Origin of the sequence: Bradyrhizobium sp. CCBAU 53338 (assembly GCF_015291665.1) — a bacterium.
In the GTDB taxonomy this organism is placed as follows: domain Bacteria; phylum Pseudomonadota; class Alphaproteobacteria; order Rhizobiales; family Xanthobacteraceae; genus Bradyrhizobium.
The window spans coordinates 5,263,154-5,493,839 of sequence record NZ_CP030048.1; the positions used below are offsets into that span (position 1 = coordinate 5,263,154).

At 64.3% G+C, this 230,686-nt stretch carries 203 protein-coding genes and 2 pseudogenes (2 of these 205 cut by a window edge); 75 read left to right on the plus strand and 130 right to left on the minus strand.

Features of this window, described 5'->3' with window-relative positions:
- Positions 1-156, minus strand: partial view of a crotonase/enoyl-CoA hydratase family protein gene (locus XH90_RS24730; RefSeq protein ID WP_194476921.1) — the 5' end (the start) only. The gene continues 654 nt to the left of window position 1, outside the view; the window shows 156 of its 810 coding nt (coding positions 1-156); its start codon is at positions 154-156; the stop codon falls past the left edge of the window.
- Positions 157-261: 105 nt separating this feature from the next.
- Here XH90_RS24730 and XH90_RS24735 point away from each other — a divergent pair, with 105 nt between their 5' ends.
- Positions 262-1,134 carry an SDR family oxidoreductase gene (locus tag XH90_RS24735; RefSeq protein WP_194476922.1) on the plus strand — a complete coding sequence of 291 codons (873 nt, stop codon included), beginning with the start codon at positions 262-264 and terminating at the stop codon, positions 1,132-1,134.
- 138 nt (positions 1,135-1,272) lie between these two features.
- The gene (locus XH90_RS24740; RefSeq protein ID WP_194476923.1) at positions 1,273-2,850 is read left to right on the plus strand and encodes a fatty acid--CoA ligase; all 1,578 of its coding nucleotides are present in this window, start codon (positions 1,273-1,275) and stop codon (positions 2,848-2,850) included.
- Between the two features lie 146 nt (positions 2,851-2,996).
- Here XH90_RS24740 and XH90_RS24745 read toward each other — a convergent pair whose 3' ends face one another.
- Complete coding sequence (locus tag XH90_RS24745) at positions 2,997-4,271, minus strand: acyl-CoA dehydrogenase family protein (protein WP_194476924.1); 1,275 nt, start codon at positions 4,269-4,271, stop codon at positions 2,997-2,999.
- 210 nt (positions 4,272-4,481) lie between these two features.
- On the opposite strand from XH90_RS24745, the gene XH90_RS24750 reads away from it, so the two are divergent.
- The gene (locus tag XH90_RS24750; protein ID WP_194476925.1) at positions 4,482-5,261 is read left to right on the plus strand and encodes an enoyl-CoA hydratase-related protein; all 780 of its coding nucleotides are present in this window, start codon (positions 4,482-4,484) and stop codon (positions 5,259-5,261) included.
- Between the two features lie 112 nt (positions 5,262-5,373).
- Here XH90_RS24750 and XH90_RS24755 read toward each other — a convergent pair whose 3' ends face one another.
- From XH90_RS24755 to XH90_RS24765, 3 genes are read right to left on the minus strand one after another with little or no spacing between them, the layout of a single operon-like run.
- The gene (locus XH90_RS24755) at positions 5,374-5,751 is read right to left on the minus strand and encodes a DUF6285 domain-containing protein (protein ID WP_194476926.1); all 378 of its coding nucleotides are present in this window, start codon (positions 5,749-5,751) and stop codon (positions 5,374-5,376) included.
- Positions 5,752-5,753: 2 nt separating this feature from the next.
- Complete coding sequence (locus tag XH90_RS24760) at positions 5,754-6,740, minus strand: phosphotransferase family protein (protein ID WP_194476927.1); 987 nt, start codon at positions 6,738-6,740, stop codon at positions 5,754-5,756.
- A complete protein-coding gene (locus XH90_RS24765; RefSeq protein WP_194476928.1) occupies positions 6,737-7,525 on the minus strand; it encodes an enoyl-CoA hydratase/isomerase in 789 nt (262 codons plus the stop codon). Before XH90_RS24765 ends, XH90_RS24760 begins: the two co-directional genes overlap by 4 nt.
- A 180-nt stretch (positions 7,526-7,705) precedes the next feature.
- On the opposite strand from XH90_RS24765, the gene XH90_RS24770 reads away from it, so the two are divergent.
- From XH90_RS24770 to XH90_RS39865, 4 genes are all read left to right on the plus strand, one after another.
- Positions 7,706-8,485, plus strand: coding sequence for an SDR family NAD(P)-dependent oxidoreductase (locus tag XH90_RS24770; RefSeq protein WP_194476929.1), 780 nt, complete (start codon positions 7,706-7,708; stop codon positions 8,483-8,485).
- A gap of 107 nt (positions 8,486-8,592) precedes the next feature.
- Positions 8,593-8,973 (plus strand): VOC family protein, encoded by a 381-nt coding sequence (locus XH90_RS24775; RefSeq protein WP_194476930.1) that lies wholly within the window; start codon positions 8,593-8,595, stop codon positions 8,971-8,973.
- A gap of 210 nt (positions 8,974-9,183) precedes the next feature.
- Positions 9,184-10,461, plus strand: a complete 1,278-nt coding sequence (locus XH90_RS24780; protein WP_194476931.1) for an acyl-CoA dehydrogenase family protein — start codon at positions 9,184-9,186, stop codon at positions 10,459-10,461.
- Positions 10,462-10,534: 73 nt separating this feature from the next.
- Complete coding sequence (locus XH90_RS39865) at positions 10,535-11,284, plus strand: N-acetyltransferase (protein ID WP_371748263.1); 750 nt, start codon at positions 10,535-10,537, stop codon at positions 11,282-11,284.
- Positions 11,285-11,332: 48 nt separating this feature from the next.
- Here XH90_RS39865 and yghU read toward each other — a convergent pair whose 3' ends face one another.
- Both yghU and XH90_RS24795 read right to left on the minus strand, forming a co-directional pair.
- Positions 11,333-12,205: a glutathione-dependent disulfide-bond oxidoreductase gene (yghU, locus tag XH90_RS24790; RefSeq protein WP_194476932.1), complete on the minus strand. Its 873-nt coding sequence runs from the start codon at positions 12,203-12,205 to the stop codon at positions 11,333-11,335.
- 91 nt (positions 12,206-12,296) lie between these two features.
- Positions 12,297-13,979, minus strand: a complete 1,683-nt coding sequence (locus XH90_RS24795) for an NAD(P)/FAD-dependent oxidoreductase (protein ID WP_194476933.1) — start codon at positions 13,977-13,979, stop codon at positions 12,297-12,299.
- Positions 13,980-14,192: 213 nt separating this feature from the next.
- On the opposite strand from XH90_RS24795, the gene XH90_RS24800 reads away from it, so the two are divergent.
- Together XH90_RS24800 and XH90_RS24805 are read left to right on the plus strand one after the other, a co-directional pair.
- Complete coding sequence (locus XH90_RS24800; RefSeq protein ID WP_194476934.1) at positions 14,193-15,326, plus strand: nitronate monooxygenase; 1,134 nt, start codon at positions 14,193-14,195, stop codon at positions 15,324-15,326.
- Between the two features lie 117 nt (positions 15,327-15,443).
- Complete coding sequence (locus tag XH90_RS24805; protein ID WP_194476935.1) at positions 15,444-16,961, plus strand: acetyl-CoA acetyltransferase; 1,518 nt, start codon at positions 15,444-15,446, stop codon at positions 16,959-16,961.
- Here XH90_RS24805 and XH90_RS24810 read toward each other — a convergent pair.
- The 7 genes from XH90_RS24810 to ltnD form a co-directional block, all read right to left on the minus strand.
- Positions 16,958-18,154 (minus strand): efflux RND transporter periplasmic adaptor subunit, encoded by a 1,197-nt coding sequence (locus XH90_RS24810; protein ID WP_194476936.1) that lies wholly within the window; start codon positions 18,152-18,154, stop codon positions 16,958-16,960. The genes XH90_RS24805 and XH90_RS24810 overlap by 4 nt on opposite strands.
- Positions 18,141-21,320, minus strand: a complete 3,180-nt coding sequence (locus tag XH90_RS24815; protein WP_194476937.1) for an efflux RND transporter permease subunit — start codon at positions 21,318-21,320, stop codon at positions 18,141-18,143. Before XH90_RS24815 ends, XH90_RS24810 begins: the two co-directional genes overlap by 14 nt.
- 242 nt (positions 21,321-21,562) lie before the next feature.
- Positions 21,563-23,257 (minus strand): methyl-accepting chemotaxis protein, encoded by a 1,695-nt coding sequence (locus tag XH90_RS24820; protein ID WP_194476938.1) that lies wholly within the window; start codon positions 23,255-23,257, stop codon positions 21,563-21,565.
- Between the two features lie 234 nt (positions 23,258-23,491).
- Positions 23,492-25,183: a methyl-accepting chemotaxis protein gene (locus XH90_RS24825; protein ID WP_194476939.1), complete on the minus strand. Its 1,692-nt coding sequence runs from the start codon at positions 25,181-25,183 to the stop codon at positions 23,492-23,494.
- Between the two features lie 165 nt (positions 25,184-25,348).
- Positions 25,349-26,626 (minus strand): 3-oxo-tetronate kinase, encoded by a 1,278-nt coding sequence (gene otnK, locus XH90_RS24830; protein WP_194476940.1) that lies wholly within the window; start codon positions 26,624-26,626, stop codon positions 25,349-25,351.
- Positions 26,623-27,405 carry a 2-oxo-tetronate isomerase gene (otnI, locus tag XH90_RS24835; RefSeq protein ID WP_194476941.1) on the minus strand — a complete coding sequence of 261 codons (783 nt, stop codon included), beginning with the start codon at positions 27,403-27,405 and terminating at the stop codon, positions 26,623-26,625. The genes otnK and otnI overlap by 4 nt, the downstream gene beginning before the upstream one ends.
- Before the next feature lie 13 nt (positions 27,406-27,418).
- Positions 27,419-28,336 (minus strand): L-threonate dehydrogenase, encoded by a 918-nt coding sequence (gene ltnD, locus XH90_RS24840; protein ID WP_194476942.1) that lies wholly within the window; start codon positions 28,334-28,336, stop codon positions 27,419-27,421.
- 118 nt (positions 28,337-28,454) lie between these two features.
- Here ltnD and XH90_RS24845 point away from each other — a divergent pair, with 118 nt between their 5' ends.
- The gene (locus tag XH90_RS24845) at positions 28,455-29,141 is read left to right on the plus strand and encodes an aldolase (RefSeq protein ID WP_194476943.1); all 687 of its coding nucleotides are present in this window, start codon (positions 28,455-28,457) and stop codon (positions 29,139-29,141) included.
- A gap of 185 nt (positions 29,142-29,326) precedes the next feature.
- Here XH90_RS24845 and XH90_RS24850 read toward each other — a convergent pair whose 3' ends face one another.
- The 6 genes from XH90_RS24850 to XH90_RS24875 all read right to left on the minus strand — a co-directional run bounded on the left by XH90_RS24850 (position 29,327) and on the right by XH90_RS24875 (position 34,910).
- A complete protein-coding gene (locus tag XH90_RS24850) occupies positions 29,327-30,031 on the minus strand; it encodes an ABC transporter ATP-binding protein (protein ID WP_194476944.1) in 705 nt (234 codons plus the stop codon).
- Positions 30,015-30,746 carry an ABC transporter ATP-binding protein gene (locus XH90_RS24855; RefSeq protein WP_194476945.1) on the minus strand — a complete coding sequence of 244 codons (732 nt, stop codon included), beginning with the start codon at positions 30,744-30,746 and terminating at the stop codon, positions 30,015-30,017. Before XH90_RS24855 ends, XH90_RS24850 begins: the two co-directional genes overlap by 17 nt.
- A complete protein-coding gene (locus XH90_RS24860; RefSeq protein ID WP_194476946.1) occupies positions 30,743-31,726 on the minus strand; it encodes a branched-chain amino acid ABC transporter permease in 984 nt (327 codons plus the stop codon). The genes XH90_RS24855 and XH90_RS24860 overlap by 4 nt, the downstream gene beginning before the upstream one ends.
- Complete coding sequence (locus tag XH90_RS24865) at positions 31,726-32,604, minus strand: branched-chain amino acid ABC transporter permease (protein ID WP_194482796.1); 879 nt, start codon at positions 32,602-32,604, stop codon at positions 31,726-31,728. The genes XH90_RS24860 and XH90_RS24865 overlap by 1 nt, the downstream gene beginning before the upstream one ends.
- Before the next feature lie 150 nt (positions 32,605-32,754).
- Entirely contained in the window at positions 32,755-34,002 is a 1,248-nt protein-coding gene (locus tag XH90_RS24870; protein ID WP_194476947.1) for an ABC transporter substrate-binding protein, read from the minus strand.
- Positions 34,003-34,094: 92 nt separating this feature from the next.
- Complete coding sequence (locus XH90_RS24875) at positions 34,095-34,910, minus strand: putative hydro-lyase (RefSeq protein ID WP_194476948.1); 816 nt, start codon at positions 34,908-34,910, stop codon at positions 34,095-34,097.
- 119 nt (positions 34,911-35,029) lie between these two features.
- Here XH90_RS24875 and XH90_RS24880 point away from each other — a divergent pair, with 119 nt between their 5' ends.
- Genes XH90_RS24880 through XH90_RS24895 form a run of 4 tightly spaced genes read left to right on the plus strand, consistent with a single transcriptional unit; the run spans position 35,030 to position 39,240 of the window.
- Positions 35,030-35,947 carry a LysR family transcriptional regulator gene (locus tag XH90_RS24880; RefSeq protein ID WP_194476949.1) on the plus strand — a complete coding sequence of 306 codons (918 nt, stop codon included), beginning with the start codon at positions 35,030-35,032 and terminating at the stop codon, positions 35,945-35,947.
- A 33-nt stretch (positions 35,948-35,980) separates the two neighbouring features.
- Positions 35,981-37,231 carry a Zn-dependent hydrolase gene (locus tag XH90_RS24885; RefSeq protein WP_194476950.1) on the plus strand — a complete coding sequence of 417 codons (1,251 nt, stop codon included), beginning with the start codon at positions 35,981-35,983 and terminating at the stop codon, positions 37,229-37,231.
- A 12-nt stretch (positions 37,232-37,243) separates the two neighbouring features.
- Positions 37,244-38,155, plus strand: a complete 912-nt coding sequence (locus XH90_RS24890; RefSeq protein WP_194476951.1) for an NAD(P)-dependent oxidoreductase — start codon at positions 37,244-37,246, stop codon at positions 38,153-38,155.
- A gap of 11 nt (positions 38,156-38,166) precedes the next feature.
- Positions 38,167-39,240: a malate/lactate/ureidoglycolate dehydrogenase gene (locus XH90_RS24895; RefSeq protein WP_194476952.1), complete on the plus strand. Its 1,074-nt coding sequence runs from the start codon at positions 38,167-38,169 to the stop codon at positions 39,238-39,240.
- A gap of 57 nt (positions 39,241-39,297) precedes the next feature.
- On the opposite strand, the gene XH90_RS24900 is transcribed toward XH90_RS24895, so the two are convergent.
- Positions 39,298-40,371, minus strand: a complete 1,074-nt coding sequence (locus XH90_RS24900; protein WP_194476953.1) for a tartrate dehydrogenase — start codon at positions 40,369-40,371, stop codon at positions 39,298-39,300.
- A 156-nt stretch (positions 40,372-40,527) separates the two neighbouring features.
- On the opposite strand from XH90_RS24900, the gene XH90_RS24905 reads away from it, so the two are divergent.
- The gene (locus tag XH90_RS24905; protein ID WP_194476954.1) at positions 40,528-41,304 is read left to right on the plus strand and encodes an SDR family oxidoreductase; all 777 of its coding nucleotides are present in this window, start codon (positions 40,528-40,530) and stop codon (positions 41,302-41,304) included.
- 46 nt (positions 41,305-41,350) lie between these two features.
- A complete protein-coding gene (locus tag XH90_RS24910) occupies positions 41,351-42,769 on the plus strand; it encodes an amidase (RefSeq protein ID WP_194476955.1) in 1,419 nt (472 codons plus the stop codon).
- A gap of 43 nt (positions 42,770-42,812) precedes the next feature.
- Here the strand turns inward: XH90_RS24910 and XH90_RS24915 are convergent, their stop codons facing one another.
- Together XH90_RS24915 and XH90_RS24920 are read right to left on the minus strand one after the other, a co-directional pair.
- On the minus strand, positions 42,813-43,919 hold the full coding sequence (locus XH90_RS24915) for an amino acid ABC transporter permease (protein ID WP_194476956.1): 1,107 nt from the start codon (positions 43,917-43,919) through the stop codon (positions 42,813-42,815).
- A gap of 2 nt (positions 43,920-43,921) precedes the next feature.
- Positions 43,922-45,109 (minus strand): amino acid ABC transporter permease, encoded by a 1,188-nt coding sequence (locus XH90_RS24920; protein ID WP_194476957.1) that lies wholly within the window; start codon positions 45,107-45,109, stop codon positions 43,922-43,924.
- An 87-nt stretch (positions 45,110-45,196) separates the two neighbouring features.
- On the opposite strand from XH90_RS24920, the gene XH90_RS24925 reads away from it, so the two are divergent.
- From XH90_RS24925 to XH90_RS24940, 4 genes are all read left to right on the plus strand, one after another.
- Positions 45,197-46,069, plus strand: a complete 873-nt coding sequence (locus XH90_RS24925) for a MurR/RpiR family transcriptional regulator (RefSeq protein ID WP_194476958.1) — start codon at positions 45,197-45,199, stop codon at positions 46,067-46,069.
- Positions 46,070-46,072: 3 nt separating this feature from the next.
- The gene (locus XH90_RS24930; protein ID WP_194476959.1) at positions 46,073-47,422 is read left to right on the plus strand and encodes an aspartate aminotransferase family protein; all 1,350 of its coding nucleotides are present in this window, start codon (positions 46,073-46,075) and stop codon (positions 47,420-47,422) included.
- A 12-nt stretch (positions 47,423-47,434) separates the two neighbouring features.
- Entirely contained in the window at positions 47,435-48,448 is a 1,014-nt protein-coding gene (locus XH90_RS24935) for an amino acid ABC transporter substrate-binding protein (protein WP_194476960.1), read from the plus strand.
- A 126-nt stretch (positions 48,449-48,574) separates the two neighbouring features.
- A complete protein-coding gene (locus XH90_RS24940; RefSeq protein ID WP_194476961.1) occupies positions 48,575-49,213 on the plus strand; it encodes an aspartate/glutamate racemase family protein in 639 nt (212 codons plus the stop codon).
- Here the strand turns inward: XH90_RS24940 and XH90_RS24945 are convergent.
- Positions 49,210-49,857 carry a TetR/AcrR family transcriptional regulator gene (locus XH90_RS24945; protein ID WP_194476962.1) on the minus strand — a complete coding sequence of 216 codons (648 nt, stop codon included), beginning with the start codon at positions 49,855-49,857 and terminating at the stop codon, positions 49,210-49,212. The genes XH90_RS24940 and XH90_RS24945 overlap by 4 nt on opposite strands.
- Before the next feature lie 154 nt (positions 49,858-50,011).
- On the opposite strand from XH90_RS24945, the gene XH90_RS24950 reads away from it, so the two are divergent.
- From XH90_RS24950 to XH90_RS24970, 5 genes are all read left to right on the plus strand, one after another.
- Positions 50,012-50,221, plus strand: coding sequence for a ferredoxin (locus XH90_RS24950; RefSeq protein ID WP_194476963.1), 210 nt, complete (start codon positions 50,012-50,014; stop codon positions 50,219-50,221).
- 64 nt (positions 50,222-50,285) lie between these two features.
- Complete coding sequence (locus XH90_RS24955) at positions 50,286-51,506, plus strand: cytochrome P450 (RefSeq protein WP_194476964.1); 1,221 nt, start codon at positions 50,286-50,288, stop codon at positions 51,504-51,506.
- 33 nt (positions 51,507-51,539) lie between these two features.
- Positions 51,540-52,862, plus strand: coding sequence for an MFS transporter (locus tag XH90_RS24960; RefSeq protein ID WP_194476965.1), 1,323 nt, complete (start codon positions 51,540-51,542; stop codon positions 52,860-52,862).
- Positions 52,863-52,880: 18 nt separating this feature from the next.
- On the plus strand, positions 52,881-53,540 hold the full coding sequence (locus XH90_RS24965) for a sulfite oxidase-like oxidoreductase (protein WP_194476966.1): 660 nt from the start codon (positions 52,881-52,883) through the stop codon (positions 53,538-53,540).
- 26 nt (positions 53,541-53,566) lie between these two features.
- A complete protein-coding gene (locus XH90_RS24970) occupies positions 53,567-54,790 on the plus strand; it encodes a bifunctional alpha/beta hydrolase/OsmC family protein (RefSeq protein ID WP_194476967.1) in 1,224 nt (407 codons plus the stop codon).
- Here XH90_RS24970 and XH90_RS24975 read toward each other — a convergent pair.
- Positions 54,787-56,226, minus strand: coding sequence for a PLP-dependent aminotransferase family protein (locus XH90_RS24975; RefSeq protein ID WP_194482797.1), 1,440 nt, complete (start codon positions 56,224-56,226; stop codon positions 54,787-54,789). The genes XH90_RS24970 and XH90_RS24975 overlap by 4 nt on opposite strands.
- A 101-nt stretch (positions 56,227-56,327) precedes the next feature.
- Here XH90_RS24975 and XH90_RS24980 point away from each other — a divergent pair, with 101 nt between their 5' ends.
- Positions 56,328-57,245, plus strand: coding sequence for a DMT family transporter (locus tag XH90_RS24980; RefSeq protein WP_194476968.1), 918 nt, complete (start codon positions 56,328-56,330; stop codon positions 57,243-57,245).
- Here the strand turns inward: XH90_RS24980 and XH90_RS24985 are convergent.
- From XH90_RS24985 to XH90_RS25060, 16 genes are all read right to left on the minus strand, one after another.
- Positions 57,224-58,279: a YeeE/YedE family protein gene (locus XH90_RS24985; protein ID WP_194476969.1), complete on the minus strand. Its 1,056-nt coding sequence runs from the start codon at positions 58,277-58,279 to the stop codon at positions 57,224-57,226. The two genes, XH90_RS24980 and XH90_RS24985, sit on opposite strands and share 22 nt — an antisense overlap.
- A 2-nt stretch (positions 58,280-58,281) precedes the next feature.
- Positions 58,282-59,286 (minus strand): zinc-binding alcohol dehydrogenase family protein, encoded by a 1,005-nt coding sequence (locus XH90_RS24990; RefSeq protein ID WP_194482798.1) that lies wholly within the window; start codon positions 59,284-59,286, stop codon positions 58,282-58,284.
- 100 nt (positions 59,287-59,386) lie between these two features.
- Positions 59,387-60,718: a phenylacetate--CoA ligase PaaK gene (gene paaK / locus XH90_RS24995; protein ID WP_194476970.1), complete on the minus strand. Its 1,332-nt coding sequence runs from the start codon at positions 60,716-60,718 to the stop codon at positions 59,387-59,389.
- A 32-nt stretch (positions 60,719-60,750) separates the two neighbouring features.
- A complete protein-coding gene (gene paaI, locus XH90_RS25000; RefSeq protein WP_194476971.1) occupies positions 60,751-61,200 on the minus strand; it encodes a hydroxyphenylacetyl-CoA thioesterase PaaI in 450 nt (149 codons plus the stop codon).
- A 101-nt stretch (positions 61,201-61,301) separates the two neighbouring features.
- Complete coding sequence (paaE, locus tag XH90_RS25005) at positions 61,302-62,384, minus strand: 1,2-phenylacetyl-CoA epoxidase subunit PaaE (protein WP_194476972.1); 1,083 nt, start codon at positions 62,382-62,384, stop codon at positions 61,302-61,304.
- A 2-nt stretch (positions 62,385-62,386) separates the two neighbouring features.
- Positions 62,387-62,890: a 1,2-phenylacetyl-CoA epoxidase subunit PaaD gene (paaD, locus tag XH90_RS25010; protein WP_194476973.1), complete on the minus strand. Its 504-nt coding sequence runs from the start codon at positions 62,888-62,890 to the stop codon at positions 62,387-62,389.
- On the minus strand, positions 62,884-63,660 hold the full coding sequence (gene paaC / locus XH90_RS25015; RefSeq protein WP_194476974.1) for a 1,2-phenylacetyl-CoA epoxidase subunit PaaC: 777 nt from the start codon (positions 63,658-63,660) through the stop codon (positions 62,884-62,886). The genes paaD and paaC overlap by 7 nt, the downstream gene beginning before the upstream one ends.
- Positions 63,660-63,947 (minus strand): 1,2-phenylacetyl-CoA epoxidase subunit PaaB, encoded by a 288-nt coding sequence (gene paaB, locus XH90_RS25020; protein WP_194476975.1) that lies wholly within the window; start codon positions 63,945-63,947, stop codon positions 63,660-63,662. The genes paaC and paaB overlap by 1 nt, the downstream gene beginning before the upstream one ends.
- 11 nt (positions 63,948-63,958) lie before the next feature.
- Positions 63,959-64,951: a 1,2-phenylacetyl-CoA epoxidase subunit PaaA gene (gene paaA, locus XH90_RS25025; RefSeq protein ID WP_194476976.1), complete on the minus strand. Its 993-nt coding sequence runs from the start codon at positions 64,949-64,951 to the stop codon at positions 63,959-63,961.
- Positions 64,952-65,026: 75 nt separating this feature from the next.
- Positions 65,027-65,893 (minus strand): phenylacetic acid degradation operon negative regulatory protein PaaX, encoded by an 867-nt coding sequence (gene paaX, locus XH90_RS25030; RefSeq protein WP_194476977.1) that lies wholly within the window; start codon positions 65,891-65,893, stop codon positions 65,027-65,029.
- A 265-nt stretch (positions 65,894-66,158) separates the two neighbouring features.
- Complete coding sequence (locus tag XH90_RS25035) at positions 66,159-66,929, minus strand: triacylglycerol lipase (protein ID WP_194476978.1); 771 nt, start codon at positions 66,927-66,929, stop codon at positions 66,159-66,161.
- 187 nt (positions 66,930-67,116) lie between these two features.
- A complete protein-coding gene (locus XH90_RS25040; RefSeq protein ID WP_194476979.1) occupies positions 67,117-68,403 on the minus strand; it encodes a DUF445 domain-containing protein in 1,287 nt (428 codons plus the stop codon).
- Positions 68,404-68,599: 196 nt separating this feature from the next.
- The gene (locus tag XH90_RS25045; protein WP_194476980.1) at positions 68,600-69,055 is read right to left on the minus strand and encodes a phasin; all 456 of its coding nucleotides are present in this window, start codon (positions 69,053-69,055) and stop codon (positions 68,600-68,602) included.
- Between the two features lie 266 nt (positions 69,056-69,321).
- Positions 69,322-69,915 carry a GNAT family N-acetyltransferase gene (locus XH90_RS25050; RefSeq protein ID WP_194476981.1) on the minus strand — a complete coding sequence of 198 codons (594 nt, stop codon included), beginning with the start codon at positions 69,913-69,915 and terminating at the stop codon, positions 69,322-69,324.
- Positions 69,912-70,994: an alpha/beta hydrolase gene (locus XH90_RS25055; protein ID WP_194476982.1), complete on the minus strand. Its 1,083-nt coding sequence runs from the start codon at positions 70,992-70,994 to the stop codon at positions 69,912-69,914. The genes XH90_RS25050 and XH90_RS25055 overlap by 4 nt, the downstream gene beginning before the upstream one ends.
- Positions 70,991-71,371, minus strand: coding sequence for a hypothetical protein (locus tag XH90_RS25060; protein WP_194476983.1), 381 nt, complete (start codon positions 71,369-71,371; stop codon positions 70,991-70,993). Before XH90_RS25060 ends, XH90_RS25055 begins: the two co-directional genes overlap by 4 nt.
- Positions 71,372-71,542: 171 nt before the next feature.
- On the opposite strand from XH90_RS25060, the gene XH90_RS25065 reads away from it, so the two are divergent.
- A complete protein-coding gene (locus XH90_RS25065) occupies positions 71,543-72,463 on the plus strand; it encodes an alpha/beta fold hydrolase (RefSeq protein ID WP_194476984.1) in 921 nt (306 codons plus the stop codon).
- Here the strand turns inward: XH90_RS25065 and XH90_RS25070 are convergent.
- Genes XH90_RS25070 through XH90_RS25095 form a run of 6 tightly spaced genes read right to left on the minus strand, consistent with a single transcriptional unit; the run spans position 72,460 to position 80,102 of the window.
- Positions 72,460-73,134, minus strand: a complete 675-nt coding sequence (locus XH90_RS25070) for a spermidine synthase (RefSeq protein WP_194476985.1) — start codon at positions 73,132-73,134, stop codon at positions 72,460-72,462. The genes XH90_RS25065 and XH90_RS25070 overlap by 4 nt on opposite strands.
- Before the next feature lie 30 nt (positions 73,135-73,164).
- A complete protein-coding gene (locus XH90_RS25075) occupies positions 73,165-76,401 on the minus strand; it encodes a bifunctional cytochrome P450/NADPH--P450 reductase (RefSeq protein WP_194476986.1) in 3,237 nt (1,078 codons plus the stop codon).
- Positions 76,402-76,431: 30 nt separating this feature from the next.
- Entirely contained in the window at positions 76,432-77,427 is a 996-nt protein-coding gene (locus XH90_RS25080; RefSeq protein ID WP_194476987.1) for an alpha/beta fold hydrolase, read from the minus strand.
- Between the two features lie 21 nt (positions 77,428-77,448).
- Complete coding sequence (locus XH90_RS25085) at positions 77,449-78,999, minus strand: wax ester/triacylglycerol synthase family O-acyltransferase (protein ID WP_194476988.1); 1,551 nt, start codon at positions 78,997-78,999, stop codon at positions 77,449-77,451.
- A 45-nt stretch (positions 79,000-79,044) separates the two neighbouring features.
- Positions 79,045-79,845, minus strand: coding sequence for a triacylglycerol lipase (locus XH90_RS25090; RefSeq protein ID WP_194476989.1), 801 nt, complete (start codon positions 79,843-79,845; stop codon positions 79,045-79,047).
- On the minus strand, positions 79,845-80,102 hold the full coding sequence (locus tag XH90_RS25095; RefSeq protein ID WP_194476990.1) for a DUF6489 family protein: 258 nt from the start codon (positions 80,100-80,102) through the stop codon (positions 79,845-79,847). Before XH90_RS25095 ends, XH90_RS25090 begins: the two co-directional genes overlap by 1 nt.
- A gap of 373 nt (positions 80,103-80,475) precedes the next feature.
- On the opposite strand from XH90_RS25095, the gene XH90_RS25100 reads away from it, so the two are divergent.
- The 12 genes from XH90_RS25100 (at position 80,476) to XH90_RS25155 (ending at position 94,181) form a co-directional block, all read left to right on the plus strand.
- Positions 80,476-82,077, plus strand: coding sequence for an ABC transporter substrate-binding protein (locus XH90_RS25100; protein WP_194476991.1), 1,602 nt, complete (start codon positions 80,476-80,478; stop codon positions 82,075-82,077).
- A 101-nt stretch (positions 82,078-82,178) separates the two neighbouring features.
- Complete coding sequence (locus tag XH90_RS25105) at positions 82,179-83,159, plus strand: ABC transporter permease (RefSeq protein WP_194476992.1); 981 nt, start codon at positions 82,179-82,181, stop codon at positions 83,157-83,159.
- Between the two features lies 1 nt (position 83,160).
- Entirely contained in the window at positions 83,161-84,123 is a 963-nt protein-coding gene (locus XH90_RS25110) for an ABC transporter permease (protein WP_194476993.1), read from the plus strand.
- Positions 84,124-84,136: 13 nt separating this feature from the next.
- The gene (locus tag XH90_RS25115; protein WP_194476994.1) at positions 84,137-85,123 is read left to right on the plus strand and encodes an ABC transporter ATP-binding protein; all 987 of its coding nucleotides are present in this window, start codon (positions 84,137-84,139) and stop codon (positions 85,121-85,123) included.
- Complete coding sequence (locus tag XH90_RS25120; protein WP_194476995.1) at positions 85,120-86,109, plus strand: ABC transporter ATP-binding protein; 990 nt, start codon at positions 85,120-85,122, stop codon at positions 86,107-86,109. Before XH90_RS25115 ends, XH90_RS25120 begins: the two co-directional genes overlap by 4 nt.
- 82 nt (positions 86,110-86,191) lie before the next feature.
- On the plus strand, positions 86,192-87,997 hold the full coding sequence (locus XH90_RS25125) for a gamma-glutamyltransferase family protein (RefSeq protein ID WP_194476996.1): 1,806 nt from the start codon (positions 86,192-86,194) through the stop codon (positions 87,995-87,997).
- Between the two features lie 9 nt (positions 87,998-88,006).
- Entirely contained in the window at positions 88,007-88,717 is a 711-nt protein-coding gene (locus XH90_RS25130; protein ID WP_194476997.1) for a DUF1028 domain-containing protein, read from the plus strand.
- Positions 88,714-89,703, plus strand: a complete 990-nt coding sequence (locus XH90_RS25135) for an ABC transporter ATP-binding protein (protein ID WP_194476998.1) — start codon at positions 88,714-88,716, stop codon at positions 89,701-89,703. Before XH90_RS25130 ends, XH90_RS25135 begins: the two co-directional genes overlap by 4 nt.
- Complete coding sequence (locus tag XH90_RS25140) at positions 89,703-90,809, plus strand: ABC transporter ATP-binding protein (RefSeq protein ID WP_194476999.1); 1,107 nt, start codon at positions 89,703-89,705, stop codon at positions 90,807-90,809. The genes XH90_RS25135 and XH90_RS25140 overlap by 1 nt, the downstream gene beginning before the upstream one ends.
- A 22-nt stretch (positions 90,810-90,831) precedes the next feature.
- Positions 90,832-92,340: an ABC transporter substrate-binding protein gene (locus tag XH90_RS25145; protein WP_194477000.1), complete on the plus strand. Its 1,509-nt coding sequence runs from the start codon at positions 90,832-90,834 to the stop codon at positions 92,338-92,340.
- A gap of 10 nt (positions 92,341-92,350) precedes the next feature.
- Positions 92,351-93,292 (plus strand): ABC transporter permease, encoded by a 942-nt coding sequence (locus tag XH90_RS25150; RefSeq protein WP_194477001.1) that lies wholly within the window; start codon positions 92,351-92,353, stop codon positions 93,290-93,292.
- Positions 93,293-93,296: 4 nt separating this feature from the next.
- Positions 93,297-94,181 (plus strand): ABC transporter permease, encoded by an 885-nt coding sequence (locus tag XH90_RS25155; protein WP_194477002.1) that lies wholly within the window; start codon positions 93,297-93,299, stop codon positions 94,179-94,181.
- On the opposite strand, the gene XH90_RS25160 is transcribed toward XH90_RS25155, so the two are convergent.
- The 10 genes from XH90_RS25160 to XH90_RS25205 all read right to left on the minus strand — a co-directional run bounded on the left by XH90_RS25160 (position 94,178) and on the right by XH90_RS25205 (position 106,639).
- Positions 94,178-94,924 (minus strand): hypothetical protein, encoded by a 747-nt coding sequence (locus XH90_RS25160; RefSeq protein ID WP_194477003.1) that lies wholly within the window; start codon positions 94,922-94,924, stop codon positions 94,178-94,180. The genes XH90_RS25155 and XH90_RS25160 overlap by 4 nt on opposite strands.
- A gap of 9 nt (positions 94,925-94,933) precedes the next feature.
- Complete coding sequence (locus XH90_RS25165; RefSeq protein WP_194477004.1) at positions 94,934-96,184, minus strand: adenylate/guanylate cyclase domain-containing protein; 1,251 nt, start codon at positions 96,182-96,184, stop codon at positions 94,934-94,936.
- Complete coding sequence (locus XH90_RS25170; RefSeq protein WP_194477005.1) at positions 96,181-96,570, minus strand: response regulator; 390 nt, start codon at positions 96,568-96,570, stop codon at positions 96,181-96,183. The genes XH90_RS25165 and XH90_RS25170 overlap by 4 nt, the downstream gene beginning before the upstream one ends.
- The gene (locus XH90_RS25175) at positions 96,567-99,146 is read right to left on the minus strand and encodes a cache domain-containing protein (RefSeq protein WP_194477006.1); all 2,580 of its coding nucleotides are present in this window, start codon (positions 99,144-99,146) and stop codon (positions 96,567-96,569) included. The genes XH90_RS25170 and XH90_RS25175 overlap by 4 nt, the downstream gene beginning before the upstream one ends.
- A gap of 54 nt (positions 99,147-99,200) precedes the next feature.
- A complete protein-coding gene (locus XH90_RS25180; protein WP_194477007.1) occupies positions 99,201-100,184 on the minus strand; it encodes an ABC transporter substrate-binding protein in 984 nt (327 codons plus the stop codon).
- A gap of 119 nt (positions 100,185-100,303) precedes the next feature.
- Complete coding sequence (locus tag XH90_RS25185; RefSeq protein ID WP_194477008.1) at positions 100,304-103,399, minus strand: MexW/MexI family multidrug efflux RND transporter permease subunit; 3,096 nt, start codon at positions 103,397-103,399, stop codon at positions 100,304-100,306.
- 68 nt (positions 103,400-103,467) lie between these two features.
- Positions 103,468-104,661, minus strand: coding sequence for an efflux RND transporter periplasmic adaptor subunit (locus XH90_RS25190; protein ID WP_194482799.1), 1,194 nt, complete (start codon positions 104,659-104,661; stop codon positions 103,468-103,470).
- A gap of 2 nt (positions 104,662-104,663) precedes the next feature.
- Complete coding sequence (locus tag XH90_RS25195) at positions 104,664-105,365, minus strand: TetR/AcrR family transcriptional regulator (protein ID WP_194477009.1); 702 nt, start codon at positions 105,363-105,365, stop codon at positions 104,664-104,666.
- 144 nt (positions 105,366-105,509) lie between these two features.
- The gene (locus XH90_RS25200) at positions 105,510-106,100 is read right to left on the minus strand and encodes a thiamine pyrophosphate-dependent enzyme (RefSeq protein ID WP_194477010.1); all 591 of its coding nucleotides are present in this window, start codon (positions 106,098-106,100) and stop codon (positions 105,510-105,512) included.
- Positions 106,097-106,639: a phosphonopyruvate decarboxylase gene (locus XH90_RS25205; protein WP_194477011.1), complete on the minus strand. Its 543-nt coding sequence runs from the start codon at positions 106,637-106,639 to the stop codon at positions 106,097-106,099. Before XH90_RS25205 ends, XH90_RS25200 begins: the two co-directional genes overlap by 4 nt.
- Positions 106,640-106,745: 106 nt before the next feature.
- Here XH90_RS25205 and XH90_RS25210 point away from each other — a divergent pair, with 106 nt between their 5' ends.
- Together XH90_RS25210 and XH90_RS25215 are read left to right on the plus strand one after the other, a co-directional pair.
- On the plus strand, positions 106,746-107,966 hold the full coding sequence (locus XH90_RS25210) for a cytochrome P450 (protein ID WP_194477012.1): 1,221 nt from the start codon (positions 106,746-106,748) through the stop codon (positions 107,964-107,966).
- A 6-nt stretch (positions 107,967-107,972) separates the two neighbouring features.
- The gene (locus tag XH90_RS25215; protein ID WP_194477013.1) at positions 107,973-108,650 is read left to right on the plus strand and encodes a potassium channel family protein; all 678 of its coding nucleotides are present in this window, start codon (positions 107,973-107,975) and stop codon (positions 108,648-108,650) included.
- A 118-nt stretch (positions 108,651-108,768) separates the two neighbouring features.
- Here XH90_RS25215 and XH90_RS25220 read toward each other — a convergent pair whose 3' ends face one another.
- The 9 genes from XH90_RS25220 to XH90_RS25260 form a co-directional block, all read right to left on the minus strand.
- Positions 108,769-109,632 carry a sugar phosphate isomerase/epimerase gene (locus tag XH90_RS25220; protein WP_194477014.1) on the minus strand — a complete coding sequence of 288 codons (864 nt, stop codon included), beginning with the start codon at positions 109,630-109,632 and terminating at the stop codon, positions 108,769-108,771.
- Positions 109,632-110,822, minus strand: a complete 1,191-nt coding sequence (locus tag XH90_RS25225) for a dihydrodipicolinate synthase family protein (RefSeq protein WP_194477015.1) — start codon at positions 110,820-110,822, stop codon at positions 109,632-109,634. The genes XH90_RS25220 and XH90_RS25225 overlap by 1 nt, the downstream gene beginning before the upstream one ends.
- 10 nt (positions 110,823-110,832) lie before the next feature.
- Positions 110,833-111,984 (minus strand): Gfo/Idh/MocA family protein, encoded by a 1,152-nt coding sequence (locus tag XH90_RS25230; RefSeq protein WP_194477016.1) that lies wholly within the window; start codon positions 111,982-111,984, stop codon positions 110,833-110,835.
- A complete protein-coding gene (locus XH90_RS25235; protein WP_194477017.1) occupies positions 111,981-113,378 on the minus strand; it encodes a hypothetical protein in 1,398 nt (465 codons plus the stop codon). Before XH90_RS25235 ends, XH90_RS25230 begins: the two co-directional genes overlap by 4 nt.
- Positions 113,379-113,507: 129 nt before the next feature.
- The gene (locus XH90_RS25240) at positions 113,508-114,356 is read right to left on the minus strand and encodes an ABC transporter ATP-binding protein (protein ID WP_194477018.1); all 849 of its coding nucleotides are present in this window, start codon (positions 114,354-114,356) and stop codon (positions 113,508-113,510) included.
- Positions 114,353-115,345, minus strand: a complete 993-nt coding sequence (locus XH90_RS25245; RefSeq protein ID WP_194477019.1) for an ABC transporter substrate-binding protein — start codon at positions 115,343-115,345, stop codon at positions 114,353-114,355. The genes XH90_RS25240 and XH90_RS25245 overlap by 4 nt, the downstream gene beginning before the upstream one ends.
- Before the next feature lie 51 nt (positions 115,346-115,396).
- Entirely contained in the window at positions 115,397-116,206 is an 810-nt protein-coding gene (locus XH90_RS25250) for an ABC transporter permease (RefSeq protein WP_194477020.1), read from the minus strand.
- 323 nt (positions 116,207-116,529) lie between these two features.
- Entirely contained in the window at positions 116,530-117,189 is a 660-nt protein-coding gene (locus XH90_RS25255) for a TetR/AcrR family transcriptional regulator (protein WP_194482800.1), read from the minus strand.
- 156 nt (positions 117,190-117,345) lie between these two features.
- Positions 117,346-118,194, minus strand: coding sequence for a VOC family protein (locus XH90_RS25260; RefSeq protein ID WP_194477021.1), 849 nt, complete (start codon positions 118,192-118,194; stop codon positions 117,346-117,348).
- Between the two features lie 207 nt (positions 118,195-118,401).
- On the opposite strand from XH90_RS25260, the gene XH90_RS25265 reads away from it, so the two are divergent.
- Positions 118,402-119,295 carry a sugar kinase gene (locus XH90_RS25265; protein ID WP_194477022.1) on the plus strand — a complete coding sequence of 298 codons (894 nt, stop codon included), beginning with the start codon at positions 118,402-118,404 and terminating at the stop codon, positions 119,293-119,295.
- Between the two features lie 18 nt (positions 119,296-119,313).
- Positions 119,314-120,228, plus strand: a complete 915-nt coding sequence (locus XH90_RS25270; protein WP_194477023.1) for a ribokinase — start codon at positions 119,314-119,316, stop codon at positions 120,226-120,228.
- Here the strand turns inward: XH90_RS25270 and XH90_RS25275 are convergent, their stop codons facing one another.
- Positions 120,229-121,449, minus strand: coding sequence for an NAD(P)/FAD-dependent oxidoreductase (locus XH90_RS25275; RefSeq protein WP_194477024.1), 1,221 nt, complete (start codon positions 121,447-121,449; stop codon positions 120,229-120,231).
- A gap of 227 nt (positions 121,450-121,676) precedes the next feature.
- On the opposite strand from XH90_RS25275, the gene XH90_RS25280 reads away from it, so the two are divergent.
- Entirely contained in the window at positions 121,677-122,471 is a 795-nt protein-coding gene (locus XH90_RS25280) for an enoyl-CoA hydratase/isomerase family protein (RefSeq protein ID WP_194477025.1), read from the plus strand.
- Positions 122,472-122,474: 3 nt separating this feature from the next.
- Here XH90_RS25280 and XH90_RS25285 read toward each other — a convergent pair whose 3' ends face one another.
- The 4 genes from XH90_RS25285 to XH90_RS25300 all read right to left on the minus strand — a co-directional run bounded on the left by XH90_RS25285 (position 122,475) and on the right by XH90_RS25300 (position 127,303).
- The gene (locus XH90_RS25285; RefSeq protein ID WP_194477026.1) at positions 122,475-123,815 is read right to left on the minus strand and encodes a TRAP transporter large permease; all 1,341 of its coding nucleotides are present in this window, start codon (positions 123,813-123,815) and stop codon (positions 122,475-122,477) included.
- Positions 123,812-124,378 carry a TRAP transporter small permease gene (locus XH90_RS25290; RefSeq protein WP_194477027.1) on the minus strand — a complete coding sequence of 189 codons (567 nt, stop codon included), beginning with the start codon at positions 124,376-124,378 and terminating at the stop codon, positions 123,812-123,814. The genes XH90_RS25285 and XH90_RS25290 overlap by 4 nt, the downstream gene beginning before the upstream one ends.
- A 147-nt stretch (positions 124,379-124,525) precedes the next feature.
- Positions 124,526-125,521 carry a TRAP transporter substrate-binding protein gene (locus XH90_RS25295; protein WP_194477028.1) on the minus strand — a complete coding sequence of 332 codons (996 nt, stop codon included), beginning with the start codon at positions 125,519-125,521 and terminating at the stop codon, positions 124,526-124,528.
- A 63-nt stretch (positions 125,522-125,584) separates the two neighbouring features.
- Positions 125,585-127,303, minus strand: coding sequence for an IlvD/Edd family dehydratase (locus XH90_RS25300; RefSeq protein ID WP_194477029.1), 1,719 nt, complete (start codon positions 127,301-127,303; stop codon positions 125,585-125,587).
- A gap of 175 nt (positions 127,304-127,478) precedes the next feature.
- On the opposite strand from XH90_RS25300, the gene XH90_RS25305 reads away from it, so the two are divergent.
- Both XH90_RS25305 and XH90_RS25310 read left to right on the plus strand, forming a co-directional pair.
- Positions 127,479-128,159 carry a GntR family transcriptional regulator gene (locus XH90_RS25305; RefSeq protein WP_194477030.1) on the plus strand — a complete coding sequence of 227 codons (681 nt, stop codon included), beginning with the start codon at positions 127,479-127,481 and terminating at the stop codon, positions 128,157-128,159.
- A gap of 161 nt (positions 128,160-128,320) precedes the next feature.
- Complete coding sequence (locus tag XH90_RS25310) at positions 128,321-129,004, plus strand: nitroreductase (protein WP_194477031.1); 684 nt, start codon at positions 128,321-128,323, stop codon at positions 129,002-129,004.
- Between the two features lie 104 nt (positions 129,005-129,108).
- Here XH90_RS25310 and XH90_RS25315 read toward each other — a convergent pair whose 3' ends face one another.
- Both XH90_RS25315 and XH90_RS25320 read right to left on the minus strand, forming a co-directional pair.
- A complete protein-coding gene (locus tag XH90_RS25315; protein ID WP_194477032.1) occupies positions 129,109-129,522 on the minus strand; it encodes a hypothetical protein in 414 nt (137 codons plus the stop codon).
- The gene (locus XH90_RS25320; RefSeq protein WP_194482801.1) at positions 129,519-129,782 is read right to left on the minus strand and encodes a GlsB/YeaQ/YmgE family stress response membrane protein; all 264 of its coding nucleotides are present in this window, start codon (positions 129,780-129,782) and stop codon (positions 129,519-129,521) included. The genes XH90_RS25315 and XH90_RS25320 overlap by 4 nt, the downstream gene beginning before the upstream one ends.
- 198 nt (positions 129,783-129,980) lie before the next feature.
- On the opposite strand from XH90_RS25320, the gene XH90_RS25325 reads away from it, so the two are divergent.
- Complete coding sequence (locus XH90_RS25325; RefSeq protein WP_194477033.1) at positions 129,981-130,886, plus strand: transglutaminase family protein; 906 nt, start codon at positions 129,981-129,983, stop codon at positions 130,884-130,886.
- 19 nt (positions 130,887-130,905) lie between these two features.
- On the plus strand, positions 130,906-131,736 hold the full coding sequence (locus XH90_RS25330) for an ion transporter (RefSeq protein ID WP_194477034.1): 831 nt from the start codon (positions 130,906-130,908) through the stop codon (positions 131,734-131,736).
- Between the two features lie 64 nt (positions 131,737-131,800).
- Here XH90_RS25330 and XH90_RS25335 read toward each other — a convergent pair whose 3' ends face one another.
- A complete protein-coding gene (locus tag XH90_RS25335) occupies positions 131,801-132,625 on the minus strand; it encodes an NAD(P)-dependent oxidoreductase (protein ID WP_194477035.1) in 825 nt (274 codons plus the stop codon).
- A gap of 89 nt (positions 132,626-132,714) precedes the next feature.
- Here XH90_RS25335 and XH90_RS25340 point away from each other — a divergent pair, with 89 nt between their 5' ends.
- Positions 132,715-133,692 carry an SMP-30/gluconolactonase/LRE family protein gene (locus XH90_RS25340; RefSeq protein ID WP_194477036.1) on the plus strand — a complete coding sequence of 326 codons (978 nt, stop codon included), beginning with the start codon at positions 132,715-132,717 and terminating at the stop codon, positions 133,690-133,692.
- 90 nt (positions 133,693-133,782) lie between these two features.
- Here XH90_RS25340 and XH90_RS25345 read toward each other — a convergent pair whose 3' ends face one another.
- Both XH90_RS25345 and XH90_RS25350 read right to left on the minus strand, forming a co-directional pair.
- Positions 133,783-135,213, minus strand: coding sequence for an aldehyde dehydrogenase family protein (locus XH90_RS25345; RefSeq protein WP_194477037.1), 1,431 nt, complete (start codon positions 135,211-135,213; stop codon positions 133,783-133,785).
- Positions 135,214-135,482: 269 nt separating this feature from the next.
- Positions 135,483-137,846, minus strand: a complete 2,364-nt coding sequence (locus tag XH90_RS25350; RefSeq protein ID WP_194477038.1) for a transketolase — start codon at positions 137,844-137,846, stop codon at positions 135,483-135,485.
- Positions 137,847-137,983: 137 nt separating this feature from the next.
- Here XH90_RS25350 and XH90_RS25355 point away from each other — a divergent pair, with 137 nt between their 5' ends.
- On the plus strand, positions 137,984-138,445 hold the full coding sequence (locus tag XH90_RS25355) for an Lrp/AsnC family transcriptional regulator (protein WP_194477039.1): 462 nt from the start codon (positions 137,984-137,986) through the stop codon (positions 138,443-138,445).
- 5 nt (positions 138,446-138,450) lie between these two features.
- Here XH90_RS25355 and XH90_RS25360 read toward each other — a convergent pair whose 3' ends face one another.
- From XH90_RS25360 to XH90_RS25400, 9 genes are all read right to left on the minus strand, one after another.
- A complete protein-coding gene (locus XH90_RS25360; RefSeq protein WP_194477040.1) occupies positions 138,451-139,530 on the minus strand; it encodes a zinc-binding dehydrogenase in 1,080 nt (359 codons plus the stop codon).
- Between the two features lie 60 nt (positions 139,531-139,590).
- Positions 139,591-140,532 carry a DMT family transporter gene (locus tag XH90_RS25365; protein ID WP_194477041.1) on the minus strand — a complete coding sequence of 314 codons (942 nt, stop codon included), beginning with the start codon at positions 140,530-140,532 and terminating at the stop codon, positions 139,591-139,593.
- Between the two features lie 188 nt (positions 140,533-140,720).
- Complete coding sequence (locus XH90_RS25370) at positions 140,721-141,560, minus strand: aldo/keto reductase (protein WP_194477042.1); 840 nt, start codon at positions 141,558-141,560, stop codon at positions 140,721-140,723.
- Between the two features lie 46 nt (positions 141,561-141,606).
- Positions 141,607-142,509: an SMP-30/gluconolactonase/LRE family protein gene (locus XH90_RS25375; protein ID WP_194477043.1), complete on the minus strand. Its 903-nt coding sequence runs from the start codon at positions 142,507-142,509 to the stop codon at positions 141,607-141,609.
- A gap of 238 nt (positions 142,510-142,747) precedes the next feature.
- Positions 142,748-145,453 (minus strand): nitrate reductase, encoded by a 2,706-nt coding sequence (locus tag XH90_RS25380; RefSeq protein WP_194477044.1) that lies wholly within the window; start codon positions 145,451-145,453, stop codon positions 142,748-142,750.
- A 15-nt stretch (positions 145,454-145,468) separates the two neighbouring features.
- Positions 145,469-146,686 (minus strand): NAD(P)/FAD-dependent oxidoreductase, encoded by a 1,218-nt coding sequence (locus XH90_RS25385; protein WP_194477045.1) that lies wholly within the window; start codon positions 146,684-146,686, stop codon positions 145,469-145,471.
- A gap of 10 nt (positions 146,687-146,696) precedes the next feature.
- A complete protein-coding gene (locus XH90_RS25390; protein WP_194477046.1) occupies positions 146,697-147,125 on the minus strand; it encodes a globin family protein in 429 nt (142 codons plus the stop codon).
- 122 nt (positions 147,126-147,247) lie between these two features.
- A complete protein-coding gene (locus XH90_RS25395) occupies positions 147,248-148,630 on the minus strand; it encodes an MFS transporter (protein WP_194477047.1) in 1,383 nt (460 codons plus the stop codon).
- 190 nt (positions 148,631-148,820) lie between these two features.
- Complete coding sequence (locus tag XH90_RS25400) at positions 148,821-149,033, minus strand: hypothetical protein (protein ID WP_194477048.1); 213 nt, start codon at positions 149,031-149,033, stop codon at positions 148,821-148,823.
- Positions 149,034-149,316: 283 nt separating this feature from the next.
- Between XH90_RS25400 and XH90_RS25405 the strand changes: the two genes are divergently transcribed.
- Positions 149,317-150,156 (plus strand): formate/nitrite transporter family protein, encoded by an 840-nt coding sequence (locus tag XH90_RS25405; protein WP_194477049.1) that lies wholly within the window; start codon positions 149,317-149,319, stop codon positions 150,154-150,156.
- A gap of 69 nt (positions 150,157-150,225) precedes the next feature.
- The gene (locus XH90_RS25410) at positions 150,226-151,959 is read left to right on the plus strand and encodes a bifunctional protein-serine/threonine kinase/phosphatase (protein ID WP_194477050.1); all 1,734 of its coding nucleotides are present in this window, start codon (positions 150,226-150,228) and stop codon (positions 151,957-151,959) included.
- Between the two features lie 16 nt (positions 151,960-151,975).
- Here XH90_RS25410 and XH90_RS25415 read toward each other — a convergent pair whose 3' ends face one another.
- On the minus strand, positions 151,976-152,893 hold the full coding sequence (locus XH90_RS25415; RefSeq protein ID WP_194477051.1) for an intradiol ring-cleavage dioxygenase: 918 nt from the start codon (positions 152,891-152,893) through the stop codon (positions 151,976-151,978).
- 168 nt (positions 152,894-153,061) lie between these two features.
- On the opposite strand from XH90_RS25415, the gene XH90_RS25420 reads away from it, so the two are divergent.
- Positions 153,062-154,336 (plus strand): serine hydrolase, encoded by a 1,275-nt coding sequence (locus XH90_RS25420; protein ID WP_194477052.1) that lies wholly within the window; start codon positions 153,062-153,064, stop codon positions 154,334-154,336.
- Positions 154,337-154,489: 153 nt separating this feature from the next.
- Here the strand turns inward: XH90_RS25420 and XH90_RS25425 are convergent, their stop codons facing one another.
- Positions 154,490-154,723, minus strand: coding sequence for a hypothetical protein (locus tag XH90_RS25425; protein ID WP_194477053.1), 234 nt, complete (start codon positions 154,721-154,723; stop codon positions 154,490-154,492).
- 138 nt (positions 154,724-154,861) lie between these two features.
- Here XH90_RS25425 and XH90_RS25430 point away from each other — a divergent pair, with 138 nt between their 5' ends.
- The 3 genes from XH90_RS25430 to XH90_RS25440 all read left to right on the plus strand — a co-directional run bounded on the left by XH90_RS25430 (position 154,862) and on the right by XH90_RS25440 (position 158,164).
- Positions 154,862-155,200 carry a DUF1236 domain-containing protein gene (locus XH90_RS25430; protein ID WP_194477054.1) on the plus strand — a complete coding sequence of 113 codons (339 nt, stop codon included), beginning with the start codon at positions 154,862-154,864 and terminating at the stop codon, positions 155,198-155,200.
- Between the two features lie 353 nt (positions 155,201-155,553).
- Positions 155,554-157,011 carry a sensor histidine kinase gene (locus XH90_RS25435; protein WP_194482802.1) on the plus strand — a complete coding sequence of 486 codons (1,458 nt, stop codon included), beginning with the start codon at positions 155,554-155,556 and terminating at the stop codon, positions 157,009-157,011.
- Positions 157,012-157,027: 16 nt separating this feature from the next.
- Positions 157,028-158,164 (plus strand): mandelate racemase/muconate lactonizing enzyme family protein, encoded by a 1,137-nt coding sequence (locus XH90_RS25440; protein WP_194477055.1) that lies wholly within the window; start codon positions 157,028-157,030, stop codon positions 158,162-158,164.
- Here the strand turns inward: XH90_RS25440 and XH90_RS25445 are convergent.
- Both XH90_RS25445 and XH90_RS25450 read right to left on the minus strand, forming a co-directional pair.
- Positions 158,161-158,892, minus strand: coding sequence for a cytochrome c biogenesis CcdA family protein (locus tag XH90_RS25445; RefSeq protein ID WP_194477056.1), 732 nt, complete (start codon positions 158,890-158,892; stop codon positions 158,161-158,163). The genes XH90_RS25440 and XH90_RS25445 overlap by 4 nt on opposite strands.
- 208 nt (positions 158,893-159,100) lie before the next feature.
- Complete coding sequence (locus XH90_RS25450; RefSeq protein ID WP_194477057.1) at positions 159,101-159,367, minus strand: hypothetical protein; 267 nt, start codon at positions 159,365-159,367, stop codon at positions 159,101-159,103.
- A gap of 471 nt (positions 159,368-159,838) precedes the next feature.
- On the opposite strand from XH90_RS25450, the gene XH90_RS25455 reads away from it, so the two are divergent.
- The 5 genes from XH90_RS25455 (at position 159,839) to XH90_RS25475 (ending at position 164,495) form a co-directional block, all read left to right on the plus strand.
- A complete protein-coding gene (locus XH90_RS25455; protein ID WP_194477058.1) occupies positions 159,839-160,888 on the plus strand; it encodes a LysR family transcriptional regulator in 1,050 nt (349 codons plus the stop codon).
- A gap of 29 nt (positions 160,889-160,917) precedes the next feature.
- Positions 160,918-161,289: a helix-turn-helix domain-containing protein gene (locus XH90_RS25460; protein WP_020608151.1), complete on the plus strand. Its 372-nt coding sequence runs from the start codon at positions 160,918-160,920 to the stop codon at positions 161,287-161,289.
- A 404-nt stretch (positions 161,290-161,693) separates the two neighbouring features.
- Complete coding sequence (locus XH90_RS25465; protein ID WP_194477059.1) at positions 161,694-163,040, plus strand: murein L,D-transpeptidase; 1,347 nt, start codon at positions 161,694-161,696, stop codon at positions 163,038-163,040.
- Positions 163,041-163,161: 121 nt separating this feature from the next.
- Positions 163,162-163,977, plus strand: coding sequence for an enoyl-CoA hydratase (locus XH90_RS25470; RefSeq protein ID WP_194477060.1), 816 nt, complete (start codon positions 163,162-163,164; stop codon positions 163,975-163,977).
- A 230-nt stretch (positions 163,978-164,207) separates the two neighbouring features.
- Positions 164,208-164,495: a hypothetical protein gene (locus XH90_RS25475; protein ID WP_194477061.1), complete on the plus strand. Its 288-nt coding sequence runs from the start codon at positions 164,208-164,210 to the stop codon at positions 164,493-164,495.
- Between the two features lie 43 nt (positions 164,496-164,538).
- Here XH90_RS25475 and XH90_RS25480 read toward each other — a convergent pair whose 3' ends face one another.
- The 8 genes from XH90_RS25480 to XH90_RS25515 form a co-directional block, all read right to left on the minus strand.
- Complete coding sequence (locus XH90_RS25480; RefSeq protein WP_194477062.1) at positions 164,539-165,618, minus strand: isocitrate/isopropylmalate dehydrogenase family protein; 1,080 nt, start codon at positions 165,616-165,618, stop codon at positions 164,539-164,541.
- Positions 165,619-165,751: 133 nt separating this feature from the next.
- Positions 165,752-166,819 (minus strand): alcohol dehydrogenase, encoded by a 1,068-nt coding sequence (locus XH90_RS25485; protein ID WP_194477063.1) that lies wholly within the window; start codon positions 166,817-166,819, stop codon positions 165,752-165,754.
- A gap of 80 nt (positions 166,820-166,899) precedes the next feature.
- Complete coding sequence (locus XH90_RS25490; RefSeq protein WP_246755579.1) at positions 166,900-167,868, minus strand: ABC transporter ATP-binding protein; 969 nt, start codon at positions 167,866-167,868, stop codon at positions 166,900-166,902.
- A complete protein-coding gene (locus XH90_RS25495) occupies positions 167,868-168,860 on the minus strand; it encodes an ABC transporter ATP-binding protein (protein WP_194477065.1) in 993 nt (330 codons plus the stop codon). Before XH90_RS25495 ends, XH90_RS25490 begins: the two co-directional genes overlap by 1 nt.
- Positions 168,857-169,729 carry an ABC transporter permease gene (locus XH90_RS25500; protein WP_194477066.1) on the minus strand — a complete coding sequence of 291 codons (873 nt, stop codon included), beginning with the start codon at positions 169,727-169,729 and terminating at the stop codon, positions 168,857-168,859. Before XH90_RS25500 ends, XH90_RS25495 begins: the two co-directional genes overlap by 4 nt.
- Positions 169,716-170,666 carry an ABC transporter permease gene (locus XH90_RS25505; RefSeq protein ID WP_194477067.1) on the minus strand — a complete coding sequence of 317 codons (951 nt, stop codon included), beginning with the start codon at positions 170,664-170,666 and terminating at the stop codon, positions 169,716-169,718. The genes XH90_RS25500 and XH90_RS25505 overlap by 14 nt, the downstream gene beginning before the upstream one ends.
- A gap of 7 nt (positions 170,667-170,673) precedes the next feature.
- Positions 170,674-172,218 carry an ABC transporter substrate-binding protein gene (locus XH90_RS25510; RefSeq protein ID WP_194477068.1) on the minus strand — a complete coding sequence of 515 codons (1,545 nt, stop codon included), beginning with the start codon at positions 172,216-172,218 and terminating at the stop codon, positions 170,674-170,676.
- 127 nt (positions 172,219-172,345) lie between these two features.
- Positions 172,346-173,542: a CaiB/BaiF CoA-transferase family protein gene (locus XH90_RS25515; RefSeq protein WP_194477069.1), complete on the minus strand. Its 1,197-nt coding sequence runs from the start codon at positions 173,540-173,542 to the stop codon at positions 172,346-172,348.
- A 183-nt stretch (positions 173,543-173,725) separates the two neighbouring features.
- Here XH90_RS25515 and glgA point away from each other — a divergent pair, with 183 nt between their 5' ends.
- Entirely contained in the window at positions 173,726-175,141 is a 1,416-nt protein-coding gene (glgA, locus tag XH90_RS25520) for a glycogen synthase GlgA (RefSeq protein WP_194477070.1), read from the plus strand.
- A 166-nt stretch (positions 175,142-175,307) separates the two neighbouring features.
- Here glgA and XH90_RS25525 read toward each other — a convergent pair whose 3' ends face one another.
- From XH90_RS25525 to XH90_RS25580, 12 genes are all read right to left on the minus strand, one after another.
- Entirely contained in the window at positions 175,308-176,258 is a 951-nt protein-coding gene (locus XH90_RS25525; protein ID WP_194477071.1) for an oxygenase MpaB family protein, read from the minus strand.
- A gap of 71 nt (positions 176,259-176,329) precedes the next feature.
- Positions 176,330-177,472: a patatin-like phospholipase family protein gene (locus tag XH90_RS25530; protein ID WP_194477072.1), complete on the minus strand. Its 1,143-nt coding sequence runs from the start codon at positions 177,470-177,472 to the stop codon at positions 176,330-176,332.
- 128 nt (positions 177,473-177,600) lie between these two features.
- Complete coding sequence (gene ccoS, locus XH90_RS25535; protein ID WP_194482803.1) at positions 177,601-177,771, minus strand: cbb3-type cytochrome oxidase assembly protein CcoS; 171 nt, start codon at positions 177,769-177,771, stop codon at positions 177,601-177,603.
- Entirely contained in the window at positions 177,771-179,960 is a 2,190-nt protein-coding gene (locus XH90_RS25540; protein ID WP_194477073.1) for a cation-translocating P-type ATPase, read from the minus strand. Before XH90_RS25540 ends, ccoS begins: the two co-directional genes overlap by 1 nt.
- A 9-nt stretch (positions 179,961-179,969) precedes the next feature.
- Entirely contained in the window at positions 179,970-180,455 is a 486-nt protein-coding gene (locus XH90_RS25545) for a FixH family protein (protein ID WP_194477074.1), read from the minus strand.
- Positions 180,456-180,470: 15 nt separating this feature from the next.
- Complete coding sequence (ccoG, locus tag XH90_RS25550) at positions 180,471-181,937, minus strand: cytochrome c oxidase accessory protein CcoG (RefSeq protein WP_194477075.1); 1,467 nt, start codon at positions 181,935-181,937, stop codon at positions 180,471-180,473.
- 121 nt (positions 181,938-182,058) lie between these two features.
- On the minus strand, positions 182,059-182,931 hold the full coding sequence (ccoP, locus tag XH90_RS25555; protein ID WP_194477076.1) for a cytochrome-c oxidase, cbb3-type subunit III: 873 nt from the start codon (positions 182,929-182,931) through the stop codon (positions 182,059-182,061).
- A gap of 6 nt (positions 182,932-182,937) precedes the next feature.
- Positions 182,938-183,102: a CcoQ/FixQ family Cbb3-type cytochrome c oxidase assembly chaperone gene (locus XH90_RS25560; RefSeq protein WP_027528922.1), complete on the minus strand. Its 165-nt coding sequence runs from the start codon at positions 183,100-183,102 to the stop codon at positions 182,938-182,940.
- Between the two features lie 14 nt (positions 183,103-183,116).
- Positions 183,117-183,851, minus strand: a complete 735-nt coding sequence (gene ccoO, locus XH90_RS25565) for a cytochrome-c oxidase, cbb3-type subunit II (protein WP_194477077.1) — start codon at positions 183,849-183,851, stop codon at positions 183,117-183,119.
- A gap of 10 nt (positions 183,852-183,861) precedes the next feature.
- The gene (gene ccoN, locus XH90_RS25570) at positions 183,862-185,511 is read right to left on the minus strand and encodes a cytochrome-c oxidase, cbb3-type subunit I (protein WP_194477078.1); all 1,650 of its coding nucleotides are present in this window, start codon (positions 185,509-185,511) and stop codon (positions 183,862-183,864) included.
- Positions 185,512-185,723: 212 nt separating this feature from the next.
- On the minus strand, positions 185,724-186,149 hold the full coding sequence (locus XH90_RS25575; RefSeq protein WP_194477079.1) for an HPP family protein: 426 nt from the start codon (positions 186,147-186,149) through the stop codon (positions 185,724-185,726).
- A gap of 38 nt (positions 186,150-186,187) precedes the next feature.
- Positions 186,188-187,018 (minus strand): universal stress protein, encoded by an 831-nt coding sequence (locus XH90_RS25580; protein ID WP_194477080.1) that lies wholly within the window; start codon positions 187,016-187,018, stop codon positions 186,188-186,190.
- A 199-nt stretch (positions 187,019-187,217) separates the two neighbouring features.
- Between XH90_RS25580 and fixL the strand changes: the two genes are divergently transcribed.
- The 4 genes from fixL (at position 187,218) to XH90_RS25600 (ending at position 190,628) form a co-directional block, all read left to right on the plus strand.
- Positions 187,218-188,735, plus strand: coding sequence for a sensor protein FixL (fixL, locus tag XH90_RS25585; RefSeq protein ID WP_194477081.1), 1,518 nt, complete (start codon positions 187,218-187,220; stop codon positions 188,733-188,735).
- A gap of 3 nt (positions 188,736-188,738) precedes the next feature.
- Positions 188,739-189,356: a response regulator FixJ gene (gene fixJ / locus XH90_RS25590; RefSeq protein ID WP_194477082.1), complete on the plus strand. Its 618-nt coding sequence runs from the start codon at positions 188,739-188,741 to the stop codon at positions 189,354-189,356.
- Positions 189,357-189,400: 44 nt separating this feature from the next.
- Positions 189,401-189,826 carry a response regulator gene (locus XH90_RS25595; protein WP_194477083.1) on the plus strand — a complete coding sequence of 142 codons (426 nt, stop codon included), beginning with the start codon at positions 189,401-189,403 and terminating at the stop codon, positions 189,824-189,826.
- 103 nt (positions 189,827-189,929) lie between these two features.
- Complete coding sequence (locus tag XH90_RS25600) at positions 189,930-190,628, plus strand: helix-turn-helix domain-containing protein (protein ID WP_194477084.1); 699 nt, start codon at positions 189,930-189,932, stop codon at positions 190,626-190,628.
- A 38-nt stretch (positions 190,629-190,666) separates the two neighbouring features.
- On the opposite strand, the gene XH90_RS25605 is transcribed toward XH90_RS25600, so the two are convergent.
- From XH90_RS25605 to XH90_RS25620, 4 genes are read right to left on the minus strand one after another with little or no spacing between them, the layout of a single operon-like run.
- On the minus strand, positions 190,667-191,980 hold the full coding sequence (locus tag XH90_RS25605; protein WP_194477085.1) for an MFS transporter: 1,314 nt from the start codon (positions 191,978-191,980) through the stop codon (positions 190,667-190,669).
- A 23-nt stretch (positions 191,981-192,003) separates the two neighbouring features.
- Positions 192,004-192,525: a PRC-barrel domain-containing protein gene (locus tag XH90_RS25610; RefSeq protein ID WP_194477086.1), complete on the minus strand. Its 522-nt coding sequence runs from the start codon at positions 192,523-192,525 to the stop codon at positions 192,004-192,006.
- A gap of 22 nt (positions 192,526-192,547) precedes the next feature.
- Complete coding sequence (locus tag XH90_RS25615) at positions 192,548-194,752, minus strand: amylo-alpha-1,6-glucosidase (protein ID WP_194477087.1); 2,205 nt, start codon at positions 194,750-194,752, stop codon at positions 192,548-192,550.
- A 60-nt stretch (positions 194,753-194,812) separates the two neighbouring features.
- Positions 194,813-196,576, minus strand: coding sequence for an ABC transporter ATP-binding protein (locus tag XH90_RS25620; protein WP_194477088.1), 1,764 nt, complete (start codon positions 196,574-196,576; stop codon positions 194,813-194,815).
- Between the two features lie 275 nt (positions 196,577-196,851).
- Between XH90_RS25620 and XH90_RS25625 the strand changes: the two genes are divergently transcribed.
- On the plus strand, positions 196,852-197,922 hold the full coding sequence (locus tag XH90_RS25625; RefSeq protein WP_194477089.1) for a glycosyltransferase family 4 protein: 1,071 nt from the start codon (positions 196,852-196,854) through the stop codon (positions 197,920-197,922).
- A gap of 180 nt (positions 197,923-198,102) precedes the next feature.
- Here XH90_RS25625 and XH90_RS25630 read toward each other — a convergent pair whose 3' ends face one another.
- The 6 genes and pseudogenes from XH90_RS25630 to XH90_RS25650 all read right to left on the minus strand — a co-directional run bounded on the left by XH90_RS25630 (position 198,103) and on the right by XH90_RS25650 (position 205,500).
- The gene (locus XH90_RS25630; protein ID WP_194477090.1) at positions 198,103-200,037 is read right to left on the minus strand and encodes an alkyl/aryl-sulfatase; all 1,935 of its coding nucleotides are present in this window, start codon (positions 200,035-200,037) and stop codon (positions 198,103-198,105) included.
- Between the two features lie 70 nt (positions 200,038-200,107).
- Complete coding sequence (locus XH90_RS25635) at positions 200,108-201,259, minus strand: GGDEF domain-containing protein (RefSeq protein ID WP_194477091.1); 1,152 nt, start codon at positions 201,257-201,259, stop codon at positions 200,108-200,110.
- A 123-nt stretch (positions 201,260-201,382) separates the two neighbouring features.
- Positions 201,383-202,666, minus strand: a complete 1,284-nt coding sequence (locus XH90_RS39870) for a TRAP transporter large permease subunit (protein ID WP_309493990.1) — start codon at positions 202,664-202,666, stop codon at positions 201,383-201,385.
- Positions 202,667-202,909: 243 nt separating this feature from the next.
- Positions 202,910-203,275 (minus strand): annotated as a pseudogene (locus XH90_RS39875) (TRAP transporter small permease); the annotation flags it as partial.
- Positions 203,276-203,513: 238 nt separating this feature from the next.
- Positions 203,514-204,515 carry a DctP family TRAP transporter solute-binding subunit gene (locus tag XH90_RS25645; RefSeq protein ID WP_194477093.1) on the minus strand — a complete coding sequence of 334 codons (1,002 nt, stop codon included), beginning with the start codon at positions 204,513-204,515 and terminating at the stop codon, positions 203,514-203,516.
- A 214-nt stretch (positions 204,516-204,729) separates the two neighbouring features.
- Positions 204,730-205,500, minus strand: coding sequence for a methyltransferase domain-containing protein (locus XH90_RS25650; protein ID WP_194477094.1), 771 nt, complete (start codon positions 205,498-205,500; stop codon positions 204,730-204,732).
- 143 nt (positions 205,501-205,643) lie between these two features.
- Here XH90_RS25650 and XH90_RS25655 point away from each other — a divergent pair, with 143 nt between their 5' ends.
- Positions 205,644-206,387: an SDR family NAD(P)-dependent oxidoreductase gene (locus XH90_RS25655; protein ID WP_194482804.1), complete on the plus strand. Its 744-nt coding sequence runs from the start codon at positions 205,644-205,646 to the stop codon at positions 206,385-206,387.
- Between the two features lie 389 nt (positions 206,388-206,776).
- Here the strand turns inward: XH90_RS25655 and XH90_RS25660 are convergent, their stop codons facing one another.
- A complete protein-coding gene (locus XH90_RS25660) occupies positions 206,777-207,838 on the minus strand; it encodes an isocitrate/isopropylmalate dehydrogenase family protein (protein ID WP_194477095.1) in 1,062 nt (353 codons plus the stop codon).
- A gap of 136 nt (positions 207,839-207,974) precedes the next feature.
- Here XH90_RS25660 and XH90_RS25665 point away from each other — a divergent pair, with 136 nt between their 5' ends.
- Entirely contained in the window at positions 207,975-209,363 is a 1,389-nt protein-coding gene (locus XH90_RS25665; RefSeq protein WP_194482805.1) for an MFS transporter, read from the plus strand.
- A gap of 8 nt (positions 209,364-209,371) precedes the next feature.
- Here the strand turns inward: XH90_RS25665 and XH90_RS25670 are convergent, their stop codons facing one another.
- Together XH90_RS25670 and XH90_RS25675 are read right to left on the minus strand one after the other, a co-directional pair.
- Complete coding sequence (locus XH90_RS25670) at positions 209,372-211,567, minus strand: hypothetical protein (RefSeq protein WP_194477096.1); 2,196 nt, start codon at positions 211,565-211,567, stop codon at positions 209,372-209,374.
- A gap of 179 nt (positions 211,568-211,746) precedes the next feature.
- The gene (locus tag XH90_RS25675; RefSeq protein ID WP_194477097.1) at positions 211,747-213,366 is read right to left on the minus strand and encodes a B12-binding domain-containing radical SAM protein; all 1,620 of its coding nucleotides are present in this window, start codon (positions 213,364-213,366) and stop codon (positions 211,747-211,749) included.
- A gap of 317 nt (positions 213,367-213,683) precedes the next feature.
- Between XH90_RS25675 and XH90_RS25680 the strand changes: the two are divergent.
- From XH90_RS25680 to XH90_RS25695, 4 genes and pseudogenes are all read left to right on the plus strand, one after another.
- Positions 213,684-213,913, plus strand: a pseudogene (locus tag XH90_RS25680) ((2Fe-2S)-binding protein); the annotation flags it as partial.
- A gap of 162 nt (positions 213,914-214,075) precedes the next feature.
- A complete protein-coding gene (locus XH90_RS25685) occupies positions 214,076-215,401 on the plus strand; it encodes an ABC transporter substrate-binding protein (protein ID WP_194477098.1) in 1,326 nt (441 codons plus the stop codon).
- Positions 215,402-215,409: 8 nt separating this feature from the next.
- Positions 215,410-216,336, plus strand: a complete 927-nt coding sequence (locus XH90_RS25690; RefSeq protein WP_371748264.1) for a carbohydrate ABC transporter permease — start codon at positions 215,410-215,412, stop codon at positions 216,334-216,336.
- Complete coding sequence (locus XH90_RS25695; RefSeq protein ID WP_194477100.1) at positions 216,333-217,157, plus strand: carbohydrate ABC transporter permease; 825 nt, start codon at positions 216,333-216,335, stop codon at positions 217,155-217,157. Before XH90_RS25690 ends, XH90_RS25695 begins: the two co-directional genes overlap by 4 nt.
- A gap of 65 nt (positions 217,158-217,222) precedes the next feature.
- On the opposite strand, the gene XH90_RS25700 is transcribed toward XH90_RS25695, so the two are convergent.
- From XH90_RS25700 to XH90_RS25710, 3 genes are all read right to left on the minus strand, one after another.
- The gene (locus XH90_RS25700) at positions 217,223-218,890 is read right to left on the minus strand and encodes a regulator (protein WP_194477101.1); all 1,668 of its coding nucleotides are present in this window, start codon (positions 218,888-218,890) and stop codon (positions 217,223-217,225) included.
- Positions 218,891-218,900: 10 nt separating this feature from the next.
- Complete coding sequence (locus tag XH90_RS25705) at positions 218,901-219,599, minus strand: cysteine hydrolase family protein (RefSeq protein ID WP_194477102.1); 699 nt, start codon at positions 219,597-219,599, stop codon at positions 218,901-218,903.
- Between the two features lie 197 nt (positions 219,600-219,796).
- Positions 219,797-220,750 (minus strand): hypothetical protein, encoded by a 954-nt coding sequence (locus XH90_RS25710; protein WP_194482807.1) that lies wholly within the window; start codon positions 220,748-220,750, stop codon positions 219,797-219,799.
- A 175-nt stretch (positions 220,751-220,925) separates the two neighbouring features.
- On the opposite strand from XH90_RS25710, the gene XH90_RS25715 reads away from it, so the two are divergent.
- Positions 220,926-224,402, plus strand: coding sequence for an indolepyruvate ferredoxin oxidoreductase family protein (locus XH90_RS25715; RefSeq protein WP_194477103.1), 3,477 nt, complete (start codon positions 220,926-220,928; stop codon positions 224,400-224,402).
- 48 nt (positions 224,403-224,450) lie between these two features.
- Here the strand turns inward: XH90_RS25715 and XH90_RS25720 are convergent, their stop codons facing one another.
- From XH90_RS25720 to XH90_RS25735, 4 genes are all read right to left on the minus strand, one after another.
- Positions 224,451-226,187, minus strand: coding sequence for an FAD-dependent oxidoreductase (locus tag XH90_RS25720; RefSeq protein ID WP_194477104.1), 1,737 nt, complete (start codon positions 226,185-226,187; stop codon positions 224,451-224,453).
- A gap of 58 nt (positions 226,188-226,245) precedes the next feature.
- Positions 226,246-227,265 carry a S1C family serine protease gene (locus XH90_RS25725; RefSeq protein ID WP_194477105.1) on the minus strand — a complete coding sequence of 340 codons (1,020 nt, stop codon included), beginning with the start codon at positions 227,263-227,265 and terminating at the stop codon, positions 226,246-226,248.
- A gap of 105 nt (positions 227,266-227,370) precedes the next feature.
- Positions 227,371-227,820: a hypothetical protein gene (locus XH90_RS25730; protein WP_194477106.1), complete on the minus strand. Its 450-nt coding sequence runs from the start codon at positions 227,818-227,820 to the stop codon at positions 227,371-227,373.
- A gap of 8 nt (positions 227,821-227,828) precedes the next feature.
- Positions 227,829-229,427, minus strand: coding sequence for a GMC family oxidoreductase (locus XH90_RS25735; protein WP_194477107.1), 1,599 nt, complete (start codon positions 229,425-229,427; stop codon positions 227,829-227,831).
- 200 nt (positions 229,428-229,627) lie between these two features.
- Between XH90_RS25735 and XH90_RS25740 the strand changes: the two genes are divergently transcribed.
- Positions 229,628-230,416 carry a thermonuclease family protein gene (locus XH90_RS25740; RefSeq protein ID WP_194477108.1) on the plus strand — a complete coding sequence of 263 codons (789 nt, stop codon included), beginning with the start codon at positions 229,628-229,630 and terminating at the stop codon, positions 230,414-230,416.
- Positions 230,417-230,633: 217 nt separating this feature from the next.
- Here the strand turns inward: XH90_RS25740 and cyoD are convergent, their stop codons facing one another.
- On the minus strand, positions 230,634-230,686 hold the 3' end of the coding sequence (cyoD, locus tag XH90_RS25745) for a cytochrome o ubiquinol oxidase subunit IV (RefSeq protein WP_194477109.1). Its footprint extends 331 nt past the window's final position; 53 of the gene's 384 nt are visible here — the last part of the coding sequence; its start codon lies off the right edge, out of view — the gene reads right to left on this strand; the stop codon is at positions 230,634-230,636.

Genomic DNA, 230,686 nt, shown 5'->3' on the forward strand with positions numbered 1-230,686 from the left:
CACGACAACGCGCACGCCCTTTTCCTTCGAAAGCCGCTCGGTTGCCGCGACGAGGGCCTCGAACATGGCCTGATCGAGCGCATTCATCTTGTCCGCGCGCACCAGGCGCACGTCGGCGACGCCTTCCGAGATCGAAATCGAGACGCGCTCTTCCATGGATGAATTCTCCCCTGTTCTTGTTCGGTGCCGCTTTACAGAAAGCTGACGGCCGGATTTAGTCAATCGACCAATTAACTGACAATCCGTACGGGAGAAACAGCCATGTTCAAGGAAAATCTTCTGGCCGGGCGGCGCATTCTTGTGACCGGCGGAGGCACCGGCCTCGGCAAGTCGATGGCGGCGCGCTTCCTCCAGCTCGGCGCCGAGGTGCACATCTGCGGCCGGCGCAAGATCGTCTGCGACGAAACCGCGACCGAGCTGATGGATCAGTATGGCGGCCGCGTCACCAGCCACGGCGTCGATATCCGCAATTCGCTCGCGGTCGAAGAAATGGTCGAGAACATTTTTCGCGATGCGCCGCTGACCGATCTCATCAACAACGCCGCGGGCAATTTCATCTCGCGCACGGAAGAGCTCTCGCCGCGCGGCTTCGATGCCGTCGCCAACATCGTCATGCACGGCACGTTCTACGTGACGCATGCGGTCGGCAAGCGCTGGATCGCGTTGAGGCAACCCGGCAACGTCGTGTCGATCACAGTGACCTGGGTACGCAACGGCTCGCCTTACGTGGTGCCGTCGGCGATGAGCAAGTCGGCGATTCACGCGATGACGATGTCGCTCGCCACCGAATGGGGCCGCTATGGCATCCGCCTCAACACGATCGCACCGGGCGAGATCCCGACCGAAGGCATGAGCAAGCGCATCAAGCCCGGTGACGAAGCCGGTGCGCGCACCAAGGCGATGAACCCGATGGGCCGCGTTGGTACCATGGAGGAGCTGCAGAACCTCGCGGTATTCCTCATCTCCGGCGGCTGCAACTGGATCACCGGCGAGACCATTGCCATGGACGGCGCACAGGCGCTCGCCATGGGTGGCAACTTCTACCAGCTCCGCGACTGGAGCGACGACGACTGGAGGACCGCGCGGGAGAGCATCATGGCGCAAAACGAGAAGGACCGGGCGAAGCGGGGGTAGTTGCGCTCTCCGCAGTCGTCCTGGCCTTCGCCAGGATGACAGTGTCGAAGTAGCGACGCTTCAACCACATCCACCTTGTCTTCAATCGCGGATGACGCCACACTCCGCGGCATAAAAGCAGAACGCCAAGGGAGAAACATGTCCACACAGCCATTGGCTGACCTCGCCGACATGGTGCGCGAGCGCGCGGCGAGCCGCGGCAACGCCATCGCATACGAGTTCGAGGGCCGCGTCACCAGCTTCGCCGAGTTCGATACCAGGACCAACAAGGTCGCCAACGCGTTGATCGCGATGGGCGTGAAGAAGGGCGATCGCATCGCCTATCTCGGCAAGAACAGCGATCTCTATTTCGAGCTGCTGATGGGCGCGATGAAGGCCGGCGCGGTGATGGCGCCGGTGAACTGGCGGCTCGCCGGGCCCGAGGTCGCGTTCATCGTTGCCGATTGCAAGGCCCCGGTGCTGTTCGTCGGGCCGGAGTTCATCACCCAGGTGCGCCAGATCAAGGATCAGCTCCCGGGCGTGCGCACCATCATCACGACCGAAGGCGGCGCGCCGGAATGGCAGGATTTTGCCGCGTGGCGCGATGCACAGAGCGGCGACGATCCGAAGGTACCCATTGATACGAAAGACATCGCGATCCAGCTCTACACGTCGGGCACGACGGGCAAGCCGAAGGGCGCGATGCTGAGCCACGCGAACTTCCTCAACCTCGTTCAGACAGGCAATGCCGAAGACAAGCCGGAATGGAACCGTTGGTCGACCGACGACGTGTCGCTGGTCGCGATGCCGATCTTCCATATCGGCGGCTCCGGCTGGGGCGTGATGGGGCTCTATCACGGCGCCCGCGGCGTGATCGCGCGCGAATTCGATCCGACCAGGGTCCTCGATTTCTTCGAGCAGTCCGGCATCACGAAACTCTTCATGGTGCCGGCGGCGATGCAGTTCGTGGTGCGGCAGCCACGCGCGAAGACGGTCGACTTCTCGCGGCTGAAATACATGCTGTACGGCGCCTCCCCCATTCCCGCGGCCCTGCTGAAGGAATGCATCGAGGTCTTCAAATGCGGTTTCGTGCAGATGTACGGCATGACCGAGACGACCGGCACGATCGTCGCGCTGCCGCCGGAGGATCACGTCGAGGGCCTGGAGCGGATGCGCTCGGCCGGCAAGGCCCTGCCCGGCGTGGAGATCGCGATCCTCGATGCCGATGGCAAACCCTTGCCGCCGCGTCAGGTCGGCGAGATCGCGACGCGCTCGGGTTCGAACATGGCAGGCTACTGGAACCTGCCGGAAGCGACCGCTTCGACGCTGCGCGGCGATGGCTGGCTGCGCACGGGCGATGCCGGCTACATGGACGAGGACGGCTATCTCTACATCCACGATCGTATCAAGGACATGATCATCTCCGGCGGCGAGAACATCTACCCCGCCGAGGTCGAGAGCGCGCTGTGCGATCATCCTGATGTCGCGGAGGCCGCCGTAATCGGCGTGCCCGACGACAAATGGGGCGAGGCGGTGAAAGCCGTCGTGGTGATGAAGCCGGGCAAAGAGGCGACCGCCACCGACATCATCAACTTCACCCGCGAGCGCATCGCCGGGTTCAAGACGCCGAAGAGCGTGGAGTTTTTGCCGGCCCTGCCGAGGAACCCGTCAGGCAAGATCTTGCGGCGGCAGTTGCGTGAGCCGTATTGGGCGGGGAAGGATCGGCGGGTGAATTGATTTTCGCCGTCGTCCTGGACAAGCGAAGCGCAGATCCAGGACCCCATCACCACTGGATTGAGTTTGGCGAAGACCGGTGATTACCGGTACGCCTCAAACTCCTTCTTGGGGTAATGGGTCCTGGCTTCCGCCAGGACGACATTGGGTCAATGCTTCCCCGGCCCCATATAGCCGAACAGGAATCCCGCCACTTTCCGCATCTGGATCTCCTCGCTGCCTTCGGTGATGCGATAACGACGGTGGTGGCGGTAGATGTGCTCGAACGGCTTGTGGCGTGAGTAGCCCATGCCACCATGGACCTGCATGGCGCGGTCGGCGGATTCGCAGCAGAGGCGATTTGCCCAGTAGTTGCACATGGAGACGCGGTCGGAGAGCGTGCGCTCGATCTGCTCCTCGTTAAGCTGGTCCATCTCCCACGCGGTCTTGCGGATCAACAGGCGCAGCATCTCGGCCTGCGTGGCAAGCTCGACCAGCGGGAACTGGATCGCCTGGTTCTCGGCGAGTGCCTTGCCGAACGGCTTTCGCTCACGCGCGTACTTCACGCTCTCGTTGATGCAGTAGACCGCAGCGCCGAGCGAGCTTGCAGCCTGGCGGATGCGGTTCTGGTGCACGAAGCATTGCGCCAGCGACAGGCCGCGGCCGACCTCGCCGAACTGCGCATCCTCGGGCACGAACACATCCGTAAAGCTCACGCGCGGATGATCGGTCGGCATGTTGAAGGTCCACATGTATTCTTCGACCTTCACGCCGTGGCTCTTGGCCGGCACCAGGAAGCAGGTGATGCCGCGGGCATCGCCGTCATTGCCGCTGGTGCGCGCGAACAGCGCGCAATGTGTGGCGACGTGCATGCCGGTCGTCCACATCTTCTCGCCGTTGATGATCCAGCCCTTGACGTTGTCTCTGACGGCAGGCACCGCACGCGTCTCCATGTGCGTCGCGTCCGAACCGTGATGCGGCTCCGTCAAACCAAAAGTGATGCGGTACTTGCCCTTGATCGAGCCGTCGATCATCGCCTTCTGGTCGTCGCGTCCGTAGCGGTCGAGCATGGTGACCACGGGAAAGTTGCCGACGATCGAATGCTCGTTCTGGAGGTCGTTGTGCAGGCCGAGGCCCTTCGCGGCAAAGTGCTCGCGGATCACGGCCATCCAGAGGTTGGAGCCGTCCTTGCCGCCATATTGCTTCGGCACCGGAAAGCGCAGATGGCCGGCGGCGTCGGCGAGATCCTTCGCCTTGCGCAGAAGCTGCTCCCATTCATGCCGCGGCAAGCCGCCATTCTCGAAATCGGTGCGGGCCCATTCGCGGCGATGATCGAAGAAGCGGATGTTGTCGTCGGCCTCCTCCAGCGGCTTGATCTCGCGCTCGATGAAACGGTCGAGCTCTCCGAGATAGGCGACGAGATCGGCAGGCAATGAGAAATCCACAGGTTCTCTCCCGGATGATTCTTCGTTTTGCGTTAAGGCGCTAGGCGCTTTTTGCTTCGCACGATTAAGGTGAGAAGAGCGCGCGCAAGTCAAGCAAGCCGAGGCGTGTAGGAAGCGCAAGCCGCACCCGCGCAATTTGGTGGTGCTCGTGCACGGGCGCGCGGTAGTATGACGCCAATATTCCAAGGGAAGAAAATGCGGGAGTGCGCGATGGAGCTGAAATTCTCAAAGGTGGAACGCAAGGGGCCGATCACGATCGTCACGCTGTCGCGGCCCGAGGTTTACAACGCGCTGCACATCGACGCGCATTTCGAGCTCAACAAAGTGTTTGACGACTTCGCGACCGATCCCGAACAGTGGGTCGCCGTCGTCACTGGCGCCGGCGACAAGGCGTTCTGCGCCGGCAACGATCTGAAGTGGCAGGCGGCGGGCGGCAAGCGCGGCTGGGACAAGGGCGGCTTCGCCGGCCTCACCGCGCGCTTCGACTGCGACAAGCCGGTCATCGCTGCGGTCAACGGCGTCGCCATGGGCGGCGGTTTCGAGATTGCACTCGCCTGCGACCTCATCATCGCCTCGGAGAATGCGACCTTCGCCCTGCCCGAGCCGCGCGTCGGCCTCGCCGCGCTCGCTGGCGGCCTGCACCGCCTGCCGCGCCAGATCGGCCTCAAGCGCGCCATGGGCATGATCCTCACCGCACGCCACGTCAGCGCCAAGGAGGGCCATGAACTCGGCTTCGTCAACGAAGTGGTGCCGCAAGGCGAAGCGCTTGCGGGCGCGCTGCGCTGGGCCGAGATGATCACCAAGAACTCGCCGATGTCGATCCGGGCATCGAAGCAGACCATCCGGAAGGGCCTCGCCGTCTCGCTGGAGCAGGCGATCGAGGAGCAACGCGAATATCCCGCGGTGAAGGCGATGGTGGCCTCGCAGGACTACATCGAAGGCCCGAAGGCGTTCTCGGAGAAGCGACCACCGAAATGGGTGGGGAAGTAGCGGGTCTCTCCGTCCGCCATTACGAGCGAAGCGAAGCAATCCAGATTGCCTCTGTGGATGCAGTCTGGATTGCTTACAAGGGCTCCTCGCAATGACAGAGATAGAGCGCCACCTACCCGCCTCGCGACAACTCGCGCTTGTACGACGCATAATTCGGCTGATCAACGGCGAGCTTGTCCATCGTCGTCTGCCAGAGATGCTCGGCGAGGCCCGGCGTTGCCAAATCAACCTCGCCCTTGGCGATACGCTCGGCGAGCACGCGGTTTAGATCAGTCACCGACCCGTCCATACCAAGCAGCGCGCGCAGACGCTCGACTTCCCTCGCATCGCTCCCTTCCTCCTGCGTAAGCTGTCGCGTCACTAGATCGAGAATGTTGATGGCGACCCGCAGCTTGAAAGCCTGGTGGCCGGAGATCAGCGGGGTGATGTCGTTACGGAGGAAATCGGAAACCGCTTTGGTCAACTCGATCGGTATCGGTTCGTCCTGCATGCCTAACCTCCCCGCGGCGCAAGCAGCCGTAGCAGATCGATCTCGGTCTCCGAGGCACGGCGGCCGATCATCGCACGTTCCATGGAATGATCCGGCCCTTCACGGAACCGCTGCATCATGCCGCCGCACATGATGCCCCAGCGCAGCGTACCCATCACTTCCCAGAATTTCACCCGAGCCGGATCGCATTTGCGGCCCGCGGCCTGGTAGCCTGCGAACAGCTCCTCGCGCGAGCCGAACCCACCGACGGGCTTGTCGATCTCGCCAAACCGCCATGAGTTGACGCAGACCCAGCCGAGATCTTCCATGGGATCGCCAAGATGGGCGAGCTCCCAGTCGAGAACGGCGCGGACGCCGTCCGAACCGATGATGAGATTGCCGTTGCGGAAGTCACCATGAACCAGTGTCGTCTCGGCCGACGGACCGGGATCGTGGTCGCGCAGCCAGCGCAGCGCCAGCTCGAACACGGGCTTCGGCCAATCGAGGCTGCGATAGTCGCGATCGAACTCGGAGATCTCCTGCGTCGCCGATCTGCTGCGCAGCGCGGGCAGTCTGTCCCGCGGCAACCTGTGCAGGCCCGCGAGCACGCCGCCAATCTGCCGCGCCAGCAGTGGGCGCGCTGCCGCGAACTCGTCGTCGCGAAGAATCTTGCGGGCGATGGTCTCGCCCTCGACCCGCTGCATGATGAAGCCGGTGCCGAGATCCTCATCCGGCGTCAGCACATGCATCACGCGCGGCGACGGCACGCCGGCCTCATAGGCGAGCTGCATCAGTTGCGCTTCCGCAGCGAGTCCCGCTGCGCGCGTTGGCGCGGCGCCGTAGCCCTTCGGCGAGCGGCGCAGGATCGCGCCGATCGGTCCATCGGGATGCACGATGTCGAAGCGCCAGGTCTCCTGACTGGCGCCGCCGGACAGCTTTGCAGCACCGGTGACGCCGGTCGCGCCGCGACACCAGCGCTGGACGCTGCGAAAAAGCTCGGCCTCGATCATTTGCCTTTGAACTGCGCGGCCCGCTTCTCCAGGAAGGCACCGACGCCCTCGCGGAAATCCTGCGTATCGCCGGCGCGCAGCTGGCACTGGAATTCGAGGTTGAGCTGCTCCTCGAAAGAGTTTTCCGGGCTGTCCCAATAGAGCTTGCGGATCAGCGACAGCGCGATCGTCGGGCCACTGGCGAGATCGCGCGCGAGCTTCATCGCTTCCTCCATCAGCGCGCCGTCGTCGTAGACGCGGTTGACGAGGCCCCATTCCAGCGCCTTCTCGGCCGGCAGGCGCTCACCCATCAACGACAATTCGACCGAGCGCGCCTTGCCGATCAGGCGCGGCAAGAGCCAGGTCGAACCGCAATCCGGCACGAGGCCGATGCGGCGGAAGGCCTGCAGGAAATAGGACGAGCGGGCGCACAGGATCATGTCGCCGAGCAGCGCGAAGCTCATGCCGGCGCCGGCGGCCGGGCCGTTGACCGCGGTGACGATCGGACAGTGCAGGTTGCGGATGCGGCGCAAGAACGGATGAAAACCGGTTTCGAGCGTCAGGCCGGCCTTGGTTTTCCTCGACTGGTTGTTGCGCCCCTGCAGATTCGCACCGGTGCAGAACGCGCGGCCGGCGCCGGTCAACACGACGCAGCGCACCTCGTCCCTTTTCTCTTCGATAGTATCGAGCGCATCGGAAAGGCCGCCCAGCATGTCCACGGAGACGGCGTTCATCACCTCCTGATGATCGAGCCGGAGAATCGCGACCGAACCATCGAATTCGAGCGTGACGTGTTCGAACTGCATCGTTTCCTCGTCAGTTGCCGCCTGCGTCAGTTTCGCAGACCGGAATTACTTCTTGCCAGGCCACATATTTGATTTTTGGCGCGGTCTTGTCCATGGTGGCGAAAGCATACCCCACCGTCATATCGCATGATCTTGCGCGCACAGGCTGACGCGCGTCGTGACAAAAACAGGAAACGCGCCATGAACCTTTTCGATCTCACCGGCCGCGTCGCCGTGATCACCGGCGGCAATGGCGGTATTGGGCTCGGCATTGCACAAGCACTCGCTGGCCAGGGCTGCAACGTCTCGATCTGGGGCCGCAATCCTGACAAGAACAAGGCTGCTGCCGCGAGCATGGCGGGTCTGTCAGGCAAGGTCGATGCCCGCGTCTGCGACGTCACCGATCCGAATTCCGTCAATGCCGCGATGAAGGCGACGCTCGACATTTTCGGTCGGGTCGACGGCTGCTTCGCCAATGCCGGCATCGGCGGCGGCGGCCGCAGGTCCTTCATCGAGCGCACCGAAGAGGAATGGCGCACGATGTTCGCGACCAATCTCGACGGCGTGTTCCACGCGTTCCAGGCGGCGGCAAGGCACATGACCGAGCGCGCCAATGCGGGCGACCCCTTCGGCCGGCTGGTCGCGACCTCGAGCCTCGCCTCGATCTTCGGCACCGCGCGCAACGAGCATTATGCGGCGACCAAGGCCGCGATCAACGCGCTGGTCCGCGCCCTCGGCGTCGAGCTCGCCCGCCACGGCGTCACCGCGAATGCGATCCTGCCCGGCTGGATCAAAAGCGACATGACCGCGGGCATCATGGCCAACGAAAAGTTCGTCGCCAACGTGATGCCGCGGATTCCGATGCGTCGCTTCGGCGAGGCATCCGATTTCGGCGGCATCGCCGTGTATCTGATGAGCAAGGCCTCGTCGTATCACACCGCGGATACGTTCGTGATCGACGGCGGCTATACGGCGTTCTGAGTCTCGTAGCCCGGATGGAGCGAAGCGCAATCCGGGATGACCAAAAGCAAGACCCGGATTTCGCCAAGCTCCATCCGGGCTAAAATCGTAGTGAGGGGAACGGGCAAATGTTTTCACACATCATGATCGGCACCAACGACCTCGACAAAGCCAAGGCGTTCTATGACACGCTGCTTGGCACGCTCGAGGTGCGACCCGCGCGGGTCGACGGGCATCGCATCTTCTACATCACCAAGACCGGCGTGTTCTCGGTGACCAAGCCGATCAACGGCGAGCAGGCGACCTGTGCGAACGGCGGCACCATCGGCTTTGCTGCCAACTCGCCGGAACAGGTCGACAAGTGGCACGCCGCCGGCGTTGCCGCCGGCGGAACGCCGATCGAAAATCCGCCCGGCATCCGCGAGGGCGCGGGGAACAAGCTGTATCTCGCCTATCTGCGCGATCTCGACGGCAACAAGATCTGCGCGATGCATCGGATACCGAGCTGATTGAGCCGCAGCCACCACTGCCATGCCCCGGCTTGACCGGGGCATGACGGGGCGCCGCGAACCAGCAGCCCCATTCAAACAACATTTCAAACGCTCCCTGCGAAATTCCATCGCATGGCATGGCTCGCGCGAGAAAATACGCGCTCGCACTTTCGCGGCGCTGCGACTATTCTCCCGGCCAACACGATCTCAGCGCCCCCGGGAGGAACAATGACAAAGCACGCCTACATTCCCCGCACCACCAACTACACTCTCAACCCCGGCGACGAGCTCAACGACCTCAGAATGTCGGATCAGGTCCGGCCGCTCTACGACCACGTCAAGAAGTTCATCCGCGAGACGGTCGAGCCGATGTCGATCGAATTCGCCAAGGCCGGCGAAGGCAAGGAAGACCGCTGGAGCTTCACGCCGAAGCAGCTCGAAGTGCTCGAGGTCGCCAAGAACAAGGCGAAGAAGGAAGGCCTCTGGAACTTCTTCCTGCCCGATGACGAGACCGGCCAGGGCCTGAAGAATCTCGACTACGCTTACATCGCTTCCGAGCTCGGCAAGAGCCCGCTGGCCTCCGAAACCATGAACTGCTCGGCCCCCGACACCGGCAACATGGAGGTGCTGGAGCGCGTTGGCACCAAGGAGCAGAAGGAAAAGTGGCTGAAGCCGCTGATGAACGGCGAGATCCGCTCGGCCTATGTCATGACCGAGCCGAACGTCGCCTCCTCCGACGCCAAGAACATTTCGACCACCGCCAAGCTCGTCGGCGACGAATGGGTCATCAACGGCGAGAAGTACTACATCTCCGGTCTCGGCGATCCCCGCTGCAAGATCCTCATCGTGATGGTCAAGACCAATCCGGACGCGGCGCCGAGCAAGCAGCAGTCGCAGATCCTGGTGCCGCGCGACACGCCCGGCGTCGAGGTGCTCGGCCCCATGTATGTGTTCGGCCAGGACCACGCGCCGCGCGGCCATATGCACATGCGCTTCAACAATGTCCGCGTGCCGAAGGAGAACATGCTGCTCGGCGAAGGCCGCGGCTTCGAGATCTCGCAGCTTCGCCTCGGGCCAGGCCGCATCCATCACTGCATGCGCACCATCGGCAAGGCCGAGAAGGCGCTCGATCTGATGGTGCAGCGTGGCCTCACCCGCGAAGCCTTCGGCAAGAAGATCGCCCATCTCGGCGGCAACATGCAGATCATCGCGCAGGCCCGCTGCGAGATCGAGGCGATGCGGCTGATGGTGCTGAAGGCGGCGAAGGCCATGGACGTGCTCGGCAACAAGGAGGCCCGCGTCTGGGTCTCCATGGTTAAGGCCATGGTGCCCGAGCGCGCCTGCAAGATCATCGACCAGTCGATCCAGATGCACGGCGCCACCGGCATCTCGCACTGGACCCCGCTGGCCGAGATGTACCAGGACGTCCGTCACCTGCGCTTTGCCGATGGTCCGGACGAGGTGCACTGGATGGTGGTCGGCCGTCACGAACTGAGCATGGCGTGATCCCTCTCGAATGCTGCAGGGCGGGTTCGCGATAGCGTAACCCGCCTCCGGCGGCCGAAGGCACCATGGGAAAATGGCCGACGCAGGGAACGAGAAGATGCCGGAAGCCTTTCGCGACAATGAGGAGCGCAGCCGGTTCGAGCTCGAGGCCGACGGGCCCGTTGCCTTCGTCACCTACCGCAAAAGCGACGGCGCGATCACGCTGGTGCACACCGAGGTGCCGCCTGAGCTAGGCGGCCGCGGCGTCGGCTCCAGGCTCGGCCGCGCCACGCTGGAGGCGGTGCGTGCACAGGGACGCAGGCTCTCCGTCGAGTGCGACTTCATCCGTAATTTCATGAGCAAGAATCCCGGCTACGACGATCTTCTAGCCGAGGGCGAAGACGCGCATGCGCAGCCCGTGGCAAACTACCGTGCGGGCTGCTTCTGCGGCGCCGTCGAGGTCGAGGTCACGGGCAAGCCGGTCTTCGCCGGCTATTGCCACTGCGCCGATTGCCAGGCTTGGTCGGCCGCACCGATCAATGCCTTCAGCCTGTGGAAGTCGGACGGCGTGCGCGTCACCAAGGGCGAAGCGGAGCTTGGGACCTTCAACAAGACCGAGCACTCCTATCGCAAGTTCTGCAGGCGCTGCGGTGGTCATGTCATGACCGAGCATCCGCGCATGCGGCTGATCGACGTCTACGCCAATCTTTTGAAGGGCTACGAGCACCATCCGACACTGCATGCGAACTACGCGAGCAAGATGGTGTCGGTGAGGGATGGCCTGCCGAAATATGCCGATCTGCCGGCGGAGCTTGGTGGATCCGGGGAGATGTTGCCGGATTGATCGTGCGCCGTCGCCCCGCTTGCGGGGCGAGGCGAAGGAAGAGACCTGCTACGTCGCGGGCGCGAGCTTGTCCTGCGTCTTGGTCTCGAAATCGCTGGCGTCGTGGCGCTCGTGGAGCTGGCTGGCGGGATCGCCGGAGACACGGTTGACCATGCGGCCGCGCTTGACGGCGGGGCGCTTGGCGATCTCATCGGTCCAGCGCTGCACGTTCTTGTAGTCCTGCACCGACAGGAAATCGCCGGCGCCGTAGACCAGCCCCTTGGCGAGCGCGCCGTACCAGGGCCACACGCCCATGTCGGCAATCGTGTACTCCTTGCCGGCGAGATATTCGTTGTCGGCAAGGCGCCGGTCGAGCACGTCGAGCTGGCGCTTGACCTCCATCGCGAAGCGATCGATGGCGTATTCGATCTTGAACGGCGCATAAGCGTAGAAATGGCCGAAGCCACCGCCGAGATAGGGCGCGCTGCCCATCTGCCAGAACAGCCAGGACATCGCTTCGGTGCGGGCCTTGATGTCCTTCGGCAGAAAGGCGCCGAATTTCTCGGCGAGATAGAACAGGATCGAGCCTGATTCGAAGATCCGGATCGGCTCGGGGCCGGAGCGGTCCATCAACGCCGGGATTTTCGAGTTCGGATTGATGTCGACAAAGCCGCTGCCGAACTGGTCGCCGTTACCGATCTTGATCAGCCAGGCGTCGTATTCGGCGCCCTTATGGCCGAGCGCCAGAAGCTCCTCCAGCATCACGGTGACCTTCACGCCGTTCGGGGTCGCCAGCGAATAGAGCTGCAACGGATGCTTGCCGACCGGCAGTTCCTTGTCGTGGGTGGGGCTGGCGATCGGCCGGTTGATGCTGGCGAACTGTCCGCCATTCTCTTTGTTCCAGGTCCAGACTTTGGGCGGCACGTAGGGGGCGTCGGTCATGCGAAGGGCTCCGGCAGAAAGATGCGCCTGCATTAATTAGCCCGCGAACCGCCGATGACAAGCCCTTCCGGCCCTGCGTCCGGCGCGGGCCTCAGGCCCGCGTCATGCGTTCGCCCCAGCCCGTCACCGCCCCACGCGGCCGAGCCTCGGCCTCCATCACAAATCCCTCATATCCCTTCGCGGCGACGTCATCGCAGATCCGGCGATAGACGCCGACGCCGCCGATATAGGGCATGAAGATGCGCGGCTTGCCGGGGATGTTGGCGCCCATGTACCAGGAATTGGCCTGCGGATAGAGCGTGCCGTGCGCGACTTCGTTGACGTGGGCAACCCACCTCTCCTCGGCATCCCCTCTCGCTTCCATCGTGGCGAGACCTTGCTTGCGCATGTGGGCGAGGCAATCGGCAATCCAGTCGACATGCTGCTCGATCGACACGATCATGTTCGAGAGGACCGACGGGCTGCCGGGGCCGGTGATGACGAAGAGGTTCGGAAAGCCCGCGCTCATCAAGCCGAGATAGGTTTTCGGCCCCTCCGCCCATTTCTGGTTCAGCGTCTGCCCGCCCCGGCCGCTGATATCGATCTTGGCGACCGATCCGGTCATGGCGTCGAAGCCCGTCGCCATCACCAGCGCGTCGACCTCGTGGTCCCGACCCGCGACGCGCACGGCATTAGGCGTGATCTCCTCGATCGGATCGGTCTTGATGTCGACCAGCGCGACATTGGGCCGGTTGAAGGTCGCGAAATAATCAGTGTCGATGCAGATGCGCTTGGTGCCGATGGGATGGCTGTTCGGCTGGAGCAGCTTTGCGGTCTCGGGGTCCTTCACAATCTCGGCGATCTTGCCGCGGACGAAATCGGCAGCCGTATCGTTGGCGGCTCGATCGAGACCGAGATTGTTGTAGACGTACATGAAGGTCAGCCCGCCGCGCTCCCAGCGGGAGGTGTATTTGCTGTTCCTTGCTTCATCGCTGTCGTCCAGCGCACCCCGATCGGGCTGCTCCGCATAGATTCCGTTGCGCGCGACCTCGCGGGCGAACTTGCGTATCTCAGGATATTTCTTCCGGAACGTATCGCGCTCCTCGCCGGTCAGCAGGGCATTGCGGGCGGGAATCGAGAAATTCGCCGTACGCTGGAATACAGTGAGATGTTTGGCCTGCGCTGCAATGATCGGCGCCGACTGTATGCCAGATGATCCGGTGCCGATCAGGCCGACGCGCAAGCCGGCGAAATCGACGTCTTCGTGCGGCCAGTTGCCGGTGTGATAGACGGGGCCCTTGAAGTTTTCGAGGCCCTTGATGTCCGGCTTGCGCGCGTTCGAGAGACAGCCGGTGGCGAGGACGACGAATTGCGCCTGAAAGGTCTTGCCGTCAGACGTCGTCACCGCCCAGCGTTGCGCGCGTTCGTCGAACACGGCGCCTTCGACGCGCGTATCGAACTGGATGTCGCGGCGCAGGTCAAAGCGGTCGGCGACGTGGTTGGCGTATTTCAGGATCTCTGCTTGTGGCGCGTAGTGCTCGCTCCAGTCCCATTCCTGCTGGAGCTCTTCCGAGAACGAGTAGGAATATTGCATGCTCTCGACGTCGCAGCGCGCGCCGGGATAGCGATTCCAGTACCAGGTGCCGCCGACGCCGCCGCCCTGCTCAAGGACCCGCGCCGAGAAGCCGAGCCCGCGCAAGCGATGCAGCATGTACATGCCGGCAAAGCCGGCGCCGACGACGACCACGTCGTAGGCCTCGGTAGCTTGAGCCTGGCTCGCTTGCGCTGGCGACATCAGATGGCGCTCCCTGATCTGTTTTCTGTTGTTGTAAGCCAGCATTCTCTGGCGGTCACCAAAGCGCAAGAGGCATGTCTGCGGCCCTAATTTTGCGCGACGGAATGGCTCGACACTCTGCATGACGCCTGCACGCAAGATACGCGCGGGAATCCGGCATGGCATCGCCAATGACGATGGGCTAGCTTCGTCGAAGGCCGCCGGGAGAAGACCATGAAATCGCCGATCTGCGACATGCTGGGAATCGAGTTCCCGCTGCTCGCCTTCAGCCATTGCCGCGATGTGGTTGCCGCCGTGAGCCGTGCCGGCGGTTTCGGCGTGCTGGGTGCCACCGTGCATACGCCTGATACGCTCGAACGCGAGCTGAAATGGATCGACGATCGCGTCGACGGCAAGCCCTATGGTATCGACGTGTTGATCCCGGAAAACATCTCGACATCAGGCGAGAAGGACGTCACCTGGAAGAGCCTGGAAGCGCGCGTGCCGCAGGAGCACCGTAGATACACCAGAGATCTCCTGAAGAAATACGATATCGAGCTGACCACGACCGAGGTGGCCGTCAATCAACCGCAGCCTTTCGACGCCGAGACTGCGCTGGAGCTGCTCAGAGTTTCCTTCAACCATCCGATCCGGCTGATCGCCAACGCGCTGGGCGTGCCGCCCAGGGCGATGATCGAGATGGGCAAGAAACACAACGTGCCGGTCGCCGCGCTGGTCGGCGCCAAGGAGCACGCGCTCCGCCAGGTCGCAGCCGGTGTCGACATCCTCGTGGTGCAGGGCACCGAGGCCGGCGGCCATTGCGGCGAGGTTTCGACCATGGTTCTGGTGCCTGAAGTGATCAAGGCGATCAAGCCGATCCGCGACGTACCGGTGCTCGCGGCGGGCGGCATCATGACAGGACGGCAGATGGCGGCCTGCATGGCCATGGGCGCGGCCGGCGCCTGGACCGGCTCGGTGTGGCTGGCAACGGTCGAGTCCGAGACCAGCGAAATCTTCCGCGAGAAAATGATCGCCGCTTCGTCCCGCGACGCGGTTCGCTCGAAGGGCCGCACCGGCAAGCCCGCGCGACAGCTCCGCTCGGTCTGGACCGATGCCTGGGACCGCGCGCCGGACAGTCCGGGCGCCCTGCCGATGCCGCTGCAGAGCATCATCAGCCGCGACGCCTTCAACTCCATCGACCGCGCCGCAGCCGCCGGCAACGCCAGGGCGCGCGATCTCGTCAGCTACTTTGTCGGCCAGGGTGTCGGCTTGATCGACAGCGTGAAGTCCGCCGGCGCCGTGGTGCAGGAGTTCAAGGAAGAGTTCGCCGAAGCCGTCGAGCACATGAATGCGCTGGTCGCGGAGTAGCGTCCACACCGTCATTGCGAGCGAAGCAAAGCAATCCAGACGGTCTCCGCGGATGCAGATCTGGATTGCTTTGCTTCGCTCGCAATGACGAAACAACTTAGATCGTGAATCGAGATTATGACTGACAAGACCACTGTCCCCGAAGACCGTATCCCCGTCATCGTCGGCATCGGCGAGGTCGTCGACCGCCCCAGGGAGATCACCGAAGGGCTCGAGCCGCTCGATCTGCTTGAAAAGGCCTTGCGGCGCGCCGAAGCGGACTCCGGCGCAACGCTGCTCGGCGAGGTGCAGTCCCTCGACGTCGTCAACTTCCTGAGCTGGCGCTACCGTGATCCGGAGCAGTTGCTCGCGCAGCGCCTCGGCGTCACGCCTGCGCATTGCCATTACGGTCCGGTCGGCGGCGAGAGCCCGATCCGCTACATCCACGAGGCGGCCAAGCGCATCGCGCGCGGCGAATGCACCGTGGCGGCGGTCTGCGGCGCGGAGGCGCAGTCGACCGCGACCAAGGCGGAGCGGGCGGGCACCAAGCTGCCGTGGACGCCGTTTGCGCACGATGTCGAGGAGCCCAAGCGTGGCGCGGCGTTTCAGAAGCCGCTCGCCGTGAAGCTCGGCGTGTTCCGGCCGGTCACGGTCTATCCGTTCTACGAGGCCGCCTCCTCCGCCCATTGGGGCCAGACGCCGCGCGAGGCGATGGCGGAATCGGGCACACTGTGGTCGCGCTATTCTGAAGCCGCCGCGCAAAATCCAAACGCCTGGCTGAAGCGGCGCTATGCGCCGGAGGAAATCACGACGCCGACGGCGGACAACCGGCTCATCGCCTGGCCCTACAACAAGCTGATGGTCGCCAACCCCAGCGTCAACATGGGCGGCGCGCTGCTGCTCACCAGCCTTGCCAAGGCGCGTGCCCTCGGGATCGCCGAGGACAAGCTGGTCTATCCGCTCGGCGGCGTGTCAGCCGAGGAGCCGCGCGATTATCTATTGCGCGACCAGTTTTTCGAAAGCCATCCCCAGAATGCGGTGCTGAAGGCGGTGATGAACCTTGCCGGCGGCAACGGCAAGAAGTTCGACGCGATCGAGCTCTATAGCTGCTTTCCCTGCGTACCCAAGATGGCGCGGCGGACGCTGGGCTTGGGCGCCGACGTGCAGCCCACCGTGACCGGCGGGCTCACCTTCTTCGGTGCACCGCTCAACACCTATATGACGCATGCAGCTTGCGCGATGGTGCGGCGGTTGCGCGGTGGCGACAAGCTCGGCCTGCTCTATGGACAGGGCGGATTCGTGACCAAGCATCATGCGCTGGTGGTTTCGAAGACAGCGCCGCGCGAGGCGCTGGTGCAGGAGACGAGCGTGCAAGGCGAGGCTGACCGCAACAAGCGTGCGGTTCCGGAGTTCGTCGATCAAGCCAGCGGCAAGGGTAAGGTGGAGAGCTTTACCGTGCTCTATGGCCGTGGCGGCGACGTCGAGCACGGCGTGGTGATGCTGCGCACTGCGGATGGCCGGCGCACGCTGGCGCGGATTCCGGCAGATGATGGTCCGACGCTGGCACACCTCTTGAACATGGATCATACGCCGGTAGGCTCGCACGGCGAGATCACGATGGCCGCCGATAGCGTGCCGGAGTGGCGCGCAGCCTAGCTCTTCGGTGCCTGCTTCTCCGACGCCGTCGCCGGCTTGCCGCCGGCACCAACCACGCGCACCTGGTCGCCGTTGGACAGGCCGTCCGGCGGCGCGGTGATGACGCGGTCGTCGGGCGCAATTCCCGAAGCGAGCTCGATCTCCTTGCCGAGATCTCGGGCGATGGTCACGGTCTTGAACTGAACTTTGTCCTCAGCACCGACGGTCGCAACGCGCAGGCCGCTGCCGTTGAAGATCAGGGCGCTGGCTGGAATGCTGAGCGGCGCGGAATCGCGCTGGAGGCTCAGCTTTACGCTGGCATAGCCGCCGGGCATCAGCTCGCCCGAGGAATTGTCGAGACCGAGCTGCATGCGCGTGGTGCCCGAGGCGACGTCGACGGCCTGCGAGGATGCTTCCACCGTCGCCTGGAAGGTCCGGTTCGGATATTCCGGCAGCGAGATCGTGGCCTTGGCGCCGATCTTGATCGCCGGCACGTAGTTCTGGGGCACGTTGACGTAGACGCGCAGCTTGGTGATGTCGGAGACCACGAACATTGCCGGCCCCGAGCCGCCGCCGGCGTTGATCAGTGCACCGACATCGGTGTCACGCGAGGTCACCACACCATTGAACGGCACCGTGATCTTCTTGTAGCCGGCGAGCGCTTCGAGCCGCTCGACATTGGCCTGGCCGGATTTGACTGCCGCGTTCTTGTTGGAGAGATCGGCGGTACGCTCGTCGATCTCCTGCGCGGAGACGAAATTCGAGGCGACCAGCGTCTTGCGCCGGTTGAGCGTTGCTTCCGACAGTCTCGCGCTGGCCTGCTGGCTGGCAAGGTCGGCGCGGGCCTGCAACAGCTGCTGGTCGAGGTCGGGGGCCTCGATTTCGGCGATCACCTGGCCGGCCTTGACGCGGGCACCGATGTCCACGCTCCAGCTTTTCAGATAGCCCGAGACGCGCGCGAAAATCGGAGCGCGGTAATAGGCCTCGAGCCGGCCCGGCAGGTCGATCGTGGAACTGAGCGCCTTGGCGTTGGGGAGCGTCACCGCAACACTCGGAATGGCCTGATCGTCCGTCCACTCCTTCAGCTTGGAGCCCTGGTCCTCGCGAGCCCGGATGCCCGAGCCGACCACGAGGCCTGCCGCAATCAGCGCCACCACGCTGAAAATGCCCAGTTTCCGGTGCGACACCGGCGAGCGGGGTTCAGTGGGCGACATGCGGGGTCTCCAATGGGGCGGCGGCCTTGGCGCCTTGTTTCTTGTGTACCATACTGAACACCACGGGAACAAACATCAGCGTGGCGAAAGTCGCAAAGATCAGGCCGCCTATGACGGCGCGACCTAGTGGCGCATTCTGCTCGCCACCCTCGCCGAGTCCCAGGGCCATCGGCGCCATGCCGATGATCATGGCGAGCGCGGTCATCAGCACCGGCCGGAACCGGACGAAGCCGGCTTCCAGCGCCGCGGCGATGGGGTCACCGAGTTCCTCGTAGCGCTCGCGGGCAAACGAAATCACGAGCACGCTGTTGGCGGTGGCGACGCCCATGCACATGATGGCGCCGGTCAGCGCCGGCACCGACAGCGTGGTCTGGGTCGTGAACAGCATCCAGACGATGCCAGCGAGCGCCGCGGGCAGCGCAGTGATGATGACGAACGGATCGGACCAGGACTGGAAGTTCACCACGATGAGGAAGTAGATCAGCACGATGGCCCCCAACAGGCCGAACAAGAGACCCGTGAAAGCGCTGTTCATGGTCTGCACCTGGCCGAGCAACACCACGGACGAGCCCTTCGGCACCTCCTTGGCGGTGTCGGCGATTGCCTGGCGGATATCGTTGGACACCGCGCCGAGATCGCGGCCAGACGTGGTCGCGAAAATCTGCACCATCGACTGGATGTCGTATTGTGACACCACCGCGCTCGATACCGAGCGCTTGATGTCGGCGATGCCGCCGAGAATCGGCGACTGCGAATTGCCGGCCGCGGTGATCGGCAGCGTCTGGAGCGCGCTGAGAGAATCGATCTGATATTGCGGAGTCTGCATCACGATCGAATAGGACACGCCGTTCTCGGGGTTGAGATAGTAGGTCGGCGCGACCTGCGAGGAGCCGGCGAGATTGACCACGAGGCTGTTGGTGACGTCGCGCTCCGTCAGGCCGACATATTGCGCGCGGGTGCGATCGACGTCGATGTTGAAGGTCGGGTTGCTCGGCGATTGCTGGATGCGCGCATCGGCAACCCCGGGAATCCGGCGGACCCTGGCCAGCAGATTGTTGGCATACGCGAAGTTCGCGCTGAGATTGGCGCCGCGGATCTGCAGGTCGATCGGCGCCGGCGCGCCGAAGTTCAGGATCTGGCTGACGATGTCGGCCGGCAGAAACGCGAAGCTGACGCCCGGGAACAGCCGCGGCAACTGCTCGCGCAACACCTTCACGTGCTCCTCGGTCGGCTTGTGGCCCTCCCTGAGCTTGATCTGGATGTCGCCGTCCTGCGGGCCGATAACCCCGGTGTTGTTGTAGGTCATGTTGATGCCGGAGATCGGCATGCCGATGTTGTCGGTCATGGTCTCGATCTCGCCAGGGATCAGCTTGCGGACCGCCTTCTGCACGTCGGCGAGCTGGTTGGCGGTCTCCTCGACGCGGGTGCCGACCTGAGTGCGGACATGCATCAGGATGTTACCGGCATCGACCGCGGGGAAGAAGTTGCGACCCAGGAACGGCACCAGCGCAAAGGACGCGCCGACCACACAGAGGAAGCCAGCGACGAACACCAGGCGATGCGCCAGCGCGAGGCCCAGGAGATCGTGATAGCCGCCGCGAATGCGCTCGAACCTGACCTCGAAACCACGCTGGAACCAGACGAACGGATTACGCGATTTCGGCGGCTCGCCCTCGTGATGGACATGCGCTTGCAGCAGATAATTCGCCATGGTCGGCACCAGCGTGCGCGACAGGATGAACGACCAGATCATCGCGAACATCACGGCTTCCGCCATCGGCACGAACAGGAAGCGCGCGACGCCGGTGAGGAAGAACATCGGCACGAACACGATGCAGATACAGAGCAGCGAGACGAAGGCCGGTGTCACGATCTGGTTGGCGCCGTCGAGGATCGACTGCTCGACCGGCTTGCCCTGCTCGAGATGGTAGTTGATGTTCTCGATGGTCACCGTGGCGTCGTCGACGAGGATGCCAACCGCGAGCGCAAGACCGCCGAGCGTCATGATATTCAGTGTCTCGCCGATCGCCGACAGCATGACGATGGCACCAAGCACCGACAGCGGGATCGAGACCGCGATGATGATGGTCGAGCGCCAACTGCCGAGGAACAGCAGGATCATGACGCTGGTGAGCAGCGCGGCGATCACGCCTTCGAAGGCGACGCCCTCGATCGCACCGCGAACGAATACCGACTGGTCTCCGATGAAGCCGATCTTCAGGGCATCCGGCAGCTGATCCTTTACGTCGATGACTTTCTGCTTGATGCCGGCGATGATATCGAGCGTCGAAGTCGCGCCCGCCTTCAGCACCATCATCAACACCGAGCGGTTGCCGTCGACATGGACGATGTTGGTCTGCGGCGGATTGCCGTCGCGCACTGTCGCGACGTCGCGCACATAAACCATCGCACCGTTGATGGTCCTGATGGGCAGATTGCCGAGCTCGTCGATCTTGAGCGGCGAGTTGTTCAGCTGGATGTTGTATTCGAAGGTGCCGATCTTCTGGGTGCCGACCGGCGTGATCAGGTTTTGCGCGGCGAGCGCATTGGCGACGTCCTGGCCCGACAGGCCCCGGGCCTGAAGCGCAGTCGGGTCGAGGTCGATCTGGACCTGGCGCAGCTTGCCGCCGAACGGATACGGGATCGCCGCGCCGGGCACGGTAACCAGCGGGGTGCGAAGCTGGTTGATGCCGATGTCGGCGAGATTCTGTTCGGTCAGCCCATCGCCCGACAGCGCCACCTGGATGATCGGCACGGTCGAGGCGGAGTAATTCAGGATCAGGGGCGGCGTCGCGCCCGGCGGCATCTGCTTGATCAGCGTCTGCGAAATCGCCGTCACCTGCGCATTGGCGGTGCGGATGTCGACATTGGGCTGGAAGAATATCTTGATGATGCCAAAGCCGTTGTAGGAATTGGCGGTGATGTGCTCGATGTCGTTGACGGTCGTCGTCAGCGCCCGCTGGAACGGCGTGGTGATGCGGCCGGACATCTGGTCCGGCGGCAGGCCGGTGTACTGCCAGACCACGCCGATCACGGGGATTCTGATGTCCGGAAAGATATCGGTCGGCGTCCGCAGCGCCGCCAGCGGTCCGATGATCAGAAGCAGGAGCGCCAGCACGACAAACGTGTACGGCCGGCTCAGGGCAATACGGACCAGAGCAATCATTCGTCAGGTAATTCCAAAAGGGGGATAGGGAACACGCCCCCACGGTTCCTATAGCTCATTTACCCGAACACCGACGAAATGGCCAACGACTGCGGCTCACGCGCGGTCACTTCCCTGCTATCGCACAGCGAAATCGCATTTCAGATATGCAGGCTCGGCGCGGAAAATGGCGGGGCTGGCCTTGAGCCACGTAAAAAGCGGCGCCCGGAGGCGCCGCTTTGAAACTGGCATCGTCTCCGGACTTACGCCGCGCGGACCGAGCCCAGGAACTTGCCGACCTCGAGCTTGAGCCGGCTCGAATCGCGCGACAGCATCTGCGCCGCCGACAGCACCTGGGACGACGCCGAGCCGGTCTCCGTGGCGCCGCGCTGGACGTCACCGACATTGGACGAGACCTGCTCGGTGCCCTGGGCTGCTTGCTGCACGTTGCGCGCGATTTCCTGGGTCGCTGCTCCCTGCTGCTCCACGGCCGCGGCTATCGCGGAAGATATCTCCGACAGGCGCGCGATGGTGCCGCTGATTTCGCCGATGGCAGCGACCGACTCATGAGTCGCTGCCTGGATGCCGCCGACCTGCTGGCCGATCTCGCCGGTGGCCTTGGCCGTCTGCTCGGCCAGCGCCTTCACTTCGGACGCGACCACTGCGAAGCCGCGGCCGGCCTCGCCGGCTCGCGCGGCCTCGATCGTCGCGTTTAACGCCAGCAAGTTGGTCTGGCCAGCGATGGCATTGATGAGTTCGACAACGTCGCCGATCCGTGATGCGGCCCGCGACAGTTCACTGACGCGGTCAGTGGTTGCCTGAGCCTGACTGACCGCTTCGCCGGCGATCCTGGAGGAGTCCTGTACTTGCCGGCTGATCTCACGCACGGAGGACGACATCTCCTCTGCGGCTGACGCCACCGAATGAACATTGGCAGATGCCTCTTCGGAGCCTGCAGCAACGGCGACTGACAATTCCTGCGCCCGGCCCGCGGTCGAGGACAGTGTCGATGCCGAAGCTTCGAGCTCAGTCGCCGCCGAGGACACAGTCTCGACGATCTCGCCGATCGCGGCCTCGAAGCCGTCGGCAAGCTTGGTCATCTCGACCTTGCGCTGCGCTTCTGCGCGGCGCTGCACCGCCTGCACCTCGTCGCGGCTGAAACGGATGATGGTCTGCACGGTCTGCAGGTTGCGCAGCGCCTCGCCGATCTCGTCGTCGCGCTCGATCAGGATACGGTTGTCGAGCTTGTCCTGCACGAGATTGAGCATGGTGTCGTTGAGATGCCGCATCGGCTCGCCGATCGCGCGCTTGGTTGCAAGGCCTACGAAGCCGCCGATCGCCGCGCCGACGACAGCCAGCAGCGACAGTATCACGCTGGCCGAGCCAGCGGAGGACAGCGCGCCGCCGATGCCCAGCGCCAGCATGAAAAGCGTCTGGACCGACATCATCGTCGTCAGCCGGGCCCCCAGCGTCCGCGTGAAGATGTTGAAATGATCGAGCAGCGAACGACGGCGGATGATACCGGCGTCGATGCGATAGCCGTGCGGCTTCTTCTCGCGGATTGCGGCGTAGACCTCTTCGGCCAGCTTGCACTGGTCGGCCGGGAGCCTGGTGCGGATCGAGGTGAAGCCCGTGACCTGGCCGTTCGCGCGGATCGGCGAGGCCGTCGCCAGCACCCAGTAGAAATCGCCGTTCTTGCGGCGGTTCTTCACCGCACCAAGCCATGGCTTGCCGGCCTTCAGCGTATCCCAGAGGTTCTGAAAGGCCTCCGGCGGCATATCTGGATGACGGACGATGTTGTGCGGTTGCCCCATCAACTCGCCGGACGTGAAGCCCGCAGCGGCGATGAAGTCCTCGTTGAAGTAGGTGAGCTTGCCCTTGAGATCGGTCCGCGAGACGATCAACGTCTCATCGCTTACGGGGTATTCAGTCTCAGTGACAGGAAAATTCTTGCGCATCGCGGGCTCCCGGCCAATCTCCTCAGGCGTTCATTTTCGGCGAAGGCGTCTCGCGGGGGCGCCGTCCTCACAATTCTCGAAAGCCGAATTTAACCACCGATAAAACCAGCCCCCCGTATGATTACGGGTAGTTCCCCATGATGCTACCTATGCGCGCCATCATGCTACCGGCGGTAGAAAAAAGGGCGGCGCTTGCGGCGCCGCCCCTTCGTCGATCGCTGGTCTGCGCGAAACTCAGGCCGCGCGGACGTTTGTCAGGAACTTGCTGACTTCGGTCTTCAACCGGCTCGAGTCGTTGGACAGCATCTGGGCCGCCGAGAGCACCTGCGAGGAGGCCGTTCCGGTCTCGGTCGCGCCGCGCTGCACGTCGGTGATGTTCGAGGAGACCTGCTGGGTGCCCTGGGCCGCCTGCTGCACGTTGCGGGCGATTTCCTGGGTTGCAGCGCCCTGCTCTTCCACCGCGGCCGCGATGGCCGAGGAGATTTCCGAGAGCCGCTCGATGGTCGAGGAGATTTCCTTGATCGCGCCGACCGAGTCGTTGGTCGCCGCCTGGATGCCCGAGATCTGCTGGCCGATCTCACCGGTCGCCTTGGCGGTCTGTTCGGCGAGCGCCTTCACCTCGGAGGCGACCACCGCGAAGCCGCGGCCGGCTTCACCGGCGCGCGCCGCCTCGATGGTTGCATTCAGCGCCAAGAGGTTGGTCTGGCCGGCAATGGTGTTGATCAGCTCGACGACGTCGCCGATGCGGGAGGCCGCCTTCGACAGCTCGCTGACGCGCTCGGTGGTGGCACGGGCCTGGCCGACGGCGTCGCCCGCCATCCGCGCCGATTCTTGCACCTGACGGCTGATCTCGCCGACCGAGGAGGCCATCTCTTCGGTCGCGGATGCGACCGACTGCACGTTGGTGGAGGCTTCTTCCGAGGCCGCGGCAACCGTGGTTGCCATCCGCTGCGAGCGATCGGCGGTCGAGGTCAGCGTCGAGGCGGACGCCTCTAACTGGGTCGAGGCCGACGACACGGTCTGGACGATCTCGCCGATCATCGTCTCGAACTCGCGGGTGATGTTGTCGACGCGACGTCCGCGCTCGATCTTGGCCTCGGCGTCGGCCGCAGCGGTCTCGTCGGCCGCCTTTTTGGCGATCAGCGCCTCCTTGAAGATCTGGAGTACGTCCGCCATCGCACCGATCTCGGTCTTCTCGCAGCGGTGCGGGACATCAGCGGAGAGGTCGCCACGACCCAACGCCTGCATCGGCTGGATGATCGAGTTGATGCCGGCGGACACGTCCTGAACCAGGTAGAAGCCGACGCCGATGCCGGCAATGACGGCAGCGCCGAGAATGATCGCGACCAGCATGAAGGCGTAATAGAAAGTGTCGGCGGCGTCCGCGGCAGCCTGATCACCGCCCTTGGTGTTGAGCTCGATGTCCCTGGTCAGGATCTCATCCGCAGCCAGACCGATCTTGTTGACTTTGGTGGTGTTCAGCTCCTGCGCCTCGTGCGGCACCTTGCCGGCTTCCTTGCGCGACAGTGCGAAGACGTCCTCGGTGCCCTTCTTGTAATCGTCCCAAAGCTTGGACCAATCACCGTACAGCTTCTGCTCCTCCGCAGAGGTGATCATCGTCTCGTACTTCTTGCGCGATTTGGCCAGCGCTTCGAGCACGGTCGCCGCGACCTTCTCGGTCGCGAGCTTGTCCTCGAGGCTTTCGGCCAGCATATGCTGGCGGACGACGTTGCGGTAGGTGATGACGGCGGCGCGCAAATCACCGATCACGCGCACGCTCGGCATCCAGTTCGTGGTGATGTCGACGGTGTTGGCGTTGATCGTCCGCATCTTCATGACGGCGAGCAGACCCATGCCCGCCATTGCGACCAGCAGGAACGACACGACACTGATGATCTTGGCGCGAATGGAAATCTTGGCGAACATAGAGGTCTCTTTGCGTTGGCGCGGCAGCGCGTCCTGGAATTACGGATCAACCAAAAGCAGCGGCGCCGGCACCAACAACAAAGCGACCTGGGCAGTTGTCAACTACGACTCCGTACGAGTACGGAACCCCAAAGAAGTGAATGAGGAACTAAAAATGCTCTGCGCTCAGCGCATGAGCCTCATCGCATCCGAGAAGAATTCCGCGCCACCGAAATTTCCCGACTTCAACGCAAGCAGCATGTCGCCGCCTGCGTATCCCACAGTGCGCAAGACCGGAACGCCCGCAGCAATCTCTGCGCCCACCAAAAAGCCGGGAATCTCCAGTCGATCAACGACAGCGCCAGAGGTCTCGCCACCTGCGACTATCAGGCGCTGCACGCCTGATTTCACGAGACTTTCAGCGATATCCGCCATTGTCTGCTCGATGGCATGGCCGGCTGCGTCACGGCCGTGACGCGCCTGGAGAGCCGCGACGTCAGCCGGAGTCGCGCTCGATGCAATCAGCACGGGACCATCTGCCAGTCGCGGTCTTGCCCAGTCGAGCGCACGCTGCGCCTCACCCGTCCCCGTAAGAATACGCTGGGTGTCGAGATGTAACACCGGCATGACGCGTTCGGCGTTGGCGATCTGCTGAAGAGTGGCCTGCGAGCAGCTTCCGGCAAGGCATGCGACCTGTCCGCCGACGGCGGCGCCCTGCTCGCTGCTTGCCGCGGCAGGCTTGACCCTGCCGGTCGACACCAGCGCTCGCGCCAGCCCAAGGCCAATGCCGGAGGCGCCGACCGACAATCGATGACCGGCCGCGACGAGGCCGATGGTCTCGAGGTCGCGGTCGAACACGGCGTCGATGATCGCGGCGCCGATGCCCTTACCGGATAGTTCAGCAAGCCGGGCCCGCACGGCGTCAGCCCCGCGCGCGAGGGTCGCAAGGTCGACGAGTCCGATCTGGGTGTTGCTCTGGCGCGCGAGTACACGCACCAGGTTGGAATCGTGCATCGGGTTGAGCGGATGGTCCTTCAGCGGGCTCTCGTTCAGCGGCACGGCGCCGACGAACAGATTGCCCTGGTAGACGGTGCGGCCGGTCTCCGGGAACGCCGGCGTCACCAGCACGATCGCCTCGCCGCAATCGGCGCGCAGCGCGTCCATTACCGGGCCGATGTTGCCGGCATCGGTGGAATCGAAGGTCGAGCAGATCTTGAACAGCACGTGGCTCGCGCCGCGGCCGCGCAGCCATTTCTCGGCCGCGCGTGAACGCGACACCGCGAGCCCGGCCTCGATCGAACGGCTCTTCAGCGACACCACGACGGCGTCGACGTCGGGCAACTTCAGATCGTCGGCCGGCACGCCGATCGTCTGCATGGTGCGCAAGCCTGCGCGCGTCAACGTGTTGGCGAGATCGGAGGCGCCGGTGTAGTCGTCGGCGATGCAGCCCAGCGCGAGGGTCACGACTTCACTCCCGCATAGGGCTTGAACCAGGCGAGGCCGTCGGTGGTCTTGCCGCGCGGATTGTATTCGCAGCCGACGAAGCCGGCATAGCCGAGCCGATCGAGCTCTTCGAACAGGAACGGATAGTTCAGCTCCTCGCCATCGGGCTCGTTGCGCGAGGGAATGCTGGCGATCTGGATGTGACCGATGATCGGCATCATCTCGCGCAGCCGCATCGTGACGTCGCCGTGGATGATCTGGCAGTGATAGATGTCGAACTGGAGCTTCAGGTTCGGGAGCCGCAACTCCTGGATCAGATCGCGCGCAAAGCCGAAATCATTGAGGAAGTAGCCGGGCACGTTGCGCGCATTGATCGGCTCGAGCACGATGTCGATGCCGTGGGCTGCGAAGAATTCGGCGGCCCACGCCACCGATTTGTAGAACGCCTCGATCGCAACGCGCTCGCCGCGATTGGCGATGCCGGCCATCAGATGCAGCCGCTTGACACCGGTGGCCTTGGCGTAAGGCAGCGCCGTCTCCAGGCTCGCCTTGAGATCGTCGAACCGCGAGGGGAGCGCCGCAAAACCCTTCTCGCCGGCGTTCCAGTCGCCCGGCGGCAGGTTGAACAATGCCTGCGTCAGGCCGTTGCGCTTGAGCCGCTCGCCGACTGCTTCCACCGGGTGGTCGTAAGGGAAGAGAAATTCGACGGCGGTGAAGCCGGCCTGCGCGGCGGCGTCGAAGCGGTCGAGGAACGGTACCTCGGTGAACATCATCGAGAGGTTGGCGGCGAAACGGGGCATCGGAGATCCTCTTTTACTTGTCGCCGGGAAGTTTGACGCCGGTGACTTGCGCATACATCCGCGCCACCGAGGCATCGTCGTCGCGACCCATGCCGGCGGCCGACGTCATCAGGAACATCTGGAGCGCGGCAGCGGAGACCGGCACCGGGAATCTGGCGGTGCGCGCCATGTCCTGGATGATGCCGAGGTCCTTGACGAATATCTCGACCGCGCTGCGCGGCGTGTAATCTCCGTCGAGCACGTGCGGCATGCGGTTCTCGAACATCCAGGAATTGCCGGCGGAGGCTGTGATCACCTCATAGACCTTGCGGATGTCGAGGCCCTGCTTGGCCGCGAACGCGATCGCTTCCGATGCGGCCGCAATGTGCACGCCGGCGAGTAGCTGGTTGATCATCTTGAACGCGGCGCCCTGACCCGCGGCATCGCCGAGCTCGTAGAGCTTTGCCGCCATGGCATCGAGCGCAGGCCGCGCCTTGGCGAAAGCAGCCGGGCTGCCGGAGGCGAGGATCGTCAGCTCGCCCTGCGCGGCGCGCTGGGCGCCGCCGGAGATCGGCGCGTCGAGATAATGCCGGCCGGTTGCCTCGAGCTGCTTTGCCAGACGCCGCGCCACGTCAGGGTCCATGGTGGCGGAGGAGATGAAGACGCCGTCCTTCGGCAGGGTCTCGGCGACGCCAACCTTGCCGAACAGGATCGTCTCGGTCTGGGCCGCATTGACGACCACGCTGACGACGGTATCGGCGCCCTTGGCCGCCTCGGCCGGCGTTGTTGCGCCGGCGCCGCCGTCCTTGACGAAGCGCGCGACCGCGTCGGCTGAAACGTCGCAGCCGGTCACGGTATGGCCCGCCCGCTTCAACGAGGTCGCCATGCCATATCCCATCGAGCCAAGCCCGATGACGGCGATGCGCTGGTTTTGAGACGTGGAGGCGGACATGCAACTGAACCCTTCAACTTATTCTTGCGAACGTTTCCTGGACGGCCGGCCTTCGCGACGGCTCACGATCTCGAATAACACGGCTTGGCCGCGCTGCCAAAGCGTGAGACAAGCGGGCATGACGGCCAAGAGCACTGAAACCAGCAATGAAACAAGGCTGCGCGAGGATATCTGCCGCTTCGGACGGTCCCTGTTCGAGCGCGGGCTGACGCCGGGCTCTTCGGGCAATATCAGCGTCCGCCTGGACGGCGGCGGGTGGCTGGTGACGCCGACCAATGCTTCGCTCGGTTTCCTCGATCCCGCAAGGCTGTCGCGGCTGGACGAGCATGGCCACCTGGTTTCGGGCGATGCGCCGACCAAGGAAGTTCCGCTGCACACGGCGCTCTACGACACGCGCGGCAGTACCCGCGCGATTGTGCACCTGCATTCGACGCATTCGGTCGCGCTCTCGATGCTGCCCGAGATCGATCCGCGCGCCGCGCTGCCGCCGATGACAGCCTATTATCTCATGAAATGCGGCGCCACCGCGCTCGTGCCCTATTTCCGCCCCGGCGATCCCGCGGTCGCCGATGCGATCAAGGGGCTGGCGGGGAAATATTCGTCCGTGCTGCTCGCCAACCACGGCCCGGTCGTTGCCGGCGACACGCTGGAAGCGGCCGTATTCGCGACGGAGGAGCTGGAGGAGACGGCGAAGCTGTATCTGCTGCTGCGCGGGATGAACCCGCGATATCTGTCGCCGGAGCAAGTCGCAGATTTGGTGAAAGTGTTCGGGGTGACGTTGCCGGAGCATGGGCACGAGCATTAGCATCATGCTGTCATAGGCGGACAAACACCGCCTTACCCACCACTGTCATTCCCCCGTGAAAGCGGGGAATCGAGTACGCCGCGGCTTATCCGTATTTCTCTGACGTCTCGGCGTACCGGATCGCCCGATCAAGTCGGGCGATGACACCGAATATGTGGGGCGAGCTTACCGCCCACACTTCACGCCTACAGTCCCAGATACGCCTTCCGCACGTCCGGATTGCCCCTGATCTCCGCCGCCGGGCCCTGCATCAGCACGCGGCCGGTCTGCAGGATGTAGGCGCGGTCGGCGATCTCCAGACACTCGGCCATGCGCTGCTCGACGATCAGCACCGTCATACCGGAGTCTCGGATGAGCTTCACCGCCTGAAAAATCTCATCGACCAGCTTGGGCATGATGCCCTGCGAAGGCTCGTCCAGCATCAATAGCCGGGGACGCGTCATCAGCGCGCGGCCGATGGCGAGCATCTGCTGCTCGCCGCCGGACAGCGTCTCGGCGCGCTGCTCGAGGCGCTCGGAGAGGCGCGGAAACAGCTTGAAGACGAGATCGAGCGGCCCCTCGCGATCCGCCTGTCCTCGATAGAGATAGCTGCCGAGGCGGAGATTGTCACGCACGGACAGGCGCGGGAACAGGCGGCGGTTTTCCGGCACATAGGCGATGCCGGCCGCCGTGATGTGGTGCTGCGCCATGCCGTTGAGCCTCTTGCCGTCGAAAGTCACAGTGCCCGAGCGCGGACGCTCGGCACCTGCGATCGACTTCAGCAGCGTCGACTTGCCCGCGCCGTTGGCGCCGGCGACACAGACGATCTCGCCCTTGGTGACCTCTATACTGATCGCGGAGATCGCGACCAGGCCCTGATAGGCGGTCGTGACTTCATGCACCGACAGCATGACGATCTCCCAGATATGCCTTGATTACCTTGGGATCGCGGACGACATCCGCGGGCTTGCCCTCGACCAGCACCTTGCCGAGATCGAGCACGATGGCGCGGTCGACCAGCGGCATCACGATCTCCATGACGTGCTCCACCATCAGCACGGTGATGCCGGCGTCGCGCACCTTGCGCACCAGCGCAACACCGGTCTGCGCCTCGGTCGGCGTCAGGCCGGTGAGAACTTCATCCAGCAGCAGAAGCTTCGGCTCCGTTGCCAGCGCGCGCGCGACTTCGAGGCGGCGCTTCTCGGCGGGCACCAGATCACTCGCAAGCACATCGGCACGCGCGGCAAGGCCGGTAAACTCCAGCACCTCATGCGCCTTGCGGCGCGCTTCGCGCATCACGGTGTTGCGCACGAGCGCACCGACGATGACGTTGTCGATCACAGTCATGGTCTCGAAGCTCTTGACCACCTGGAAAGTGCGCCCGACGCCGCGCTGGCAGCGCTCGGCGGCCGGCAGCTTGGTGACATCCTCACCGTCGAACCAGATCGAGCCTTGCGTCGGCGGAAGGACGCCGGCGATCAGATTGAACAGCGTCGACTTGCCGGCGCCGTTCGGACCGATCAGGCCGACGATCTCGCCGCGGCCGACCGAGATCGAGACGTCGCTGTTGGCGACGAGACCGCCGAACCGCTGCCAGACGCCGCGGGTTTCAAGGAGCGCGGTCATCGCGTGGCTCCCTTCGCTTTGGAGCGGGAGAACAGGCTGACCAGGCCCTGCGGCAAGGCCAGCGAGATCAAGACGATCAGCGTGCCGTAGACGATGAGATCGACGCCGCGACCGGAGCCACCGATATAGGAGCGCGTCAGCTCCGTCATCGGGATGAGGATGGCCGCACCTAACACTGGCCCCCAGAGAGTCCCAATACCGCCTAGCACCGCCGGGAGCGCCATCAGCAGCGAGAACTGGAAGCCCATCACGCTTTCAGGATCGATATAGGCGAGGAACTGCGCATAGAAGGCACCGCCGACGGCAACGAGAAACGCAGAGACCGCTGCCGCCCCCATCTTGGAATTGAACACGACGACGCCCAGGCTCTCGGCGGCTTCCGGATTGTCCTTCACCGCGCGCCACCAAAAGCCCCATTTGGAATCCTCCAGCCACCAGGTGACGAACCAGGCGAGGCAGCACAGCGCCAGCGCGAAATAGAAATACGGGAGCTTGCTGCGCATGAACTGGAATTTCAGCCAGCTGTCGCCGCGGACGGGTATGGTGATCCCCATCGCGGCTCCCGCCCAATCCCAATTCTGGAACAGCAGCAAGCCGATCTCGGCGATGACGATGGTCGCGATCACGAAGTAATGGCCGCGCAGGCGGAAGAAGGGATAGCCGAGCCCCATCGCGATGAGTGCCGCAATCCCGCCGCCGGCGAGCATCCCGAACCAGGGCAATACGCCGAACTTCGTGAACAGAAGCTCGGTGGTGTAGGCACCGATGCCGAAATAGAGCGCGTGGCCCAGCGAGATCTGTCCGCAATAACCGGAGAGGATGTTCCAGCTCTGCGACAGCGCTGCATACATCAGGGTCAGGACCAGGATGTTCTGGATGTAGACGTTCTTGACGAACAGCGGCGCGAGGGCGGCAAGCACGGCCAGCACTGCGGCGACGATGAGATCGCGGCGACGCCGCGCGGCAAAATTCTTGTCCATCACATCGACCCGAACAGGCCACGCGGCCGAATGAAGACGACGAGCAAGTACACCGCATAAATGCCGACCGACTTCAGCGAGGGCGGCAGCATCAGGGCTGTGACCGCTTCAACCAGGCCGACGATGATGCCGCCGGCAAAGGCGCCGAACACGCTGCCGAACCCGCCGAGCGCCACCGTAACATAGGCAATCAGCGCAAAGGACGCACCAACGTCGGGGTAGATGTAGAAGAACACCGCCATGATCGCGCCGGCGAGACCGACGAGCGCGGCGCCAAGGCCCCAGCCGAACGCGAACACGCGGTTCTTGTCGATGCCGACCAGCGCGACCGCACCGGGATCTTCACGGGTGGCTTCGAGCGCACGGCCGAAATCGGTGCGGTGGATGAAGAAGTAGAGGCCGACGAAGGCGGCGATCGAGACCAGCGCACCGACCAGCTGTGGCTCCGGCAGGAAGATGCCTGCAATCGAGACGGTCTTGCCGCCGAGCCAGGACTGCGGAATGCTGCGATAGTCCGGCGTGAAGAACAGCTGGGCGAGGCCCCGCATGACGATGGCGAGGCCAAAGGTCGAGAAGATCTGCACCATGCCGGCGTTGGCCTTGGCCCTCATCGCGAAGCGCACAATCAGCAGATAGACGATCGCACCGAACACGAACAGCGCCGCCGCGACCAACGGCGCCGACAGCAAGGGGTCGATGGCGAAGAACGTGAACAGGAAGAAGGACGCGTACATCGCGATCATCAGGAATTCGCCATGGGCGAAGTTCGTGACGTCCATCAGGCCGAAGATCAGCGCGAGGCCGACGGCGATCAGTCCGTAGAGCAGGCCCATCAGCAGGCCGCTCGCGAGACTTTGGACAATTGTTTCGACTGTCAGCAACGTGTCCCCCAAAAAAAAACCCTCGTCCCGAGGGGCGTCATCGAGCATGCATCGCAAAGGGAGAGCCCGCCCTCGTCTTTCCCGACGTGGCCCTCCGCCTTGATCCGCAGCATCAGGATCGGGAGCCCCGAGCTCCCGAACCCGTCCTCACTTCATCGGCCAGACAGCTTCGGCCACCGCCGCCTGCGCCGGGAAGATGGTGACGAACTTGCCGCCGATATATTGGAGCAGCACTGGATCGGCGTCGTTGTTCTGGCCCATTTCGTCGAACTTGACCCGCCTCCAGGGCATGATGGTCTGCTCGCCCGGAATGTCGGTTGCGGCCATCGCGTCGCGGATCTTCTCGCCGTCGGTCGACTTGGCGCGGTTGATGGCGTCCGCGATCACGATCATCGCCATGAACTGGCGCGAGGTGTTGTCGTTGAGGTCCTTGCCCGACTTCGCCTTGAACAGATCGTTGATCTTGCCGACCATCGGCCGCTTGGCGGCGAGATCGAGCGAGAAGCTGCCGCGGGTAATCGCGCCTTCGAGCTTGTCGCCGACGGCGTCGTAAAGCGCCTTTTCGGAGAAGCCGGCTGCCTGGGCCAGGATCGCGTTCGGCTTGTAGCCGAGCTCAGCCATGGTCTTGACCAGCAGGATGCCGTCCGTGGTGTAGCTCGAGGGCATCAGCACGTCCGCATTGGCGGCCTTGAGCTGCTGGACTTCGGCCGACAAGGACGGCGAGTTGGCGCGGTACTTGATGTCGGAGACGATCTTGTAGCCGCGCTCGGTCGCGAGCTTGGTCTGGGCGTTGGCGGAGTCGGTGCCGAAGATCGTATCTTCGTGGAACAGCGCCAGCGTATCGGCCTTGACGCCCTTCTTCTTCTTCATCGCGTCGAGGAAATCGAACATCGCGGTGGAAAACATCTCGTCATGCGGCGAAGCGCGGAAATAGTACTTCAGTCCGCGGCGGTGCAGGCTGGGCGAGGAATTGTCCGCCGACAAGAACGGGACCTGGTAACGCTCGCAGATCTGGCTGACCGTGACCGCGACCGCGCTCTGATAGGAGCCGAGCACGGCGCAGACCTTCTCCTGGGTGATCAGCCGCTCGGCTTCGGCGCGCCCCTTCTGCGGATCGCCCTGGTGGTCGGCGTACACCATGCGAATCTTTGCACCACCGAGACCGGGGAGGCCGACGCCCTTCGCCAGCGGAAGATCGAAGTCCTGATCATTGTTGATGATGTCGACCGCGGTCTCGAAGGCGCGCTGCGCATCGACGCCGACCTGGGCGCCGGCACCCGACAGGGGATAGGTCGCACCGATCACGACCTCGGAAGTTTGGGCGCGTGCGGCTAGCGGCAGCAGCGCGGCGGCGGCGGTGGCTCCGAGTAGAACGTCGCGGCGAGTGATCGTCATTGGCAAAGTCCCCTGTTATTCGAATTTTGCGCGTATCGAATGAAACGATTGGCAAACTGCGTAAAGCCCGAAGAAGCAGCAAACGCTGCCTACTAAATCACGGCCATGTTCCTGTTCTTCAGATCCGTCACCAGCATCAGGCCAGGCGAATGCGTGATTGCGAACGGCACCTTGGCGGCGTTGATCACCGATTGCGGCGTCACGCCGCAGGCCCAGAACACCGGGATCTCGTCGTCGGCGACAGATACGGGATCACCATAGTCAGGCTTGGCGATGTCCTTGATGCCGATCAGATGGGGATGGCCCAGATGCACGGGCGCGCCGTGCACGGCCGGATAGCGCGAGGTGATCTGCACCGCGCGGATCGCGTCAGCCGGCTTGAACGGGCGCATCGAGACGACCATCGGCCCCGCGAACGGACCTGACACGCCGCAAGCAATATTGGTGCGATACATCGGCACGCGCACATTCTCCTCGATGTGACGGATCGGCATGCCCTCGTCGAGCAGCGCCTCCTCGAACGAGAACGAGCAGCCGAGCACGAAGGTCACGAGATCGTCGCGCCAGTAGCCGGTGACGTCGGTCGGCTCGTCCACGACTTCGCCGTCGCGCCAGACACGGTAGCGCGGCACGTCCGTACGGATGTCGAGATCGGCGCCGAGCGCAGGGATGTGCGGGCTGCCGACGTCGGACATGCCGATGATCGGACACGGCTTTGGATTGAGCTGGCAGAAGCGGTGGAAGGCGCCGGCATATTCGGCCGGCAGGATCGCCAGATTGCCCTGGACGAAGCCGGGGGCGATCCCCGCGGTCGAGCCGACCTCACCACCGCGATAGGCGAGCCGCGCCTGGAGGCTCGGAAGCGTGTCGGGCGTTTCAGTTTGCTGCGCTGCCACCAAAACAGTCATGCGATCGACCTGCCTATAAACTCGACAAAGACAGCCAACACCAAGCGTGCTATAAAGTCTAATCTTCCTTTCTAATCGATATCGATAAATCTGATTTATCGTTTGGGAAAATCCTTCCAATGCTGGACTTCAGGTCGATCGAAACCTTCCTCTGGGTTGTGAAGCTCGGCAGCTTCCGGGGGGCTGCGGCACGGCTCAATACGACCCAGCCAGCGATCTCCCAGCGCATCGCCCAGCTCGAACGCGAGATGGGCGTGAAGCTCCTGAACCGCGATCATCGCGTGGCCTCGCCGACCCCGAGCGGGCGGCAGATGATGGTCTACGCCGAGAAGCTGATTGGCCTGCGGGCCCAGATGATGGCCGAGATCGGCGACCGCTCCGCAATGCGCGGCGTAATGCGGCTCGGCGTCGCCGAGACCATCGTGCACACCTGGCTCCCGCGGTTGGTGAAGAGCGTCAACGAGATCTATCCGAATCTGTCGCTGGAGATCGAGGTCGACATCACACCGAATCTCACCGCGCGCCTGCTCGCACAGGAGATCGAGCTTGCATTCGTGGTCGGACCGCTGTCGGCCTCGGGCGTGCACAACCGCAAGCTCGCTGACTATCCGATCGGCTTTCTCGCAAGTCCATCACTCGGGCTCGGTCATGGCCCGGTGACTTCAGCCGACATCGCGCGGTTTCCGATCATCACCTTCCCACGCAAGACCAGGCCCTACGAGGTTGTGCGCGAAGTGTTCGACCGGCCGGAGCTGCCGCCGATCCGCCTCCATGCGTCGGCTTCGCTCGCGACCGTCATCCACATGGCAATCGAAGGCCTCGGCATCGCCGTGATCCCCGACGCCATCGTCGAGAACGAGCTCGCCGACGGCCGGCTGCAATTGCTCGACACTGATCTGGCGATCGCACCGCTGACATTCACGGCGAGCTGGCTCGCCTCGCCCGACGTCGTCGCGGTGCAGCGCGTCGCCGAGCTTGCCTGTCAGATTGCGCAGTGCAGCCTCGCGGTTGACGCGCCCGTCCCGGCGCGTCATTGAAAAAGGCGCCGGACAACACGAGAGATCGAACGCATGAGCCGAGCCGCGACCAACCTGCAAATCGATTCCGCCCGCCTCTGGGGATCCATCCACGAGACCGCGAAATTCGGCGGGACAGCCAAAGGCGGTGTGCGGCGGCTGACGCTGAGCAGCGAAGACAAGCAGGTGCGCGACTGGTTCCGGAAAGGCTGTGAGGACGCCGGGCTCGAGGTTCACACCGATGCGCTCGGCTCGCAGTTCGGGCTGCGCAAGGGCCGCGACATGTCGAAGCTGCCCGTCGGCATCGGCTCGCATCTCGACACCCAGCCGACCGGCGGCAAGTATGACGGCATTCTGGGAACGCTCGGCGCGCTGGAAGTCATCCGCACGCTGAACGACGCCGGCATCGAGACCGAGGCGCCGATCTGCGTCGTCAACTGGACCAACGAGGAAGGCTCGCGTTTTGCGCCGGCCATGATGGCGTCCGCCGCCTACGTCGGCGATTTCACCACCGACGACATTCTCTCACGCAAGGACATCGACGGGACCACGGTCGGCCAGGCGCTCGACAGCATCGGCTATCGCGGCGACAAGCCGGTCGGCTTTCAGAAGCTCGGCTGCTTCGTCGAGTTGCACATCGAGCAGGGCCCGATCCTCGAAGCTGAAGGCAAAACCATCGGCGTGGTCGATTCCGGCCAGGGCGTGCTGTGGTACGACGGAAAGATTTCCGGTTTCGAGAGCCATGCGGGCTCGACCCCGATGCCGCTGCGGCGCGATGCGCTGGCGACGCTCTCCGAGATCGTGCTGGCGATGGAGGCCATCGCGAAGAAACACGGGCCGAACGCGGTCGGCACCATCGGCGAGGCCGTGATCGCCAATCCCTCGCGCAACGTCATTCCCGGCGAGGTCGCCTTCACGATGGATTGCCGCAGCGCCGATGGCGCGATCATGGATGCGCTAGATCGTGATTTGCGCGCCGCGATTAGCGAGATCGCGGCCCGTCGCAAGGTCGATGTGAAAATTGACCTCGTCTGGCGCAAGCCGCCAACGCATTTCGATCCCAAGCTGATCGCAGCCGTCGAGAATGCCGCGAAGACGCTCGGTTATTCCTCGCGTCGCATCACCTCCGGCGCCGGTCACGACGCCTGCAACCTCAACACGGTCATGCCCGCGGCGATGGTGTTCGTGCCCTGCAAGGACGGCATCAGCCATAACGAGCTGGAAGATGCGACGCAACCCGACTGCGCTGCAGGCACCAACGTGCTGATGCACACCGTGCTGGCGATCGCCGGCGTCGCTTCCTGATCGGAGATAGACATGCGTGGAGTATTCGTCGACGCCAACGAGGCGCTTGCCCTGATTATGGAGCGGCTGGAAAAGCCCGGCGATCCCAAGGTACGGATCCACAGGGATCCTGACATCAAGCCCGAGCAATACCCTGAAATCCTCGACGGCGCGGAGATCGCCATCGTCGACCACACGGCGCTTCCGACCGAAGTGGCGAAGAAGTGCGCAGGATTGAAGCACGTCGTTTTCCTCGGCACGGGCGCGCGCAGCTACATGAACCCGGAGGAACTCGCCGAGCTCGGCATTTCCGTGCATCTGATCAAGGGCTATGGCGACACGGCGGTCGCGGAATCCGCGATCGCGCTGATGTGGGCCTCGGCCCGCGTCATAGCGATGATGGACCGCGAGATGCGCGCCGGGAACTGGCTGCGCGAGGATGGCATGCAACTCACCGGCAAGACCCTCGGCCTGATCGGATTCGGCGGCATAGCCGCGGAGGTCGCGCGCATCGCGTCCGGCAGCGGCATTAGGGTGATCGCCTGGAACCGCTCGCCGAAGAGCCGTCCGGGCGTTGAGTTCACCGATCTCGATACGCTGCTGGCGAAGAGCGATGTCGTATCGCTGCACCTGCTGCTCAACGACGAAACGCGCGGCATGATCACGCGCGAGAAGATCGGCCAGATGAAACCGGGCGTCGTCCTCATCAACACCGCGCGCGGCGCCATCGTCGACGAGCAGGCCATGATCGATGCGCTGAAGTCGGGCCATATCCGTCATGCCGGCCTCGACGTCTTCAACATCGAGCCGCTGCCGGCGGACCATCCGCTGACCAGGATTCCGAACGTGACGCTGTCGGCACATTCCGCCTTCCGTACGCCGGAAGCCAGTGAAAACCTGATTGAGGCGGCATGGGTCCATTGCCGCCGGATCGTGAAAGGATAAGAGCAACAACAATGGCCGACTATCGCAACATCAAGGCAGAGCCGCTCACCAACGCCATCCGCGCCATTGTCAGGGCCGGCGGCTCCTCGGACCGAGAGGCAGAGCTCGTGTCCACCAATCTCGTGGAGGCCAATCTCAAAGGGCATGACTCCCACGGAGTCGGCATGATCCCGCGCTATGTCCAGAGCGTCATCAACGGCGGCCTCGCCGTGAACGCGCACGTCAAGACCGTGCTCGACACCGGCCCGCTTCTGACCCTCGACGGCCTCACCGGCTACGGCCAGGTGATTGGCCATGAAGCGATGGAGCTTGCGGCAGCGCGCGCCAAGCAAAACGGCGTGTGCCTCGTCGGTCTCTCCAACGCGCACCACATCGGCCGCATCGGCCACTGGGCCGAGCAGTGCATCGACCACGGGCTGGTCTCGATCCACTTCGTCAACGTGATCTCGCGCCCGATCGTGGCGCCGTGGGGCGGCAGCGATGCACGTCACGGCACCAACCCGTTCTGCGTCGGCATTCCGCGCCGGGGCAAGGACCCCATCGTGCTCGACTTCGCCACCAGCAGGATCGCGCAGGGCAAGACCCGCGTCGCCCACAACAAGGGCGTCCAGCTCGAACCCGGCACCATCATCGACAACGAGGGCAAGCCGACCACCAACCCTCGCTACACCGTGATCCCGCCGCACGGCGCCATCCTGCCGTTCGGCGAGCACAAGGGTTCGGGGCTCGCGCTGGTATGCGAGATCCTCGGCGGCGCGCTGTCCGGCGGACAAGTGGTCAAGGGCCCGTCGGACGGCAAGTACAACGTCCTCAACGGCATGCTCTCGATCGTCATCGATCCAGGCAAGCTCGGCACCGGCGAAAACCTGGCGCGCGAAGTCGAAAGCTTCGTCGCCTGGCACACCGGCTCGCCGCCCGCTCCCGGCGTCGACAAGGTGAAGATCGCCGGCGAGCCCGAGCGCGAGACCAAGAAGAAACGTCTCGCCGAAGGCATTCCGGTCGATCCGACCACCTGGCAGGAAATTGTCGAGGCCGGGAAGAAGTTCGGGCTGGATCAGGCGACGATCGAGCAGATCGTCGGATAAGCCGTCATCACGTCGTCCCGGCGAAGACCGGGACGACGTCTTCTGTAGAAGATCGCCTTAGTCCACCATATCCGCGACGGCCTTGCCGCAAGCCGTCGTGTCGGCGTTGCCGCCGAGATCCTTGGTGCGCAGCGTGCGCTCGGCCAGCGTACGCTCGATCGCATCGACGATCGACTTGCCGGCGACCTTCTCGCCGAGATGATCGAGCATCATCGCGCCCGACCAGATCGCACCGATCGGGTTGGCTATGCCCTGCCCCGCGATGTCGGGTGCCGAACCATGCACGGGCTCGAACACCGAGGGGAAATCGCCCTCAGGATTGATGTTGCCCGACGGCGCAATGCCGATCGTGCCGGTGCAGGCCGGACCGAGATCGGAGAGGATGTCACCGAACAGGTTGGAGCCGACGACGACGTCGAACCAGTCCGGATGCAGCACGAAGTTCGCGGTGAGAATGTCGATGTGGTACTTGTCCCACTTCACGCCCGGGAACTTCCTGGCCATCGCCTCCACGCGCTCGTCCCAATAAGGCATGGTGATGGAGATGCCGTTGGACTTGGTCGCCGACGTCAGATGCTTCTTCGGCCGCGACTGGGCGAGTTCGAAAGCGAACTTCAGGATGCGGTCGACGCCGGTGCGAGTCATCACCGTCTGCTGCGTCACGAACTCGCGGTCGGTATCCGGGAACATGCGGCCGCCGACGGAGGAATATTCGCCTTCGGTGTTCTCGCGCACCACCCAGAAATCGATATCGCCGGGCTTGCGATTGGCGAGCGGCGACGGCACGCCGGGCATCAGGCGCACCGGGCGCAAATTCACATATTGATCGAATTCGCGGCGGAATTTGATCAGCGAGCCCCACAGCGAGACGTGATCCGGAATTTTTGCCGGCCAGCCGACCGCGCCGAAATAGATCGCGTCGTGCTTGCCGATCTTCTCCTTCCAGTCGTCCGGCATCATCTGGCCGTGCTTCTCGTAATAGTCCCAGGACGAGAAGTCGAAATGATCGAAATGCAGGGACACGCCGTGCTTCTTCGCGGCGGCCTCCAAAACGCGCAGGCCTTCGGGCATCACTTCCTTGCCGATGCCGTCGCCGGGAATGACTGCGATCCGGTATTGTTTCTTGCTCATCGAGAACGTCCTTGGTTGGTCCGGCAGCCGCCGTCTTTTTGACCGCACTGCAATGGACCAAAGTCGGCGGCAGTGCAACGCTGCACTGCAATGTTGACCATGGCGCAGCCGGGCGCCTACTGATTTCATTCCGTTCCCATCCTGCGAGTACCTCTCATGGATCTGCATCTGCGTGGCAAGCGCGTCCTGATTACGGGCGCGTCCAAGGGCATTGGCGCCGCCGCCGCCGAGGCGTTTGCCGAGGAAGGCGCAAACCTCCTGCTCGCCGCCCGCAGCGGCGATCAGCTCAAGGCGCTGGCCGACCGCCTGCGCTTGGCGCACCAGATCGATGCCGCGACGAGCATCGTCGACCTGCGCAAGGCGGAGGACATCGCGCGGCTCGCGAAGGAAGCCGCCGACATCGACGTGCTCGTGAACAATGCCGGCGATATCCCCGGCGGCTCGATCGACAAGATCGACGAAGCGACCTGGCGCCACGCCTGGGAACTCAAGGTGTTCGGCTATATCAACCTCACGCGGCAGATCTATGCGCAGATGAAAGCCAAAGGCGGCGGCGTCATCGTCAACGACATCGGCGCGGCCGGCGAGAAATTCGACGCCAATTACATCTGCGGCAGCGCCGGCAATGCCGCACTGATGGCTTTCACCCGCGCGCTTGGCGGAAAAAGCCTCGCCGACAACATCCGCGTGGTCGGCATCAATCCCGGCCCCGTCGGCACCGATCGTCACGTCACGCTGCTGAAGACGCGGGCAAAGCACCAGTTCGGCGACGAGAGCCGCTACAAGGAATTCCAGAAAGGCCTGCCGCTCGGCCGCCCCGCGCATGCGCGCGAGATCGGCGACCTCATGGCATTCCTGGCGTCCGATCGCGCCGGCTATACGTCCGGCGTGATCTACACGGTGGATGGCGGTATCGGCGCCGGGTGGGGTTAGATTTTTTCTATCAGAGCGAACCAAGCCTAGCTTAGGAGTAAGATAGTTGTCTCAAGAGTTGATCCGCGAAACCGCCTGCACCGTCGTCGACAAGCTGCGCTCCGGCGACGTTTCTCCGCTTGAACTGCTCGATGTGGTGGAGAAGCGCGTCAGGGAGGTCGACGGCAAGGTCAACGCGCTGCCGACGCTGTGCTTCGATCGCGCGCGAACCCATGCAAAGGCCCTGATGCAGAAGCCTGCCGGTGCGCGCGGGCTGCTGGCGGGCTTGCCGCTGCCGATCAAGGATCTCACAGACGTCGCCGGCGTGCTGAACACGCAGGGCTCGCCAATATTCAAAGACAACATTTCCGCGACGTCCGACCTCATGGTCGAGAACCTCGAAGCCAACGGCGCGGTCGTCTACGCAAAATCCAACACGCCGGAATTCGGCGCCGGCGCCAACACCTTCAACGAAGTCTTCGGCGCGACGCTCAATCCCTGGGATACGTCCAAATCGGCCGCGGGTTCATCGGGCGGTGCTGCGGTCGCGCTCGCAACGGGCATGGCATGGCTCGCTCAGGGGTCCGACATGGGTGGATCGCTGCGCAGCCCCGCGGCCTTTTGCGGCGTCGTCGGAATGCGGCCGAGCATCGGCCGCGTCGCGCATACGCCCAAGTCAGGCATCGACCGCAATCTCGGCGTGGTCGGCCCGATGGCCCGCAACGTCGAGGACCTCGCGCTGCTGCTCGATGCGATGAGCGGCGACTATGCCGACGATCCGCTGTCGTTGCCGGCACCGACAACCTCGTTCCTGTCTGCTGCTCAATCGGGCAAGAAGCCGAAGCGAGTTGCGTATTCGCCCGATCTCGGCATCACGCCCGTCGATCCCGAGGTCAAGGCGATCACGCGCAAGGCCGCCGAACGTTTCGCCGAGGCCGGCGCCATCGTCGAGGAGGCGCATCCCGACTGGCGCGAGGCGCATGAATGCTTCCACGTGCTGCGCGCCTTCGACTTTGCGATCACCAAGGCCAATCTTCTCCGCACCAAGCGCGACCTTCTCAAGCCGGAGGTGATCTGGAACATCGAGGAGGGCCTCAAGCTCACCGTCGAGCAGCTCGCGCGCGCCGAGGCGCAGCGCGTCGGCATGACCGCGCGCGCGATCGAGTTCTTCAAGACGTATGATCTGCTGCTGACGCCAACGACGATCGTACCGCCCTTCCCGATCGAGCACCGCTATGTCGCCGAATGCGCGGGCAAAAAGTTCGAGAACTACGTCGAATGGCTCGGCATCGTCTACGCCATCACCCTCGCCTGCTGCCCGTCGCTGTCGTTGCCCTGCGGCTTCACGGCGTCGGGCCTGCCGGTCGGCATGCAGGTCGTCGGCGCGCCCCGCGCGGATGCGCAGGTCATCGCCGGCGCGAAGGTACTGGAGGACATTCTGGGCCTGCGCGGGCGGACGCCGATTGATCCCAAGGTGAAGAAGTAAGGCTTCTGGTGTCCCGGACGCGGCGCGTCCGGGACTTGGGCCCTCATCTTCCGCCCGTCGCCTCCAGGCTCCGGCTGTAGCGCGACATGGCGAAGCAGAAGACGAAATAGATCGCGGCAACGAAGATATAGACCTCGACCGAAAACTGCTGCCAGGCGGGATCGATGATCGCGGTCTTGGCCGTCGTCAGCAGGTCGAAGATGCCGATGATCAGCACCAGGCTGGTGTCCTTGAAAAAGGCAATGAAGGTGTTGACCAGCGGCGGGATGACGTGGCGGATCGCCTGCGGCAAAACGACCAGCCGGTGCTTGCGCCAGTACGACAGCCCCAGCGCATCGGCGGCCTCATATTGGCCGCGCGGCACGGCCTGGAGGCCGCCGCGGATCACTTCGGCCAGATAAGCGCCCGCGAACAGGATGATCGCGATCTGCGCCCGCAGCAGCTTGTCGATGTTGAATCCGGCAGGCATGAACAGCGGAAACATCACGCTCGCCATGAACAGGAGGCTGACCAGCGGCACGCCGCGGATCAGTTCGACATAGAGCACCGAGAGCGAGCGGATCGCCGGCAGCTTCGAGCGCCGGCCGAGGGCGACCAGAATTCCGAGCGGGAAACCGAACGCCAGTCCGAACGTCGCCAGGATCAGCGTCACCGGCAGGCCTCCCCAACGGTCTTGCGAGACGAAGGACAGCCCGAACACGCCACCCCACATCAGCACGCTGATCAGCGCCAGCGCGCCAATCCAGAGGAAAGCAAGTTCGCGCCGCCATAGCGCACGGCGCGTGGAGAGGAAGAACAGCGCGATGAACAGCACGACCGACAGCGCCGGCCGCCACTGCTCGTCGAACGGATAGGTGCCGAACAGGATGAACCGGTACTTTTCGGGAATGATGGCCCAACAGGCGCCCAGGCCGCGCATTGCCTTGCAGGCGCTGGAATCGTTGGCCGGTGTGAGCCAGACCGCGTTGGCAATGCCCCACTGCACGAAACTGAATACGCCTTTCCCCAGCACCGCCAGCAGAACGACCGTGAGGATGCCGTTGGGAATCGACGAGAACAGATTGGTGCGCAACCAGCGCAGCACCGGGTTGCCGATTTGCGGGCGGCGGGCGGCACGCGGCAGGTCGGGCATGTCGGTGATCGCAGTCATGCTCAGCGCTCCGCCAGCGCGATGCGTGCATTGTACCAGTTCATGAAGAAACTGATGCCAAGGCTGATGGTGAGGAAGACGGCCATGATCAGTGCGATCGCCTCGATCGCCTGCCCGGTCTGGTTCAGCGTGGTGTTGGCGATCGAGACCACGTCCTGGTAGCCGATCGCCACCGCGAGCGAGGAATTCTTGGTCAAGTTGAGATACTGGCTCGTCATCGGCGGCACGATCACGCGCAGCGCCTGCGGAAGGATGATCTGGCGCAGCATGAAGCTGCGGCGCAGGCCGAGTGCACTGGCGGCATCCCATTGGCCGCGCGGCACCGACTGGATGCCGCTACGCACGATCTCGGCGATGAAGGCCGACGTATACGTGACGAGCGCGATCAGCAGCGCGAAATATTCCGGTGCGAGCGTCAGCCCGCCGACGAAATTGAAGCCGCGCAGCTCCGGCCATTCGATCTTCCAGGACACACCAAGCAGCAGCGATACCGCCGCCGGCAGCACGACAATGAGGCCGAGCGCAAAGGGCCAGGCCGGCCGTGGCTTGCCGTCACGCATCTGCTGCGCGAGCAGCCAGCGCTGAATGACAAAGAATGCAGCGCAGCCCAGCAGGGCCGCGCCGAGCACCCGGAGTTGCGGCGGCCCGATCGGGATCGCCGGCAGGATCAGACCGCGATTGGAGAGGAACACGCCCTCGACGGGCCGCCACGCGGCGCGCGCAGCAGGAAGGGCCTGCATCAATACGTACCAAAACAAGAGCTGGAGCAGCAACGGGATGTCGCGCAGGACTTCGACATAGACTGCCGCGAGTCGCGACAACAGCCAGTTCGCCGACAGCCGCGAGATTCCGATCAGCGTGCCCAGGATGGTCGCGAGCACGATGCCGATGACGGCGACGCGCAACGTGTTGGCGACACCGACGACGAAAGCCCAGAGGTAGCTGTCTCTCGGATTGTAGGTGAGCAGGCTGTCGGCGATCGGCATTCCGGCCTCTCGACCGAGAAAGGCAAAGCCGGTGGTGATGCGGCGGGCCGAGAGGTTGGTCACGGTGTTGGACCAGAGGAAGGCGACAACGGCGACGGCAACGCCGACCACCAGCACCTGCCAGAACACGCCCTTCAACTCGTTTGGTCCGAGCGCTCCGAAGAAGCTGCGGCGCGGCGGCGGCCTGGGATCATCTGACGTCACAGCACAAAAATCCTTCTCGAAAACAGCGATTTCCGGCGGCGCGCATCAACTGTTGCACCAAAATCTTATCTATGCAACAAATGTTTCATGGCCGAGCCCGTGAAATCCTCGCCGCTGAGCGAACTGCGCATTGCGTTGCCATCGCTCCCCCTGCGCCTGCAGGAGGTCGGTCGTTTTGTCGCGGCCAACGACTACGACGCCACCACCCGTTCGATGCGCGATCTCGCAGCGGAGGCCGGCGCCGATCCCGCCGCGTTCACGCGGCTTGCCAAGGCGATCGGCTATTCCGGCTGGGACGAATTGCGCGCCGCGCTCACGGAGGCACGGCGGCCGTCGCCGACGTCGCCCTTCTCCGGCCGCGCCAAGAGCCGACGCCACGGGCCGAATGCCGATGTCGCGCTCGTCACCGACAAGCTTGAAGCCGAAGCCGCGGGGCTGCCGCGCATTTCGGCCCACGCGATCGCCGATGCGGCCCGTGCGCTGCACGATGCAACGCGGATATGGATCACCGGCTACCGCAGCTGTCGTAGCGTTGCGGAATTGCTCAATTACGAGCTCAGGCTTTTCCGGCCCGAACAGGTCCAGATCGTCGGCGCCTCCGGCCCCGACGATCTCGATCTCTGCGCGTTCCGCCCCGGTGAGGCCGTGATCGTGATCGGCTTCGTGCCCTACACCAACGCCAGTGTCCGCGTTGCACAGGCCGCTTATCACGCCGGCGCGACGCTGATCGCAATCGCGGACAGCGTGGCTGCGCCGATGGCCGAAGGCGCCGACCATGTCTTGCTGTTCGAAGCGGCCTCCTCGCCGGGCTTCTTCCCGAGCCTGACCGGCGCGCTTGCGATTGCGCAATCGCTGGCGGCAGTGACTTTTTCGCTCGGCGGCACGGCGGCAAAGAAGCGCCTTCAGGATACCGAGGCGCGGCTCGCTGCGGCCTCCACCTATGTCTCAGAGAAAGGTTGACCCATGAGCACCCGCACCAGCCGCGTGCTGCATCGCTCATTGCGCGAGACGCCGCCCAAGGCGATCGGCGGCGAGGGCATCTATCTGTTTGCCGAGGACGGGCGGCGCGTGATCGACGCTTCGGGTGGCGCGGCGGTCTCCTGCCTCGGCCACCAGCATCCGCGCGTGATCGCAGCCATGGCGAAGCAGGCTTCGACCCTTGCCTATGCGCACACCGCCTTCTTCACCTCCGAGCCGGCCGAGGCACTCGCCGAGACGCTCGTCGGCCACGAGCCCGGCGGTCTCGCCTACGCTTATTTCGTCAGCGGCGGATCGGAAGCGATCGAAGCCAGCATCAAGCTGGCGCGGCAGTATTTCATCGAGCGCGGCGAGCCGCAGCGGCAGCATTTCATCGCGCGGCGGCAGAGCTACCATGGCAATACGCTCGGCGCGCTGGCCGCGGGCGGCAATGCCTGGCGCCGCGCCCCCTATGCGCCGCTGCTCTCGGCCGCCTTCAGCCATGTGACGCCGGCCTTTGCCTATCACGAGAAGCATGACGGTGAGACGGAGGCCCAGTTCGTTGCGCGCCTGGCCGCCGAGCTTGAAACGGAATTCCAGCGGCTCGGTCCCAACAGCGTTGCCGCGTTCCTCGCCGAACCCGTCGTCGGGGCCACTGCCGGCGCGGTGACGGCGCCAGACGGCTACTTCAAAGCGGTGCGCGAGATCTGCGATCGGCATGGCGCCCTGCTCATCCTCGATGAGGTCATGTGCGGCATGGGCCGCACCGGCACTACGCATGCCTGGCAGCAGGAAGGCGTCGCGCCCGATATCCAGGCGATCGCAAAGGGCCTCGGCGGCGGCTACCAGCCGATCGGCGCCATGCTCGCGAGCAGCAAGATCATCGACACCATCCGCTCCGGCTCCGGCGCGTTCCAGCACGGCCATACCTACCTCGCGCACCCCCTCGCTTGCGCCGCTGCGCTCGCGGTGCAGGACGTGATCCGGGAAGACAATCTGCTTGAACGAGTGAAGCAGCGTGGCAAGCTGCTCGAGCAGCGGCTGACCGAGCGTTTCGGCAATCACCGCCATGTCGGCGACATCAGGGGCCGCGGCCTGTTCTGGGCGATCGAGCTCGTCGCTGATCGCGCCAGCCGCACTTCGTTCGATCCGGCGCTCAAACTCAATCAGAAGATCAAGGCGGAGGCCTTTGCCAACGGGCTCGGCTGTTATCCCGGCGGTGGCACCGTGGACGGCGTCCGCGGCGACCACGTGCTGCTGGCGCCGCCCTACATCGCGTCCACCGACGAGATCGATCAGATCGTCGACAAGCTTGGCACGGCCGTCGACGATGCGTTGCGTAGTGTCAATCACTGAGGGGAGAGTAGCATGATGAGGAAAGTGGTTATAGCGGCGAGCATGCTCGCCGCATCGGCGGTGGTCGCCCAGGCGGCGACGCTCGACACGGTCAAAAGCCGCGGCACCTTGGTGTGCGGCGTCAGCGCCGGTTTTGCCGGCTTCTCGGCGCCGGACTCGCAAGGCAACTACAAGGGTCTCGACGTCGATTATTGCCGCGCGCTTGCGGCCGGTGTGCTCGGCGACCCCAACAAGGTGCGCTACGTCGCGCTGACCGCGCAGAACCGCTTCACGGCGCTGCAGTCCGGCGAGATCGACGTGCTCTACCGCAACTCGACTGAGACTTATTTGCGTGGCGTCACGCTCGGCCTCCGCCAGGGTCCGATCAACTTCTACGACGGCCAGGGCTTCGTCGTGAAAAAGGACCTCGGCGTGAAGGAGCTGAAGGACCTCAAGGGCGCCACCGTCTGCGTCGCGCAGGGCACCACCCATGAGGTCACGCTCGGCGATTACGGCCGCGCCAACGGCATCGACTGGAAGCCGCTGGTGTTCGACCGCGTCGACACCATGTACCAGACCTTCTTCGGCGGTCGCTGCGATGCCATGACCCAGGACGCTTCCGCGCTCGCGGGTGCGGTCACGACGGCCGCGCCGAACCCGGCCGACTACGTCGTGCTGCCGCAGACCATCAGCAAGGAGCCGCTCGGCCCCTTCACCCGCAACGGCGACGAGGTCTGGAGCGACATCATCACCTGGCTGCACTACGGCCTGATCGAGGCCGAGGAACTCGGCGTGACGCAGGCCAATGTCGAAGAGATGACGAAGTCGCAGACGCCGGCGATCCAGCGCCTGCTCGGCGCCTCCGGCGACCTCGGCTCGCGCCTCGGACTCGACAACAAATGGCTGGTCACGGCACTCAAGGCCACCGGCAATTACGGCGAGATCTATGAGCGCAATGTCGGCAAGGCGAGCCCGCTCAAGCTCGAGCGCGGCCTCAATGGCCTCTGGACCAAGGGCGGCTTGATGTACGCGGTGCCGTTCAAGTAAACGGTGCCTCACCTCTCCCGCTTGCGATCCCGCAAGCGGGAGAGGGAGACGACCGCCGGTGCCGCGGCGTCGTGCACACAATATGCGATTGCCCCGCCGCAAGGCGGCGAGGGAGAAGAGACACCCATGCGCATCGCACTGATCCACGCCCTCAAGCACTCCATCGCCCCGATCGAGGCGGCGTTCGCCAAGGCGTGGCCGGAAGCGCGGCTGATGAATTTGCTCGACGACAGCCTGTCGGCGGATCTCGCACGTGACGGCAAGCTCAACGAAGCCATGACCGATCGCTTCCTCGCGCTCGGCGACTACGCGGTTGCGACCGGGGCGAACGCCATCCTGTTCACCTGCTCGGCCTTCGGCCCCTGCATCGAAGCCGTCGCGCGGGCACATGCGCCGATGCCGGTCCTGAAGCCGAACGAGGCGATGATCGAACGCGCCGTGACCATGGGTAAGCGCATCGGCCTGCTGTCGACCTTCCCGCCAACGCTGGTGTCGATGCCGCCGGAGTTTCCGGCGTCGGCCCAGGTCGTGCCGAAACTGGCCGAGGGAGCGCTGGCGGCACTCGACCGCGGCGATCGCGCCACGCATGACCGGTTGATCGTCGAGGCATCGAAGGGCCTGCGCGACTGCGACGTCGTTGCCCTGGCGCAATTCAGCATCGCTTCAACCGCACCGCTGGTCGCGGAAGCGACCGGCCGTCCGGTCGTGACGACGCCGGACAGCGCGGTCGAGAAGCTGATGCGGCTGCTGAAAGCGAAGGCCTAAGCGCCGGCCTTTTTCTGACGCTGCGCTTCCTTGATCGCGATCGCGAGCGCGGCCTTGGTTTCGTTGACAAAGTCCTCCACCAGTTCCTCGCGCGTGGCATGCGCAGCCTCGCCGGTGAACAGGCCCTGCTCGGCCAGCATCACGACCCCATGCAGCGCCGCCCAGATCTTGAGGGCCTGCCGCTCGCGCAGATAGCCGACCGCCGGCGCTTCCAGCGCTTCGATCACGAGCTCGAACGTCTCCCGCGTCGCCTCATGCAGTTCGCTATCTTTTGCCGCGCAGGAAACGGTGCGTGATGCAAACATCAGGCGATAGATGCCGTTGCGCCGCAGGCCGAAATCGAGCGTCGCCTGCGCCAGTCGCGACAATTTTGATTGCCTCGATGGCTTCGCCATCGCCTCGCGCAACATCGCGCTGAACTGCCGGAACGCCTCAGCCGTGACCGCGGCAAGCAACGCCTCACGATCGGCGAAATGGCGGTACGGCGCCGGCTGCGAGACCCCGAGCTGCTTTGCCAGCGCCTTGATGCTGATCGCCTCGGCTCCCCCTTGTTCCGCCTCGCGCAACGCGGCCTTGATCAAGGCGTCGCGGAGATCGCCATGGTGGTAGGTGTTTCCGGGCTTCCGAGCGAAATGTGAACGCATGTTACGGCGAAGCCTATAAGTTTGCGCTTGACAGGGGAAGCCTGCCGCGAATGTAATAGCATATAACTTAGAACAAGCGGCAAATGCCGCGGACAAGATCGACATGAGGAACGCGCCGCCCTTCGGGCCACGCGCATCGACCGAGGGAGCCGCAATGGCAGAACGACTGAAAGTTCACGTCGATCCCGACAAATGTCAGGGCCACGCGCGCTGCAAGGCGCTGGCGCCGGAGCTGTTCGAGCTCGACGAATACGGCAACGCCCACGCGGCCGGCGACGGCACGGTTCCGCCGGGCCTCGAAGACAAGGCCTGGCTTGCCAAATCCAACTGCCCTGAAATCGCGATCGATGTGATCGAGGAGTAGCGCGGCCCTTGCCCGCGCACCTTGCCTGCCTTCAGCGAACACGAGCCCCAAGGGATTTCTAGAGATGTCCGACGTCAGCCAGCCTGCCGCCCATCCGCCCGTGACCGACTGGGTCAACGATTTCGACCACACGGACCCGCAATGGACTGATGACCCCTTCCCGATCTGGGAGGAGCTACGCGCCGCGAGCCCGGTCGTGCATACCGAGCGCTTCCTCGGCTGCTACATGCCGACGACCTATGAAGCGGTGCGCGAAATCGCCAACGACACCGAGCATTTTTCGTCGCGCCGCATCATCGTTCGCGACGTCCGCCCCGAGATCGCCAGGAACGCGGCCCCGCCGATCACGTCCGATCCGCCCGTGCACAAGCCGGCCAAGCAATTGCTGCTGCCGCCGTTCACGCCGGACGCGATGAAGAAGCTCGAGCCGCGCATGCGTGCGATCTGCAACGAGCTGATCGACGGCTTCATCGCCGACGGCAAGGTCGACGCAGCCGCGCGCTACAGCAAATATATCCCGGTTCAAGCCATCGCGCACATGCTCGGCATTCCCGAGAGCGACAGCGATCTCTTCATCAACTGGATCCACATGATCCTGGAGCTCGGTATCAAGGACGAGAGCAAGCTGCTCCAGGCCGTGCAGGAGATGAGCGACTATTTCAGGGCGCATATCGAAGAGCGAAGATCGAAGCCGACTGACGACCTGATCTCCTATCTGATGAATGCCAAGGACAAGGAAGGTCAACCGCTGGAGGAATCCCACGTGCTGGGGTCGCTGCGGCTGCTCCTGATCGCCGGCATCGACACGACCTGGAGCGCGATCGGGTCCTCGCTCTGGCATCTTGCCAGGACGCCTGCCGACCGTGAACGTCTGATCGCCGAGCCATCACTGATCCCGACCGCCGTGGAGGAGCTGCTGCGCGCCTATTCGCCGGTGACGATGGCGCGCGAGGTTGTGAAAGAGACCACGATCTCGGGCTGCCCGGTCAAGACGGGCAACATGGTGCTGCTGTCCTTCCCGGCAGCCAATCGCGACCCAAAGATGTTTCCGGACGCTGACAAAGTCGTGATCGACCGCCGGGAGAATCGCCACGCTGCCTTTGGCCTCGGCATCCACCGCTGTGTCGGTTCCAACCTTGCGCGGATGGAGATGCAGGTTGCGCTGGAGGAATGGCTGAAGCGAATTCCGGACTTCGTCCTCGATCCTGCCGGGACCGTGACCTGGTCGCAGGGTACGGTGAGAGGCCCCCGGCAGTTGCCAATTCTGTTTGGAAGGGCGATGTAACCTCCCAGGCAGCGGATTTCTGGGAGGCCGGACGTGACAGAGCAATCAATCCAACCGGCCTCCGACCATTTCGACATCGCCGACGCCGAGCGGCGGATCAAGGCAATCTTCATCGGCTCCGTCGGCAATCTCGTCGAGTGGTACGATTTCTACGCCTATACCGCGTTCGCGCTCTATTTCGCCCCGGCCTTCTTTCCCGGCAGCGATCCCGTGGTGCAGCAATTGAACGCCGCAGTGGTGTTCGCTGCGACCTTCCTGATGCGCCCGCTGGGCGGCTGGTTTTTCGGCTACCTGGCCGACCATTTCGGCCGCCGCATTTCGCTGACCCTGTCGGTCGTGTTCATGTGCTTCGGCTCGCTGATCATCGCGCTGACGCCGACCTATGCCAAGATCGGATTCGCCGCGCCGGTGATTCTGGCGCTGGCCCGCGTCATCGAGGGCCTGAGTCTCGGCGGCGAATATGGCGCCAGCGCCACGTATCTCAGCGAGGTCGCCGATCCCAAACACCGCGGCTTTTATTCGAGCTTTCAATACGTCACGCTGATCGGCGGCCAGCTCACCGCGATCATCGTGCTGCTGCTCCTGCAAAAGGTGTTCCTCACGCCCGACCAGCTCAAGGCCTGGGGCTGGCGCATTCCGTTTGCGATCGGCGCGGCGCTCGCGATCTTCGCCGCTGTGATGCGGCGCGGCCTGCATGAGACCGAGGCGTTCGAGGAAGCCAAGAAGAAAGTTCAGCCGACCGGCTCACTGACCAACCTGCTGCGCTATCCGCGCGAGCTGTTGCTGGTCGTCGGCCTGACCGCCGGCGGCACCGCGGCGTTCTACACCTTCACCACCTACATGCAGACCTTCGTCAAGCTTTCGGTCGGGCTGACCGAGGATCAGACCACCTTCGTGATCTTCGGCACGCTGATCTTCGCGACCATCCTCCAGCCGATCTATGGCGCCATCTCCGACAAGATCGGGCGCAAACCGCTCTTGATCTTCTTCGGCGTCGCCGGCACGCTCGCCACCGTACCGCTGCTGATGACGTTGAAGGAGACCAAGTCGCCGTTCATGGCGTTCGTCCTGATCTGCTGCGCCTGGCTGTTCGTTGCCGGCTACACCTCTATCAACGCGGTGGTGAAAGCCGAGCTGTTCCCGACCAATGTCCGCGCGCTCGGCGTCGGCCTGCCCTACGCCATCACGGTCTCGATCTTCGGCGGCACTGCGCCGGCGATCGCGCTCTATTTCAAGACCATCGGGCACGAGCAGTGGTTCTACTACTATCTCGCCGGCGTCATCTTCCTGTCGCTGATCATCTATTCCACCATGCGCGATACCAAGCACACCTCCGCGATGCACCGTCACGAGTAGCCCATTCACGAGTAGCCCATGGCCGACGAGACGCCATCCGACAGCAAGCTGACGCGCACCAAGGAGAGATGGGCGCGTGAGGGCCGCTTTCTCACGGGCAAGGTGACGCGTCCGGAGGACCAGCGGCTGCCGCCGGGCCAGCATCTGACCCAGGACTGGCCGGTGCTCGATCTCGGTGTCGTGCCTCCGGTGTCACGCGAGCGCTGGCGGCTGGACGTCTATGGCGCCATCGAGAAGCCGGTGTTCTGGACTTTTGCGGAGTTCATCGCGCAGAAGCAGGACCGGTTCACGTCCGACATCCACTGCGTGACGACCTGGTCGCGGTACGACAACGAGTGGGAAGGACTTGCGACCCGCGAGCTGCTCGCGGCCTGCCAGCCGCGCGACGATGCGCACTTCGTCGTGCTGCATTCCTATGATGGATACACCACCAATCTCGCGCTGGACGACTTTGCCGCCGAGGAAGCGCTCCTCGCCCATAGCTGGTCGGGCCAGCCGCTGTCGGACGAGCATGGCGGCCCGGTGCGGCTCGTTGTGCCGCATCTGTATTTCTGGAAGAGCGCCAAATGGCTCCAGGCCATCGAATTCACGACCGAAGATGCGCCGGGTTTCTGGGAAGTCCGCGGCTACCATAACCGTGGAGATCCCTGGGCCGAACAGCGCTATACAGGCGATTAGGGTCAAGCAAACACGGGGGAAAGCTCATGCCGACGGAACGCTTTCAATTCACCGGGGAAGGCGACCATCAGCTCGCAGCCGCGCTGGAGCTGCCCGACGGCGAGCCCGCGGCCTACGCGCTGTTCGCGCATTGTTTTACTTGCGGCAAGGACACGCTGGCCGCGAAGCGCATCTCGGTTGTGCTCGCCGCCAAGGGCATCGCCGTGCTGCGCTTCGACTTCACCGGGCTCGGCTCCAGCGAAGGCGATTTCGCCAATTCGACGTTCTCCTCGAACGTCGCCGATCTCGTGCACGCAGCGGATCACCTGCGCACGACCCGCAAGGCGCCGTCGATCCTGATCGGTCACAGCCTGGGCGGCGCTGCGATCCTGGCAGCCGCCGGCAAGATTCCCGAGGCCAAGGCTGTCGCGACCATCGCGGCGCCGTCCGACCCGGCCCATGTCACCGGTCTTTTCAAGGAGCATATCGACGGCATCCGCGCTCAGGGTGCGGTCGAAGTCTCGCTCGCGGGCCGCCCGTTCCGGATCAAGCGCGAATTCCTCGATGATATCGTCGAGCACGAGTTGATGAAGGACGTGACCGGCCTGCACAAGGCGCTGCTGGTGATGCAGTCGCCGGTCGACGATACCGTCGGCATCGACAATGCGACCAAGATCTTCGTTGCAGCAAGGCACCCCAAGAGCTTCGTCTCGCTCGACCACGCCGACCATCTGCTGACGAAGCCCGCCGACGCGCTCTATGCAGCCGATGTGATTGCCGCCTGGGCCAGCCGCTACATCGACACCGCGAAGCCCGCAGCGGTTGCTGATGTCGCGGACGAGCCGCGAAGAGTCGTGGTGCAGGAGACCCGCAAGAGCAAGTTCAACCAGCTCGTCACCGTCGGGCCGCATCATCTGGTGGCGGACGAGCCGAAGGCTGCCGGCGGCGAGGATGCCGGCCCTGGTCCCTACGATTTCCTCCTCGCCGGTCTCGGCGCCTGCACCTCCATGACCATGCGCCTCTATGCCGACCGCAAGTCGCTGCCGCTCGACCGCGTCACCGTCACGCTGAAACATTCCAAGATCTACGCGAAGGACTGCGCGGAATGCGAGACGCGCGACGGCATGCTCGACCAGATCGAGCGCGACATCTCAATGGACGGCACGCTCGACACCGAGCAGCGCAAGAAGCTGATGGAGATCGCCGACAAGTGCCCGGTGCACCGGACGCTGACCTCGGAGATCCGCATCGTGACCAAGGCTGTCGACTAGCCGCGCGAGAAGCACGACGCCATTGTCCGCACTGCAGCGCTGATCTCGCTCTCGCGCCAGGCCGCAAAGCCGAGCAGCAGGCCGTGATCGCGCGGCTTGCCGAGCGCCAGGCTCGACAAGGCGCGCGTTTCGACGCCTGCCTCCACCAGCCGCTTCACCACCGCCTGATCGGCGTGACCTCGTTTGAGACGGGCGACCAGCTGGATGCCGCCCGAGGGCACTTCGACCGAGAGTACCTCGCCAAGACGACGCCCCAGTCCTTCGACGAGGTGATCGCGCCTGAGGTGATAGAGCCGGCGCATCCGGCGCAGATGCGCAAGGAAATGCCCTTCCGCGATGAACTCGGCGAGAGCTTCCTGGATGTGGCTCGACGCGATCAAGCCGATGTGCCGCTGCGCGATCTCGAATGTGCCGATCAGTGCCGGCGGCACGACGAGATAGCCGAGCCGGATATCCGACGTCATCGCCTTCGAGAAGGTGCCGACATAGAGCACACGACCGTGGACATCGAGGCCTTGCAGGGCGGGCACCGGTCGGCTGTCATAGTGGAACTCGCCGTCGTAATCGTCCTCCACGATCCAGGTCCTGCCTGACATGCTCGACCTGAGAAACTCGGTGCGGCGGGCGAGCGACATCAGCCGTCCGGTGGGATGCTGGTGCGACGGCGTCATGAAGATGAGCTTCGGCGCGGCCATTCCCGGCATCCGCTGCATGCCCTGCTGGTCCAGTCCCATGCCGGTCACGCGCGCACCGGATGCACGGAAAGCCGCTGCGGCGCCGGGATAGCCGGGATCCTCGACCCGGACGTCGTCGCCGGGTGTCGTCAGGACAGCCGCGATCAGGGTCAGCGCGGCCTGCGCACTCGGCAGGATCATGATCTGGTCCGTCGTGGCGCGAACGCCTCTGCTTGTCGCCAGATAATGTGCCAGCGCCTCACGCAGGCGCGTGCGGTTGACCGGACCAGGCTCGCGCCTGGCGGCGCGCACGGCGCTGCGGCGCAAGCAGCGTGCCCAGATCTCGTTCGGAAACTCGCGCGCATCTCCATGTCCCGGACGCAACGGTTTCAGCAAGGCCTGATAAGACATCGGCCAATCCGTCCGCTTGAGCTTCGACGCCCAAGGCGAGAGCCGCGGCTTGGCAGACGGCACGTTAGACGCGGCGGCACCCGCCCCTTCGAAACGCTCACCGCCGTCGACCGTCACCACGGGACGACGTCCGTGCGACGCCGCGAGATATCCTTCGGCGGCGAGTTGCTCGAATGCGTAGGTGACGGTGTTGCGGGAGACGCCGAGATCGCTCGCAAGCTGGCGGCTCGACGGCAGCGTGCGGCCTTTGGCGAGCCGGCCAACCGCGATCAGGCTTCGGAGCTGGCTCGTTAGCTGCGCAACCAAGCCCTCATCGCCGGCCCGATCGAGGTCGATCAGCGCGGAGATCATGCTTTCTGAAACTGGCACTCCACTTCACTCCGATCTGGTACTTTTTAAGGTACCAGACCGGATGCTATCCACGGGATCGGACTGCTTCAAGGTACTTCGCAATGAACACTTCCCTCTCGTCTCGCGCGGCCGTCGGCCTGTTCCTCATCGTCGTGCTGGCCTGGGGCGTGAACTGGTCGGTGACGAAGCAGCTCGTTCAGTTCCTGCCGCCGCTATGGACGTCGGCGATCCGGAGCTGGATCGCGCTCGCCGGATTGTTCGTGATCCTCGGACTGAGCAACAATCTGGTGATCCCGGACCGACGTGACATTCCGGTCGTCCTCAGCGTCGCGCTGCTGCACATGACGATATTCTCCGTCCTGGTTGCAGCCGGTGTGCGCTTCCTGCCTGCGAGCAAGGCCATCGTGCTCGGATACACCACACCGCTCTGGGTCGCGATCGCCGCGCCCTTGCTCGGGAAGGATAAGCTCACCGCGCCAAAGCTCGCCGGCGCCCTGCTCGGCCTGGTCGGGCTTGCCGTGATCCTGAATCCAACGCCGATCGACTGGACCAACACGAACGCCCTGCTCGGCGCCGGCATGGTGATCCTGGCCGCGATCTCCTGGGCCGCGAACATCATCTATATCCGCGCGCATCGCTGGATCGCTTCGCCGCTCCAGCTCCTGATCTGGCAGGTGCTGGTGGCGACCCTGATTCTGACTGCCTCGGCGGCGGTTACCGACGGCCTGCCGCATGCGCAATGGTCGTGGAAGATCGTCCTGCTGTTTCTGTATTCCGGCCTGATCGGGACTGCGCTCGCCTATTGGGCGATGTCGATGGTCAACAGGAGCATCTCGGCGCTCACGACCTCGCTGGGCACCACCGGGACTCCGCTCGTCGGCATCGCCGCCGCCGCGGTCCTGCTGGGCGAGCCAATTGACAGAAGCCTTGTCATCGCGGCGGCGCTCATCGTGACCGGCATCGGCCTTGCGACTCTGGGCGACCGGCTGCTGCGCCGTCAGGCGGAGGCAAGCGGTTGAATACGCAAGCTGCCGCGCAGGCCCGCCGTCGTGCCGAGCAGGATGCCGGCGACCGCAACGAACGAACCAAGCGCGAGCGTCGACAGGCCAGTCAGCCCCTGCCCGATCGAGCAGCCGAACGCCATCACGCCGCCGATGCCCATCAGCGCCGCGCCGCCGGCCGAGCGCAGCATATGGCGTGGCGAGGAATAGCCTTCGAGGTGGAATCGGCCCGTGACGAGCGCAGTGATCAGGCTGCCGGCGAAAACTCCACCAACGGTCGCGACGCCGAAGTTCAGCGTCAGGCCGGTCGAGAGCATCGCGTATTGCAGGCTATCGGCGATCGGCGCGATGAAGGTGAGCGAGGTCACCGGGACTGGATTGAAATCGTCGGCGCCGAGATAGCCGGTGACATACCAGCCACCTGCGACGAGAAGGCCGACGACGACGCCCGCCGCGATCTGGCCCGGCGAGCGGCGAAACGGCGAGTGCGCGAAGGCGAACAGGAGCAGTGCAACGACGATTGCGGCGGCGGCAAGCGCGCGCGAAACTGCGTCGGCGACACCGAGCGTCGTCAGCATCAACGGCAGCGAGCTCGCATTGACAGTCGTCTGCGACGCCTGAACCAGCGCAATGCGCGCCGGTGCAATCAGGCCCTTCAGCGTCATCTGCGCGGCAATGGCGAGCACGATCACGACGACGAAAGAGCGCAGATTGCCGCGCCCAAGCAGCACCAGCGCGCGTGAGCCGCAGCCGTTCGACAACACCATGCCGTAACCGAACAGCAGGCCGCCGAGGAACAGGGTCGGCACCGAGAAGGTCGGTTGCAGGTAGATCGACTTGCCGAGATCGACCATGCCCTTGCCGGCGAGGAGCTGGCTCGCGGCGATCGCGACCGCAATAGCCAGCGCATAGGACCGCACCAGCCGGCCGTCCCCCTCCGCCAGCCACCCGCGCATGCTGCTCATCAGGCAGAAGCCGCTGAGCAGGCCGACGGAGCCGTAAACCAGGCCGATGATGAGGCCGACGAGGATGACGAGTTGGGTGGATTCCATGGTTACGGCCGCAGGATCACACGGTCGCGCGACGAGCCGGCAACGGCGAGATACGCCTCCTTCGCACGCTCCAGCGGATAGACCGCATTCGCCTTGATCGGGAACGGCTTGAGATGACCACTCGCAAAGCCCGGACCGAGATCGCGCAGCACCGCGCCTGTGGCCGCCGACGACAGGCCTAGCGTGTCGATACCGACATAGGTGTGCTGTCCACGATAGAATTCCAGAATGTTGAACTGCACGATACGGTCGATCGCCGCGATCAGGATCTGGCGGCCGCGCAGCGCGAGCGATTTGTGCGCCGCCTGAAAGTAGGGATCGCCGACCGTGTTGAAGACGATGTCGGCGCCCTTGCCGCCAGTCAGCTCGCGCACGCGCGCGGCGACGTCGGTCGTGGACGCGTCGATGACCTCGATCGGTGCGTTGCTGTGGCCTTCATAGGCTTCCGCCTTGCGCACAACACCGATGACGCGCGCGCCCTGCCAGGTCGCGATCTGCACCGCAGCCTGGCCGACCTTGCCGTTGACGCCGAACACCAGCACCGTCTCGCCTTGCTTTGGAAGGCCGGCACGGCGAAACCCTTCCATCGCGGTCACAAAGGGCACGCCGATTCCGGCGGCCTCCTCCCACGACACCGTCGTTGGCTTCTCCACTACGGCGTCGACTTCGACCACGAGATGGCTTGCGTGCGTGCCGTCGCGGCGGATGCCGAGATCGCCGGAGGAGCCGAACACTTCGCGGCCGACCGTGCCGGCCGGTCCGTCGATCACCACGCCGGCGTAGTCACGGCCCGGCGTGCGCGGGAACACGGCATAGGGCATCAGCCCGGTGGCGGCCTTGACATCGGACGGGTTGACGGCAGCAGCCTTGACCTCGATCAGGAGGTCGTTCGGGCCGCGCGCGAGCACATGACGCTCGACGCTGGGCGCAACCACAGCGGCGTTGTCCGCCTTGGCGTTGAGGCGGACGCAACGCGCCTCGACGGTTTTGGTATCGGCTGGCGACATCAGAAAGACCCGCGATTTCTCGCGGGCCTTGTCGCCTTTGGGGGCAGCCAAGTCAATCCGTCAAGTCAATCCGTCAAGTCAGTCCTTGGCCAGGCCTTGATCAATCCTTGGGCCGCTTGTCGTAGAGCCGCTTGGCCTTGCCGAGCGAGCGTTCCAGCGTGGCCGGCGCGACGACTTGCACCCGCGAGCTGACGCCGATGGTGTTCTTGATATGGGTCGAGATCCGGTCGGCATGGTCGACCAGCCCCCTGCCGTCCCAGCTTTCAGGCCGTGCCTCGGCGATGATGGTCAGCTCGTCCATCCGGCCCTCGCGGGTCAACTCCAGGATGAAGTGGCCTCCGCACCAATCGGTCGCAAGCAGCACCTCCTCGATCTGGGTCGGGAACAGGTTGACGCCGCGCAGGATGATCATGTCGTCCGATCGCCCCGTCACTTTCTCCATGCGACGCATGCCCGGCCGCGCCGTGCCCGGCAGCAGCCGGGTCAGGTCGCGGGTGCGATAGCGGATCACCGGGAAGGCTTCCTTGGTGAGCGAGGTGAACACCAACTCGCCCTTCTCGCCATCGGGAAGCACGGCGCCCGTCTGCGGGTCGATCACCTCAGGATAGAAATGGTCTTCCCAGATATGCAGCCCGTCCTTGGTCTCGATGCACTCCTGCGCGACGCCAGGGCCGATCACCTCGGAGAGGCCATAGATGTCGGTCGCATCCATGTCGAAGGCGTCCTCGATCTCGCTGCGCATCGCATTGGTCCAGGGCTCGGCGCCGAAGATGCCGACCTTGAGCGAGCACTGTCGCGGATCGAGCTTCTGGCGTTTGAACTCGTCGAGGATCGCCAGCATGTAGCTCGGCGTCACCGTGATGATGTCGGGCCGGAAGTCGTTGATGAGCTGCACCTGCCGCTCGGTCATGCCGCCAGAAATCGGCACCACCGTGCAGCCGAGCTTTTCGGCACCGTAGTGCACGCCAAGTCCGCCGGTGAAGAGGCCATAACCATAGGCGTTATGAATGATCATGCCGGTGCGGCCGCCGGCAGCGCGGATCGAGCGCGCCATGACGTCCGACCAGGTGTCGATATCGGCTTGCGTATAGCCGACAACGATAGGCTTGCCCGTCGTGCCGGAGGAGGCATGCACGCGCACAAGTTTTTCGCGGGGTACGGCGAACATGTTGAAGGGATAGTTGTCGCGAAGATCCGTCTTCACCGTGAACGGAAATTTTGCGAGATCGGAGAGTTCGCGAAAGTCGGATGGATGCACACCGGCCTCGTCGAAGGCCTTGCGATAATGCGCGACGTTGTCGTAGGCGTGCTTCAGCGACCAGGCCAGCCGCTGCTTCTGCAGCGCCATGATCTCGTCGCGTGACGCGCGCTCATGCGCGTCCAGCTCGGCGCTATAGGCGTGGCCGCCTGCCTTCAGCTTCGTCGAAGCCATACTCGTTTCCCCACATCGATGTGTTCTTGTGTTTATTGATCTTGCGTCGGCAGCCACGTGCCGGGAATGACACGCGAATGCCCACGGAATTCGGCAATGACGGTGTCGCCGGCGGTAACCCGCACGTCATAAATGCCGGAGCGTCCGCCACGAGTGACTTCTCGCGCCTTCGCGACGAGGCGGTCACCGAGCTTGCCCGGCTTGATGAACGTGATCTGGCCTTGCGCCGCCACAACGCGATCATTGTGCGAGTTGCAGGCAAAAGCGAAGGCGGAATCGGCGAGCGTGAAGATGAAGCCGCCATGGGCGATGCGCTGGCCGTTGACCATGTCCGGCCGCACCGTCATCGCCAGCGTCGCAAAGCCCGGACCGGCCTCAATGATCTCCATGCCGAGCCCCTTGGAGGCATCGTCCTCCGCCCACATGGCGTCGGCGCAGGCGCGGGCAACATCCTCAGGCGACAGGGCGGCTTTGACGTTCACGCGCTTCTCCCGGCGAAATGCTTTTTCATGATGTTCTGCTGGTTGGCCTGAGCTGTCAAACAATGCGACGCATTTGCATCATCGGGGTCTGATCCGCCGGATCAGACATGGTCGTAATCGACCACGACCCGCTCCGACGACGGCTTGGCCTGACAGGTCAGAACGAACCCGGCTTTCAGCTCCCAGGGTTCCAGCGAATAATTGAGGTCCATCGGCGCCTCGCCCTCGACCAGCTTGGCGCGGCAGGTCGAGCACATGCCCCCCTTGCAGGCGAAGGGCAGGTCGACGCCGGCGCGCAACGCGGCATCGAGGATGGCTTCATCCTCGGCGACCGGCACATCGCGGCGCTTGCCGTCGATGATCAGCGACGCGATCGCCTTCGGCGGCGCGTCGGGCGCAACGACCTTCTTCGGCCGCGGCTTGCCGCCGAACTCGGAGACGAAGCGCTCGACATGAATGCGATCATCGGCGATGCCGATGTCACGGCAGGTCGCCTCGATCTCCTCGCTCATGCCCGATGGACCGCAGATGAAGACATGATCGACACTTTCGGCCGGCACCAGCGAGCGCAACAACACCCTCACCTTGTCGCCGTCGAGCCGGCCATGCAGGATCGGGATGTCCTGCTCCTCGCCGGAGATGACGTTGAAGATCGAGAGGCGATCGATGAAGCGGTCCTTCAGCTCCTCGAGCGCCTCCAGGAACATGATGTTGTCGGTCGCCCGGTTGCCATAGAACAGGAAGAAGCGACTGTCCGGCTCGCGCGCGAGGATGCCTTTTACGATCGACAGGATCGGCGTGATGCCGGAGCCTGCGGCAAAGCCGACATGGATGCGCCCAGATTCAGCCGGCTCAATCACGCCAAAGCGCCCGGTCGGCGTCATCACGTCGAGCTCGTCGCCACGCTTCAACTCGTCGGCGGCCCAGCTCGAGAACGCGCCGCCATCGACCTTCTTCACGGCAATGCGGATCTCGCCGTCGTCGGGGCCGGAGCAGATCGAATAGGAGCGACGCACCTCTTCGCCATCGAGCATGGTGCGGAGCGTGAGATATTGGCCAGGGCTGAAGGCATAGTCGTCCGCGAGCTCGCGCGGGATGGCAAAGGTCATCGAAACGGCGTCGGACGCCTCGCGGCGGAGATCGTTGACGGCCAGGCGATGGAAGCGCGGTGCGGCTGCTGACATGGTCAATGACACTTGAAATAATCGAAGGGTTCGCGGCAGGTCTTGCAGCGCCACAGCGCCTTGCAGGAGGTCGAGCCGAATTCAGACAAGAGCTCGGTCTTGTCGGAGCCGCATTGCGGGCACGCGACGGCCTGCTCGCCGAACAGCGCGCGGCGTGAGTGAGAGGCTTGCGGCGGTGCGATGCCGTAGGCCGTCAGCTTCCGGCGCCCCTCCTCGCTCATCCAGTCGGTGGTCCAGGCCGGCGACAGCACCGTTCGCACCTTCGGGCGATGGAAGCCGGCGCGTTCCAGCGCGATCTCGATTTCGAGTGCGATCATGTTCATCGCCGGGCAGCCCGAATAGGTCGGCGTGATCGCGACCTCGACCTGGTCGCCGTCGAGGACGACATCACGGAGCACGCCGAGATCGGCGATGGTCAGCACCGGGATCTCCGGATCGACCACGCCCGCCGCAGCGTCCCAGGCACGCTGGCGGAGCTCGCTGTCGCGATCGAGCACCGTCACCATGCCTGCCCCGGAAACGTGCGCTGCATCGATTGCAGCTCGGACAGGAGATGGCCGAGATGCTCGCTGTGGCGGCCGGCGCGGCCGCCCTGCTGCATCCAGTCGTTCTGCGGCAACGTGAGCGTTGCTTCGCTGACGACATCTGAGAGCGTCGTCAGCCATCGACCACGCAAGGTGCCGGGATCGATGGCGATGCCCGCGTGGATCAGGGCACGTTCTCCGTCGTCAATGGTGAACATCTCGCCGGTGAAAGCCCAGAGGTGGTCGATCGCGGATTGCGCGCGCGCGTGGCTTTCGTCAGTGCCGTCGCCGAGCCGGATGATCCATTCCGAGGCGTGACGCAAATGGTAGGCGCTCTCCTTCTCAGACTTCGCGGCGACAGCGGCGAGAGTCGTATCGCACGAGGCCATCATTGCGCGCCAGTAGAGGTCGGCGAAGGCGGAATAAAAGAACTGTCGCACCAGGGTCTGGGCGAAGTCGCCGTTCGGCTGCTCGACCAGCAGCAGGTTGCGGTACTGCCTGACGTCGCGCAAATAAGCGAGCTTGTCCTCGTCGTTGTCCTTGCCCTCGGCCTTGGCGGCGTAGGTGTAGAGCTCGCGCGCCTGGCCGATCAGGTCGAGCGCGATGTTGGAGAGCGCCATGTCCTCCTCCAGCATCGGCGCATGTCCGCACCATTCCGACAGCCTGTGACCGAGGATCAGCGCGTCGTCGGCACGGCGCAGCGCGTAGAGCACCAGCGGCGTTTCGGAGACCAGAATGTTGGCAGCGGGCATCACATGTGCCCCACTTCTTCGGGCACCTCGTAGAACGTCGGATGCCGGTAAATCTTCGATTCGGCCGGTTCGAACATCATGCCCTTCTCGGCGGGATCGCTCGCGGTGATCGCGGTCGACGGCACCACCCAGATCGACAAGCCTTCACCGCGGCGGGTGTAGATATCGCGGGCGGCCTGCAGGGCCATCGTCGCATCGCTCGCGTGCAGCGAGCCCACATGCTTGTGTGCGAGCCCGTTGCGGCTGCGAATGAAAACTTCCCACAGCGGCGTGTTCGGCGTGCTCATCTTTAGTCTCCCTATTCCGCGGCTTGCGCGGTCTGGCGCCGTGCGCGCTTGGCGGCAAACGCGGTGGCTGCCTCGCGCACCCAGGCGCCTTCATCGTGCGCCTTGCGGCGCGCGGCCATGCGGTCGCGATTGCACGGACCGTTGCCGGCGAGCACCTGCTTGAACTCGGTCCAGTCGATCTCGCTGTAGCGCCAGTGCCCGTCGGCATCCTGCGTCATGCCGGGATCCGGAATGGTGAGGCCGAGATATTGCGCCTGCGGCACGGTGGCGTCGACGAATTTCTGGCGCAGCTCGTCATTGGAGAAGCGCTTGATCTTCCACTTCGTCGAGGTGTCGCTGTGCTGGCTGGTCGCATCCGGAGGGCCGAACATCATCAGCACCGGCCACCACCACCTGTTCAGCGCATCCTGCGCCATCGCCTTCTGCTCGTCCGAGCCGCGGCACAGCGTCAGCATGATCTCGTAGCCCTGGCGCTGGTGGAAGGACTCTTCCTTGCAGACGCGGATCATCGCGCGCGCATAGGGGCCATAGGAGCAGCGGCACAACGGGATCTGGTTCATGATCGCGGCGCCATCGACCAGCCAGCCGATGGTGCCGATGTCGGCCCAGGTCAGCGTCGGATAGTTGAAGATGGAGGAATATTTGGCCTTGCCCGCGAGCATGGCGTCGACCAGCTCTTCCCGCGAACTGCCGAGCGTCTCGGCCGCCGCATAGAGATAGAGCCCGTGGCCGCACTCGTCCTGCACCTTGGCGAGCAGCGCGGCCTTGCGTCGCAAGGTCGGCGCGCGCGTGATCCAGTTGCCTTCCGGCAGCATGCCGACGATTTCGGAATGGGCGTGCTGGGAGATCTGGCGGGTGAGCGTCTTGCGATAGGCCGCGGGCATCCAGTCGTTCGGCTCGATGCGCTCCTCGGCATCGATGCGGGCCTGGAACTGCGCAGCCTTTGCGGCGTCCTCCAGACCGCGATCGTCGGTCTCGGCCGTGTTCAGCGCCTGGGTATACATGCGCGTTCCTCCCGTTTATTGGGAGACAACATATAACAAAAATTAGATCATGCAAGATATTTCTGTAACATATTATCAGGCGCCGAACCTCCTTTCCAGCAGCTTTCGCGCCGGCGGCAACGGCCCCTTCTCGTTGGTTCCATGGCCATCAAGCCATTGCTCTGACGCAGCAAGCAGCGCGCGATAAATCTCGCCGCAGAGCTCACGGGCTGCCCTGCCCGGCCAGTCCGCCGGGAGCAGGCTCTCGGGAAGCAGCGGATCGCGCAGCACGACGCGGCGGTAGTAGTGGATCAGCAGGATGCGCGCCGTGAAGGCGTCGGCGTCGGACAGATCCGTGCCGCGCGCGAGCGCAGCGCGCAGCGGCTCGAACGTCTTCATGAATTTCAGATAGGCATCCGCAGTTCGCTCCAGCGGCCAGCTCGCGCTGAGCAGACGACGCCCGCTGTCGTCCTCGGCCGAGACTTCGAGGCGGATCGCGCCCGCAGCCTCCTCCGGCACCGGCACACCTGACGGCGCGACCCACACGCCCGGCAAGGGGCTGCCGAAGCCGGCATTGCGCAGCGCCTCGCGCGAGGCGTCGCGGTCTTCGCCATTGCCGATCAGCAACAGCTCGAAGCGGCCGGTCCAGTCGGACGGCGGCGGATCGTAGATGTGACGTGTCGCGGCTTCGAACGTCTCACGGCCCTTCTCGGCCAGACGATAGAAGCTGTTACGGCCCACCTTCTCGCGCGTCAGCCAGCCATCTGCAGCGAGCCGCGACATCGCCGTGCGCACCACACTGCCATCGATGTCGAGACCCTCGAAGAATTCCAGCAGCGTCCCGAGCCACACAGAACCGCCGCGTGGCACGATGGCATCGCCGAACATGGTGATGACGATAGAGCCCGTGCGTGACGGCTCTCGCTTGAGCTGATCGATGATGCGGGAGAGCGGATGCGCCATGCGCGAGGCATAGCGCGTTTGGTGCGGCCGCGACAATGGACGGCAGCGACGGCGGCCTCTTCTCCTTCTCCCCGCGCGCAGCAGGGCAATCGCATATGGATTTCACGAGGATTGTCGGCGGGCTTGCTCCGCCTCTCCCGCGTGCGAGCGGGAGAGGCCGACACGCTCGCAGAGCGTGGCGGGTGAGGGTTCTTTCCTCTTGGGGATTGTCCCGTTGCGGAGACATCCTCTCCCCCTTCCCGCAGGCGGGGAGAGGCGAAGAAACCTACCGATGCGGATCGGGATAGGCCAGGCTGCGCCAGCCGCTGCGGTCGAACGGGCGCCACTGGCCTTCCTTCTGTGCGAGGCGGTCGGCCACCGCATAGACGACGGCGGGATGGTGGCCCATGCCGCAATGGCTGCTCTCGACCTCGATGCTCTCGGTCTGCGCGCCTGATTTCTCCATGCAGCCCTGCCAGGCGCAGACGCCGTCGGTGCGGCTGAAGATGGCGGTGGTTGGCACCGGCGGCGGCACGGCGAGTTCGCCACCGAACTCCGGATCGACCTCGTCGGACTTCCGTCCGCTCGCCCATTCATAGACGCGCCAGGCATTGGTCGAGCGAGGATCGCCGGCGAAGGGGCTGCCGAGCGTGATCACCTGGCGGACACGCGCGGGCATCATCTTGGCGAGCTGGCGCGCATAGAGGCCGCCGAGGCTCCAGCCGACCAGGCTGATCTTGCGGCCATGCTTGTCGCTGAGCTCCTCGACCAGATCGACCATCGCATGCTGGACCCCGTCGCGCAGGCCGTAATTGCGGCCCTGGCGCCAGCCGCTGACCGCGTAGCCCTTGCCGGTCAGAAAAGTTCGCAGCGCGCGCGTGGAGACGTCCGAAGCCACAAGGCCGGGCAGCACCAGCACCGGATGCCCGTCGCCGCGCGGTGCGAGGCTCAGCAGCGGCAGCGCGCCGAGAAATGCGCCGAACTCGTGGATCGCGCGCCCTTCCAGAAACATCAGGGTACGGGACGGCGGACGCAGCGTCTGGGCAGTAGCGGTCATCAATGGGTCCCCTCGGGAGGCGCCGGTCGCGATGCCGGCAATGGGCATGAATTCCAATACGCCGGCTTCTTGAACGTTCCGCAGCGCAACATGAATCAGCTAGGCGGCCGGTTCCGCACATTCAAGCGGGAGAGACGCGAGGCGACAATAGGCCCGCGCGTTAATGCTAACGGCCGTGATGGAAAAGTCACAGCAATCGAAGCAGGAATTCTACGGAGTAGAGCACAAGGCCGGCGAGCCCGCCGATCAGCGAGCCGTTGAAGCGTATGTATTGCAGGTCGCGCCCGATGTTGATTTCGATCAGCGAAATCAGCTGCGCCATGTCCCAGGCCTTGACCTGGTCGGAGATGAAGGTCGAGACCCCGCTCTTCTGGTCGGCCACGAAGCTGCGCAGCACCGTCACCAGGCCCTTGTTGATCTCGCCGCGCAGCTCGGCATCGCCGGCGAGCGCCTCGCCCGCCGAAACGAACATGCCGGCGAGATGATGCTGAAGCACCTGCGTCTCGCCGCTCGCACTGCGCTCGATGAATGACCGCATATTGGCCCAGACGGTGCGGGCGAGATCGGCAAGCTCCGGCCTTGCGAGGAGATCGCGCTTCAAGCCGTCGATGCGGTCGATATAGGCCTGGTCGGTGCCGAGCCGGTCGACGAAGCTCAGCACCATGCGATCGAACTCGCCGCGGAACGGATGCTTGGGATCGCTGCGCACCTCGTTGAAGAACGCGGTGGCGGACGCGACGATCTTGTTCACCAGAAACTTGTCGGCACGATAGAGATTGAGCAGGCTCGGCAATTCCGCGCGCACCTTCTCGCGGATCATTGCCATGGTCTCCTTCTGGTTCAGCGTCTCGTGCATCACGCGCAAGAGATCGTCGAACAGGATCTGGTGCCGCCCCTCCGCCACGAAGCCGCGCAGCGTGCCGGCCGCGAGCGGCGCAAGGTCGATCGCTTGAATCTGCGAGGACATGCGGCGGATGATGAAGGTCATGAGACCCGAGCTTTCCGTCGCAGACACGGCCTCCGGCAAAAGACGCAGCGCGAAGCGCGCGAGATCGTCGCTGCGCTTGCGGTCGCGCAGCCAATCGGCAACGAACGAGCCGAAATCGATCTCGTTCAGCTTGGCTTCGACCGGGCCGGCCTCGAGGAAATGCACCTGGATGAACTCGCCGAGCTTGTCGGCGATGCGGGCCTGATTGCTCTGGATGATCGCAGTGTGCGGGATCGGCAGGCCCAGTGGCCGCTTGAACAGCGCAACGACCGCATACCAGTCGGCGAGCCCGCCAATGGTCGCGGCCTCCGCGAAGGCGGCAATGAAGCCAAACAGGGGATGCACCGGCAGCAGCCATTTCGCCACGACGAACAGCAGAAGCGTCGAGGCCAGCACCAGCGTCGCCAGCGCCTTGACGCGGCGAAGGTCCGCCGCGCGTTCGGCATCGGCAGGCGTGTCGAAGGAGAAGGTGGCGGGTGCGTTCATGGCGAATGGGAGACTACGTCATTCCGGAGCGATGCGAAGCATCGAACTATGGTGCGCAATTGCGCACCCGAGAATCTCGAGATTCCGCGTTCGCCCTTCGGGCGCCCCGGAATGACAAGTGGTGGTGACCGCGGCAAAAAAACAAAAGGCCCGCCGAAGCGGGCCTCAAATTTCAGTTTTTACTCAGGGCGCCGGATCAGGCGGTCTTGTTGTAGACCTTGACGAAGTTGTCCTGAGCGGACTTGGCACCGTTGGCGGCGAGCTTGCCGAGATAGTCGGCGGTCGCCTTGGTGCGCGAGACGAACGCTTCGCCGCGGGCGCGGAGCAGGCTCGACTGGATCTCGACGGCTTCGCTGAACGACTTGGCAGACGCGAGCTGGTCGATACCGGCGAAGAACGCCTGGGCGTCGTCATAGATCGCCTGCTGGATGTTGCGGCTGATCTTGCCGGCTTCAGTGACGGACTCGGTCACCGCGTTTTCGACGGCGGCGGTCACGCGCTCGGAGCCAGCGAACACCTCGGCAGCACGGTCCTTGGCGGTGTTGGCGGTCTTCTTGACGAATTCGCGGGCAGCCTCGGGAACTTCCAGGTTCTGGATGTTCTTGAAAGCGTCTTTGAAGCCCTCGAAGGCGGTGTTGGTTTCGGTGGTCATGGGGTTCTCTCCATCCTCATTGGGTTGAGCTATGGGCTCACCCCGTCCGTGATGGCCCGGGGCACGGCTTATATGACATGGTTGATTGTGCGATGCAATATTCATGTTGCATCGCCACATCACGAAATCGTGAACAGCCTTAACGGGAGGCAACCTGCTGCCTTGCTGGCCGGTTACCTACTGTGCATGGGGTTGTTTTCCAGTTTTTGGTACCCGGGATGGCACCCCAGTGCCGGACGGCGCTTTTCGATGCTGGACGGCGCCCTTTAATGCTGGACGGCGCCTGGCAGCCCGTAGGCCTCCATCTGGGCCTGGACCTGTGCGATGTTGTGGCCGAGCACGACGATGTCGTGGGTCTTGCCACCGACATCCCGGACATGGTCCCGGAGCAGCGCCTCGGCCTTGAAGCCGAGGCTCTCGAACAGCGCGATCGCCGCCTGCTGGTCGACCGTCATCTGGACCGAGAGCTTCTCCAGCCCCGCCCCCAGCGCGAGCGCAAAGGTCTCCTGCGAGAGCGCCTTCCCGACCCCCTTCCCGCGGACCTCAAGCGACACCACCATGCGGAGCTCGCCGACATGGGGCGACCAGGAATGCGGATCGCGCACCAGGGTGCCGCAGCCGACGACCTTGCCGTCCTTCACCGCGAGCAGGCTCTGGATCGCGCCGCGCTCGATCTCCTTGACCCAGGCGGACAGCACCTTCGGCTCGCTGATGTTGCGCGGCAGGAACAGCAGGTCATGGGTCGGCAGGCCCCTGCCGAAGGCCAGCACGGCGGCTTCATCCGCAGGCGACATCAGGCGGATCTCGATATCGCCCGCGTCGGTCCTGACGTGACGCGGATAGGAACGCTGCTCACTCATGTCGATCTTGTCCCCAGCCAGGAATCCAGTTTCGGCCACAGCCGCTTCACTGCGTTGGCGCCGGCGACCAACGAGACGTGACCGCCTTTCAGCATCACCTCTTCCTTGTCCGCGGAGCCGATCTTCGCGATCAGATGTTTGGCCGCGTCATAGGGCACGATGTGATCGTGCTCGGCGACCGCGTGCAGGATCGGTACCTTGATGTTCTCGAGCTTCGCGGCGCGCCCACCAACCGACATGGTATCGTTGAACAGCTTGTTGTCCCACATCAGGTCCTTGGTGATGGTACGGAAATATTCGCCCGCCAGCGGCAGCGTGTCGGTCGCCCAGCGGTCGAACATCCGGTACGACTTCACGAACTCGTCGTTCCAGATGTTTTCCCAGAGCTGGATCTGGCTCACCGTGCGCGAGGCCGGACGCAGCATCTCGAACGAGGACAGGATCATCTCCGGCGGCACGTTGCCGACGCTGTCGACGAGACGGTCGACGTCGAAATAGCGGCGGTCGGAGAAATTCGAGAACAGCTTCATCTCGCGGAAGTCGATCGGCGTGGTGAAGCAGATCAAATTCTTCATCGGCCCGTCCGGAAAGATCGAGCCGTAGAGCAGCGACAGCACCCCGCCGAAGCAATAGCCGATGACGGAGACGTCCTGCTCGCCGGAATCCGCCTGCACGCGGCGGACGCAGTCCGGGATGAAGTCGAGGACATAGTCCTCCATGCGCAGGCTTCTCTCCTCGGGCCGCGGTGCACTCCAGTCCAGCATGTAGACGTCGTAGCCGCGCCGCAGCAGGAACTCGATGAAGCTCTGGCCGGGCACGAGGTCGAGGATATAGCCGCGATTGGTGGTCGCCATCACGATCAGCACCGGCACGCGGTAGATCTCGTCCGACATCGGCCGATAGTGATAGAGGCTCATCGTGCCGCGCGAATGCAGCACGTCTTTCGGGGTCGATCCGAGTGTCGGGCCGGAGGTCGAGAAATATTCGACGCCCTTGATGCTGCGCTGGATGGCGCGTTGCACCTCGGCCTGGATGCGCTCCGGGATCGCGGCGAAATCAAGTCCCGTCGGCGCGTTCATTTTGGCGCTCCACCTTCGGATGGCGGACGTTTTGTGCGCGGCGGCCGCGGTGCGGCATCGATCGGCGATCCGCCTGATGCCGCAGACATCTGGTTCAGCATCGACCTGATCTCGCCGATCTGACCCTCGATGGATTGCAGACGCTCGGCGATGCCGGTCATCTGTTCGCGGCTCGGCAGGTTCATCGAGAGAAGATATTTCTCCATGAGATCGCCGAACTGCTTCTGAGCACCTGCAGCAGCGCCGCCGGCCCGGTTCATGGCCTGCGAGAATTCGGGCGTCTCCATCGCCTTGGTGGCGAACGAGTTGAAGCCCTTCTCCATCTCGCCAACCATCTTCTGCCACAGGGCGACAGGGTCGGTGATCTTGTCGGTCATCGGCGTCCTCCAGGTCACGAAGGCTTCTTGCGCCCTTCTTTTGTCGCCATACGACACCGTTGCGACGGGCCGGTCAACGGCTAAGCGACAGGGCGATGTCGCACGCACGGCTTCTTTGCGACCGCAAACCGTGCGATACATTTCCTGCCTGGAAGCCAAGGGAACACACCGGTGAACGCCTCCACCCATCAACCGCCGCAGACCGTCCGCGCCAACGGCATCGACATCTGCTACGAGATTTTCGGCAACGACAATGCGGAGCCGCTGCTGCTGATCATGGGGCTCGGGGCGCAGATGATCCACTGGGACGATGCCTTCTGCGAGCAGCTCGCCGCACATGGCTTTCGCGTGATCCGGTTCGACAATCGCGACATCGGCAAGTCGAGCCATCTTACCGGCGGCAAGCGCCTGACGCCGCTCGAGCTGCTGAAGCTGCGCTTCCTCAGGATTCCAGTCGCCGCGACGTACAAACTGATCGACATGGCAAAGGACACCGTCGGCCTGATGGATGCGCTCGGCATCAAGTCGGCGCACCTGGTCGGGGCCTCGATGGGCGGCATGATCGCACAGGAAGTCACACTGTCATTTCCGCAGCGCGTGCGCTCGCTGACCTCGATCATGTCGACGACAGGCAATCCGCGCGTGCCGCCGCCGACGCGGGAGGCTGCCGCGATGCTGATGGCGCCGCCGCCGCGCAGCAAGGAAGAGTACGTCGTCCGCTTCGGCGAGACTTGGAAAGTCTTGCGCGGCGGCTCGTTTCCGGAGGAAGAAGCGCTCGACCCCGGCCGCGCGGAACGCGTCTTCGCCCGTGGGCTCAATCCGGCGGGAGTCGGGCGACAGCTCCGCGCCGTGCTGGCATCCGGCAGCCGCAAGGAGCGGCTGCATCACGTGAAGACGCCGACGCTGGTTATTCACGGCACGGTTGATCCACTGGTACGCCCCGAAGGCGGCAAGGACACCGCAGAGTCAATTCCAGGCGCAAAGCTGTTGATGATCGAAGGCATGGGCCACGCGCTGCCGGCGCGGTTCTGGCCCGAGATCATCGGCGCCATCGACAAGCACGCCCATGGCGCCGCGGCACGGGCGGCCTAAGCCTTCTTCGCAATCCAGATCACGTGGCGCGCGCCCCCACCTCGGCCGGTGGCGCGGACAGCGACTTCATTGACGTCGAAGCCGGCGCGGGCGAGGCGCTTCGTAAACGCGGGATTGGGTCCGGACGACCAGACCGCAAGCACGCCTCCGGGCCGAAGTGCCGCCTTCGCCGCCGTCAGTCCGCCGGCGCTGTAGAGCGCATCGTTGCCCTTGCGGGTTAGGCCTTCCGGCCCGTTGTCGACGTCGAGCAGAATGGCGTCGAAGGCCGAGCTCTTCGCCCGGATAATTTCGCCAACATCGGTCTCCCGGATGCTCACCCTGGCATCGTCGAGGCTGTCGCCGAAGACCTCCGCCATCGGCCCGCGCGCCCAGGTGACAACCGCAGGCACGAGCTCGCAGACCACGACCTTCGCCTTGGCTCCAAGCACAGCGAGTGCCGCGCGCAGCGTAAAGCCCATGCCGAGGCCGCCGATCAGAACGGCCGGCTTTGCGACCTTCTCGATCTGCTTCGCTGCAAGCGTTGCAAGTGCGGCCTCGGAGCCCGAGAGACGGTTGTTCATCAGCTCGTTGGTGCCGAGCTTGATCGAAAACTCCCTGCCCCGCCGCATCAGGCGGAGCTCCTCGTCGGAGCCGGGGATTTTGGCGGTGTCGAGTTTTTCCCAGGGAATCATGCTTGACGTTTAGCACGATTGGGCTGGCGGTCACCCGCCGGCCCAGACGTCCAGCACGTAGCGATTCTTCGCGCCCATCTCCTCGATCCAGCGGGCGCCCGCAGTCGCATCGCTGCCGCTCTTCTCGCGATAGATCGCAACCAGCGCCGCCTTCACGTCGGGCTCCATCCTGCTGCCGTCGCCGCAGACATAGATGATCGCGCCCTGCTCGATCAGCGGCCAGACCTTGTCTTTCTCCGCGGCGAGGACATGCTGGACATAGGTCTTTGGTCCATCCGCGCGCGAGAATGCGGTGAAGAGCTCGGTGATGCCACTGCCAGCCAGTGCCTGCAACTCATCCGCGTAGAGAAAATCCTGATCGGGATGGCGGCAGCCGAAGAACAACATGGAGGGACCGAGGCCGGCACCCTTCGCCTCGCGCGCGGCGCGTTCCTGGAGGAAGCCGCGGAACGGCGCCAATCCAGTGCCAGGGCCGATCATGATGATCGGCACCGATGGATCGTCGGGTAGCCGGAATCCGGCCTTGGTTTCGCGCACGGTCGCGTAGATCGTGTCGCCTGCGCGGCGGTTGGCGAGATAATTGGAGCAGATGCCCTTGTAGGTGCCGCGCCCCGACGCTGCCGGCCCTTCGACCACACCGACCGTGACGCTACAGAGCGTTGGATCGACCGACGGCGAAGACGAGATCGAGTAGTAGCGCGGTGCCAGCAGTGAGAGCATTTCCAGATAGACGTGGAACGGCAATTCACAAGCGGGATATTCGAGCAGCAGATCGAACACTGACTTGCGCTTCGCCAGAATCTCGCCGCGATAGCGTTCGAGCGTTTCAGGCTCCTCGCCGACGAACGCGAGCAGCTTCGGCTTGGTGACGGGACACCGAGTGTGCTCGGTCATGGTCTGGATCTGCTTGCGCGTCGCCACCTGCTGCAACTCGACGAACTCGCTGAGCAGGCGTCCGACCGATACGGCATTGCCGACCGGCAATTGCGCGCGCCGGCCCTCAGCGACCTGAAGCCGGATCTGGTCGGCTGGCAGGAAACCGAAGCGACGGGCGACGGAATCCACCAGCGTCGGATCGTTGCGCGGAACGACGCTCAAATGATCGCCGACGCGATAGGTGATGTTGGACGGAAGTTGCACCTCGATATGGCGCGTCGAGCGCTCCGACGGAATCGCGCCGGACTTGTTCTGGAGCTCGTCATTGACCAGCACCTTCATCGCGACGGCGCCACCCTGGGCGACGATGGTGTTGACCGTGGTCACCGCGACCGGCTCGATCGCATAGAGCGGGTCGTCTTCCGCGGTACGGGTGAAATTCCAGTCGATGCCGAATTCCCTGGTCGCGACCTGGGCCGCGGCCGGGAACCATTTCTGGAACTGGCCGTCGAGATCGCTGCGCGCATCGCCCTCGCCGCGCGGATAGACCGCGCGCGCGCCGTGCCTGGCTAATTGCTCGTCGATGAAGCGCGGCACCGATTGATATGTCGCGGCCCAGTCGCTGTTGCCGCAACCGAACACGGCGTAGCGCACACCGGCAAACGCATCCTTCGGCAGATCCTCGCCGAGCCATTTGACGAATTGCGTCGCATTGTCGGGCGGGGCGCCGTTATACGACGCGCAGATGATCAGCACGCCGCCCTGCCGCGGCAGCTTCCCGACATACTCGTCGAGCGCCCCGAGGTGCACGGCAAAGCCGTTAATCTCGGCAAGATCGGCCATGCGCGTTGCAAGCTCCTCGGCGGTGCCAAGATTGGAGCCATAAAGGACCAGCATCGGCGTGTTGTGACCGGGCCGCGTGGTCGGCTGGCGCGGCGCCCTTGGTGCAGACGCCGCAGCCGCGACCGGGCCGCCATAGGCACCGCGCTCGCGATCGGCGCGCGGACGCACCTTGATCTTGAAGCCTTCCGGCTTCATCGTCAGCGTTTCTTTCAGATGCATCTGATAGCGCTGGTGGTCGATCAGCTTGAAGCGCTGCAGGATCATGCCGAGCGCGAGCGCGGCCTCGTGCATGGCGAAGCCACGGCCGATGCAGGCGCGCTGGCCGTTGCCGAACGGCTTCCAGGCATTGATCGGCCGCTTGGCCTCGGCTTCCTTGCTGAAATTTTCAGGATCGAAGGCATCGGGATTGGGCCCCCAGACGCTGGGGTCACGATGCAGCGCGGTCACCAGGATGGTGGTGAAGGTGCCCTTGCGGAGCTTGTACTTGCCGCCGCCGATGGTCTCGTCGTTCAGCGGCGAGATGCCGTAGGCCGGCGCCGGCGGCCACAGTCGCAGCGCTTCCTTCAGAATCTGCGTGATGTAGGCGAGCTGGGTCACCTGCTGGTAGGTAGGCTTGGCGTTGACGTCGGGGCCGAAGACGCGGTCGACCTCATCATAGGCCTTCTTGAGAACGTCCGGGTGCTTGAGCAGCGCATAGAGCGTGTAGGACAAGAGACCGCTGGTGGTCTCGTGGCCCGCGATCAGGAAGGTATTGATCTGGTAGCGGATGTTGACGTCGTCAAGCTGCTCGCCGGTCGAGCGGTCGACACCGGTCATCATGGCCGCGAGCATGTCCTTCTTGTCGTCGATGCCTTCCGCGCTCTTGCGGCGCTCGGCAATGATCTCGTCGACCATCTTGTTCATGAAGGCGACGTCTTCTGCCAGCGTCTTTCGCCGCTTCTGCATCCAGAGCTGCTCGAACGGCAGGCCGCGCGTCATCATGATGGTTTCGAGCGAGCGCACCAGCGACTCGACGAAGGGATGGTAGTCGCGCCGGTAGAACGAATTGAAGCGGTAGTCGAAGCCGCACAGCCCGATCGTGTCGAGCGTCAGCGCCGTCATGTCGTGGACCACGTCGATTTCGTCGTCGGCGTTGAGACGCTCCCATTTCTGGACGAGCTGCTCGGCGATGTCGACCATGCTCGGATGATAGGACTGCATGGCGCGGTTGCCGAAGGGTTGCAGCAGGATGTTGTGCGCCTTGCTCCAGTTCGGCTCCTTGGTGTCCGCCGTGAACAGGCCGTCGCCACCGACCGCGCGCACCCGCCGCAGCGCACCGCGCACCGTCTTGTCGAAGCGCTTTTCGTCGGAGAGCTCGTCGACGAGATCATGGCCTGACACGACGACGATCGGCGAGCCCATCATGTCGAGCCAGAAGATCGGGCCGAGCTCCTTGGCAAGCCGCGTCAAGTGCTGCACGGGCGCGGCCGAGTCGAGCGACAGCATGTTGCCGACCACCGGCTTGGTCGGCGGATGCGGAATCGGCTCCAGGCGGTTCTTGGATGACATTGCTACGTTTCCCCCGCTCGCAATGACGAGCTAACCAAACCGTCTTCTACGCCATTCGATCAAGATGGAGCTGACCTCTTCCGGCTTCTCCTGCTGCGTCCAATGGCCGCTGTCCTTCACCAGATATTTCTCGAGGTCAGCCACCAGTCTCTCCATGCCGTCGGCCGCGGACGGCGGCAGCACGGCGTCGTTCTCTGCCATGATCATCAACGATGGCACGCCGATGTGATGGTCGAGCCCCTTCGAGCGCTCCCAGTTGCGGGTGAAATTGCGGTACCAGTTGATGCCGCCGGTGAAGCCGGTTGTCGTAAAGGTGTCAACGAAGACCTTCTTCTCGTCCGGCGACAGGATCGGCGTGCGCGGATCGACCTTGGCATCATAGGCCGCGATCATCTGCGGAAACGCCAGATTGGTCTTCGACGAAGCGCCGACGCCTGCGATCGGCGCCTCTCCTGATTTCTCCGCCGGCCGTAGCAGCGGCTTGCGCATGAACGCGTCAAACGTCTGCTCGACGCGGCTGCCAAAGATCCTGTCCGGCTCGCGCGCGGGATCCTGGAACTGGACGATATACATCTGGTCGCCGAAGCGCTGGCGGAACAGCGCGATCGGGTCCATCGGTGCGCGGTCCCAATGTGGCGTGTTGACACCGACCACACCGGTGACGCGCGTGGGGTGCCGCAGCGGCATCTGCCAGACCACGAAGCCACCCCAGTCGTGGCCGACGAAGATCGCCTTCTCGATGTCGAGATGATCGAGCAGCCCGACGAGATCGCCGGTCAAATGCTCCATGTCATAGGCCTCGACCGGTTCAGGCCGGTCGGTTGCCCCATAGCCGCGCTGGTCCGGCGCGATCACGCGGATGCCGGCCTCGCTGAGAGCCTTGATCTGATGGCGCCAGGAGAAGGCGAGCTCCGGCCAGCCATGGCACAGCACCACCGGCGGCTTGTCGGTGACAGGGCCTGCCTCGTAATAGCCCATGCGGATTCCGTTCGTCTGCGCGAACTTGAGCGGCGGCATTTCGATCATTGCAAATGTCCTGAAAATTTCTTATTCGGCCGCGCCCTTGATGTCGGATGCGGGCGGCGCGTAGGCCGCTTCGAGCGCGGCAAACTCCTCCGGCAGCATGTCGCACATCACTTGCACATGCGGAATGATGTTGGCGCCGACTATGAAGCCGAAATCGAGCTGGTCGCGGTAGCTCTGCACGGTGATGTTCAGCGCCTGCCCATGGGTCGAGATCGACACCGGGAAGATATGCAGCAGCTCGGCGCCTGCCGCATAGAGCGTCTGCCGCGGTCCCGGCACGTTGGAGACGGTGATGTTGGCCGCCGGTGGCAGCACATCCGACAGGTCCGAGCGGCTGTAGAGCAGCGCCAGGATCTGCACGATGATCGGGGCACCCAGCATCGAGATGTTGGACACCTGCGGCATCAGAGCCCGCAGCGGATGCGACATCTCCTTGGACTTGGTCGACTGCGCGATGATGGCCTCGAGCCGCGCCTTGGGATCCGCGATATTTGTCGCAATCGAGCAGATCATGCCGAACACCTGGTTGTTGGCCTCGGTGTTGCCCTCCTCGCGTAGCGAGATCGGCACGGCGGCGGTGAGCGACTTCGCCGGCAGTGTGCCATATTGCAGGAGATAGCGCCGGACCACGCCGGAGGCGAGCGCCAGCACGACGTCGTTGAGCTTGCCGCCGGCCAGCTTGGCCAGCGCCTTCGATCGTGACAGCGAGATCGACACGCCGGCAAAGCTCCGCTCCGACGAGATCGTCTTGTTGAGCATGGTCGGCGGCGATACCATGCTGGCGAGGCTCTCGCGCGACTTCGGATCGGAGATCTTGCCGAGCACGTCGGAAACGCTCTTGACCATGGTCGGGATGTTGCCGGCAAAGCGCACCGCGCTCTCGATCTGGTACATCGCGTTGTCGAACAGGATCGACCCGATGTCGCTCTTGCCGGTCCGCGGCAGTTGCAGATTCTTCGCGGCCGCCGAGGCTTCGAGCGGCTGGCTGAAAAGCTGCTGATAGGAATCGAGCAGGTTTGCCGCGATGTCGCGCGGCTCCTGCCCGGGCTTTGTCCCGCCCGTCGGCGGCTCGACCGTCCGCGGGATCGGCGAGATATCGTAGATCATGTTGGTCAGGGCCGCACCGGCGCCGCCGTCGATTGCGGCATGGTGCATCTTGGAATAGAGGCCGACCTCGTTGTCCTTCATGCCCTCGAACACGTAGAATTCCCAGAGCGGGCGAGCACGGTTCAGGAGCTTGGCATGCATCCAGCCGACGATGCGCTCGAGCGTGGCGCGGTCGCGCGGCGCCGGCAGGCTGGCGCGGAAGATGTGACGGTCGATGTCGAACTGGTCGTCCTCGACCCAGGTCGGATGATCGATGTCGAGCGGCGCCTTCTCCAGGCGCGCCTTCAGGATCGGCGCGATGTGCAGCCGAGAGACGATCATCGCCTTGAAGTCTTCGAAGAAGTCGCCCTTGTAGTCGTCGGGCAGGCGAAAGATCGCCATGCTGCCGACATGCATCGGCATCTCAGGTGTTTCCAGATAGAGAAACGACGCATCCAGCGACGACAGCTTCTTACCGTCAGCCATAGTTCCCTCCGCTTGTATTTGACGGGCGTCTTTTGGCGCTTCTCGTCAGGCCGATACTGCCCGCTCCGGCGGGGCATATGCAATGGCAAACGGCCCGGCCCGGTCAAATGGCCAGAACTCCCCCTCCGGTTGCGCGAGGCGATCCGCCACGGCCCACAGCGCAGCCGGGTTCACCCCGAGCCCGATATGGCTTGCCAAATGTACCTCGATATTCTCGGCGCGGTCATTGGGGCGCAGCAGGCAGGTCCGCCAGTTCACGACGCCGTCCGAGCGCGAATAGATCGACGTCGCAGGCACCTTGAGGTCGCCGGCGATCGCCTCGCGCGCTTCGGCAAAATCCTCGACCTTCTCGCCGGACAGCGCCTCGTAGAGGGCCGTCGCATTGGTCGCCCGTACATCGTTGGCGAAGGGGCTGCCGAGCGTAATGACATAGCGGACCATCTCGGGCGCCTGGAGCGCGAGATCGCGGGCATAGACACCGCCGAGGCTCCATCCGACCAGGCTGACCTTGCGACCGCTTGCGGCGTGGATTTCGGCCAGACGGGCGCGCAGGGCCTCCCTCATCCGCGCCAGGCCGCCGAGATTGCGGCCCATCCGCCAGGCATGCGCCTCATGGCCGAGCTCGCCGAGATAGCGCCGCATCGGTACCATCGAGAGATCGCTCGCGAGAAAGCCCGGCAACGCCAGCACCGGATGGCCGTCGCCTTTGGGCGCGCGCATCAGCAGCGGTGATAGCAGGACACTGGCGTTGAGCTCGAACAGGCCGCGCGCCTCCGCGAGCAGCAGGCCGAGGGCCGGCGGACGAAGGCGACCCGAGCCCGACGCTCCGTCGCGCGCTTCAGGCATTACTTCTTCTTGTCGCCGCTACGCGGGCTGCCGAGACCTGCCATGGTCACGAACATGTCCTGAAACCGCTCCGCGATCTTTGGATCGAAGGTGAACCAGCTCTGGATCAACGATTCCGGCGAGACTTTCTCGATGTTGCTCAGGACCTGCTGCTGGAGCTTGTCCATCACCGCCGTCTGCATCGGCGCCACGTCAGGCAATCCGAAGAACTGGCGGGCCTCGAGAGGGGTGCAGTCGATTTCGATATTAACTTTCATGTCCCCTCCGGATGAGATTCGAGCGGCGTCACACAGTATCGCCGCGACATGGTGTGCGACGCAAGCGACCTGAGCCGGGGGCCGGGCGCCGGCGTTCGCAATCGGCGGATATGGTCAATCAACTTGTCGGCGCAAACGGGCACCGGCCGACCGCTTCCGCGGTCATTTCGAGGCCTCACCGGCCGAAAGTCCAATGTCGCCCGCACGCCTTTCGCCCATAAATTGTTGGTCAGCATTGCTGCACAGCGGTGCAACTTGGCGCGTTCCTTGCTGGAATGGCGCTTGCACGGGTCGAGAACTCTGGGCAACATGGATCGATCAGCCCCGCCGAACAATCAAAAATCACGGCGCGGGCGAGTGGAGAGGGTCAAGAATGTCAGTCGGACGAAGTCTGTTTGCGGCGACGCTCGCCGGTGCGCTCGCGTTGGCGGTGTCGCCGGCGTCGAGCCAGACGCTGCGCTATGCCAACCAGGGTGAGCTGAAATCGCTCGACCCCTATACGCTGAACGAGTCGACCACCAGTGCGCATCTCGGTCATGTCTATGAGGGCCTCGTTGCCCGCGACAAGAACCTGAAGATCATCCCGGCGCTCGCCGAGAGCTGGGAGACCCCGGAGCCGACACGCTGGCGCTTTCACCTGCGCAAGGGCGTCAAATTCCACAACGGCGACCCCTTCACCGCCGACGACGTCGTGTTCTCGGCCGACCGCGTGCGAGCGAAAGGTTCGAATTTTCAGAGCCGCATTCCCGCCGATGCAAAGGTCGTCAAGATCGACGATTACACCGTCGATTTCGTCCTGACCTCGCCCAATCCCATCCTGACCGCGCTGTGGGCGACCTGGTACATCATGGACAAGAAATGGGCAGAGGCGAACGATGCGGTGGCACCGACGCCGGCCGCGGCCACGACCCCGAGCTACGCCTCTCTCCATGAAAACGGCACCGGCCCCTTCACGATCGAGAGCCATCAGCCGGGCGTGAAGACCGTCTTCAAAGCCTATCCGAATTGGTGGCGCAAGCCGGAACATAATCTGAAGGAGATCATCTTTACGCCGATTGCCAACCCGGCCACGCGTGTTGCGGCGCTGTTGTCCGGCGAGGTCGACGTGATCGAGCCGGTTCCGGTCCAGGACATCGAGCGCGTCAAAGCAAGCCCCAACGCCACCGTGCTGACGGGACCTGAACTCCGCACCATCTTCGTCGGCATGGACCAGGCGCGTGACGAACTCTTGTACTCCAACGTCAAGGGCAAGAACCCGTTCAAGGACGTGCGCGTCCGCGAAGCGGTCTACCGGGCGATCGATGTCGACCTGATCAAGAATCGCGTCATGCGCGGACTGTCCACGCCGTCCGCGTTGATGGTGGCACCTGAGATCTTTCCGCTGTCGAAAGACTTCACCCGGCCGAAGTTCGATCCCGACGCCTCCAAGAAGCTCCTGGCAGACGCCGGTTACCCCGACGGTTTCGAGGTGACCATGGACTGCCCGAACGATCGTTACGTCAACGACGCGGCGATCTGTCAAGCCGTCGTCGGCATGCTCGCCCGCATCAACATCAAGGTGGATCTGCTGGCACAGCCGAAGGCCCAGTATTTCGCCAAGGTGCTCAAGCCCGGCGGCTACAAGACTTCGCTGTTCTTGCTGGGCTGGACACCGGATACGCTCGACTCCCACAACGTGCTCCACGACATCATGGGCTGCCGGGACGATCCCAAGGATCCCAACCGCGGCGAAGCCAATCTCGCCGGCTATTGCAACAAGCAGTTCGACGAACTCGCGGACAAGGTTCTTCTGGAGCCCGACCCGACCAAGCGTGATCAACTGATCAAGCAGGCATTCGAGCTCTCGATGAAGGACTGGGCCTATATCCCGCTGCATCAGCAGGCCCTCGCCTGGGGCGTGTCGAAGAAGGTGAAGCTGACCCAGCGCGCGGACAACCAGGTCCTGCTCTACTGGGCGACCAAGCAGGACGAATAGGTGTCGACATCTTGTGAAGTCCCGGAAGCTCTGGCTTCCGGGACTTGCCGTTTCGGGCTAACGCAATGATGCGTGCTGCTGAAGAGATGTGAAAGGAACAGATGCTCGCTTTCACACTGCGCCGGGCCATCCAGGCCATCGGTGTCATGATCGCCGTCGGCGTCATCGCGTTCTCGATGTTTCGCTTCGCCGGCGATCCCGTGAACCAGATGGTCGGGATGGATACCTCGGGCGCCGAACGCGCCGCGATCCGCAAATCGCTCGGGCTCGACGATCCCGTGATCGTGCAATTCGGCCGCTACGTCGGCAACGCCGCGCAATTCAAGTTCGGCGTGTCCTACCAATTCCGCCTGCCGGTCACGAACCTGCTGATGGAGCGGATGCCCGCAACGCTGGAGCTTGCGATCTGCGCCACCATCTTCGCGATGATCAGCGGCATCCTGATGGGGGTCTATTCGGCGCTGCGCCGTGACAGCTGGCTCGCGCACATCTTCCAGGCCGTCTCGCTGATCGGCATTTCGCTGCCGACCTTCCTGATCGGCATTCTCATGATCTACCTGTTCTCGGTGACGCTCGGCTGGCTGCCCTCGTTCGGCCGCGGCGACGTCGTGCATATCGGCTGGTGGACGACGGGGCTCCTGACGCTGTCCGGCCTGAAGGCGCTGATCATGCCGTCGATCACGCTTGGCCTGTTCCAGATGACGCTGATCATGCGCCTGGTCCGCGCGGAGATGCTGGAGGTGTTGCGCACCGACTACATCCGCTTCGCCCGCGCGCGTGGGCTCACCACACGGGCAATTCATTTCGGCCATGCCCTGCGCAACACGCTGGTTCCCGTCATCACCGTGGCCGGTCTGCAATTTGGCTCGGTCATTGCTTTCGCGATCATCACCGAGACCGTGTTCCAATGGCCGGGCATGGGGCTCCTGTTCGTTCAGGCCGTTCAGAACGTCGATATCCCGATCATGGCGGCCTATTTGATGATGGTGTCCCTGATCTTCGTCACCATCAATCTCGTGGTTGATATTCTCTACACCATCGTCGATCCGCGGCTGCGCTCGACGGTCAGCCGGGCGCACTGACATGAGCGAGGCCGTCGTTCCCCACACCACCGAGAAGCGTCCCGCGACAGCACCTGGCTGGTTCAAGCGCGCGCTCGACAGCGACGTGTTTTATTCGTTTCGCCGCTCCAAGATCACCATGATCGCGGCGGGTGTGACGCTGCTGTTCTTTCTGATCGCGATTTTTGCCTCCGTGCTGTCGGTGCAAAATCCGTTCGACCCGGCACAGCTCCAGTTGATGAATTCGCGCATCCCGCCGCTCTGGACCGCAGACGGACAGAGCCCGTTCCTGCTCGGCACCGACGAACAGGGGCGCGACGTGCTGTCCGCTATCCTGTACGGCCTACGCATCTCGCTGCTCGTCGGCGTCCTCGGCGTCGTCCTCTCCGGCGCGATCGGTATCCTGCTCGGGCTGACGGCCGGCTATTTCGGCGGCGCCGTCGATGGGCTGATCATGCGCATCGCCGACGTGCAGCTCTCGTTTCCGGCCATCCTGATTGCACTGCTGATCAACGGCATCGCCAAATCGGTCTTTGGCAACAAGCTCGACGAGATGAGCATGCTGGCGGTGCTGGTCTTTGCGATCGGCCTGAGCTTCTGGGTGCAATACGCGCGCACGGTGCGTGGCTCGGTCCTGGTCGAGAAGAACAAGGACTATGTTGCAGCCGCGCAATTGATCGGCCTACCCGCCCCCGTCATCATGCTGCGCCATGTGCTGCCGAACACCACCGGGCCGATCCTCGTGATCGCCACCATCAACCTGGCACTCGCCATCATCACCGAGGCAACGCTGTCGTTCCTCGGCTCGGGCATGCCCGAGACCATGCCGTCGCTCGGCACGTTGATCCGCATCGGCAACGGCTATCTGTTCGCAGGCGAATGGTGGATCGTCGCCTTCCCCGGGATTGCGCTCGCAGCGCTGATCCTTTCGATCAATCTGCTCGGCGACTGGCTGCGCGACGCGCTCAACCCCAAACTCCGATGAGTATGCAGCGTTCATGACCGAACCCGTTCTCTCCGTCCGCAATCTCCGGGTCGAGTTCGCCTCCCGTCGCGGCACGTTGCGCGCCATCGATGGCGTCTCCTTCGACATCGCCAAGGGCGAAGTGCTAGGCGTCGTCGGCGAATCCGGCGCCGGCAAGTCCGTCACGGGGCTTTCGGTGATCGGCCTGATCGATCCGCCCGGCCGCATCGCCGGCGGTGAGATCCGTCTCGCCGGCACGCGTATCGACAATCTGCCGCCGGAGGAAATGCGCCGTATCAGGGGAAAGCGCATCGGCATGATCTTCCAGGATCCGCTGACTTCGCTCAATCCGCTGTACAAGGTCGGCGACCAGATCGTCGAGACGATCCGGACCCATCTCAATCTCTCCGAACAGGCCGCGCGCCGCCGCGCCATCGACCTGCTTGCCGAAGTCGGCATTCCCGCTCCGGAAAAGCGCATCGACGGCTATCCCCACGAATTCTCGGGCGGCATGCGCCAGCGTGTGGTGATTGCGCTTGCGATCTGCGCCGAGCCGGAACTGATCATCGCGGACGAGCCAACCACCGCGCTCGACGTCTCCGTGCAGGCGCAGATCATCTCGCTGATCAAGCGGCTCGGCCGCGACCACGGCACCGCCGTGATGCTGGTGACCCACGACATGGGCGTGATCGCCGAGACTTCAGACCGCGTCGCGGTGATGTATGCCGGCCGCGTCGCCGAAATCGGCCCGGTGCAGGACGTCGTCAGGAACCCGCTGCATCCCTATGCCAAGGGCCTGATGGGTGCGATCCCGACGCTTGCCGGCGATGACAAGCGTCTGGTGCAGATTCCAGGCTCGATGCCCCGCCTGTCGGCGATCCCGCCCGGCTGCTCATTCAATCCGCGCTGCGCTTCCGCGTTCGACCGCTGCCGGGTTGAACGGCCGGAACCGCTGTCCCACGGTGCGCAATCCGTCGCCTGCCATCTCTATGACACCGCGCCGGCGGAGACCGCGGCATGAGCGTCCCCTTCGTCCAGGCCACAAATCTGCGCCGCGTCTTCGATGTCTCGAAGCCCTGGCTCAACCGCGTGCTCGAGGGTGGCCATCTCGAATATCTCAAGGCTGTCGACGGTGTCACCTTCGACATCAAGAAGGGCGAGACCTTTGCGCTGGTCGGCGAGTCCGGCTCCGGCAAGACCACCGTGGCCCGGATGGTGGTCGGCCTCTTGCCGCCGAGTTCCGGCGATGTCCTGATCGACGGCGTCTCGATGACCGATCCGCGGCAAGGCCAGGCGCGACGAAAGCTGCGCCGCCGTATCCAGATGATTTTCCAGGATCCCTATGCGAGCCTGAACCCGCGCTTCCGGGTCGATGCCATCATCTCCGAGCCGATCCGCGCCTTCGACCTGATCCAGGGCGAGCGCGACATCCAGGCCCGCGTCGGTGAGTTGCTCAGCCTCGTCGGCCTGCATCCCGACGATCGGCTAAAGTTCCCGCATGAATTTTCCGGCGGCCAGCGCCAGCGCATCGCAATCGCGCGCGCGCTCGCCTCCGACGCCGAGTTCATCGTCTGCGACGAGCCGACCTCTGCGCTCGACGTCTCCGTGCAGGCGCAAATCCTGAATCTGATGCGCGATCTCCAGGACAAGTTCGGCCTGACCTACATGTTCATCAGCCACAACCTCGCCGTGGTCCGCCACATGGCGAGCCGGGTCGGCGTAATGTATCTCGGCCGCATCGTCGAGATCGCGGAAGGGCGCGAATTGTTTGCCAGCCCGCGCATGCCCTACACCAAGATGCTGCTGGGCGCCGTGCCTGATCTTGCCATGAGCGGCCGCCAGCGCATTCCGGTGAAGGGCGAGATCCCGAACCCGATCAATCCGCCGCCCGGCTGCGCCTTCAACCCGCGTTGCCCGCTGGCGTTCGACCTCTGCCGCAAGGAAGCTCCAAAACTGATCGACGGCGTCGCCTGCCATGCCGTTAACACCGCGCCGGTCCCGGCATAACGCGCGCGTGCCATGCGGCCTGTGCATTTGGCATTCCAGCACCTGATGTGATCAATTGCGCGCGCCGTAAATGAGGTAGTCCATGGCCAGCAACGTCAATCCGGATCCGTTCACGACGCGTCCCGAGATCGAGGGCACATTCGGGGTCGTTGCCACCACGCACTGGATCGCAACCGCGGTCGGCATGGCCATCCTGGAAAAGGGTGGCAACGCGTTTGATGCCGGCGTCGCCACCGCCTTCACGCTCCAGGTTGTCGAGCCGCATCTGAATGGTCCCGGCGGCGATGTGCCCGTCATCGTGCATGACGTGAAGCGCGGACGCACCGAAGTGATCTGCGGCCAGGGCCCGGCCCCGGCGCGCGCGACCATCGCACATTACAAGAGCGAGGGCCTCGACATGGTGCCTGGCACGGGCCTGCTCGCGGCCTGCGTTCCCGGCACGTTCGAATCCTGGATGATGTTGCTGCGCGACTTCGGCACGATGCGTGTCCGTGACGTACTGGAGCCGGCGATCTCCTATGCCCGTGACGGCTATCCGCTGGTCGAGCGCGCCTGCGCCACGATCCAGACCGTCGAGCAATTGTTCCGCAAGCACTGGCCGACCTCGGCCGCGGTGTATCTTCCGAACGGCGAGGTGCCGAAACCCGGCACGATCTTCACCAACAAGACGCTGGCCGCGACCTACACGCGCATTCTCAGCGAGGCCGAGAGCGGCGGCGGTGGTCGCGACGCCGAGATCGAGCGCGCACGCAAAGCCTGGTCGCAAGGCTTCGTTGCGGAAGCCATCGACAAGTTCTGCCGCACACAAGAAGTCATGGACGTCAGCGGCTCGCCGCATCGCGGCGTGCTTTCCGCTGACGACATGGCGCGCTGGCAGCCGACGGTCGAGGCACCCCTGACTTACGATTACGGCCGCTACACCGTTTGCAAGGCCGGCGTCTGGAGCCAGGGCCCGGTAACGCTGCAGCAGCTCGCACTGCTGAAAGGTTTTGCACTCGACGGCCTCGACCCGACCGGACCTGAGTTCATCCATCTCCAGATCGAATGCGCCAAGCTTGCCTTCGCCGACCGCGAAAAGTTCTACGGCGACCCGAAGTTCTCCGAGATTCCGATCTCGACACTGTTGTCAGATGCCTATAACGACCAGCGCCGCAAGCTCGTCACCGAGAAGGCATCGCTCGATTTCGTGCCCGGCACCGTCGAAGGCTTCGGCGGCGTGGTCAAGCTGCGCCGTGCCGAGGGCCAGCGCGAGGCGGTCGGTGCGCTCGGCGCCGGCGAGCCGACGGTAGGACGCTTCGGCGAGGTGCGCGGCGACACCGTGCATTTCGACATCATCGACAAGGCCGGCAACATGGTGTCCTCGACACCGTCGGGTGGCTGGCTGCAATCCTCGCCTGTCATTCCCGAGCTTGGCTTCTGCCTCGGCAGCCGCGCCCAGATGTTCTGGCTGGAGGAAAACCATCCTGGCTCGCTCGCACCGGGCAAGCGACCCCGCACCACGCTGTCGCCGACCATGGCGCTGCGCGACGGTGAGCCGTATCTTGCCTGGGGCTCGCCCGGCGGCGACCAGCAGGACCAATGGATCACCCAGTTCTTCCTGCGCCACGTCCATTGCAACCTCAATCTCCAGGAAGCGATCGATGCGCCGGCCTGGCACTCCGAGCACTTCCCGATCTCGTTCTGGCCGCGCACCGCGCGCCCCGGTGTGCTCGTGGTCGAGAACCGCGTGCCGAAGGCGACGATCGAGAACCTTCGCGAGCGCGGACATATCGTCGAGGTCGGCCCCGACTGGTCGGAAGGCCGCCTCACCGCGGCCTCGCGCGTCGGCGTGCGTCGGCGCGCCGCCGCCAATCCGCGCGGCATGCAGGGTTACGCCGCGGGACGGTAAAGGCAACACATGACCTGGTCGATCATCGCGCGAGATCCAGCCACCGGCCAGTTCGGTATCGCGGTTGCGACCCGCTTCTTCGCCGTCGGCGCCCGCGTGCCCTACATTTCGGCCGGCCTCGGCGCCATTGCGACCCAGGCTTTCGTCAATCCCTATTACGGGATCGACGGCGTCAAGCTGCTCCGGGAAGGCCTCAACGTCCATGACATCCTCGCCACGCTGCTCGCGGCCGATGATGGCCGCGAGAGCCGCCAGGTCCACATCATGGATGCGAGCGGCGCGATCGCCGCGCATACCGGACGCGATTGCATCAACTGGTGCGGACATATTGCCGGCAGCGGCTTTTCGATCGCAGGCAACATGCTGGCGGGCGCCGACGTCCTTGCCGAGACCGCGAAGACCTATATCGCCAATGACAGCCTGCCCTTCCCGCGCCGGCTGCTTGCAGCGATGCGCGCAGGCGAAGCCGCCGGCGGCGACAAGCGCGGCAAGCAATCGGCGGCGCTGCTGATCCACGGCGAGGAGGAATGGCCGGCGCTGGATATCCGCGCGGACGACCATCCTGATCCGCTCGACGAGCTCGATCGGCTCGAACGCGTCAGCCACGAGCTCTGGGTCCACTTCCGCCCGTCCATGCCGACCCGGCAGAACCCGGCCGGCAACACCGATCGCAGCGTCATCGACGCCAGCATCAAAGCGGCGCAGGCAAGGCAAGCATGAGCGCGAGCCCTCTCATCGAGATCAGGGACCTGCGCATTCGTTTTCACGGCGACGACGGCCGCATCACCCACGCGGTCGACAGCGTCGATCTCAGTGTCGCCAATGGCGCCACGCTGGGACTCGTCGGCGAGTCCGGCTGCGGCAAGAGCGTGACCTCGCTTGCGATCATGGGGCTGCTGCCGAAGCAGACAACGGAGATATCAGGCGCGATTCGCTTCGACGGTTTCGACCTGCTGAAGACCGCGGATCAGACGTTGCGCGACCTGCGCGGCAACCGGCTCGCGATGATCTTCCAGGAGCCGATGACGTCGCTCAATCCGAGTTTTACGATCGGCGACCAGATCATCGAGACCATCTTGCGTCACCGTGGCGTTTCACGGAAGACCGCGCGCGAACGGGCAGTCGAGCTCTTGCGTCGCGTCCACATCCCCTCGCCCGAGCGGCGGATCGACGAATATCCGCACAAGCTTTCCGGCGGCATGCGCCAGCGCGTGATGATCGCGATGGCGCTGGCCTGCGATCCGCAGCTCCTGATCGCGGACGAGCCGACCACCGCGCTCGACGTCACGCTGCAGGCGCAGATCCTGGAGCTGATGCGCGAGCTGAAGGCCGCAAGCGGCGCCGCCATCATTCTGATCACCCACGATCTCGGCGTCGTGGCAGAGGTCTGCGACGAGGTCGCGGTGATGTATGCCGGCGAGATCGTCGAGCGCGCGCCGGTCGATGAATTGTTCTCAACGCCACAGCATCCCTACACGGTCGGCCTGCTCGGCTCCATCCCGCGGCTCGACCATCGCGCCGAGCAACTGGCGACGATCGAAGGCATGGTGCCGAACATGGCGCAGCCACCGGCCGGCTGCCGTTTCGCCGCGCGCTGTCCGTTCGTGCTGGAGGCCTGCAGCAAGGCGCCGCCGCCGCTGGTGGACGTCAGCCCCGGCCATGCCTCGCGCTGCATCCGCGCGCCGCTCGAACGTCTGGTGTCGTGATGGCGCTGCTCGAGGTCGAAGGCCTGGTCAAGCATTTCGTCGCCAAGCGATCGCTGTTCGGCCAGGCGCGCGCGCATGTCAAAGCCGTCGATGGCGTGTCCTTTTCGCTCGAAGCCGGCAAGACGCTCGCGTTGGTCGGCGAGTCCGGTTGCGGCAAATCCACGGTCAGCCGCCTGGTGCTGCGGCTGATCGAGCCGGATGCAGGCAGCGTACGCTTCGACGGCCGCGACCTCCTCTCTCTCGATGCCGATGCGCTGCGAAAATTCCGGCGCGAGGCGCAGATCATCTTCCAGGACCCCTACGCTTCGCTCAATCCGCGCATGACCGTGGGCCAGATCCTGACCGAGCCGCTCTCGCTACACGATCTCGTACCACCTGCGCAGCGGCGCGAGCGCGTCGCTGAGATCCTGCGGCTGGTCGGCCTCGAGCCGCGGCTGGCGCGGCGCTATCCGCACGAGTTCTCCGGCGGCCAGCGCCAGCGCATCGCCATCGCGCGTGCGCTCGCGGTCGAGCCGAAACTGATCATCTGCGACGAGCCCGTCTCGGCGCTCGACGTCTCGATCCGCTCGCAGATCCTCAACCTGCTGCGCGAGCTGCAGGACCGGCTCGGCCTTGCCTATATCTTCGTCTCGCACGACCTCGCCGTGGTCAAGCACATCGCCGACCGCGTCGCGGTGATGAACCTCGGCAAGATCGTCGAAGAGGCTGATGCGGACGAGTTGTTCGCCCGTCCCCGCCATCCCTACAGCCGCGCGTTGCTGTCGGCGATCCCCTTGCCGCGGCCGCACGCCAAGCGCGCGAAGGTCGTGCTGCAAGGCGACATCCCGAGCGCACTCAATCCGCCGGCCGGCTGTCGCTTCCATACCCGCTGCCCCTTCGTGATCGACCGCTGCCGCACTGAGGCGCCAGCCCTGGTGGACAACGGTACAAGCCACGCCACCGCCTGCCATCGCGTCAACGATCTGCCCCCGGCCGACACGATTCTGCCCGCGGCGGCCGGATTTTCGCCGGCACTGGCGAAATTAGTCGCGGCATTCAGCCGAAAGACGGAAGGCGCGAGCCAGCCCGGTGTTGGTATACTGAGTGCAAGGTCTACGACGACGTAGCCTGAGCAATGGGGACTGTCCGATGAAGATACTTCGCCTGGCCGCAGCGGCGGCCGCGTTCCTGCTGTCGCTTGGAGCCGCCCAGGCCCAGACCACGCTGCGCATTGGCCTTGCCGAGGATCCCGATATCCTCGATCCCACCATGGCGCGGACCTATGTCGGCCGCATCGTGTTCGCCGCCTTCTGCGACAAGCTGTTCGACATCGACGAGAAGCTCAACATCGTGCCGCAACTCGCGCTGTCGAGCGAGACGGTCGACGACGGCAAAGGCCTCATCATCAAGCTGCGTCCCGGTGTGAAATTTCACGATGGCGAACCGTTCGATGCGGAAGCCGCAAAATTCTCGCTGGAGCGCCACCTGACGCTGCCTGGCTCCTTCCGCAAGCCGGAGCTCGCCTCGGTCGACCACATCGAAGTCGTCGACCCCCTCACCATCAAGCTGGTGTTGAAGTCGCCATTCTCGCCGCTGCTCGCCCAGCTCACCGATCGCGCCGGCATGATGGTCTCGCCGAAGGCGGCGAAGGAAGAAGGCGACAAGTTCGGCCTGCACCCGGTCTGCGCCGGCCCCTACAAGTTCGTCGAGCGCGTGCAGCAGGACCGCATCGTGTTCGAGAAGTTCGCCGACTACTGGAATAAGGACAACGTCTTCATCGACAAGATCGTGTTCCAGCCCATCGTCGATGCCACCGTGCGGCTGGCAAATCTGAAATCGGGCGGCCTCGATCTGATCGAGCGCGTGCTCGCCACCGATCTCAAGGAGGTGCGTGGCGATTCGCGGCTGAAGGTCGCGACCGCCATCGAACTCGGCTATCAAGGCATCACGCTCAACATCGGCAAGGACAAGGCCAAGGGCCCGCTCAGCCAATCCGCCAAGGTGCGGCAGGCGCTCGACCTTGCCATCGACCGCGAAGCGATCAACCAGGTCGTATTCAACGGCGAGTTCCAGGTCGGCAATCAATGGGTCAATCCCGATCATCCCTACTACCAGAAGAGCCTTCCAGTCCGCGCCCGCAATGTCGAGAGGGCCAAGGCCCTGCTGAAGGAAGCCGGTGTGAAGCTGCCGGTCAGCGTCGATTTCCTGGTGCCAAAGGGCGCGGAGACGGAGACACCGGCGCAGGTGATCCAGGCGATGGCAGCGGAAGCCGGCTTCGACATGAAGATCCGCGTCACCGAATTCGCGACTGGACTGAAGCAGGCCGAGGCCGGCGACTACCAGGCCTTCATGCTCGCCTGGAGCGGCCGGGTCGATCCCGACGGCAACAGCTTCATCTTCCTGCACAGCAACGCGCCTCAGAATTACGGCGACTGGAACAATCCGCAGGCCGACAAGGCACTGGAAGACGCGCGGCTCATGACCGACCCCGCCAAACGCAAGGCCAGCTATGAAACTCTCGCCAAACTGGTCCAGGAAGAGGAGCCGATCCTTTATCTCTATCACCGCCGTATCATCATCGCGCACACCACCAAGCTCGAAGGCTACAAGCAGATGCCCGACGGCCTCGTGCGTGTCGTCGGCCTCAAGCTGAAGTGACGAATAGGGGATGCTGAACTTCCTCGCCCGCCGGCTTGCTCAGATCGTACCGACACTTTTCTTCGTGTCGGTGCTGATCTTCTCGCTGCAGCAATTGCTGCCGGGCGATCCCGCGCTGGTGTTGGCGGGCGAGGAGCGCGATCCGGCCGTGATCGAGCAGATCCGGCACCAGTACCGGCTCGATCAGCCCGTCCCCGTGCAGTACGCCTACTGGATCAAGGGGGTCCTCGTCGGTGACTTCGGCGAGTCCTTGCGCAACAAGATGCCGGTGCGCGAGCTGATCGCGCAGAAACTGCCGGTGACGCTGCAGCTCGGTGCGATGGCGATCATCATCGCCTTCCTGATCGGCATTCCCGCCGGGATCGTCGCGGCCGTGAAGAAGGGAACGGCGTGGGACTACGGCGCCAATTTCTTCGCGCTGTGGGGCATCTCGACGCCGAATTTCTGGCTCGGCATCATGCTGATTTTCCTGTTCTCGATCGAGCTCGGCTGGCTGCCCGCCTCGGGCTATGTGCCGCTGACCGAGAACTGGCGCGCGAGCCTCGCTGCCACCATCATGCCGGCCTTCGTGCTCGGCAATGCCATTGCTGCGATCCTGATGCGGCATACGCGCAGCGCCATGCTCCAGGTGCTGGAAAGCGACTATGTCCGCACCGCGCGCGCCAAGGGCTTGTCGGAACGCTCGGTGATCCTCAAACATGCCATGCGCAATGCGCTGACGCCCGTCATCACGCTCGGTGCGCTCGAGCTTGGCACGCTGCTCTCAGGCGCCGTGCTGACCGAACAGATCTTCTCCATCCCCGGTTTCGGCAAGCTGATCGTGGACGCCGTCTTCAACCGCGACTACGCCGTCGTGCAGGGCGTCGTACTGGTGACGGCGACGGTCTACATCACACTCAATCTGATTGCCGACGTCGCCTATATTCTCGTGAATCCCAGGCTGCGGGGCTAATGCCATGACCGACGCCGCCTTGCCCGCCTCCCTTGTGCAAGCCGACGAGCTGGACAGCCCGGCGCGCCGGGCACGGCGCCGCCTTTTCAAGCGCAAGGCGGCGGTGTTTGGGCTGATCGTGCTCATGATGTTCATCATTGTCGCAGTCCTGGCGCCGCTCATCGTGCCCTATGATCCCATCGCGACGAGCTGGAGCCTGGTGCGCAAGCCGCCCACGGCCGCGCACTGGTTCGGCACCGATGAACTCGGCCGCGATATCCTGAGCCGCGTCATTTACGGCGCGCGAGCCTCGCTGCTCGCCGGCCTGATCTCGGTTGCGATCGCGCTTGGCATCGGGGTGCCGCTGGGCCTTCTCGCCGGCTATCGCGGCGGATTTGTCGACGCGCTGATCAGCCGGATCACGGATGCGATGCTGGCCTGCCCGTTCCTGATCCTGGCGATTGCACTTGCGGCGTTCCTCGGTCCAAGCCTCGGCAATGCCATGATCGCGATCGGCATCTCGGCCACACCGGTCTTCATTCGCCTCACCCGCGGCCAAGTGCTGAGCGTCAAGGCCGAAGACTATGTCGAGGCGGCGCGCGCACTCGGCAATCCGCCCTGGCGGATCGCGGTTTCGCACATCCTGCCGAACATCCTGCCTGCCCTGCTGGTGCAGGCGACTCTGTCGATCGCCGCGGCCATCATCGCCGAGGCAGCGCTGTCGTTCCTCGGCCTCGGCCAGCAACCGCCGTCGCCGTCATGGGGCAGCATGCTCAACGCGGCGCAACGCTTCCTGACCCAGGCGCCGTGGATGGCGATCTGGCCGGGGCTGGCGATCTTCCTGGTGGTGCTGTCGCTGAACCTGCTCGGCGACGGCCTGCGCGATGCGCTCGACCCGCGGCAGCGTTAGATGACGATCTCGCGCATCACGCGGCGGCAATCCATCTCGTATTCGAGATCGACCACCGGTGGCCGCGCAAAATGCCAGGTGAGCCCCGAGCGCAATGCGCCACGCCGAACCAGCTCATCGACCAGCGCGTGATGAAAATCGTGCACGGAATAGGCCTGCACGCCGGTCGTGTCCTTCCAGCCGAATCCGAACGCGGTCATCCGGTTTTCCATCTGCGACGTCGTGGTAAACCTTACCTTCTCGCGCAGGCCTTCCGGGCTGAGATCGCGGTAACGCACGGTGCGCTCGACATAGGTGCTGCTGCCTTCGCGCGCCTCGGCGCCGCCGGCAATCACGAACGACAGGGCCTTCGATGTCGTCGGCCGCGTGAATGAGAACGCGTAGAATGACGGCTCCGACGGCGGATCGATCTCCGGACAGACATTGCTCCGGGCGACCGGATTGGTCGTTCCGTCGAAGATGCCCCATTCGGACAGCGTCTTGACGTAATGCAGGTTGAACGCGCGAAAGCCCTCTTCGCTGAACGCGGCCGGCGAGCGCAGCTCGCAGGCGCAGAAGGCCGTCAACGGACGCTCTTGCGCCTGGATGTACTTTGCCGCCAGTCCGAACCCTTCCGCCAGCGGCACGAGGCGATCGAACCTGACGCGCTCGATCTCATAGCCGTCGTCGGCAGCAGCACCAGCCGAATACTGGAATACGGAGGGAATGAACCGGTAATTTCCGGCAGAAAATTCGCGCGTCATGTCGAGCCCTTAATCCAGTTGGATGCGAATGCCCTTGGCGCCGTTGAGCAGGCGCCTCAAGTGAAAGCCGGCCAGCGGATCGTCGGCATGCATCCCGACCAGCGCGGCAAAGGCCGGCATCGCCGCGGCGTCGTCGGCCTCCACCTTGGCAAACGCCTCGGCATATTGTGCTGTTGCTGGTGCATCAAATTTGTCCTGCGGCAGTGGCTCGAATGCGCGCAGCGGCTCGCTGCGACCGCGCAGCATCAGATCGCCCACGGGACGTCCCTGAAAATTCGCCGCGGCCTCGGCGACACTGGAGCTGACGCAGATGCGGGTCCCCAGCTGCTTGTTCGCGGCCTCCAGCCGCGCCGCGATGTTGATCGTATCGCCATAGGCGGTGTAGTCGAAAAAACGGTTGCCGCCGAAATTGCCGACGAGTGCGGAGCCGGCGTGAATGCCTATGCGCGTGGTGCCGAACTTCACGCCTTTAGCCTTCTGGCGCGCGCAAAAATCCTGCGCCCACGCGTCCATGTCATGGGCGCAAGCGACCGCACGCGTCGCATAGTCCAGCTGATCGCCGGGCGCGTTGAACAGCACCTGGATCGCATCACCGATGATCTTGGCAACGGTCCCGTCATGCGCGAAGACGACCTCGGTCATTCCGCCGACATATTCATTGAGGAGCGCGCCCAGCGTCTCGGGAGGCGCGCTTTCGACCAGTGAGGTGAAGCCGGTGATATCAGTGAAGATGACGGCGACATCGCGCCACTGGACCTCGATCCCCTCACCGCCGCCGCCTTCCGCCAGACGCTTGGCGAGCTCGGGCGAGAAATGCCGCGACAGCGCGGCGTGGGCACGTTCGGCCTCCGCCTGGCGGCGCCGCACCTCACGCAGCATCTCGATGTGCCGAAGGGTCTTCTCGATCGTGGTTTCGAGATCGGCGAAGTCGATCGGTTTGGTCAGAAAATCGAACGCCCCGCGGTTCATGGCGGTCCGGATGTTGCTCATGTCGCCATACGCCGAGACGATGATGGTCGACTTCTTGTCCTCGGCTTCCTGCAGCTTTTGCAATAGCGACAGCCCGTCCATTCGCGGCATGTTGATGTCCGAGACCACCATGTCGACATGCGGATTCTGCTCGAGCGACTCCAGCGCCTCGAGGCCGTCCCGTGCGAACATGATGGCAACGAGCCCGTCGCGGATCTGCCTGCGGAATTTTTGCAGGATCAGCGCTTCCAGATCCGGCTCGTCGTCGACGAAGAGGATGGTCGGAATCATGCCGCTTGCTCGAGCCTGGTATCGATCTCGTGGCGCAACAGCGCAAAGTCGATCGGCTTGGTGAGGAGCCCCGTGGCGCCACCTTCGATCGCCTTCCGGCGCGTCTCGACGTCGCCATAGGCCGTGATCATGATGACGGGGACATGCGGATGGTCGGCACGCACCTTCGGCAGCATGTCGAGCCCACTCATACCGGGCATGTTGATATCCGACAGGATCAGGATCAGCGAGGGATCTCGCACCTCCGCCGCGCGCTTGATCGCGTCGGGTGCCGAGAGCGCGAACTCCATATGGAAGCGGCCTGCGCGCAAATCGCGCCGGAAGTGCTGCCGGAACAGCGCCTCGACGTCAGGCTCGTCATCGACGACCAGAATGTAAACGTTCAAATCTTGCCTCCGGACGTACTGTCTGCCGCCATCACGCGCGGCAAGATGATGATGAATTCGGTGAAAAGACCGGACGTGGTGTTCACATCGATCAAGCCGCCGTGCTGTTTCACGACGATGTCATGGCTCATGGACAGACCAAGCCCGGTGCCCTCGCCGGCCGGCTTGGTGGTGAAGAAGGGATTGAACATCTTCTCCTTCACTTCCTGCGGAATACCCGTGCCGTTGTCGCGGATCCGGATCTCCACCCTATTGCCAAGATCTTTCGTCGCTGCACTCAAGGTCGGCTCGAAGCCCTCGGCGGCGCTCTCCTTGTGCTTGGTCGCCGCATAGAAGCCGTTCGAGATCAGATTGAGGAAGACACGGGTGATTTCCTGCGGGTAAACATCGACCATCCCGGCCGCCGGATCGAAGTCGCGATTGAGCGTGACGTTGAAGTTGGGCTTCTCGGCACGCGCACCGTGATAGGCCAGATTGAGGCTCTCCTCCACGATCCCGTTGATGTCGGCGGGGCGATGCTCGCCGGAACCTTCGCGCGAATGCAACAGCATGTTCCTGACGATGGAATCGGCTCGCTTGCCATGCTGCACCACTTTCTCGAGATTGCCCCGCAGCATCGCGGTCAGCTCGTCCACCTCGTTCTTCGTCTTGTCGTCGAGAGAGGCAGTCTGCAAGATCTCGTTGAGTTCGTCGATCAGCTCGGTCGAGATCGAGGAGAAGTTATTGACGAAATTGAGCGGGTTCTTGATCTCGTGAGCGATACCCGCCGTGAGCTGGCCGAGCGACGCCAGCTTCTCGGTCTGGATCAGGCGACCCTGGGCAGCACGTAGATCGTCGAGGGATTGCGACAGCTCCCTGGTGCGCTCCTGGACCTGCTCGAACAAGCGGACATTCTCAATCGCAATGAGGGCCTGATCTGCGAATGTCGTGGCGAGTTCGATCTGCTTCTCGCTGAAGGGGCGCACGACATGCCGGGTCAAGACGAACACCCCGATGGGTGTTCCCTCTCGAAGCAGAGGGACACCCAGCATCGTACGCACGTTGGAGCGTCTTCGCGCAGACGAAGGTGCATAGTCCGGATCAGCCTGCACGTCCGGAACGTGAACTGTCCTGCAATCGAGCAAGGTGCGTCCAACGACGCTTCCCCGCTCCGGCACGGAAGCGAACGTCTGGAGCTTGTTCTCCTGTTCCGCATCGAGGCCGCAGCTCGCGGCCAGATAGAAGGCGCCATCGCGGGGGCGGAAGATCGTTCCTTCATCCGCGTCGCACAATCGGGCCGCCGATCCGACCAGCGTGTCGAGCACGGTCTGCAGATCGAACGTCGAGCGGCTGATCACCTTCAGCACATCGGCGGTTGCCGTTTGCTGTTGCAGTGATTCTCGCAATTCGGCGGTGCGCTGCTCGACCTTGCTTTCGAGGTCGGCATAGGATTCCTGCAGGCGCTCGCCCATGTGATTGAACTGGTCCGCGAGGCCCTCGAGCTCGTCGCCGGTCTTGATCGAGATCCGCTGGGCGAAATCACCACCGCCGATGCGCTCGGCGCCGATGCGTAGCGCCTGGATCGGGCCGACCATGCGGCGTGCCAGGAATATCCCGGCGAGTACGGCGAAGACCGAGGCCGCGAGCAGCACGATCGCAAGGCGCTCCAGCGAGGCGTAGAGCGCAGCATAGGCCTCCTCGACCGGCAGCTCGACGAACATGGTCCAGCCCAGCGGGCTGATCGGCGCGGATGCCGTCAGAACCTTCTGCCCCTGGATGTTGGTCGCCTCCTGCAAGGCATCAGGCATGGCACCGCCGCCGGCGAGCGCCGCGTGCACCTGCGCCAGCCCCGACAGGTCGGTATTGCGCAAGACCAGGCTGATATCGGGATGCGCGATCAGGCGCCCCTCGGGACCGACGACGAAGGCATGGCCGTGCTCGCCGACCTTGATCTGGGACACGATGTCCCAGATCAGCTTGAGATTGACTTCCGCGATGCTGACGCCGGCATCCTTGCGCGCACCGGCCTGCGCCAGCGTCATGTAAGGCTCGGAATCCCTGCGGAAATAGACCGGGCCATAAAAGACCTTGTGGGCGACGGCCTGGGTGAATTTGGGATCGTCCGAGAGGTCGATGCCGCTGTCGATCACGTCCATCGCCAGACGCGAGACGCGCAGGCGCTCCCTGCCGGTCGAATCCACCTGGGCGAGCTCGGTGATGGCGGGCACCTGACGCAGCAGCCGCAACGCGTCGAACCGGCGCGGCTCGATCGAGCCTGCCGACCACGGCAGTTGCGTGGTCCAGCCGAGCTGGCTCTCGATTTCCTTGATGAACTGGCTGATCTTGGCGGCAGCCGCCTCGGCCTGCTCGTGCTGGACCCGGATCAGCGCGGCCTTGTGCTCCCGATAGTAGAACAAGACCTCGAACAGCCCGTTGGCCAGCAGGGCGACGGCCACCACCGCCACGAACAGCGCGACATATTTGGTGAACAGCCGGGTCCTGATCCCCGGTTCCGCCTCGCCCGACGCGACGCTGCCTTCCGCCGCGCGCGGCAGCGGCCCGGTTTGCGGGGTGTCGGGATGGACGGAAATGCTCATTCCCCCAAGCCTAGCAAGAAGGCCTGACCTTGTCTCTCGTTGCAGCGCACAAGGCTATTCAATGACCTCGTCGGCAAGTGCCAGCAATGTCGGCGGAATTTCAAGCCCTGTCGCCTTGGCCGTCTTGAGATTGATCACCAGAGGATAACGGGTCGGCAGCTCGAACGGCAGGTCGCCGGGATTGGCGCCATTGAAGATGCGGGCGACCAGCGCGGCCGCCCGCTCGAAGGATTCCGCGGAATCCGCGCCGTAGGACATCAGGCCGCCATCGCGGGCGAATTCGTCGAATTCATAGATCGCCGGCAACCTTCGGACAGCGGCAAACTCGAACACGCGCTCGCGGTTGAGAATGGTCAACGCGTCCGCCACCATCAGAATGCCGTCGGGCAAATCGCCGCTCATCACTGAGAAGGCTTCGTCGAAATCGTCGGGCTCGCGCACGCCGAGCGCCTGCACGGTCAGTCCAAGCGCCTGGGCCGCCTTCGCGGACGCTTGATAGCGCATGGTCATGCCAAGGTCGTCCTTGTTCCAGAGCATCGCGACCTTGGTCAGCTTCGGCGATACCTCCTTGAGCAGCGACAGCCGCTTGGCGCTGAGCGTCGCTGCGACGTCAGAAATTCCCGTGATCTTGCCACCCGGATGCGCCAGGCTCTCGATCAGCCTGGTTTCGACGGGATCACCGACGCCGCTGGCCGCGACAGTGGCGATGCCGGCCGCCTTGGCGGCCATCGCCGTCGGGTAGCCGATGATCACGATGACATCGACGCTCTTTGCCTTCAGCTCTGCGATCAGAGCGGGCAGCATGGTGACGTCGCCGAGCGCGCCCCGCGCTTCGAAGGCCAGGTTCTGGCCGAGCCTGAAACCGCGCTCTTCAAGCACCTTGATCAAAATCTTGCCGCCCCGGCTCTCCGCAGTGACGGGCGCGATCGGCGTTACCGTGCCGACCCGATAGAGGCGACCGGGTGTATCGGCCGTCGCCATGCCCGGCCGCGACAGCGCCGCCCCGCCAAGCACCGCAAGAAATTCACGTCTCTTCATCCAACGACCCGTCCAAGCGCATCGACGCTTCAGTCGTCACAATACGGGATAATGCACGACAAAAAAAAGCGGCAACAGCGATGGCTGTTGCCGCTTCGCACGCAAATTGCGCTCTCGCGTCAGGTCGTCCGCAGCGCCTTGGCGTCGAGGTCGATCTCGTTCACCTGCTTGTTCCGCTCTGAATCGGCGGCTGCGCGATGGTCGGTCGCCAGCACGACGTAAACCGCCGGCAGCACGAACAGGGTGAACAGCGTGCCGATCGACATGCCGGCGACGACCACGAGGCCGATCGAGAAGCGGCTGGCCGCACCGGCGCCGGTTGCCGTCAGCAGCGGGATCAGGCCGGTGACCATCGCAGCCGTCGTCATCAGGATCGGCCGCAGACGGATGCGGGCCGACATCTCGATGGCCGAGCGGCGGTCGAGCCGTTCGTTGACCTGGAGCTCGTTGGCGAACTCCACCATGAGGATGCCGTGCTTGGTGATGAGGCCGACCAGGGTGAGCAGACCGACCTGGGTGTAGATGTTCATGGTCGCCACGCCGAAGAACAGCGGGATCAACGCGCCGACGATCGCCATCGGCACCGAGATCATGATCACGAACGGATCACGCAAGCTTTCGAACTGCGCGGCCAGCACCAGGAAGATGATGATCAGCGCGAACCCGAAGGTGATCGCGAGCTGGTTGCCTTCCTGCACGTACTGCCTGGAATCCGCGAGATAGTCGTGGCTGAAGCCCTGCGGCAGCTTCTTGGCCTCGCCCTCGAGGAAGTCGACCGCGGCGCCGACGGTCACGCCGGGCATCGGCACGGCCGAGAAAGTCGCCGAGTTGAGCTGATTGTAGTGCGTCAGCGAGTTCGGATCGGTCTTGGTCTTGATCGAGACCACGGTCGACAGCGGGAGCTGCTGTCCGGTGTTGGTCGTCACGTAATAGCCGCCGAGCGATTCCGGCGAGAGGCGCTCGCCGCGCGGCACCTGCGGAATCACCTGGTACGAACGGCCCTGGAGATTGAAGCGGTTGATGTAGTTGCCGCCGAGCAGGACCGCGAGCGTGGAGCCGAGGTTCTGCATGTTGACGCCGAGATCCTGCGCCTTGGTGCGGTCGATCGTGACCTCGACGTTCGGCTGGTTATAGGCGAGGTCGCTGTCGGAGACGATGAACATGCCGCTCTTGCGCGCGGCGTCCTTCAGCTTCTCCATCTGCTCATAGACGGTCTGAAAGCCCGCGGTGGAGCTGATGACCATCTGCACCGGCAGACCGCCCGGTCCGCCCGGCAGCGGCGGCAGGTTGAATGCGAACGCCTGCACGCCCTCGATCTTGGAAAGCTCGGCCTGGACCAGCGGCTTCAGCGCGATCGACGAGCGCTTGCGCTCGTCCCACGGCTTGAGCAGCATGCCGGCGATGCCGCCCTGGGGACCGTTGATGCCGTTCAGCACGAAACGCAGATCAGTCTCGGGGAATTTCTGGAATTTCTTGTCGAGCTTGTCGCCGTAGAAATCGACATAGTCGATGTTGGCGTATTTCGGCGCCTTGGTCACCGCGAACACGATGCCCTGGTCTTCCTCCGGTGCCAGCTCTTTCGACGTGTGCATATAGAGGAAGCCGACCAGTCCGAGGATCGTCACGGCGAACAGGCCGGTGATGGCCTTGTAGTCGAGCGAGCGGTCGAGCCTGCGGCCGTACCAGCGCGTCAGCGCGCCGAACACCCTGTTGACGAGCTTGGCGAAGCGGCCCTCCTCGGTGTTCTTGAGGAGCACCGAGCACATCATCGGCGACAGCGTCAGCGCGATCACGCCCGACACGATCACCGAGCCCGCGAGCGTGAAGGCAAATTCGCGGAACAGCGAGCCGGTAAGGCCGCCGAGGAAGCCGATCGGGGCATACACCGCCGCGAGCGTGATGGTCATCGACACGACCGGACCGACGATCTCGCGCGCGCCTTGCAGCGACGCCTGGACCGGTGTCTTCCCCTCCTCCAGATGGCGGTGGATGTTCTCCACCACCACGATGGCGTCGTCGACCACGAGGCCGATGGCGAGCACCATCGCGAGCAGGGTCAGCAAGTTGAAGCTGAAGCCCAACGCCAGCATCAGGGTACAGACGCCGATCATCGACAGCGGAATGGTGACGACAGGAATGACGACCGAACGAAGCGAGGCCAGGAACAGGAAGATCACCACGATCACGATGAGCACCGCTTCGCCCAGCGTCTTCTCCACCTCGTCGATCGAGGATTGGATGAACTTGGTCGAATCGTAAGCGACCTTCATCTTCATCGACGGCGGCAGATTGCGCTCGAGCTCGGGGAACAGCGCGCGCACGCCCTTGACCAGCGTCAGTGGGTTGCCCTGCGGCGTTGCCTGCACACCGATGAAGATCGCGTGCTCGCCGTTGAAGGCCACGCTCGCATCCGTGCTCTGCGCGGCAAGCTCGACGGTGGCGATGTCCTCCATGCGCACGAAGCCGCCGTCCTTGGCCTTGACGATCATCTTCTTGAACTGGTTGACGTCGGTCAGGCCCGTATTCGTCGAAACGTTCGAGACGATGAGATAGCCCTTGGTCTGGCCTGCCGCAGACTGGAAGTTATTGGCCTGGATCGCGGCGGCGACGTCGGCCGGCGAGACGTTGCGGCCGGCCATCTTCACCGGATCAAGCCACAGCCGCATCGCGAAGGTCTGGCCGCCCAGGATGTCGGCCGACGCGACGCCGTCGACGGTCGACAACACCGGCTGCACCACGCGCGTCAGATAGTCCGAGATCGCCGAGCCCGACAGCTCCTCGGACGAGAAGCCGAGATACATCACGGCCGTGGTCTGTCCCGTGGTCTTGGTGACGATCGGGTCGTTGGACTCCTTCGGGATCAGGTATTTGACCGAGTTCGTCTTGGCCAGCACCTCGGTGAGCGCCTGGTTCGGGTCGAAGTTCAGCTTGATGTAGACCTGAATCGTCGAGGTGCCGAGCACCGAAGACGAGGTGATGTAGTCCACACCCTCGGCGGAAGCGACCGCCTGCTCGATCGGCGTCGTGATGAAGCCCTGGATCAGGTCCGCCGATGCGCCGGGATAGACGGTCGTGATGTTGATGACCGTGTTCGACAGCTTCGGATATTGCCGGATCGGCAGCACCATCGCCGCGCGCAGGCCGATCAGCAGGATCAGCAGGCTGACAACGACCGACAAAACCGGGCGCTTGATGAAAATATCAGTAAAGGCCATCGCGGCGATCTCGATTTCTTTGTCTCAAGAAACGTGACCCGGCCAAGCCGGATCACGTGAGTGTCTTGTCAGTAGCGCGGCGGCTGCGCAGGGATCTGCGGAGCGGGGTCGGTCGAGATCGCGACAGCAGCGCCCGACTGCAGCTTGAGCTGGCCGACGGCGACGACCTTGTCGCCCACCTTCAAGCCCTTGATGATCTCGACGCGGCCATTGACCCGGTTGCCGGTCTGCACGAACGTGCGCACCGCGTTCAGGCTGGTCTTGCCGTCCTCTCCCTGCTTCTCGGTGATCACGAACACGGAGTCGCCGTACAGCGTGTAGTCGACGGCCGTCTCCGGAACGGTGATCACAGCCGGCTTGTCCGGCAGCACCACCGTGGTGGTCACGAACATGCCCGGCTTCAGGATCTTCTCGGGGTTGGCAATCGTTGCCTGCACGCGAATGTTGCGCGTGTCGGCGGCGATCTGCGGCTCGATCGTGGTGATCTTGCCGTCGAAGGTACGGCCCGGATAGGCGTCGACCTTCAGCCGGACCGACTGGCCGACCTTGAGGCTGGCCGAATCCTTCTCCGTCACCGTGAAGTTCGCCCATAGCTGCGACAGATCGGTCAGCGAGACGATCGCCGTGCCGGCCGTCAGATACTGGCCAACCTCGACCTTGCGGACGCCGAGGTCGCCGGAGAACGGCGCGCGGACGAGCTTCTGCGAAATCAGCGCTTCGGTCTTGGCGATGCCGGCCAGCGCCTGGTCGTAGGCGGCCTGCGCGGAATCGACGGTCGCCTGCGGACCGAACTGGCGCGAGGCCAGTTGCTTGGCGCGATCCAGCGACAGCTGCGCGACTGTTGCCTGTGCCTTGTAGTTGGCGAGATCGCCCTGATCCGGCGCGTCGAACAGCTGCACCAGCGGCGTGCCGGCTTCGACATGGGTGCCGGGCTCGAACTTGATCTCGGTGACGCGGCCGTTGACGTCGGCGGTGACGTCGACCTGGTGCACGGCGGCGAGGCCACCGACCGCGGTCAGCAGGTTCGGCACCACCTCGGATTTCGCCTCGGCCGCACTGACCAGGGTCGGCGGCGGCTTGTTGTTGGCGAAGAACTGCTTGATCATCTGGCCACGGAAATAGTTGAACCAGACGAGGCCACCGACCAACGCGGCCAGGAGCGTGCCGACGATGATGAACCAGAGCACCGGGCGGACCGGACGCTTGGGGGCCTTGCTGTCGATCGGTTCGCCCGAAATCTTGTGTTCGGCTACGATGTTCATTGTCATGCGCTTTCTGCAATCGCCGTCTTGCCCGCATCCGCGGCCTGATCGCGGCCCAAATGCGAAGCAATTGCGGCGTCGTTAAGTCCGATACCCCTCAGGAGAAACTCACAAAGCTGCCGCTCCAGATCGTTCGCCCTGCCATAGGCAAGACAGGGCACGGAGGGTAGCCTGGTCAGCGCGGCGGTGATCACCGTATGATGCGCAAACCAGAACAGGTTGAGCGGTTCACTGCCACAGGCCCGCGCATCGCCGGCGGCGACCGCGCGTTCGAGCGAGGCGACGAAGACCGCTCCGATCAGCGTCTCGATCTTGGCATATAGCAAACGAGCGAATTCGCCATCATCCAGATGACTAGTGGCCATCAGTCGCAGGCGCTGGGCCTCTTCCTGGTCGGGGCCGTCGGCGATCAGCAGGAAATGCTGGACCATGCCACGGATCAGTTCGACCAGGGTGGCCGTCGACGGCTCGCGCTCGAGCAGTTCGGTCAGCGCAGGGTCCGCCTCGCACTCGTCGCTGAGGATTTCGGCATAGAGCGCCGCCTTGGACGGGAAATGCTTGAACAGCAGCGCCTCGGAAATGGCAGCGGCGGCCGCCACGCTTTTGGTCGTGGTGCCGTTATAGCCGTGTCGGGCAAAGCAGCGTTTCGCGGCTCCGAGGATCAATTGACGCCTCAGGTCGCTCGTCATACGCAATGAACTCATGTTAGTGAGTAAGCACTCACCCACGCCAAAGTCAAGCAGAATGCTGCATCGCAACCTAAGTGCGTGAGAAACCGTTGGAAATTGGTCACAGGTTACCGCGGCACGGGCGAACGCCGCCCGCAGGGAGGCAGATCGGGGTGGGCGTCAGATTGGCTGGAAGCCGAGGTCGCCGCGGATCCGGTTGACGATGTAGGTTCCATCCCGGCTCGGCAGGATCCGGTCGACGCTGGCGCTGTCGATCTTCACATTGGCAAACCGGGGCCCCGCCGAGAGGTCGTGGACGGCTTTGGCAAAGGCTTCCACCTCGCCCATGGTCGAGATCGCCCGGCTGTCGGCGATGCCGCAGGCTCTGGCAACGCCGACGAGGTCGGCAGCAGCCGAGGTGTGGCTGGTCTGACCGCCGGTTTCGCCATAGGCCTCGTTGTCGAGCACTGCGATCGAGAGGTTGGATGGCTTCTGCAAGCCGATGGTGGCAAGGCTGCCCATGCCCATCAGCATCTCGCCATCGCCGGTGATGACCAGCACCGGGAGTTTGGGCTGCGCCAGCGCCAGGCCCAGGCCGATCATCGCAGCCCCGCCCATCCCGCCCCAGAGGTAAAAGTTGCGGGCATGATCGCCGGCGGCAGTGATGTCGTTGGTCGAGGCACCGAGGCCACCGATCGCGACGACGTCCTTGCGGTCCGCAAGCAGCGCGGAGACCACCTGGCGGCGGTCGAGGAGATTGGCCTTGCTCATTTGGTGAAAACCTTGGCGCCGATCAGGCGCTGCGACAGCAGGACGGCGGTGGGCGTGAGCGCGTTGTAGGCCTGCGCCGTGGCGGCTTCGAGCACAGCCGGCACCTCCGCCGCGTTCGAGGCGCGCAGCACCTTGATGCCGGAGAGCTCGAGCACGCCCTGCGCGGTCGAGCCCATCGGCACCTGCCACGGATTGAACTCGCCCCATTCGCCGCGCATGGTCACGAGCGTGAGGAACGGAAAGCGCAGGATCGGGATCAGCGACAGCATGTTGATGCAATTGCCGACGCCGCTCGACTGCATCAGAAGCACGCCGCGCTGGCCGCCGGTCCAGGCGCCGGCGAGCAGCGCCACGCCCTCCTCCTCCGTCGTCAGCGGAATGCCGCGCATGGTGGAGGAGCCCAGCACGCGCTGGATCAGCTTCGAATGGCCGGCATCGGGCACGTAAGCTACCTGCCGGACGTCGAAGCGTTGCAAGGTCGCGAAAATATCGTCGGGCCAGCTCGGGGCCGTGTCGGCAGCGTCAGCGCGGGCGTGCATTTTCCTGTCCGGTCGGCTTGCAAATCACGGCATGACTGTAGACGGTGACGTGCAACGCTCGAAAGAGCGAAAACGGCATATCGGGCTTAACCGGCGAGTATGGCGGATGAACGCAAGTGCGAAAGAATTGGCGGCCAGCTTCGATCTGGCGAAGCTGACGAGCGAATTCTACGACGATCCCTACCCGACTTATCGTGCACTGCGGGAGAACGAGCCGGTCAAGCGGCTCGCGAGTGGCACCGTATTCCTGACGCGCTACGACGACCTCGTCGCCACCTACAAGAACACGAAGTCGTTCAGCTCCGACAAGAAGCGCGAGTTCGCGCCGAAATACGGCGACACGCCGCTCTACGAGCATCACACAACCAGCCTCGTCTTCAATGATCCGCCGGCGCACACTCGGGTGCGGCGCCTGATCATGGGCGCGCTGTCGCCGCGCGCGATCGCCGGCATGGAGGGCGACATCGTCAAGCTGGTCGACGGTCTGCTCGACGCCATCGCCGCCAAGGGGCATTGCGAGCTGATCGAGGATTTCGCCGCCTCGATCCCCATCGAGGTGATCGGCAATCTGCTCGACGTGCCGCACGAGGAGCGCACGCCGCTGCGCGACTGGTCGCTGGCGATCCTTGGCGCGCTCGAGCCGGTCGTGTCGCCCGAGGCGGCCGCGCGCGGCAACAAGGCGGTGACGGATTTCCTGGCCTATCTCGAAACGCTGGTCGCGCGCCGGCGGCAGAAGCCGGGCAATCCCGATCGTGACGTGCTGACCCGCCTGATCCAGGGCGAAGAGAACGGCGAGCGGCTGACCGAGAAGGAGCTGCTGCACAACTGCATCTTCCTGCTCAATGCCGGGCACGAGACGACGACAAATCTGATCGGCAACGGTCTCGTGGCGCTCGATCGGAATCCGGAGCAGAAGCTGCGGCTGATCGACAACCCTGATCTGATCAAGACCGCAGTGGAGGAGATCCTTCGCTACGAAAGCTCGAACCAGCTCGGCAACCGCATGACGACCGAGCCGGTCGAGCTCGGCGGCGTGATGCTCGAAGCGGGCACGTCGGTGACGCTGTGCATCGGCGCTGCCAACCGCGACCCCGCGCAGTTTCCCGATCCCGAGCGCTTCGACGTCGCGCGCACGCCCAACCGACATCTCGCCTTTGCCACCGGTGCGCATCAATGCGCCGGCATGGCGCTGGCGCGGCTCGAAGGCGCGATTGCGATCTCGCGATTCCTGGCGCGCTTCCCTGACTATGCCGTCAGCGGCCCGCCGGTGCGCGGAGGGCGCGTGAGGTTTCGCGGCTTCCTGAGCGTCCCCTGCTCAATCGGCTGAGGCGTGATGAAGATCGATCAATTGCGCAAACGCTGGGCCGACCCGGCCCTGACGGTGCTGACGGTGCTGCTGGTGATCATGATGTTCGTGATCTCACCGCTGCAGGCGCTGGGGCTGTTTGCATTCCAGGTGTCCGAGCTCGTGTTGGCGCTGCTGCTGGTCTGCGGCATCTTCGTGATATCGGGCAGCCCGGTCGCGGTCGTCGCGATGCTGATCGCACTTGCGATGATCGTGACAGGCGCGATCCTGCGGATCCGATCGCCATCCATTCTCGACCTCAATCTGTTTGCCGGCTCGTGGTTCATCGTGGGAACGACGATGGCCTGGGCCGTGGCGCGCCAGACCTTCGCACCCGGCCGCGTGACCTACCATCGCGTCATCGGCGCCGTGCTGCTCTATCTGACGATCGCGGTGATCTTCTCCGCCCTTTACGTCTTCATCGGCTCGCTGGATCCGGTTGCGTTTGTGAGCATGAAGGTGACGGACAGTCCCAAGCTTGCGAGCGACGTCATCTATTTCAGCTTCGCCACGATGACCACGACCGGCTATGGCGACGTCGCGCCGCTGCACCCCGTTGCGCGCAGCCTGTGCAACATGGAGGCGATCTTCGGTCAGCTCTATCCGGCGACGCTGCTGGCGCGGCTGGTGACGCTCGAGATCGAGCACCGCAATCAGGACTCCTGAAGTCAAAAGTCGAAAACAACCCCATGCACAGTAGAGCGTGGGGCGGCGGAACTTGGCTAGTGGATCCGCCGAAGCATCTGACTTGCCGCACAAATCTGCGCGGCACGCGCAAGAACCGCTAAACCACCGTCCGGTGACGCTCGATGCAGGTGCGCAGCACCTCGTCCATGGGCTTGGCCCACCACTCGTTCGAGAAAATCTCGATCTCCGAATAGCCGGCAAAGCCCTGCGCCTCGACGGCAGCACGAGCGGATTTGATGTCGATGACGCCGTCGCCCATCATGCCGCGGTCGTTGAGGATGTCCCTGGTCGGCACCAGCCAGTCGCAGACGTGGAACGCGAGCAGGCGATCCTTGCCGGCGCGGACAATCTGGCTCATCAGCTCGGGATCCCACCAGATGTGATAGACGTCGAGCGCGACGCCGAGCATTCCGGTACGATCAGGGTCGAGCCGATCGCAGATGTCGAGCGCCTGCTTCGTCGTGTTCACGCAGGCGCGATCGGCGGCATAGGCCGGATGCAATGGCTCGATCGCCAGCGGCAGCTTTGCCTGCCTGGCATAGTCGAGCATGTCGGCGAGCGCTTCCTCGACCTGCCCGCGTGCCGCAGCGATATCCTTCGAGGGTTCGCTGCCCGGCCGCGAATATTGCGGCAGGCCGCCGACGACGAGAACGATGCAGGGTGCACCCAGCGCCTTGGCCTCATCAACACAGCGCCTGTTATCGTCACGCACCTCGCCGCGGCGCGAGGTATCAGAGGTGAACATGCCGCCGCGGCAATAGCCTGATAGTTCGAGGCCCGCATCGCGCACGGCGCGCACAGCACGATCGAGGCCGACTGAAGCGACCTGGTCGCGCCAGGGATCTATGGCGCGGATGCCGTGGCTGGCGCAGGCATTGACGATCTGGATGAGATCACCCTGCTTGCGGACGGTCGCGGTGTTCAGCGACAGCCAGCGGTGGTCGGACGAGAAATCGCGCATCAGGCGTCCAGTCCATGCGAGGCCAGCACGGTCTTCATCCGCCGCGTCGCCAATTCAGGGTTGGCGAGCAGGCCGGCCTGGTCGGCGAGGCGGAACAGCTCGGCCAGATGCAGCATCGAGCGCGCGCTTTCCTGTCCCCCGACCATGGTGAAATGATCCTGGTGGCCGTTGAGATAGGCCATGAAGACGACGCCCGTCTTGTAGAAGCGCGTCGGCGCCTTGAAGATGTGGCGCGACAGCGGCACCGTCGGCCCCAGCACGTCATGGAAACCGGCCTCGTCGCCGGCCGCGAGCCGCGACAGCGCGTAGGACGCTGCCGGCGCGATGGCATCGAAGATGCCGAGCAGCGCGTGCGAAAAGCCCTGTTCGTCCCCGGCGATCAGCTCGGCATAATTGAAGTCGTCGCCCGTATACATCCTGATGCGCTTGTCCAGGCGTCGGCGCATGTCGATCTCGCGCTGCTTGTCGAGCAGCGAGACCTTGACGCCGTCGACCTTGGCGGCGTTGCCGTTGATGATGGCGACGGCCGTGTCCATCGCCTTGTCGAGATTCTTTGTGCCCCAATACCCCGTCAGCGCAGGATCGAACATGTCGCCGAGCCAGTGGATGATGACGGGCTCGCGGACCTGCGACAGCACGCGATCGTAGACCTTGGCGTAGTCGTCGGCGTTGCGGCCGAGCTTTGCCAGCGCGCGCGACGCCATCAGGATGATGCGGCCTCCGACCTTTTCGACGGCGGAGATCTGCTCCTCATAGGCGCGGACCACGTCGTCGAGACTCCTGGCATCCTCGACCGCGAGATGGTCGGTGCCGGCGCCCGAGAACACCAGCGCATTGCGACGCTTGGCTGCGCCGACCGAACGCGTGATCAGCTCCAGCGACGTCGGCCAGTCCAGTCCCATGCCGCGCTGCGCGGTGTCCATGGCCTCGGCGACGCCGAGCCCGAGGTCCCAGACGTGCTCGCGGAAGGCGATGGTCTTGTCCCAGTCGACGGCCACCGAGAGCCAGGGATCGTTGTCCGCGAAGGGATCGGCCACCGTGTGCACGGCCGAGAAGGCAATGCGGTTCAGGGGCCCTTCGAGCTTTGCGGGGAACGTGCGCGAGGCGGCGAGCCGATAGGTCTCGACCGAACGATCGGCCTTCGGCAGCTTCAGCGACAAGGACGATATTGGCTGGACGGGCTTGTTCATCTGTCCTTCCTCAGGCCTTGATCGGGGCGACGTCGATCCAGCGCCGCTCCTTCCAGCTCTTCATCGCGCATTCGGCGAGTTGCACGCCCTTGGCGCCTTCGAGCAGCGTGAACTTGTAGGGCGCATCCTCGTAGACGTGGCGGATGAACATCTCCCACTGCTCCTTGAAGCCGTTGTCGTAGGTGACGTTGTCCGGCAGCTTCTGCCAGTCGCCGTAGAAATCGTACAGCCGCTTCTCGTCGGGATTCCATACCGGCCTCGGGGTAGCCTGCCGCGCTTGGATCATGCAGTCGGTGAGGCCCGCGACCGCCGATCCGTGGCTGCCGTCGACCTGGAAGGTGACGAGATCGTCGCGATAGACCCGCGTTACCCAGGACATGTTGATGTGGGCGATGACACCGCCTTCGAGCTGGAAGGTCGCGTAGGCGGAATCATCCGCGGTCGCTTTGTACGCCTTGCCCTGCTCGTCAAAACGCTCGGGGATATCGGTGTTGCCGATGCAGACCACGCTCTGGACGTTGCCGAAGAGATTGTCGAGCACGTAGCGCCAGTGGCAGACCATGTCGAGGATGATGCCGCCGCCGTCCTCCTCGCGGTAGTTCCAGGACGGCCGCTGCGCTTCCTGCCAGCCGCCCTCGAACACCCAATAGCCGAACTCGCCGCGCACCGAGAGGATGCGGCCGAAGAAACCGGAATCGCGCAGGAAGGCGATCTTCTTCAGGCCGGGCAGAAACAGCTTGTCCTGAACCGTGCCGTGCTTGACGCCCTTGGCATTGGCGAGCTTGACGACTTCGAGCGCCTCTTCAAAGTTGGTCGCGATCGGCTTCTCGCAATAGACGTGCTTGCCGGCATTGATCGCCTGGGTCAGCAGACCGGGCCGCGCCTGCGTCGTCGCGGCATCGAAGAACATGGTGTCGTTCTTGTCGGCGAGCGCGGCGTCGAGGTCCGTGGTCCAGCGCGTGACGTTGTAGCGCTTCGCAAGCGCCTCGATCTTCTCGGCGCTGCGGCCGACCAGGATTGGATCGGGCATGACGCGGTCGCCGTTCTTCAGGCGGACACCGCCCTGGTCGCGGATCGCGACGATCGAGCGGATCAGATGCTGGTTGAGCCCCATGCGGCCGGTGACGCCGTTCATGATGAGGCCGAGGCGTTGCGTGGTCATGCCAGATTCTCCTGTAGCGATTTTGGCTGTTCGAGCGGACGAAGCGCCGACCAGTCCGGATGGACCGACGTCGCAAAGCCCGCTCCATGAAGCGATCCCGTCAGGAGATCGCCGTCGTGAATGGAAAGGCGGATGCCCTGCCCGGCATCGGCATAGAGATCGGGATGCGCGGCCGCGAAGGCCGCAGCTTCAGCCACCGGCGTCTCGCCAAAGCCGTCGACATAGTGATGGCCGTTGCGCTCGGCATGGGTGACACCGATGAAGGCGCCGAGCGCGAGGTCATGTTGCACGGCAAGACCTGCCTGGCAGGTCAGATCCTCGCCGGTGACGAAGAATTTTTCGCCGCTCGCGCTCCATTTCGCCGCGCGCGCTGCGTTGACGATGGACTTGTAGAGGCCCTTGCAGGACTTCGAGGAAATGCCGCGATAGCCCAGTGCCCGCGCCGCCGGGAAAGCATCGTAGGAGTCGTCGGCCTCGTCGATGATGAAGCCGCGCGCGGCGAGCGATCCGAGCGGCGTTCGCCTTGTGATGTCGCGCGGCATCGGCTGTTCGATATAGAGCAGTCTCGATGACATCGACCGCAGCGCGGGCTCGCGATCGAGCCGGTCGATCAGTGCATGCAGCGCGGCAAGGTCGGCATATTGCTCGTTGGCATCGAGCGTCACCCTGTAATCGCGGCCGAGCGTGTCGAGCTCCCCAGATATCCGCGCCAGCCGTGCCGCGTCAGCCGCTGGATCGCCCGACAATTTGAGCTTGAAGTGACCAGCGCCGGCGTTCTCGTGTGCATCGGCGACACCACCCCTACCTTCGACAGTGTCGTCGAGGCCGACAGTATGCCTAATCGCAACGCGCGGTAGCGGTTTGCGACCGGCGAGAAACGTCGTGAGGTCGGCGTCCTTCAGGTCGGGCGAGAGCCTCGCATCGATGCCGGCAATGTTGCCATTCATCCCGTCGAAGAAATTGGTCGCGGTGGCACGCAGCAGCGCATCGAGGATCGCCTTGTCGATCTCCGCCGGGCCGTAGGCGGCGGCAAGCGCTGGAATGTTCTTCTTCGCACAGGTCGCGATCTGCGCCCCAATGCACGAGGCATGCAGATCGAACGCCGCCTGAAATCCGGTCCGGGCGAGATAAAGCCCGCGCGCGATCTCCAGCGAGCGCCGCAAGCCGTCGACCGTCTGCGCCGGCGACAGTTCCGGCCGCTTGTCGAACCATTTGGGGACCAGCAACTCGGCGCTCGCGCCGACGGCGACGCCCTTCCCTTCGACCTCGATCTCGACCCTCACGAACAGCTGGGGCGTCGCGTTGATCGTGATCGCGCCAAAGCGGAACGGCCGCGCGAAATGCACGGGACGTTCGAAGAAGGCGATATCTCGCAGCTTCAGCCGCACGGACATGATCCTATGAAGGTCGTCATGCCCGGGCTTGTCCCGGGCATCCACGTTCTTTGTCGCGCGGGGCAAGACGTGGATGGCCAGGTCAAGCCCGGCCATGACGCTCTGAAAGTTCGAGCTGCTCTCATCGCCCTAATCCAACGTCCCTTGCGAGAAGAAATGCTTGCGGATGCGTTGCACGAGTTCGGTGAAAACAGGGTCCGCCATCACGTCGAGCGAGCGTGGGCGCGGCAGCGGCACGTCGTAGATCGCTGCGATCGCGCCGGGCCGTTCGGTCATGACCAGCACGCGGTCGGCGAGGAACACGGCCTCCGGAATCGAATGCGTGATCAGCAAAACCGTTTTCCTGGTCTCGCGCTGGATCCGCATCAGTTCGACATTCATGCGCTCGCGCGTCAGCGCATCGAGGGCGCCGAACGGCTCGTCCATCAGCATGATCCTGGGATCGTGCACCAGCGCGCGGCAGATCGAGGCGCGCTGCTGCATGCCGCCGGAGAGCTGCCAGGGCAGCTTCTTCTCGAACCCTTCGAGCCCAACGAGCTTCAACAGCGCCTTTGCGCGCGCGAGATATTCGTCCCGCGGCAGCCGCTTCATGTCGATCGGCAGCATCACGTTGGAGAGGATGTTGCGCCAGGGCAGCAGCAGCGCGTTCTGGAAGACGATGCCGACATTGCCGTGCGGCTTCGTCACCTTCTCGCCCTCGACCAAAACCTCGCCCGTCGTCGGCGGCAGCAGGCCCGAGATCAGCTTGAGCAGCGTGGACTTGCCGCAGCCGGATGGGCCGACCACGACGAAGAACTCACCGTCGTTGATGTGGAAGTCGAGCGGCCGCAGCGACGGCACATCGCCGTCGCGCGTCCGGTAGGTCTTGGACACGCCGGACAGATGAATGCCCGACGCATCGCCGGCAGCCCGGTCGCTCACCAATCGGAGATGGGCGGCGGGCTGCACGGTTTCATTCGATACAGTCGCTGGTTTCACGAGCCACTCTTCGGCAGATAATCGTTGGTGTAGAAGGCCTTCGGGTTCTCCTTTGCCTTTGCATCGAGCCCGCCATATTCGACCATCAGGTTGACGCTATCGGTCATGTTCTGGTCGGTGACCTGGAACGGCCGCTTGCTCTTGGTCTCCGCGGTCCGGTAGAGCGGAATGGTCAGCTCAAAGCCCTGCGTCAGCGTATCGATCTTGCCGCCCTTGGGGTTGGCATCGAGGATCGACTGAGCAGCAGCCCTAGGCTCCTTCTCGGCAGCTTCCACCGCCTTGGTCGTCGCCGACATGAAGCGGCGGACGAGATCGGCATGGGCATTAACGTAGTCCGTGTTCGCGATGATGCCTGACGAGACCATGTTGATGCCGTAGTCGGCGAACTTGATCGGGAACACGTCCTTCCCCGTCGCGTCCTTGATCTTCATCGACTGGTCCATGACGTAGCCGAGCAAGAGATCGGCCTGGCCGTTGATGACGGCGTTGAGCTTGGTCTGGCCGTCGCCGGCAACCGTCTGGAAATCGCTTTCCTTCAGGCCCGTCTTCTTCAGGAACAGCGGCCAGATCTGGGTCATGGAATCGGCCGGCGTGATCGCCACCGTCTTGCCCTTGATGTCTTCGGGCTTCCTGATGTTCTTGTCGGCAAACCCCATCGCGGACATCGGTGAGGTCTGCAGCAGCACGCCGGTCGCAATCACGGGCGCGCCCTTGATCGCGGCACGCATCATGGTGGGCACGTCGACATAGCCGAAATCGGCGGTCTTGGCGGCGACGGCCTGCGTGGTCGCGGCCGAACCGCGACCTTCCTGGATCTCGAGGTCGATGCCTTCGGCGGCGTAAATGCCCTTGGCCTTGCCGTAATAGAACGGCGCGTGCTCGCCATAGACGTACCAGTTCAGCATCAGCACGACCTTGTCGGCCGCCTGCGCCGGCGAAACTGCAAACGTCATCAGCGCCACGGATGCAGCCCCAATCCACCGCTTCATCGTCACTCTCCCTTGTCTTTATGTTCGGCCGTTGTTGGCCGTTGCTTGAAGTTAAGAAGCGAAAATCACGTCCTCCCGCTGGCTGACATGCCAGGGAATGATCAGCTTCTCGATCCGGTCGACGATCCAGAACAGGATGACGCCGAGCAGTGCGAGGATGACGAGGGCTGCAAACATCGTCGGCAGGTCGAACGTGCCGATCGAGCGCTGCATCACATAGCCGATACCGGAATTGGAACCGACGAACTCGCCGACGACGGCGCCGACCACGGCGAGCGTCACCGAGACCTTCAGGCCGGAGAAGATCGCGGGCAGCGCATGCGGCAGGTTCACCGCGCAAAACACCTGAAAGCGGCTGCCCTGCATGGCGCGGGCGAGATCGACCATATCGGGATCGACCGACTTGAAGCCCTGCACCGCCGAGACCACGACGGGAAAGAAGCCGAGCAGAAAGGCCGAGATGACTTTAGGAATAATGCCGAAACCGAACCACACCACGAACAGCGGCGCGATCGCGATCTTCGGCACGGATTGGGAGAACACCAAGAGCGGATAGACGTAGCTTTCGACCGTCTTCGAGCCCGCGATCAGCATGGCGACGGGAATGCCGAACAGCGCCGACAGCAGGAAGCCGCAGACGGTCGCATAGGTCGTCGGCCAGCACTGGCGCAGCAGTTCCGGCCAGTCGGAGCGGAGCACCGCGACGACGTCGGCCGGCGCCGGGATCTGGTAGGCAGGGATCTTGAACAGCCGGATCGCGAGATCCCAGGCCACGACGATGAAAACCAGAAACAGAAACGGCCGCACCCAGGCCGCATTCAGCATCTTGGACACCGCACCCTGCGGCTTCAGTTCAGCCACGCTTCACTCCCGGTCGTCTTCTTCGTTCGGGGAGAAATTAACCCGTTGGATAAATACTGTCCAGAGGTTTCCCTGTGACGTTTTGCGGCGGGTTCCGGTGGGTTTGGCGGCATTTGGAATTGATGGCAGCGCCAAATCCTCGGTGTCGTCCTGGCGAAAGCCACGACCCATTACCCCAGTTAGGAATTTGGCGAAGGCCGGTAGGGACTAGCACCGCACGCCATCGATAGATCACGCGGTATGGGTCCCCTGGCTTTCGCCAGGACGACGATGGGGAAGGATGCGCAACAAACTCAGCGGCGCGGGGAGCGAAGCTGCAAGCCTTAAGCCGTCTGCGCCACCGTGGCGCGCGACTTCGGCGCCTTGGCGACCTCGAACAGTGCGGCCGACCGTCCCGTCAGCGCGGCCAGCACCAGGCCGACCATGTGCGCAAGGCGCTCGTCCTTTGCGTCCTTGGCCATCAGGTCACGACCAAAGATCACGCTGAGCGTTGCCGAGTTGGAGAGATAGAAGAAGCTGAGCGCCGCGATCGAGATGTAGAGCTGCACCGGGTCGACCGCGACCTGGAAATCGCCGCTGTGGACGCCGCGCCGCACCACGGTGCCGATCATCTCGACGAAGGGCGAGTGCATCGACTTGACCTTGGTCGAGCGCTTCAGATGTTTTGCGCGCGCAAGGTTTTCCGTCTGGAGCAGCGACAGGAATTCCGGATTGCGCAGGAAGTAGCCCCAGGTGAATTCGATCAGCCGCCTGATCGCCTCGGGCGGATCGAGATGTTCGAGATCCAGCCCCCGCTCCTCGCTGCGGATCTTGTCATAGGCGCCTTCGAGCACCGCGAGGTAGAGGTCGTCCTTGTTGCCGACATGGTAGTACAGCATGCGCTTGTTGGCGCCGGCCTTGGCCGCGATGCGGTCGACACGCGCGCCGGCGAGCCCGTGAGCGGAAAACTCCTGCTTGGCCGCCTCGAGAATGCGCAGCCGCATCCCCTCGGGGTCGCGCTGCCATTTCAGGGTTCGCTTTGCCGTTGCCTTCGTCAAACCGGGTGCTCGCTGGGTGCTTACGGCACGTGATGTACCACGCTCCCGCCATCATTGCGAGGAGCCCTTGCGACGAAGCAACGACGAGGAAAGAGCAGCGCCCTACTCCACCGGCTTCGGCGAGCGCTCCAGCAGCACGGTCTGGATCCCGCAGGTGCCGCTGCGCACCGTCATGATCCGCGTGCCCGGCTTGCGTCCGTTGCGCACTTCGGAGACGTCGAGGCCGGCGGCGATCAGGCGGGCGCGGGTGGCGTCGATGTCGGCGACGCGCCAGCTCAGGCCCCAGAGCCGGTCATGCTGGGAGTCCCCGCCCGCCACGGGGCGGCGCACCACCTCGACGATGAGGTCGCCGCAGCGGAAGAACATCAGCTGTCCCCAGTCATGGTGCGAGCGGTCGAGCGCGAGGTCGAGCCCGAGCCGTGCGCCGTAGAGCGCAGCGGCGCGATCGGAATCCTCCGTCGTGATGACGACGTGATCGAGCCCGTCGATCGGCGCGAAGTCTGAAGCCACCGACTTCGGACGCTCCTCGGCGAGTTCGAGGAAGAACATGCGGACGCCGCGCGTCAGTTCGGTCGCGGCCCGCGTGCGCTTCCAGTGCAGGGACGCACCCGATACATCGTCGCTGCTCTCGACCTCGGCAATCGGGTCAGGCTTCAGCGCCACACGGTCCAGCCGCCGGTGCATCCTGCCCATGTCAGCGACGCGAAAGCACAGGCTGGCGAGCATGCCCTCCTGGTCGTCGAGCAGCGCGCGCATCCGGTCGGCCGTCGCGGTAAAGCCGCTCGGCGCCATCAATTCGATGGTCATGTTCTCGAGGGTGAACAGCACGCGGTCGGCGCCCTCGCCGGAATTCTGCCAGGCCGGCGCGCGGGCGAGCAGCGTCTGATAGGCCGCCTTGGCCGCACCGATATCCTTGACGAGAACAACGATGTGATCGAGGCCGGTGATCATGCTTGTCCCTTTTGATCGACCTGGAACCATGCCCGGACAACGGCAAATGTCAGGGCTTGGCACGGGCCTGACATGGTCGTATTCCGGCGCCATGCCGACCTCAAGCGCTTCAGGGCGGTTTTGCGAATAATTTCCGCGTTCTCCGCGCGGAACCGGTGCTAGAGTAACCGCGCCGGCCGGGACCACCCAGCGCATCACGGACAAGCAATGCAGGCTCTCTTTATCGGACAGACCTATATCGACGTCGTCTTCATCACCGACCACATGCCGACCGGCGACGAAAAGCACGTGGCAACGGACTATGCGGTTTCCTTCGGCGGCAATGCGGTCACGGCCGCGTTCTGCTGCGCCAAGCTCGGCATCGTGCCGGATCTGATCGCCACCGCGGCCAATGACTGGCTGGGCCGCATGTTCCAGGACATGTGCGCGAAATACGCGATCTCACTGCACGGGCGGAAGGTGAACCAGTCCTCGCTGTCCTTCATCATGCCGAAGGACGGCAAGCGCGCCATCGTCCGCTGCCGCGACGACGAGCACATCCATCCCTTCCCGATGCTCAATCTCGGCGGCTGCCGCGCGCTGCATGTCGACGGCCATCAGCCCGATGCGGCGATTCACTATGCAAAAGTCTGCCGCGAGGCCGGCATCCTGACCTCGCTCGACGGCGGCGGCCTGCGCACCAACACGCATGAGCTGCTGGAATACATCGACGTCGCCATCGTCGCCGAACGTCTCTGCGAGCAGATGGACCTGACGCCGGAGAAGATGCTCGACTACCTCAAGGGCCGCGGCTGCAAGATCGGCGGCGTCACCATGGGCGAGAAGGGCCTGCTCTGGTACGACGAAACCGGGACGGTGCAAGTGATGCCGGCGATGCCGATCCCGCGCGAGCGCGTGATCGACACCAACGGCGCGGGCGATGTCTTCCACGGCGCCTATGTCTATTCCTATCTGGCCCACCCGGGCAAAAGCTGGCGCGAGCATTTTGATTTCGCCCGGGCCGCCTCGACCTTCAAGATCCAGCGTCTCGGCAACGAGGCGGGTCTACCGACCCTTGTGGACATCGCCAAAGTCAGGCACGAGTTCGAAGTTCGAGTCTAAGCTTCGCAAGGGTGGGTCATGGGGCGCGTCTTCGTTGCCGGCAGCATCAACATGGATGTGGTGGCGACCGCCGATCGCCATCCAAAAGTCGGCGAGACCGTCGCAGGCCGCGAGGTGCTGTATTTCCCGGGCGGCAAGGGCGCAAACCAGGCTGTCGCGGCGTCCAGGCTCGGCGCGAAGACGACGCTGATCGGGCGGCTGGGCAGGGACGCGTTCGGGGCCGAGCTTCGGGCGTTTCTCGGCGCGCAGGGCGTCGATCTCGGCTCCGTGCGCGAGGCCAACACGCATAGCGGCACCGCGATCATCACGGTCGCGGCCTCCGACAACACCATCGTCGTCATTCCCGGCAGCAATGCGCTGGTCGGCGCGGACGACGTCGCGGACGTGCCGCTGACGAAGGGCGATGTCGCCGTCAGCCAGTTCGAGATCCCGCTGCCGACGATTGCGGCGTTCTTTCAACGGGCGCGCGCGGCCGGGGCGACGACGGTGCTCAATCCGGCTCCCGCGCAAAAGATGTCCGGTGAGCTGCTCGCACTGGTCGACATTCTCGTGCTGAACGAGACCGAGCTTGGTTTCCTCGCGGGCGCCGAACTCAGCGACGGCGACGAGGCCGCGAAGATCTTTGCGGTGGCGCGACAGCTTCAGGCGCGCGCGGACCAGACCATCTGCATCACGCTGGGCAAACGCGGCGTGCTCGCGCTCGCGGCCCGCGAGGAATTCGCCGTGCCCGGCCGCGCGGTGAAGGCGGTCGACACGACGGGCGCCGGCGATTGCTTCGTTGGCGCGCTCGCATCGCAACTCGCTGACGGCGTGCCTTTGCGCGCAGCCCTCGCCTTCGCCAACGCCGCCGCCTCGATCAGCGTGCAGCGCATGGGCGCAGGTCCCTCGATGCCGACGGCCGCGGAAGTGGCCGCAGTGCTCGGCGCCGGCTGATCAGGCCAGCGCGCTCTTCAGGTCGAAGCTTTCATCCGCGGCCTGCTCCGGCGTGATCGAGCGGTCCATCGCCTGCAAGCGGCGACCGAACATGTGATCGCCGGCGCGGTTGACGGACTCGATGCCGAGCAATCTATCGCCGTGATAGCAGAACGCCGAAAACGCCTTCCTGGCGGGATCGCCGCGCAGCACGACGCGGTCGTAGCCGGTGGTGAGGCCCGCGATCTGGAGCTTGTCGTCGCCCTGGTCGCTCCAGAACCAGGGATGGCCGTCATAGGCCTTCCTGTCGCCGGTCAGCCGCGCCGCGAGGCAGCGGGCGTGGTCGGTGGCGTTCTGCACGGACTCCAGCCGCAGCGAGCCGCCGAAGCGGGGGCTCGCGAACAGCGCGCAATCGCCGATCGCAGAGATGTCGGGATCGGCCGTCGACAGATACTCATCGACGATGATGCCGGCGGCAACGGGAAGCCCCGCCTCGGCCGCAAGCTCGATGTTCGGCAGCACGCCGACGCCGACCACGACGAGGTCGGCGGGCAGATGCCGTCCGTCGCTCAAGGAGACGCCGGTGACCTTGCCGTTCTCGGCCTCGATCGACGTTGCCTGCACGCCGAGGTGAATGCGGATGCCGGCCTCGCGGTGCCGGGCCTGGAAATATTCCGAGACCTCCGCCGTCACCGCGCGCGCCATCACGCGGGGGGCGAGCTCGAGCACGTCGACCTCGAGGCCCTTGATCCGCGCGGTGGCGGCGAATTCGAGGCCGATGAAGCCGGCGCCGATGATCACGGCGCGCGTCTTCGACGGCATGATTTGCCTGAGCGACTCGCTCTCGTCGAGGATGCGCAAATATTTCACGTCAGGCAGATTGGCGTTGGGCAGATCGAGCAGCCGGTTGCGCGCGCCGGTCGCCAGCACGAGATGGCCGTAGGGCAGCGTCTCGCCGGAGGCGAGCAGAACTTTTCGCGCCGCGCGATCGGTCGACACGGCGCGGCCCGAGATCAGCTCGATCTTCTGGTCCTGGTAGAATTTTTCGGGGCGGAACATCAGGCTCTCCGGCCCCGCCGAGCCCTTGATGTAGGCCTTGGACAGAGGCGGCCGCTGATAGGGCAGATGCGCCTCGTCGTTGATCAGGCAGATGCGATCCGCAAAACCCGCCTGCCGCAGGGATGCAGCGACCTGGTAGCCGCCATGGCCGGCACCGACAATGATGACAGGACCTTCCGTCATTGGACAGCCCATTTCCGCAAGACACGAGCATCACCCATGTCGTCTCCTCTCTCTGATCTGGCTTGGCTAGCCTAGGAGGAGCCGGCGCTCGTGTCCGTCCCTAAACGAAGGCAGCCCCATTTGAGCCGATCATTCCGCCGCGCGCAAGGGGCGGCACCTGGGGATTGTCTCCTCCGCCCTTCTGCGATTTAGTTGCAGCAACAGACCTCATGCCGGGGATTTTTCCGATGACAGCTCCCGTCTCCAAGCCCGACGACCCCGCGCTGCTGCGGATCGACGGCCCGATCGCGACCATCACGCTCAACCGCCCTGCCGCGTTCAACTCGATCAACCTTGCGATCGCGCAGAAGCTGGAACAGCTCGCGGCCCATATCGAGGGCGACGACGCCATCAAGGTGTTGGTGATCGAGGGCGAGGGCCGCGCGTTTTCGGCCGGCGGCGATCTGCAGACGATCGGTGCTGCGGCCGAGGCCAACAACGTGACGCCGGTCGTCGGCGAGCTGCTCAAGCACTATCATGCCTTCATCGAGATCATCAGGCGCATGCCGAAGATCTCGCTGTCGAGCGTGCACGGCTCTGCGGCCGGCGCCGGGATGGGCCTCGCCTTCGTCACCGACCTCTGCATCGCTGCCGATGATGCCAAGTTCACGCCGGCCTACGCCAAGATCGGCGTGTCGCCGGATGGCGGCTCGACGGTCGGGATCGTCGGCACGGTCGGCTCGCGCCGCGCGCTGCAGATCTTCCTGGCCGAGGACAATTTTACCGCGCAGCAGGCCCATGAATGGGGCCTCGTCGCCAAGACCGTTCCCGCGGCCGAATTGAAGGCGGCGACGCGGCAACTCGCCGAACGGCTGGCACAGAACCCGGCGGCTGCGATATCAGGCACCAAATCGCTGGTCTATGCGGCCGCGACGACGCCGGTGAAGCAGCAGCTCGATGCCGAGGAGCACAAGATCATCATGGCGATGAACACGGAGGAATTTCGTGTGGCCGTGAAGAAGTTCACGAGCAAGGGCAAGTGACATCTACTTCGGACAGATGTAGCCGGTGCCCGCCGGCGACTTGAAGCAGCCGACCGACTCCGGGAGCACCTTCTGCGGCAGCCACAGCACCACGCTGGGGAAATAGATCGCGAACGCGATGGTGGCGAAGAACACCACATAGATCGGCAGCGCCGCGCGCAGCGCTTTCGCAAAGCTGATGCCGACGAATTTCGAGGCCATCAGCAGCACCAAACCGTAAGGCGGCGTGATCAGCCCGAAGGCGAGCGTCGCGATCAGCACGACGCCCATGTGGACGCCGTTGATGTCGCCGGCTTCCGTCAGCGTGTTGACCAGCGGCATGAAGATGATGATGGTCGGCACCGGCTCGATGAAGTCGCCGACCACGGTGAACAGCAGCACCATCAGCAGCATGATCAGATGCGGATCGTGGCCCGCGATCGAGGTGATCATCTCGGCGATGTAGCTCGCGCCGCGCAGATAGGCGAGCATCCAGCCGAAGGCGTTTGCCGCGCCGATGGTGATCAGCGGCAGCGAGAAGATCAGGCCGGCCAAACAAAAGTCGTACGGGATCTTCCTGAAATGCCCGCGGTTGAGCGCGGGGATCACGACCAGGATGATCCAGACCACGGCGACGACGCCGGCCTCCGTCGGCGTGAACCAGCCGGTCAGGATGCCGCCCAGCAGGATCACGGGGATCATCAGCGGCAGGGCCGCGTCGCCGGCCGCGAACACGACCTGCCGCAGCGGCGCGCGCGGCTTGCGCAGACCGGATGGGCCGAAGAAATAGCAGTAGATCATCAGCCCGAAGCCGATCATCAGGCCCGGCACCACGCCCGCCATGAACAGGCCGGCGATCGAGACGTTGCCCACCGCGCCATAAACCACGGCCGTGATGCTCGGCGGCACCAGCGCCGCAATGGTCGAGGCGGACGCGATGATCGCGGCAATGAAGGCGGGCTCGTAACCCTCGCGCTTCATTGGGCCACCGAGCGCGCGGCTCATCACGGCGACGTCGGCCGTGGTCGAGCCCGACATTTCCGAGAAGAACATGCTGAAGACGACGACGACCTGCGACAGCCCGCCCCTGATATGCCCGACCAGCGACACCGAGAGGTTGGCTATTCGCACCACCACGTTGGCCGAGCTCATGAGCTCGCCGACCAGCAGGAAGAACGGGATCGCCAGCAGCGCCTCGGAATCGACGCCGTCGAAAATCTTCTGGATGATCGCGGCGAGCGAGACGTCGGACAGGACAGCGCCGATGAACACGCCGGCCATCAGCGAGAACGGCACGGGCACGCCGAGATAGCCGAACGAGAGGAAGCAGATCGACATCAACGCCAGGACGACAGGTGCGCTCACGGCTGCGCCCTCGCCTGCGTTTCGGTGGCGTCCTCGTCCGGAGCTTCGGGATGATCAAAGCCGTTGCGCAGGCCGTTGACGAGCTGCTCGATCGTGAACAGGCCGACCAGGATGCCGGACAATGGGATAATTGCGTAAAGCGAGGCGATCGGCGTGCCCGAGGGCAAACGAAAACTGCCGAAGCCGCGAAGATAGTTCTGGTAGCCATACCAGATCAGGCAGAAGGCGACGCCGAGCACGATGAGGCGGATGATGACCTCGACGATGACCCTGGGCGCGCCATGCATCGCCTCGGAAATCGCGGTGAGGTAGAGGTGATCGTTGCGCCGCGTCGCCACCGCGGTGCCGACGAAGATCGCGTAGATGAACAGCGTCGAGGTGACTTCCTGCAGCCACAGCCAGGGATGGCCGATGGTGCGGGTGACGATGTCGGCGGTCACCGACAACGAGAAGCCGAAGCACAGCACGCCGCAGAGGATCATGAGCGTCAGCTCGAGCCAGTCGAGCCAGCGCCATTTCAGATGGCGCTGGCGTCGCAATACGAGCTTGTCGGCGATGGGCATCCGTGTCGTCCCGGCGAAGGCCGGGACCCATAGCCCCAGGCCGTTATGATGAAAGCAAGCTGGCAGCCACCGTGCCCTAAGCACCGCTGCGGAATATGGGTCCCGGCTTTCGCCGGGACGACGCATGGGGGTAACGGAGACCGCGGCCTAGTTAATCGACCGGATCAAGTTCTTGATCTTCTCGGCATGCGGGCCGAGCTCCTTGGCGAGCTTGTCGAGATAGGGATCGGCGATCGCCGTGAAGCTTTTCTTGTCGACGTTGTCGACGATCTTGACCCCCATCTTCTTCAGCTTCTCGGCCGCGCTCCGCTCGAGGTCGAACGCCTTCGCCGGCTCCTTGGTGCTGATCTCGTTGGCCGCGGTCTGCACCCAGCCCTTCTGCTCGGCTGAGAGGCTCTGCCAGAGCTTGTCGGAGACGAACACCAGCGCGTTGTTGGCCTCGTGCTCGGTGATATTCAGCACCGGCGCGACCTCGTAGTGCTTGTTGACGAGGTAGACGTTGATGCTGTTCTCGGCGACGTCGACCACGCCTGTTTGCAACGACGTGTAGACGCTGCCGAACGGCATGTGCACGGTCTGGGCGCCATAGGCCGGGAACATGGTGTCCTCGGTCGCCGTCGCCTGCACGCGCACCTTCAGGCCCTTGATGTCGCCGACATTGTGGATCTCCTTCTTGGAGTACATGTGGCGCACGCCCTGCGAGCCCGTTCCGATGAGGTGCAAGCCCTGCGTGGTCTCCTCGATCATGGCCTTGAGCGCTTCGAACACGCGGGGATCGGCGAGCCCCTTGATCACGTGCTGCTCGTCGCGGAACAGATAGTGCAGCGACATCACGCCGGCCTGCGGCGAGATCGTCGCGGTGTTGGCCGAGGAGACGATGGAGAATTCGACGTCGCCGGATTTCACGAGCTGGAGCACCTGCGGCTCCTGGCCGAGTTGCGCGCCCGGATACTGGTCGATGATCATGGTGCCTTTGCTCAATTCCTTGAGCTTGTCGGCAAAGAGGTCGCCGGCGATGGAATAGCCGGTGTTGCGGGGCTGGTCATAGGCGAAGCGATAATGCTTCACCTCCTGTGCCCCGGCTCCCGTGACGAACAGAACGGCGGCCGCAGCCACCAGCCCACGCATGGATCGTGCAATCATCGTCTCCCCCTGTGTTTTATCGCCCGCCGCTTCTGCGGTCTGGGCGTGCGTTCAAGTCGTTAATCAGCCCTTCTCAGTCTTCTTCCCAGTCCTCTGCATGAAGTCGAAGTCGCAGCCCTCGTCGGCCTGCATGATGGTCTCGTTGAACAGCCAGGCATAGCCGCGGCGGGCTTCATCGGGCGCTGCGGCCGGCTTCACGGCCGCGCGCCGGCGTTCCAGCTCCGCGGCATCGACCAGCAGCTCGATGCTGCGCCTGGCCACATCCAGGCTGATCATGTCGCCGTTCTTGACCAGCGCCAGCGGCCCGCCGACGGCAGATTCCGGCGTGATGTGGAGCACGATGGTGCCGAACGCGGTGCCGCTCATGCGCGCATCCGAAATGCGCACCATGTCCTTGGTGCCGCCGCGCGCCAGCTTCTTCGGGATCGGCAGATAGCCGGCCTCGGGCATGCCAGGCGCGCCTTTGGGGCCGGCATTGCGCAGCACCAGCACGTCGTCGGCGGTGACGTCGAGCTCGGGATCGTCAACCCGCAAGGTCATGTCCTCGACGGATTCGAACACCACTGCGCGCCCGGTGTGCTTCAACAGCTTCGGGCTCGCCGCCGACTGCTTGATGACGGCGCCGCGCGGCGCGAGGTTGCCGTGCAGGACGGCAAGGCCGCCTTCCTTCTTGATCGGATTGTCGCGCGACCGGATCGCGTCCTGGCCGGGCACGTCTTCCGCATTGGCGACGACGTCGCGCAGCGTATGGCCGGAGATCGTCCTGGCGTCGAGATCGACGAGATCTCCGAGTTGCTTCAGCAGTTTCGGCACGCCGCCGGCGTGGTGGAAATGCTCCATGTAGTGCTCGCCCGACGGCTTGAGATCGACCAGAACAGGCACTTCCCGGCCGATCTGGTCGAAGACCTCGAGATCGAGCCGGTGCGGCGAGCGATGCGCCATCGCGGTCAGATGGATCAGGCCGTTGGTCGAGCCGCCGATCGCCTGCAACACGACTTGCGCATTCCTGAACGAGGCCGGCGTCAGGAATTCGCTCGGCTTCGGCCCCTTGGTCTTGGCCATCTCGGCGGCGACCCGGCCGCTCGCCTCGGCGAGACGGAAACGCTCGGCGTGCGGCGCCGGAATTGTCGCGCTCATCGGCAGCGACAGGCCCATGGCTTCGATCATGCAGGCCATGGTCGAGGCCGTACCCATCACCATGCAGGTGCCGACCGACGGCGCGAGGCGGCCGTTCACGGCTTCGATCTCGGCATCGTCGATGTCGCCGGCGCGGTACTTGCCCCACAACCTGCGGCAGTCCGTGCAGGCGCCGAGCACCTCGCCCTTGTGATGGCCGACCACCATGGGACCGACGGGAATGACCACGGTTGGCAGATCGGCGCTGATCGCCGCCATCACCTGCGCCGGCAAGGTCTTGTCGCAGCCACCGATCACGATCACCGAATCCATCGGCTGGGCCCGGATCATCTCCTCGGTATCCATCGCCATCAGGTTGCGCAGATACATCGAGGTCGGATGCGCAAAGCTCTCGGCGATCGAGATGGTCGGGAACACGAACGGCATCGCGCCCGACAGCATCACGCCGCGCTTGGCGGCTTCGATGATCTGGGGGACGTTGCCGTGGCAGGGATTGTAATCGCTATAGGTGTTGGTGATGCCGACGATCGGGCGCTCCAGCGCATCGTCGGAATAGCCCATCGCCTTGATGAACGCCTTGCGCAGGAACAGCGAGAAGCCGGCATCGCCGTAGCTCGTCAGACCCTTGCGCAAACCACTCGTCATCATACCGCTCCTTCTTGCTTCCCATTGTGCTACAGCCTGCCCCCTGATTGTCAATAAGATTGGGCCGGATTGGTGCGATTTCTGGTTCCTGGCACCGCCGGCAGACGCAATTATTGACAATCTGGCGCCGCCCTGCTCCACAGAGCGGACCGGCGAGGGACCGGAGGCCGAGGGCATGTCCGACATCCGCACCGCAGACGCCATGCCTGTCAGGCGCGACGATCCTGATGACGTCGTCGCGCGGCTGGAGGAGGACATCATCTTCGGCCGCCTGCCGCCGGGCGCGCGCCTGACCGAGGACGCGCTGATGTCGCGCTACGGCACCTCGCGCCATTTCGTGCGCCAGGCCTTGGTGGACGCCGAGCGCCGCGGCATCGTCCGCCGCGAGAAGAATGTCGGCGCCACCGTGCGGTTCTATTCGGCCGAGGAGGTCCGGCAAATCTACGAGGTCAGGGAGATGCTGACGCGGCAGGCCGCGCTGATGATCCCCCTGCCCGCGGCGCAAGGCCTGATCGACGAACTCACCGCGCTACAACGCGACTATTGCGCGAAGGCCGATGTCCGCGACCTGCGCGGCATCCACGAGGCCAACGACGCCTTCCACGTCGCGCTGTTCTCAGCCTGCGGCAATCCCTATCTGGTCCGCTCGCTCCAGGACTATATGAACCTGACGCTGCCGATGCGCGCCAAGAACCTCGCCGACCGCGAAGGGCTCGCGCAGTCGCGCCGCCAGCACGAGCTGATGATCCAGCTGCTGAAGGGACGCGACAGCTGGGCGCTGGCACAGCTCTGTGTGGATCACATGCAGTTCAGCAAAGAGGATTATCTGGCGAGGATTGCGGTCGAGGATCACTAGCGATCGCGCTCGCTGGACCGGAATATGTCCTCGCAAATCCTGCACGTCCGTGAGGTTGGCAAACAGGAAGAGGCCGAGCTCTTTGCTCGTCAGAAAGCAATGGACATGACCAGAACTGTGAGGGAGAACGCGACATCACGCCAATTTCAGGATGCCGTAAAATGGAATTTGATGATGTCATTCTCGGCCGGCGAAGCATTCGCGGTTACAAGCCCGACCCTGTCCCGCCGGAATTGATCAAGGAAATCCTGGCGCTCGCCATGCGCGCGCCATCGTCGATGAATACCCAGCCGTGGAATTTCTACGTCATCACCGGAGTGCCGCTGGATCGTATCCGTCAGGGCAACACCGAGCGCAATCTGGCGGGCGTGCCTCACTCGCGCGAATTTCGAACCGGCCAGGCATTCGAGGGCGTGCATCGCGAACGCCAGATTGGCGTTGCCAAGCAGCTGTTCAGCGCCATGGGAATCGCGCGGGATGACAAGCAGCAGCGGCAAGACTGGGTCCTGCGCGGCTTTCGCCAGTTCGACGCGCCGGTGTGCGTGATCATCACATATGATCGCGAGCTGGCCTCCAGCGACGATACGGCCTTCGACTGCGGCGCGGTGGCGACCGCGCTCGTCAACGCGGCCTGGTCGCGGGGGCTTGGCGCCGTGATCAACAGCCAGGGGATCATGCAATCCCCCGTCGTGCGCGAGCATGCCGGGATTGCGGATGATCAGGTGATCATGAAAAGCATCGCGCTCGGCTGGCCTGATCACAGCTTTCCAGCCAATGCCGTCGTTTCCGAGCGCAAGTCGGTCGATGAGGCCACGACGTTCGTTGGATTTGCGAGCGGAGCCTAGAAGCAGCCATAGCTCATGGGTGCAATCTCGTCATTCGTCCGCAGTTCGGGAGGCCTGGTCTAGAGGCCTGGCGACATTTTCGCGCGGGGGGTTTCGGGGCCCGCTCAGTAGCGTCGCAGCAGGCCGCGATCCACGCTGGCATCGCCATAGTCAGCGCAGGCCCTTTCCGGGTCCCTGATCAAATCCGCCCGGACGCGCTTGAACGTCTTGCCGGCCGCGTCGGAGACCTCGGGGCGAAATTTGCTGGGATCGTAGCTGTCGCCGTCGCGGGCCTTGATGGCCGCCGAATAGGCGTCGATGATCGCCATCGCCGCATTGGGGCTGCCGAGAAGCCGGGCGCCGAGTTGGACGCCGCCCGCACCATCGACCTCGTAGCCGACGCACCGCTGCTCGAGCACCACGGATGCGGTGACGAGCTGTTCGAGGAAAGTCGCCTCGGCGTCGCTGAGCGCCGCGGCCTGCGCGGGTGCAGACACGATCACCGCAAGCACCGCGACGACTGGCGGCGTGATTTTCAAGCGCGCCCCTGCCGACCCATGACCGTCCCGTACACGAAGAGGAGGATGATGGCTCCGACCACGCTCCCGATGAAGCCCGCGCCTTCGCCGAAATGATACCAACCAACGGCTTGCCCGAGCCAGGTCGCAACGAACGCGCCGACAATCCCCAGAATGGTCGTCAGGATGAACCCCTTGGGCTCGGACTTGTCGCCGGGCATGATGAACTTCGCGACCAGTCCTACGATAAATCCGATGAGGATCGTCCAAAGGATGCCCATATCCATCACTCCATTCGGTCGGTTTTGCACGTCGCGTCTCAGGGATTGCGTGTTCCGTTGAGGTAGAGCCACACGATCCCACCGCCACGTTGATCTAGATCAAATGGACCAGAGTGACTGAACCAAAAGCTGGAGTTGTTTTGGGCACTCCCCCGTCGACAAGCTGCGCAATGCGGATGCCTCGAAGCGGATCAATGCATGGCGATCATTGGCGAAATCATCCACACCACGACCTACCGCTATGCAAAGCCGGTGACATTCGGCACGCACCGGGCGATGTTCCTGCCGCGTCGCGGCGCCTCGACCCGACTGCTGCGCTGGTCCGCTCACACCAACCTGTCATCAAAAGTGCATTGGGTCACGGACTCCCGCTCCAATGCCGTCACGGTCATGGACATCCGCGAACCCGGCAGTGAGCTGACATTCACATTTAGGGTTCGCGGCGTCTATTTCGGCATCAAGGGCCTCGAGGCATTTCCGCTGGAGCTGCGCGCAGAGCAGGTCCCCGTGCAGTATACGCCGGACGAGTGGACCGACCTTTCCGGCTATTTGCGTCCGCACGCCGACGACAGCGACGGCAACCATGCGGCCTGGACCAAGAGCTTCGTGGCTGGCGATCAGGATCGGACCGCCGACGTGCTGCGCCGAATGCTCGGTATGTTTCGCAGCGAATTCAGCTATCGAGGCAGAGATGCCGAAGGCACGCAATCCCCCGGTGAGACCCTGCGCACGAAATCGGGCACCTGCCGGGATTTTGCCTGGCTGATGATCGAGACGCTGCGCCGGCTCGGCTTCGCGGCTCGCTTCGTCAGCGGCTATCTCTACGACGCCGCGCTTGACGGCGGCGCTGTGGGCATGACCGGCTCCGGCGCGACCCATGCATGGGTGCAGGTGTTCCTGCCCGGCGCAGGCTGGCTGGATTACGATCCGACCAACAGCTTGAGCGCTGGCTTCGACCTGATCCCGGTGGCAATTGCGCGGCATCCGGCACAGGCGGTGCCGTTGGCCGGCTCGTGGTTCGGCGATCCCGGCGACTATCTGGGCATGTCAATCAATGTCGCCGTTCGCAAGATCGGCGAAACGCTCGATCCCTCGGAAGGATAGGGAAACGCGCACGGCAATCATGGCGTCATACCGCGACAACACAAGGGGACATGGGCCGCTCGATGTCATCGTCGTCCCATTTGATGCGTTGAAGACGAGGATTCGACAACTCTATGAGGGCGACACGCTGGGCTGCATCAAATTCCGATACGCCCTGCTCGTGCTCGACATCATCACGGTTCTGTTCATCATCGCGACGTCGTTTCTACCGCGGACCAAGACGATCGAGTCGCTCGATGTCGTGTTCGGCGTCCTGATCCTGGCGGACTTCGCCGCGCGGATGATCATCAGCCGACAGCCGCTGCGTGACCTCGCGCGTCTTTCGACCTGGACCGACATCGTCGTCATCATCTCGTTCCTTGCGCCCTTGGCCGGAGAGGCCGGCGGCTTCCTGCGCGCATTCCGGACATTGCGGCTGCTGCGCGACTATCAGATGGTGGCACGGCTGCGGGTCGATAGCGCCTTCTTTCGAAAAAATGAGGAGGTCGTCTTTGCGGTCGCCAATCTCGGCGTGTTTGTTTTCGTGATGACAGGGGTCGTCTACGAGACCCAGAAGTCTCACAATCCGCAAATCACCAATTATGCCGACGCGCTCTACTTCACGATCACCGCGCTGACCACGACCGGCTTCGGCGATATCACCTTGCCCGGCACTGTGGGACGCCTAATCACCGTCGTCATCATGATCTTCGGCGTGACTCTGTTCCTCAATCTCGCCAAAGCCCTGCTCGCGCCCTCCAAGGTGCGCTTCCCCTGCCCGGTGTGCGGTCTCCAGCGCCATGACGTGGACGCCGTGCATTGCAAGGCGTGCGGAACGATATTGAACATTCCCGACGAGGGGATGGACTAGATGCCGCTGCGCGTGCCTCCGGAAGTCTCCCTCGCCCGATCCGGGCGAGGGAGCGCAGCGTGCGTTATCGCTTATTCCAATCGATGATCCGGCTCTCATCGCCGTCGAACTCGTTGCTGCAGAAGGCGCCGCCCTGGAAGTGATCGCCGACCGGATCGGGCTTCAGCTTGGCCTGCTCGGCCATGGCGTGCGCGACGTGATCCTCGGAGCGGCCGATCGGGCGATAGCCGAACTCGTAGGCGCGGTGGTTGTCCCACCAGGCGCGCTCGTTCAGCGACACGCCGTAGAAGATCTCGAAATGAATGTCGGGATGCTCCAGCCCGATCCGGCAGAGTTGCACCAGGTCTTCCGGCATCAGCCACATGGCGATACGGCGATGGTCGAGCGGGCGCTCGTCGCAATTGCCGATGCGGATGCAGGTGACCTTCAGCCCGTGCTTGTCGGCATAGAGCGCGCCGACAGCTTCGCCGAACACCTTGCTGACGCCGTAGCGGCCGTCCGGGCGCACGGTGACGTCGGTGTCGATCCTGCGGTGGCGCGGATAGAAGCCGACCGTGTGGTTCGACGAGGCGAACACCACGCGCTTGACGCCCTTGCGATACGCCGCCTCGAACAGATTGTAGCCACCGATGATGTTGGCCTGGAGAATGTCGTTCCAGGGGCCCTCGACCGAATAGCCGCCGAAATGGATGATGCCGTCGACGCCCTCGCAAATCGCCTCGCACTGTGCGAGGTCCGACAGGTCCGCCGCCTTGAACTGCTCGTTGGGCCCGAGATCCTTCGGCGCGCGGATGTCGCTGAGCAGGAGGTCCGGATAGATCGGCGGCAGCAATTTGCGCAGGCGCGTTCCGATCCCGCCCGAAGCTCCCGTCATCAAGATGCGCGGCATGTCTTTCCTCGTCTTTGGTGACCGATTTGCCGTCACGTGTCTCTAATGATAGCAGGATTGTCCAGAGGGAACGAAACGAGAGAACCGGCATGAATGAGGCATCGTCCCACAATCAGGAGCGGTCAGGCTGGCGGCCGGCGAGCTACTATCCCGATCCGGCCATTCACGCGCTCGATCCCCGCTTCGAGAAATACTGGTTGAAACTCTCGGCGGTGGAACGGCTGGCGACCGGCCTGCGTTGGGCCGAGGGTCCGGTGTGGTTCGGCGACGGGCGCTATCTGCTTTGCAGCGATATCCCGAACCAGCGCATCATCAAGTGGGAGGAAGAGACCGGCGCGGTCTCGAACTTCCGTAAGCCCTCCAATTTCGCCAATGGCAACACCAGGGATCGCCAGGGCCGCTTGGTGACTTGCGAGCACGGCGGCCGTCGCGTGACCCGCACGGAGCATGACGGCGAGATCACCGTGCTGATGGATCAATTCAATGGCAAGCGGCTGAACTCGCCGAACGATGTCGTTGTTAAATCGGACGGCTCGATCTGGTTCACCGATCCGATCTTCGGCATCCTCGGCAATTACGAGGGCTACAAGTCCGAGCCCGAGATCAACATGAACGTCTACAGGCTCGACCCCGAGACCCGCAAGGCCACCGTCGTGGCCGAGGGGGTGCTCGGGCCGAACGGGCTCGCCTTCTCACCGGACGAGAAAATCCTCTACCTCATCGAGTCCCGCGGCGTGCCGACCCGCAAAATTCTCGCCTATGACGTCTCGCCTTCCGGCGACAAGCTTTCGAACAAGCGCGTCTTCGTCGATGCCGGCCCCGGCACGCCGGACGGTTTCCGCGTCGACATCGACGGCAATCTCTGGTGCGGCTGGGGCATGGGCGATCCCGAGCTCGACGGCGTCGTGGTGTTCGCACCCGACGGCGTCATGATCGGCCGCATCGCGCTGCCCGAGCGCTGCGCCAATCTCTGCTTCGGCGGCGTCAAGCGCAACCGCCTGTTCATGGCGGCGAGCCAGTCGATCTACGCGCTGTATGTGAATACGCAGGGCGCGGTGGGGGGATAGGCACGCGACCTGAGCCTCGCGCGCAAGGATCAAACGAAAAACGCCGGAGCGGTTTCCCGCCCCGGCGTCATTCTGTTTGCGCTCTACCGCTTACGCTGCGTTGAAGCCGGCCACCGCCTTCACTTCGAGGAAGTCCTCGAGGCCGTACTTGCCCCACTCGCGGCCGTTGCCCGACTGCTTGTAGCCACCGAACGGCGCGGTGCGGTCGTTGGGCACGCCCTGGAGGTTGACGTTGCCGGCGCGGATCTGGCGACCGACGCGCTTGGCGTCCTCGACCGACGCGCCGGAGACGTAACCAGCGAGGCCATAGGGCGTGTCGTTGGCGATGTGCACGGCGTCGGCTTCGTCCTTGGCGCCGAGGATGGTCAGCACCGGTCCGAAGATTTCTTCGCGGGCGATCGTCATCTCGGGGGTGACGTCGGCGAAGATGGTCGGACGGACATAGAAGCCTTTATTGACGCCTTCGGGCAGGCCCGGGCCGCCGGCGACGAGCGTTGCGCCCTCGTCGATGCCCTTCTTGATCAGCGCCTGGATCTTGTCCCACTGGCCGCGGTTGACCACGGGGCCGATCGTCGTGCCTTCCCCGCGCGGATCGCCCGCCTTGGTCTTGTCGGCGACGGCCTTCGCGATCGCGGCGACTTCCTTCATCTTCGACAGCGGCACGATCATGCGCGAAGGCGCGTTGCAGGACTGGCCGGAGTTGTTGAACATGTGCATCACGCCGCCGGTCACCGCCTTGGTGAGGTCTGCACCTTCGAGGATGACGTTGGGCGACTTGCCACCCAGCTCCTGGCTGACGCGCTTCACGGTCGGCGCCGCGCGCTTGGCGACGTCGATGCCGGCGCGGGTCGAGCCGGTGAAGGAGATCATGTCGATGTCGGGGTGCTCGCTCATGGCGGCGCCGACCTCGGGGCCGAGGCCGTTGACGAGGTTGAACACGCCCTTCGGCACGCCGGCTTCATGGAGGATTTCCGCAAAAATCAAAGCCGAGGTCGGGGTGAACTCGCTGGGCTTCAGGATCATGGTGCAGCCGGCCGCGAGCGCGGGTGCGACCTTGCAGGCGATCTGGTTGAGCGGCCAGTTCCAGGGCGTGATCATGCCGACCACGCCGATCGGCTCGCGCAGCACCATGGCGGTGCCGACCGGCTCCTCGAAATGATAGTTCTTGAGCACATCGAGCGTGGTCATGAGATGGCCAAGGCCGGCGCCGGCCTGGAGCTTTTCCGCCATCGGCAGCGGCGCGCCCATCTCGTCGGAAACGGCGGCGCCGATCTCCTTGAGACGGCCTTTGTAGATCTCGATCACCTTGGTGAGCAGCGCGACGCGCTCTTCACGGCTGGTCTGGGAGAAAGTCGCGAAGGCACGCTTGGCGGCGGCAACCGCCTTGTCCACATCGGCCTTGGATCCGAGCGCAACCTCGTACATCGCCTCTTCCGTCGCGGGGTTCACCACGGCGGTGGACTTCTTGACGGCGGGATCGACCCAGGCGCCGTCGATGTAGAATTGCATGCGATTGACCATCGTTAACCTCTTCTTGGGGGCTTGGAGGGGGCGTTTCGGCAGGCATCCTTGCACGAAAGCGCCAGCAATTGAACCCGCCATATGCGGGGCCAGCGTTGCGGCGGACGGAGGTTATATGAGCCGATGGCGGGAACGTGGCAAGGCTCCCTCGGATGTCATTCCGGACGCGCCCCTTTGGCGCGGGCCCGGAATCCATACTCCCGATCGTGGTTATGGATTCCGGGCCCGACGCTACGCGTCGCCCCGGAACGACGAGGAGGTTACTTCCACTACACAGCCATCTTCCGATGCAGCACCGGCGCACCGGCGGTGAGACTTTCCGCCGCATCGATGATCGCATTGGCGTCGATGCCGTAGTGGCGGTAGAGGTCGGCGATGGTGCCGGTCTGGCCGAACTGCTCGACGCCAAGCGCCTCGACGCGGTGGCCACGAACGCTGCCGAGCCAGCCGAGCGCGGAGGGATGGCCGTCGATCACGGTCACGATGCCGCAGTCGCGCGGCAGCGGCGCCAGCAGTTTCTCGATGTGGCTGAGATGCTGCACGCCGCGCCTGTCGCGCCGCAATTTCCGTGCGGCGGTCCATCCCGCATGCAGGCGATCGGCCGAGGTAATCGCGAGCAGGCCGATGTCGCGCCTGTTCTCACCGATGAAGCCGGTCGCCTCGATCGCTTCCGGCGCAACCGCGCCGGTATAGGCGATCACGAGTTCGGCATTGGGGCCGGGCTTGCGCAGCCAATAGGCGCCGTCGGTGATGCCCTGTTGCAGCTCCGGCGTCATGATGCGTTGAGCCTGCTCGATCGACCGCGTCGAGAGCCGCAAGTACACCGAACCGCCCTCGCCCGGATCGCGCTGCATGTGCTCGAAGCCCCATCCCATGATCACGGCGAGCTCGTCGACGAAAGCAGGCTCGAACGAGGCGAGCCCGTCCTGCGCCATCCCGATCAGTGGTGTTGCGATCGACTGGTGCGCGCCCCCTTCGGGCGCGAGCGTGATGCCTGACGGCGTCGCCGCCACCATGAAGCGCGCATCCTGGTAGCAGGCGTAGTTCAGCGCATCGAGGCCGCGCTCGATGAAGGGATCGTAGAGCGTGCCGACCGGCAAGAGGCGCGCGCCGTTGATCTGGTGCGACAGGCCGAGCGCCGAGAGCATGATGAACAGGTTCATCTCGGCAATGCCGAGCTCGAGATGCTGGCCCTTCGGCGAGAACTCCCAGTTGAAGGTGGACGGAATTTTCTCGCTGCGGAATAAGTCCGCTTTCTCGCCGCGCGCGAACAGGCCGCGCCGGTTCACCCACGGGCCGAGATTGGTCGAAACCGTGACGTCGGGCGACGTCGTGACGATGCGTTTTGCCAGTTCGCTGTCGCCGCGCGCGATCTCGTTCAGCACGAGGCCGAAGCCCTGCTGCGTGGACATCTGCGGCGACGGCTTGAACGCGAGTTGGGCGGGCACCTCGACGACGGGCGCAGTCAGCCGGCGGCCATCCCGGTTGAACGGCACGCCCGCCAGGAAGGCATCGAGCTCGGCGGCGTCTTGCGTCAGGCCTTCATACTTGTCCCATTCATGGCCGGGGCGGATGTTCTGGCTCTCGCGATATTTCTCCATCTGCGCGACCGTCATCAGGCCGGCATGGTTGTCCTTGTGGCCCTGGAACGGCAGGCCGACGCCCTTGATGGTGTAGGCGATGAAGCAGACCGGGCGGTCATGGTCGATGGACTCGAACGCCTCGACCATGCTCGCCATGTCGTGGCCGCCGAGATTCGACATCAGCGCGAGCAGTTCCTCGTCGCTGCGCTTGTCGATCAATTTCGTGATCGGGCCCTGGTCGCCGATCTCGTCATGCAGATGCTTGCGGAAGGCGGCGCCGCCCTGGAAGCACAGCGCGGCGTAGAGCGCGTTCGGGCAATTGTCGATCCAGCGTTTCAGCGCCTCGCCGCCGGACTCGGCAAAAGCCTCGCGCATCAGGCGGCCGTATTTCACGATGACGACGTCCCAGCCGAAATTGCGGAACATCGTCTCGAACTTTTCCCATAGCCCTTCGCGCACGACGGCGTCGAGCGATTGCCTGTTGTAGTCGACCACCCACCAGGTGTTGCGCAGGCCGTGCTTCCACCCCTCCGCGAGGGCCTCGAAAATGTTGCCCTCGTCCATCTCGGCATCGCCGACGAGGGCGATCATCCGCCCCTCGCGGCGATCCTTCATCCAGCCATGCGCCTTGACGTAGTCCTGCACCAGCGAGGCGAACAACGTCTGCGCCACGCCGAGGCCGACCGAACCGGTCGAGAAATCGATATCGTCGACATCCTTGGTGCGCGAGGGATAGGACTGCGCGCCCTTGAAGCCGCGAAAGTTCTCCAGCTTCTCGCGGCTCTGCCGGCCGAACAGATACTGGATGGCGTGAAACACCGGGCTCGCATGCGGCTTCACCGCGACGCGATCCTCCGGGCGCAGCACATGGAAATACAGCGCCGACATGATGGTCGCGAGCGAGGCTGACGAAGCCTGGTGGCCGCCGACCTTGAGGCCGTCGGTGTTGGGGCGGATGTGGTTGGCGTGATGGATGGTCCATGACGACAGCCACAGCGCCTTGCGGGCCAGTGCAGTCAGCGTGTCGAGGCGGGCGGAATCAACGGGCATGGCAATGTGCTCCCGGAAAACAGGTTGCGACGATGATACGCCTGCAGCGGGCGCCAAACTTCTCAATTTTTTGCGCCATACCCCCGAATATTGGGATACTTTACCAAGACAGAACGCTAGAAGCAGGTTTCATCCCAATGCCCGAGCTCGACGCCATCGACCGCAAGATTCTCAGCCACCTCCAGACCGACAGCCGGCTGACCATGCAGGAACTCGCCGACAAGGTCGGGCTCTCGGTCTCGCCCTGCCATCGCCGGGTGAAACTGCTCGAGGAGCGCGGCGTGATCTCGCGCTACATCGCCACCGTTGACCAGAAGGCGCTGGGTCTGCATGTCAGCGTCTTCATCTCGATCAAGCTGGCGCGGCAGAAGGAGGAGGACCTCAACCGCTTCGCCCGTGCCATCTCGAAATGGGACGAGGTGCTGGAGTGCTATCTGATGACCGGCAACCGCGACTATCTGCTCCGCGTCGTCGTCGCCGACCTCGCCTCCTACGAGACCTTCCTGAAGACCAAGCTGACGCGGCTCGACGGCATCGCCTCGATCGAGTCCAGTTTTGCGCTCAGCCAGGTCAAATATTCGATCGCGCTGCCGGTGTGACGGCCTCACCGCCACGGCTGCACGATGATCTTGGTGTGCGCCTCGGGATTGGCGAGATCGGCGAACGCCTTGGCGACGCCGTCGATGCCCACTTCCGCCGTCACCATCGCTGCGGCATCCACCTGCCCTTCGGCGATCAGGCGCAGCGACGCTGCAAACTCATCCGGCGTGTAGCCGAGCACGTACTGGACGTTGAGCTCCTTCATGATGCCGAGCATGGGCTCGTTTTTGTCGCTCTCCATGCAGACGCCGACCACGACGACCTTCGCATCGCGCGGCGCGCCCTCGAACACCTGCTGCAGCAGACCGGGCACGCCGACGCATTCGAAGATGATTGCCGGCTTCAGCGCCGGCAGCATGGCCTGGAACGGCGGTCGCGCCGCCTTCTCCGCCTCCGACATCTGCGCGTGCTCGGCCCAGGTTGCGTAGGGCTGCGACACCTTGGGATCGACGACGATGTCGGCGCCGAGCTTGGTGGCGAGCGCGCGGCGCGCCGGCGAATAGTCGGCCGCGACGATCGGATGCAGGCCCTTGATCCTGAGCGCGGCGATCACGGCGAGCCCGACCGGGCCGCATCCAATCACGAGCGGCACCTCACCTCCACGGATGTCGGCTTTTTCGACCGCGTGAACGCCGACGGCGAGCGGCTCGGTCAGCGCGGCGTGTTCGGGCGCAAGGCCGTTCGGCACTTCCAGCAGCAGCGGCTCACTGAGCAGCATCTGTTCCGCATAGCCACCGACGAAGTCGTTGGAGTAGCCGATGCCCTTGATGCCCTCGGGCGTCAGCAGCGCCGGCAGCGAGCACACATGCGTGCCAGGCTTGAGCTTGCGTACAGTGCCGGGGCCGTAGTCGACAATCTCGCAGCAGAACTCGTGGCCGAACACGACGTCGCGCGACAGATCCATCGCCGGTCGCCCGGTCTTCTTCGCCATTTCCACCATTCGTGGGGCATGCTGGCGCGCGTGCAGATCGGAACCGCAGATGCCGCAGACGAGCGTCTTGACCAGTACCTGGCCGGGGCCGGGCTTCGGCTCGGCCATATGACCGACGACAATCTCACCGTTCCTGAAAATCGCAGCGCGCATCCGGCTCCTCCCCATTCGTTGGAACCGTTGATAGCACGAAGCGGGATGCGTGGACTTGCGTCAGGGGTTCGGAGAACGCGCTGCCTGCACCAGAAGCTGGGCGCGGCGGACGCGCTCGCGATGGGCGATGTAGAGACCGCTGGCGACGATGAAGGCCGCGCCCGTGACGGTCCAGATGTCGGGTACTTCACCGAACAGGAAGAAGCCCAGGATGCTGACCCACAGCAATTGCGTGTAGGAGAACGGGGCCAGCACCGAGGCATCGCCGTAGCGATAGGCGAGCACGATGATCCACTGGCCGATGGTGGAGGCAAGGCCGATCACGATGCCGAGGCCGATGCCGGTCCAGGTCGGCGTCACCCAGACGAACGGCACCATGATGCTGAGGATCGCAACGCCGGTCAGCGCCGAATACGCCATCGTGGTGAGCACGGCCTCGCGGCCGCTCATCAGGCGCGTCATGATCAGCGCGGCAGCCCAGCAGAACGCCGAGACGATCGGGAAGAACGCGGCAGCGTGGAACGCGCTCGAACCGGGCCGCAGGATGATCATCACACCCACGAGGCCGACCGCTGTCGCGATCCAGCGGCGCATGCCCACCTTCTCGCTCAGGAAGATGATCGAGAGCGCGGTGACGAACAGCGGCGAGACGAAGCCGGTGGCGGAGGCTTCCGCGATGGGAAGGAAACGCAGGCCCGTGATGAAGAACAGCGAGGATCCCAGCAGCGCGACGCCACGCATCAATTGCAGCCCGAGACGCTCGGTGCGCATCGCGTGCAGCGGCGAGCCCGGCAGCATCACCGGGGTGAACATCAGCGCGAAGGTGACGAAGCGGATCCAGGTGATCTCGATCGACGGCAGGCTGGTCGAAAGATATTTCGCGGTGACGTCGGAGCAGCCGAGAAACACCGTCGACAGCAGCACCAGCGCGATGCCTTTGAAGGGATGATCGACGCGCGCAGGCGCGCGGCGAGCCTCCTGCTTCTTCTGAGGCATGGGCATGGGAATACTGTCGAGCCTTGCGGCTGCGGCGGGCGGCGGTGTCACTGTGGGAACCCGGCAAGAATGCGATTCGAGAACCGCCCATAAAAACGACAAATGCGCCGCTTTCACAACTTCCGAAAACAGGATGCCGATATGCGCTCAGGTCCGCGCGCGTCAATACTCCATTAATAATAGGAGTTTGTGCGCTACAGCATGGGCAGGCCGCGCGGCTTCGGACCGCGCGGAAACACCGCATCCAGCGCCGAAATCTCCTCCTTCGTCAGCACGAGATCGCCCGCGGCCGCATTTTCGCCGGCATGATCCGCGGACGAAGCCTTCGGGATCGCGAACACCGTAGTCGCACGGGTGAGGAAGCTCAGCGCGACCTGACGCGGCGTCGCACGACGCGCCTCCGCGATGCGCGCGAGCACGGCGCCGCCCTTGCTGCGTTCATCGGGGAAATCATCGTGCCCGAACGGCGAGTAGGCCACGACCGCAACACCGTGCCGCTCGCACCACGGGATCACCGCATGCTCGATCGCGCGCTCCTTGAGATGATAGAGCACTTGATTGCAGACGATCTTGCCTTGGCCCGAGACCTCCAGCATTTCGTCGAGATCGTCGGCGTCGAAATTGGAGACGCCCCACGATTTGATCTTGCCTGATGTCACCAGCTCCTCGAACGCGGCGACGGTGTCTTCGAGATCATAGGAGCCGCGCCAGTGCAGCAGATAGCAATCGAGGCTGTCGGTCTTCAGCCGCTTGAGCGAGCGTTCGCAAGCGGTGATGGTGCCGCGCCGCGAGGCATTGCTCGGCAGCACCTTCGAGACCAGAAAGACCTCGTCGCGGCGACCGGCGATCGCATCGGCGATAACGAGCTCGGCATCGCCATACATCTCGGCGGTGTCGATATGGGTCATGCCGAGATCGAGCCCGCGCTGAAGCGCCGCGATCGCGCGCTTGCGATCGCCGTGGTCGAGATACCAGGTGCCCTGCCCGATGACGGAGACGTTGGCGCCGGTCCTGCCGAAGGATTTCGTGTTCATGTTCGCTCCGAAGCCGCTCTTCGAGTGAGGCAAACTGCCATCGCGCTCAAGAGTTCAATCCGCTGATGTCCGCGACCAGCACGCTGCCTGTCGCCGACTCCGTGATATAGAGCCGATCTTTCTTCGGGTCGCCGATGGCGACATTGGTGCAGTTCGGCCCGGCGCAAGACTTGATCCGCGCGATCAATTCGCCGTTCGGCGCGAACACGAAGACGTGGCCGAGCGAGGCGTGGCCGACGAACAGCCGGCCGCTTGCGTCCATGGTCATGCCATCAGGACCCGATGTACCGAACAGCGTGCAGAACCGGCCGACCTTCGAGACGCTGCCGTCCGTCATGAACGGCAGCCGCCACACTGCATTGTCGCGCGTCATGGCAACGAACAGCACTCGTTCGCCGGGATCGAGCACGAGCCCGTTCGGGCTGATGCCGGTGTCGATGAGGCAATCGAGCCGGCCGCTTGCGGTCAGGCGATAGACGCGGCCACTGGGATCGTGCAGGCCGGTCTGGCCCTGGTCGGTGAAGAAGATGTCGCCGTTGGAAGCGAGATGCAGATCGTTGCAGCCGCGGAACGATTCCGAATTACGCGACGTCAGGATCGGCTTGATGCGCCCCGCCTTGGCGTCGAGTTCCATGATCCCGTGCATGTAGTCGGCCACGAAGATGCGACCGTCGGCCGCGATCTTCAGCCCGTTCGGCCATCCCTCATATTCGATCACGAGCGACCACGCGCCATCAGGCGCGATACGGAAGATGCGGCCGAAGGGAATGTCGACGATGTAGAGATTGCCGTCCTTGTCGAAGGATGGACCTTCGATGAAGCTATCTGTCGACACACCAGGTCGGTTGGCGTCGGCCCAATCCGTCCGCACGCCCTTGCGGCGAAACGTGTCGGGCATGACTGAGAAGATTTTGGTTTCGAACAGGCGCGGCGGCGTTTCCAGGTACATGATTGTTTTCAAAGGCGCTGAGGGGAGGCCGCGGCACCATAAGGCACAATCGCGGGCGCGTCGATTGGCGCGGGGGATAGCCCAGCCTCACAGTTTTCCCCGCGAAAGCGGGGATTCCAGTACGCCGCGGCTTCTCGGCGAGTCACTGATGTTTCGGCGTACTGGATCGCCCGGTCCAGTGATCTGTCCGGGCTAGGCATCAAGCCGGGCGATGACGGCGGAGGTTGAGGCGCCGACCCTACCCCGCCGCTCCGGCCAGCTTCGCCTCTTTCACCGCCACCGCCTCCGTCGTCGCGATCAGGCGCTTCAACTCGGGGATGCAGGAACCGCAATTGGTGCCGGCCTTGAGTTTTGCGCCGATCTCGGCGGCGGTGCGCGCACCGGCTGCGATGCTGTCGCAGATGGTGCCGCGGCCGACGCCGAAGCAGGCGCAGACGATCGGGCCGGTCGAGGCGGCGCCCTCGCTGGACTTGCCCGACAGCAGCATGCGGCGCTGATCCTCGGTGACGCGATCGGCTGCGAACACGCTCTTCACCACCTCCCAGTCGCCGGCATCGTGCGCGGGGCCGACGAACAGGCACGTCTCGATGCGATCTCCAGCGAACGAGGCCGCGCGATAAACGCCGCCGCCGAAATCGCGATACTCGGCGACGTCCTCGCCGGCGAGGCCGTCGAGCCAGGCCGGCCAGCGCGACAGATCCGCATTGTCGGCGAAGAGATAGCCGAACCCGCCGGAGACAGTGACGCGGGTCCACAACAGGTTAGGCGGCAGATCGAGCTGCTTTCGCGACAACGCGAAACCGCGGAAGACGAATTCATAAGGCACGATCGCCGCAGGCGTCGCCTTCGATTCCGGCTGCCCCGAGAACGGATCGGTGAAGGACTGCACCAGCGCGCCAACGCGGCCGTGCGAGGCGTTCATCGCACTCCAGTGGATCGGCACGAACAGCGTGCCGCGCTGCTGGCCCTCACTGACGACGACCTTCAGAATGCACTGGCCGAAATCGGTGGTGATGCGGGCATAGCCGTCATGGACGATGCCGTATTTGCCGGCATCATCAGGGTGAATCTCGACGAACGGCTCGGGCAGATGCGCACCGAGCCGCTTGCTCAGGCCCGTGCGCGTCATGGTGTGCCACTGGTCGCGGATACGCCCGGTGTTGAGCCGCAGGGGCCGCGACGGACCGGTCTCGCTGAGCAGCGCCGGCACCTCCGGCGCGACGAAGCGACCCTTGCCGTCATTGGTGAAGAAGCCACCGCTCGCGAAGAAGCGCTCGCCCGGCGCCCGGCCTTCGCGTGCGGGCCATTGCACCGGCGTCAAGGCATCGAACGCCTCGTCGGACAACGAGGTGAGCGCGCCGATATCGAAATCGCGGCTACCGTTGTTCTCGAACGCCGAAAGCGCGGCATGCTCGCGAAATATCTCGGCGGGCGATTTGTAATTGAAGCTGTCGCCGAAGCCGAGACGTTTTGCGGTTTCGCTCAGAATCCACCAGTCCGGCCGCGCCTCGCCGGGCGCCGGCAGGAACGATCGCTGGCGCGAGATGCGACGTTCAGAATTGGTCACCGTGCCCGACTTCTCGCCCCAGGCCAGCGCCGGCAGCAGAACATGCGGCCCGGCTTCGACCGTGTCGTTGGAGAATACGTTCTCGGACACGACGAACAGCTCGAGCTTCTTCAGCGCCTCGCGCACGAAATCCGCGTCAGGCAGCGACACCGCGGGGTTGGTGCCCATCACCCACAGCGCCTTGACCTCACCGCGGTTGATCGCTTCGAACAGCTGCACCGCCTTCAGCCCTTCGTGGGTGGCGATATGCGGCGCCTTCCAGAAGCGCCTGACCCGGTCGATGTCCGGCGGCGTGAAGCTCATGTGCGCCGCGAGCATGTTGGCGAGGCCGCCGACCTCGCGGCCGCCCATCGCGTTGGGCTGCCCGGTGAGCGAGAACGGGGAAGCGCCCGGCTTGCCGATGCGCCCGGTGGCGAGATGGCAGTTCAGGATCGCATTGACCTTGTCGGTGCCCTGCGCCGACTGGTTGACGCCCTGCGAGTAGAGCGTCACGACGCGCTCGGTGTCGCGGAACATCCTGAAGAAGGTCGCGACGTCCTGCTCGGAGAGGCCCGTCGCCAGCGCCGTCGCCGTGACGCTGCCGGCGATGCTGCGCGCACGCGCCAGCGCATCGTCGAATCCGCCGGTGTTCTGCGCGATGTAATCGCGATCGAGCGTACCGTGGTCGGCGAGATGGACGAACAGTCCGGAGAACAGCGCGGTGTCGGTGCCGGGCTTCAGGCCGAGGAATAGATCGACGTCGCTCGCGGTATCGGTGCGGCGCGGATCGATCACGATCATGCGCGCACCGCGCTCCCCGCGGTTCTTCAGCATGCGCTGGAACAGCACGGGATGGCACCAGGCCGCGTTCGAGCCCACGAAGACGAGCAGATCGGCCTGGTCGAGATCCTCATAGCAGCCGGGCACCGTATCGCTGCCGAAGGCACGGCGATGGCCGGCGACCGAGGAAGACATGCAGAGCCGGGAATTGGTGTCGACGTTGGCGGTGCCGACAAAGCCCTTCATCAGCTTGTTGGCGACGTAATAATCCTCGGTCAGAAGCTGGCCCGAGAGATAGAACGCGACCGCGTCGGCGCCGTCGCGCGCCACGATGTGCTGCATGCGGTGGGCCACGTGATCCAGCGCATCGCTCCAGGCGACGCGCTCGAGCACACCCTTGCAGCGGATCATCGGATAGAGCAACCGGCCCTCGAGCCCGACAGTCTCGCCGAGCGCAGAGCCCTTCGAGCACAGCCGGCCGAAATTGGCGGGATGGTCCGGGTCGCCCGCGATCGCGGCGCCACCCGCGCCGTCAGGCGTTGCGAGCACGCCACAGCCGACGCCGCAATAAGGACAAGTCGTCTTGGTGGTTCGGAGAGTCGTATCGATCGCCGTCATCTCAGGCAGCCTCCGTCACGCCGCTTTGGAGGGAATCGCGAGCGCACGGCCAAACATCATGTCGGCGCGGATCCCGGCGATCTTCTCGCGGGTGCGGATCAGCTCGAGATACCAGAGCGCATCCGCGGTCTCGCCGATCAGCACCGCGCCGGCGAGGCATCCGCCTGAAATCACGAGCTTCTTGTAGGTGCCGCGCCGGCGATCGGTCAGGACCAGGCTCTCGCTGCCCTCCCCGCCCATGAAGTCGCCGGCGGAGAACACGCTGACGCCGGACACTTTCAGGTTGGTCGAGACCACGCTGCCCCGATAGGCGGCGGGACGGCCGCCGAGATGCCGCGCCAGCACGCGCGCCTGCTCATAGGCCGGCTCGACCAGGCCGTAACAGGTGCCGCGATGCTCGGCGCATTCACCGAGCGCGTAGATGTCGGGCGATGCGGTCTGCATCACGTCGTCGACGACGATGCCGCGATTGACCGCGATGCCGGCTTCGCTGGCCAGCGCAACGTTGGGCCTGATGCCGGCGGCGAAGATCACCGCATCCGCCTCGATGCGGCTGCCGTCGGCAAGCCCGACGGCTTCGACATTTCGCTCGCCATGGATGCGCGCGGTCGAGGCATTGAGCAGGATGCGGATGCCCTTGCGCTCCACCAGCGTCTTGAGCAGATCGGCGGCCGGCCCATCGAGCTGGCGCTCCATCAGCCGGTCCATCAGATGCAGCAGCGTCACCGGCGCGCCGGCTTTCGCCAGGCCATAGGCCGCCTCGAGCCCGAGCAGGCCGCCGCCGACCACGACGACGCGCTTCTTCGCCGCCGCCAGCGTCAACAGCAAATCGACATCACGCGTATCGCGAAAAGTATGCACGCCGGCGAGATCCGCGCCTGACACGTTGAGGCGCAGCGGCGTCGATCCGGTTGCGAGCACGAGCTTGGAATACTCCATGCTCTCTTCGCCTGCGATCTTGAGCTCGCGGCGACCCGTGTCGATCTCGGTGACGCGATAGCCGTAGCGCACGGTGACGCCGCGATGGCGCCACCAGTCGGCGGGCCTGAGCTCGATCTCGTGCGAGCCGGTCTCGCCGGCCAGCACGGATGAGAGCAACACTCTGTTGTAAGCGAGCCGCGGCTCCTCGCCGATCACAGCGACCGCGTAGCGGCCGAGCGCGGTCTTGGCGAGCTCGTCGACGAGACGAGCTGCGGCCATACCGTTACCGACGATGACGAGCGGCTCACTCACAAGGCATCTCCTATTCGGCGGCCTGCGCTCTCGCGCCGTAGGCCTCGGAAATCATGTAGCCGGACAGCACGCCGTAGGCATCCGTCCAGGCGGTGGCGAGCTCGGGCGTCCAGGCATCGCCGAGGCCCTTTTCCAGGGTCCACAGCAAGGTCGCGCCGACCACGGGATAGTGCTCGGCCTTGGCGCCGTAACCGACGTGGCGCTTGGCGAGCGCGGACGCCGCGGGGAGAATCGCCTCGAGATTCGACAAGCCGCCGACGACAGCGGCGAGCATGCCCATCAGCTTCTTGCGCTGTTCGGTCATGTCCTCGGGAAACATTGCGCGCACGGAGGGAGCGACCTCGAACAAGCGGTCGTAGAACAGCTGCGAAGCTGCTTCTGAAATCGGTGCGACCTTGGAAAAGCTCTGCTGCACGAGGGCGATCTGCTGTGGCGTCATGATGGTTTCCTGTCTGTTTCGGTCTGCCTTTGTCCGCGCCGTTGCGGAAAAAGTTCATGGGTCAAACGTCATCAGAGAGTCTTCTCCCCGCGTACGGGGAGAAGCGTTTTTCATGCCTAGCGTCACACTCTTGCTTCGGCGAGGCTTGGCGCGCCTTCAGCCTGCGCGCTGCGACGCAGGTAGAACCACCAGGTCAAAGCGAGGCAGCAGGCGTAGAATGCGAGGAAGATGGCAAGCGCGAGCTGCGGACCTCCGGTTGCCGCGATCGACTTGCCGAAGCTGCTCGGGATCAGATAGCCGCCGACAGCACCGACCGCGCCGATGAAGCCGACCGCCGCACCGCTCTCGATGCTCGCGGTCTTCAGCGCCAGCGCGCGCGCCGCATCGCCCTTGCCGCGCACCTTGAACAGGTTTTCCTCTCGGAAGATCGAGGGGATCATGCGGTAGGTCGAACCGTTGCCGATGCCCGTCGTCAGGAATAGGACCAGGAACATCGACAGGAAGCCGGTGAAGTCCTTCTGCCCGACGAAGTACAAAACGCCGATCGTGGCCGCCGCCATCGCGATGAAATTCCAGAAGGTGATGATGGAGCCGCCGACCTTGTCGGCGAGCCAGCCGCCGAACGGACGTGACAGCGAGCCGACCAGCGGACCCAGGAATGCGATCGAGATCGTGACCGTGGGAAACTGGGTCTTGATCAGCAGCGGAAACGCGGCGGAGTATCCGATGAAGGAGCCGAACGTTCCGATGTAGATGAAAGCCATGATCCAGGTGTGCTTGCGCTTGACGATGGCAAGCTGGTTCTTGATCGACGACTTGGCCGAAGTCAGATTGTTCATGAAGAACACCGCGCCGAACACCGCGATCGCGATCGGCAGCACCCACATCAGGCCGGCGTTCTGGAGATAGACGCCGCCGACTGGCGTTGCCTGGAACAGGTTGATGACGGCGAGAGTCATCAGGATCGGCGTCAGGAGCTGCACGCTGGAGACGCCGATGTTGCCGCCGGCGGCGTTCAGGCCAAGCGCCCATCCCTTCATCCTGTCGGGGAAGAAGAAGGAGATGTTGGTCATGCTGGACGCGAAATTGCCGCCACCGAGGCCCGCGGTCGACGCGACCATCAGCATCAGCCAGAACGGCGTTTCGGGCTGGCCGACGAAGTACGCAAGCGCGAGCGTCGGGATGAACAGCACGGCTGCGCTGAAGATGGTCCAGTTGCGGCCGCCGAAGGTGGTCACTGCGAAAGTGTAGGGGAAGCGCATCAAGGCGCCGATCAGTCCCGGCACCGCCACGAGCTGGAACAGCTCGTCGGTCGAGTAGTGGAAGCCCGCCTGCGGCAGCTTGGTCGCGACGATGCTCCAGATCAGCCAGACGGAGAAGCCGATGTGTTCGGCGACGATCGACCAGATCAGGTTACGCCGGGCGACGGCTTTGCCGCCCGCATTCCAGAACGCCTCATCTTCGGGGCGCCAGTCAGAAATCCACGTCGGATTGCCTTCCTTCATTGGAAAAAGTCCCTTTCGCTAGGAAGCGGGACACCGACGGACGCGGAGGCGCAAAGATGCACGCTCGGGGAGGCCCCCGTTTTCGGCGGTGTCACGATTTGAATGATTGCTCGTTGACGGCGTCGATGGCGTCGAAACCCCTAATTCAAGCTCCGTGCCAAATTGGCAGATGATAGAAATGTCACTTCTTTCAATCGGTTACCTGAATTGATGAAAAAATAATCATGCCTACAATTGCATCAAAAACTTGCGACCCGCTCATTTCTTGAATGCGGATTCGCCCGTTGATTGTGCGTCGCACAAGCCTTGGGCATGAGCCCGTTTTTACGCCAGCGATCGCCTCAGGGGCCGATGCGACCTGCCCAAACAGGGGCGATCCTGCTTCCAGCGCGGTCAGGTCCACGCTCGAAACGCATCCGCTCCGGGCCGGATCGTCTGGCACATCGATTGCTTCAGTTTGTCCTAGTCAACGATGACTGACAGTGAGCCGGAGCGTTCAGCCCTGGAAGCCACTGGGAAGCCTGTTCGCTGGTCCGCCAAGGCGCGGTCATCGTGACGCTCTCCCTTTGTGCATGGGCCTTCTACGGTACGCACACCGTCTACGGGAGGCGAAAGCTCACTGGTCTGACAGAACGTCGATCCGGCACTCGCCGGCTCGATCGATCACATGAGCAAGGGAGCTGTTGATGTCGTATCTCGCGCCTTCGGAATTCGTCACCAAGATGGTGGACGCGGGCGAATCCAAGATATTCATGTCCACCCGGGATACGGTGATCCGCGCCTATATGGCCGGCGCGATCCTGGCACTCGCGGCCTGGTTCGCCGTCACGATCAACGTCAACACCGGCCAGCCGATCATCGGGGCGCTGCTGTTTCCGGTCGGGTTCTCCATGCTCTATCTGCTTGGGTTCGACCTTCTGACCGGCGTCTTCGTACTCGCGCCGCTCGCGCTGATCGACAAACGACCGGGCGTGACGCTTGGCGGCGTACTGCGCAACTGGGGTCTCGTCTTCATCGGCAATTTCGGCGGCGCGCTCACCGTGGCCTTCATGATGGCTTTCGTGACGACCTTCGGTTTCACCCAGGATCCCGACAAGGTCGGCACGGCCATCGGCAATATCGGCGAGGGCCGAACGCTCGGCTACGCGGCGCATGGCGCCGCCGGCATGGCGACATTGTTCATTCGCGGCATGCTGTGCAACTGGATGGTCTCGACCGGCGTCGTCGGCGCGATGATCTCCACCACGGTTCCGGGCAAGGTGATCGCGATGTGGATGCCGATCCTTGTGTTCTTCTACATGGTGTTCGAGCATTCGGTCGTGAACATGTTCCTGTTCCCGTCCGGCCTGATGCTCCACGCCAAGTTCTCGATCCTGGACTATTTCATCTGGAACGAGATCCCGACCGTGCTGGGTAATCTGGTGGGCGGCCTCGCCTTCACGGGCCTGACGCTCTACACGACGCACGTGCTGACCAAGCCGAAGCGCCAGCCGGCCGCCAATTCGTCGACCCGCGCTGCGGCTTGATCGATTTGGTTCGAGCAACAAGGGAGCTTTGCCTGATAGGGTGAGGCTCCCTTTGTGTTGGTGGCGAGGATGGGCCGGGGCTTGCAAATCTCGATCGGACAGCACTCCGACAAGGGGCGCAAGCCGGTCAACCAGGACTTTCACGGCGCCCTGATCCCGGCAGAGCCGCTGTTGAGCCTGAAGGGGATCGCCGTCGTCCTGGCCGACGGCATCTCCAGCAGCGCGGTCAGCCAGGAGGCAAGCGAGTCGGCGGTCAAGAGCTTCCTGACCGACTATTACTGCACCTCCGAATCCTGGACGGTGAAGAATTCGGCGCGGCGCGTGCTGGAAGCGACCAACTCGTGGCTGCACGCGGAAACGCGGCGGAGCCAGTACGCTTACGATCGCGACAAGGGTTACGTCTGTACCTTCACCGCAATGGTCGTGAAATCGACCACGGCCCACGTCTTCCACGTCGGCGACTGCCGGATCTATCGCGTCGCCGGCAAGGCCCTCGAACAGCTCACCGACGATCACCGCATCATGGTCTCGTCCGAGCAGACCTATCTCGGCCGCGCGCTCGGAATCAACCCGCAGATCGAAATCGACTACCAGGCGCTTCAGGTCGAAAAAGGGGACATCTTCCTGCTGGCGACCGACGGTGCCTACGAGTTCGTCGATCATCGCTTCGTCGCGAGCACGCTGGATGCCTGTGCCGGCGACCTGGACCGCGCAGCGAAGAGCATCGTCGAGGAGGCCTATCGGCGCGGCAGCGACGACAACATCACCGTTCAGATTCTGCGCATCGACGAGGTGCCGCAAGCTGGCTCATCCGACATTTTCGGTGGCACCGCCGAGTTGCCGCTGCCGCCGCTCCCTGAACCTCGGGCTTTGTTCGATGGCTATCGCATCGTGCGCGAAGTGCATGCCAGCAGCCGCAGCCATATCTATCTGGCGGTCGACACCGAGACCGACGAGACGATCGCCCTGAAAATTCCCTCGATCGATCTCCGCGACGATCCCGCCTATTTGAAACGCTTCCTGATGGAGGAGTGGATTGCGCGGCGGATCGACAGCCCGCACGTCCTCAAGCCGCGCTCGCGATCCAGGCGACGCAACTACCTCTACGTTGCGACCGAATTCATCGAGGGGCAGACGCTGCGACAATGGATGCTGGACAATCCGCGCCCCGACATCGAAACCGTCCGTGGCATCGTCGACCAGATCGCGACGGGCCTGCGCGCCTTCCACCGCATGGAAATGCTGCATCAGGACCTGAGACCCGACAACGTCCTGATCGACAAGACCGGCACCGCAAAAATCATCGATTTCGGGGCGGTGAAGGTGGCCGGCGTCGTCGAGGCGGCACCGACTTCGACCGACTCCGACATTCTGGGTACGGTGCAATACACCGCCCCGGAATACTTCCTCGGCGAAGGCGGCTCGCCACGCTCGGACATGTTCTCGCTGGCGACCATCTGCTACCAGATGCTGACCGGAAACTTGCCTTATGGCGCCCAGGTCGCCCGTATCAGGGGACGATCGGATGCATGGAAGCTCCGATATCGTCCAGCCAGCCACGATGACCGCGCGGTTCCCGTCTGGATCGATGGCGCGCTCCGAAAAGCGCTGCATCCCGACCCTAACAAGCGTCACGAGGACCTGTTCGAATTCACCTACGAGCTCCGCAACCCCAATCCCGCCTATCTCAACACGCGAACCACGCCGCTGATCGAGCGCAATCCGCTGCTGTTCTGGAAGCTGACCACAGTAGCGCTGGCTTGCGCCGTTGTAGCCCTGCTCGCCCTGCTCCACGCGCGCTAGACAAGACCCGCCACGTTCAGGCCGGCTCCGCCGCCTTCGTCCCCAGCGGCTTCGGCGCGACGCCGCCGCCGGGCTTGAGGTGGAATTCGTAGGTCATCAGGTGCCATTGCCCGCTCGCCTTGGTGCCGTCGGGCATCGTCGCATCGTTGCGCGGCTCGACCTTGGCGATCAGGTCGTCCTTGACCCCGAACACAACGTCGGAATCGAGATATTTGTCGCCGTCCATGAAGACGTGAGTGATCAGCGGCTCATAGCCCTTCGCGTTGACCAGGAAGTGCACATGCGCCGGGCGCATCGGGTGGCGCCTGGTCTGCACGATCATCTCGCCGACCGGCCCGTCGGTCGGGATCGGGTAGCTGCACGGCAGGATCGTGCGGAAGAAGAAGCGGCCGTCGCCGTCGGTGATGAAGCGCGCCCGTGCCGAGGCGCCGACCTCGTCGTAATTCGCCTTCTGGGAATCGTAGAAGCCGTCATCGTCGGCGTGCCAGACGTCGACAGGGACGCCCGCGAGCGGCTTGCCCTTGAGATCGGTGACGCGGCTCTGCACGAACATCCGCTCGCCGGTGAGATTGTTCGGCGAGATGTCGGTGCCGTGGGCGGTGACCTTGTGCTCGCCGACGTAGAACGGGCCGAGCACGGTGGTCTGGGTCGCGCCGTCGCGGTCACGATGGTTGACCGCGTCGACCAGCATGGAGACGCCGAGCACGTCGGAGAGCAGGATGAACTCCTGGCGGGTGTCGGTGCATTTCTGGCCGGTGCGGGTGAGGAAATCGATGGCGTATTCCCACTCCTCGAAGGTGAGACCGGTCTTGCTCACGTAATCGTGCAGGGACTTCACCAATTCCTGGAGCAGGAATTTCGCGCGCGGATCCGGCGTGTTGTCGAAGCTTCTGACGACGGCCTCGGTGAGTTCGATCTCGTTGAACTGGGTCATGGTGCGTTTGCCCTTGCGTTTTTCTCGTTGGCCCCGTTGAGGGGGCTCCTTGGAGGCTTTCCAGGCCGGAGCCTACACCATCCGGCGATCTCGCGTTAAGTGCGACCCGCTTGGAATGAGGCCGCCATTTCGGCTATCAACGAGTGACAAAATCGCCCGGAGGAACTGATGCTCGCCCCTACCCCCGCCTCGCCCGAATCCGTGGGCATGTCCAAGGCCGCGCTCGACCGCGTCGATGCCCACCTGAAGGCCAGATACATCGATGCCGGCCGTTTCCCGGGCACGCATCTGCTGGTCTATCGCCGCGGCAAGATCGCCCACAGCTCGGTGCAGGGCCTTGCCGATGTCGAGCGCAAGGTGCCGGTCAAGGACGACACCATCTACCGCATCTATTCCATGACCAAGCCGCTCACCAGCGTCGCCTTCATGATGCTGGTCGAGGAAGGCCGGGTCGCGATCGACGAGCCCGTCGCGAAATACATTCCCGAATGGAAGAATCTCGGCGTCTTCGTCGCCGGCACCTGGCCCAACTTCCTGACCCGGCCGCCGTCCCGGCCGATGCTGATCGTCGACCTGCTGCGCCACACGTCGGGGCTGACCTACGGCTTCCAGCAGCGCTCCAATGTCGATGCCGCCTATCGCGCGGAGAAGATCGGCGAGGTCGAGAAGTCGGGCACGCTCGAAGGCATGATCGAGAGCCTTGCCAAGATCCCGCTGGAATTCTCGCCGGGCGATTCCTGGAACTACTCTGTCGCGACCGACGTGCTCGGCTATCTCGTCGGCAAGATCTCGGGCGTGCCGTTCGAGCAGTTTCTGAAACAACGCATCCTCGATCCGCTCGGCATGACCGACACCGATTTCCACGTCCCGGCCTCGAAGGCGCACCGCTTTGCCGCCTGCTACAACGCCGATCCCGGCGGCGGATTCACCATGCATGCCGGCCAGCGCCGCGAGGGGCTGACGCTCCAGGACGACCCGGCCAAGAGCTCGTTCCTGGCCCCACCCTCCCTCGTCTCCGGCGGCGGCGGGCTCTGCTCGACCATGGCCGACTATCTCACCTTCTGCCGCGCGCTGCTCAACGGCGGCGAGCTCGGTGGTATCCGCCTGATCGGACCGAAGACGCTGGCGCTGATGGCGACCAACCACATTCCGGGCGGACAGGCGCTGCCGGAAGTGTCGCGCTCGCTATTCTCGGAGGCGACCTACAACGGCATCGGCTTCGGTCTCGGATTTGCAGTGACGATGCGCCCCGCGGAGACGCTGATCGCCGGCAGCCCCGGTGAATACAATTGGGGCGGCGCGGCCACGACCTCGTTCTGGATCGATCCCGCCGAGGAACTGATCACGATCTTCATGACCCAGGTGCTGCCGTCGAGCGCCTATCCGATCCGGCGCGAGCTGCGCAGCATGGTCTACGCCGCGATCACCGAGAGCAATCTCTGACGCTCCTGACATTTGTCGCAACGGGCTCCGCGAGCGAGCGCGAAGCCCGTTGCCGTTCGTTCAATGGAAATGGCCAATCAGATAAATGCCGCCACCCACAACCAGCACGGCCGGCACAGCCCACAAGATCAAGACTGGCATCTGTCGTCCTCCTCAGTTTGACGTGCAGACCTTGACGGTCTTCATGCCGCTCTCGGCCTCGGTGCGCGATTTGTAGATCGTGCCCGACGGGCTGACGACGGTCATGCTCGTGTCCGTCGGTTTCTTGTCGACCACGGTGCACTTCCTGGTCTTGACGTCCTGCACGACGTAGAACTCGTCGGCCGCGAACGCCGGCAGGGAAAACGCAGCAATCATCACTGCCGCGGTTGCGATCCTCAGCTTCATACTCTCCTCCTCCAATTGCCGGGGCGTTCCACGCCCGGTCGTTCTGCAAACGGGAAAAAGTAGTATTTTGTTCCTATCGGTCGGGAACGTCGCCAGCGGCGGGATGTTGGTGCGGCGCTTGTCATCGAGGAGGACAATATGAAGAAGCTATTCCTGCTTTCCGCCGCAGCGCTGCTGATCTCGACCGGAGCATTCGCGCAATCGACCGTGGTGACCACAACCGGAACCGGTCACGCCGCTGCGATTCAGATCGAGCCGCAATACCGGACGCGGATCAAATCCTACGTCACCGAACATCATCTGCGGCCGGTGAAGGAAAAGATCATCGTCGGCGCGACGGTTCCGGCCGGCGTCGAGCTCGAGGCGGTCCCGGCCGATTGGGGTCCGTCGCTCACGCGATATCGCTACGTCTATTCCGGCGAACGCGTGATGCTGGTCGATCCAGGCACGCGGACGGTCGTGCAGGAAATCGACTAGGACGTAACGGACGGGCGGTCGCCTCGAACGGCGGCCGCCCCCTCGGAGTTGATCACATGACACCGCATCGAGAAGCCCGCATCGCCGGGCTCAGCTTGGCGGCCGTTTACGCCGTGTGCCTGTTGCTCACCGCAATCAGCATGAGCTGAAGCGTCGGCATCGGCGTCCGCGACTGCGCTGCAAAAATCCCGTTCGGCCTGCTCGCCCGACACGAAAATCGTGGCGCCGCGCAGGTCCTGCCCGTATGGTTACCGCCAAAATCATAATCCGGCGCAAATGCGCTGGAATCGGGACGCCCGCGTTTGTCAAAGCTCACCCTGCCGGTCCGGCTCGCTCTCCTGGTCACGGGAACGATGTTGCCGTTGATCGTCTTCGCGGTCGGCCTTGCTTATTCCAACTATCGCCAGGACCGCAGCGACGCGACGCGACGTGTGCTCGAGACGGTGCGGAGCATGCGTCTCGTGCTCGATTCGGAAGTGCAGCGGATGACGGGCGGTCTCCAGGTGCTCGCGCTCAGCGAGTCGCTGCGCCGGGGCGACTTCGAGAGTTTCCGGCGCTCGGCCGCCGGGTTCATCAGCCAATATGGCCAGGACAGCGTCCTGCTGCTGGCCGACAAGTCCGGGCACCAGCTGTTCTCGACGGTCACGACCGAAACGGCGAGCCTGCCACTGCGCAACAATCACGAGATCATCGAACGCGTCTTCGCGACGAAGACGCCGCAATTCTCCGATCTGTTCACCGGGTCGACCAAGAAGCGCCCGATCGTCACGGTCGAAGTCCCGGTGCTGCGCGACGGCGAGGTCGTCTACACGCTCTCCTTCAGCCCGCCGATCGACATTTTCCAGCATCTGGTCGAGCGACAGCGCCCCGACGACCAGTGGACCGTATCGCTGCTGGACAGCAAGGGAATCGTGTTCGCGCGTGCCCCAAACCCGAGCGAGACGTTCGGCAAGCAAGCTTCGCCCTCGCTGTTTGAAGCGATGTTTCGCTCACCCGAGGCGACGCTGTCGAGCGTCTCACTCGACGGTGTGGCCCTCGCCTCGGCCTATACGCGCTCGCGGCTGACGGGCTGGACCGTCGCCGCCGGCGTCACCGAAAGCTCGCTGATCGCACCGCTCTGGCGCAACATCGCGATCACCAGCCTGATCGGCGGCGTGCTGCTGCTGGTCGGCCTTACCTTCGCAGTCAGGATGGCAACCACGATCGCGCGCGGCGAGATGCTGCACAATCTCCTGATCGAGGAACTCAACCACCGCGTCAAGAACACGCTGGCCTTGATGCAGGCGATCGCAGTGCAGACCTTTCGCAGCGCCAGCCGCGACGAACGGAGCAAGTTCGAGGGGCGCCTCGGCGCGCTGGCCGAGGCGCACAATCTGCTCAGTCAGGAAAAATGGGCAGGCTCGGAGCTGCGGGACGTGATCGCACGCGTCCTCCAGCCGTTCCTGCTTGCAAATCCGGATCGTATCCGCATGGCCGGCCCCGCGGTGCCGCTGTCGCCGCGGCTTGCCGTCGTGCTGTCGATGATCGTGCATGAGATCGCGACCAACGCGGCGAAATATGGCGCGCTGTCGAACGAGACCGGCCGTGTGACGCTGGACTGGGAGGTCATCGCCGACGCGCCGAAGCCGCGGCTGCGGCTGATCTGGACCGAGGCCGGCGGCCCGCCGGTGACGGCACCGGTGCAGCGCGGCTTCGGTTCGCGGCTGATCGAGCGCAGCGCGCGCGACCAGCTCGGCGGCGAGGCAACGGTGGACTTCCTGCCGCGCGGGGTGGTCTGCACGGTCATTTGCGCACTGGATGACAAACGGTGAACCGGGAGCGACGGCCATGAAGATCACGCGGGTTCGCACCCACATCCTGGAAGCAAAGCTCTCGCAGCCCTTCGCCTATTCACGCGCCTGGTACGACACACGCACCGCGATGCTGGTCGAGATCGAGACCGACGTAGGCCTGACCGGGTGGGGCGAATGCTACGGGCCGGCGCGGATGACGGCTGCGGTGGTCAACAACATCGTGCCGTGGCTGGTCGGCGAGGATCCGCTGCGCACCGACGTGCTGTGGCACACGATCTACGCGCGCTTGCGCGATCACGGCCAGAAAGGCGTCGTGATCCAGGGCCTGAGCGGCATCGACATCGCGCTGTGGGACATCAAGGGCAAGCATTTCGACGTGCCGGCGCATCAGTTGCTCGGCGGCGCCGCCCGCACGGAGGTGCCGGCCTATGCCACCGGGCTCTACCGGCGCAAATCCGGCGATCCGCTGAAATACCTACCGGAGGAAGCGGCCTCTTACGCCGCCGAAGGGTTTCGCGCCGTGAAGCTGAAGGTCGGCTTCGGCATCGCGGAAGACGCCGCCGTCACGCGCGCGGTGCGCGAGGCGATCGGTCCCGACGTCGCACTGATGGTCGACGCCAACCACGCTTATGACGCGGTCGCCGCGATCCGGCTCGGACGACTGATCGAGGTCCACGACATCGGATGGTTCGAGGAGCCGGTGCCGCCGGAAGACGTCGCCGGCTATCGCGCGGTGAAAGGCGCGCTGACGATTCCGATCGCCGGCGGCGAGTGCGAGTTCACGCGCTTCGGCTTCCGCGATCTGTTTGCCTCGCACGCGCTCGACATCGCCCAGCCCGACACCTGCGCGGCCGGCGGCCTCACCGAATGCAAGAAGATCGCGGACATGAGCGAAGCCTTCGGCATCCGCTACAATCCGCATGTCTGGGGCACCGGGATCGCGATCGCGGCCTCGCTCCAGCTTCTCGCCGTGCTGCCCTCGCACACGCCGCATTCGCTGGCGCCGCTCGAGCCACTGCTCGAATTCGACCGCACCGAACATCCGATCCGGCAGGCGATCCTGAAACAGCCGATCGAGCACGTGAACGGAATCGTTCGCGTGCCCGATGGTCCCGGGCTCGGCATCGAGATCGACAGAGAGGCGCTGGCGCGGTTTGCGGTCGGCGGTTAGCCGATCGTCTGCAGCGCCGGGAACGTCTCCAGTAGCCAGATGCTGACATTGGAGACCGCGCCGGTGAGGAAGCCGATGCCGGTGATCACCATCAGCACACCCATGGCGCGCTCGACGTTGACGAGGTGGCCCTTCATGCGCGCGAACAGCTTCGTGAACTGCTCGATCATCAGCGCCGCGATCAGGAAAGGAATGCCGAGACCGGCGGAATAGACCGCAAGGAGCCCCGCCCCCTTCGTCACCGTCGCTTCAGCCGCGGCGATCGACAGGATCGCGGCGAGGATCGGGCCGATGCACGGGGTCCAGCCGAACGCGAAGGCGAGCCCCATGATGTAGGCGCCCCAGAGCCCGACGGGCTTCGGGATGGGAAGCCGCCCCTCGCGCATCAACAGGCCGATGCGCGTCAGCCCGAGGAAGTGCAGACCCATGATGATGATGACGATGCCGGCCAGGATCGACAGCTCGGCCGACCAGGCGCGGATCAGCCCGCCGATCAGCGAGGCGCTGGCGCCGAGTGCCACGAACACCGTGGAGAAGCCGAGCACGAACAGCACTGCCGACATCATGATCGCGCGCTTGGAGGCCGTGTCAGGCTCATCGCTCTCGACATGCTCGATCGTGGCGCCGGTGAGATAGATCAGGTAGGGCGGAACCAGAGGTAGCACGCATGGCGAAAGGAAGCTGACGAGACCGGCAATCAGCGCCGCCGTAATCGAAACATTTTGCATGATGCAGTCGAAGCCATCCCAGGCCCTCGGGCTGCACGCGGGGAGTGCGCGCGGGACCGGGGCCGAACCGGCTCTGGTGTAGCCGATGCCGGGGAATGCGCAACAGAGGCGCGATCAAACCAGGGCTCCTCCCGATGCCGTCTGCGATCACAGATGCGGCATCGGGACGCGCACAAATCTCGCCAAAAAGCGAGATCAGGCGGCGCGGCTACTTCACCACGCGGAGCAGCGGACGCCGGGGCTGGTCCTGCGTCTGCTTGGAGGGGGGCAGCGGTTCGCTGGCAGCGCTCCGCAGCATTTCGTCGCACAGCGCCTTGAGGTCGGCACCGTCAATTCCTTTGAGCTTCATCCTGACGTCGAGGATGACGATCGAGAGCAACTCGGCCGATTCGCGGCTGTTGCTCTCGTTGAGAACCTTGCGGCACTCCTCAAGCGTCTCGAGCACCGACTGCAATTGTTCGTCTGTATGCGACACCGGCGTTCTTTCCGTTATTTCGGGCTGCGAGGCGTGCTTGAAACGATGCTCCCGGCCCCAAGAGAAAGCCAAGAATAGCACGAGGAATCCGAGCCCTCGAAGACGATTTGAATATGCTTCTGCCTCGAAATTCCGGTTCCAGACGACGTCGCACCGCTGCGCAAGTCCGAACCGTCACAGGTGAAACGCTTGAACCAGCGCGATCGATCCATCGCACGCGTGCGCGCAACAAATCGCACGCCACTTTCCGGTCCACTTAGACTCGGCAATCCCGCAGCCATTTCAAGGCTCGTAACGGAACGCACGTCGACCCCTCTTCCGGGCTCAAATTAGCCCGATTCCCAGCTCCGGACACACTCCAATACCATCTCGGGCGCGGTAAGTATGGCGTTCAAAACTCACCGCTCCCCAACCCGTCGTGGTTGTGGTTTGCGCTAGATTCTGCCAGTTTAGCGACCCGAAGGGACTTGTATGCACTCCTTGGCGGAAAGGGGCGTTCCACTGGAGGAACGCCTAAAGACAAACATCAGCGGCCTCTCCGATTGGGACGCGGCCCGCATTTTTTTGGAAGTCGTTCGATGCGGCAGTTTCCGCTCGGCGGCCGAACGCCTGTCGTTGTCGATCAACGCCGTCCGCCGCCGCATCGACGATTTCGAGCGCCAAACCGGCACCACCCTGTTCACGCGCGACGTCCACGGCACCCATCTCACCGATGAAGGCGCGCTGGTGGTGTCGGCCGTCGAGCGGATGGAGGCGGCGGCCTTCGACGTGCTGCGCACCAGCGATTCCACCGCCAATGCCCTCACCGGCGAGGTTCGCGTCGCCGTGACGGAGGGATTGGGGACGTTCTGGCTTGCGCCCCGGCTGGTCGAATTCCAGCAGGCCTATCCGAAAGTCCTGGTCGATTTGCATTGCGCGATGCGCTCGGCAGACGTCTCCCGCCACGAGGCGGACGTTGCCATCCATCTGTCGCGTCCCTCGGCGCTTGACGTCAAGCTGGTGCGGCTCGGCCGCATGCACCTGATGTTCTGGGCCTCCAGGAGTTACATCGAGAAATATGGCGCGCCGCGCTCGGCAATGGAATTGATCAAGCACCGCCTGGTGCTGCAATTCGCCGATCAGATCGCCGCCAAGGAAACCTTCGAGAGCTTCTTCCCGGGCGTTCCGGAACGTGACCTCCTGGTCATGAAGACCAACGTCTCGAGCGCCAACTATTGGGCGGTCGCGAACGGCGCCGGCATCGGCGTCTTCCCGAGCTACGCCATTGCGCTTGGCGGGAAGTTGATTCCACTCGAGGTCGAGTTGAACCGACCGCTGGATATCTGGTTGTCCTACCATCCCGGTAGCGGCCGGATTCCCCGCGTGCGGCACATGATTGACTGGCTGATCGAGGCTTTCAATCCAGCTCGCTTCCCGTGGTTTAAGGAAGAATTCGTGCACCCGCATGAATTCAAGGACTCGTATATGGGCGAACCCCTGACCCAGCTCTTCGGGGGATTTTCAACCGAAGAACAAAGGTGAAAACAAAGATGAAAGCAGCGGCGAAGAGAATGAAGCAGCGCAGCGCTGGCAAGCCGGACATCGAGCTTGGCAAGCGGATCCGTCTGCGGCGCGTCGAGATGAAGATCTCGCAGGCTGAGCTCGGCGAAAAGCTCGGCGTGAGCTTCCAGCAGGTCCAGAAATACGAGAAGGGCGTCAACCGCGTCGGCGCGGCTCGGCTTCAGCAGATCGCCTCCGCCCTCGACGTGCCCGTGACCTTCTTCTACGACGGCGACAACAAGGCCCGCGAAGTCGAAAGCCTCCTGTTCCTGGATTCGGCTTTCAGCCTCCGCCTGCTGCGCGCCTACAGCAAGATCAAGGATCAGACGGTGCAGCGTCAGCTCGTCTCGCTGATGGAATCGATCGCGGCGAACGAAAGCTGAGCCGGTCGACGGTCCGGGCTTCACGGCCGACGCTCAATCCGCCGCGTCGCGGGGGCGCGGCCGCATTGGCGAGAGCTGACGAATCCGGACGGACGAGATCAGATTGGCCTGCGCGCGATCACGCGCGCGGTCACGGCTTTTTGGGGCGGCCTGGCCGCCCCTTTTTCTTTGCGTTTCTGCTGGCATCTGGCGGCGATTGGTCATCGATGTCGCGAACCTGTTCCAACCTTGTTGCGACCTAACCCAGAGCCCGCCGGGGCGCGATGTACCGCGCTGAATGGGCCGCAACCCTGGTGCCCTGGCGGCCCGCCGATTTCAGCGAATCGGCCGGATGCATGGGCTGCCGAAAATTGCCGATGCGAGCCCCCGTTACGGGCCTCGCCCTCATGGGGAAGAACAGACAAATGTCGAAACGCCATGCCGTGATCATTGCCGTCGGCCTTCTCGCCAGCGCCTCCGCGCTCGCGCAGACCGAGACTACCGGTCAGGCCGGCCCCAAGCCCGCTGCCCCGTCCGGCACGGTGCCCACAGCCGCCAACCCGTCTCACACCGCCGCCCCCAAAACAGCTGGCGCGCCGGCATCCACCGCCGAGAGCCGCTCCGCAGCAGCACTCGCGCTGACGCATGAGCCGACCTTCGACGAGGGCACCGCCCAGCGGATCAAGGACGCAGCACTGAGCTATTCCGATCTCGCGGTACGCGGCGGCTGGCCGACCATCCCCGCTGACGCCAGGTTCGCGCTTGGCGTCCAGGGCGTCAATGACGACCTGTTGCGCAAGCGGCTGATCCTCTCCGGCGATCTCGCCGCCGACAAGGCGAGCGGCGCGTTCGACCAGAATCTCGCCGACGCCGTGAAGCGTTTTCAGGCGCGCCACGGTCTTGCGCCGACCGGCATCATGACGCCGCGCACACTCGCCGCGATGAACGTGCCGGTGCAGAAGCGCATCCGGCAGCTCGAAGCCTCGCTGGAGCGGCTCGAGAACATCAATTTCAGTTTCGGCCAGCGCTATGTCGTGGTCAACATCCCCGCGGCCTTCGCGGAAGCGGTCGAGAACGACCTTGTGGTGCGCCGCTATCGCGTCATCGTCGGCAAGACCGAAAAACCCTCGCCGACGCTGACCGCCCAGATCACCGGCGTCGTGCTCAATCCGACCTGGACGGTGCCGTCCTCGATCGCCAAGACCGAGATCTCCGCGCACATGCGCAAGGACCCGACTTACCTGGCGCGCATGCACATGGAGGTGCTCGACGCCCACGACAATCCGATCGATCCGCATTCGGTCGACTGGTCGGGCACGCACACGCCGAACTTCACCGTGCGCCAGCAGAACGGCACCTTCAACGCGCTCGGCGCGGTCAAGATCGACATGCCGAACTCCTATTCGGTCTACATGCACGACACCAACCAGCGAAATCTCTTCAGCGACGATTACCGCTTCGATTCCCACGGCTGCTCCCGCGTCGACAATGTGCGCGACCTCGCCGCCTGGCTGCTCAAGGACCAGCCGAAATGGAGCCGCGCCGCGATCGATGCGGAGATCGCCACCGGTCAGCACCAGGAGGTCGCCATGGCCAGGAAGGTGCCTGTGGCCTGGATCTATCTCACGGCCTGGATGACCAAGGACCAGACCATCCAGTTCCGCAACGACGTCTATAACCAGGACGAGCAGCTGTTGGAGGCGACGGCCGAAGAAGCGGCGTTCTTCGGCAATGCCGGCAACCATCCGCTGACCGCGCACATGGCGCAGTAGGATGGCGCGGTAGGCATGCAATCGCGGCACGGGCGGATGCAAAGCCGCATCACCTGTCGCGGTTGACCGCGGCCTTGCGCCGGCCGCACATTGCGTCTCGCCAACGACCAGCGAGCGCGCGATGCCTGATCTGTCCCAACAAACTCCCTACGCCGACGGAAAGATCCTCAGGCAAATCACCGACGGCGTTGGCGTGATCACCTTCAACAATCCCGACAAGCGCAACGCGATGTCGCTGGAGATGTGGGAGGGATTTGGCGAGGCGCTGACAGCCCTGCGCGACGACGAGACGGTGCGCGTAGTGATCATGCGCGGCGCCGGCGGCAAGGCGTTCGTGTCAGGCGCCGACATCAGCCAGTTCGAGAAGACCCGCCACAACGCAGCCGCGTCCGAGGAGTACAGCAAGCGCAGCGCCGCCCAGCGTGCGCTGCTCGCCGATTACCCCAAGCCGACCATCGCCTGCATCCAGGGCTTCTGTCTCGGCGGCGGCATGCAGGTCGCGATGCTCGCCGACATCAGGATCGCCGCGCATGACAGCCAATTCGGCATTCCCGCGGCCAAGCTCGGCATTGCCTATGGCTATGACGGCTTGAAGCATTTGGTGTCGCTGGTCGGGCCGTCCTGGGCGCGGCTTCTGATGTACACGGGCATGCGCATCGATTCCACGGAAGCGTTGCGCATCGGTCTCGTCGAGCGCGTGATCCCGGATGACCAGCTCTGGGGCGAGACCATGGCGATCGCCATTGCGATCTCGCAGAACGCGCCGCTCGCGATCAAGGCCGCCAAGATCACTATCGCAGAAGTGCTGAAAGACGAAAGCGCCCGCGACATGGGCGCGATCAAGGCGATCGGCACCGCCTGCATGGACAGCGCCGATTTCCGCGAGGGCCGGCAGGCCTTCATGGAGAAGCGCAAGCCGCAGTTCAGGGGGAATTGAGTCGCCGTCAGCGACTCCATTGCAAGCGCTCCTCCCTCGCCATCGCAAGCGGAGCGAAGCGATGACGATGCCGAGAGATCACGCGCGACCTCCAGACCCCAATTTGGAACTCCGTAGATCAGCCCACCTGAACCTTCATTCACGAAGATTAAATTCCTCGCCGGTTTGCGCCGCGATAGCAACCAATTGATCTGTCCCAGGTTCTCCCGGCACCAACGAGGGAGATTGCGATGAAACTCAAATTGGCTGTTCTTGGTCTGGCTGCCCTCGGCAGCGCGGCGCTGGCGTCGGGACAAGCGCTCGCAGCGATGCCCAACGGCATTCCGCAAGCCGACAAGGTCGCAAGCGGCCCGGCCGCGAATGTCGATCGGGTGCGGATGGTCTGCAACGCCTGGGGCCGCTGCTGGTGGCGCCCGAACTACTACGGCGCCTATGGCTATTATGGCGGCCCGCGACGCTTCTACGGTTACGGCCCGCGTCGGTGGGGCTGGGGCCATCGCCACTGGCACCGCTGGTAACTGTTGAAGGGGCCGCGCGGCCCCTTTTTCTTGGCCCGACGAGCTACAGCGCCGCGAGCACCGCCTTGGTGATATCGGCCGTGCCGTTGCTGCCGCCGAATTCGATCGGCTTGAGGCCGCCAGCGTAGACCTGATCGACCGCGCGCTCGATCCGCTCGCCGGCTTCCGCCGCGCTTTCGACGCCATGCTTGTCGGCGAGCCAGTCCAGCATCATCGCGGCAGACAGGATCATGCCGGTGGGATTGGCCTTGCCCTGCCCCATGATATCAGGCGCCGTGCCGTGGCACGGCTGGAACACGGCGTATTTGTCGCCGATGTCGGCCGATGGGGCCATGCCGAGGCCGCCGATCAGGCTCGCGGTGATGTCGGAGACGATGTCGCCGAACATGTTCTCCATCACCATCACGTCGAAATCCCAGGGGCGCTTGACCAGCATTGCCGAGCAGGCGTCGACATAAAGGCGATCGGTCTTCACGTCGGGATGCTTCCTGGCAATCTCGTCGAAGATGCCGCGGAAGAACGCAAAGGCCTTGAACACGTTGGCCTTGTCGACGCAGGCGAGCGCGCCGGGCTTGCCGCGCGCCATGCGCCGCTCGGCGAGGCGGAACGAGAACTCGAACAGCCGTTCGGATGTCTTGCGCGTGATCACCATTGTCTCGCGCGCGTCGTCATGTGTGACCACGCCCTTGCCCATCGAGGCGAACAGGCCCTCGGTGGATTCGCGGATCACGACGAGATCGATCCCGCGCTTGTCGGCACCGATGATCGGGCTCGGCACGCCCGGAATGAGGCGCGCCGGCCGCACGCCCGCATAGAGATCGAAGATGAAGCGCAGCTCGATCTGCGGCGCGATCTCGGTATTGTCGGGGTAGCGCACCGACGGCAGGCCGCAGGCGCCGAGCAGGATCGCGTCCGCCTCTTCGCAGAGCTTGATCGTGCTGTCAGGCATCGACTTGCCCGTCGCGAGATAATTGTTGGCACCAGCCGGTGCCTCGGTGAAGCGGAAGCTCAAGGCCGACTTCGTCTCGATCTTGCGCAGCACTTCGAGTGCGGGCGCCATGACTTCGGGACCGATGCCGTCACCGGCGAGCACGGCAATGTGGAAGGCGTTGTTTGCGGACATGAGGATTCCTGAGTGAAGAAAGGTGTAACCCCGTCGTTGCGAGGAGCGAAGCGAGGAAGCAATCCAGACTGTGTCCGCTGAGGGATTCCGGATTGCTTCGCTCCGCTCGCGATGACGGAGGAGGGAGTGGAAACTACGGCGTCAGCACCGTGCGCCCGACCACCGCGCCCTGCTGCAACTGCACCAGCGCGTCGTTGGCCTTGTGGAGCGGCGCCCTCGTCACCGGAATCGGGGGCACGTTCTTGGCGCGGACGAGGTCGAGCAGCTCCTGCGTCTCGCGCAAATTGCCGACGTAGCTGCCCTGGATCGTCACCGCCTTGATCGGGATCAGCGGCAAGGCCCAGGTCGCGCCGCCACCGAACAGGCCGACGATGACGAGCTTGCCGCCCTTGGTCAGACAGTCGAAGCCGAGTTGCGTCGTCGCAGCATTGCCGACGAGGTCGATCACGGCACGGATCGGACCGCCCGCTTTCTTCGCGAGCTGCTCCAGCGCATCCGGCGCCTTGGGATCGACGGTCGCGAGCGCTCCGGCCTTCTCGGCGGCTTCACGCTTCCTGGCGTCGATGTCGACCATGATCGCACCCTTGCCGCCCATCGCCTTCAAAAGCGACAGCGCCATCAGGCCGAGACCGCCGGCGCCGAACATCACGATCGGCGTATCAAAATACTGCTCCACCTTCTTCAGTGCACTGTAGGTGGTGACGCCCGAGCAGGCGTATGGCGCTGCCGAAGCCGGATCGAGGCCCTTCAGATTGAGCAGATAACGCGGATGCGGCACCAGCATGTGATCGGAATAGCCGCCGTCGCAATAGACGCCGAGCGAGCGCGGCGTCAGGCACATGTTCTCGTCACCGCCGAGGCACGTCGCGCATTTGCCGCAGCCGATCCAGGGATAGACCAGGCCGACGTCGCCGAGCTTGAGATCGGCCTGATCGGCCGGTTTCACGTCGGGTCCGAACGCCACCACCTCGCCGACGGTCTCGTGGCCCATGGTCAGCGGCAGATTGATGCCGCGATCCTTCAGCGACAGCGGCTTGCGGCCGTGGCCGAGATCATAACCGCCCTCCCAGATGTGGAGATCGCTGTGGCAGACGCCGGCGGCCTTCACCTTGATCAGCACCTGCGTGCCCGTGGGCTGCGGCGTCGCCTCGTCGAATTCCTGCAGCGGCGCCTTGAAATCGGCGACCTTGAAACTCTTCATCGGACTCCTCCCGGCATACTCTTCGACTTGCCACCATGCCACGGGTGGCAGGGCGAGACAAACCTGGGAGCGGTCTTAGTTCAGGGCAGCGGATGGTGGCAAGCCACGAACTGACCGGGCGCGACCTCACGCAACTCCGGCATCTCCGCGCTGCATCGCTGATCGGCACGCGGGCAGCGGGTGCGGAATCGGCAGCCGGAGGGCGGCGCAATCGGCGATGGCGGCTCGCCGGTCGCCACGCTTTCGGTGGGACGCACGTCCGGGTCGGGGACCGGGATCGCCTGCAACAGCAGCCTGGTATAGGGATGCGCGGGCTTTGCGAACAATTGCTCCGACGGCCCGACCTCGCAGAGCCGGCCGAGATACATCACCGCGACGCGATCGCTGACCGCTTTGACCACGGCAAGGTCATGCGCGATGAACAGCAGCGTCAGGCCGAAGCGCGCCTTCATCTCCTCCAGCAGATTGAGGATTTGCGCGCGGATGGAAACGTCGAGCGCCGAGACCGGCTCGTCGCAGACGATGAATTCGGGGTTGAGCACCAGCGAGCGGGCGATACAGATGCGCTGGCACTGGCCGCCGGAGAATTCGTGCGGCAGCCGGCCCGCCACGAGATCAGGATCGAGCCCGACCGCAGCGAGCACCTCGTGCACGCGCCGCTTGCGCTCGGCGGCATCCTTGACACCGGCGATGATCAGCGGCTCGGCGACGATGTCCCCGATGCGCCGGCGCGGATTGAGCGAGGCGATCGGATCCTGGAAGATCAGCTGCACGCGGCGGCGCATCTTGCGCAGCGCCTCGCCTTCCATTGCCGTCAGGTCTTCGCCGTCGAACAGCACGCGGCCGGACTTGGCGCGGCGCAATTGCAGCACCGCCCGCCCCAGCGTCGACTTGCCGCAGCCGGATTCGCCGACCAGCCCCAGCGTCTCGCCGCGCGCGACGTGAAGGCTGACACCGGAGACGGCGTGCACGGTCTTGTTGCCGAGACCATATTCGACGACGAGATTGTCGACGTTCAACAGCGGCGCATCGTGCAAGGCCATCTGCATCACGCGCCGATCCCTTCCGCCATCTGGATCGGGTGGAAGCAGGCATAGAGATGCCCTGATAACTCGGCGCTCTTCAACTCCGGCTTGGCGTCGTGACAGCAGCCTGCGACATAGCGGCAACGCGGCGCGAAGGAGCAGCCTTTCAACGGCCGCGTCGGATCGGGCGGACGGCCGGATATGGCGGGCAACGGCGTATGCGGCGCCGTCTCCAGCTTCGGGATCGCCGCCAGCAGCGCCTCGGTGTAGGGCATGTGCATGCGCTTGAACAGCGCCTGCGTCGGCGCGCGTTCGACCACCCTGCCCGCATACATCACCGCAACCTCGTCGGCACGGCCGGCGACGACGCCGAGATCGTGGGTGATGATGATCATCGCCATGTGGCGGCGGCGCTGCTCGCGCGCGAGCAGGTCGAGGATCTGCGCCTGGATGGTGACGTCGAGCGCGGTGGTCGGCTCGTCCGCGATCAGCAGTTTTGGTTCGCAGGACAGCGCGATCGCAATCGCGATGCGCTGGCGCATGCCGCCGGAACATTGATGCGGATATTGTGCGAGCCGTTGCTCCGGCGCGGGAATGCCGACGGCCGCCAGCAGCTCGATGCTGCGCTGCTTCGCGGCGGACGTGTCGAGCTCGAGATGCTCCTGGATCGTCTCCATCAACTGGGTGCCGATGGTGAGCACCGGGTTGAGAGATGTCATGGGATCCTGGAACACGACCGCGAGGTCGCGCGCCCGCAGGCGCCGCAGGCTTTCGGGCGCGAGCCGGACCAGATCCTGGCCGTCGAACATCACGCGCCCCGTCAGTCTCGCCTTCTTCGGCAGTAACTGAAGGATGGCGCGCGACAGCATGGTCTTGCCGCAGCCGGATTCGCCGACGATGCCGAGCGTGCGGCCCGCTTCCAGCGACAGATCGAAACGATCGACGGCGCGCAAATTGCCGCGCGGGGTCGGCAGCTCCACCGCGACGTCCTCGATGGTCAGTAGCGGCGTACTCACAGCGCCCCCTGACGCGGGTCGGTCAGCGCCCGCATGGTGTCGCCGACGAGGTTGAAGGCCAGCACGGTCAGGAACAGCCCCGCCGCGGGCAGGAAGGCCAGCCGCGGCGCGACGTCGAGGCTGTCGCGCCCCTCGCCGATCATGCTGCCCCAACTCGCCATCGGCGGTGGCACGCCGAGCCCGAGGAAGGACAGCGCGCCCTCGACCACGATGGTGACCGCGACGCCGAGCAGGAAGAACGCCAGCAGCGGCAGGATCACGTTCGGCAGCAGCTCGCGCAGCAGGATGCGCGCATGGCTGGCGCCGAGCGCCTCGGCCGCGATCACGAACTCGCGCCGCGCCAGCGACAGCGTCGCCGCGCGCGCCACCCGCATGAAGGCGGGAATGCCGAGCACGCCGAGGATCACGGTGAGATTGGGAATGGACTGGCCGAGATAGGCCGTTACCGCGAGCGCAAAGATCAACGGCGGAAAGGCCAGCAGCACATCCATGCTGCCGACCACCAGCGTCTCGAACCGGCCGCGGAAATAGCCGGCAAGCAGGCCCAGCGCGCCACCGATGCCGAGGCCGATCATCGGCGCGATCAGCCCGACCGTCAGCGAGACCCGCGCGCCATAGACGAGGCGTGCGAGCTCGTCGCGGCCGAACCCGTCGGTGCCGAACCAATGCTCGGCCGAGAACGGCGCGCGGCGCTCCAGCATGTCCATGTCGGTCGGGCTCGGCAGCGGCAACATCGGCGCCAGGATTACAAGCGCCAGAATGAGGCCGAGCCAGCCGATCGCGATCCAGAACAACAGGCCGAGCCGTCGCCTCCGGCGCACGGTCGCAGGGACTGCCTCCTCGGGAAGCGAGAGCTCAAGCGTGGCCATGGCGAATCCTGGGGTCGAGGACGGCGTAGAGCATGTCGACGACGAAGTTCACGATCACGAAACCGCAGGCGACCAGCAGCACCACGCCCTGGAGGATGATGAGGTCGCGGGTGTAGATCGCGCCGACCAGGAGCCGGCCGATGCCCGGCAGCGCGAAAATCGACTCGACGATCAGCGTACCGCCGATCAGGCGACCGATATTGATGCCGGTCACCGTCACCAGCGTCAGCGACGATGGCTTGAGCGCATGCACGAACAGGATGCGCGAGGGTTTCAAGCCCTTGGCCTTGGCGAGCGCGATATAGTCCTCCTGCAAGGTCGCGATCATGTCTGAGCGCAGGACGCGCATGATGCCGGGCCATTCGGCGAGCCCCAAGGTCAGCGCCGGCAGCACGAAGAAGCGCAAATTCGCCAGCGGCTCCTCGGTGAACGGCACATAGCCGGTCGCCGGCAGCCAGCGCAGCTCGACCGCGAAGAAATAGATCAGCAGGATTGCGGCGAGAAACGATGGCACCGACAAGGCGGCGAACGCAGTGCCGGTCATGAGGCGGTCGAACGCGCCGCCGGCGCGCGCCGCGCAGGCGATCGCGAGCGGAACGCCGATCGCAAGCCCGATAAGCTCGGCGAACAGCATCAGCTCGATCGAGACCGGCACGCGCTCGGCCACCGCCTGCAGTACCGTCTGCCCGGTGCGGAACGAGCGGCCGAAGTCACCCTGGATGACGTGGCCGAGCCAGCTCAGATAACGCCACCAGATCGGCTGGTCGAGGCCCATATCGTGACGAAGCGCCTCGACCTTCTCGGGCGTCGCCTGGTCGCCGAGGATGACATAGGCGAGGTCGCCCGGCAGCAGCGAGGCGATCAGGAAGGTGAGCAGCGAGACCGCGAGCAATACCGGCACGACATAGAGGAGGCGGCGCGCAACGAAGACGGCCATGCGCGGGCTATTCCTTCCAGACGCGGGACACGTCGATCATGCCGCTGTACATCTTGGGCAACCCTCTGAGCTTCGCGCTCGAAACCGCGTAGTAGGTGTTCTGGAAGGTCCAGAACCAGATCGCTTCCTTGTTGATCAGGCGCGTGGCCGCGCAATAGTCCTCGATGCGCTTGTCGACCTCGGCGGTCACACGGGCGTGCTCCAGGAGCTTGTCGAGCTCCGGATTGGAGTAGTTCGCCAGCGCGACCGGACTGCCGGTGTGGAAATTGGCGTACATCTGCGGATCGGGATCGGCGAGGTCGACGATGCGCCAGGGCGTTAGCTGGAATTGCCGCATGAAGGCGCGCGGCGGAATGGTGGCCTGGTCGACCTGGTCGAGCTCCATGCCGGCACCGACATTCTTCCAGAATTGCTGCAACACCTGGCCGACGGCGCGACCGCGCGGCGTCGCCGTGACGATCGTCTTGAACTCGACCGGCTTTCCGTATTCCTGGATCAGTGCCTTGGCCTTGGCGACGTCGAACGGCAGCGCACCGTCGTCCTTGCACTTGACCCAGGAACCTTCGCCGTAGGGATTGCTCGCGGGCTTGGCGAGCCCGTTGGTGATCGCCAGCGACATCTTCTTACGATCGATCGCCATCACCAGCGCCTGACGCACGCGGACGTCGTCGAACGGCGGCGTCTTGGTGTTGAACGCGTAGACCTGCGCGCCGGAGCCCGTGTAAGCGTGCACGGTCAGATTCTGATCCTTCTGCGCCCTCTGGATGTTGTCGGCGTCATATTCGTCGTCCCAGACGAGATCGGCCTCGCCCGACTGCAGGCTCGCAAAGCGCGACTGCGCATCCGGCAGCGGCTTCAGCACGATGCGGTCGAGATAGATCTTGTCCTTGTCCCAATAGTCGGGGTTCTTCTCCAGAACCATGCGGTCGCCGGCGGTCCACGACTTCAGGATGTAAGGCCCTGTGCCAACGGGATTGCGATTATAATCGTCGCCTTTGGTCTTCCAGGCAGTCGGCGAATGCACCGCCGCGTTCTGGTTGGGGTAGGATACCAGCGTCGGATAATTCACCGAGGGATCGTTCAGATTGACGACGACCGTCAGCTCATCGGGCGCCTGGACGCTGTTGACTGCAGCGATGTAGAACGCGCACCGGCACTTGTTGGCGGGATCCTTCTGCCGGTCGAAATTAGCCTTGTAAGCCTCGGCGTTGAACGGCGTGCCATCGTGGAACTTGACGCCGGGGCGCAGTTTGAACGTCCAGGTCTTGAAGTCGTCCGAATGCGTCCAGGACAGCGCAAGCTTGGGCTGCGCCTCGCCCTTGTCGTCGAGATAGGTCAGCGTGTCGAAGATGGCGGCTGCCGGGGTGAGCGCGGCCGCGTCGTACACGCCGACCTTCAGCGGATCAAATCCGGGAACGTCGAGCTCCAGCCCCACGGTGATGCTACCGCCCTGCTTTTGCGCCTGCGCGGGCTCAGCGAGCGGAAGGAGCGCAAATGCCGCAACAAGGAAAATGGGCGCGCGCTTGCACGCCGCAGCAGCAATGTTCGTCATGGTTCCTCCCGGGATCCTCGTCCGATGTTTCGGATCGCTGATGACACCGGCGAGATTGGCGAGAATCGCGCGCCTCGGCAAGAGGAACACGCGAGGTTCGATGCCGCACGTGCGCAGCGCAACGCGCTCAGTTCGTCGCTTGTGTTTTGCCTGACGGAATTGGCGCAACGTCGCCGAGGCCGATCTCCTCGCGCAGTCCGCGCGTGTGCTCGCCAAGCGCGGCCATGGTCTCGCCTGGCTTGGTGTCGGCGCCGGTCATCCGGAACGGCAGATTGAGCACCCTGAACGAGCCGCCTCCATCTTCCACCGACGAGAGCGCCTGCCGGTGCGCGAGCTGCGGATCGGCGAGAGCCTCCTTGATGGTGCGATAGGCCGAGGCCGGCACGCCGGCGGTGCTCAAGGCGACCAGACATGCATCAGTCGTGAGCCGCTTCGACCACGCCTCGACGCCGTCCATCATGTCGGCCCAGTTCTCGCGCCGGGGAGCGTAGGACGAGAAGCGTGCATCAGTGATCCACTCAGGGCGGCCGATCACACCCATCAAACCCTGGAAAGTCTTCTCGCTGGCGACCGTGATCATGACGTAGCCGTTGGCGGTCTCGGTCGGGCCGAACATCGGACGCGGCGGCGGCTTCACCGCAAATTGCGAGCTCTGCAACTCGATCACGGTCAGCGTCAGCATCGACTCCAGCATGGAGACGTCGATGTGCTGGCCGAGCCCGGTTAGTGTGCGCTGATAGAGCGCGGATGCGATCGCGCCAAAGCCGTAGGTGCCGGTCACGACATCGGCATGGTAGATGCCGCAATAATCCGGCCTGTCGCGGCCGGGCTGATAGGCGAGATGCGCCATGTCGTAGCCGGACGCGGCATGGATCACCGGCGCATAGGCCGGCAACTCGGCCGAGGGACCGGTCTGGCCATAGCCCGATATCGAGCAGTAGATCAGTTTCGGATTGACCGGGCGGAGGCTGTCGTAGTCGAGCCGCAGCCGGCGCATCACGCCCGGCCGAAAATTCTCGACCAGAACGTCAGCAGTCGCGACCAACCGGCGGACCGCCTCCTTGCCGTCCTCGGACTTGAGGTCGAACACCGCGCTCTTCTTGCCGACATTGAGCTGGCCGAACACGGTGCTGCAGCCCTTGCGCAGCGGCGGCCGCGTACGCATCGTCTCACCGCCATCGCTCTCGATCTTGATGACTTCGGCGCCCATGTCGGCGAGCATCCGAGCGCAATGGGGGCCGGCGATGGTGGTCGAGAAATCCAGGACCCGCAGGCCGGCGAAGGGCTTTGTCGTCGTGTCTTCGTGCTTATCTGATAGCTGCATCCCTGACCGCCCCGTAGGAACTATAGTTGTTCTCTCTTGTTGGTGCGCCGACCCTAGATGGCGGCGCCTGAGTAGGAAAGTCTTTACCGAACCGGCGCGTCTCGTGGGGGGCTCGAGATTTCCAGGGGCAACTGGACCCGATCTTGCATAGCAGCAATCGGGATCGGATGAGGGCAGCAGTTCTTGAGGGTCTTGTTCGTCACGACAGAGATGGACGACTTCGTCCGCGTCGGCGGACTTGGTGCCGTTTCTGCTGCCCTTCCCCGAGCGCTCCGCCCCTTCGCCGATATCCGGATCATGCTGCCCGGCTATCGCGACATCATCGAGCAACTCACGCATATTCAGATCGTTGGGCGCTGCCCCGCGTTCGCGGAAATGCCCGCCTGTTCGCTCGGCCGCGCCGCGACCAAGGACGGCCTGCCGGTCTACGTGCTGCTGTGCTCACAACTCTACGACCGGCCCGGCAACCCCTACGGCGACGAAGCCGGGCGCGACTGGCCCGACAACGATATCCGCTTCGCGCGCTTTGCCTCGGCGGCCGCTGAGCTTGCCATGGGCAAGCTGGACAAGAATTGGGCAGCAGACCTGATCCATGCCAACGATTGGCAAGCCTCTCTGGTGCCGGCCTACCTCGCCTGGCAAGGCGCCAGGCTGCCGTCGATCCTGACCATCCACAACCTCGCCTATCAGGGTCTCTTCCCGAAGGACTCGCTGCGGCGGATCGGCGTCCCCGAAAGCTCCTTCCACATCGACGGCGTCGAGTTCTACGACCAGCTCTCTTTCCTCAAAGCCGGCCTCGTCTATGCCTCGCATCTCACCACCGTCAGCGGCACCTATGCGCGCGAGATCACCACGGAAGAATTCGGTTGCGGCCTCGAAGGCCTGCTCCGCATCCGTTCCGATGCGTCCGAGCTGACCGGAATTCTCAACGGCATCGACGAGAGCTGGGACCCGCGCTCCTGCGCACAGCTCGCGCAGCAATTCGGCGCCGGCGATTGGGTCGGCAAGAAGGCCAATGCGGACTACGTCCGCAAGCAGTTTGGCCTCGCCGTCTCGCGCGGCCCGATGTTCGCGATCGTCGCACGCCTCGTGCACCAGAAGGGCATCGACCTCGTGCTGTCGGCCGCCGACGAGATCATCGATGCCGGCGGACAGATCGTGGTCACCGGCTCCGGCGAGCCTGCGCTCGAGCAGGCGCTGATCGACGCGCATCGCCGCCGCCCCGACGCCATCGGCGTCACCATCGGCTTCAACGAGGCCCAGGCCCGGCGCATCTTCGCCGGCAGCGATTTCACCTTGATGCCGTCGCGGTTCGAGCCCTGCGGGCTGAGCCAGATGTATGCCCAGCGCTTCGGCTCGCTGCCGATCGGCCACCAGACCGGCGGCCTTGCCGAGACCATCACCGACGGCGAGACCGGCTTCCTGTTCTCAAAACCCTCGCACGAGTCCTTCCTCGGCGGCGTCCGCCGCGCCTTCGCCGCCTTCATGGCCCATGACCAGCTCGACACCATGCGCCGCAGCGCCATGGGCCGGTCGTTCTCCTGGAGCATCTCGGCGGGAAGCTACAACGCACTGTACCGGAAGCTGGCGGCGGTGTGAGGCTGCGCATTCTCTCGTGCTCCGGACGCAGCCCAGCGTCTCTTCGACGGTGCGCTGCTGAGCCGGAGCCCGTCTCACACCGGAGTTCGCGGCTTCTGTGTCCCGGCTCTGCGCCGCAACGCTCACGCCTTGCAGCTTGTCCGGGACACGGATGATGGATTTGCCCTCACCCTTTCCCGCGTACATCCATCTGCGACCGGCCGATCCAAAGCCGATTGAGACCACGCGTCATCCAGTCGGGCTGCGGCTCGCCGCGCAGGCGCGCCTGCGCTTCCTGATAGGGGCCGACATAGCGCAGCCGATCGGGCAATTTCGGATAGATGCGCCGTATCCAACGGAGCGCGTTGTCGGCTGCTTCCTTGTCGCGCGCATCCAGCTCAAAACCAAAACCTTCGCGCAGGCGCTCCGGCAGCAGGCTCGCCGTGAGCGCGCGATACCATCGCGGCGGACGCAGCCATGGACGCGCGCCGCCAAAAATCTGCGCGGCGATCTCGCGCGCGGCCGGGCTGACGGTCAGCGTGTCGGACTGCGCCATCACCGTCATATACGCCGCAAAGCCGGACCAGTCGGCGGCCAGATCGTCCCCCGCCAGGCCGAACAACGCACCAAAGGTCCGGCTCTCGGTCCAGTAGCGTTCGCGCTCTTCAACAGAGAGCGGCGGCAGCACCAGATCGTGCGCCATCAGCGCGGTCTCGACCAGCGTGGCATGAACCCACCGCAGCGACGGGATGTCGTTGGCGCAGTAGCGCGAGCCGGCCGCGAAGGGTCCGACGGAAACAGGCATCTCGCCGACGATCATGCTGTGGCGCCGGTGCAGTTGCCGCGACGACAGCATGGCCCGGTCGAGCGAGCCGAACACCATCGCAAAGACGATGTCGAAAGTACGATGGAAGCGGCCGATCGGATCGGCAAGGGTCCTCGAGTGCTCGGCGATGGCGGCCGCGACCCAGGGATGCGCGAGCTGAAGCAGCAGCGCACGGCCGGCGCCGAGAAAGATCACGGCCTCCCGATCGATCCGCCAGGTCACTGCATCAGGACCGAACACACCGGGAACCGGTCCCGCTGCACAAGCGCGGACGCGATCGAGAGCCAATTCCAGATCGGTTGCAGACACCACGTGCGGAGCCTTTCGACGGTAGACCGGAGCCGACGATCCGCAAGGCCCGTGGCAATTCGATGAAGCGGGCCCTATTCCGCAGCCAGCGGCATCTCGTCGATATGCTCGTGCAGCACCACGCCCGACAGCGGATCGAATTCGCCGATCCACGGCGCGCGCGCGAGCACCGACCTTGTATGCGCATAGCCGGCGTCCCAGCGCTGCATGATGCCGGACGGGCTGAAGTCGATGTCCTTGGTATGGCTCTCGCGTTCGAGCTGCGGGGCCAGCAGGCGCACCACGTGCATGCGCGTCGAGCAGCCATAGCCGATCAACTCCCTCACCGCGGGATCGTCGCGCTCGCTCTGCGGCAATCGTGCCGCAAGCTGGTTGATGACGTGGCGCAAGCGATGGGCCTGCTGCTGGCGCTCGATCTGGCTCGCGATCCGGCTGGAATATTGCACGTCCTTGTGGCGGGTCAGGACCTCGCCCATCGTGGTCGGCTCGGCCCCGACGGGATTCCACAGATGCACGGAGAAGATCAGCGAGTTCCGGCGCGGATTGTCGTCGAACACGGCTTCCGTCGGCGAATTCGAGAGAATGCCGCCATCCCAATAGAGCTCGCCCTCGATGCGCACCGCCGGAAAGGCCGGCGGCAGCGCCCCTGACGCCATGACGTGCTTCACCGTCAGCTCGCAGTCGCGGCTGTCGAAATAGCGCATCTGGCTCGAGCCGACATGCGCAGCACCGACCGTGAGGCGCGGCGCGCCGCAATTGGCGAGGCTGAAATCGACGAGCTCGCGCAGCGTGCTCTCCAGCGGCGCGGTCGAATAATAGCCGGCCTGATCGGCGCCAAGCGGGAAGGATTCGCCGGCATGCGCCAGCGGATTGGGCTGGAAGAAGCCGGCAATGCCGTGGGTAACGGTCGACCAATAGCCGAACATGTCATCGAAGCCGGGAATACCCGTAAGCAGGGGCCAGGCAGGCTTCTGCTCCATCCGCTTCCAGAATTCCCGCAGGCGCGCGAGCCGGTTTTCCGGCGCATTGCCGGCGATCAGGCTCGCATTGATCGCGCCGATCGAGGTGCCGATCACCCAGTCCGGCTCGATGCCGGCCTCGTGCAGGGCCTGGTAGACTCCCGCCTGATAGGCGCCGAGCGCACCGCCGCCTTGCAGCACCAGCACGATCTGTCCCGGCAGGTCCTTGGGCCTGCACACCCCGGCATTTCCCTGCATGCCCGTCGCACTCCTGCTCCAGAGAGCCTTACGCAAGATCCTCCGGCATTGTTACGCCCGACGACCATCGGCCGTCCAGCAAGCATCGTCCGGGAAGGGGTGCGGAAAGCCGCGGAACCGAGGATGCGTTAACGCTTTGCCGACGCCTCTTGCGGCGGAGGATCGTCGTCGGCGATGGCGCGCCAGGCGGCGCCATCGAGGTCGTCATACTGGCCGCTGCGGAGCGACCAGAGGAAGGCGGCGAGGCCGGCGAGGCCGAGCAACAGCGCCAGCGGCACAAGGATGACCAGGATCTCCATCATACGATCTCCCGCGAGGCGCTGCGGGCACGCAGCGAGTTCAGCATCACCAGGATCGAGGACTCGCTCATGGCGGCTGCCGCAATCAGGGGCGTCACCACGCCGCTGATCGCAAGAGGCACAGCCAGCACGTTGTAGCCGATCGCAAGCCAGAGATTCTGCCGCATCAGATGCAGCGCCTTGCGCGCGGAATCGACGGCGGCGACGACCGGAGCCAGAGGCCGGCCGAGGAAGACGAGATCGGCGGTGGCCTGGCTCAGATGCGCGGCCGAGATCGGCGACATCGAGACATGGGCCGCCGCGAGCGAGGGCGCATCGTTCATGCCGTCCCCGACCATCAGCACCTTTGCGCCACGCCGTTTCAGCTCCTCGATGCGCGCGATCTTGTCCGCGGGTGTGACGCCGGCGCGCCATTCGGCGATGCCGAGCGCATGGGCCGCTGCGATCACCGCCGGCTCGCGGTCGCCGGACAGGACCTCGATGCCGATGTTGCGATCCTTCAGCGCCGCGATCACGGCCTGCGCATCCGGACGCAGACCCTGGCGCACCGACAGGATGAATTTTTCCTTGCCCTTGCCGAAGGCCACGACGGACGCTTCGGGATCAAGCGAGGCGCCGGCGACCAGCGCTTCTGCGCCGCAGAAGGACGGGCGGCCCAGGCGAAGCTCGACGCCATCGACCATTGCGCGAACGCCCTGCCCCGCCTCCTCGACGGCGCCCACGATCGGCGCCTTTGCACCAGCGGCCTGCGCCACGGCGGCGGCGACGGGATGATGGCTCGACAGCGCGAGCCTGCCGGCGAGTTCAAGAATGTCGGCGGGGATATCGGCCGCATTGGTCACGTCGAGATCGGGCAGCGTCAGCGTGCCCGTCTTGTCGAAGATGACGTGATCGGCTTCGGCGAGGCGCTCGATGGCATCGCCGGAATTGAGCAACACTCCGGCCTTGAACATCGCACCCGAGGACACCGTCTGCACGGTGGGGATCGCGAGCCCGAGCGCGCAGGGACACGTGATGATCAGCACCGCGACACCGGTGACGACGGCATCATGCCAGCTCGCGCCGGCAACGACCCAGCCCAGAACCGTGATGAGCGCGGTCGCATGCACCACCGGCGCATAGAGCCGCGAGGCGCGATCGGCGAGCCGCATGTAGCGCGAGCGCGCCTGGAGCGCGTTGTCGAGCAACCGGGTGATCTCGGCCAGCAGCGTCGCCTCCGACGCTGCCGAGACCCGCACCCGCAGCGTGCCGGAGATGTTCATCGAGCCCGCGTAGACAGGCGTGCCCTGCTCCGCCGTGACGTACAAGGTTTCACCGGTGATCAGGCTCTGGTCGATCTCGGAACGCCCCTCGATCACGCTGCCGTCGACCGCGCAGCGCTCGCCGGGCCGCAGCAGCACGATGTCACCGGGATGGATCGCGGCAACCGGCACTTGCGAGATCTCGTCGGGCCCCACGAACTTCGCCGCCGTCTCGGCCTTCAGCGCGGCAAGATTGCCGGCAACCGCCCGAGTCCGCCGGCGCATGTTCTGGTCGAGGAAGCGGCCGACGAGCAGGAAGGTCAGCAGCATGATCGCCGCATCGAAATAGGCATGCTCGGCGTGATGGATGGTCTCGATCACGGACATGCCGAGCGCGAGGCACACGCCGATCGAGATCGGCACGTCCATGTTGGTGGTCTTGTTCGACAGCGCCCGCCAGGCGGAGCGGAAGAAGGGCTGGCCGGCATAGGCCGCCGCCGGCAGCGCGATCAGCGCCGACAGCCAATGGAAGAAATCGCGCTGTTCGGGCAGCATGTCCGAGACGTTGCCCGACCACACCGGTATCGAGAGCATCATCACGTTCATGGTGGCGAACGCGGCGACGCCGAGGCAGCGCAGCAGGAAGCGCGATTCCGCGACCTCCGTCACCTCGGCGCTCTCGGTCTCGTAAGGATAGGCCCTGTAGCCGAGCTCCTCGAGCCGATCGATGAAGCGCGCGGGATCCAGCGTGCCCTCCTTCCATTCCAGCGCGACACGCCGGTCGGTGAGGTTCACCCGCGCCAGCGTCACGTCGGGAATGGCGGACAGACCGCGCTCGATCTTGGCCATGCAGCCGGCGCAGTGGACGCCCTCGACCGCAAGATCGATATGCTTGAGCCCCGCGCCCGCGGCGCGGACATAGTGGGAGAAATCCCGTGACACCTGCATGGCGCGACCTCAGTTCAGGATCACGCGATTGCGCGACAGGAACACGCGCTCACCCTTCGCATCACCCTCGATGACGAGATCCCACTGACCCGGCGCGACGGAAGCGGCATTGCCGCGATAGATGCCGACGCCGGCCTCCGCGAGATCGACGTCGAGGTCGGCGCGCTTGTCGGTCGGCCGTTCCAGGCGGCCGCCGAATTTCAATCCGCTCAGCGGCCGTCCTGCCGCGTCGCGCGCCTCGACCTGAAGCACGGCATTGCCGTCGGCGCGCCGCTCGATATGCGCATTCACCTTCCATTTGCGCGCGGCCTGGTCGTGCGCTGCCGAGATCTCGCGGTCATAGGCGAGACCCGCCGCATAGGGGCTGTCGACATCGGTGCCGGGCAACGTCGCGATCGCCAGCTTCATCATGGTGACGTTGACGCCGATCACGACGCCGAAGAAAGCGACCAGCATCAGGAACACCTTGGTTCCGGTCAGCGGCTTGGCGGCCATTTCAATCTCCTGGTCTTACGGCGCGACGAAATTGTCGATGGTGGAGGCGGCCTCGCCGAGCCCGATATCGGTGACGTGGAAGTGAACCGGGATCGACTTCTCCGGATTGCTCTCGGCCGGTGCGGTGACGAGCAGGCGCAGCTCACTGGTGGAGTCGCGCGGGATCACGATCATCGGCCTGTCCGGCGTCACGGAGTCGGCACCGACGACATGGATCGTCGCGTTCGCCGGGCCGTCGATATCGATCGCGATGACGCGGTCATGTCCGCTCTTGTTCAGAAGCCGGGCCGTATAGGCGTTGCGGATCGAGCCGTCACTGAGCTTGATCGCAACGGGATTGCGGTCGTGCAGCACGTTGATGTCGAGCAACGTGCGGGTCGCCAGCACGTAGATCATGATGCCGCCGACCGCGGCGATGATCGCGCTATAGGCAATTGTACGGGGGCGGACGATGCGATAGATCGGCGCCTTGCCTTCCTGGCGGCGCTGGATGTTGATGTCGTTGTCGTAGCCGATCAGCCGCTTCTGCCGGCCGATCTTGGCCATGACGTTGTCGCAGGCGTCGATGCAGAGCCCGCACTGGATGCATTCGAGCTGCGGCCCGTTGCGGATGTCGATGCCGGTCGGGCACACCGCGACGCACTGGTAGCAGTCGACGCAGTCGCCGACCTGCTCGCCGAGCGCGCGCAGCTCCGCGGCCTTCTTCACCGAAGTGCGCTTCTCGCCGCGATCGTAGCGATAGGTGACGTTGAGCGCCCATTCGTCGGTGAGCGCGGCCTGGATGCGCGGCCACGGGCACATATAGGTGCAGACCTGCTCGCGCATGTAGCCGGCCAGCACGTAAGTCGTTGCGGTGAGGATGCCGATCCAGACATAGGCGATCATCGGCGCCTGGAAGGTGACGAGCTCCTTCACCAGGGTCGGCGCGTCGTTGAAGTAGAGCACCCAGGCGCCGCCGGTCCACCAGGCGATCAGCAGCCAGATCGAATGCTTGAGCACGATCTCGGAGATGCGCTCGAGCTTCATCGGATCGGTCGACGCATCCTTCTTCATCCGCTCCCGCCGGTCGCCCTCGATCAGGCGCTCGACCGCATAGAACAGGTCTGTCCAGACCGTCTGCGGGCACAGATAGCCGCACCAGATGCGGCCGCCGACCGAGTTCATCAGGAACAGCGCCACCGCGGCGACGATCAGAAGGCCGGTAAAGTAATAGACTTCCTGCGGCCACAGCTCGATGAAGAAGAAATAGAAGCGGCTGTTGGGCAGATCGATCAGCACCGCCTGGCTGGGCGCACCGAGACCGCGATTCCACCGCACGAAGGGCAGGAAGTAGTAGACGCCGAGGCAGAACGCCATCAGGCCCCATTTGATCCGGCGGAAGGTGCCCTGGACGCTCTGGGGATAGACCTTCTTGCGAGCCGCGTAGAGCGGCCCAACGTCATCATCGGATGTGAGGTCTTTCGGGTTCACGGTCTTGTTCATCGCTCAGGTCGCCTCAGGAGGTGCGATTAAACCTAGACCCGACGCCGCTGGGCCAGTTGATCCAGCGCAAGCGGGGGCGAATTTGTTCGCCCCCGCCAGCCGCCGATCGACGCTTTTCCGGCTATTTTCCGCCGCCCAGCGAGTGGACGTACACCGCCATCGCCTTGATGGTCGACGGATCGAGTCGCCCCTCCCAAGCCGGCATGACGCCAGCGCGGCCCTGGCTGATGGTCTCGATCAGGGTCGCCTCGTCGGAGCCGTAGAGCCAGATCTTGTCGGTCAGGTTGGGCGCACCGAGCTCCTGGTTGCCCTTGCCGCCATCGCCGTGGCAGGCGACGCAATTGTCCGCGAAGATCTTCTCGCCCTTAGCCGGGTCATAGCCCTTCCGGGTCGAGAGCCCCGACAGCGAGCGCACGTAATTGGCGACCGTGACGATCTCGTCCGGCTTCAGCACGCCGTCCTTGCCGAAGGCCAGCATCTGGCCCTCATGGGTCTTGGCGTGTCCGGATCGCGCGCCGAACTGGATCGTCTGCATGATCTGGTCGAGGGTACCGCCCCACAGCCAGTCGTCGTCGTTCAGGTTCGGAAAGCCCTTGGCACCGGCCGCGCCCGAGCCGTGGCACGGCGCGCAATTGTCGCCGAACACGGTCTTGCCCTTGGCACGGGCGAGCGCCAGCAAGGCCGGGTCCTTCTCGATGTCGGCGAGCGAGGCCGCGCCCAGCGCGGCCATCTTGTCACCGCGGATCTTCTCGAGATTGGCGAGTTCGACCGCGACGTCGGCGCGCGAGGAATAGCCGAACAGGCCGGTGGTGTTGCTGGAGATCAGCGGCCAGGCCGGATAGACGATCCAGTAGCCGATCGACCAGACGATGGTGAGGTAGAAGCAGATCACCCACCAGCGCGGCAGCGGCGTGTTGAGCTCCTTGATGCCGTCCCACTCATGCCCGGTCGTGGCCCTGCCGGTGACGGAATCGATTTCGCTATGATCGGTCATGATCTCTCACTCCTCCCGCAGCGGCAGGCTCGCCGCTTCGTCGAACGCGGCCTTGTTGCGGGGCCAAAATGCGTAGGCGATGATCGCGAGAAAGATCGCGACGAAGACCGGCGTCCAGATCGTGGTCACGAGACCGGACGCGAGATTGTCGAGTGTCAGGATGGCTTTCATCGGTGGATGCCTTCTCAGCGAAGATTGGCTTTCTCGTTGTAGAGCTTGAAGTCGACCAGCGTGCCGAGCATCTGCAGGTACGCGATCAGCGCATCCATCTCCGTCGGCGTACCGGCCTTGCCGTCGAAATTGCGCACGACGGCCTTGGCGTAGCGCTTGGTGAAAGCCTCGGCGCCGGCATTGTCGGGATCGGCCTGGGCCTTCATGTCGGCGGCCGCGTTGGCGATCTGGTCGTCGGTGTAGGGAACGCCGACGGTCCGCAGCGTGCGCATATGGTCGGCGATCGTGTCCGGATCGACTTCCGTCCGAGCCAGGAAGGGATAGCCCGGCATCACCGATTGCGGCACGATCGCGCGCGGGTTGGTCAGATGGGTGACGTGCCAGTCGTCCGAATATTTGGCGCCGACGCGGGCAAGATCGGGACCGGTGCGCTTCGAGCCCCACTGGAACGGGTGGTCGAACATGCTCTCGGCGGCGAGCGAGAAGTGGCCGTAGCGCTCGACCTCGTCGCGCAGGGGACGGATCATCTGCGAATGGCAGAGATAGCAGCCTTCGCGGACGTAGATGTTGCGCCCCGCAAGCTCCAGCGGCGTGTAGGGCCTGACGCCGTCGACCACCTCGATCGTGCTCTTGAGGTAGAACAGCGGCGTGATCTCGACGAGACCGCCGATCGCGATCACCAGCAGGATGCCGACGACCAGGATGATCGAGTTCTTTTCGAAGACTTGGTGGCGTGTCCAAAACGACATGGGAAGCTCCTCATTCCGCCGGCTGAAGAGCGACGGGCATCTGGACTTCCTGCTCGCCGACGCGAACCGTCATCCAGAGATTGTAGGCCATGATCAGTGCGCCGATCAGGAACAGCGCGCCGCCGGCGGCACGAATGACGTAGAAGGGATGCATCGCCTCGACGGTCTCGATGAAGGAATATTCGAGGAAGCCGAGCGAAGTGTAGGCACGCCACATCAGACCCTGGAGGATGCCGGACACCCACATCGCCGAGATGTAGAGAACGATGCCGAGCGTCGCGATCCAGAAGTGCCAGTTGACCAGCTTCAGGCTGTAGAGCCCCTTGCGATTCCACACCCACGGCACCAGGCAGTACAGCGCGCCGAAGGAGACGAAGCCGACCCAGCCGAGCGCGCCGGAATGCACGTGGCCGATGGTCCAGTCGGTGTAGTGGCTGAGCGAATTCACCACCTTGATCGACATCATCGGCCCTTCGAAGGTCGACATGCCGTAGAAGGCGACGGAAACGACCAGCATGCGCAGCACGGGGTCGGTGCGCAGCTTGTCCCAGGCGCCCGACAGCGTCATCAGGCCGTTGATCATGCCGCCCCAGGAGGGCATCCACAGCATGATCGAGAAGGTCATGCCGAGCGTCTGCGTCCAGTCGGGCAGCGCCGTGTAGTGCAGATGGTGCGGACCGGCCCAGATGTAGAGGAAGATCAGCGCCCAGAAGTGGATGATCGAGAGCCGGTAGGAATAGATCGGTCGCTCCGCGCGCTTCGGAATGAAGTAGTACATGATCGCGAGGAAGCCGGCGGTCAGGAAGAAGCCGACCGCGTTGTGGCCGTACCACCACTGGAACATGGCATCCTGGATGCCGCCCCAGGCGATGTAGGACTTCGAGCCGAAGACCGACACCGGCAGCGCGGGGTTGTTGCCGAGATGCAGAACCGCGATCGTCACGATGAAGGCGAGATAGAACCAGTTCGCGACGAAGATGTGCGGTTCCTTGCGCTTGAGAATCGTGCCCAGGAAGACGAGCAGATAGGTGACCCAGACGATGGTCAGCCAGAGGTCGGCGTACCATTCCGGCTCGGCATATTCCTTGGACTGGGTGACGCCGAGCAGATAGCCGGTGCCGGCGATCAGGATGAAATAGTTGTAGCCGAGCACGACGAACCAGGGCGCGAGATCGCCGGCCAGCCGCGCGCGGCAGGACTTCTGCACGACGTAGAAGGACGTCGCGATCAGCACGTTGCCGCCGAAGGCAAAGATCACGGCCGAAGTGTGCAGCGGCCGCAGGCGGCCGAATTGAATCCAGGGCAGATCGAAATTCAATGCGGGCCAGGCCAGCTGCGAGGCGATGATGAGCCCAACCAGGAAGCCCGCGATGCCCCAGAACATTGCCATGAAGGAGGAGAACTTGATCGGACCCAAGTTGTAGTTGGGGCGACCATTGATCTCCGCGGGCGGCAGCGCCGCCGGACGATCGTAATAGCGGTTGATGATGAAGAACACCGCGGCCAGGCTCGCCGCTGCGCTCAGCCCGGCGTGGAAGGCGAACGGCGCATCGAGCGCCTTGGCCGAAGCCACCAGGCACAGGAAGGCGGTGACCGCGAATATGAGCGCCAGGCCGCTTTCGCCTGTCGTCATGGTTTTGGAGATCGAGGGCTGGGGCATCGCGGATTCTCTCTGAAAGAACACGCCGCCAGAAACCACATTCAACCTCGCGGGGAATTGATTGAAATCAAGAAAGATGGATTTCTGCTAATGTGCGGCTTTCGCTGATCGGAAAGCGATATCAACCGCTTGGGTACTTCGCCGAACACCAGGCGTGCCGCCGCCTCCGTGACATCACGGGGGTCGGAAGAGCGGGATTCAAGGACGGTTCGTCAATCGTTCGCGGTCGCCTTCAGCGCCGCGATGACGTCTTCGCGCGCGATGATCCCGACCAGCTTCTGGGCGCTGTCGAGCACGATGATGCTGCGGATGCGGTGCTCGACCATGATCTGTAGCACGCGCGTCAGCCGCGTATCGGGGCTGACATAGATGAACTCCGGCGTCATCACGTCGCCGACCTTGCGGCTCATCAGGTCGTGATAGCGCGGCAGCATCTGGCTCGGCGTGAACGCAAAGCACTTCAGGATGTCGAACTTCGTGACGATGCCGACGACCTGGCCGTCGTCCGCGACCGGATAGGAGTTGAAATCGTCCTGCTCGAACATCTCGCTGAGCGCGAGCATGTCGAGGTCGCGCGTCACCGTCCTGACGCCGCGTGTCATGTAGCCGTCGACGGTCTGCTCAAGGAATTTGTACACGGCGCGTCCTCATCAATTCGTTCTGTACCGGCCGAGCATCAGTGCGACAGCAGCACGCAACGGGCGGTTTGCGTGACCAGATGTTGAGTAACGCCGCCAAGGATCAACTCGCGAAAGCGAGAGTGACCGTAGGCGCCGGCGACGATCAGACCGGCGCCGACGTCACCGGCGATCCTCTCCAGCTGGACGGCGGCGGCTTCGCTCCCCGCCTCCGGGACGCGCGCGGTCGCGGTGATACCGTGGCGGGCGAGCCAGGCCGCAACGTCGCTGACCTGCGCCATCGCTGCCGAGCGGTCATCGCCCTCTTCCGGAATCTCGACCACGACGACATCCCTGGCCTTGCGCAGCATCGGCAGCGCGTCAGCCACCGCGCGCCGGGCCTCGGGCGTGTCCTTCCAGGCCACCAGCACGCTGCGCAGATCGAGCCAGTTGATTCGGTCAGGGACGACCAGAAGCGGCCGGCCGGCCTGCATCACCAGATCCTTGGGGCTAACCAGCGAGAAGGCATCGGAGAAGGCCGGGCTCTCTCCGCCGCTGACGAGGATGTCGGCGCAGCGCGACTGCGCCAGCACGAACCGGCCGGGAAAATCCAGGGCGCTGCGCCATTCCGCACGCCCGCCGCGCGTCTTCGTCGCGGCGCGGAATTCCGCCTCCAGATCGGCAAGGCGCCGCTTGACCGAGGTCTCCTCCTGATCGATCAGTCGCTGGGCCTCGACGCCATCGGTGAAATAGAGCGGCGAGGCGAACTGCGCCGCGGCGATCCCGACGATGGTCGCCTCGAACCGCTCGGCGAGTTCGCCGGCGACCTGAAGGCGCGCATCATTGGGCTGGTCCAGCGCCAGGCTGACCATCACGGTCGCGTAAGTCATGAGAATCTCCGCTGCGATGAGCTTTCGTGAAAGTCTAAGCCCGCAGCGGCGCGGCAGAATGAGATAGATCAAATCGCCCCGCGCCGCGAAGGGGGGAATCCGTCAACGAAAACAGAGATCGGAACTTGCCTCCGGAGCGGCCTTGGGCGAAATTACCGGCAGGTTCGCGGCGTCTCGCCGCCAGAATGGGAGCAAGCATTTGTCGCCGACCCGTGTAACGCATCCGCCGGACGATCATCGCGGCGAGCATTTCCGGGTCCGGATCGAAGGGTTCGGCGTCGGCACCTGGGATCTCGACCTCACGACGCGCGAGCTGGAATGGTCGGAGACTGCGCGGATGCTGCTCGGGATCGAGCGGGACCAGCCGGCCAGCTACGATCTCTTCCTGTCGCGTCTCGCGCGCGCGGACCGCGCGCGCGTCGAGGCTGCGATCAGCCAGGTCATCGCGCGCGGCGGCGGCTTCGACGTCTCTTTCAGGATTGCCGGAACGTCCGACCGCGGCAAATGGATCAGGGCCCGCGCCGGCTTGATCCGGGATGATGCCGGCCTCGCGCGGCATCTGAGCGGAATCTTCCTGGACATCGACGAAGAGAAGCAGGTCGAGGAAGCGCTGCGCACGCGCGAAACCCATCTCCGCTCCATCCTGCACACCATTCCCGACGCCATGATCGTCATCGACGGCCGCGGTATCATGCAGCTGTTCAGCACCGCTGCCGAGCGCCTGTTCGGCTGGTCCGAGCAGGAGGCGATCGGCCAGAACGTCAACATCCTGATGCCGGAGCCGGACCGCACCCGCCACGACAGCTACATCGCGCGCTATCGCTCGACCAACGATCCGCACATCATCGGCATTGGCCGTATCGTCACCGGCAAGCGCCGCGACGGCACGACATTCCCGATGCATCTGTCGATCGGCGAGATGCAGTCGGGCGGCGAGCCGTATTTCACCGGCTTCGTCCGCGATCTCACCGAGCATCAGAAGACCCAGGCGCGGCTCCAGGAGCTGCAGTCCGAGCTCGTCCATGTCTCGCGGCTGACGGCGATGGGCGAGATGGCTTCCGCGCTCGCCCACGAGATCAACCAGCCCTTGGCGGCAATCAGCAACTACATGAAGGGATCGCGACGGCTGCTCGCCGGCAGCACCGATCCCAACATTGCGAAGATCGAGAGCGCGCTGGATCGCGCCTCGGAGCAGGCGCTGCGCGCCGGCCAGATCATCCGCCGCCTGCGCGACTTCGTCTCCCGCGGCGAATCCGAGAAGCGGGTCGAGAGCCTGTCGAAGCTGATCGAGGAGGCCGGCGCGCTCGGCCTTGCGGGTGCGCGTGAGCAGAACGTGCAGCTCCGCTTCAATCTCGATCCCGGCGCCGACTTCGTCCTCGCCGACCGGGTGCAGATCCAGCAGGTTCTGGTCAATCTGTTCCGCAACGCGCTGGAAGCGATGGCACAATCGCCGCGACGCGAGCTCGTCGTTGCCAACAGAAGCGTCGGTGACGACATGATCGAGGTCGAGGTGTCCGACACCGGTTCCGGCTTCCAGGACGATGTCGTTCCAAATCTGTTCCAGACTTTCTTCACCACCAAAGAGACCGGAATGGGCGTAGGATTGTCGATCAGCCGCTCGATCATTGAAGCTCACGGCGGCCGCATGGTGGCCGAGAGCAACGCATCGGGCGGTGCGACATTCCGCTTCACACTGCCGGCAGCCGACGAGACCTGACCAATGACCACCAAGGGACATGTTTACGTCATCGATGACGACGAGGCGATGCGGGACTCGCTGAACTTCCTGCTGGATTCCTCCGGCTTCGGCGTTACGCTCTTCGACGATGCGCAGGCCTTCCTGGCCTCTCTGCCCGACCTGGCCTTCGGCTGCGTCGTGTCCGACGTACGCATGCCGGGACTCGACGGGATCGAATTGCTGAAACGGATGAAAGCGCAGCAAAGTCCGTTCCCCATCCTGATCATGACCGGGCATGGCGACGTGCCGCTCGCGGTGGAAGCAATGAAACACGGCGCAGTCGACTTCCTCGAAAAGCCGTTCGAGGACGATCGTCTGATCGCCATGATCGAAGCGGCGATCCGCCAGGCCGAGCCGGCCGCGAGGAACGGAGCCGTCACGCAGGACATCGCCGCCCGCGTCGCCTCCCTGAGCCCCAGGGAGCGCCAGGTGATGGAGGGACTGATCGCGGGCCTCTCCAACAAGCTGATCGCCCGAGAGTACGACATCAGCCCGCGGACGATCGAGGTCTACCGCGCCAACGTCATGACCAAGATGCAGGCGGCCAGCCTGTCAGAACTGGTGCGGCTGGCGATGCGCGCCGGCATGCTCAAGGATTGAGGCAGGTCAAGATCGAAATTCTCCGGCCGTGCTAGTCAATCACCATGATCGAGATCGGCTCGCACCATCAGCGGCTGCCCATGGCAACATCATCAGCACAGCCCATCGTCTACGTGGTCGACGATGATGATGCCGTGCTGGGATCGCTGCGCTTCCTGCTGGAAACCGACGGCTTCGCCGTGCGGACGTTCCGGAACGCCACGGCGCTGCTCAACGCGACGAGCTTGCCCGGCGCGGACTGCTACGTGATCGACTACAAGATGCCCGACATCAACGGCATCGAGCTCGCGGGCCGGCTGCGCCTATCGGATAGCGACATCCCTGTGATCCTGATCACCGGTTATCCCGACGGGAACATCTCGGCGCGGGCCGCCGCCGCAGGCGTAAAAGACGTGATTTTGAAGCCACTTCTCGACGAAAACCTGGTCAAGCGCATCCGCCACGCCATCCACGCCCGCCGCGGCAACTGACCTACGGGGTTCTACGTAGGTAACCCTCCTTAAGATATCTCGCGAAATTTTCGCAGCACCCGATACCGCGTAGGAAAGCGTCATCACAACGGAGATGGCGCAGATGCTGACCCAGACGCTCAACACCCAGGCGATCAACACCCAGATCGGTGGCAAGATTGCCCCGGCCCTTCCCGTCTCCGACCAGTTCGGTGCGATCACCGGCCATGTCGGCCTGGTCGCCACCGAATTCTCCTACCGCAAGGACGAGGAGATCTATGGTGAGGATGAGCCGGCCGAATATGTCTACCAAGTCGTCGCCGGCGCGGTCCGTACCTACAAGCTTCTCTCCGACGGTCGCCGCCAGATCGGCGCCTTCCACCTTCCCGGCGATGTGTTCGGTCTCGAATCCGGCGCCGCCCACCGCCTCGCTGCCGAAGCCATCATCGACACCAACGTGCGCCTGGTGAAGCGAGCGAGCCTGGAGAAGGCCGCCGGCACCGACGTGCAGGTCGCCCGCAAGCTCTGGGCCATGACCGCCGGCGAGTTGCGCCACGCCGAAGACCACATGCTTCTCCTGGGCCGCAAGACCGCCATGGAGCGGGTCGCGACCTTCCTGCTCGAAATGGATCGCCGCCTTGCCGTTGCCGGCATGATGGCGCTGCCGATGTGCCGCCGCGACATCGGCGATTATCTCGGCCTGACGCTCGAGACCGTGTCGCGCGCGCTGTCGCAGCTTCACAGCCAGGGCATCCTCGGTTTCTCCGGCGCCCGCCAGATCGTGCTGCGCAACCGTCAGCGCCTGCACAATCTCGACGCCTGATCGCTTCTTCTTCCCCGACTATGGCCGGCTGACTTCGTTCAGCCGGCCATTTCTTTTGGCGCTGTCAAGCCCGTGCGCCTCGTTTCCGGCATCACGAAGAGAATCAGCAGCAGCCCTGTCGCTGCGATGCTCGCGAGTCCGAAGAAGGCGGTGGCATTGCCGAACTTGTCGCTGACATAGCCGCCAAGCGCAGTACTCAAGGAGGCACCGATGCCGGTCGCCGTGCCGACGATGCCCTGCGCCAGATTGAAGTGCCCGCTGCCGAAGGCGACGTCGGCCACGATCAGCGGAATCATCACCGCGAACACCGCGGCCGTGAAACCGTCGAATACCTGCACCAGCACCAGCAGATAGGGATCGCGCACCGTCGCGAACAGCAGGCCGCGGATCGTTAACGCGCCAAACCCGATCAGCAGCAGCGGGCGCCGGCCCCACGCCTGCGCCTTGCGCCCGACCGAGGGTGATAGCAGCGCGACAATCGCCTGCGGCACGACGATGCAGAAGGCAACGAGCACCGTTGCCCACTGGCTCGACCGTGCCGTCACCGCGCTTGCCATCAGCGGCATCATCGAGGCGTTGGCGAGCTGCAACAGCAGCACGCTGAGCGCAAAGACGATCAGCGGCCGCTGCCGTATCAGATGCCAGATATTGGTGTCGCCGGGGTCAGGCGCCTCGCGCGGCATCTCGCCGTGGCAGCGTGCGATGTCGACCTCCTCCTCGCGAATCCGCGACAGCGCGATCAGGGTCGGGATCGCGAGCAGGAAGGTGACCAGGAACACCGAGCGGCTCGAAAGAAGATAGCCGGCCGTTCCCATCACCGCGGCGGCGACACCGTTGCCCAGCGAAGCAAAGCGTGCGTTGCGGCCGAGCCGCTCGCCGATCGCGAGCGGACCGACCAGGCCCAGGCTGATCGCCGCGATCGCCGGCCCCAGCACGCAGCTCGCCGCCGCATGCAGCGTGGCAGCGGCCACCACCACCGGGAAGATCGGCATCGCGGCATAAGCGAGCGCGCAGCAGCCGATGGTCGCGATGGCAAGCGCTGCGACCAGCCGCTCGGATTTGGCGGCGTCGATGATGGCGCCGCCCGGCATCTGGCCGATCAGCGCGACAATGCCGCCGATCGACAGCACGAGGCCGATCTGGGCCTGCGTCCATTTCTGCGTCGTCAGGTAGACCGCGATGAAGGGGCCGAAGCCGGTCTGCACGTCGGCGAGGAAGAAGATGAACCAGTCGAGACCGCGCAGGCTCCGTTGCGACGGCGCCGGAATGGCCGCAAGCACGGGTGCGGCGACCTCGTCCCGTTCAACGCGTCCTTCGCGCCTCTCATGATCAGGCTTCCTCGACGAGAGCACAGGCGGTCACCCCTCCCCCCTGCTCACTGGATGGCCTGCAGCGGTTGAAGACTGCCGGACGCGCCCAGCACGACCATCGGCGTGTCTTCCTTGTATTCCGGCGCAGCCGCGACCTGCGCCTTGGTCAGTTCCAGCGTGATGCTGTCCTTCTTGTTGGTGATCTTTCCGAACCGAAGCGCGTTCCAGTCCACCACGATCTTGCGGCTGCCGACGCCGAGGAAGCCGCCGAAATCGATCACGGCGGCGCGCACATGGCCGGTGAGATCGACGATGACGTCGACGATGTGGCCCATGTCCTCGTCGGCCGCGCTGCGCACGTCGCGGCCGAGCACGCCATGGGCGTCGCTGGCGCCGATGATGGTCACCGACGGCGGCGGCGCGGCATCCTTCGGTGTGACCGGGACCACGGAGGCCGGCGGCGCTGCCGTCGGCGGAGCATTCGCTTCGGTCGCGGCGGCGGGCAATTCCTCCGCGGCGCGCGATGCGGCAACCGTCAATCCCGCGACGACGGCCAGGCTCAGGATCAACCATCCGGCGGTACGCATGAATCCTCCTTTCCGCGCCGAGCTAGTGCGCCAGCAGGATCGAGACCTGGATCTGGCCGCGCGTTCGCAGCACCTCCAGCGCGACGTCGTGGCCATGGCGGCTGACGCGCAGGTCGACACTGGATTCACCGAGCCGCAGATCGCGCAGGATGACTTCGTTCAGGAACGCCGGCAGATGCGGATTGCGCAGGCGGATCTCGCCGCGCCCAACGTCGAACTCGATGCCGAGCGCCGCCTCCAATAGCGTGAACGGCGTCGCGCTGGCCCAGGCTTGCGGGGCGCAGGCGACGGGATAAAGCGTCGGGCCGCGCCGCTTCTCGCGCCGGAAGCCGCAGAACAGTTCCGGCAACCGGCGCAGATCCATGTAGGTCGCGGCTTCGAACAGGCCCTTGAACACATGGGCCACCGAGTGCTTGAGCCCGTAATGCGCAAGTCCCAGCGCAATCAGCGCATTGTCGTGCGGCCAGATCGATCCATCGTGATACGACATCGGATTGTAGCGTACCTCGCCTTGCGCGACCGTGCGGATGCCCCAGCCGGAGAAGAAGTGCGGGCGCATCAGATCGGCGGCGACCAGCCGGGCACGATCCTCGCGGATCATGCCGCTGAACAGCACCTGCCCGGCGTTGGAGGTGCGAACCTCGCAGCGCCGCTTCCTGCCATCGAGAGCAAGCGCATAGGTGCCGAGCTCCTCGCACCAGAATGCCTGCTCGAAGCGTTCGGCGAGCGACTTGGCTTCGGCCTCGAGCTTCCCGGCGAGATCGCTCTTGCCGAGCGTCCGAGCGCATCGCGCGGCGAGCTGCTTGGCGGCAAAGACGTAACCCTGGACCTCCGCCAGTGCGATGTTGCCTTCCGCAAGCTTGCCGTCGGCATGGAAGATCGCGTCGTAGGAGTCCTTCCAGCCCTGATTGGCGAGCCCTTTTTCGGTGGCGCGCTGATATTCGACAAAGCCGTCCTTGTCAGGATCCCCGGGTCCGTCCATCCAGGCGAGCCCGGCCTCGATCGCCGGCCACAGCTCGGTCAGCGTGGTCTCGTCACCGGTGCGCTCGAAATAGCGCCCCGCGAGCAGGACGAACAGAGCGGTCGAGTCGACGCTGCCGTAATATTGCGAGAACGGCACTTCGCGCAGCGTCGCCATCTCGCCGCCACGCATCTCGTGCAGGATCTTGCCCGGCGCAGCATCTGCGAGCGGATCGACCGTCTTGGCCTGGAAATACGCCAGCCGCCGCAGCACGCCCTTGGCGACGCGCGGATCGACCCACAACATCTGGAGCGCGGTGATCAGCCCGTCGCGGCCGAAGGTCGTCGAGTACCAGGGAATGCCGGCGTAGGGGTAGCGCCCTTGCGGCGTCTCGGTCATCAGCATGTTGAGGTCGGCCATGGCCTGGCACAGCACCTCGTTGAAGATGTTGTTGGAGGTCTCGATGCTGGCGGCGCCGATGGTCGATTGCCGCATCTCGCGGCGATGCGCCAGCAGCCCCCTGAAGAAGCGCGCCGGCTTCTCCGCGACCGGCCGGTTGCAGGACACGGCGACGAACAGCGATTTGGCCTCATGCGGGCCCAGCTCGAGCTGCCAGGTCGCAGCATTGACCGAGAGCCGGGTCGGACGCGGATCGAAATGCAGGCCGGTGGTGCGCTCGGCATCGTCGAGGCCGCGATATTCGAACAGCACGTCGGTCGGGCCCAGCAGCCTGCTGGTGCCGGTGCCGCGGCGCGGCCGCCGCTCGCCGCGCACCTCGAACAGATCGGCAAAGTCGTTGTCGAACAGCAGCGTCAGCTCGAAGGCGGCCGGCTGCTCGCCGTGGTTCTGCAGCCCGATGCGCTGATACGCCGTGCCGCGCCACAGGAAGATGGTCCGCACGATGTGCAGAAGGTCCTTCTGCAGCACAATGCGGCCCTGGCGATAGATATCGGGATTGGTGAGATCCACCGTCAATCCCGAATTGTCGTCGCGCAGGTTGGAGCCAAGCAGCAGCGGCTGGAGATCGTCGAGCACGAGCTCCAGCCGCGCGAGATAGCGCGTATCATGGTTGAACAGGCCATCCGGCCCGCCGGCGGAGGCGCCGATGTCGCCATGGCTGTCCAGAACGATGAACGTATCGTCGTGCTTGAGCGAACGACGGGGCCGCGCGGCGGGCCCCGTCATCGGAATGTAGAACGCCTGCTCCGCGACGGTCTCCATCGTCTGCGACACCGAGATGACCTTGGTTGCGGCTTCGGCTGCCATGAGCCTGCTCCCCTGCTGCCAGTGTTTCGAACGCGACCAACGCAAACGCAACTGTTGGGATTACGCGGCGAACTTCGCGAGCCGGCTCATTTCCTGCGTCACCAGCTCACGGTACGGACCGTGGCCCTGCATCAGGCGGTCGGGCGCACCGTCCTCGATGATCTTGCCGTTCCTGAGCACGACCACGCGGTCGAAATTGCGAAGCGTCGCGAGGCGATGCGCAATCGCGATCACGGTGCGGCCACGCATCAGCCGTGTCAGCGCCTCGCGGATCGCCTCCTCCGATTCGCTGTCGAGCGCGGCCGTGGCCTCGTCGAGCAGCAGGATCGGCGCGTCCTTCACGAAGGCGCGCGCGATCGCGATGCGCTGGCGCTGGCCGCCGGACATCTTCACACCGCGGTCGCCGACCATGGTGTCGAGCCCCTCCGGCAGGCTGTCGATGAAGTCGCAGCGCGCCGCGATCGCCGCGCGCAGCACCTCGTCGTCGGTCGCGTTCGGGCGGCCGTACCGGATGTTCTCGCGAATCGAGCGATGGAACAAGGAAATATCCTGCGGCACGACGGAGATCGCCTCGCGCAGGCTCTGCTGCGTCACCATCGAGATGTCCTGGCCATCGACGGTGACGCTGCCCTCGTCAACATCGTAGAAGCGCTGGAGCAGCGTGAACAGGGTCGACTTGCCGCCGCCGGACTGGCCGACCAGGCCGACGCGTTGGCCGGGTTGCAAGCGTAGGCTGAACCGCTCGAAGATCTTCGCGGCCCCGGGATAGCCGAAGGTGACGTTGTTAAACGCGATCGCGGCGCCGCTCTTGACCAGCGGCTCGGCCTCGGGGTGATCGCGCAGCTCATGCGGCACCAGCAGCGTCGCAATCGCCTCGGTCAGGCGCGCGACATGCTGGGTCACGTCCACCAGCGCCACTGCAAGATCGCGCGTTGCATTGAGAATGGATAGGCCGAGCGTGCAGACCAGCACGACGTCGCCGGTGGTCGCCTCGCCCTGCTGCCATAGCGTAATGGCCCAGGCCATTAGCGCGACGGTCAAAACAACAGTCACGCCGGCGTGAATAAGCCGCAGCTTTTCGAGATAGCGCAGGCTGCGCCCTCGCGCGGTCAACTCCCGGTTCACCGTCGTGTCGAAACGTTCGTGCTCATGACCTATGCCGCAGAACGCGCGCACCAGCGGCATATTGCTGATGACGTCGATCATCTCGCCGTCGACGACGGCGGCCTTGTCGGCGAAATCGTCATGCAGCGGCTTGCCGGCCGCGGCCAGGTGGAACATCGCGATCACCATGCCGCCGGCGATCACGATCAGGCCCGCCGCCATATAGGGGCTCACGGTTCCGATCAGCATGATCGCCGCAACTGTGGCGATGCACGGCGGCAACACGTTCCAGACGAACATGTTCTCGACGGTGAACACCGCGTTGGATGTCGCCGTGATGCGGCTGGTCAGCATGCCCGGCATCCGGTCCGAAAAATAGCTCGGCGCGTGACCGGTCAGATGACGAAATATGTCACGGCGTAAATCGCCCGTGACACGAACGAACGTGAAGCTCGCCGTCCAGCTCGCGATCCGCCACAGAAAATTGTCGGCAGCGATCAGCGACATGAGTAGAATGAATGCCAGCCATACGCTGCCACCGTGCGAGGTTCCCGCCGACAGACTATCGACAAGGAATTTAACGCCGTACTGGGTGCCTACCGAGCAGGCAACCGCCGCAACGACAGAACCCAAGATCACCAGATGCGACGCCCACCTGCGCCGCAGATAACGCAGGACAAAGGCAAATGGCCTGCGCGCATACCGAGAAAGATGATCCATGTGACACTCGACCCCGTCGTGATGATTTCAATTGTTCTTATGATCGACTGAACATCGACCAGTTCGCCTCGGTTCCCGGGCAACGTCATCACGACATGCGGATGCGGACGATCTGAGAAGAGCTGATGGCAGCATCGAGACACGCGCGCGATGTGTCGAATAAGTAACGTTTGTTGAGAGGAACTTCGCAACTGCGGGAACGTTCCCTTCGCTGGCATAGCCGGTGCCGACGCGCTGGGGGTTTCAACGTTTATGATCGCAGAGGAGAAGGTGAGATGCGCATCGCGCAGGTAGCTCCGTTGACGGAGGCTGTTCCACCCAAGCTGTATGGCGGCACCGAGCGGGTGGTCCATTGGTTGACGGAAGAACTGGTGGCCCTTGGACACGACGTCACCCTGTTCGCAAGCGGCGACTCGCAGACGTCGGCGAAACTCGACGCATTATGGCCGCGGGCACTTCGCCTCGACGGCTCCGTACGCGATCCCAACGCCCTGCACATGGTGCTGCTCGAGCGCGTGCGGCAAAAATGTGACGACGAGGAGTTCGACTTCCTCCACTTCCATCTCGACTATTACCCGTGGTCTCTCTTCTACCGGCAGCCGACGCCGTTCCTGACCACACTGCATGGCCGGCTCGATCTGCCCGAGCATCAGCCGGTCTTCAACACCTTCTCCAAGATCCCGGTCATTTCGATCTCGAACGCGCAGCGGCGTCCGGTGCCGCAAGCCAACTGGGTCACCACGATCCATCACGGCCTGCCGGCAAATCTGCTCACGCCAAAGCCGGCGAAACAGGAATATCTCGCCGTGCTCGGTCGCATCGCCCCGGAGAAAGGCGTGGATCGGGCCATCAAGATCGCGATGCATTGTGGCATCCCGCTGAAGATCGCCGCCAAGGTCGATCGCGCCGACCAGGATTACTATGACGAGCTCATCAAGCCGATGATCGCAGGCAACCCGCTGGTCGATTTCATCGGCGAGATCAGCGATCACGAGAAGTCGGACTTCCTGAGTGGTGCGCTCGGCCTGCTGCTCCCGATCGACTGGCCGGAGCCGTTCGGCCTGGTGATGATCGAGGCGATGGCCTGCGGCACGCCGGTGGTCGCCTTCAACCGAGGCTCGGTTCCCGAGATCATCGACGAGGGTCTCACCGGCTTCGTCGTCGAGGACATCATCAGCGCCGCCGGCGTCGTGGGTCGCCTCGCCCAGCTCGACCGCACCGCCATCCGCAGGCAGTTCGAGAAGCGCTTCACGGCGCGGCGCATGGCACTGGACTATCTCGCTACCTATCGCAGCCTGACCGAAGCCACCGCGCCACGGATCAAGCTGGTGAGCAGCGCGGAGTAAGGCTTCTGCGCCGCTGACAGTCGAAGCGCCCTCTCCCCGTGTGGGAGAGGGCCCAAGACTCAAGCGGCTCGCTCACTTGGGTGAGGGGTGCTTCCGTAGTGGAGTTTTCCGCGGAGAGAGACCCCTCGTCTGGCGCTTCGCGCCACCTTCTCCCGCAAGGGGAGAAGGAAGAAGAGTGCCCTACCCCACGACGGCCCGCTTCGGCTCGACGATCTCGAACATTCGCGGGAATTCGTCCATCAGCCCCATCAGCTCGGCGAGCTTCATCGGATTGCCTGACAGCTTGACCTTGCCGGCGGCGACCGCCTCCGGAAAGCTCATGAGCTTCGCAATCACCTCATCCAGCGTTGCGCGTGCCAGCGTGAAGCTGGCATCGGCCTGCTCCGCCTGCACGCCTTCGGAATAAGTCAGGGCGCAGTTCTCGAGATTGAGCACGAAGGTCTCGCCGGTGTCCGAAAAACTCCAGTTCAGCACGATGTGCTTGCCCTCGGCTTTGGGCCCGTTGAGACGGATGCCGAGCACATCCCAGAGCTGCTCCGTGCGCAGCGCCGCCAGTGTCTCGCGCGGCATCGGTGCACGCGGCGGCGTCTTCGGCATGCCCTGGCGCAGCTCCTGGGCGCCGAACAGATAGGCGTTGCGCCAGGTCGAGCTCTCGGCCGCATAGCCGAGCTGCTCCAGAGTATCGGCGAGCAGCGCGCGCGCAGCCGCATTGTCCGGCTCGGCGAAGACGAGATGGCCGAGCGCCTGCGCCACGAAGCGGAATTCGCCCTTGCCAAAATCCGCGCGTGCGCGGGCGATGATGGCATCGGCGCCGCCCATGTACTCGACATATTTCCTGCCCGACTGCACCGGCGGCAGCGGATCGAGATTGACCGGATTGGCGTCGTACCAACCGAGATATTTCTGGTAGATCGCCTTCACGTTATGGCGGATGTGGCCGTAATAGCCGCGGCCGTGCCAGGCGCCCTCCAGGCTCTTGGGCAGCTGGATCGCCTCGGCGATCTCGGCCGCGTTCAGCCCATGGTTCATCAGGCGGATGGTCTGGTCGTGCGCGTATTTGTAGAGGTCGCGCTGCTCGCGGATCATGGTGTCGATGCGCTCGCGGCCCCACACCGGCCAGTGATGCTGGCCGCACATCGCCTCGGCCTTGCCGCCCCACAGATGCAGCGCCTCGTTGAGGTACTTCGACCAGGCCAGCGCATCGCGCACGTCGGCGCCGCGGAACGGCAGCAGATTGTGGAAATTGTGCGTGCAGTTCTCCGCGAGGTTCAGGAGCTTGTAGCGCGGCAGGAAGAAATGCATCTCCGCCGGCGCCTCGCTGTTCGGCGCCATCTGGAATTCGAATTCGACGCCGTCGATGACGCGCGTGTCGCCTGTCGCCATGATCAGGTCGGTCGGCCGCAGTAATGCGACCGCGCCCGCGGCCATGGTCTTGCCGAGGCCGCAATCGACCTGTCCCCGCACGCCCTTGGCGAGGAACGGTCCGAACTGGTACTGCGCCCGGCGCAGCATCGCAGGTCCGGCGATGATGTTCTCGGAGACGGCATGCTCCATGAACAGGTTCGGCGCGATGATCGGTACACGACCCGCCGCCAGCGCATCCTCCTCCAGCACGCCGCGCGCCCCGCCCCAGTGATCGGTGTGGGTGTGGGTGAAGATGACGGCCGCGACCGGCTTCAAGCCGCGATGCCTGAAATAGAGATCGAGAGCGGCGCGCGCGCCTTCGATCGAGGTCAGCGTGTCCACCACGATGACGCCGCTGTCGCCCTCGATCAGCGTCATGTTGGCGATGTCGAGCCCGCGCACCTGGTAAACGCCCGGCACGACCTCGAACAGGCCATGCTGCATGTTGAGCCGCGACTGCCGCCACAGGCTGGGATTGACCGTCGGCGGCGCCTGCTCGGTGGACAGAAAGCCATAGGGCTCGAGGCTCCAGACCGTCCGCCCTTGCGGATTGGCAATCTTCGCGTGCTCGATCGTGCCGAGGAATCCGCGCGCAGCGTCGTCGAAATCCCGCGTGTCGGAAAACGGCAGCGCGTTCAGCATCGCCTGATGCTGCGCAATGACCGAAGGCGTTGCGTCCTTTGGCGTGTCGGCTGCTTCGATGCTGGTCATGAGGCTCCTCCCGGCGCATCTTGTCTGGGGAGGCATCTAACCGCATCTCGATTGCGGTTCCAACCGCTCCTTACGCGGCCAGCCCTTCGGAAACAGTCTGGCCCGACGCAGCCGTGGTACGCAGCTCCCGCGCCAGCACGTAGCCGCCCCGACGTTCCTTGGCGCGGTAGAGCGCCTTGTCGGAGCGCGACAACAGCGCCTCCGCGGTCCGGCCATCGTCCGGCGCAACGGCAATGCCGACGCTCACGCCGAGCTCGACTGTCTGTCCATCGATGTCATAGGGCGCACCGATCGCCTGCACGATGCGCATCGCCATCGCTTCCGCGTCATCAGCCGTGCGCTGAACCAGCACGAATTCGTCACCGCCCATCCGCACCAAGAGGTCCTCCGGTGCGGCGATCGCCCTCAGCCGCCCGGCGACCTGCTTGAGCAGCGCATCGCCGACGGGATGGCCGAAGCGGTCGTTGGCTTCCTTGAAGCGGTCGAGATCGAGCGTATGGACGGCGATCGTCCCGGCCGCGAGCATGGCGGGCAGATCCGTCGCCAGCACCGAGCGATTGGCCACGCCCGTCATCGGATCGACGCGCGACAGCTGCTCGAACTGTCGCTTGAGCGTGATCTGGTTGATCGAGGCGTTGAAGCTGAGCCGCACCATCTCGAAGCTCGCGACCACGTACATCAGGATGAGGAGCCCGAGGCCGACATGGCGCAGATCGGGCTGCAGGAAGGTCACGATCGCGGCGGGCGCGGCGATGGCGACGAGATCGAGCAGCGCCGCCACGGGGCGCAGCGCCAGCCGCGCCACCACACCGGCGCCGAAGCCGAAGCCGATTCCGATCGCCATCACGCAACAGAGCGCATCACCCAGCACGATGCTGCGTGCGGCGAACAGGCCGAGGATCAGCGCCGTCACGACGGTGCCGGTCACATAGAGCCGTTCCCAGCGCGCGGCCTCCATCCGACCGAGCCGAGGCGACCGCGCAAGGCGGCGGCGGAATGCGAAAATCTCGAACAGGCGGACGATGGCCACGGCGACGCCGGCAACGGTCAGGGCCGCGGTCACAAGGTCGCCCGTCTCGTAGGTCGTGATGGCGCCGACCATCGCCTGGCAGGCCGCCGCGAGAATGGTCGGCATCGTCGTGCCGTGGAAGCCCGTGATGACTTCCAGATGGACGGCGTCGGAAATCGACGCCCGTCCGGATTCCATTCTGTCGAACAACATGCCCGCATCCATCCCGCTGGCATGGTCCTACCGCATATCCGTAAAATGCATGCGCTGCAGGCCGGGCGCATTTGAACGCGCGGATTTACCGCGCGTTAGCCATGTCCCCCGCCCACCCGTGGGTCAGTGCATCCCCAGCACCCGCGGCAGCCACAGCGTCAGGTCGGGCCAATAGGTCACGATGACGAGGAAGCCGAGCATGGTGAGCAGCCACGGCATGACTGCTCCCGCCAGATCGGTGATGCGCATTCGCGCTATCATGGAGGCGACGTAGAGGTTCAGGCCGACAGGCGGATGGCAGAGGCCGACCTCCATGTTGACGTCCATGACGATGCCGAAATGGACGAGGTCGATGCCGAGCTTCTTGGCCGCCGGCGCCAGGATCGGCGCCATGATCAGGATGATCGAGTTCGGCTCCATGAAGTTGCCGGCGAGCAGCAGCAGCACGTTGACGACGAGGAGGAAGCCCACCCAGCCGAGGTTCTGCGCCGTGATCCAGTCGGCCAGCGTCGCCGGCAGGTTCTCGTTGGAGAGCACGAAGGAGAACAGCACCGCATTGGTGACGATGTAGAGCAGCATCGCGCTGGTATTGGCGGCGCGCAGCAGCACGCGCGGCACGTCCGACATCTTGATCGCCTTGTAGACGAACACCGCGATGATGAAGGAGTAGACCGCGGCCATCGCGGCGGCCTCGGTGGCGGTGAACAGGCCGCTGTAGATACCGCCGATGATGATGACGACCAGCATCAGGCCCCAGACGCTCTCGCGGAAGGCGTGAACGGTCTCGCCCCAGCTCGCCTTCGGCAGCCGCGGATAGTCGCGCTTGCGCGCGAGCCACCAGGTGACGATGCAAAGCATCGTCGTCAGCATGATGCCGGGCAGCAGGCCGGCGACGAACAGTGCCCCGATCGAGGTGTTGGTGGAGACCGCGTAGACGATCTTCGGGATCGACGGCAGCATCAGGATGCCGAGCGAGCCGGCCACCGTGATGATGCCGGCGCCGAAGCGCATGGGATAGCCGTGGCGGACCATCTCCGGCAGCACGATGGCGCCGATCGCGGCGACGGTCGCGACGCTCGAGCCGCACACCAGCGCGAACATCGCGCAGGCGACGATGCCGGCAAGGCCAAGGCCGCCGTGCCAGTGCCCGATCAGCGAGGTCGCGAAATTGATCATGCGCCGCGCGACGCCGCCATGGGTCAGGAAATTGCCGGCGAGGATGAAGAACGGGATCGCCATGATCTCGAAGCCCTCGATGCCCGTGAAGAGCTTCATCGAGACGGCCTCGATCGGCACCGCCGTGAGCGTGAACAGGAACGTCATCACGGTGAGACCGAGCGCGATCGACACCGGAATGCCGGTCAGCATCAGCGCGATCAGCAGCGCGAACACGGTCGCCGCGCGCATCCAGTGCGGCAGCACGATGAAACCGGTCTTCTCGGCGAGGCAGAGCATGAAGATCAGGATCGGCGCCAGGATCAGGATCACGCCGAGCGGCGAAACCTTTCGTCCGGCCGCTTTCGTCGCGGCGCCCGCGGGCTGCGGATGCAGCGCCGGCGAGCCATCGGCCTCGACGCCCTCGACATGGGTCTCGTCATGATGCGGCAGCTCGCCGGTCCAGTAGTAGAACCAGGAGACCTGGAGGAAGCGGAAGCACATCAGGCCCGAGCCGAGCGGGATCGCCAGATAGACGAACCACATCGGCGCTTCCAGATCGTTGGATTGCTGGCCGGTCTTGAACATCTCGGCGACGAAAGAGGCGCCGAAGGTGGCGATCATGCCGGTGAACAGCGCGCCGCACAGCAGCGAGAACAGAATCACGTGCTTGCGCGAGTGCTCGGGCAGGCGGTTGACGAGCAGGTCGACGCCGACATGGATGCCGGTGCGCACGCCATAGGCCGCGCCGAACTTCGCCATCCAGATGAACATGTAGATGCAGAGTTCCTGCGCCCAGGACAGATCGAGCTCGGACAGGAAGGTGAACACCGCCATCGACAGCGACGCCAGCCAGGTCATCCCGTGCGCGGTCGCCCATCGCGCCAGATTGATCGATTCGCCCGCACCGTAGCGGTGCACGACGGCGACGAAGATCAGTCCGGTTGCAGCCGCAATGAGCGTCGCGATCAACCACTCTTCGAGATGATTGAGCAACTGGTTGAGCGCGCGAAGCAAATCAGAGTCCCCCCTATGGATATGCGAAACGGTCGGGAGTGCACACACTCCCGACCGTTGGTATCATTCTCCGGAATAGGCGTCAGTTCATCTTGACGTCGAGTTCCTTGGCGACGAGATCGAGCACTTCCTGCCCAACCCGGCCCTTGGCCCAGGCATAAGTCGGCCGCATCGCTTCCTGCCATGCCTTGCGGTCGGCGTCGCTCAGATAATGCAGCGTGGTCTTGCCCGACTTCTTGATCTCGGCCAGCGCGTCTTCGTTTTCCTGGTGCGCGATCTGGTTGGTGTATTCGGTCGCTTCCGCCATCGCCTTCTCGAGCTGGGCCCGAATGTCAGGCGGCAGGCCGGACCAGAACTTCGAGTTGACGATGACTGCGTATTGCAGATGCGCGTGATAGGACACGGTGATGTCCTTCTGCACCTCGTAGAACTTCTGCGTCAGATAGTTGGACGCCGTGTTCTCGCAGCCGTCGACCACGCCGGTCTGCAGCGCCTGGTAGACTTCCGAGAACGCCATGATCTGCGGGATCGAGCCCATCAGGCGGAAGTACTGGTCGGCGATCTTGGATCCGGAGATGCGGAATTTCAGGCCCTTGAAATTCTCCGGCTTCATCAGCGGGCGATTCGACGACACCATGTGGAAGCCGTTGTCCCAATAAGCGAGGCCGGTGATGCCCTTGGTTTCCAGCTTCTGGAACAGCCATTTGCCGAGCTTGCCCTTCATCGCGGCGGAACAGGTCGCGTCGTCCTTGAACAGCCAGGGCAGATCGAGCGCCTCGAATTCCTTGATGCCGAGCGGCGCGAATTTCGCGGTCGAGGGCGCGAGCATCTGCACGGAGCCGAGCTGGAGCGCCTCGATTTCTTCCTTGTCCTTGTAGAGCGAGGAGTTCGGATAGACTTCGACCTTGACCTTGCCGTCGGTGTATTTCTCGGCAAGCTCCTTGAACTTCAGCGCGCCCTTACCCTTGGGGGTATCGTTGGCGACGACGTGACTGAACTTGATGATGATAGGGCTCTGAGCCTCGGCGACCACAGGAGCCAAAGCGAGCGCGGCCACGGCGGCCGCAAAGAGCAGTTTGCGCATGAAGTACCTCCCCAACAACCTTGGAAACCAGATTCTTTTTTGTTTTGCGGTTTCAGTAGTGGCAGCAATCCGCGCCACGAACAACTAGACCTAAGCCCAATTTGCCGCAGCGAAGCAATGTCGCAGGGACGTTATCCCGCGCGAGGTCGCATGCGCAACCCGGCGCCCGCCCCGTCCCCCGGAGCGAGCGCTTATGCCGCATCGCGAAGAGCAATTACCCCTTGCGCTGGGCGACCATGAACAGCCGCCGGAACGGGAACAGCGTCTGCCCCGCTTCGTTCTTCGGGTAGGCCTTCGCGACGCGCGTCCCATAGGCGGCTTCGAACGCAGCCTTCTCGTCGCCCTGCAGGACGTCGAGATAGCGCGTCAGCCAGGTGCCCTTGGTCCATTCCTTCACGGGATTTTCGCCTTCGAGGACCTGGAGATACTCGGTCTCCCAGATGTCGATGTTCTGCGAGAGCGGCGCGAGCACGTCATGATAGAAGGCCGGTCCCTCGACCGGCGGCGGCGTGACGAGGTGCTCGACCTTGGACCGCCACGGCCCGTTGAGGGCGGTCTCGCCGATCAGCACATGAGATGGCGCCAGGAAGTTGCGCGGCATCTGCACAGCAAGGATGCCGCCGGGCGCCACCTTCTCCATCACGGACGGAAAGAGTGCCTCATGATTGGGCAGCCAGTGCAGTGCGGCATTGGAATAGACGACGTCATATTGCTTCGCGGGATGCCAATGGCCGAGGTCTTCATGTGACCATTCCACTTCGGGCGCGGCCTTGCGCCCGGCAGCGACCATCTCGGCCGAACCCTCGACGCCGGTGACCACGGCGGACGGCCAGCGTTCCTTGATCAGCCTGGTGACGTTGCCGGCGCCGGCGCCGAGGTCGGCGACCGTCCGCGGACCGACGTCCGGAATGCGCATCAACAGGTCGATCGCGGGCCGGAGCCGATGGCCGGAGAATTTCAGATATTGCTGCGGATCCCAGACCATGGCCTGCGCCTTTTCTTTTTGGTGTTTCCTTCGTGATCGCCCTTGGTTACCACTGCTCGTCCCGGTCAGGCAATTCGCAATGCCCGCGGGACGGGCCGGAAGCGAAAGCAAAAAGCAAGAACCAATCAAGAGAGCGTGTGACCATGGACCTCGGGCTGAAATCGAAAACCGCAATCGTCACCGGAGCGAGCATCGGCATCGGCCGCGCCATCGCCAAGGGCCTCGCGGCCGAAGGCGTGCGCGTCGTCGGCGTGGCGCGCCGCACCGACCTGCTCGCCGAGCTGGTGAAGGAGGTCGGCGGCGGCCTGATCATCCCGTTCGAGCAGGACGTGATGGCCAGGGATGCGGCCGAGAAGATCGCTGCCTTCGCGCTGAAGGAGCTCGGCCATGTCGACATCCTCGTCAACAATGCGGGCGGCAGCCGCCCCCTGCCCGTCAATGCGCCCGACAGCAAATGGGACGAGGCGATTGCCCTCAATTTCACCAGCTACCGCCGCATCGCGCATGCGCTGCTGCCGCAGATGATCGAGCGCAAATGGGGCCGCATCGTCAACATCACCGGCAAGTCCGAGCCGGAAGGCCTCAACGCCGCCTTCGCCGCCAAGGCCGCGGTGCACGCCTGGGCCAAGGGCCTGTCGCGCGAGATCGGCGAGCACGGCATCACCATCAACTGCATCCCGCCCGGCCGCATCATGAGCGAGCAGATCCGCCGCAACTATGCGCCTGACTATCGCGAGCGGTTTGCGGAGGAAGAGATTCCGGTCGGCTATTGGGGCGAGCCGGAAGACCTCGCGGTGCTCGCGGTGTTCCTGGCCTCGCCGCTGGCGCGCTACATCACGGGCACGGTGATCCCCGTCGACGGTGGCTTGCGACGATATCAGTTTTAAATCGAGACAGCCCGTAGGACGGGTGGAGCGCAAGCGAAACCCGTCACCTGCACCGAATGCGAAACCTGATCGGTTTCGCAAGTGCTCAACCCGTGCTGCGCCATCGGCAGTTGCGCGTCACAACGCTCGCCGCAAGATCAACGGCAGCAAGCCGCCCGCTGCGAGGATCTCGCATTCGAGGCTGGTTTCGATCGCCGCGGTCACTTCTGCGCATCGCCGCCATGATGACATCGTGCCGGTGTTTTGCCCGACGTGTCAACTTATCGACGCGTCAGCGGTCGCAGCGGAACTCGCCGGAAAATCCCTTGTCCATCAATGGGCCTTCTACTGTGCATGGGGTTGTTTTCGGCTTTCTGTTTCGAGCGAGACGGACGAATCGCAGGCGGAGCTCATTCTGTCTGCAAGATTTCAGCGATGGCGGCACCGGCTGCCATCGTGCCGAGCTTGCCGCCGACGTCGCGCGTCGCCCTGCCCTCGCGAAGCGCCGTCGCCACGGCCGCCTCGATCGCCCGCGCGGCTTCCTCGTAGCGGACGGCGCCGCTCCTCTCGCCATGCCAGCCGAGCAGCAGCGCGGTCGAGAGGATCAGCGAGACCGGGTTCGCGACGCCCTGTCCGGCGATGTCGGGCGCCGAGCCGTGCGCGGCCTGGGCCATCGCATAGCGGTCGCCGACATTGAGCGAGCCGCCGAGGCCGAGGCTGCCGGACAGTTCCGCGGTGAGGTCGGACAGGATGTCGCCGAACATGTTGGTGGCGACGATGACGTCGAAACGATCGGGGCTCCGCACCGCATGCGCCATCATCGCGTCGACCAGGATGTCGTCGACCGCTAGGCCGGGATATGCCTTCGCCGCCTCGCGGCAGATGTCGAGAAACATGCCGTCGCCGATCTTCAGCACATTGGCCTTGTGCACGATGGTGAGATGCTTTCGGCGCTTCATCGCCAGACGGCAGGCGGCATGCGCGATGCGCTCGCAGCACAGGCGCGTGATCCGGCGCAGCGAGATCACGACGTCAGGCGTGACCAGCAGTTCGCCGTTGCCCTGCTCCATGTTGCGGTCCGCGTAAAACCCTTCGGTGTTCTCGCGGACGACGACGAGGTCGAACTCACCGATGCGGCCGGGCCGGCCGGCATAGGTGCGCGCAGGCCTGACATTGGCGTAGAGGTCGAGGTGCTTGCGAAAGTGCCTGGACGGATTGATCTCGCCATGCGCCTCGTCCTTGAAGTCGAAGGTCGCGGTCGGCCCCAGGATCAGGCCGTCGGCGGCGCGGACGATGTCGAGCAATTCGGGGCGCACGGTAGTGCCCGACAGCTTCAGGCTCGCATGCCCGACCGCGTGCTCTTCCAGCCGCAGATCGAGCTGGAAGCGCTCGGAGGCCGCGCGCAGCACGCCTGATGTCGCGGCCGTGATCTCCGGTCCGATGCCGTCCCCCGGCAGAACGACGATTTGCATGGTGATCCCCTTCCAAGAGCGGCGCCCGAGCTTGGTGCATACAATGCATGCAAGCATATGCCTGTGGAAGCCGTCTCAAGCGTAGTACATGGCGAAGACCATCGAAACCAGGCCGTCGGAGCAAAGCGCTGAGGCAATGACATCAACGTTACCTGCCGCTGCGCGCGAGCCTGATCACACCAAAGCCGATGGCCTGCCGGCCGAGCAGCGCCGCTGGGCGATCGCCGCGATCTTCACCGCGCTGGCGATGGCTTCGCTCGACACCGCGATCGCCAACATCGCGCTGCCGGCCATCGCCGCCGATCTGCATGTCAGCCCGGAGCAGTCGGTCTGGGTGGTCAACGTCTACCAGATCGCGCTGGTGGCGACGCTGCTGCCGCTGGGCGCGCTAGGCGAGATCGTCGGGCACCAGCGCATCTATCTCGGCGGTCTCGTGCTGTTCACCATCGCCTCGCTGTTCTGCGCGGTGGCCTGGTCGCTGGACAGCCTGCTGGTCGCGCGCACGCTGCAGGGCTTGGGGGCGAGCGGCATCATGAGCGTCAACACCGCGCTGGTGCGCTTCGTCTATCCCGGCCGGATGCAGGGCCGCGGCTTCGGCCACAACGCGCTGGTCGTAGCGACCGCCTTCACCTTCGGCCCTTCGATTGCCTCTGCGATCCTCGCGGTCGGCCCGTGGCCGTGGCTGTTCGCCGTCAACATCCCGTTCGGCCTCGTTGCGACAGGCATCGGCTTTGCGATGCTGCCGAAGACGCCCCGCGCCGATCACGGCTTTGATTTCCTCGGCGCGCTGCTCGCGGCCATCTGCCTCGGCCTGTTCATCACCGGCATCGGCAGCGCCGCGCACAATCTGTCGCCCGTCCTCGTGGGCATCGAACTGGTTACGGCGCTCGCGCTGGGTTTCATCCTGACGCGCCGCCACGCCGATCATCCCGCGCCGATGCTGCCGATCGATCTGTTCAGCCGGCCGATGTTCGCGCTGTCGGCGGCGACCGCGGTCTGCTCCTTCGCCGTGCAGGGCCTCGCCTTCGTTTCGCTGCCGTTCTATTTCGAGGACGTGCTCGGCCGCTCGCAGGTCGAGACCGGCTTCTTCATGACGCCATGGCCGCTGGTGGTCGGCATCATGGCGCCGATCGCCGGCCGTCTCTCCGATCGCCATCCGGTCGGCCTGTTGGGCGGCGTCGGCCTCATCCTGCTCGGCCTCGGCATGGCGCTGCTCGCGCTGCTTCCGGCGAGCCCGAGCATTCCCGACATCGTCTGGCGGATCATGATCTGCGGCATGGGTTTCGGCTTCTTCCAGGCGCCGAACATGAAGGCGATCATGGGAAGCGCACCGCCGCACCGCGGCGGCAGCGCCTCGGGCATCGTCGCCACCGCGCGCCTGACCGGGCAGACCACCGGCGCAGCGCTCGCCGCGGCGTGCTTTGCGCTCGCCGGCCACAACGGCGCGACGGTGGCACTGGCGCTAGGGGCAGGCTTTGCCGTGCTCGGCAGCGTGATGAGCTTTTTGCGACTGGCGGTGAAGTAAGCCGGGCTTCACTGCGACTGCTGCGCAATCGGCCGGCTCACGATCGCCGCAGCATCGAGCGGCTCGCAGGTGATCGTGCGTCGCAGCTTCGGCGGACCATTCCAACCCGCAATGTCGTTCACGGGCGCGAACGTGTCCCCTTGCGGGGAGAGAATGATCGGCTCCGATTTCAGGCAGCCATCGGGAAACGCGATGCCGTATCCGGTGCCTTTCGAGAAGTGCCCGACCAGCATCTGCGAGGCCTGCATCCGCGCCGCCGGCGAGGCCCGCATCGAACGTTCAGGATCGAACGCGCGATAGCATGGCCAGTCGGTATGACCGGTTGCGAACTCATAGGCGATCCTGCAAGCCGCACCGGCCGATTTCACGAACGGCGCATCCGAAGGCGCCGTCGCGTCGCGTTCGAACACCAGCGTCTGCAACGTCAGCGCGTCCGCCGTTGAGTTGGGATCGATAGGCTTGCCCGGCTCGGTCGCGATTTCGCCGCGGGAGAACACCAGCTTGGTCCTGGGCTGGGCGTCCCTGGTCTCCAGCACCATCATGGGTCGCGCGGCCCAGGAGCGATCCAGTTCCACGTCGGCGCCGCCCATCAACAGCCTGACATTGCCGACGGGGGGATTGTCCTTGGCGAAGTCGATCTGCCGAAGGCGTACGGTCTGCTTCGATGCCTCCAGGCTCAGGAAGCGCAAATCATCGACCTTGCGCGTGATCGGCATCATCGGATCGAAGCGATCGTCGATATTGAACCGGACGATCTTCTTCAGCTTCGCCGAGGCAGGCCCCTTGGGCGTGGTCGGCGGCGCGACGTCGATCACGAGCAGCGACCCACCCGGCGAATAGGTATCGCCGAAGGCACGCTGCCAGAGCGCCGTCAGCGGCGAGTCCGTGCGCTGGTCGACGTCGCGTGCGAAGAATATCTGCTGCCCGGGACGAACAACCGGAAAGCTCTGGAATGCGCCGAGCGCTGCGCCCTTGCCGACGGCGTCTCCGGTGAAGTTGATGCATCTGGACCGGTCGTCATTGCCGGATTGTTCGACCGGCCTCGATGCCGAGCGCGAGCAGAAGCTGAGATCGTTGTTGATCGTCTTCTGCGGGCTGATGGCCGTCGCATAGACGGGGTCCGGCGCGCCTGGAATTTCCATCGGAAGCGGCGACGTCGCGAACATGTCGACCTCCACCATGCTCAACGACGAGCCGGCATCCTTCGAGCACAGATCGCGCCTCGGCAGCGTATTGGTGAGAAGCCGCGCGGCATCGGCGCCAACGATGCAGGACATGGTGTCCTGCGGATTGTTGCGGCTCATCCATATCAGATGATCATGGCCCTTGCTGTCGACCAGCAGATGCGGCGCGGCATGATGGCGGCGTGGCGGCAGCCAGATCGGCACGGTCTCCGACAGCATCGGCTCGCGCTTGAGCAGCGCCTCAGGCAGCGTCGTCAGGCCGACCGAACGCAATTCAGCGTCGACCTCGTTCGGATCCCGCGTGTAGGCGAACACGGGCAGATTTGCGCAGGTCATGCAGGTGACGGCAATGTCGGATCGAATGTCCTCGAAGGACAGGATGACCTGGTCAGGGTCGTTGCGATATTTCTCGGGAGCGACGGCCTTGAACGGATGGTCCACGACGCGGCTGGCCTGAAAACCGTTCGAGCGGAAGGGATCGGATTCGAACTCGAAATAGGTCGATCGATCCCAGCCGCGAAAGGCGTTGTAGCCGCCCATGCTGACACCGGCCAGGACCATCTTCGAATCGGTCTGGCACCGCGCCGCGCTGCCGGTCCCGCTGCCGTTGCGGATATAGGTGCAGAGCCGGAACGCCGCGTTTTGCAGGATGCGATCACAATCGTTCTGATTGTAGCCATAGGTGGCGAGGCCGTGGCGGTAGCAGAGGTCGTGAAAGACGCAGGCCTGCCGGAACCGCTGCAAGACGAGATGACGCTTGCCCGCGGCATCCTTGCTGCCGTCGAAGAAGATGTTGGTCACGGCCGGAAGGCTGCAGTTCAGTCCCTCGCCACTGCCGCCGATCGTACTGACGATATCCGGTCCCGACTCAAAAGAGGTCACGGTGGCCGGCATCTCGCCATCGGTGATGTCGTCGACATTCTTGTAGAGTGAGTCGGCGACGAACGCGGGCAGGTAGTTGAAGATCAGAACAATCGCGACCAAAGCCGCGGCCGACCAGCCGATCACCTTCCTCGACATGCCACACCCCGCAAAAGCTGTTCGTCTTGCAATGACGACCTTGACCGCCGACAGGCTCTGAAATTCGTCGGAACGCCGCAATCGATGGCATCCGGTGTTGTCCTGGCGACGATCGCCCCCAGGTTGTCGCCATGTCAAGCGAAGGGCTCACAATCGCGGCCCTGAATTTCCGGTGGAAATCAGTTCAGATTTCGCGCTGCGGCCGCGCCGGCGGCAACCATCGGAGCCGGCATCTGCCCATCCAGCGCGGCGAGGCGCGCGTCGATGGCATCGATGACCTTGCGCGAGAACGGCCCGAGATGAGCGTAGGCAGCGATCATCTGCACGGCGATGCGTGCAGATGACGTGTCGCGCTTGGCGCAATTCATGAAGGTCTGCCACAGCGGTCCGCGCGCGTCGGGGATCGCGGTGACCACGCGATGAACAGTTTCCATCGCCCCGACCCGCGCGCGAATATCGCCCTCGGCAAGCTCGTGGCGCTGCCTCGAACGGTCGAGCAGCGCCATCAACTTGTCGACACGGCCGGCATAGGCGGCCGGGCTATAGACCCGCTCGAGCACCGTCCTGTAGTCCATCAGGATGTCGCGCAACGGTCGCACCGGGTCGAAATTGATGCCACCGGTGCACTGGTCACCACCCGTCGTCGATGCCAGGTCGTGGTCCGCGTGCAACCGTCCCTCCTTTGCAAGGCGCCGCGTCAGCTGCGTGTTCGGCAACGCGTAGAGCAGGCCGACCATTGCGACCGGAATGGCCGCCTCCTCGATGAAACCGATCATGGCCTCCGCCATCGAGACCTTCTCGTTGTCGAAGCCGACGATGAAGCCGGCGGTGACGAGCATGCCGGCGGCGTAGATCTTGTGGATGCTCTCGGCGATGTTACGCCTCGTGTTCTGCTTCTTCCGCATCGCGACCAGCGTTGCGGGGTCCGGACTCTCGATGCCGACGAAGATGCCGAAGAAATTCGCCGCGCCCATCAGCTCGAGCAATTCGGGGTCGTCGGCCAGGTTGACCGAGGCTTCGGTCGACAGTTCGAAAGGATAGCCGTGGGCGCGCTGCCATTCCGCGAGCCGTGGGAGGAACTGGCGCAACGACTTCTTGTTGCCGATGAAATTGTCATCGACGAAGTCAAGATGGCCGCGATAGCCCATCTGATAGAGCCGCTCGAGCTCGACGAACATCTGCTCGACCGTCTTGGTCCGCGGCACGCGGCCGTAGAGCTCGATGATGTCGCAGAACTCGCAAGTAAAGGGACAGCCGCGCGAATACTGCACACCGAGATAGAGATAGTCCTCGAACCTCAGCAGGTCGAAGCGCGGCACCGGCGTCCTGGTGACGTCGGCCTGGAATTTCGGCGCGGTGAAGACGCCGGAACGTTTCCCACTGTCCCAGGCGGCGATGAACTCGTCGATGACGCCCTCGGCCTCGCCGAGCACCTGGAAATCCGCGCTGGCGTAGATGTGCGGACTCGACGTCGGATCGGGACCGCCGACCACCACCGGCCTTCCCGCGGCGCGGCACTTGTCGATCAGCCGCAGTGTGTCGGCCTGTTGCGGCAGCATGCCGCCGGTAAAGATGACGTCGGCCCAGGCGAGATCGTCGTCGCCGAAGGGTTGCGTGTTGCAGTCGATGAGCTTGACGGTCCAGGTCTCCGGCAACATCGCCGCGACCGTGATGAGACCCAACGGCGCGGCGGGACGCCGCACACCCATCAGCTTGCAGGACTCGCCGAAACTCCAGAAGGACTCCGCCGTGAACAACGGATAGAGCATCAGTACGTTGCAGGGGCGCAGCACCTTCATGGAACTCCCTAGGAACTCTCGAATGCTTTGACTCAGTGTAGCAAAGCATCACGGTCTTGCACCCCGGCAAAAGGGACAAGCTGTCACTCACACGTCACGCCTCCACGTCGCCTCAGACCATGCCATTGACGTTCGGAGAGATGGCGCGATCCAGGCACCGCCGTGGCCTTCTCGGAGCGCGCACGACACCGTCCGCTCCACGATCTTCCCGCAGCGGCGATAGCTGCCCCTCACGCTCTCGATGTGAACCGTTCCATTTTGCCGGACACATTGCGTTCCTGAGTCCATCGGTGGATATGCCGATCAGGAGACTTGCGATGGCAAGCCCAACAATCAACGGAAAAACCCCACGCTCGACGTCGAGCCAGACACACCACTGCTTTGGGCAATCCACGAAAATGTCGGCCTGGCCGGCACGAAATTTGGCTGCGGCATTGCACAATGCGACGCCTGCACCGTTCACATGGATGGTGTCGCCACGCGCTCCTGCGGGATCGCCGAAGCCAAGGGCGAGAAAATCATCACGATCGAGGGGCTGGCCTCCGGTGGACTCGGGTTGGTCGCGCTCGATCTCCATCTGATGTCGCGGGCCCGTGGAATGCCGATGGAAACGCCGGCGGTGCGACCGTAACGCGCAAATTAGGACTAGGCAGGCGTGGAACGGTCGCTAGTATCCCCCCAAAGATTTGAATCACAGGGAGGAACCAAAGTGGCTGACTATAAAATCTCGCGCCGCACGCTTTTGACGGGGACCGCAGCGGCTGGCGCACTCAGCCTGACGGGATTGCCGGCACGCGCCGAGGTGAATTGGAAGAAATATGCCGGCACCAAGCTCGAGGTGATCCTCGCAAAGGGCCCGCGCGGCGACAATCTGCAAAAATACGTCAAGGAATTCACCGACCTCACCGGTATCCAGGTCGAATCCGAGCAGATTCCCGAGCAGCAGCAGCGCCAGAAATGCGTCATCGAGCTCACCTCGGGCCGGCCAAGCTTCGACGTCGTCCATCTCAGCTATCACGTGCAGAAGCGGCAGTTCGAGAAGGCGGGCTGGCTCGCCGACCTCACGCCCTACATGAAGGACCCGACGCTGACCGCGCCCGACCTCGTCGAGAGCGATTTTTCGGCTGCAGGTCTGCAATACTGCAAGAACGACAAGGGTCAGATGCTGTCCCTGCCGTGGTCGGTCGACTATTTCATCCTCTACTACAACAAGGAGCTGTTCCAGAAGAAGGGCGTCGCAGTGCCCAAAACGCTGGACGAGATGGTCGCAGCCGCCGAAAAGCTCACTGATGCCAAGGACGGCACCTATGGCTTCGTCGGGCGGGGACTGCGCAACGCCAACATGACGTTGTGGACGAATTTCTTCCTCGATTATGGCGGCGAATTCCTCGACGCCAAGGGCAACATCCTGACCGACGGTCCGGAGGCCGTCGCAGCGACAAAGCTCTACCAGACGCTGTTGACGAAGGTGGCCCCGCCCGGCGTCGCCGGCTTCAACTGGATGGAGTCGATGGCCTCGTTCACACAAGGCAAATCGGCGATGTGGATCGACGGCGTCGGCTGGGCACCGCCGCTGGAGGATCCGGCCGCATCGCGCATTGTCGGCAAGGTCGGCTACACCGTCGTGCCAGCCGGACCGAAGGGACAATATTCGGCCACCTATGGCGACGGCATCGGCGTTGCTGCTGCGAGCAAGAACAAGGAAGCCGCCTACCTGCTGTGCCAGTGGATCGTTTCGAAGCAGCAAGGCGCGCGACTGCTACAGGCCGGCGGCGGCGTTCCGTTCCGTAACTCGATCCTGAACGATGCTGAGGTCCAGAAGGGCGTGAAGATGCCCAAGGAGTGGCTGCAGTCGGTGATTGATTCCGCCAAGATCAGCAAGCTCGGCCTGCCCGTGGTGATCCCGGTCGCCGAATTCCGTGATCTCGTCGGTGCGGCGCTGACCTCGACACTATCGGGCGCCGATCCCGCGACCGAGTTGAAGAAGGCGCATGAACAGTTCAGGCCAATCCTGGAGCGTAGCGAAAAGGCGTGAGTGCGTTGATGCAATCGGCTCCGGCCGCGGCGCAGTCCGACGCCGCGCCGGAGAAGGAGCTACGGCCGCCGTCCTACTGGCCGTTCGTGGTGCCGGCACTGGTCGTCGTGCTCGCGATCATCATCTTCCCCTGGGTCTTCACGATCTGGATGAGCATGAACGAGTGGAAGGTCGGTTCGCCGACCACCTTCGTCGGGCTCTCCAACTATTTGCGCCTGACCGGCGATCCTCGCTTCCTCGAGGCGATCGGACACACGCTGGTCTACACCGTGCTGTCCGTGTTGCTGCCGCTCGTGTTCGGCACGTTCGCGGCCGTCGTGTTTCACCAGAAATTCGCCGGCCGCGGTTTTCTGCGCGGTATCTTCATCATGCCGATGATGGCGACGCCCGTCGCGATCGCGCTGGTCTGGACCATGATGTTCCACCCGCAGCTTGGCGTGTTGAACTATCTGCTGTCGCTGGTCGGGATCCCTGCGCAGCTCTGGGTGTTTCATCCGGCCACGGTGATCCCCTCGCTGGTATTGGTCGAGACCTGGCAATGGACGCCGCTGGTCATGCTGATCGTGCTCGGCGGCCTCGCAGCCATCCCGACCGAGCCTTACGAAAGCGCGCAGATCGACGGCGCGAGCCTCTGGCAGGTGTTCCGCTTCATCACCCTCCCGCTGATCATGCCATTCCTGTTCATCGCCGGCATGATCCGCATGATCGACGCCGTGAAGAGCTTCGACGTCATCTTCGCGATCACGCAGGGCGGGCCCGGATCGGCGTCAGAGACCATTAACCTCTACCTTTATAGCGTCGCCTTCGTTTATTACGACCTCGGCTACGGCTCGGCGATCGCGGTGGTGTTTTTCCTGCTGATTGTCCTGCTTGCTGCGGTTATGCTCTACGCCCGCCAGCGCATGCTGTGGTCAGAAATCGCGAGCGACGCATGACCCCGAAGCAAATCAGCGGCAAGATCGGCCTGTGGTTCGCGGTGCTCGTCATCGTGTCGCCGGCAATCCTGTTTTTCCTCTGGATGCTGTCGCTCTCGCTCAAATTCGAGGTCGACAACGCCGCCTACCCACCGGTCTTCATCCCAGAGCACTTCGCCTGGAAGAACTATGCCGACGTGCTCTCCTCCAACCGCTTCGTCACCTATTTCTTCAACAGCCTGATCGTGACAGGCAGCGCGACCGTGCTTGCGCTGATAGTCGGCGTCCCCGCCGGCTACGGCATCGCGCGCATGGCCGCGCACAAATCGGCCATCGTGATCTTGATCGCCCGCATCACGCCAGGCCTCTCCTACCTGATCCCGCTGTTCCTGCTGTTCCAGTGGCTCGGCCTGCTCGGCACATTGGTGCCCCAGATCATCATTCATCTCGTGGTGACGGTGCCGATCGTGATCTGGATCATGATCGGCTATTTCGAGACGACGCCAATGGAGCTGGAGGAAGCTGCCCTGATCGACGGCGCTGGCCGCTGGCAGGTATTCCGGCACGTCGCGCTGCCGATCGCGAAGCCCGGCATCGCGGTCGCCTTCATTCTCGCGGTGATCTTCTCCTGGAACAATTTCGTGTTCGGCATCGTGCTGGCGGGACGCGAGACCCGCACCCTGCCCGTCGCCGTCTACAACATGATCTCGTTCGACCAGTTGAGCTGGGGCCCGCTCGCTGCGGCCGCACTGATCGTGACCCTCCCGGTGCTGCTGCTCACGGTGTTCGCGCAGCGGCAGATCGTGGCCGGGCTCACGGCAGGCGCCGTCAAGGGCGGGTAGCTGCGCCACGAATAAAACGGCCGGGCGACAACGATGTCGCCCGGCCATTCTTGTTGCCGTCCGCCCTACTCCGCGGGCGCGGCGTGCATTTCCGGATGTGCGGCATAGTGCTCGGTGGCGCCGAGCTTGCTCACAGCGAACAGGCCGGCCGCCATCACCGCATAGGCGAACGCCACCGCGGGCGTGACACCAAAACCGCCGCCGATGCCGACGGCTTCGCCGTGCATGAAGCCAAAGTAAGTCAGAACGGCACCGACCAGTGCGAAGGCGGACGCCTTTTCAAAATCACGCTCGATGATGAAGACACCGATCGCGCCCAGGATGAGACCCGCCAGGATGGAGCCGCCGCCCATCACTTCCAGTCCGTGATAGATCACGCCCTGTTGCGGCAGCGCTGCGATGGCAGCCGCCTTGACCGCGTCGGCCTTGTCGGCGGCCATACCGCCGACGGTCGCCGCTGCCGTCATGGTCGAACCGAGCATGGTGTCGATCTGAAGCTTGGCCCAAGCGGCCAGATGCGGCGTGAACGCCAGCGCCACGGCGGGCGCGTGCTTCGACGGCGTCGTCTGGAAGGCCTGCGCGGTCATCAGCATGCCGATATAGAGCAGGATCGGCGAGATCGCGACGACCGGCACCAGCGCCAGCAGGACCGAGATGACGCCAAACCAGGACAAGACCACCACCATGACGCCGGTCGCTGCCGAGTAACCGATGCGGCCGCCCATGGCCTTCCAGCCGGGATGACCGATATAGACTGCGTTGATGAAAGGATTGCCCATCAGGCAGCCGATCAGGCTGACGACGCCATCGGCTGTCAGCACGCGCGTGGTCGGATATTCGTCGCCGGCCGCTTCCGCGCTCTCGACATTATCCATGGCCTCGACGAGGTCATAGATGCCGAACGGAATGGCGGTGACCAGGATGACGCCGAGATATTCGAATCCGGAAAAGACATGGTTCACCGCCGGGATCGGCACGGAGAAGCCGAAATTGGCGAAGGCATCACCGACGCCCTTGATGCTCAATCCACCGAGACCGAAACCGAGCAGGTTCGAGCCCCAGGCAATGACCATGCCGACCACGATCGCAACCAGGCCGGCCGGAATGGCCTTTGGATATTTTACGCCACCGAACCAGCTCACCAGAATGATGGCGAAGCAGACGAGGCCAATCTGCGGCGTCACATACATCTCGAGCGCCGGACGCATCGCGATGAAGGTGAGCGAGACGCCCGCAAGCGTGCCGAGTAGCGCCGCGCGCGGCGTGATCTTGCGGATGAACGGCGCGATGAAACCGCCGATCATCAGGATAAAGCTCTGGAAGAACACCCAGACGAGGCCAGCCGACCAGCCCTTCATGGGATCGCCGGTCTTGAGCGTTACCGGCAGCATGATCACGAAGGTGACGATGAACATGTGCGGTACGCTGACGCCCGAGGGCAGCGCGCAGACGTCGCTCCGGCCGGTCTTCTGAGCGAGCCGATAGGCGAGGAAGGCGTAGTAGAAGGTGGAGAGGCACATCATCAACCCGAGTGCGGGCAGGATGCGGCCGAACACGAGGCTATCAGGCATCTTCAACACGAAGCGCAAGAGGCCCGTGAGCACCAGCGTGTTGACGAGGATGTTGGTGCCGAAGCCGAAAAATGCGTTCCAGTCGCCGGATGTCCATAGCGCCGGCTTGAACTCGGACTTGTTCATCTCGGATTTGCCGGCCATCCCCGTCAAGCTGCTCATGGTGATACCCCTATGTGGTCGAAGTCTTCATCGCCTCCATTACCGCGGCTGAGCTAGCGACCCAGCCGAAGATGCCGCCCTGGGCCTTGATCATCTTCAGGCCCATCTCGTGAAACTCGGGAAAGTACGATGCGCAGCCGTCCGAGATGACGACGCAGCGATAGCCGCGGTCATTGGCCTCGCGCACGGTGGTGTTGACGCACACTTCCGTGGTGACGCCGCACACCAGCAGATTTTCGATGCCGTACTTCTCCAGCACGTCGGTGAGCTCGGTGGCGTAGAACGCGCCTTTGCCGGGCTTGTCGATCACGACCTCGCTGTCGAGTGGATAGAGCTCCGGGATGATGTCGTGGCCGGCTTCGCCGCGAATGAGGATGCGCCCCATTGGACCGGGATCGCCGATACGAAGGCTCGGCGCGCCGCGCTCGACCTTCGCCCGCGGCGCATCGGAGAGATCGGGCAGATGTCCTTCGCGGGTATGGATCACCAGCATGCCGGTGTCGCGCGCCGCCTTCAGCACCGCCCCAATGGGCTTTACTGCGCGGGCAAGCTGGCTCACGTCATTGCCAAGCGTCTCTCCGAAGCCGCCGGGCTCCATGAAGTCGCGCTGCATGTCGATGATCACGAGCGCGGTCGACGACCAATCGAGCCTGATCGGCTCGGGCTCGGCGCTGATGACGCCCAGTGTCGACTTGGTTGAGTTCAACATGACGCAGGCCCCCGCGAGAACTCGCTTTGCCAGGAGTTCTGCAAGCGCCATGCCATTGTGTACAATTGCGAGAGCCTGAGGGTCGCAACGGAAACCGTCGCACCTTCAGAAGGTTACGTCATAGATCGACGTCTGCTTATTCCCTGTGCGACGACCTTGCGACGTGCATCTGCTCAAAGGATGAGCTGGCGGCGAGCCTACCGCCCCGCTCCATACAGCCGCCGATATTCCTCCTCGTACGGCGCATATGAGTCCTTCAGCGTCGCCATGTTGAGCAGCATGGTCGCGACCAGTGTACCTGCCTTGCCGAACACGCGCGTCCTGACCCAGGCGCTCTCGGTGCGGCGGCTGCCGGACAGCGCGACCACCTCGCACTCGACTTCGTATTCCTCGTCAACGAAGAGCGGCCCCTTCACCAGCCGGATTTCCTGATCGGCGAACAGGCCGACGGCAGGCCCCTTCGTCGGCAACGGGTCGTCCTTGGAGCGGTATTGGAACAGCACGCTTAGCATCTCCATCGGGATGATCGCCCGCCTCCACGGATTATTCGCGCCGGAATAGTAAGGCGAGTTCTCGGTGATGACTGCGAGCTTCTGCCTCAGCGAGAACGGATAGAGGTCGCCCATGTTCTGGTCGAACGCCATCCGGACCGTCTGCCGCTTGCTCGTATGCGCGACTTTCACGTCACGCAGGATCACGGGATCGGCGAGCGGCTTGAGCTCGGTCAAACGTGCCTCCAGCGCCGTCGCGACCTGCGCATCGCCGACTGACGCCGTGCCGCGCAGCACCTCGGTGCCGTCGCGCCTCACCATCTGGATCTGGCACTGGCTCGTTCCGGGCAAAGGCTTTGACAGGATTGCCTGCACGTCATCGCCTTCGAAGCAGGCATTGCGATAATGCGCGGAGAGACAGCCGCTCTCGAACCACGCCTGTCCCCACAGCCGCGCACCCAGCGGCGCGAACTGGCTGAAATGCGTAGGCCCCTCGATGGTCCCACCCTTGAAGCCAAGCTTCTGCGCGGTGGCATCGTCGTGAATGGAGGCGTGCGCGTCGTAGACCTGCGCATGCAGCATCTGGCGCGGCTGGCGCCACGGCCCGATGAGAGCTTCGGCAGTTTCGGTGATCTCGGTATTGAACGCGCTTGCAGTCATACTTGCAGTCATGGGCTCCTCCACAGGCAGCCATGACTAGCAGGCCCGCCACGGATGCGGCCAGCGATATTGACTTCGGTGCTCCATGCATTTGACTGCCGACACCCGCTTCGCAAGTCACCCCTCTTTCCGCGGCGCAAAATTCCCACCTGATGCGACGACAAGGACTCCTGAAATGACGCTGATGCAGGTCGAGCTGGACGATAAATACCGGCTCGAATCGAAGCGGATCTTCCTGTCCGGTACGCAGGCCCTGGTCCGCCTGCCCATGTTGCAGCGCGAACGCGACCGGCTCCAGGGTCTCAACACCGGCGGTTTCATCTCCGGCTATCGCGGTTCCCCGCTCGGCATGTACGACCATGCGCTGTGGCGCGCGAAGTCGCACCTGCAGCAGCACGACATCGCCTTCGTCCCCGGCCTGAACGAGGATCTGGCGGCGACCGCCGTCTGGGGCAGCCAGCAGGTCGGCCTGTTTCCGGGCGCCAAGGTCGATGGCGTGTTCGGCATCTGGTACGGCAAAGGTCCCGGCGTCGATCGTTCTGTCGACGCCCTCAAGCACGCCAACGCGGCCGGCACCTCGCTCAATGGCGGCGTGCTGGCGCTCGCCGGCGACGACCATGGCTGCCAATCCTCGACGCTGGCGCATCAGAGCGAGCAGGTGTTCGCGGCGGCGCTGATCCCGGTGGTCAATCCGGCGACGCTGCAGGATTATCTTGATCTCGGCCTTTACGGCTTTGCGCTCTCGCGCTTCTCCGGCTGCTGGGTCGGATTCAAGGCGATCAGCGAGACCGTCGAGAGTTCGGCGTCCATCTACAGCGATCCTGAGCGCATCAAGATCGTACTTCCCGATGATTTCGAGATGCCGCCCGGCGGCCTCAACATCCGCTGGCCCGATCCGCCGCTGGAGGCCGAGCGGCGCCTGTTCGGTCCGAAGATGGCCGCGGTGCAGGCCTTCGCCCGCGCCAACCAGCTCGATCGCATCGTGCTCGATTCCAAGCCAGCCCGGCTCGGCATCGTCGCGACCGGCAAGGCCTATCTCGATCTGCGCCAGGCGCTCGCCGACCTCGGCATTACCGACAAGGACGCGCAGGATCTGGGCTTGCGCATCTACAAGGTCGCGCTGACCTGGCCGCTGGAGGAAAGCGGAGCCAAGCGCTTCGCCGAAGGCCTTCAGGACGTTCTAGTCGTTGAGGAGAAGCGCGGCTTCATCGAAGACCAGCTGATGCGCATCCTCTACAACATCGATGCGTCGAAGCGCCCGACGATCACAGGCAAGCGCGACGAGAGAGGCGCGCCGTTGCTGCCGAGCGAGGGAGAACTGACGCCCACGATCGTCGCGGGCGCGCTGGTGGCGCGCTTACGCAAGCTCGGGCATCACAGCCCGGTGCTGGAGCAGCGTCTCGCGCGGCTCGAGGCCTTCGACAATCCCGTTACGACCAATTCGCAGATCAAGCTCGCGCGTACGCCGTTCTTCTGTTCGGGCTGCCCGCACAATTCCTCGACGCGCGTGCCCGAAGGCAGCCGCGCCATGGCCGGCATCGGCTGCCACGGCATGGCCCTGAGCATGCCGACCCGCCGTACCGATCTGATCTCGCATATGGGCGCCGAAGGCGTGAACTGGATCGGACAGTCTCCCTTCACCACCGAGAAGCACATCTTTCAGAATCTCGGCGATGGCACCTATACACACTCGGGTTTGCTGGCGCTCCGCGCCGCCTCGGCCGCCGGCATCAACATCACCTACAAGATCCTCTACAACGACGCCGTCGCGATGACCGGCGGCCAGCCGGCCGAAGGCGCCTTCAATGTTGCGCAGATCGCGCATCAGGTCTGGGCCGAGGGCGTCAAGCGCCTTGCGATCGTCTCCGACGATCCCACCAAATACCCCGAAAGCAATTACTTCCCGCAGGGCGCGACCATCCATCACCGACGCGAGCTCGACGCCGTGCAGCGCGAGCTGCGCGACATCGAGGGCCTGACGGTCGTGATCTACGACCAGACCTGCGCCGCCGAAAAGCGGCGCCGCCGCAAGCGCGGGCTCTATCCCGATCCCGCCAAGCGCGCCTTCATCAACGAGCTCGTCTGCGAAGGCTGCGGCGATTGCTCGCAGGCCTCCAACTGCGTCTCGGTGCAGCCGCTGGAGACCGAGTTCGGCCGCAAGCGCCAGATCGATCAATCGAACTGCAACAAGGACTTTTCCTGCGTCGAGGGCTTTTGCCCGAGCTTTGTGACCGTGCATGGCGGTACGCTGAAGCGGGTGAAGACCTCGGGAGTCGATTCCGGCCAGCTGTTCGCCGATCTGCCGCTGCCGCCCCCGCGTGAGCTGGATGGCCCCTACAACATCCTGGTCACCGGGATCGGGGGCACCGGCGTCATCACCATCGGCGCCCTGCTCGGCATGGCTGCCCATGTCGATGGCCGCGGCTGCTCGGCATTGGATTTCACCGGCCTGTCGCAGAAGAACGGCGCGGTGATGAGCCATGTGCGCATCGCTCCGAAGCCGGAGGACATCTCGGCGGTCCGCATCACCACGGGCGGCGCCGACGTCATCCTCGGCTGCGACATGATCGTCTCGGCCGGACCCACTGCGCTCAGCCGCGCCGAGCGCGGCGTGACCAGGGCCTATATCAACGCCGATTTGCAGCCAACCGCGAGCTTCGTGCAGAATCCCGATATCGACTTCGAGATGGGCACGATGCAGACCGTGCTGCGGAACGCCGTCGGAGACAAGAACCTCGACATCATCGACGCCACCGGCATCGCCGCTGCGCTGATGGGCGACAGCATCGCGACCAACCCCTTCATGCTCGGTTTCGCCTTCCAGAAGGGCGCCATTCCGCTGTCGCTGGAGGCCCTGCTCCGCGCCATCGAGATCAACGGCGCCGCGATCGAGATGAACAAGCTCGCCTTCACCTGGGGCCGCCTCGCCGCCCACGACATGTCACGGGTGCGCAGCGTGCTCCAGTTCAAGAGCCGGGCTTCCGCACCGACGAAGTCGCTCGACGACATCATCGCGACCCGCGCAGAGTTCCTGAGCGGCTATCAGGACAAGGCCTACGCGGACCGCTATCTCGCGACCATCGCCAAAGTGCGCAAGGCGGAAACGATTGCCTCGCCCGCCTCGACAGAGCTGACCGAGGCAGTCGCAAAAAACCTATTCAAGCTGATGTCCTACAAGGACGAGTACGAGGTCGCGCGGCTGTACACCGACGGCAGCTTTGCCAAGAAGGTGTCGGAGAAGTTCGATGGGGACTTCAGACTGAAGTACCATCTGGCCCCGCCGATCTTCGCAAAGCGCGACAAGACGACGGGACGGCTTCAGAAGCAGGAGTTCGGCGGCTGGATGATCCACGCCTTCCGCGTGCTGGCCAAGCTGAAGTTTTTGCGTGGCAGCGCGTTCGATCCGTTTGGCCGCACCGAGGAGCGGAGGACCGAGCGGAAGCTGGTTGAGGATTATCTTGATATGATCGATCGGCGAATGGCCGGGCTCAAGGCGGAGCAGATCCCACTGCTGGCGCGTCTGGCCCGTGTGCCCGAGAGCATCCGCGGATTCGGACACGTGAAGGAGGCCAACGTGAAGCTGGCGATCGCGGAGAAGGCCCGGCTGGAGGCTGAGCTGGAGAACAGCCGGTTCGCGGCTGCTGCGGAGTAAAAGAGATCGGCACCATACACTCGGTGTCATCGCCCGGACAGCGGTGGGCTAGAGACTAGGCAGGCGTCCCTGCAACCACGGCGTCGTCGCCATCGCAGCCCCGTCCGCCAGGTGCCTTCCCGCAATATAGCCGAACGTCAGCGCCGGCCCCAGCGTGATGCCCGGCCCGGGATAATTCCCGTTCATGATCGAGCCCATGTCGTTGCCGCAGGCATAGAGCCCCACGATCGGGGTGCCGTCCTCGCGCAGCACGCGCGCCTGCGCATCGACCTTCGTACCGATCGCCGTGCCGAGATCGGCGGGATGGATGCGCATCGCGAAGAACGGCGCACGGAGGATAGGCGCGACGCATGGGTTGGGCTTGTGGCTGATATCACCGAGATGGCGCTGGTAGATGGTGCTGCCACGGCCGAATTCGGGATCGCGGCCTTCCTTCGCATCGCCATTGTAAGTCGCGATCGTGGCGGTGAGCGCGGGCGGCGCGATGCCGATCTTCGCCGCGAGCTGCGCGATATCGGGCGCTTTGATCAGTTCGCCGCTCGCCACGAATCGACGAACGCTGCGTGTGAACGGCTTGATGCGGCCGAGGCCGTAGCTCCACAAGAACTGGCTGTCGCAGACCAGGTAGAATGGCCGGTCCGGTTCGCCGTTGCCGTCGCGCAGCATGCCGAGCACGAATTCGTGGTAGGACAGCGCCTCGTTGACGAAGCGGCGGCCGGCCGCGTTGACGGCAATCACCCCGGGCTTGGCACGGTCGGTCACCGTATGTGGAAACACGCCGCGGTTGCCGTCGGCACGCCTGAACAGCGAGGCCGGCACCCAATAGGCCGGGCTCGTCGCCTCTGTGTTGAGCGCGGCGCCGCTTGCGGTCGCCAATCGAAGTCCGTCGCCAGTACCTGCTGTGTTGGTGGCGGAGACGAGACCTGCAGCCTTCGGAAAGAAGCGTTTTCGCAGAATCGCATTATGCGAGAAGCCGCCGGTCGCAAGCACCACGCCGCGGCGTGCAGCAATCGAGCGGTCGCGAGAACCGTGGCGGATGACGACGCCCGCGACGCGATCGCCCTGCATCGACAAATCCTCGACATCGGCGCTGAAGAGGACTTCGACTTGCCGCGCCAGCAGCGAGGCGTAGAGCCGGGCGGCAAGCGCATTGCCGAGATGCAGCGTCGTGCCGCGCGGGCTGCGCAGCCGCTGACATGCGTATTCCGAGACCAGACGCGCGGCGCGCATAGTCGAGCGAAGCGATTTTCCGATGCGGCGCAGATGCGGGATGTCGAGACGATTGACCATCATCCCGCCGAACAGCGTGAACTCCGGCAAGGGCGCACGCAGTCGCGCAAAATGCGCGCCTAGCCGCGTGCCGTCGAAAGCGACCGGCTCCAGCACGCGCCCCCCAAGCGTCGCACCCAGCCGCTCCGGATAATAGTCCGGATAGACTTTCACCGGCTGGAGACGAACTTCCGTATTGGCTTCGAGATAGGCGACCGCCTCCGGCCCCCGCGCCAGGAAGGCGGCGCGCAGGCCCGCGTTGGCCGGTTCAGGCACAGTGCTCGACAGATACTGCACGGCATCCGTGATGCTGTCGGAGAGCCCCGCCTCTTGTATCTTGGGATTGGCGGGGATCCAGACCATGCCCCCGGACCATGCCGTGGTGCCGCCGACGAAGGCGGTCTTTTCGATCACCAGCACATGCAGGCCTTCGGCGGCGGCCACAGCGGCCGCCGTCATGCCACCGGCACCGGCGCCGATGACAATGACATCGTAGGTCTCATGTGCCGACATCATGCGGCGGGGGTCCGGAGGCGAGGCATGACACCGTCATACCCCGCCCAGGGGCCCGCAGCTAGCGCTGCGGCTTGCGCTCGATCGGGTCGATGTCGATCGCCCGCAAGCGGCCGAGCCGCAGCACGTCCATGGCGAGTCGCCGGCCGATCCGGTCACGGTCGAGCACACGGATCAGATCGTCCACGCCGTTGATGTCGACGCCGTCCATCCTGATCACGACGTCGCCGGGCAACAAGCCTGCCTTCGCCGCCGGACCGTCCGGCTCGATCTGCATCAGCAGCGCGCCCATCTTGTTTTCGACCCCCGCCAGCACCGCGTGCCGCCGCGGGACCGGTGCGGTCTGCCCGGCAACGCCGATAAAGGCGCGGCGGACGTAGCCGTGGCGGATGATCTCTGACAGAACGAATTGCGCGGTGTTGCTGGCTACCGCGAAGCAGATGCCTTGCGCCCCGCTGATGATGGCGGTGTTGATGCCGATCACCTCGGCACTCGACGACACCAGCGGCCCGCCGGAATTGCCGGGATTGAGCGCCGCATCGGTCTGGATCACGTCCTCGATGGTGCGGCCGCTCACCGAGCGGATCGAGCGCCCCAGCGCGGAGACGACGCCGGCCGTCACGGTCGATTCAAAACCGAGCGGGTTGCCGATCGCGATCACGAGTTGCCCGCGCTTGAGGGTCTTGGAATTACCAAGCGCAGCGTAGGACAGATCGCGCACGCCGTTGGCGCGCAATAACGCAAGGTCCGTATCCGGGTCGACCCCGAGCACCCGGGCGTCGCCGACATGGCCCTCGACGTCGCGCAGCCGGATCTCCTTGGAGGAGCCGACGACGTGGCTGTTGGTGAGGACGAGGCCATCCGGCGAGATCACAATGCCGGAGCCGAGCCCGCCCCGCCCGCGGCCATTCGGCACCTTTGGCCCGGTCTCGACGCGCACGACCGCGGGACCGACACGGTCGGTCACGTCGATCACCGCATTGGAATAGGCGTCCAGCAAGACCCGGTCATCGACCGGGGCAGGTTCTGTCGCTCGCGATGACGCGGCGTCATCGACGATATCTGAAGTGAAATCCAGCATGGCAAAAGTCCTTGAGGCTCACACAGATGGTGGCCTGTTCCGTCAGGCGCAAGATGCCTGTCCGGAGCGCAAGGCTGGACTGCCAGTGCTTGACTAACCAGCTGGCTAGGGCGCGCGCCGCAGCGTGCCGCCCCGCGCCTTGACCGGGTCGAGCAGCGACCAGTCGCCGTCCGGGAGCACGTAACCCTTGGGAAATGGCGCACGCAATTCGAGCCCGAGCGAGCGCAGCACGCGGTCGTCGCGGTAGTAGCATTGGAGAACGACTCGAACGAGCGTTGCCGCGGCCGCGCCGCCATTCTTGCGAAACTCTTGCGCGACCGCATCTCGTTTCGCAGTATCGAGTTCGGCAAGCGGCTGCCCTGCCAGCCGCGCCAGATGGTCCAGCGCGGCCGTCACCAATTTGGTGTCGCGGCCCAGCGTCGCCAGGATATCAGCCTGGATCGCGGCATCGTCGGCACCGGGCACCTTGTATTCGTCGCTGGCGGGCACGATCATCCCGGCGACGGTGCGGAGGTCGTCGCACTGGGTACGCGTAAGTTGAGTATCTGCAGACATGACAGGCCTCAGTCGAACAAATTGGCGAGGCGCTGCTTCATCTGGTCGGCGATGTAGAGCGCGAGAGCCTGGATAGTGGAGGTCGGGTTCACCCCGCCCGACGTGACGAAGATGCTGCCATCGACGATGAAGAGGTTCTTCACGTCATGCGTGCGGCCCCATTCGTTGACGACGGACTTCTTGGGATCGGTGCCCATCCGCGCCGTGCCGAGCAGATGCCAGCCGCCCCACGGGATCGGCGAGTTGATGCAGATGTCGGTCGCTCCCGCGGTCTCGAGAATCTCCCGGCCGCGGGCTAGCGCGTGGTCCATCATCCTCTGGCTGTTCTCGCTGATCGTATAATCGATCTTCGGCGCCGGAATGCCGTGGCTGTCCTTCAGCACGGGATCGAGCGTGACCTGGTTGTGTTCCTCCGGCAGATCCTCGCAGATCGCAGAGAAGCCCAGCCGATGGCCGTTGAGCTTGCGGAAGACGCGGTGATGATCCTCGCCCCACGGCAGAATGCCCTTCTGCTCGCTGACGACGGCCTCGAATACCGGCCCGGCGCCGCGGACGAACTGGACGCCATAGCCGCGCACGAAGCCGCGCGAGAGGTCCGTGTCGTACCACTCCTTGCTCCACAGGCAGGTCGGCGGTGCGCGGTTCGAGTCGGTCGGCTCCTTCACGTAGCCGTAGATCTGCGCATAGGGGTGGAACATCAAGTTCTTGCCGACGAGGCCGGATGAATTGGCAAGGCCGTTCGGGAAGCGGTCAGATTTCGAATTCAGCAGCAGGCGGGGCGTGCCGACGCCGTTGCAGGCGATGATCACGACATGTGCCGGCTGGAACTGCTCGACGCCGTCCTTGTCGTAGTAGACGACGCCTGTGGCCATGCCGTGCTCGTCGGTGGTGATCTCGCGCACCCGGCAATGGGTACGCAGCTCGACGCCGGCGCGAACCGCGTGCGGCCAATAGGTGATGTCGGTCGAGGACTTTGCGCCTTGCGCGCAGGCGGGCGTGCAATGGCCGAGATTGATGCAGCGCGCGCGCCCTTCGTAATCCATCGTCGCGACCGTCGTGTCCGACGGCCACCAGTGCCAGCCCAGCTTGTTCATGGCCTTGCCGATGATGGCGCCGGACAGTCCCATCGGTTGTTGCGGCATCGGCGGATGCGTCAGCGGCGACAGCGGATCGCCTGACAGGCCGGAGGTGCCCATCATGCGGTCGTTCTCCTCGAAGAACGGCGTCAGAGTGTCGTAGTCGATCGGCCAGTCGTCTGCGACGCCGTCGAGAGTCTTCACCTTGAAATCGGAGGGATGCAGCCGCGGCCAGTGTGCGGTGTACATTACCGTCGAGCCGCCGACCGCATTATAGTTCACGACCTTGATCGGGGAATTGTCGTCATTGATCGGATAATCCTCGGGCCGACCGCGGACGTTCGGGCTCGACGACCACTCGCCGTAGAACTTGGCCTCCCAGTCGCGGCCCGTGCTCGGGTATTCTGCGGGGTTCATCCAGCCGCCCTGCTCCAGGCAGAGGATGTGCATCTTGGTCTCGGCCAGCGACCACGCCACCGCTGCGCCCGAAGCGCCGGCGCCGATGATCAGGACGTCCACGGGATCTTTCATCAAAACTTCTTCCTCCCGCCCTCGCCACTTCCCGTGCGATTCGGCCATCGCGGCTCACAAGGCCGCGGAACGATAGGGGCAGACCGCACGGCGAGTAAAGGCCGGCGGGCGAATGTCGCACTTCGCACAGCGCAGACCATTGGTCTGGCGACTGCCGGATGCTAGGAACGAGGGGCAAGAGCAATCGATAGCGAGAAATTATGTCCCTCGAGAATTCATTTGCCGCCGCCCGCGCCTTCGCGCTCGTTTTGTTTCTCGCTCTGTCCGCAATTCTGGGGGCCGCCAGCCCCGCCGCCGCGCTGACCGCAGCTGCGACGGTTCGGGATGCCAATTCGATCCAGCTTGGCGACGTCACCTATCGGCTCGACGGCGTCGACGCGCCCGAACTCGACCAGGTCTGCATCGACGACCACGCCGATCCCTGGACCTGCGGCATCGAGGCCCGCGACCAGCTTACCAAGCTGATCGACGGAAAGCCGGTTCGCTGTGACGACGTCGGCCCGGAGAAGAGCTTTGGCAAGCGCCACCGCGCGATCTGCACGGTCGAGGGCGACAAGGTCTCGTTGAACGAGCAACTGGTCAGGCTGGGCTTTGGCATCGCGCGCGAGCCCCTCAAGGCCAACGTCAAGCCGGCCGCCGCCGAGGCCAAATCGGCGTCGGCCGGAATCTGGAGAGGTTGCTTTGTTGCACCGCAAGAATTCCGGACCGGCAAGAAGGACGGCGCCCTGCTCGGCGCAGCCTGCCGCGCCGACCGCGACAAGGAGATTCGCGCGGTGCTGTTTCCGGAGGAGCTGACGGCACCGCCGAGTTGCGTCATCAAGGGCAAGCTCGCGGTGCGCGCCCACGTCACCGGCAATATCGGCATCTATCATCTGCGGGGGTGTCCGAGCTACGCCGCGACCACCAAGCCCGACCGCTGGTTCTGCACCGAAGACGACGCGCAGGCCTCGGGCTTCCGCAAGGCCTATAATTGCCGCCGGCCAAAGTGAACAATTAGTTCACGCAGCCGTGAGTGGTAGGCCAAGACAGTATTGATCCGGAATTGAACTGAAACGGAAGTTGCTGCACCTATATGTGTACGCAAGCGCTTTGCGCGTGCGTTTCCTTGGCGGCAATCCGGCTTCGGCCGATTGCTTTGCTCGGGCGTTTCCTCCCTAGACTTGGGCCGCTTGTCACACGCAAGCGGCTCTTCTTTTTTGTGCAGATCTAGCTGTGCATCCGGATGAACTGATCCATCGGCGGCATGTTCTGGTTGAGGT

Excerpts from the sequence above, each read along its gene's own strand:
- XH90_RS24735 (WP_194476922.1), top strand. The coding sequence starts at position 262 with ATGTTCAAGGAAAATCTTCTGGCCGGGCGGCGCATTCTTGTGACCGGC.
- XH90_RS24740 (WP_194476923.1), top strand. The coding sequence starts at position 1,273 with ATGTCCACACAGCCATTGGCTGACCTCGCCGACATGGTGCGCGAGCGC.
- XH90_RS24750 (WP_194476925.1), top strand. The coding sequence starts at position 4,482 with ATGGAGCTGAAATTCTCAAAGGTGGAACGCAAGGGGCCGATCACGATC.
- XH90_RS24755 (WP_194476926.1), bottom strand. The coding sequence starts at position 5,751 with ATGCAGGACGAACCGATACCGATCGAGTTGACCAAAGCGGTTTCCGAT.
- XH90_RS24760 (WP_194476927.1), bottom strand. The coding sequence starts at position 6,740 with ATGATCGAGGCCGAGCTTTTTCGCAGCGTCCAGCGCTGGTGTCGCGGC.
- XH90_RS24765 (WP_194476928.1), bottom strand. The coding sequence starts at position 7,525 with ATGCAGTTCGAACACGTCACGCTCGAATTCGATGGTTCGGTCGCGATT.
- XH90_RS24770 (WP_194476929.1), top strand. The coding sequence starts at position 7,706 with ATGAACCTTTTCGATCTCACCGGCCGCGTCGCCGTGATCACCGGCGGC.
- XH90_RS24775 (WP_194476930.1), top strand. The coding sequence starts at position 8,593 with ATGTTTTCACACATCATGATCGGCACCAACGACCTCGACAAAGCCAAG.
- XH90_RS24780 (WP_194476931.1), top strand. The coding sequence starts at position 9,184 with ATGACAAAGCACGCCTACATTCCCCGCACCACCAACTACACTCTCAAC.
- XH90_RS39865 (WP_371748263.1), top strand. The coding sequence starts at position 10,535 with ATGGCCGACGCAGGGAACGAGAAGATGCCGGAAGCCTTTCGCGACAAT.
- yghU (WP_194476932.1), bottom strand. The coding sequence starts at position 12,205 with ATGACCGACGCCCCCTACGTGCCGCCCAAAGTCTGGACCTGGAACAAA.
- XH90_RS24795 (WP_194476933.1), bottom strand. The coding sequence starts at position 13,979 with ATGTCGCCAGCGCAAGCGAGCCAGGCTCAAGCTACCGAGGCCTACGAC.
- XH90_RS24800 (WP_194476934.1), top strand. The coding sequence starts at position 14,193 with ATGAAATCGCCGATCTGCGACATGCTGGGAATCGAGTTCCCGCTGCTC.
- XH90_RS24805 (WP_194476935.1), top strand. The coding sequence starts at position 15,444 with ATGACTGACAAGACCACTGTCCCCGAAGACCGTATCCCCGTCATCGTC.
- XH90_RS24810 (WP_194476936.1), bottom strand. The coding sequence starts at position 18,154 with ATGTCGCCCACTGAACCCCGCTCGCCGGTGTCGCACCGGAAACTGGGC.
- XH90_RS24815 (WP_194476937.1), bottom strand. The coding sequence starts at position 21,320 with ATGATTGCTCTGGTCCGTATTGCCCTGAGCCGGCCGTACACGTTTGTC.
- XH90_RS24820 (WP_194476938.1), bottom strand. The coding sequence starts at position 23,257 with ATGCGCAAGAATTTTCCTGTCACTGAGACTGAATACCCCGTAAGCGAT.
- XH90_RS24825 (WP_194476939.1), bottom strand. The coding sequence starts at position 25,183 with ATGTTCGCCAAGATTTCCATTCGCGCCAAGATCATCAGTGTCGTGTCG.
- otnI (WP_194476941.1), bottom strand. The coding sequence starts at position 27,405 with ATGCCCCGTTTCGCCGCCAACCTCTCGATGATGTTCACCGAGGTACCG.
- ltnD (WP_194476942.1), bottom strand. The coding sequence starts at position 28,336 with ATGTCCGCCTCCACGTCTCAAAACCAGCGCATCGCCGTCATCGGGCTT.
- XH90_RS24845 (WP_194476943.1), top strand. The coding sequence starts at position 28,455 with ATGACGGCCAAGAGCACTGAAACCAGCAATGAAACAAGGCTGCGCGAG.
- XH90_RS24850 (WP_194476944.1), bottom strand. The coding sequence starts at position 30,031 with ATGCTGTCGGTGCATGAAGTCACGACCGCCTATCAGGGCCTGGTCGCG.
- XH90_RS24855 (WP_194476945.1), bottom strand. The coding sequence starts at position 30,746 with ATGACCGCGCTCCTTGAAACCCGCGGCGTCTGGCAGCGGTTCGGCGGT.
- XH90_RS24860 (WP_194476946.1), bottom strand. The coding sequence starts at position 31,726 with ATGGACAAGAATTTTGCCGCGCGGCGTCGCCGCGATCTCATCGTCGCC.
- XH90_RS24870 (WP_194476947.1), bottom strand. The coding sequence starts at position 34,002 with ATGACGATCACTCGCCGCGACGTTCTACTCGGAGCCACCGCCGCCGCC.
- XH90_RS24875 (WP_194476948.1), bottom strand. The coding sequence starts at position 34,910 with ATGACTGTTTTGGTGGCAGCGCAGCAAACTGAAACGCCCGACACGCTT.
- XH90_RS24880 (WP_194476949.1), top strand. The coding sequence starts at position 35,030 with ATGCTGGACTTCAGGTCGATCGAAACCTTCCTCTGGGTTGTGAAGCTC.
- XH90_RS24885 (WP_194476950.1), top strand. The coding sequence starts at position 35,981 with ATGAGCCGAGCCGCGACCAACCTGCAAATCGATTCCGCCCGCCTCTGG.
- XH90_RS24890 (WP_194476951.1), top strand. The coding sequence starts at position 37,244 with ATGCGTGGAGTATTCGTCGACGCCAACGAGGCGCTTGCCCTGATTATG.
- XH90_RS24895 (WP_194476952.1), top strand. The coding sequence starts at position 38,167 with ATGGCCGACTATCGCAACATCAAGGCAGAGCCGCTCACCAACGCCATC.
- XH90_RS24900 (WP_194476953.1), bottom strand. The coding sequence starts at position 40,371 with ATGAGCAAGAAACAATACCGGATCGCAGTCATTCCCGGCGACGGCATC.
- XH90_RS24905 (WP_194476954.1), top strand. The coding sequence starts at position 40,528 with ATGGATCTGCATCTGCGTGGCAAGCGCGTCCTGATTACGGGCGCGTCC.
- XH90_RS24915 (WP_194476956.1), bottom strand. The coding sequence starts at position 43,919 with ATGACTGCGATCACCGACATGCCCGACCTGCCGCGTGCCGCCCGCCGC.
- XH90_RS24925 (WP_194476958.1), top strand. The coding sequence starts at position 45,197 with ATGGCCGAGCCCGTGAAATCCTCGCCGCTGAGCGAACTGCGCATTGCG.
- XH90_RS24930 (WP_194476959.1), top strand. The coding sequence starts at position 46,073 with ATGAGCACCCGCACCAGCCGCGTGCTGCATCGCTCATTGCGCGAGACG.
- XH90_RS24935 (WP_194476960.1), top strand. The coding sequence starts at position 47,435 with ATGATGAGGAAAGTGGTTATAGCGGCGAGCATGCTCGCCGCATCGGCG.
- XH90_RS24940 (WP_194476961.1), top strand. The coding sequence starts at position 48,575 with ATGCGCATCGCACTGATCCACGCCCTCAAGCACTCCATCGCCCCGATC.
- XH90_RS24945 (WP_194476962.1), bottom strand. The coding sequence starts at position 49,857 with ATGCGTTCACATTTCGCTCGGAAGCCCGGAAACACCTACCACCATGGC.
- XH90_RS24950 (WP_194476963.1), top strand. The coding sequence starts at position 50,012 with ATGGCAGAACGACTGAAAGTTCACGTCGATCCCGACAAATGTCAGGGC.
- XH90_RS24955 (WP_194476964.1), top strand. The coding sequence starts at position 50,286 with ATGTCCGACGTCAGCCAGCCTGCCGCCCATCCGCCCGTGACCGACTGG.
- XH90_RS24965 (WP_194476966.1), top strand. The coding sequence starts at position 52,881 with ATGGCCGACGAGACGCCATCCGACAGCAAGCTGACGCGCACCAAGGAG.
- XH90_RS24970 (WP_194476967.1), top strand. The coding sequence starts at position 53,567 with ATGCCGACGGAACGCTTTCAATTCACCGGGGAAGGCGACCATCAGCTC.
- XH90_RS24975 (WP_194482797.1), bottom strand. The coding sequence starts at position 56,226 with ATGATCTCCGCGCTGATCGACCTCGATCGGGCCGGCGATGAGGGCTTG.
- XH90_RS24980 (WP_194476968.1), top strand. The coding sequence starts at position 56,328 with ATGAACACTTCCCTCTCGTCTCGCGCGGCCGTCGGCCTGTTCCTCATC.
- XH90_RS24985 (WP_194476969.1), bottom strand. The coding sequence starts at position 58,279 with ATGGAATCCACCCAACTCGTCATCCTCGTCGGCCTCATCATCGGCCTG.
- XH90_RS24990 (WP_194482798.1), bottom strand. The coding sequence starts at position 59,286 with ATGTCGCCAGCCGATACCAAAACCGTCGAGGCGCGTTGCGTCCGCCTC.
- paaK (WP_194476970.1), bottom strand. The coding sequence starts at position 60,718 with ATGGCTTCGACGAAGCTGAAGGCAGGCGGCCACGCCTATAGCGCCGAG.
- paaE (WP_194476972.1), bottom strand. The coding sequence starts at position 62,384 with ATGTCAGCAGCCGCACCGCGCTTCCATCGCCTGGCCGTCAACGATCTC.
- paaD (WP_194476973.1), bottom strand. The coding sequence starts at position 62,890 with ATGGTGACGGTGCTCGATCGCGACAGCGAGCTCCGCCAGCGTGCCTGG.
- paaC (WP_194476974.1), bottom strand. The coding sequence starts at position 63,660 with ATGCCCGCTGCCAACATTCTGGTCTCCGAAACGCCGCTGGTGCTCTAC.
- paaB (WP_194476975.1), bottom strand. The coding sequence starts at position 63,947 with ATGAGCACGCCGAACACGCCGCTGTGGGAAGTTTTCATTCGCAGCCGC.
- paaA (WP_194476976.1), bottom strand. The coding sequence starts at position 64,951 with ATGTATACCCAGGCGCTGAACACGGCCGAGACCGACGATCGCGGTCTG.
- paaX (WP_194476977.1), bottom strand. The coding sequence starts at position 65,893 with ATGGCGCATCCGCTCTCCCGCATCATCGATCAGCTCAAGCGAGAGCCG.
- XH90_RS25035 (WP_194476978.1), bottom strand. The coding sequence starts at position 66,929 with ATGACCGCTACTGCCCAGACGCTGCGTCCGCCGTCCCGTACCCTGATG.
- XH90_RS25040 (WP_194476979.1), bottom strand. The coding sequence starts at position 68,403 with ATGAACGCACCCGCCACCTTCTCCTTCGACACGCCTGCCGATGCCGAA.
- XH90_RS25045 (WP_194476980.1), bottom strand. The coding sequence starts at position 69,055 with ATGACCACCGAAACCAACACCGCCTTCGAGGGCTTCAAAGACGCTTTC.
- XH90_RS25050 (WP_194476981.1), bottom strand. The coding sequence starts at position 69,915 with ATGAGTGAGCAGCGTTCCTATCCGCGTCACGTCAGGACCGACGCGGGC.
- XH90_RS25055 (WP_194476982.1), bottom strand. The coding sequence starts at position 70,994 with ATGAACGCGCCGACGGGACTTGATTTCGCCGCGATCCCGGAGCGCATC.
- XH90_RS25060 (WP_194476983.1), bottom strand. The coding sequence starts at position 71,371 with ATGACCGACAAGATCACCGACCCTGTCGCCCTGTGGCAGAAGATGGTT.
- XH90_RS25070 (WP_194476985.1), bottom strand. The coding sequence starts at position 73,134 with ATGATTCCCTGGGAAAAACTCGACACCGCCAAAATCCCCGGCTCCGAC.
- XH90_RS25075 (WP_194476986.1), bottom strand. The coding sequence starts at position 76,401 with ATGTCATCCAAGAACCGCCTGGAGCCGATTCCGCATCCGCCGACCAAG.
- XH90_RS25080 (WP_194476987.1), bottom strand. The coding sequence starts at position 77,427 with ATGATCGAAATGCCGCCGCTCAAGTTCGCGCAGACGAACGGAATCCGC.
- XH90_RS25085 (WP_194476988.1), bottom strand. The coding sequence starts at position 78,999 with ATGGCTGACGGTAAGAAGCTGTCGTCGCTGGATGCGTCGTTTCTCTAT.
- XH90_RS25090 (WP_194476989.1), bottom strand. The coding sequence starts at position 79,845 with ATGCCTGAAGCGCGCGACGGAGCGTCGGGCTCGGGTCGCCTTCGTCCG.
- XH90_RS25095 (WP_194476990.1), bottom strand. The coding sequence starts at position 80,102 with ATGAAAGTTAATATCGAAATCGACTGCACCCCTCTCGAGGCCCGCCAG.
- XH90_RS25100 (WP_194476991.1), top strand. The coding sequence starts at position 80,476 with ATGTCAGTCGGACGAAGTCTGTTTGCGGCGACGCTCGCCGGTGCGCTC.
- XH90_RS25105 (WP_194476992.1), top strand. The coding sequence starts at position 82,179 with ATGCTCGCTTTCACACTGCGCCGGGCCATCCAGGCCATCGGTGTCATG.
- XH90_RS25110 (WP_194476993.1), top strand. The coding sequence starts at position 83,161 with ATGAGCGAGGCCGTCGTTCCCCACACCACCGAGAAGCGTCCCGCGACA.
- XH90_RS25115 (WP_194476994.1), top strand. The coding sequence starts at position 84,137 with ATGACCGAACCCGTTCTCTCCGTCCGCAATCTCCGGGTCGAGTTCGCC.
- XH90_RS25120 (WP_194476995.1), top strand. The coding sequence starts at position 85,120 with ATGAGCGTCCCCTTCGTCCAGGCCACAAATCTGCGCCGCGTCTTCGAT.
- XH90_RS25125 (WP_194476996.1), top strand. The coding sequence starts at position 86,192 with ATGGCCAGCAACGTCAATCCGGATCCGTTCACGACGCGTCCCGAGATC.
- XH90_RS25130 (WP_194476997.1), top strand. The coding sequence starts at position 88,007 with ATGACCTGGTCGATCATCGCGCGAGATCCAGCCACCGGCCAGTTCGGT.
- XH90_RS25135 (WP_194476998.1), top strand. The coding sequence starts at position 88,714 with ATGAGCGCGAGCCCTCTCATCGAGATCAGGGACCTGCGCATTCGTTTT.
- XH90_RS25140 (WP_194476999.1), top strand. The coding sequence starts at position 89,703 with ATGGCGCTGCTCGAGGTCGAAGGCCTGGTCAAGCATTTCGTCGCCAAG.
- XH90_RS25145 (WP_194477000.1), top strand. The coding sequence starts at position 90,832 with ATGAAGATACTTCGCCTGGCCGCAGCGGCGGCCGCGTTCCTGCTGTCG.
- XH90_RS25150 (WP_194477001.1), top strand. The coding sequence starts at position 92,351 with ATGCTGAACTTCCTCGCCCGCCGGCTTGCTCAGATCGTACCGACACTT.
- XH90_RS25155 (WP_194477002.1), top strand. The coding sequence starts at position 93,297 with ATGACCGACGCCGCCTTGCCCGCCTCCCTTGTGCAAGCCGACGAGCTG.
- XH90_RS25160 (WP_194477003.1), bottom strand. The coding sequence starts at position 94,924 with ATGACGCGCGAATTTTCTGCCGGAAATTACCGGTTCATTCCCTCCGTA.
- XH90_RS25165 (WP_194477004.1), bottom strand. The coding sequence starts at position 96,184 with ATGATTCCGACCATCCTCTTCGTCGACGACGAGCCGGATCTGGAAGCG.
- XH90_RS25175 (WP_194477006.1), bottom strand. The coding sequence starts at position 99,146 with ATGAGCATTTCCGTCCATCCCGACACCCCGCAAACCGGGCCGCTGCCG.
- XH90_RS25180 (WP_194477007.1), bottom strand. The coding sequence starts at position 100,184 with ATGAAGAGACGTGAATTTCTTGCGGTGCTTGGCGGGGCGGCGCTGTCG.
- XH90_RS25185 (WP_194477008.1), bottom strand. The coding sequence starts at position 103,399 with ATGGCCTTTACTGATATTTTCATCAAGCGCCCGGTTTTGTCGGTCGTT.
- XH90_RS25190 (WP_194482799.1), bottom strand. The coding sequence starts at position 104,661 with ATGAACATCGTAGCCGAACACAAGATTTCGGGCGAACCGATCGACAGC.
- XH90_RS25195 (WP_194477009.1), bottom strand. The coding sequence starts at position 105,365 with ATGAGTTCATTGCGTATGACGAGCGACCTGAGGCGTCAATTGATCCTC.
- XH90_RS25200 (WP_194477010.1), bottom strand. The coding sequence starts at position 106,100 with ATGAGCAAGGCCAATCTCCTCGACCGCCGCCAGGTGGTCTCCGCGCTG.
- XH90_RS25205 (WP_194477011.1), bottom strand. The coding sequence starts at position 106,639 with ATGCACGCCCGCGCTGACGCTGCCGACACGGCCCCGAGCTGGCCCGAC.
- XH90_RS25210 (WP_194477012.1), top strand. The coding sequence starts at position 106,746 with ATGAACGCAAGTGCGAAAGAATTGGCGGCCAGCTTCGATCTGGCGAAG.
- XH90_RS25215 (WP_194477013.1), top strand. The coding sequence starts at position 107,973 with ATGAAGATCGATCAATTGCGCAAACGCTGGGCCGACCCGGCCCTGACG.
- XH90_RS25220 (WP_194477014.1), bottom strand. The coding sequence starts at position 109,632 with ATGCGCGATTTCTCGTCCGACCACCGCTGGCTGTCGCTGAACACCGCG.
- XH90_RS25225 (WP_194477015.1), bottom strand. The coding sequence starts at position 110,822 with ATGAACAAGCCCGTCCAGCCAATATCGTCCTTGTCGCTGAAGCTGCCG.
- XH90_RS25230 (WP_194477016.1), bottom strand. The coding sequence starts at position 111,984 with ATGACCACGCAACGCCTCGGCCTCATCATGAACGGCGTCACCGGCCGC.
- XH90_RS25235 (WP_194477017.1), bottom strand. The coding sequence starts at position 113,378 with ATGTCCGTGCGGCTGAAGCTGCGAGATATCGCCTTCTTCGAACGTCCC.
- XH90_RS25245 (WP_194477019.1), bottom strand. The coding sequence starts at position 115,345 with ATGAAGCGGTGGATTGGGGCTGCATCCGTGGCGCTGATGACGTTTGCA.
- XH90_RS25255 (WP_194482800.1), bottom strand. The coding sequence starts at position 117,189 with ATGCGGCTGCGCATTCTCGAGGCGGCCAAGCAGGAGTTTTCCGCTCAC.
- XH90_RS25260 (WP_194477021.1), bottom strand. The coding sequence starts at position 118,194 with ATGATCACCGGCCTCGATCACATCGTTGTTCTCGTCAAGGATATCGGT.
- XH90_RS25265 (WP_194477022.1), top strand. The coding sequence starts at position 118,402 with ATGCAGGCTCTCTTTATCGGACAGACCTATATCGACGTCGTCTTCATC.
- XH90_RS25270 (WP_194477023.1), top strand. The coding sequence starts at position 119,314 with ATGGGGCGCGTCTTCGTTGCCGGCAGCATCAACATGGATGTGGTGGCG.
- XH90_RS25275 (WP_194477024.1), bottom strand. The coding sequence starts at position 121,449 with ATGACGGAAGGTCCTGTCATCATTGTCGGTGCCGGCCATGGCGGCTAC.
- XH90_RS25280 (WP_194477025.1), top strand. The coding sequence starts at position 121,677 with ATGACAGCTCCCGTCTCCAAGCCCGACGACCCCGCGCTGCTGCGGATC.
- XH90_RS25290 (WP_194477027.1), bottom strand. The coding sequence starts at position 124,378 with ATGCCCATCGCCGACAAGCTCGTATTGCGACGCCAGCGCCATCTGAAA.
- XH90_RS25295 (WP_194477028.1), bottom strand. The coding sequence starts at position 125,521 with ATGATTGCACGATCCATGCGTGGGCTGGTGGCTGCGGCCGCCGTTCTG.
- XH90_RS25300 (WP_194477029.1), bottom strand. The coding sequence starts at position 127,303 with ATGACGAGTGGTTTGCGCAAGGGTCTGACGAGCTACGGCGATGCCGGC.
- XH90_RS25305 (WP_194477030.1), top strand. The coding sequence starts at position 127,479 with ATGTCCGACATCCGCACCGCAGACGCCATGCCTGTCAGGCGCGACGAT.
- XH90_RS25310 (WP_194477031.1), top strand. The coding sequence starts at position 128,321 with ATGGAATTTGATGATGTCATTCTCGGCCGGCGAAGCATTCGCGGTTAC.
- XH90_RS25320 (WP_194482801.1), bottom strand. The coding sequence starts at position 129,782 with ATGGGCATCCTTTGGACGATCCTCATCGGATTTATCGTAGGACTGGTC.
- XH90_RS25325 (WP_194477033.1), top strand. The coding sequence starts at position 129,981 with ATGGCGATCATTGGCGAAATCATCCACACCACGACCTACCGCTATGCA.
- XH90_RS25330 (WP_194477034.1), top strand. The coding sequence starts at position 130,906 with ATGGCGTCATACCGCGACAACACAAGGGGACATGGGCCGCTCGATGTC.
- XH90_RS25335 (WP_194477035.1), bottom strand. The coding sequence starts at position 132,625 with ATGCCGCGCATCTTGATGACGGGAGCTTCGGGCGGGATCGGAACGCGC.
- XH90_RS25340 (WP_194477036.1), top strand. The coding sequence starts at position 132,715 with ATGAATGAGGCATCGTCCCACAATCAGGAGCGGTCAGGCTGGCGGCCG.
- XH90_RS25345 (WP_194477037.1), bottom strand. The coding sequence starts at position 135,213 with ATGGTCAATCGCATGCAATTCTACATCGACGGCGCCTGGGTCGATCCC.
- XH90_RS25350 (WP_194477038.1), bottom strand. The coding sequence starts at position 137,846 with ATGCCCGTTGATTCCGCCCGCCTCGACACGCTGACTGCACTGGCCCGC.
- XH90_RS25355 (WP_194477039.1), top strand. The coding sequence starts at position 137,984 with ATGCCCGAGCTCGACGCCATCGACCGCAAGATTCTCAGCCACCTCCAG.
- XH90_RS25360 (WP_194477040.1), bottom strand. The coding sequence starts at position 139,530 with ATGCGCGCTGCGATTTTCAGGAACGGTGAGATTGTCGTCGGTCATATG.
- XH90_RS25365 (WP_194477041.1), bottom strand. The coding sequence starts at position 140,532 with ATGCCCATGCCTCAGAAGAAGCAGGAGGCTCGCCGCGCGCCTGCGCGC.
- XH90_RS25370 (WP_194477042.1), bottom strand. The coding sequence starts at position 141,560 with ATGAACACGAAATCCTTCGGCAGGACCGGCGCCAACGTCTCCGTCATC.
- XH90_RS25375 (WP_194477043.1), bottom strand. The coding sequence starts at position 142,509 with ATGTACCTGGAAACGCCGCCGCGCCTGTTCGAAACCAAAATCTTCTCA.
- XH90_RS25380 (WP_194477044.1), bottom strand. The coding sequence starts at position 145,453 with ATGACGGCGATCGATACGACTCTCCGAACCACCAAGACGACTTGTCCT.
- XH90_RS25390 (WP_194477046.1), bottom strand. The coding sequence starts at position 147,125 with ATGACGCCACAGCAGATCGCCCTCGTGCAGCAGAGCTTTTCCAAGGTC.
- XH90_RS25395 (WP_194477047.1), bottom strand. The coding sequence starts at position 148,630 with ATGAAGGAAGGCAATCCGACGTGGATTTCTGACTGGCGCCCCGAAGAT.
- XH90_RS25405 (WP_194477049.1), top strand. The coding sequence starts at position 149,317 with ATGTCGTATCTCGCGCCTTCGGAATTCGTCACCAAGATGGTGGACGCG.
- XH90_RS25410 (WP_194477050.1), top strand. The coding sequence starts at position 150,226 with ATGGGCCGGGGCTTGCAAATCTCGATCGGACAGCACTCCGACAAGGGG.
- XH90_RS25415 (WP_194477051.1), bottom strand. The coding sequence starts at position 152,893 with ATGACCCAGTTCAACGAGATCGAACTCACCGAGGCCGTCGTCAGAAGC.
- XH90_RS25420 (WP_194477052.1), top strand. The coding sequence starts at position 153,062 with ATGCTCGCCCCTACCCCCGCCTCGCCCGAATCCGTGGGCATGTCCAAG.
- XH90_RS25425 (WP_194477053.1), bottom strand. The coding sequence starts at position 154,723 with ATGAAGCTGAGGATCGCAACCGCGGCAGTGATGATTGCTGCGTTTTCC.
- XH90_RS25430 (WP_194477054.1), top strand. The coding sequence starts at position 154,862 with ATGAAGAAGCTATTCCTGCTTTCCGCCGCAGCGCTGCTGATCTCGACC.
- XH90_RS25435 (WP_194482802.1), top strand. The coding sequence starts at position 155,554 with ATGTTGCCGTTGATCGTCTTCGCGGTCGGCCTTGCTTATTCCAACTAT.
- XH90_RS25440 (WP_194477055.1), top strand. The coding sequence starts at position 157,028 with ATGAAGATCACGCGGGTTCGCACCCACATCCTGGAAGCAAAGCTCTCG.
- XH90_RS25445 (WP_194477056.1), bottom strand. The coding sequence starts at position 158,892 with ATGCAAAATGTTTCGATTACGGCGGCGCTGATTGCCGGTCTCGTCAGC.
- XH90_RS25455 (WP_194477058.1), top strand. The coding sequence starts at position 159,839 with ATGCACTCCTTGGCGGAAAGGGGCGTTCCACTGGAGGAACGCCTAAAG.
- XH90_RS25460 (WP_020608151.1), top strand. The coding sequence starts at position 160,918 with ATGAAGCAGCGCAGCGCTGGCAAGCCGGACATCGAGCTTGGCAAGCGG.
- XH90_RS25465 (WP_194477059.1), top strand. The coding sequence starts at position 161,694 with ATGTCGAAACGCCATGCCGTGATCATTGCCGTCGGCCTTCTCGCCAGC.
- XH90_RS25470 (WP_194477060.1), top strand. The coding sequence starts at position 163,162 with ATGCCTGATCTGTCCCAACAAACTCCCTACGCCGACGGAAAGATCCTC.
- XH90_RS25475 (WP_194477061.1), top strand. The coding sequence starts at position 164,208 with ATGAAACTCAAATTGGCTGTTCTTGGTCTGGCTGCCCTCGGCAGCGCG.
- XH90_RS25480 (WP_194477062.1), bottom strand. The coding sequence starts at position 165,618 with ATGTCCGCAAACAACGCCTTCCACATTGCCGTGCTCGCCGGTGACGGC.
- XH90_RS25485 (WP_194477063.1), bottom strand. The coding sequence starts at position 166,819 with ATGAAGAGTTTCAAGGTCGCCGATTTCAAGGCGCCGCTGCAGGAATTC.
- XH90_RS25490 (WP_246755579.1), bottom strand. The coding sequence starts at position 167,868 with ATGCAGATGGCCTTGCACGATGCGCCGCTGTTGAACGTCGACAATCTC.
- XH90_RS25500 (WP_194477066.1), bottom strand. The coding sequence starts at position 169,729 with ATGGCCACGCTTGAGCTCTCGCTTCCCGAGGAGGCAGTCCCTGCGACC.
- XH90_RS25505 (WP_194477067.1), bottom strand. The coding sequence starts at position 170,666 with ATGGCCGTCTTCGTTGCGCGCCGCCTCCTCTATGTCGTGCCGGTATTG.
- XH90_RS25510 (WP_194477068.1), bottom strand. The coding sequence starts at position 172,218 with ATGACGAACATTGCTGCTGCGGCGTGCAAGCGCGCGCCCATTTTCCTT.
- XH90_RS25515 (WP_194477069.1), bottom strand. The coding sequence starts at position 173,542 with ATGCAGCTATCAGATAAGCACGAAGACACGACGACAAAGCCCTTCGCC.
- XH90_RS25530 (WP_194477072.1), bottom strand. The coding sequence starts at position 177,472 with ATGCAGGGAAATGCCGGGGTGTGCAGGCCCAAGGACCTGCCGGGACAG.
- ccoS (WP_194482803.1), bottom strand. The coding sequence starts at position 177,771 with ATGGAGATCCTGGTCATCCTTGTGCCGCTGGCGCTGTTGCTCGGCCTC.
- XH90_RS25540 (WP_194477073.1), bottom strand. The coding sequence starts at position 179,960 with ATGCAGGTGTCACGGGATTTCTCCCACTATGTCCGCGCCGCGGGCGCG.
- XH90_RS25545 (WP_194477074.1), bottom strand. The coding sequence starts at position 180,455 with ATGGCCGCCAAGCCGCTGACCGGAACCAAGGTGTTCCTGATGCTGGTC.
- ccoG (WP_194477075.1), bottom strand. The coding sequence starts at position 181,937 with ATGAACAAGACCGTGAACCCGAAAGACCTCACATCCGATGATGACGTT.
- ccoP (WP_194477076.1), bottom strand. The coding sequence starts at position 182,931 with ATGACCGATCATAGCGAAATCGATTCCGTCACCGGCAGGGCCACGACC.
- XH90_RS25560 (WP_027528922.1), bottom strand. The coding sequence starts at position 183,102 with ATGAAAGCCATCCTGACACTCGACAATCTCGCGTCCGGTCTCGTGACC.
- ccoO (WP_194477077.1), bottom strand. The coding sequence starts at position 183,851 with ATGTCGTTTTGGACACGCCACCAAGTCTTCGAAAAGAACTCGATCATC.
- ccoN (WP_194477078.1), bottom strand. The coding sequence starts at position 185,511 with ATGCCCCAGCCCTCGATCTCCAAAACCATGACGACAGGCGAAAGCGGC.
- XH90_RS25580 (WP_194477080.1), bottom strand. The coding sequence starts at position 187,018 with ATGACTTACGCGACCGTGATGGTCAGCCTGGCGCTGGACCAGCCCAAT.
- fixJ (WP_194477082.1), top strand. The coding sequence starts at position 188,739 with ATGACCACCAAGGGACATGTTTACGTCATCGATGACGACGAGGCGATG.
- XH90_RS25595 (WP_194477083.1), top strand. The coding sequence starts at position 189,401 with ATGATCGAGATCGGCTCGCACCATCAGCGGCTGCCCATGGCAACATCA.
- XH90_RS25600 (WP_194477084.1), top strand. The coding sequence starts at position 189,930 with ATGCTGACCCAGACGCTCAACACCCAGGCGATCAACACCCAGATCGGT.
- XH90_RS25610 (WP_194477086.1), bottom strand. The coding sequence starts at position 192,525 with ATGCGTACCGCCGGATGGTTGATCCTGAGCCTGGCCGTCGTCGCGGGA.
- XH90_RS25615 (WP_194477087.1), bottom strand. The coding sequence starts at position 194,752 with ATGGCAGCCGAAGCCGCAACCAAGGTCATCTCGGTGTCGCAGACGATG.
- XH90_RS25620 (WP_194477088.1), bottom strand. The coding sequence starts at position 196,576 with ATGGATCATCTTTCTCGGTATGCGCGCAGGCCATTTGCCTTTGTCCTG.
- XH90_RS25625 (WP_194477089.1), top strand. The coding sequence starts at position 196,852 with ATGCGCATCGCGCAGGTAGCTCCGTTGACGGAGGCTGTTCCACCCAAG.
- XH90_RS25630 (WP_194477090.1), bottom strand. The coding sequence starts at position 200,037 with ATGACCAGCATCGAAGCAGCCGACACGCCAAAGGACGCAACGCCTTCG.
- XH90_RS25635 (WP_194477091.1), bottom strand. The coding sequence starts at position 201,259 with ATGTTGTTCGACAGAATGGAATCCGGACGGGCGTCGATTTCCGACGCC.
- XH90_RS39870 (WP_309493990.1), bottom strand. The coding sequence starts at position 202,666 with ATGCGCGCGGCGACCGTGTTCGCGCTGCTGATCGCGCTGATGCTGACC.
- XH90_RS25645 (WP_194477093.1), bottom strand. The coding sequence starts at position 204,515 with ATGCGCAAACTGCTCTTTGCGGCCGCCGTGGCCGCGCTCGCTTTGGCT.
- XH90_RS25650 (WP_194477094.1), bottom strand. The coding sequence starts at position 205,500 with ATGGTCTGGGATCCGCAGCAATATCTGAAATTCTCCGGCCATCGGCTC.
- XH90_RS25655 (WP_194482804.1), top strand. The coding sequence starts at position 205,644 with ATGGACCTCGGGCTGAAATCGAAAACCGCAATCGTCACCGGAGCGAGC.
- XH90_RS25660 (WP_194477095.1), bottom strand. The coding sequence starts at position 207,838 with ATGCAAATCGTCGTTCTGCCGGGGGACGGCATCGGACCGGAGATCACG.
- XH90_RS25665 (WP_194482805.1), top strand. The coding sequence starts at position 207,975 with ATGACATCAACGTTACCTGCCGCTGCGCGCGAGCCTGATCACACCAAA.
- XH90_RS25670 (WP_194477096.1), bottom strand. The coding sequence starts at position 211,567 with ATGTCGAGGAAGGTGATCGGCTGGTCGGCCGCGGCTTTGGTCGCGATT.
- XH90_RS25675 (WP_194477097.1), bottom strand. The coding sequence starts at position 213,366 with ATGAAGGTGCTGCGCCCCTGCAACGTACTGATGCTCTATCCGTTGTTC.
- XH90_RS25690 (WP_371748264.1), top strand. The coding sequence starts at position 215,410 with ATGCAATCGGCTCCGGCCGCGGCGCAGTCCGACGCCGCGCCGGAGAAG.
- XH90_RS25695 (WP_194477100.1), top strand. The coding sequence starts at position 216,333 with ATGACCCCGAAGCAAATCAGCGGCAAGATCGGCCTGTGGTTCGCGGTG.
- XH90_RS25700 (WP_194477101.1), bottom strand. The coding sequence starts at position 218,890 with ATGAGCAGCTTGACGGGGATGGCCGGCAAATCCGAGATGAACAAGTCC.
- XH90_RS25705 (WP_194477102.1), bottom strand. The coding sequence starts at position 219,599 with ATGTTGAACTCAACCAAGTCGACACTGGGCGTCATCAGCGCCGAGCCC.
- XH90_RS25710 (WP_194482807.1), bottom strand. The coding sequence starts at position 220,750 with ATGACTGCAAGCGCGTTCAATACCGAGATCACCGAAACTGCCGAAGCT.
- XH90_RS25715 (WP_194477103.1), top strand. The coding sequence starts at position 220,926 with ATGACGCTGATGCAGGTCGAGCTGGACGATAAATACCGGCTCGAATCG.
- XH90_RS25720 (WP_194477104.1), bottom strand. The coding sequence starts at position 226,187 with ATGATGTCGGCACATGAGACCTACGATGTCATTGTCATCGGCGCCGGT.
- XH90_RS25725 (WP_194477105.1), bottom strand. The coding sequence starts at position 227,265 with ATGCTGGATTTCACTTCAGATATCGTCGATGACGCCGCGTCATCGCGA.
- XH90_RS25730 (WP_194477106.1), bottom strand. The coding sequence starts at position 227,820 with ATGTCTGCAGATACTCAACTTACGCGTACCCAGTGCGACGACCTCCGC.
- XH90_RS25735 (WP_194477107.1), bottom strand. The coding sequence starts at position 229,427 with ATGAAAGATCCCGTGGACGTCCTGATCATCGGCGCCGGCGCTTCGGGC.
- XH90_RS25740 (WP_194477108.1), top strand. The coding sequence starts at position 229,628 with ATGTCCCTCGAGAATTCATTTGCCGCCGCCCGCGCCTTCGCGCTCGTT.